We start from the raw sequence: 225,330 nt of genomic DNA, 5'->3' as shown, positions 1-225,330 counted from the left end.
ATGACCTACTCGTTCGGCGGCACCGTCGAGAACGAGGATGGCTCGAAGGCCACCTTCGACGACACCCCGTCGACGGATGCCCTCGACCTGCTGCAGACGATGCGCTGGGATGACGGCACGCTCCCCGAGAACACGCTCTACGACGTGCAGTCGCAGGGACAGGACTTCGCCGCCGGCAAGATCGGCATGATCCTCGGCGCGAGCGACTCGTACTACAACGTGGTCCAGAACCTGAAGCTGCCCGCCGAGCAGTTCGGCATCGGAGGGATGCCGCAGTCCGGCGGCACGCAGGGCACGCTGAGCGGCGGCACGGTGCAGATCGTGAACCCGAACGCGAGCGACGCCGAGAAGACCGCCGCGGTGAAGTGGGTGGAGTTCTTCTACCTCCAGCGCTTCCTCGACGAGGACACCGCCGTCGACGACGCGCGCGCGTCGAACGAGGCCGGCTCCGTCACGGGGCTCCCCGGGCTGCCGGTCGTCAATGCCGACCAGTACTCCGAGTACTTCACCTGGATCGCCGACTACATCAACGTCCCGAGCGAGAACTTCACGCCCTACCTCGAGGCATCGGCCGACATCCCGATCGTGCCCGAGCCCGTGAACAACGCGCAGGAGGTGTACGGCGCACTCGACACCGTCGTCCAGACGGTGCTGACCGACAAGGGCGCCGACATCCCCGCGCTCCTCGCCACCGCACAGAGCGACGTCCAGTCCCGCCTGAGCCGCTGACCCGACGGGGTGGGCCGATCATCTCGGCCCACCCCCGACCGGAGGACCCCATGACCGACGTGAGAACCCGGACCCGGACGACGGCGTCGGCGCCCGCATCCCCCGAGACGGAGCCGCGCCGCCGACGCCGGTGTCGTCCCAGCCTGACGGCACTCGCGATCGCGGCGCCCGCGATCGTCGTCTTCCTCTACTTCTCGTGGGGGCCCATCGTCAGCTCGCTCGCCATGAGCGTGCAGCGCGTCGTCATCGGAGGTGAGAGCAGCTTCGTCGGGTGGGAGAACTTCGCCTACGTCCTGTCGGACCCCGGTCTTCCGCAGGCGACCCTGAACACGATCTACTACACCGCGCTCGCGGTGCTGTTCGGCTTCCCGGTGCCGCTGGCCCTCGCCGTCTTCATCTCCGAGATGCGCTCGCGCAGCTGGTACTTCAGCGCGCTGGCCTACCTGCCGGTCATGGTGCCGCCGGTCGTCGCGATCCTGCTGTGGAAGTTCTTCTACGCCCCCGACGCCGACGGCCTGTTCAACACCGTCCTCGGCTGGGTCGGCATCGGCCCGCTGCCCTGGCTGAACTCGACGGCCACGGCCATGCCCTCCATCGTCCTCGAGACGACGTGGGCCGGCGCGGGCACGGCGATCATCATCTACATCGCAGCCCTCACGAGCATCCCCTCCGAGCTCTACGAGGCGGCGGAGCTCGACGGAGCGGGGATCTGGCGTCGCGTCTGGCACGTGACTCTCCCGCAGATGCGCGGCATCATCGCCACGATGCTGCTGCTGCAGGTCATCGGCACGATGCAGATCTTCACCGAGCCGTTCCTCTTCACCGGCGGCGGACCGCAGGGCGCCACCAAGACGCTGCTCATGACGATCTACGACTACGCCTTCGTGCGCGTCGACTACGGCGCCGCGACCGCGCTGAGCGTGCTGCTCGCCGCATCGCTCGGTCTGCTGTCGCTCCTCTACTTCCGACTGACCCGACGCTGGAGCCGAGCATGAGCGCCCTTCTTCCCTCCCGGCGGCTCACCCGGCGCCGCGACGTCGCCCCCGAACCGCTTTCGCGCACGAACATCTCCGACAGCGACCGTCAGCGCCCATCGGTGCGCGTCTGGCTGGGCATCGGTCAGGTCGTGGTGCTCGCGGGCCTGCTCATCGCCGGACTCGGTCCGCTCATCTGGCTCGCGCTCGCGGCGGTCTCGCCGACGCAGGACCTCATCCGCGGTCCGTTCTCGTTCTTCGCCAGCGGGACGGTGCAGTGGGAGAACCTCGCCATCGCGTGGGAGCGCGGCCGTATCGGCCACTACCTCACCAACACCGCGATCCTCGCGGCGGGATCGGTCGTGGTGACCCTCGTCGTCTCGACGACGGCGGCCTTCGTGATCACCGTGCTCCGGCCGCGGTGGGGCAAGCTCCTGTCCGGAGCCATTCTCGCGACGCTGTTCATCCCCTCCATCGTCTCGCTCGTGCCGCTTTACCTGACGGTGCGCGAGCTGCCGGTGCTGGGGGTCTCGCTGATCAACACCTGGTGGGCCGTGTGGCTGCCCGCCGGCGCCGCAGCGTTCAACGTGCTCATCATCGCCCGGTTCCTCGAGGCGATCCCCGCCGACCTGTACGAGGCGGCACGCATCGACGGCGCGGGCCCGCTCCGCATCCTCTGGAGCATCGTCCTCCCGCTGTCGCGGCCGATCCTCGGAGTCGTGGGCCTGCTGACGGTCGTCGCGTCGTGGAAGGACTACCTCTGGCCCCTGCTCGTGCTGCCCGACCCCGACAAGCAGCCGGTGTCGGTGGCTCTGCCGCGCCTCGCGGATCAGACCGAGCTGAGCGTTCAGATGGCGGCCCTGTTCCTCTCGCTGATCATCCCCGTGGCGCTGTTCCTCATCTTCCAGCGGCAGTTCCTCCGCGGCGCGAGCATGGCGGGCGGGGTCAAGGGATGAGCCGCGTCCTCGTCACCGGCGCCGACGGCGAGATCGGTCGTGCAGTCAGCGACCGCCTCGTCGCGAGCGGACACCAGGTCACGGCGCTGTCGCTCGCATTCGGGGGAGCGCATCCCGCCGATCGGCAGATCACGGGCGACGCGACCTCGCGGTCCGACGTCGAGGAGGCGATGCGCGACGTCGACGCCGTCGCGCACTTCGCCGCCATCCCGCATCCGAGTCTGGGCACCCCCTACGACGTCTTCCGCGTCAACACCTCCGCGACGTTCAACGTGCTCACGCGCGCCGCCGAGGCGGGCGTCCGCCGTGCCGTCATCGCAAGCAGTATCAACGCCATCGGCTACCCGAACAACCCGCACGACACGTTCCCGCCGGCGTTCCCGCTCGACGTCGAGACGCCGCCCGACATCGCCGACGCCTACTCGCTGTCGAAGCTCGCCGACGAGGCGACGGCCCGGTACGCGCACCGGAGGTACGGGATCGACGTCGTCGCGCTGCGGTTCCCGCTCGTGAAATGGCCGCACGTCTTGCGCGAGGTCGCCGACGAGGTCCGGGCCGATCCCGCGCGGATGGCCCGCGAGGGCTGGGCGTACCTGACGATGTCCGACGCCGTGCGCGCGGTCGAGCGGGCGCTGTGGGCGGATGTCGCCGGCGCCGAAGTCGTGCCGCTCAGCGCCCGCGACACCCTGCTCGATGTGCCCACGGCCGACTTGCTGCGCCGCTACGCGCCCGCCGCCGAGCCGCCGGCGCACCTGTCGGGCCATGACGCGCTCGTCGACCTGACCGCCGCGCGGACGGTGCTCGGCTTCGAGCCGCGCGAGTCGATCCACGACGGCACGGCCACCCCCTACCCGGCACTCGTGAGGAGCGACCGATGACGACAGAGCCCACGACCTTCGATCAGCCATGGATGCCTCGCGAGAACGTGCGCATCACGGATGTGCGGGCGATCGTGACGGCGCCCGAGGGCATCCCGCTGGTCGTCGTCCGCATCGACACCGACGAGGACGGCTTGTGGGGCTACGGCTGCGCGACCTTCACGCAGCGCTGGCAGGCTGTCGTGGCGTTCCTCGACCACGTGCGCCCCCTGCTCGTCGGGCGATACCCCGGCGACATCGAAGACCTGCTGCGTCTCGTGCGGTTCACCGGCTACTGGCGCGAGGGTCCGGTCGGCAACAACGCGCTCTCGGGCATCGACATGGCGCTGTGGGACATCGCGGGCAAGCGCGCCGGGATGCCGGTGTACGAGCTGTTCGGCGGCCGCGTGCGCGCCGCGGCCGACACCTACCTGCACGCCGAGGGCGCCGATTTCGACGAGACCACGGATCACGCGCGCGAGCTCATGGCCGCGGGTCAGCGGCATGTGCGCATCCAGACCGGTCAGCAGGGGGTCGGGCACTACGGCGCCCCGCCCGTCGCGGGTTCGTTCGTGTGGGCGAAGAACCCCGCGGGATGGCGTGTCGAGGACTATCTCGTCCGCACGCCGCAGCTGTTCGCCCACGTGCGCGAAGCGCTCGGCGACGGGGTCGAGCTGCTGCACGACGTCCACTCGCGGTTGACGCCGGCGACGGCGATCGCGCTCGCCCGTTCGCTCGAGCCCTACCGTCCCTTCTTCCTCGAAGACGTGCTGGCGCCCGAGCACTGGCACCGCCTCGCCGAGGTGCGTGCCGCCTCCCCGGTGCCGATAGCGGTCGGCGAGCTCGCGACCTCCTTCACCGACGCGGCCCGCTTGATCCGCGAGCATCACGTCGACTACATCCGCAGCCATCTCTCGGATGTCGGGGGAGTCAGCGCCGCACGCCGGCTCGCCGTCCTCGCCGACATCGAGGGAGTGCGCACGGCCTGGCATTCGCCGGGCGACGCCTCGCCGTTCGCCGTCGCCGCCGCCGTCGCGCTCGATGTGACCTCGCCGGCCTTCGGCATCCAGGAAGGGCACGTCTACAACGACGCGACGCACGAGGTCTTCCCCGGGATGATCGACATCGTCGATGGCTGGCTGACCCCGAACGACGCGCCCGGATGGGGCATCGAGATGGACGAGGCCGCCGCCGCCCGCTTCCCCGCCGGTCTTTCCGGGCACGACGCGTGGGCCGCGGGCGTCCGCGCCCCCGACGGCGCCCTGATCGCGCCCTGAGCGTGCGGCGCTCCGCGCCGTCGCGCCGACCCCCCATCCCCGAACCCGAAAGAGATCCATGACCACCTGGTCGATCGCGCCCTCGGGGCGCTGGCTGCTGCACGGCGGCGAACCGACGTTCCTCCTGGCTGACACCGTCTGGGCGGCTTTCGGCGGTCCGACCGAGAACGAGTGGCTCGACCACCTCGAGCTCCGCCGCCGCCAGGGCTTCAACGCGCTGTTGATCAGCGTCCTGCCCATCGAGCACGACCGTTCGACGGGCACGCGCTCGCCGTACGCCCTCCGCGACGGCGCGGTCGACTTCGGCGCCGGTGACCCCGACTACTGGGCCGTCGCCGAGCGCATGCTCGAGCAGGCGCGCGAGCGGGGCTTCACGCCGATGCTCGTGCTGCTGTGGAACAACTTCGTGCCCGGCACGTGGGGCTCGCGCCTCACTCCCGATCACGTGCTGAGCGCGGAGCAGACCGAGACCTACGTCCGAGAGACGGTGGCGAGGTTCCAGCGGTTCGAGCCGGTCTGGATCGTGTCGGGCGACGACGATCTCGACGACGACGTCGCGCTCGAGCGGTACAGCTCGGTGGCGGCGCTGCTGCGCGAGGTCGCACCCGGCCAGCTCGTCACCTGGCACGACACTCCGACAGCACGGATGCCGCAGCCGCTGGCCGACAGCGGACTCGTCGACTTCCACGCGCTCCAGTCGGGGCACAACGAAGCCTGGGAGACGCTGCCGGCCGACCTCACCCGCTACTACCGCGGCCTCGACGTCGCGCGGCCGATCATCAACCTCGAGCCCTGCTACGAAGGGCTCGGCCGCTTCCGCGGCACCGCGCGCCACTCGGCGGCCGACGTCCGTCGCGCCAGCTGGACCGGCGTCGTCTCGGGCGCTGCCGCGGGTCTCGGCTACGGCGCCCACGGCGTCTGGTCGTGGCATCGCCGAGGAGAGGGCTTCTCGGCCGAAGACGTGCACGGGGCTCCGTTCCCGTTCTCCGTCGCCGCGGCCTTCCCTGGCGCCGAGGACGTCGCGTACCTCCGCCGTGTCGTCGACGCGGAGCGGCTATGGGGCCTCGACGCGGCGCCCGATCTGCTCGTGGCCGAACCCTCCGGGGCCGTCGCCGGCCGCACTCCCGATGGAACGATCGCCGTCTACGCCCCCACGCCCTTCTCGCTCACCCTCGGAGGCGTCGAGCCCGACGGCCTCGGGGTGACACTCCATGACCTCGCGGCGCGTCGGCCCGATGCCGCGCGGTGGACCGCGGTCGACGGCGGCATCCGGCTCGAGCAGCCCGAGTTCACCGGCGACGCGCTGTTCGTACTGCGCCCCGTTCACAGCGGGGGCGAACGATGAACGGGCGGATCGTGACGTTCGGCGAGGCGCTCGCCACCGCGACCGTCGATGAGGCGGGCACCCTGACCCGCGCGACCGTCGCGGGCGCGGAGCTCAACACCGCGGTCGGGCTCGCGCGCCTCGGGCATGATGTCGCGTGGGCTTCTCGGCTCGGCGATGACGTCTTCGCGGGACTCGTGCGCGAGACCCTGCGGGCTGAAGGCATCGACGATCGCCTCGTGGTGGCTGCTCCCGGGGAGCAGACGGGCCTGATCGTCAAGCAGCGCCGGGACGACGACGACATCCGTTCGGAGCACTACCGCGCGACGAGCGCCGCGAGCCGACTGCGTTCGGACGACCTCCCGGCCGCGGCACTCGACGGGGCAGGGTGGTTGCACGCCACCTGCATCACGCCCGCGCTCGGAGCAGGCCCGAAGGGGCTGTTCGAGAACGTCCTCCACGAGGCGTCGATGCGCGGCATCCCGATCTCGCTCGACGCCAACCACCGGCCGCAGCTGATGTCGGAGGACGAGCTCCGAGCAGTCGTCGACGATTGGCTCGATGTCGTCGACACGTTCTTCTGCAACGAGGACGAGGCCCGGATCCTCACCGGCACGACATCGACGGATGCCGCCGTCGACGAGCTCGCCCGGCGTGGCCCCCGCGTCGTCGTGGTGAAGCTCGGAGGTCGCGGGGCGATGGCCGGCGACGCGGCGGGTCGACGCTTCACTCCTGCGTCCGCCGTCACCCCGCCGACTCATCCCGTCGGAGCCGGCGACGCCTTCGCCGCGGCATGGATCTCGTGCACGCTGCGCGGCTACACCGTCGACGAGGCGCTGCCCGTCGCGGCGTGGTGCGCGGCACGGGTCGTCGCCGATCCCGGCGATCACGACGGCTTCCCCCGCCGCGTCGAGCTCGACGCCTTCGAGGTTGCACGCCGCGACCTCGCGGAGGCCGGGCGATGACCGCGGACGTGCGAGCAGCGCTCGCCGCCGCGGCCGTCGTCGCCGTGCTTCGGGCGTCGTCGGAAGCCGAGCTGCGTCGGCAGATCGATTTCGCCCTCGACGCCGGACTGCCGGTGCTCGAGATCACGTCCACGACCCCGGGGTGGGACCGCGTGTTGGCGGAGATCGCCGGCGACACTGCCTTCGACCGCACCCTGCTCGGGGCCGGCACCGTTACGACCGTGGCTCAGGCTGAGGCGGCGCGGGATGCTGGGGCACGGTTCCTCGTGTCGCCGACGGTCGTCGACGCCGCCGTGCGCGCGGCAGCCGGCGAGGCGACCTTCATCGCGGGCGGATTCACCCCGACCGAGCTGCGCGCTGCGGCAGGAGCGACCGGCCTGGTGAAGCTCTTCCCCGCCGCGAGCGGCGGTCTCGGGCACCTGCGCGCGGTTCGCGACGTGATGCCCGACGTCGCCGTCATGCCCACCGGCGGCATCGGCATCGACGCCGCCGCCGACTGGATCGCCGCGGGTGCCGTCGCGGTCGGGATCGGCGGCGGGCTGTTTCGTGAACCCGTGGGCCGGGTCCGCGACCTCGTCGCTTCGCTCCGGCGGACCCCGTGAAGCGGATGCGCATCGGCTCGGGCGATCTCGTCGCGGTCGTGGAGGCCGACGGGGCTCGCATCTCGTCATTGCGCCACCTGCCCACCGAGCGTGAACTGCTCGCGTCGACACCGTGGGCCGACGATCCGGATGACGCGTTCGTGATGGCCGACTCGAGTGCGCAGTGGCATCGCGCCTACCGCGGCGGCTGGCACCTGCTGCTGCCGCGGGCCGGCGACGCACCCGCGACGGCGTCTCCGCCGCAGCCGTTCCATGGCGAGGCCGCGTGGCGCACCTGGCGGCTCACGGGCAGCCGTAACGCGTGCCGCGCGTCGGTCGTCCTGCGGACGGTTCCGCTCGCGATCGACCGATGGATGTCGGTGCGCGCGAACCTGCTCGTCATCGAGACCGCGGTACGGAACGTCGGCAGTGATCCGGTCAGCTACGGCTGGGCCGAGCACCCGGCGTTCTCGGGCGACCTCTTCGGTCCGGCCTCCACGGTGCACACGGGTGACCGCGTCATACGGCTGGACGCGGCGCCCGCGGCATCCTTCGCCGATCTCGCCGCACCTGCCGGCGCCGTGACCATCACCGCCCCCGAGGCCGGTGTCGAGGTCTCACTGCACTGGGACGCGGCGCTGCTGCCGCGGCTCTACGTCTGGCAGGAGCAGCGGGGGAGCGCCGGCTTCCCGTGGTGGGGTGCGATGGATGCCGTCGGCCTCGAGCCGGCCGCCGACCCGTACGGCACACCCCTCGACGCTCTCGGCACCCTGACCCTCGCGCCGGGGGAGAGCCGGGAGTCCGTCATCTCGCTGCGTGTCGATCGATCGGGCGATGTCGCGCCGGAGGCGACGTCATAGACTCGAAGCGAGATGGCGAGAAAAGCGATTTCCCTCCGTGACGTTGCGGCTGTCGCCGGCGTCTCGGTGTCGACCGTGTCGAAGGTGCTGCGGGGTCAGGGCAAGGCATCGGATGCCACGCGCGAGCGCATCTTCGAAGCCGCCGAGCGGCTCGACTTCCAGCCCAACGCGCTAGGTCAGTTCCTCGTCCAGGGGCGCAGTGCCACCGTGGGCGTGCTCACCATGAACGCCCCCGGTGCCTTCACGATGCCGGTGCTCACCGGTGCGACCACGACCCTCGGCACGCGCGACCTGTCGGTGCTCGTGACCGACTCGCACCTCGACCGCACCGTACTCGCGGCGACGGTCCGCAAGCTGCGGGCGCGCAGCATCGACGGGCTGCTCGTCGTCGGCGACGGGTCCGGGTCGGAGATCCGCTCGGTCACGGCGGGGTTCCCGGCACCGGTGGTCTACGTCTACGGCATCTCCGACGACGACGCCGACGCCTCGTTCGTGCACGACGGGTACGCCGCCGGGAAGCGTGCCGGAGAGCACCTCCTCGCCTCCGGTCGTCGGCGCATCGCGCACATCACGGCTTCCGCCGACGACCACTCGGCGCGCGAGCGCGCGGACGGCCTCGCCGCAGCCCTCGCGGCCGCCGGTGCCGACCTCGCGCCCGAGCTCGTGCTGCGCGGTGACTGGTCGCGGGGCTGGGGTCGCGAGGCCGCGGAGCGGCTGATCGCGTCGGGCGCGACGTTCGACGCCGTCTGCTGCGGCAACGACACGATCGCCCGCGCGGTGATCGCGGCGCTCGCCGAAGCGGGTGTCCGCGTGCCGGAGGATGTCGCCATCACCGGGATGGACAACCTGTCGGGCCTCACCGGGCAGGACGACGAGAGCCTCACGACGATCGACTTCCGTCTCGCCGACCTGGGTGCCCGGGCCGCGGCTCACCTGGCCGACGTCATCGACGGTCAGCCCTACGAGCCCGGCCTGCACCGGCTGGCGGGCGACCTCGTCGCGGGTGAGTCGACGGCGTCGCCGGCTGGCTGACGGCCTCAGTTCTGGCGCGAGCCGAGCACCTTCACGATGACGGACCGTCGGCGCAGTTCGGCGATCGTCCTGGTCTCCTCGTCGGCGTCGCGGCCGAGCGCGTGCACGTCGGAGACCACGACGACGTCTCCCGCCGTCAGATGACCGAACAGGCGCGACAGGCGTTCCTGCCAGCTCTCGCCGGTCTCGGGAGCGGGGTGGCGGAAGCCCTCGATCGGAACGCCGAACTGTGCCAGCGCGTCGCGCTGAGCCACGATGCTCGGCATGTCGTCGCGCGAGACGACGAGGCCGACAAGGCGGGCACCGGCGGGGCGGGCGGCCCACCATTCCGGGCTCGGCTGCAGGGCGGCGAAGCTGTCGGGCAGTTCGTCGACGGGGGAGTCGGGCAGCGCGATCGTACGCGTCTCGGCGTAGTCCGCCGCGGGGCGCGTGGTCCGGTCGTCGTCGGTCGGGGTGCTCACCCTCTCATTGTCGCCGACGCGAGAACGGTTTTCACCGCGAGTTCGCGTCAGAGATCGTTCTGGCGCATCTCGAGGCTCACCTGCTGCGAATCGAGGCGGCGTTGGGACTCGCGCAGCACCTCCGACGAGAACGCGCCCTCGCGCGACAGCTCGAGCAGGCGCGAGCGCATCGCGCCGATCAGCAGCAGCTGCAGCTCGCGCGCGAGGGCACCGGCATCCTCGTCGGCCGCATGCTCCAGTCGGCGGCGCGCGATCGTCAGGGTGCGGGCATCCCATCGGCCACCTTCCTCGACGGCGAGCGTCGGGTCGGCCAGCCGGTCGATCGCCGCGGTGCGCAGCTCGGCGTCGAGCGCCTGCTCCTCCTCGCGCAGCAGCGAGCTGTCGGCGACGGTGCTCGGGATGCGCAGCGCCCGCACCAGGCCCGGCAGCGTGAGGCCCTGGAGGAGCAGGCTGATGACCGCGACCAGGAACGCGGTGAGGATGAGGAGTTCGCGCTCCGGGGTGTCGCGGGGAAGCGTCTGCGCCGCCGCGAGCGTCACGACGCCGCGCATCCCGGCCCACACGATGATCGTGCCGTGCTTCCAGCCGAGCGGCGAGGCCTCGTAGTAGTCGAGGTCGTTGAACGCTCGGGTCACCCGGCTGCGCATGCTCTCCAAACGCCGACGCGCCGCCCCCGGGTTCCGTCCGCGTCTCGCCACGTCGGGCGACAGGTTGTCGAGGTGCTCCGAGATCTGCTCGAGGCGGTCGCGCTGGCGCAGTCGCGCGCGTCTGCCCTGGACGAAGATGAGCCCGGCGACGTAGACGGCGCGGATGGAAAGAAGGATCGCGAGCGAGCCCAGGGCGAGGAGGATCGCCTTCCCGGGTCCGCTCTGCTGCTGGAAGTTGTCGTCGAGGATGCCGCGCAGTTCGAGCCCCATGACCAGGAAGACGCCGCCCTCGAGCACCAGCTCGACCGTCCGCCAGTTGATCTCGTCCGAGACCCGCTGCTCGGCGGTGAACCGGCGCGCGGCACCCTGGCCCGTCGTGATGCCGGACGCCACGGCGGCGACCAGCCCCGAGCCGCCGAGGTGCTCGGTGGGCAGGTACGCCACGAAGGGCACGATGAACCCGAGGGCGGTGGCGGCGACGGTGTTCATGCGTGCCCGGACGCGCAGATTGACGCCGCCGACGACGACGCCGACGATCACGGCGGCGACGATGCCCCAGACGAACGTGCCGACCGTGTCGGCGAAGGCGAACCCGCCGGCCACCGCGGCGATCGCGCTGCGCAGCAGCACGAGTGCGGTGGCGTCGTTGATGAGGCTCTCGCCCTCGAGGATCGTCACGACGCGCGGCGATATACCGAGTCGTTTGACGATGGAGGTCGCGACGGCATCGCTCGGGCTCAGCACCGCCCCGAGCGCGACGGCCAGCGGGAACCCGAGCTGCGGGAGCACGAGGGTGAGAAATCCTCCGACGGCGAGCGCACTGACGACGACGAGGGCGACGGCGAGCCCCGAGATCGACGGCAGATCGCGTCGGAACTCCACTGCCGGCAGTCGGACGGCTGCCGCGTAGAGCAGGGGCGGGAGCACTCCGACGAGGATCAGCTCGGGGTCGACCTCGAAGTCGTCGAGGATCGGCAGCCAGGACGCGGCCAGGCCCACCGCGACGAGGATCAGCGGGCCGGCGACCCCCAGGCGTTTCGACAGCGAGGTCGAGAGCGCGATCGCGACGACTCCGAGGATGAGTCCGGGCAGCAGTTCCACGCGTCCGGGCGCCCGTCAGAGGATGCCGAGAGCCCGGACGGCGTCGCGTTCGTCGACGAGCTCCGCGACCGACGCGTCGAGCCGCGACCGGCCGCGCTCATCGAGGTCGAGACCCGAGACGACGCGATAGCCCGAGCCGTCGCTCGTCACGGGGAAGGAGCAGACCAGGCCCTCGGGCACGCCGTACTCGCCCCGCGAGACGACCGCGGCGGAGGTACGACGACCGTCGGTGCCGAGCACCTCGTCGCGCACGTGTCGCAGGGCGGCGTTGGCTGCCGACGCCGCCGACGACGCACCGCGCACGGCGATGATCTCGGCGCCGCGCTTCGCCACGCGGGGCACGAACTCGTCGTCGAGCCAGGCGCGGGCGGCATCCGTTCCGCCCAGCCGGTCGGCGAGTGCGTCGATCGCGGGACGCCCGGCGACGGTTGCGGAGGCGATGTCGGGGAACTGCGTCGCGGAGTGGTTGCCCCAGATGGTGACCCCGTCGATGTCGGTGACCGCGACGTCCAGGCGGGCGGCGAGCTGCGCGACCGCGCGCTCGTGATCGAGTCGGGTCATCGCGCTGAAGCGCTCAGCCGGCACGCCCTCGGCCGCCGACGCCGCGATCAGCGCGTTCGTGTTCGCGGGGTTGCCCACGACGAGCACACGGACATCGGATGCCGCGGATGCTGCGATGGCCGCCCCCTGCGGGCCGAAGATGCCCGCGTTGGCGGCGAGAAGGTCTCCGCGCTCCATGCCGGCCGATCGGGGCCGGGCCCCCACGAGCATCGCGATGTTGGCGCCCGCGAATCCGGTGCGCGCGTCATCGGTGACCTCGATCGATCGCAGCAGGGGGAACGCGCAGTCCTGCAGTTCGAGCGCGGTCCCCTCCGCGCCGCGGATGCCGTCGGGGATCTCGAGCAGGCGGAGGTTCACGGGCCGGTCGGGGCCGAGCATCTCGCCGGAGGCGATGCGGAACAGCAGGGCGTATCCGATCTGACCGGCCGCGCCGGTGACGGTGACGGTGGTGGCGTCCATGAGCCGAGCCTATTCCTGCCGCCGCGGCCGCGCCGGGGCAGACGACCGGAAGAGTCTGGCGGCGCTCAGCCCTTGCTGCGTGCTTTGCACGCGCGCGGCGCGTGCGCGGATGCAAGGGATCGGGGCCGACACCCCGTGACGGATGCCGCAGGGCCGGGGTGTCGCGGCCAATCCCTTGCATCGCGGCGCAGGCGACCGGACTCGCGGCGGATCCCGGCTCGTCGCCGTGCGGTGACACGGTGCACGACGCCTCGCAGGTACGGTAAAGCGCATGAACGAACGCGACCGCGGAGCCGCACGGTGAGCGTGTCGGCCGCCCTGGCCGGCATCCTGTATCCCGAGATCGAGCCCTACGAGACGGGCTTCCTGCTCGCCGGCGACGGCCAGCGCGTGTACTGGGAGCAGTCGGGCAACCCCGAGGGCAAGCCGGTCGTGTTCCTGCACGGCGGCCCCGGCGGCGGCACCTCGGCCTGGCACCGTCGGTTCTTCGATCCCGAGGCGTACCGCATCATCCTGTTCGACCAGCGCGGCTGTGGGAAGTCGACGCCCCATGCGAGCGATCCGGCGGCCGATCTCCGCTACAACACCACATGGCACCTCGTCGCCGACATCGAACTGCTGCGACGCAACCTCGGCATCGATCGGTGGCAGGTGTTCGGCGGCTCGTGGGGGTCGACGCTCGCACTCGCCTACGCCCAGTCGCACCCGGATGCCGTCTCGGAGCTGGTGCTGCGCGGAATCTTCACGCTGCGGCGCCACGAGCTCGAGTGGTTCTACGAGGGCGGCGCGGCCGCGCTGTTCCCCGACCTGTGGGAGGACTACCTCGCACCGGTCCCCGCCATCGAGCGGAGCCGGCTGATCGAGGCGTACCACCGGCTGCTCACCGACCCCGATCCGGCGGTGCACGTTCCCGCGGCGCAGGCCTGGACCCGCTGGGAGGCGTCGACTGTGACGTTGCGGCCCGATCCCGAACTGGTGACGGCCATGACCGCGGCCGAGTCGGCGACGGCGTTCGCGCGCATCGAGAACCACTACTTCCTCAACGGCGGATGGCTGCGCGAGGGGCAGCTGATCGAGGACGCCGCGTCGGGCCGGCTCCGCGGCATCCCGGGTGTCATCGTTCAGGGCCGCTACGACGCCTGCACGCCGCCCATGACGGCGTGGGACCTGCACCGGGCCTGGCCCGAGGCCGAGTTCGTCATGGTCGACGACGCCGGCCACTCGGCCGGCGAGCCCGGCATCGCCGCCGCTCTCGTCGCCGCGACCGACCGTTTCGCCCGCTGACCCGCGCCCGCGCCGGCGCGGCGGCGCCGAGAACGCACCGTCGCCGCGATAACGCACCGCGGATGGTGCGTTATCGCGAAGAGGGTGCGTTCTCGGCGGCTTGCGCCGCGGGCCAGTGCACCGACACGTCGAGGCGGCGGCGGGTGGGAGCGGATGGCGGGGCGACGAGCATCGGGAGGAGCGCGGCCATGGCCTCGCGGCCCAGCTCGTCACCGTCGACGTCGATCGCGGGCACGTCGTCGGCCCCGATCGCCTCGGCCACCAGGCGTTCCGCGCTGACGACGATCTCGCCGGGCGAGGCGACGCCGCGAGCGCGGAGGGCGAAGACGAGACCGAGGCCGATGGATGTCGCATAGGGCACGACCGCCGTCGCGCCCGAGTCGATGACCGCGTCGGCGGTCGCGACGCCCGCCGCGAAGGTCGCCGGGAACGGGCCGAGCGCGGTCAGCTCGACGCGCTCGCCGACGGCGGCGTCGATCGCGGCGGAGCGCTGCCGGTCCTGCCATGACCCCTCCGGGCCGCCGAGGTACACGATCCCCCGATGACCGGCCTCGGCCAGGCGCGTCGCGAGCTCCGCGAAGGCGCTCGCGGTGTCGGCCACGATCGAGGTCATGCCCTCGATCTCCCGGTCGACGAGGACCGTGGGCCCGAAGGCGCCGGCGGCGCGGACGATGTCGTCGGGACCGCGCGGGGCGACGAGGATGCAGCCGTCGACCTGCCGGGCGAGGCGCTCGAGCTCGTCGAGGCCGTCGGCGTCGTCGAGCCGGTGCACCGCGACGGTGAGCTGCAGGTCGGACTCGCGGGCGCGCTCCTGGGCGCCCGCGATGATCGGGGTGAAGAACGCGTTGTCGAGGGTGGGCACGACGAGCGCGACGATGCCGCTACGTCCCCGGGCGAGGTGGCTCGCGGCGCGGTTGGGGATGAAGCCGAGCGCCGCGGCAGCGGCGCGCACGCGCACGACCGTCTCGGGGGCGACGAGATCGGGGCGGCTGAGAGCACGGGATGCCGTCGACTTCGATACACCCGCATGCGCGGCGACATCGGCGAGTGTCGTCACCGTGCCCCCTTCATCCCGCCGCCGCATGCCGCGACGGTCCGCTCATCCTACTGAGCCGAAGCAACCGGTTGCGCCGGCGTCTGACGGCAGTTTTACACGGTGTTAACACGAATGGTCGCATCGCCCCTCGCGCGGGCTCTACGGTAGGAGCAACCGGTTGCGCAACCGGTTGCACCCGCATCCTCCCCTCGCACGAACGGAGTTCGCTCGTGGTTTCACGCCGCACCGGACTGCTGGCCCTCCCCGGGCTCGCGCTCCTGCTGGCGGGGTTCCTCATCCCGTCGATCGCGATGCTGTTCGCCCCTCCCGGCGTCAGCCTGGTCGACATCCTCGAGCGTCTCGGTCGGATGCTGACCGACCCGTTCGATCTCGCGATCATCGGGCGCACGGTCGGGCTCGGCCTCATCGTCACCGTGATCTGCATCGTGCTGGGGTTCCCGATCGCCTATCTGCTCGCCCGCTCGACCTCGCGCTGGTCGGGCGTGCTGCTCGCCCTCGCGATCTTCCCGCTTCTGCTGAGCAACGTCGTGCGCACGTTCGGCTGGCTCGTGCTGCTGGGCTCGAACGGCGCGATCGGGCAGCTGCTCACCGGGCTCGGCCTCGTCGACCGGGCTCCGCAGCTGCTCTACACCGAGCTGGCGATCGTGCTGGGCCTGACCCAGCTCTTCCTGCCGCTCGCCATCATCTCGTGCTATTCCGCCGTCGCCCAGGTCGATCCTGGGCTCGACGACGCCGCCCGCGGTCTCGGCGCGAGCCGCACCCGGACGTTCTGGGGCATCGTCGTGCCGCTCTCGGCACCGGGCATGGTCGTCGCCTCGACGCTCGTCTTCGCCGGCAGCGTCACCGCCTACACGACTCCGTACCTGCTGGGCGGATCGAGCCAGCGGATGCTGTCGACCCAGCTCTACTCGTACTCGAGCGTCACGATCGACTGGGCGGCGGCGAGCGCGACGGCCATCATCATGACGGTCCTCGTCTTCGCCGTGTCGGGCCTGTCCGCCGTCGTCGGACGACGGGGGGCCACCGCGTGAAGACCAGTCGTCCCGTCGCGGCATCCCTCGCCGTCGCCGGCTACATCATCATGATCGTGCCGATCCTCTTCGTGGTCGCCACGGCGTTCACGGGCGGACGCACCCTGCGCTTCCCGCCGGAGGGCTTCTCGCTGCAGTGGTTCGAGGCGGCGCTGAACTACGACCCGTTCATCAGCGCCCTGCTGTCGAGCCTCCAGCTCGCCCTCATCGCCACGGTGCTCGCACTTCTGATCGGTGTTCCCGTGACGCTGGCGATCCACCGCGGCAAGCTGCCGGGCAAGGGACTCGTCGAGGGGCTCTTCCTCTCGCCCCTCATCGTCCCCGAGCTCGTCGTCGGCCTCGCGCTCTACCAGCAGCTGATGATCGGCCTGCGCCTCGACAACTTCCCGGTGCTGCTCGTCGGCCACACCGTGCTGATGCTGCCCTACGCGGTGCGGGTCACGGGCGCGTCGCTCGCGCTCGCCGATCCCGGCATCGAAGAGGCCGCCCGCGGGCTCGGCGCGTCGCCGCTACGCGCGTTCTTCTCCGTCACGCTGCCCCTGCTGCGCCCCGGCATCTTCTCGGCGGGGCTGCTGAGCTTCGTCACCTCGTTCAACAACGTGCCGCTGTCGCTGCTGCTGCAGAGCCGCGACTTCCGCACGCTCCCCGTCACCATGCTCGACTACGTCCAGCAGAGCTACGACCCGATGGTCGCGGCCACGAGCACCATCATCCTCGCGGGCACCGTCGTCATCGCCGTCATCGCCGAGCGCACCGTCGGCTTCGCCCGCATCTTCGGAGGGATCAACCGATGACCACCGCAGCAGAGTTCGTCGGGGTGACCCAGCGCTTCGGCGACTTCACCGCCGTCGACGACATCGACCTCGCCATCCCGTCGGGGCAGCTCACGACGTTGCTCGGACCGAGCGGATGCGGCAAGACCACCTCGCTGCGCATGCTCGCGGGCTACACCCAGCCGACGTCGGGCCGCATCATGATCGCGGGCACGGACGCCACCCGCACGCCACCCGAGCGACGTGGACTCGGGATGGTGTTCCAGTCGTACGCCCTGTTCCCGCACATGACCGTGGCCGAGAACGTCGGTTACGGCCTGAAGCTGCGCAAGGTCGCGGCGGCCGAGCGTCGGCGTCGCGTCGAGGAGTCGCTCGACCTCGTCGGCCTCGGACACCTCGCGGCGAGCCGGCCGAAGAAGCTCTCGGGCGGACAGCAGCAGCGCGTGGCCCTCGCCCGCGCCATTGCGATCCGGCCGACGCTGCTCCTCCTCGACGAGCCGCTGTCGAACCTCGACGCGCGCCTGCGCGTGCAGATGCGCGCCGAGATCCGCCGCATCCAGTCCGAGACCGGTCTGACGGTCGTGCTCGTCACGCACGATCAGGACGAGGCGCTGGAGATGTCCGACCGCATGGTGCTCATGCGCGACGGCCGCATCATGCAGGAAGGCGCCCCGTCCGACGTCTTCACCGCTCCGGCCAACCGTTTCGTCGCGGAGTTCCTCGGCTACGAGAACTTCCTCGCCGCGGCGGACGGGACGCTGACGACCGTGCGTCCCGAGCACCTCGCTCTCGGGCGCCCCGCGGACGGGACCGGGCTCGCGCTCGACGGAGTCGTGCTCGACGTCGCCTACCGCGGAGTCGACCGTCTCGTGACCGTCGAGACCGCCGACGCCACGGGCGCGGCCGTGCGCCTCATCGCCGATGTCCGCGACGAGGCCGTCACCGCCCGCCCCGGCGATCGGGTCACCGTCACGGCGCCGACCGCCCGCCTCATCCGCCTCGCCTCCTGAGCGGCCCGACGCCTCCACCCCGCACCAGCACCCGCACCCACCCCAGCACCAGACCCGCACCTCTGCGCCCCGCCCGCAGACCTCCGAGAGGAACCCGCATGATCCGCACCCGCACCAGCCGCGTCCTCGCGGCATCCGCCGCCGTCGCCGCCACGGCTCTCGTCGTCACCGGCTGCTCCGGCGGTTCGGCAGAGTCCGGCGACGGGGGATCGAGCGACTCGATCGTCGTCAGCGCCTTCCCGTTCGGCGTCGAGCAGTTCCAGGAGGCGATCGTCGACCCCTTCACCGAGAAGACCGGCATCACGGTCGAGATCGAGACCGGGTCGAACGCCGACCGGCTCTCGCAGCTCCAGCTCGCCGGTGGCGACGCCGGGATCGACGTGATGCTGATCTCCGACACCTTCGCGGCATCCGGCCAGGAGCAGGGGCTGTTCCAGGACTTCGACGAGTCCGACGTCCCGAACCTGGCGAAGATCGCCGACTTCGCGGTCGAGGACGGTTATGACGGACCCGCCTACAGCTACCAGCTCAACGGCACGCTCTACAACACCGACGAACTGGATGCCGCGCAGGCCGCCGACTGGTCGCTCTACGCCGACTCCGCCTACAGCGGACGCCTCGCCTTCCCCGACATCGCGGTGACGGCCGGGCAGCTCGCCGTCTCGGGGGTCGCGTCGACGTTCGGTGACGGCCCCTACGACATCGACACCGCCTACATGACGATCGGCGGTTGGGCCCCGAACATCCTGCAGTTCTACTCGTCGTCGACCGAGGTCACCAACCTGCTCACGCAGGGCGAGATCGTCGCCGCCGATGCGCTGAGCGGCTTCGCGACCACGCTCATCGCCTCCGGTGAGCCCGTCGCGTGGACCGCGCCCGCCGAGGGTCGCTACATGGCGACCAACCGTGCCATGATCCCCAGCGGAGCGAAGAACCTCGAGGGCGCGTACGCGTTCATCGACTACCTGCTCTCCGTCGAGGCGCAGACGGCATCGGCCGAGATCGTCGGCGACCTCCCCGTCGCCCTCGACGCGACGATCCCCGCCGAGATCACCGCGGTGGTCGGTGACATCGCCGCCGACCCGATCGCCGCGGGCTACGCGACGCTCGACCCCGCCGAGATCGTCCCGAACCGCGCGCAGTGGGTCGAGCGGTTCGCGCGCGAGGTCGCCTCGCGCTGATCCAGACCGCCCGGCCGCCGAGCATCCCCCCATCCTCGGCGGCCGGGCCTCTTCTCGCGGTTTCACGACCGCACCGCTCCACGAGTACGAACGGCACCATGACTTCCGCAGCATCCCTCCCCGTCGACTACCTGCAGCGTCTGCCGAAGGCCGACCTGCACTGCCACCTCATCGGCACGGTCCGCGCGTCGACGTTCGCCGAGCTGGCGCACCGCGAGTCGCTCGAACTGCCCGCCGACCCCGAGCGCATCTTCGCCGACATCAACTCGCTGCCGCCCGACCCTGCCCTCTACCGGAACACGCGCATCCCCGTTCCGCAGCAGCGCGGTGCAGATGAGCCGGAGGTGTCGTACTCGCTCTTCCAGGTGTCGAACTGGGTGGTCGAGGTGCTCCGGGATGCTGACGACCTCACCCGCATCGTCTACGAGGCCTTCGAGGACGCCCACCGCCGCAGCGGTACGCGCCACCTCGAGCTCTTCTTCGATGCGCTGCCGCCGCACCTCGAGTCGCTCGGGTATCTCGGCGCCGTCGAGGCGTACGCCGACGGCATCCGGATGGCTGAGAGGGATTTCGGCATGACGGGGCTGATGATCCAGGGGATCGATCGCAGCCGCAGTGGCGAGGAGGCCCTCGCGGTCGTCCGCCGGGTCGTCGACAACCCCCACCCGTACGTCTCGGGCATCGGTCTCGACAACCTCGAGACCGCCGGTCCGCCCGAGCGCTTCGTCGACGCGTACCGCCTGGCCGGTGAGGCGGGTCTCGGACGCACCGCGCATTCGTCGGAGCACGCCCCGACCGCCGTCAACACGATCACCTGCCTCGATCTGCTCGGCTGCGACCGCATCGACCACGGGTACTACGTGCTCGAGGACGACGCGGTCGTCGAGCGGATGCGCGAGGAGCAGGTCGCGTTCACCGTCGCCTCGACCACGTCACGCCGCTCGTGGCGGCCCTGGCGTCGCGCATCGATCGGCGCGATGCTCGAGGCCGGGCTCAACGTCATCCCGTGCTCCGACGACCCCGGGATGTTCCCCACGACCCTCGCCGCCGAGTACGGCATCGTCACGGAGCAGATCGGTGCGTCGCGCGAGCAGGTCCGCCGGATGGCGATCTCGTCGTTCGAGGCGTCGTGGCTGCCCGCCGAGGATCGGGCCCGTCGCGTCGCCGAGGTCACCCGCGAGATCGACGCTCTCGACGCCGAGTTCGCGCTCTCGGTCTGACGCCCGCTGGGGCGCCGCCCGCGCCGAGCACGCACCCCCGCCGCGAGAACGTACGGTCGAGGGTGCGTCTTCGCGGCGAGCGTGCGCTCTCGGTGGTAGGCCCCAGCGAGCAGTGCGCGTGTGCCGGATGCTGCGGGTCAGCGACCGCTGCGGCGTCCGGCGCTGTTTTGGCGGACGACCGAGCCCACCATGAGCTTGCCGCCTGAGGCAGCACCGTTCGAGGATGCACGGCGGCCGGTGCGGCGCGGGTTGCCCGCGGGGGCGGCATCGCGCGTCTCGCGGGGTGCGCGGTCGGCGCTCTGGCCGCCGCGCGAGGACTGCTGTCCGCCGCGGCTCGGCTGCTGGTCGCGCTGACCGCCCGAGCGTGCAGCCTGCCCGTCGCGGCCACCGGCAGCACCCTGGCCCTGGCCCCGTCCGCCGCGACCGCGTCCGCCGCTGGAGCGGCCGCCACCGTTCGACGCACCGCCGTCGCGAGCGTCACGTGCAGCGCGCTTGCGCTGGGCGTTGGCGCCCTGGCTCGTGCCACGGGGCGCGACCTCGACCGGCGCGGGGGTCACGTAGGGCGCGACCTTGCCGACGAGAGCGGTGACCTCGGGCGACTCTGCGGTGACCGAGGTCGGGGTGACGGCGATGGCGGCCTTGCGGAGCAGATCCTTGACGTCGCGCTCCTGGCCCGGCATCACGAGAGTGACGACGGCGCCCTCGGCGCCCGCGCGCGCGGTGCGGCCCGAGCGGTGCAGGTACGCCTTGTGCTCCATGGGCGGGTCGACGTGCACGACGAGCTCGACGTCGTCGACGTGTACGCCGCGGGCGGCGACATCCGTCGCGACGAGAACCTTCGCGGTGCCCGACGAGAACGCGGCCAGGTTGCGGTCGCGCTGCGGCTGCGAGAGGTTGCCGTGCAGGTCCACCGAGGGGATGCCCTGCGAGGTCAGCTGCTTGGCGAGCTTCTTCGCCGCGTGCTTGGTGCGGGTGAAGAGGATGCGGCGGCCCATGCCCGAGGCGAGCGCCTTGACGACATCCTTCTTCTCCTCGGCGCCGGCGAGGTGGAACACGTGGTGCGTCATCGCCGCGACCGGGGAGTGCGCCTCGTCGACCGAGTGCAGCACCTCGTTCTGCAGGAAGCGCTTGACGAGCTTGTCCACGCCGTTGTCGAGGGTCGCGCTGAACAGCATCCGCTGTCCGTCGCGCGGCGTCTTGTCGAGGATGCGCGTGACAGCGGGGAGGAAGCCGAGGTCGGCCATGTGGTCGGCCTCGTCGATGACGGTGATCTCGACGGAGTCGAGGGTCAGGTGGCGCTGCTGCAGCAGGTCTTCGAGGCGACCGGGGCAGGCGACGACGATGTCGACGCCAGCGTTGAGGGCCTGAACCTGACGGTTCTGGTTGACGCCTCCGAAGATGGTGGTCGTCTTCATGCCGTAGGCAGCCGCGAGGGGCTCGAGGGTCGCGTTGATCTGCGTCGCCAGTTCGCGGGTCGGGGCGAGGACGAGGCCCAGGATGCGGGCGGCGCGGCGGCTGCCGCCGGCCAGCTCGCCGCCGAGGCGCGCGGCCATCGGGATCGAGAAGGCGAGGGTCTTGCCCGAGCCGGTCTTGCCGCGGCCGAGCACGTCGCGCCCGGCGAGGGTGTCGGGCAGGGTGTCGACCTGGATCGGGAAGGCGGTGGTCTTGCCGTCCTTCGCGAGGGCTTCGACGAGGGGAGCGGGCACGCCGAGCGTGCGGAAAGTGGTGTCAGTCATGAGGGAGTGTGTCTCCGGGCGCACGTCGGCGCCCTGATCGGTGGCCCGGATGCGGGTGCGCATGCGGGGTCGCCGTACGAAAGAGTCCGCGGGATGCCGGTCGTGACCCGGTGGGCGGAAGGCGTTCTACGACGCGTGCGGCGCGAGCGCGCCACAAGTTCGACCAGTCTACCAGTGCAGGCCCGGCGGTCGGTTCGGCCCCCTCGCGGCGACCGCGTGCCCGCTGGAGCCGCGATGCAAGGGTTCGGCTGCGACACCCCGCCGGTACGGCATCAGTGACGGGGTGTCGGCCCGGATCCCTTGCATCCGCGCACGGCCCCGAGGCTGCCCGGCGTCGGAGGCTCGGAACCTCCCCGACGTCTCCGAGCCCTCGGATGCCGTTGGCCTGGAGCCGCGATGCAAGGGTTCGGCTGCGAAACGCCGCCGGTGCGGCATCCGTCACGGGGTGTCGGCCCGGATCCCTTGCATCCGCGCACGCAGCACGCGCGCGGCACGCGCCCAGGTCAGATGAGCGAGAGCTCGCGCAGCTTCGTTGCCACGTCGTCGTTGCTCGGCTCGACGTGATGTGTCGCGTCGGGGTAGACCACGACGGGGATCTGGGTGCGACCCGAGATCTCGCGCGCGACGTCGGCTGCAGCCGGCTCCGCCTCGAGGTCGATGTAGGTGTAGTCGACGCCGAGCTCGTCGAGCTGCGCCTTCGTGCGGCGGCAGTCGCGGCACCAGTCGGCGCCGAACATCGTGATCGTGTCGGTGGAAGCGGTCATACCTCCAGCGTACGTCCGCGACGGAGGACCGGGCCCGACCCCGATCCCGCCCAGTGCGTACCGATCACGCGAAAACGCACCGCCTCCCGAGCACTCTCGACGAGGCGGTGCGCTCTCGGCGCGGAAGCCCGCGCCTCAGTACTCGGCGGCTCGGGCGCGCTCGGGAGCCGCGTCGAGCACCGCTGCGACGCGCTGCTTCTTGGGTGCGTAGACGACGAGCGCGTGGAAGACGAAGCGCACCACGAACGCCGCGATGAGCGTCAGGCCGGCAGCGATGACGCTCGGGATGTGTGCGTTCTCGACGAGCATCCAGAGCACCGGGATCCGGATGATGGCCTCGGCGTTGTTGAACGCGAACGATTTCACGAACCGTTGCGTCATGCTTCCGGATTCCGACCGCATGTCGGAGAAGACGAGGTATTCGAGCAACAGGAAGTTGCCGATGATCGTGATCTCGCTCGCGATGATGGATGCCGGCAGGTAGTCCATTCCGAGCCGGATCAGACCCCACATGATCACCAGGTTCGCGATGGCGCCGACGCCGCCGACCAGGGCGAACGCCGACATCCGTCCGAAGCGGAGCATCAGCAGCTGGGTGAGGAACCGGATGCCCTGTGTGAAGGTCGCCTTCGACGAACCGGCGTAACGCGGTGCGAAGGCGAACGGCACCTCGGCGACCCGCATGTGACGGCGCGCCAGGATCTCGAGCAGGATCTTGAAACCGCGCGGCCGCAGAGCGTCGACGTCGATCGTGTCGCGGTTGACCAGGAAGAATCCAGTCATCGGGTCGCTGCATTCGCCGAGCTTGCGGGGGAACATCGCCTTGGTGAGCAGCGTCGACGCGCGTGAGACGGTCGTGCGCGTCGCATCGGCCAGCCCCTTCGAGTCGCCGCCGGCGATGTAGCGCGAGGCGACGACGACATCCACGTCTCCGCGGTCGGCGCGTGCGAGCAGCCGGGGGATGTCCTCGGGTGGATGCTGCAGATCGCCGTCCATCACGAGACACCACGACGAGTTCGCGGCGCGTATGCCTTCGACCACCGCCCCGCCGAGTCCCGCGACCGGCTCGTCGCGGTGGATCAGTCGCACCGGGAAGTCGGCCGCTCTCGCGGCCCGCTCGATGATCGCGGGGGTGTCGTCCGTCGAGTCGTCGACGAAGACGACCTCGATCATCCGGTCGTCGACCGCGTCACCGATCCGTCGGAGCAGCTCCACCACGTTCGGGCCTTCGTTGAAGGTCGGGACGACGATCGTCAGATCCATGGAACGCTCGCAAGTGAAAACGGACGGGGGAATTCACACAGTACTGAGGATTCATATGCGTACAAGTGGTTGACCCTTTGGATATCTCCTGAGATTCACCCGATGGACTTCTTGATGTCATCCACGGTCATGCCGTAGTTGACGCGGACGACGGGCAGGGCCAGCTTGTCGCTTCCGATCGAGACGTAGCCGGGCTCGATCGTGCGTGCCATCTCGAAGCCCGCGTCGGCGACCGCCTGCTTCGCGGCGTCGTTGTAGTGGCCGAACGGGTACGCGATCACCTCTTTCGTGCCGCCGAGCACGCTCGCGGAGGTCTCCAGATCGGTGACGATCTCGTCGTGCGTCCAGTTCACGATGCGTCCGCGCCCGTCCGCGCCTGCGGAGTGCATGTCGTGCGTGTGCGAGCGCTTGAGCACGTACGGCGTGAGTTCGGGTCCGGCGCCGTTGATCGTGATGACGAAGGATGTCGTCATCACGCGGTACTTCTCCACCAGTGGCACGGCGAGCTCGAGCCACGACGGGTCGGCGTCGTCGTCGGTGATGATGACCGAGTGATCGGGGAGGAAGAGCTCGCCGTCGATGAACGCGCTCAGCTCCGGCCAGGTGGGCAGGTAGAACTGCTGCTCGGAGATGTACTTCAGGTGTGATTCCCAGTCGCCGACATAGGCGTAGTTGCCGCGGAGCCAGCCCGACTCGCCCTCCGGCTTCGTCGTGAACTGGTGGTACATCAGGATCGGGATGCGCGTCTTCGCGGCGGCGTTGTCGGCCGCGTTCATCCACGCGGCGTGCACCGTGCGCTGCTGGCCGTCGCAGGTGACGGCATCCGCGCCGTTGAGCCGACCCGGGATCGCCAGCGCCGCGGCATCCTCGGCTGTGTCGTACCAGCCGGCGAACACCATGCCCTCGCGCGCGGGGATCGGCAGCGAGGCGTAGGGCTTCCCTTGCGTCTCGAGCTCCGGGGCGATATCGATCGCGTCGCCGGTGAACGACACGGCGCATGCGTTCGGGTCGTTCGCATCGGCGATGAGCTGTTCCGCCGGCGTCAGCGGTTCGGGCGTCGGGGTGTCGGCTTCGGGGGTGGGGGTGCCCGCGGATACCGCCGGCTCGGGGAGCATGCTCGCGCGCTGCATCGCGTCGACCGCGAACCAGCCGCCGGCCGCGGCGACGAGCAGGACTCCGGTGAGAGCCGCGCTGATACCGATCACCCGGCGTTTGCGCTGTCGCCGCGCGTTCGAACGTCGCGTTGCGGCCATCGTTACTCCCCCTGTGGTGCCCGGTGCGTCCGTCGAATCCTAGGGTGCGCGGCTGTGCGGATACGCGCCGATGTTCCGGATGCCGCGGCGAGGGCAACCCCCTTTCACGCTTGCGTTGACGCGCGGAGACTACCGAACCATGAACGCGTTTGCAGCCCCTGCGGATCCGGGCCGCGTTCGCGTCGGCATCTCCGGGTGGCGGTACGCCGGATGGCGCGGCGACTTCTACCCCACGGGACTCGCCCAGCGGCGCGAGCTCGCATACGTGGGGGAGCGGATGTCGACGGCCGAGCTGAACGGATCCTTCTATTCGCTGCAGCGCCCGTCGAGCTATCACCGGTGGCGGAGCGAGGTGCCCGAATCGTTCGTCTTCGCCGTGAAGGGCTCGCGCTATGTCACGCACATGCTGCGCCTGCGCGGAGTCGAGACGGCGCTGGCGAACTTCTTCGCGTCGGGTGTGCTCGCGCTCGGGCGGCAACTCGGCCCGGTGCTCTGGCAGCTGCCCGAGCGGGAGGAGTTCGACGCCGCCGTGCTCGAGGAGTTCCTCGCCCTTCTGCCGCGGACGACGGGCGAGGCGCTCGCGCTCGCCGAGCGGCACGACGAACGCCTCGACGGGCGGGCGTGGCTCGAGATCGAGGACGACCGGCCGATCCGGCACGCTCTCGAGCCGAGATCGGCAGGGTTCGGATCGGATGCCGCGCTCGTGCTGCTGCGTGCGCACGACACCGCCCTCGTGGTGGCCGACACCGCTGGACGCTTTCCCCGGTTCGAGGAGGTCACGACTGCCGGGCACGTGTACGTCCGGCTGCACGGCGCGACCGACCTCTACGCGAGCGGGTACTCCGACGCGGAGCTCGAGGAGTGGGCGGACCGCATCCGGGGATGGGCCGACGGGTCAGCGGCATCCGATGGCCGTCCGCGCGATGTGTGGGTGTACTTCGACAACGACGCGCGGGGGAGGGCGCCGCACGACGCCGTCGTGCTCGCGCAGCGGCTCGATGCGGCGTTCATGCGTGGCTGACGTACGAGATCACCGCGCTCATTTCGGTGAATTAGAGTGACCGGATGTTCCGCAAGACCCGTGCCGAGCGTGAGCGAGAGCTCGACCAGGTCCTTCGCGGTATTGCCGACCACCCGCTGTCCTCAGAGGAAGTGCGGCAGGCGAATTCCCTGATCGAGCAGCTTGACGGTCAAGATCCGTCGGTCATCGACGACGCCCTCGCAAGCCGCGGCCTCCCGTCGCTGCAAGACCTGGGGAGGATGCAGCTGAAGCATGGGCTCGCCTTCGGTCGGCTTCACCGGCGTAGGCGCAAGCTCGAGAAGACGCTCGGCCGAACCTGACCCTTTCGCCCGCGGGTGCGATGCGGCGTTTAGGCTCGGCGGGTGACCGATCGGGATGCTGCGTGAGCGTGCAGCCGGCTCCGTGGGTCTGCCCGACCTGCGGCGATCCGCTGCGCTTCGAGATCCTCGACGACGAAGCGTTCCTCGTGGCGTGGTCGTGCCTGAACTGCGGACTCGTTCGGGTCACCGAGCCGGCCTGAGCCCGGGCGCCTCAGTGTCCCGGGTGAGGAGGCATCTGCTCGACGCCGGTCACCCCGCGCCGTAGGGTCACTCACATGTGCGGGCGATTCGCGAACGACGCCAAGACGGACGAGCTGATCCGGGAGTACGTCGCCGAGGGCGGCGACCCCGAGGACTGGGTGAAGTCGTGGGCCGGTGCGTACTCGATCGCGCCGACCGAGGATGCTCCAATCGTCCGCGACCGGGGCGAAGGGCGGGTCCTGGAGCTCGTGCGCTGGGACTGGCAGAAGCCGGTGAATCGCCCGCGGGGCGGTCCGATCATCAACGCGCGGATGGAGAAGCTGGCCCAGGGATTCTGGGCGCCGGCATTCAGCGCGGCTCGATGCATCGTTCCGATGCGGGGCTACTTCGAGTGGACCGGTGAGAAGACCCCGAAGACCCCGCACTTCCTCCACGGCGACCGCTTGCTCTCGGCTGCCGGGCTCACCTGGTCGATGGAACTGCCGACCGGCGAGAAGACGCGTTGCTTCGTCGTCATCACCCGCGAGGCGCGGGACGCGAGCGGACAGGTGCACGACCGGATGCCGGCCTTCCTGACGCCGGACACGTGGGATGCCTGGCTGACGCCCGAGAAACTCACCGGCGACCGCAAGGCGGAGACGCTGGCGATGCTCGAGCACACGTCCGGTCAGGTCGCCTCGACGATCCGCGAGCACGTCGTCGACCGCAAGGTCAGCAACTCCCGCACGGTCGATCCCGCCGACCCGACGCTGCTCGATCCGGTGGCGTAGCCGGTCCTTCGTGAGGGCATCGAGCGCTCGTCGTCAGGTTGCGGGTAGCGCATCGAGCTTCGCCGGCCGCTCCGCCATGGGCCGGCTGAGCGCCCAGGTGAGCAGCCCGCAGAGCGCGAAGCTTGCGCCGAGTACCGCACATCCCGCCCACCCCGCCGCCGCATAGACGGCGGTCGTAGCGGTCGCGCCCAGGACGGATCCGAGCGAGTAGAAAACCATGTAGCCACCGATCGCGCTGCTGGTCCGTTCGGGGAAGGCCTCGGTGAGTAGCGACTGGTTGCTGACGTGAACCGCCTGGACGGCGAAGTCCAGAAAGATGACGCCGATGATCACGAGCCAGATCGACCATGTGGCCTGACCGGCCGCGATCCACGACAGTGCCAGGACGACAAGCGCCGCCCCGGTAACGCGGCTCGCTCGGCCGTTGTCCGCCCACCAGCCGGCCCGGGCTGCCCCGAGCGCGCCGGCCAGCCCGGCGATGCCGAACAGCCCGACCTGCGTGGCGTCCAGATGCCAGGGTCCGGCCTCCAGGGGCAGGGCGAGTCCGCTCCAGAGCGTGCCGAACGACGCGAAGAGGAAGAACGCGATCACACCACGTGAGACGAAGAACGGTACAGCGAACATGCGGACGAGCGAGCCGATCACGGCACCGTAGGTTCTGCGACTCATTCGCGCTTCCGCCGGTAACCGGGTGAGGACGGCGACCGCGAGCGCGACGAGCATCGCTGCGAGTGCGAGGTAGACGGCTCGCCAGCCCCAGAGATCGGTCAGAATCCCGGCGACGACGCGGGCACCGAGAATTCCCACCACCACGCCGGAGGTGACGACACCGAGCGAACGGCCGCGTTCGGCGGGAGCGGAGAGATCCGCGGCGAAGGCGACGGCTGTCTGGACGACGACAGCGAAGAGTCCCGTCGCCGCGAGCCCGGCGACCAGGACCGCGGCCCCCGTGGCCGATGCCGTGACCAGGGTGCCGGCGGCGCAGAGAACGAGGTGGAGCGCGATGAGCCGCCGCCGATCGATCACGTCACCGAGGGGCACGAGGCCGATCAGCCCGATGAGGTAGCCGACCTGCCCGGCAGCGATCACCCATCCCCACTCGGATGTCGCGATGCCGACGTCTCGGCCGATGTGCGCGAGCATCGGCTGGGCGGCGTAGATCGTCGACACAGCGACCGCGCACACCGTCGCGAGCAGCATCCTCGCCGTACGAATCCCGCTCACGAGCCCTCTCCAATGGTAGTCGTTTGCAACTCATCGCGGTATGGCAGAATGGTTGCAGTTCGCAACTCAATGGGAGGGGTCGAGCGAATGGTCGGAGATATCGAGGACGTGACCTGGACCGACTCGACGTGCCCGGTCGCTCGGACGATCGACCTCGTCGGCGACCGGTGGAGCCTGCTGATCATCCGCGACGCGATGGACGGCGCCCGGTCGTTCACCGACTTCCAGCAGCGCACCGGCGTTGCGCGCAACATCCTCACGGAGAGGCTGCGGCGCCTCGTCGATCGCGGGCTGTTGAGGCGTGAGGCTGCGGCATCCGGTCGCCGCCAGCACTACGTCCTCACCGACGCGGGGTGCGACTTCTTCACGGTGATCGTCGCGCTCCGGCAGTGGGGCGAGCGTCACATGTTCGAGGATGGCGAGCCGCGCTCAGTCCTCGTCGATGTGGACGGGCATGTGCTCGCAGAAATGAGGCCGGTGGACTCGGATGGGCGTGCCGTCAACGCCGACTCGACGGCTGTCGTTCGCCCCGTTGGGGCGAGTTGAGGGGAGCGGGACCTCGTCGGCGCGGGTCCGGCGGCGTCACTCGTCGGGTGTCGGCTCGTGACTGAAGTCGTACGCGGGGTCCGACCGCTGCCACAGGAGGTATCCGGCGAGTGCGGTCGCGAGCCCGACGAAGTGCAATGCCGGGTAGACCAGTGCCGGGGCATCCGGTAGCAGACCCGCGAAGACGATCGACGCGATGAACGCGGCGGCACTGAATGCCGCCAATGCCACCGCCCACCGGCGCAGCCGCTTCGTGCGGGGGCTCTGCGGTCGCGGAGACGCGTTCATGCCTCGACCATAGGGCCCCGCACGGCCGATCAGCGGAGCGCGTCGGTGTCAGGGCAAAGCAAAACCCCCGCCATGTAGAAGCTAGGCGAGGGTTTCTGGGACCGTTGTAACGACGGTCCGTGTGGCTCCGACGGGCGTCGATCCCGTGACCTCACGATTTTCAGTCGTGCGCTCTACCAACTGAGCTACAGAGCCGCATGGCGTCAGAGATGCCATGTCCTAGACGAAAGGCCCTCTGGAAACCAAAGGGCCCGTCGCTTTAGAGCGACCCTGACGGGACTTGAACCCGCGACCTCCGCCGTGACAGGGCGGCACGCTAACCAACTGCGCTACAGGGCCATGCTTATTAAGTTGTGGGAGTGACCCCAACGGGATTCGAACCCGTGCTACCGCCGTGAAAGGGCGGCGTCCTAGGCCGCTAAACGATGGGGCCGAGCGAACCCAGACCCGGGAGTCAAACGTTCACGCTTACCGAGGGACAAGCATATGCGATCCGCCGCCGATGTGCGAATCGGGGGCGTGGCGTCCGCCGCCCGGGCGTGTCTCCGGGGCACAATGGCGAGGTTCGCACGGTCCGGACGTCGTCGACGACGCTTCCGGTGATGTGACGTGTGTTGCTACTGTGAACGAAGTTGCTCACGCGATATGGAGGTTCACCCGCGTGCGATACGAGAGCCTCGACTCCCCCGAAGACTGCGGCTGCGCCCCGACACCCGCAGAGAGCAAGAAGCTCTCGCAGCTGATCTCGCGCCGCGGCGCCCTCGGCCTCGGCGCCGTCGGCTTCGTCGCAGCGACGGCGTTCCTCGCCCCCGGCATCCCCTCCGCCTTCGGAATCGAGGGCTACCCGTCGTGGGACGACGTGCAGCGCGCGAAGGGCAACGAGGCCGCGAAGGCCGCGGAGATCTCGCGCATCGAGAAGCTGATCGCCGACCTGGCCGCGGATGTCGCGTACAAGCAGGCCGAGGCGGCTCGTCTGGGCGAAGAGTACGCGCAGGCCCAGGCAGCGTTCGAAGACGCTAGCGCCCGCGCCACCTCGCTGCAGGATCAGGCCGACGCGCAGTCCGCCGCGGCTCTCGAGGCCGCACGCCGCGCCGGCAAGCTCGCCGCTCAGCTGTACCGCAACGGCGGCGATGACACGAGCCTGAAGCTCTTCTTCTCCGATTCCGCTGCGAGCGCCGACGACCTGCTGGCTCGTCTCGGCACGATGGACAAGCTGCTGCAGGCTAACCGCGGCGTCTACACGGATGCCGTCACCGCCCGCGAGACCGCCCAGAGCCTGAGCGATCAGGCTGGTGTGGCCCGCGACGAGCGCGACCGTCTGAAGGTCGAAGCCGAGCAGAAGATGATCGCGGCGCAGGAAGCCGCGACGGCCGCTCAGGCGGCCCTCGAAGAGCAGACCGCGAACATGGCGACCCTCGAGGCACAGCTCGCCGCCCTCAAGGACGAGACGGCCACGACTGTCGCGGGTTACCAGGCCGGAGTCGAAGAGCAGCGCCGTCGCGACGAGGAGCGTCGTCGCCGTGAGCGCGAAGAGGCGGCCCGTCGTGCCGCCGAGGAAGAGCGTCGTCGTCAGGAAGCCGCAGCCGCGGCAGCCGCCGCTGGCAACAGTGGCGGTGGCGGCGGTGGCGGCGGTGGGGGCGGCGGCGGCGGTGGGGGCGGCGCCGGGCAGGTTCAGCCCTCCGGCTGGGTACGCCCCGGTCCCGGCTACATCAGCTCCTGGTACGGCAACCGCGGCACCATCTGCTCCGGCGGTGTGTGCACCAGCGGGCACCGCGGCATCGACTTCGCCGGCGGATGCAGCGCCCCGATCTATGCCGCGGCATCCGGAACCGTCGTCTTCGCGGCCTACACGAACAGCTGGGGCAACTACATCAAGGTCGACCACGGCGGCGGCATCATCTCCGGTTACGCGCACATCCAGAACGGCGGCTTCAACGTCGGATACGGACAGCGCGTCTCGGCCGGACAGGTCATCGCCTACGCCGGCAACACCGGCATCTCGCAGGGCTGCCACCTGCACTTCGAGATCTACCGCAACGGTGAGCGCATCGATCCCGCGCCGTTCCTTCGCGATCGCGGCATCTCGGTCTGAGCTTCAGCGCTCACGAGCCCGGAACAACGAAGGAGGGGCGGATGCTGCAGCATCCGCCCCTCCTTCGTTCGTCTGAGACTCAGAGCGAGTTGGGCGCTTCGCCCTCACCCTGCGTCTTGGTCTGGCCCTCGTGCTCCTCGAAGCGCTCGAACGCCTCGGAGACGAGACGCTCGGCCTCGGCGGCGCCGGCCCACTCGTCGACCTTGACCCACTTGTTGGGCTCGAGGTCCTTGTAGTGCTCGAAGAAGTGGCCGATCTCGTTCTTGGTCCAGTCGTCGATGTCGCCGACATCCTGGATGTGGGCCCACCGCGGGTCTTTCGCCAGCACGGCCACGACCTTGTCGTCGCCGCCGGCCTCGTCGCTCATCTTCAGCACGGCGACGGGGCGGACCTTCGCCAGCACGCCGGGGTAGATGTCGCGGTCGAGCAGCACGAGCACGTCGAGCGGGTCGCCGTCTTCGCCGAGGGTGTTCTCGAAGAAGCCGTAGTTGCTGGGGTATCCCATCGGCGTGAACAGCACGCGGTCGAGGAAGACCCGGCCGGTGCCGTGGTCGACTTCGTACTTCACGCGGCTGCCGCGGGGGATTTCGATGACGGCGTCGTACGCGCCCATACGTGTGCTCCTTCGATATGACGGTGGGATGCCGCCGTCCAGCCTACTTCGCGGCGCCCGCCGTGCCGTATACAGGCTCAGCCCGGATTTCGCGCCTGCGGCGGCGTTGCCGCAGGCTCTCAGCCTGTCGACGGCACGAGCCCAGCGGATGACGGTCAGTGTCCGGCCGGTGCCCGCACCCCACGCCGTCCGCAGGCTCAGCGTCGGGTTGAGGCTGCCGGGCGGGCCGCGCAACGTGCTCAGCCTGTTGACGGCACGACCCCGACCCCGGCCTCGCACGACCTCGGCCCTCGCACGAGCCCGCCACCGCCCCGAGGCCGGGCCCGTGCCGCCGGCCGTGCCGTCCGCAGGCTCAGCGTCGGGTTGAGGCTGCCGGGCGGGCCGCGCAACGTGCTCAGCCTGTTGACGGCACGACCCCGACCCCGGCACGACCCCGACCCCGGCACGACCCCGACCCCGGCACGACCCCGGCACGACCCGACCCCCGCCCGAGCCCGCCATCGGCACGAGCCCGGCTACCGTAGGGGCGTGCCGTCGCTGAGCCCCGCCATCGCCGAGGTCCGTCGTGCCGTGCGGGCGTCACTGTCGGCATTGCCTTCCGGGAGCACCGTCATCGTCGCGCTGTCGGGCGGGCCCGACTCGCTGGCCCTCGCCGCAGCAACAGCCTTCGAGGCCCCGAAGCTCAGTTTGCGCGCCGCCTCGCTCACGGTCGACCACGGGTTGCAGCCCGGCTCCGACGAGGTGGCTCTCACGGCCGCGCGCGCCGCCGCGGGCCTCGGACTCGATCCGCTGGTCGTGCGCGTCGAGGTCGGTACCGCGGGAGGCCCGGAGGCTGCGGCCCGCGAGGCGCGCTACGGCGTGCTGCGGGATGCCGCGCGCGACGCGAACGCCGCCGCCGTGCTGCTCGGTCACACCCTCGATGATCAGGCCGAGACGGTGCTGCTCGGGCTGGCGCGCGGCGCCGGGGCGACGAGTCTCGCGGGCATGGCGCCCGACCGCGCCGACGACGATTCCGGCGTGCGCTGGCTTCGGCCGCTGCTGGGGGTGCGCCGCGAGACCACGCTCGCCGCATGCGCGGCGGCCGGGCTCGACCCGTGGCTCGACCCGCACAATCACGACGACCGCTTCCGGCGGGTGCGGGTCCGCGAGCGGGTGCTGCCGCTTCTCGAAGCAGAGCTCGGCCCGGGCGTGGCCGAGGCGCTGGCCCGCACGGCCGAGCAGCTGCGTGAGGACGCGCAGGCGTTCGACGACATGATCGCCGAGACGATCGAAGACATCGTCGAGCCGGCCGAGGCGGGCATCGCGATCTCGGTCGCCGCGCTCGCCGCCAATCCTCCGGCGCTGCGCCACCGCATCATCCGGCTCGTCGTGCAGAGCGAGTTCCACGAGAGCCTCACGCGCAGCCAGACCCTCGAGGTCGCCCGGCTCGTCACCGACTACTCCGGTCAGGGACCGATCGACCTTCCCGGATGCCGCGCCCGCCGCGTCGGCCGGCTCATCGAGTTCTCGGCGGGCGGGAGCGGCGCCTAAACTCGTCGCATGCGTGCTGCCGAGATCGCCGACCAGCTCACCGACGTCCTCGTCACGGAGGAGGAGATCCAGGCCAAGCTCGCCGAGCTCGCCGCCCGGGTCGAGGCCGACTACGAGGGTAAGGAGCTCATCCTCGTCGGGGTCCTCAAGGGCGCCGTGATGGTCATGGCCGACTTCGCCCGCGCGCTCAAGCGCGACATCACGATGGACTGGATGGCGGTGTCGTCGTACGGCGCGAGCACGAAGTCGAGCGGTGTCGTGCAGATCCGCAAGGACCTCGACGCCGACCTGCACGGCAAGCACGTGCTGATCGTCGAGGACATCATCGACTCGGGCCTCACCCTCAGCTGGCTGCTCGAGAACTTCCAGTCGCGCGGCGCCGAGTCGCTCGAGGTGCTGGCGCTCCTGCGCAAGCCCGAAGCCGCGAAGGTCGAGATCGACTGCCGCTATGTCGGCTTCGACATCCCGAACGACTTCGTCGTGGGCTACGGCCTCGACTACGCCGAGAAGTATCGAAACCTGCGGGATGTCGCGGTCCTCGCGCCGCACGTCTACAGCTGAGCGGGCTTCGCGTGGCGGCTCCCGGTACGCCCAAAACGAACGCACAGAGCCCGCATAGTCGGCGCGGGGTAGCCTGATCGCACCATGGACGTCAAGAAAGTCACGCGCAACCCGCTGATGTACGTGTTGCTCATCGGCGCGCTGCTGCTGATCGGCTTCATGCTGATCTCCAGCCTCACCGGCGCGAAGCAGATCACGACCCAGCAGGGCTTCGAGCTGCTCAAGGGCGACACCGTCACGAAGGTGCAGACCACGGACGGCGATCAGCGCGTCGATCTGACGCTCTCCGACGACTTCGAGGGCTCGAAGCAGGTGCAGTTCTACTACACCTCCGCGCGTGCCGACGAGGTCGTCTCGGCCGTCGACGCGGCGAACCCCGCCGACGGGTACAACGACGTCGTGCCGCGGGCCACGTGGTTCGACGGATTCCTCTCGCTCATGCTGCCGCTGGTGCTGCTGGGCCTGCTCTTCTGGTTCCTGATGTCGAGCGCGCAGGGCGGCGGCAGCCGCGTCATGCAGTTCGGCAAGTCGAAGGCGAAGCTCGTCACGAAGGAGACCCCGACGGTCACCTTCGGCGATGTGGCCGGCTCCGACGAGGCCATCGAGGAGATGCAGGAGATCAAGGACTTCCTGAAGGACCCGACGAAGTTCCAGGCCGTCGGCGCCCGCATCCCGAAGGGCGTGCTGCTGTACGGCCCTCCCGGAACCGGTAAGACGCTCCTCGCACGCGCCGTCGCGGGCGAGGCCGGTGTGCCGTTCTACTCGATCTCGGGTTCGGACTTCGTGGAGATGTTCGTCGGTGTCGGCGCGAGCCGCGTTCGCGACCTCTTCAAGGAGGCGAAGGAGAACTCACCCGCCATCATCTTCATCGATGAGATCGACGCCGTCGGTCGCCACCGCGGCGCCGGCATGGGCGGCGGTCACGACGAGCGCGAGCAGACGCTCAACCAGATGCTCGTCGAGATGGACGGCTTCGACCCGAAGGTCTCGGTGCTCGTCATCGCGGCGACCAACCGTCCCGACATCCTCGACCCCGCGCTGCTGCGTCCGGGTCGCTTCGACCGTCAGATCGGCGTCGACGCCCCCGACCTCAAGGGCCGTCAGAAGATCCTCGAGGTGCACGGCCGCGGCAAGCCGCTGTCTCCCTCGGTCGACCTGGCCGTCATCGCTCGCAAGACCCCGGGCTTCACCGGTGCCGACCTCGCGAACGTGCTGAACGAGGCGGCGCTCCTGACCGCGCGCTCGAACGCGCAGCTGATCGACATGCGCGCCCTCGACGAGGCGATCGATCGCGTCATCGCCGGTCCGCAGCGTCGCACGCGCGTCATGAAGGACAAGGAGAAGCTCATCACGGCCTATCACGAGGGCGGTCACGCCCTCGCTGCGGCGGCGATGAACCACTCCGACCCGGTCACGAAGGTCACGATCCTCCCGCGCGGCAAGGCGCTCGGCTACACGATGGTGCTGCCGCTCGAAGACAAGTACTCCGTGACCCGCAATGAGCTCCAGGACCAGCTCACCTACGCGATGGGCGGACGCGTCGCCGAGGAGGTCGTGTTCCACGACCCGACGACCGGTGCCTCCAACGACATCGAGAAGGCGACCGGCATCGCCCGCAAGATGGTGACCGAGTACGGGATGACGACCGAGGTCGGCCCCGTGAAGCTCGGGTCGTCGTCGGGCGAGGTGTTCATGGGTCGCGACATGGGTCACGGCCGTGACTTCTCCGAGCGCATCGCCGAGCGGGTCGACGCCGAGGTGCGGCTGTTGATCGAGCAGGCGCACAACGAGGCGTACGAGGTCATCAACGCCAATCGCGACGTCCTCGACAAGCTCGCTCTCGCCCTCCTCGAAGAGGAGACCCTCGACCACCTGCAGCTCGCCGAGATCTTCAAGGACATCAAGAAGCTCCCGCCGCGCCCGCAGTGGCTCTCGAGCCAGGATCGTCCGGTGTCGACCCTGCCCCCGATCGACGTTCCCAAGCGTCGCGAAGAGGCCGGGCTGGCGGCATCCGCCGTCGCCGAGACGGAGACCGAGACCGCCGCCGAGCGTGCCCCGCACCGTCGCCCCTCGGGGCAGGCGCGACCCGCGACCGCGTAGGCTCGGGGCGTGGCCGTCGATCGCGAACGCGTCGCCGCCCTCGTGCGCGACCTGCTCGAGGCGATCGGGGAGGACCCCGACCGTCCCGGGCTGAAGCAGACCCCGCAGCGGGTCGCCGACGCGTATGCCGAGTTCTTCTCGGGAGTGGGCGCCGACGCTGCCGAACCGCTCGCGCACACGATCTCGGTCGCGCGGGGCCCCGCTCCCGACACGCTGCCGTCGGGCGCTGTCATGGTGCGCGGCATCCGGTTCCGTTCGTTCTGCGAGCACCACCTGCTGCCCTTCGCCGGACACGCCCACATCGCGTACCTGCCGGGTGAGCAGGTGGTCGGGCTCGGCGCGCTGCCGCGGGTGGTCGACACGCTCGCGGCGCGACCGCAGGTTCAGGAGCGCCTGGGCGAGCAGATCGCCGACACGATCGCGGGTGCGCTCGATGCGCGCGGCGTGCTGGTCGTGCTGGATGCCGCCCACGAATGCGTCACGATGCGCGGCGGACGACAGACGGATGCCTCGACCGTGACGGTCGCCGCCCGCGGCGTCTACACCGAGCCGGCCGAGCGGGCCGAGCTGATCGCGCTGATCTCGGGCGGCGCAGCATGACGCTGATCATGGGCATCCTCAACATCACGCCCGACTCGTTCAGCGACGGCGGTCGGTACCTCGACCTCGACGTCGCGATCGGTCACGCCGAGGCTCTGCGACGCGCCGGCGCGCACATCGTCGACGTCGGCGGCGAGTCGACCCGGCCGGGCGCCGAGCGCGTCGAGCCCGACGTCGAGCGCGGGCGCGTCGTCCCGGTGATCGAGGCGCTCGCGGCGCGGGGCATCGTGGTGAGCGTGGACACGATGAACGCCGGCACCGCGTCGGCCGCGGTCGCGGCGGGGGCCCGGATCATCAACGACGTCTCGGGTGGGCTCGCCGACCCCGAGATGTTCGCCGCGGTCGCGGCATCCGACGCGGATGTCGTCATCGGGCACTGGCGCGGACACGCGACCGACATGTACGCCGCCGCCCGGTACGAGGACGTCGTCGGAGAAGTGATCGCCGAGCTCCAGGAGCGCGTGGGCGCTGCGATCGCGGCAGGTATCGCCCCCTCACGCATCGTGCTCGACCCCGGCATCGGTTTCGGAAAGCGGGGCGACCAGAACTGGGCGGTGCTGCACCACCTCGACCGTGTCGTCGGGCTCGGCAAGCGCGTGCTCGTCGGCACGAGCCGCAAGGGATTCCTGCGCGAGGCCATCGGAGACGTCCCGGGCAGCGGGGATGTCGGGGCCGACGCAGCGGACGCGTCCGACATGGCGCGGCGCGATCTCGCGACCGCCGTCACGAGCGTGCTCGCGGCCGACGTGGGAGCGTGGGGTGTGCGCGTGCACGACGTCGAGTCGACACGCGACGCGCTGGCGGTGCGCTCTCGGTGGCGGGGGGCCCCATGAGCGATCGCATCACGCTGCGCGGCATCCGGGCCGTCGGGTATCACGGGGTCTACGAGCACGAACGGCGCGAGGGGCAGGAGTTCGTCGCCGACGTCGAGCTGGAACTGTCGCTGGCCGACGCCGCGGCGAGCGACGACGTGGCCGATACGGTGCACTACGGCGAGCTGGCCGAGAGAGTCGCCGCGATCCTGTCGGGCGAGCCGGCCGACCTCATCGAGACGGTCGCCGACCGCATTGCGCGCGCGGCCTTCGCGTTCGACCGCGTGGATGCCGTCGCCGTGACCGTGCACAAGCCGCAGGCGCCCATCGCGGTGCCTTTCGGTGACGTCAGTGTGACCCTCACCCGCCGACGGGAGAACCGATGAGCCGCCGTCTCGCCCAGGAATCGCCCGAGCCCCGCCCCACCGAGAGCGCGCTGACGCGGCGAGCCGTCGTCGCGATCGGCGCGAACCTCGGCGACCGGGCCGCCACGGTCGAGCACGCGATCGCCGACCTCGACCGGCTGCCCCTGACCCGGGTCGCGCGAGCCGCCGATCCGATCGAGACGGTCGCGCTGACCCTCGACGGTCCGGATGCCGCGGCCCCGGCCTATCTCAACACGGTCGCCCTCATCGACACGAGACTGGCCCCCAGCGTGCTGCTGGGCTATCTGCATGCGATCGAGGAGCGCCATGGTCGCGCTCCGCGGACGGCCGATCAGGCCCGGTGGCAGGATCGCACGCTCGACCTCGACCTCATCGCACACGGCGACGTCGTCTGCGACACCCCGACGCTCGTGCTGCCGCACCCGCGCGCGCACGAGCGCGATTTCGTGCTCCGGCCGTGGCTGGCCGTCGACCCCGAGGCCGTGCTTCCCGGCCGCGGCCGGGTCGACGCGCTGCTGGCGGGTCTGACCGGGAGTGCATCGTGAGACGCACATCTCCCGCGACCCTCGTCGTCGCGGCAGTGCTGGGCATCGCCGCGGGGTTCGTCATCGACCAGCTGCTCACCGGCGCGGGCCGCGCGACGTTCACTCCGTCGGTCATGCTCCCCGTGCTCTTCGTGCTGCTGGGCGTCTCGGTCATCGCCCTCGCCCTCCCGATCCGCCGGGCGACCCGGGGCCAGGCTCCGCGGGTCGACCCGTTCCGGGCGGTTCGCGTCGCGATGTTGGCGAAGGCGTCGAGCATCGTCGGAGCGCTCGTCGGCGGCATCGGCGTCGGTCTCCTGCTCTTCCTTCTCACACGGCCCGTCCCGCCGTCAGTAGGCTCAACGGGAGCGGTCGTCGCCGCGATCGTCGGAGCCGTGGTGCTCGTGGCGGCCGGCGTGATCGCAGAACAGCTCTGCACCATTCGGAAGGACGACGATGACGACCAGCCCGGACCACCCGAGCCCGACGCCACTCCCTCCCACCACTGACGCTGCGGAGTCCGGCACGATCGACGCGACCCTCGATGCCGGCACCTATGACCGCATCCGCGAGCCCCGCGGGGCCGGACGTCTCGCTCTCGAGCAGGGCGTGTGGCACCAGATCTCGCGCAAGTACCTCGCCGTTCAGCTGATCAGCAACGGTTTCGTCCTGGCGATCATCGTCGCCGTGATGCTCGTGCTGCTCCTGGTGGCCGACCAGCGATGGGCGCTCATCCCCGGCATCATCCTGATCGTGCTGACCCTCGCGGGCATGGCGATCCTGCCGCGCCAGGTGCGCTCGATCGGCTATCAGCTGCGCGAGGACGACCTCGTCTTCCGCCGCGGCATCCTGTGGCAGCGCATGGTCGCCGTGCCGTACGGCCGCATGCAGCTCGTCGACATCACGCACGGGCCGCTCGACCGCGGCTTCGGGATCGCGCAGCTGAAGTTCGTGACGGCCGCCGCAGCGACGGGGGTCGTGATCCCGGGCCTCACGCAGCAGGCCGCCGAGGCGCTGCGCGACCACCTGATGTCGGTGGCGGAATCGCGGCGGACCGGGCTGTGACCGACCCCGTCCCGAACCCGCCTACGGCCGACGCCGGGGTATCCGCCCCGCCCGCCGCGCTCGTCCGGTCGCCTCTCAGCGACGGCGAGTGGCACCGGCTGCATCCGCTCACACCGCTGCTGCGCGGCGGCCTCGCGCTGCTCGTCGTGCTCGGCATCGTCGTCGCGAACATGCGCGACCGGCTCATCAGCATCTTCGTGCCGGCCTTCGCCCCCGACGTTCCGATCGACGAGTGGGAGGAGTACGAGGCGGCCGGCGATCCGATCGGGTGGGTGCTGGCCAACAACCTCGTCCTCATCGCCCTGCTCGTCACCGTCGGCGTGCTCGCCGTCATCATCGGGGCGTTCTACCTGTCGTGGCGGTTCCACACGTTCCGCATCACCGAGGACGACGTCGAGGTGCGCAGCGGCATCCTCTCGCGCACCCAGCGCCGCGCGCCGCTCGACCGCGTGCAGGGCGTCAACCTCACCCGGCCCGCGGTCGCGCGACTTCTCGGAGCCGCGAAGCTCGAGATCGTCGGCGCGGGTGCCGACGCGAACGTCAAGCTCGAATACCTCTCGACCGGCAACGCCGAGACGATTCGCGCCGACATCCTGCGGCTGGCCTCGGGGCAGCGCCTCGCCGAACAGCGAGCAGCCGCGGCAGCCGCCGGTGGAGCGCGCATCGCGGTCGCCGACACCGTCGCTCGCGGCCTCACCGGTCTGATCGAGGGTGACGACGCGGATGCCGCCGAGCCCGAGTCCGTCGTGCGCATCCCGGCTGGCCGCCTGATCGGGTCGCAATTCGCCAGCTGGGGCACCGTCGTGATCCTCGCGGGCGCGACCGCGCTCGCGATCGCGCTGTCGCAGGGTGTGTTCTGGGTGCTGTTCGCCTACTTCCCGGCGCTGCTCGGATTCGGCGCCTACTGGGTGCGGACGATCGTGCGGTCGCTGCGGTACTCCATCGCGCCGACGCGCGACGGTGTCCGCGTGACGTTCGGTCTGCTCACGACCGTGTCGGAGATCCTGCCTCCCGGGCGCATCCACGCGGTCGAGATCACGCAGTCCATCCTCTGGCGCGGGTTCGGATGGTGGACGGTGCGGATCAACCGCATGACCGGCCGCAGCGCGTCCGACACGACGACCGATCAGTTCACCACCGTCCTCCCCGTCGGCACGCTCGCCGACGTCGAGCGGGTGCTCGGCCTCATCCTGCCGTCGGTCGCCGAGGAGGAGCGCGCGGCGATCGTCCGCGACGGTGTGCTCGGCGGCTCGTCCGCCGGGGGATACGTGACGACGCCGCGACGAGCACGCATCGTGCGTCCGCTGTCGTGGCGGCGCAACGGCCTCGCGATCACGGGCGACCTGCTGATGCTGCGGCGCGGGCTGATCTGGCGCATGCTCGCGGTGCTGCCGCTCGCGCGGCTGCAGTCGGTCGCGCTGCACCAGGGGCCGGTCTCACGCGCGCTGCGGGTCGCGTCTCTGCGCGCTCACACGGTGTCGGGCCCGGTGCTCACCGCGGTCGCGGGCATCGACCGCGACGACGTGATCGCGGCATTCGAGCGGGTCGCCGAGCTGGCGGTCTCGGCCGCCGCATCGGACCGCTCGCACCGCTGGGCCGAGACGACGGATGCCGCTGAGCCGGTGCTCTCCTCGCCGAGCCCGGAGCAGGCGAGATTCGCCGTGCCCGGAACGTCGGTGCCGTTGCCCCCGCCGGTCGGCGCGACCGAGCTTCCGCCGGGCGCCGTGCCCCCGCCGCCGTACGTGCCGCCGCGCGCGGACGACACCGCGGGGGAGGGCAGATGAGCGCGAGCTCGCGCCTGGGCGTCGGCATCATCGGAGCCGGCCGGGTCGGACCCGTGATCGGTGCCGCGCTCGCGGGCGCCGGCCACGCGCTGACCGGTGTCACCGCGGGATCCGACCGCGAGCGCGTGGACGCGGTGATCCCCGGGGTCCCGGTTCTCGACGCCGACGAGGTCGTGCGCCGCAGCGAGCTCGTCGTCATCGCGGTGCCCCACGACGAGCTGGGCCCGCTCGTGAGCGGTCTCGCCGAGCTCGGAGCCTGGCAGGTGGGGCAGCTCGTGCTGCACACCGACCCCGGGCACGGTCTCGACGTGCTCGCGCCGGCCGCCGCGCGAGGAGCCATCCCACTCGCCGTGCATCCCGCCATCGCCTTCACCGGATCGACCCTCGACCTGCGCCAGCTCACGGGTGCGTACGCCGCGGTGACAGCGCCGGCCGCCGTCCTGCCGATCGGACAGGCTCTCGCCGTCGAGCTGGGCTGCGAGCCCGTCGTCGTCGCCGATGCCGACCGGCCCGCCTACGGCGAGGCGATCGCGACCGCGACCCAGTTCGCCGCCTCGATCGTGCAGCAGTCGGCCTCCCTGCTCGAGGATGCCGGCGTGCCCAACCCGGGCCGCTTCCTCTCGACCCTCGTGCACTCGACCGTCGAACGTGCGCTGACCGCCGCGGGGCGGGGCGCGAGCCCCGACGACGAGCTCCTGTGAGCGACCTCGAGCTCACCCGCATCCCCGCCGGTCAGCTGCCGGTCGCCGGCGCCGGCCGCGCGCCGTGGGTCGAGTCCTTCGAGATCGGCGTGTACCCCGTGACCGAGGAACAGCTCGGCGAGGTGCTCGGGGTGACGGCCGGGTACCCACGGCGTCCGGCGGTGCAGCTGTCGTGGCTGCGCGCGGTGCGGTTCTGCAACGCGCTGTCGGAGTGGGAGGGACTGGATCCCGCCTACGCGGTCGACGGCGACGAGGTGCGCTGGTACGACGACTCCGACGGGTACCGGCTGCCGACCGAGCGCGAATGGGAGTACGCCTGCCGCGCGGGCTCGCGGGCCGCGCAGTACGGACCGCTCGCCGAGATCGCCTGGACCGCTGCCGACAACCTCTCGTCGCCGCAGAACGTGGGCGGGCGGCATCCGAACCTCTTCGGCCTGTTCGACATGCTCGGCAACGTCTCGGAGTGGTGCTGGGACCTTTTCGCCCCCGACACGGGGTCGCGCGACCGCGTGTTCCGCGGGGGCGGGTTCGCCGACGCCGCGACGACCGTCCGGGCCGGCACGCGCCGCGGGGCTCGCCCCGACAGCGCTCACGACGACATCGGACTGCGAGTTGCCCGCGGGGCGATCGCGTAGGGGGCCGGTCCGGCGGGTGTATCGCCAAGCACGCGTGACGCGCTCGGTAGACTGGCACGTCGAATCCCGAGGAGTTTTTCTGCCATGAGCGACGCGCCCGTGCCCCCCGTCGACGACGCCGACGACGTCATCGAGCAGAAGGCCGTGCGCCTCGCCAAGCGCGAGCGGCTGCTGAGCGAGCGAGCGGATGCCGCGGGCGGCGCCTATCCCGTCGCCGTGGCCGTCACCGACACGATCCCCTCGCTGCGCGAGCGCTACGCCGACCTCGAGGCGGGCGCCGAGACCGGCGTGGTCGCATCGGTCGCGGGGCGCGTCGTGTTCAGCCGCAACACCGGCAAGCTGTGCTTCGCGTCGCTGCAGGCCGGCGACGGCAGCCGCATCCAGGCCATGGTCTCGCTCGCCGAGGTCGGCGAGGAGTCGCTGCAGGCGTGGAAGGAGCTCGTCGACCTGGGCGACCACGTCTCGGTCACCGGCCAGGTCATCTCCAGCCGCCGCGGCGAGCTGTCGATCATGGTGAGCAGCTGGCAGATCGCGTCGAAGGCCCTTTTGCCGCTGCCGAACCTCCACTCCGAGCTCAGCGAGGAGAGCCGCGTGCGTTCGCGCTTCCTCGACCTCATCGTGCGCGACACCGCGCGCGAGACCGTCGTGGCCCGGGCGAAGGTCAACGCTTCACTGCGCCGCACCTTCGAGGCGCATGGCTTCCTCGAGGTCGAGACCCCGATGCTGCAGGTGCAGCACGGTGGCGCGGCCGCGCGCCCGTTCATCACCCACTCGAACGCCTTCGACACCGAGCTGTTCCTGCGCATCGCGCCCGAGTTGTTCCTCAAGCGCGCCGTCGTGGGCGGCATCGACCGCGTGTTCGAGATCAACCGTAACTTCCGCAACGAGGGTGCCGACTCGACCCACAGCCCCGAGTTCGCGATGCTCGAGGCCTACCAGGCGTACAGCGACTACAACGGCATCGCCGATCTGACGCAGGAGCTCATCCAGAACGCGGCCGTGGCCGTCGCGGGGTCGACGACCGTCACGTGGGCCGACGGCACCGAGTTCGATCTCGGCGGCGACTGGGACCGCATCTCGATGTACGACTCGCTCTCGGCCGCCGCGGGGCGCGACATCACCCCTGCCACCTCGCTCGACGAGCTGCAGGCGCTCGCGGCGGAGGTGGGCGTCGTCGTGCCCGAGAAGGTGGCGACGCACGGCAAGCTCGTCGAAGAGCTCTGGGAGCACTTCGTCAAGGGCGGGCTCGAGCGGCCCACCTTCGTCATGGACTTCCCCGTCGACACGTCACCGCTCGTCCGCGAGCACCGCACGATCGCGGGAGTCGTGGAGAAGTGGGACCTGTACGTGCGCGGGTTCGAGCTGGCGACCGGGTACTCCGAGCTCGTCGATCCGGTCATCCAGCGCGAGCGTTTCGTGGAGCAGGCCAAGCTCGGCGCCCGCGGCGACGACGAGGCGATGCGCGTCGACGAGGAGTTCCTGCGCGCGCTCGAGCACGGGATGCCGCCCACCGGCGGCATGGGCATGGGCATCGACCGCCTGCTGATGGCGATCACGGGCCTCGGCATCCGCGAGACGATCCTCTTCCCCCTGGTCAAGTAGCCGCGGTTCCTGCGAGGGGAAAGCACCGGGCAGGGTTTCCACATCCTGCCTCGGACGATCTCCGCACCCTCGCGCCCGGCGCCAGCCTGGTCTGCATGACCACGACTGTTCGCGCCGCGGATGCCGCGCACTTCCTCTCCCTCGTTCCTCATCTGCTCGGCTTCGCCCCGAGCCGCAGCCTCGTGGTGGTGCCGTTCGCCGGTTCCCGGAGCCTCGGCGCGATGCGGGTCGACTTGCCGACCGGCGCGCTCGGCGACCTCGACAGCGCCGCCGCGACGATCGTCGGAATGGTGTGCCGCATCCCGGATGCCGATGCCCTGACGGCGATCGCGTACGCTCCCGAGTCCGCGGGTGACGGGCTGCCGGGGGTCCCCGTATTGGCGGCGGTCAGCCGGGCGGCCGACGTCTGCGGCGTGCGGGTCGTCGATCTGCTGACCGTCGCGACGGACGGCTGGGGGTCGCACCTCGACGCGTCGTGCCCGGCGGGTGGGAGGCCGCTGAGCGAGATCGAACGGGCCGCTGCACGCCACGGTGATCCAGGCCCCGGCACGGCGATCGATCGCGACCACGCTGCCGGCGCGGACCTGCCGCGACGCAGCGCCGCGGAACGCCGCGTGGTGGGCGGCGCACTGCGCTCGCTCGAAGCGGCGCTCGCGGTGCTGTGCGGCATACCGCGGGTGGGCGGTGGTCGTCGGCGGCCGCGCGGTGAGACGGACGGCGCGGGCAGCGTCGACCAGGCGGCGCTCGAGGCCGCGTGCGAGCTCGACGATCCGCCGCGACTGTTCGAGCGGGTGCTCGAGGGCGATCCCGCCGACCTCGACCCCCTCGTCGTGGCGCTGCTGGTGTGGTGCCTCTCGCGTCCCTCACTGCGTGACGTGGCCCTCGTGCAGTGGGCGACGGATGCCGGCCGCGGCGACGACGCCCTCGATGCGCAGCGCCGGTGGGAGGAAGGCGAGGAGTATCCCGAGCGGCTCGGCCGGATCATGTGGGGTGACGGCGACCGGCCCGATCCCGACCGGCTGCTGGCCGCGCTCGCGGTGGTGCGCGAGGTCGCCGCGCTGGCTCCGCGCCGATTGCGGCCGGGGCCGCTCGCGCTGTGCGCGTGGCTCGCCTGGGCGCTCGGGCGCTCCACGCACGCCGCGTCGTACGCCGAGCGCGCCCTGGAGATCGACCCCGATCACGGGCTCGCCGAGATCCTGCTGTCGTTCGCGCAGATCGGTCACCTCCCCGACTGGGCCTTTCATCAGCGGGGACACGTACGATAGGGGGCATGGACGAATACGTGAGCGCGGTCATCTGGTCGCTGCTGCCGACCCTGGTGGTCTCGGTGCTCTTCGTCTTCGTCCTCCGCGGCATCCTGCGCATGGATCGCACCGAGCGCCGGGCGTACGCGAAGATCGAGGCGCAGGAGCGTGCGGCCCGCGGGCTCGCCGCGCCGACGCCCGATAGCTCGACCCCCTGACCCCGTGGGATGAGCGGTCGCGCCCGATACGCTGATTCCGAGCAGATCGGAGGGGCGGCGTGACGATCGAGTTCACCGCGTTCGAGTTCCCCGGTTGGTGGCTCGTCCTGGTCTTCATCGCCGACCTGATCATCCGCATCACCGCGATCATCGTCGTCCCGCGAAACCGGCGGCCCACCGCCGCCATGGCGTGGCTTCTGGCGATCTACTTCATTCCGTTCGTCGGCGTCTTCCTCTTCCTGCTGATCGGCAATCCGCGCCTCCCGCGCAAACGGCGCCGGATGCAGCGCGAGATCAACCAGTACATCCGCGAGACCAGCGAGGGGCTCGACTTCGGGACCCTGCGCCCCGATGCTCCGGCCTGGTTCACCTCCGTCGTCACGCTCAACCGCAACCTCGGCGCGATGCCACTCGCGGGCGACAACGGCGCGGAGATCATCTCCGACTACGAGGAGAGCATCCGCCGGATGGCGGAAGAGGTGCGCAAGGCCGAGCGGTACGTGCACGTGGAGTTCTACATCCTCCAGTCCGACAAGACGACCGACGTCTTCTTCGCGGCGCTCGAGGAGGTCGCCGCCCGCGGGGTGACCGTTCGAGTGCTCTTGGACTACTGGGCCAACCGAGGCAAGCCGAACTATCGCGCCACCGTCAAGCGGCTCACGGCCATGGGAGCCGACTGGCATCACATGCTCCCGGTGCAGCCGCTGCGGGGCAAGTATCAGCGACCCGACCTGCGCAACCACCGCAAGCTGATCGTCATCGACGGGCAGGTGGCGTTCACCGGGTCGCAGAACATGACCGACTCGACGTACAACCTGAAGAAGAACATCAAGCGAGGCCTGCACTGGGTCGACCTGATGGTGAGGGTGCAGGGTCCCGTGGTGGCCAGCATCGACGCGGTGTTCCTCTCGGACTGGTACAGCGAGACCGGCTCGGCCCCCTCGGAGGACGTCGGCCTGTTCGAGCTCGAGAGCGGGCCGGGAGACCTGGACTGCCAGATCGTCCCGTCCGGGCCGGGATTCGAGTTCCAGAACAACCTCAAGCTCTTCACCGCGCTCCTGTTCGCCGCGCAGAAGCGCGTGATCATCGTCAGCCCGTACTTCGTGCCCGACGAAGGACTGCTGCTCGCGGTGCAGACGGCGTGCCAGCGCGGCCTGCAGGTCGAGCTGTTCGTCTCGGAAGAGGGCGATCAGGCGATGGTCTACCACGCGCAGCGCAGCTACTACGAGGCGCTGCTGCGAGCGGGCGTGAAGATCTGGATGTACCGCAGGCCGTACATCCTGCACACGAAGAGCCTGACGATCGACGACGACGTCGCCATCATCGGCTCGAGCAACATGGATATGAGGTCGTTCGGTCTGAACCTCGAGATTTCCATGCTCGTGCGCGGCGAGGAGTTCATCGCTCAGCTGCGTCAGGTCGAGGACCAGTACCGATCGCTCTCGCGCGAGCTCACCCTCGAGGAATGGATGAAGCAGCCGCTCCGATCGACGGTGCTCGACAACCTCGCGCGTCTGACCTCCGCCCTGCAGTGATCCGTTCTGAGACGATGCGCGGTGACGCGACACTCTCGGGATGACGGAAGGATGAGATCATGACGACGACACGCACGACCGCGGCATCCGCTCTGCTGCTCCTCGCAGCACTCGCTCTCGCAGGCTGCGCCACGACTCCCGGTGGGGCCGCCCCCGGCGGCGCGCCATCCAGCGGGTCGGATGCCGGCTCGCCCGCGCCCTCGCCGGAGGCCGACGTCGAGGCTGCGTGGCTCGACGGCGGGCGTGCCGTCGGCCTCGTGACCTACGGCAGCTCGTCGTGCCAGCCGGTCGTCGGCGAGGTCTCGGCCTCCGGGCAGACGGTCACGGTCGAGCTGAGCGACCCCGAGGGTGCGGCGTGCACGCGTGACTACGTGCCGCGGGCGTCGTACGTCGGGCTGCCGGCGGGCATCGACCCCGCGCAGGACCTCGAGATTGTCGTGACCGGTGGGTACACCGGCGACGCCGACCTCGACGGGGTCGCGGGCCTCGAAGCACCGACGGGTGACGTGAACGACGAGATGATGCCGAGCGCCGGCTGGTTCGACGACGCGGGTCTCGTGCTACTGACCTGGGGTTCGTCGAGCTGCCCGCCCGTGTTCGAGTCCGTGGCCCTCGACGGCGACGCGGTGCGCGCCACCGAGGCGGCTGCAGCCGCCGACCAGGTGTGCACGATGGACTACGCGCCCCGGCTGAGCGTGCTCACGGTCGAGGGTGTATCAGACGATGCGCGCCCCGGCGAGATCGTGCTCGTCTCGCCCGCGGGCGACGAGCAGCGCGTCGCCGTCATCGGCTGATTCCGGCGCTCCTCGGGCGTTTCCCCAGTAGTCGGCGGACCCGACTACTGAGGGAACGCTGAGCGCGAATCCCCGCATACGGGTTCTGCTCACGAGCCTCTCGCACGCGTGCATCCCGCGGCTACAGTCCTCAGGACCTGAACCGTCCGCGTCGCGCCCGAGGAGCCCCCCATGACATCCGCACCCCCATCAGCAGAACGATCCCGGATGGACGGACCCGCCGAGCCGCACCGCCGTCGGCGGATGGCCCTGGCGCTCGCGGCGGGCGGCCTGGTGCTCGGCGTCGGTGCGATCGTCACCCTCGCCGTCTGGAATGACTCGGAGTTCGCCACGGGCACCTTCGGCGCAGGCTCGTTCGACCTGCAGGGCAGCACCGACGGGACGACGTTCACGAGCGATGCCGCAGCGCCCGGGAAGACCCTGACCTTCACGATCGACGCCGACACTCTCGCCCCCGACGATGTCGTCTACGCGCCGTTCGCCGTGCAGCTCTCAGGCACGTCGACGAACGAGGCGGCCGTCACCGTCGAGAACGTCATCGGCGGAGCAATCGGCGACGACCTCACCTACTCGCTGTTCGTCGAGGACGACTTCGGCGCGACGTGTTCGGCAGCCGCCCCGCCCACCGGTGCGGAGGTCGTCGCCGACCGCGCCGCCGACGCGACCGGAACCGTCGACGTCTTCGACCTCACTGCCGCAGGGACCCCGGTGAACCTCTGCTTCGTCGTGACGGCCGGTGCGATCGGGCAGGGCGAGGCCGGAACGATCACGTGGGAGTTCGCGGGCACGTCGGGCGACCCGCTGCCCTGATTCCGCGGATGCAGACGAGACGCGACGCACGGCGTCGGTGGCGGCGCCGGCGCGTGCTGGCGGTTCTCGCGGCGGGGACCGTGCTCGGGGTCGGCGCGGCCTCGACGATCGCGGCCTGGACCGACAGCGAGGTGGCCACCGGGGCGTTCGTCGCGAGCGTGTTCGACACGCAGTCGCAGACGGCCGGATCGCCGACCTACGCCAGCCACGCGACCACCGCGAACGCGGCGACCCTGACCTTCTCGGGCGGCGCGCTCTCGCCGGGCGCACTGGCGCAGGCCTGGATCAACGTGCGCACGTCTCCCACCTCGACCGTCGGAGGCACGGTCTCGTTGACGGCCGCGACCGCGACTGGCGGGCTGGCGTCGGCGCTCGAGTACCGCGCAGTGCGCCTGAGCGCCGCCGTTCCGACGGCCACGTGCAACGCGGCCGCCTTCACCTCGGGAACGCCGGTCTTCATCGCGGGAGGGGCGTCGACCTACATCCCGGTCACCACCGTTCCGAGCAGCGTCGTCGCGAACCCGATCGACGCAGCGGGAGCTCAGCTCGGCTTCTGCGTCGAGGTGCGCATCCAGCCCGGCGCCGCCAACACCTTCCAGGGCACATCCGGCACGGTGACGTGGACCTTCACGGGGACGTCGGCGAGCTGAGAGCGGGCGTGAGATGAGTTCCTCGACCCTCCCACCGTCCACGCGGGCGGCGACCCGTGCCGAGGCGCGGACGGCACAGGTCGCCGCCCCGCGGCGTGGCCGCCTCTCGCGGGTCGGTGACGTCGCCCTCGTCGTGGCGGCGGCGGCGGGAGCACTCTGCATCGTGCTGGCCATCGCGGCGGCCGTCTTCGACGTGCGTGTGACGCTGTTCAGCACCGGCTCGATGTCGCCGACGATCCCCGCCGGCGCGGCCGCCGTCGCCCGCGGCATCCCGGCTTCGGAGGTTCGCGTAGGTGATGTCGTGACCGTCGAACGCGCGGGCAAGCTGCCGATCACGCACCGCGTCACGAGCGTCGCCGGGGTGCCGGAGGGTGATCCCGAGGCGCGCCGGATCACGATGCGCGGTGATGCGAACGCGGTCGAGGACCCGTTCCCCTACGACGTGGAACGCGTTCGCATCGTGATGTTCTCCCTCCCGGGGGCCGCGCCTCTGATCGCCGCCGGTGCGACGCCGCCCGTCATGGTCGGGGTGACCGTGGCGGCGACGGTGCTCGTCGTGGCGGTCTTCTGGCCCAGGCGGGGCCGCGGAAGACCTCGGCGGCGGCCCGCATCCGCGCGGAGGGGTCGAACGTGAGACCGCGCCGCACCCGTAGCCGTGGCCGGTTCGTCGCCGCCGGACTCATGCTCGCGGGGTGTGCGGCCGCGGGGTTGCTCGCCCCGATCACGACCGATGCGGCTTGGGTCGACGCCGAGGTGGCTTCCTCGGCGACGCTCTCGGCGATCACGGTGACCTCGCCCGGGGCGGTCCGGTGCGTGCAATCCGGGCTGCTCGTGCCCGCGGTCGTCGGGTGGAACGCCGCACCGACGGGAGGGAACATCGCCGGATACCGGTGGACGCTCGTGGGAGCGGCGAACCGCTCGGGAACCCTGCCGGCCACGGCGACCTCGGTGTCGCTCTCGCCCAGCCTCGTCGAGGTCGGTTCCTCGGTGTTCACCCTCTACGCGGTCGGCCCCGGCGGCTGGGAGCGTGCCGCCACGAACACCGCGACGATCGGCTTCCTCTCCGTCGCGGTCGGTCTCACGTCGTCCTGCGCGGCGTGATCAGGCCATCGTGTCGAGGATGCCGGTGAGGTCGTCGTACGTCGTACGCGGGTTGAGGATCGCGAAGCGTGCGTTCGTCCGTCCCGCGTGGCTGCTCGGGGTGACGAAGGCGTGCTGGCGCTCGAGCAGGTCCGACGACCAGCGGGCGTAATCGGACCGCTCCCACCCGACCCGCTCGAAGACGACGACGCCGAGCTGCGGGCGGCGGACGAGCGTCAGTTCGGGGCGGCGTTCGATCTCAGCGGCGATGCGCTCCGCGAGCTCGATCGACCGGGTGATCGCGTCGCGGTACACATCGGTGCCGTAGGTCGCGAGCGAGAACCACAGGGGAAGACCGCGCGGCCGGCGCGTGAGGTGCACGGCGTAGTCGGACGGGCTCCAGTCGGAGGTCTCGGTGAGCGTGTCGAGATACTCGGCGTGCTGCGTGTGGGCGCGCCGCCCGAGTTCGGGGTCGCGATAGATGAGCGCGCACGCGTCGAACGGGGCGAAGAGCCACTTATGGGGGTCGACGATCACGGAGTCGGCGTTCTCGACACCGGCGAATCGATGGCGCGCGACCGGTGAGAGCATCGCCGCGAGACCGTACGCGCCGTCGACGTGCAGCCAGACGCCGTGTTCGCGCGTGACCGTCGAGACCGATGCGATGTCGTCGACGATGCCGAAATTGGTCGACCCGGCGGTCGCGACGACGGCGAAGACGCTCTCGCCGTGCTCCGCGAGCGCGGCGCGCACCGCCTCGCCCCGCAGCACTCCGTCTTCGGCGACGGCGACCGCCACGACCTCGACATCCATGACCCGCGCGGCCGACGCGATCGACGAATGCGCCTCTGCGCTGCACACCACGCGCCAGCGGTCGGGACGGATGCCGCGGGCGCGGGCGGTCTCGCGTGCCGCGACGAGCGCCGAGAGGTTGCCGAGCGTGCCGCCCTGCACGAAGACGCCCCCCGCGCTCGCGGACAGCCCGAATTCGTCGGCGAGCCAGCGCAGCACCTCGTTCTCGGCGTGAACCGCGCCGGCGCCCTCGAGCCAGGATCCGCCGTAGAGTGCGCTCGCCGAGACGACGAGGTCGAACGCGGCGGCGGCCTTCGAGGGCGCGCTGGGGATGAACGAGAGGTAGCGCGGGTCGTCGGTCGAGATGCACGACGGGGCGAGGATGTGCTCGAAGACCCCGATGGCCTTGCGGGCGCCGATGCCCTCGGCGTCGATCGTGCGGCCGGCCAGCCGGCGCAGCTCGGACGGCGGCAGGGGCTTGTCGAGCGGCGTGTCCTCGGCGAGGAGCCGGCCGCGCGAGTACTCCAGCACGAGATCGACGATCGCGCGGGTCTCGTCGGTGACGTCGTGCATACGGGCGGGGAAGCGCTCGGTCATGGGTCCTCCTTGCGTCGAGGGTAGTTCTGTCGGGGCGGTTCGGGACAGGCTGGTGCCCCGACGGGGTCAGCGAAGCGGCGGCGTGCGCGGCGGCGCGACCCGGCGGGGAGCGAGCGCTTCGACGGCCGCGCCGAGGCGGAGCAGCGCGTTGTCGTCGTACGCGCGCCCGGCGATCGTCAGACCGACCGGCATCCCGATGTCGGGGAGGATCCCCATCGGAACCGTCACGGTCGGGATGCCGAGGTGGCGGACGGCGAGGTTGCCGTTGGCGATCCAGGTGCCGTTGCGCCAGCCGAGGTCGGCGGAGGCGGGGTTCACGTCCATGTCCGCGCGAGCGACGTCGGCGACGGCGGGAAAGGCGACGGCGTCGAGGCCGGCGGCATCCATCCATTCCTCGAGGCCGACGCGCCGGGTCTCCTCGAGACCGCGGAGACCGGCCTCGAGCTGCGGGATGTCGGTGAGCGCCGTGTCGGGGTGGGACCGGATCCAGTCGGGGTACTCGGCGATGTCGTCGTCGAACCCGTCGTAGCGGTCGGGCAGCGCGCCGTCGGGCTGCGGGAAGATCCGCGTGCCGCCGACACCCGCGAGCCCCGGGAGAGCGGGGTCGCCATTGGCGCGGAGGAAGTCGTCCCACGCCCACGCCGACAGATCGACGATCTCGCGGCGCAGATACTCGGCACTCACGCGGCCGTTCGTCGCGATGGAGCCCGCGCCCGGCCGGTCGTTCTCGTAGCGCGACACGACGGGGAAGTCGGTCTCGACGACCTCGGCTCCGGCCGCTTCGAGGTCGTCGCGCAGTGCGTGCCACAGTGCGATCACCCCCGGCCGCGTCTCGATGCGCCGCCCCGTGGGCCCGCCGATGCCGGGTTCGGCCGCGGTGCCGGCATCCGGATCGGCGCCGATGTACATCCGCGGGACGCCGATGCGCCGCCCGGCCAGGGTTTCGCGGGCAGCGGCGGGGTTCGCGACGGCGAGGTCGCGGTAGCTGGGCGGGCGGACGGCCGAGGCAGCGGGGATCGCGACCCAGGGCTGCATCCGCCAGAAGTCGCCGCGGCTGTCGGAATCGTCGGCGACGATCACGTCGAGCACGGCGAGCAGATCGGCCATCGTGCGGGTGTGCGGCACGACGACATCCATCGTCGGGACGAGGGGCCAGTTGCCGCGCACCGAGATCACCCCGCGCGAGGGCGTGTAGGCGCACAGGGCGTTGTACGAGGCCGGCCCGCGCCCGCTCGACCACGTCTCCTCGCCGAGTCCGAAGGCGGCGAAGCTCGCGGCGGTGGCCGTGCCCGATCCGTTCGACGACCCCGACGCGAACGGGGCGGTCAGATAGTCGGCGTTGTACGGGCTCTCGGCCCGCCCGTAAAGACCGCGCTGCATGCCGCCGTTGGCCATCGGGGGCATGTTGGTCAGGCCGAGGCAGATGGCCCCGGCATCCCGCAGCCGCTCGATCGTGAACGCGTCGCGCTGCGCGACGAGGTCGGCGAAGGCGGGGCTTCCGGCGGCGGCAGTCAGGCCGCGGACCAGGTAGCTGTCCTTCGCGGTGTAGGGGATGCCGTCGAGCGGGCCGCGGCTCTGACCGCGGGCACGACGGTCATCGGATGCGCGGGCTTCGGTGAGGGCGTCGGGGTTGCTGACGACGACTGCGTTGAGCGCCGTGGCGGTGTCGGGGCCGTCGTAGGCGTCGATGCGGGCGAGGTAGGCCTCGACGAGCTCGACCGCGGTGGTCTCGCCGCTCGCGAGCGCCGCCCCGAGCTCGGCGATCGTGGCCTCGCTGACCTCGATCACCGGTCGGTCCCTGTATGCGAGTCGACGGGGGAGGGTGCGGGGAGAGCGGGCTGCTGCTGCGTGATGCAGTGGATGCCGCCGCCGCGAGCGAAGAGCGGGCGGGCGTCGACCGTCACCACGCGGCGGCCGGGGTAGGCATCGGCGAGGATCCCGCGGGCCCGGTCGTCCGCCGCCGGGTCGCCGAACCCGCACGCGACGACCCCGCCGTTGACGACGAGGTGGTTGACGTAGCTGAAGTCGACGAAGCCCTCGTCGTCGCGCAGCTGGGCGGGCCCGGGTAGGTCGACGATCTCGAGGCCCCGGCCCGCGGCATCCGTCGCGGCCTCGAGGGCGGCGCGGATCTCGGGCATGACGGCGTGGTCGGGGTGCGCAGGGTCTGGCTGCGCGTGCAGCAGCACCCGGCCGGGGGCCGCGAACGTCGCGACGATGTCGACGTGGCCGTTGGTGCCGAACTCGTCGTAGTCGCGCGTCAGCCCACGTGGCAGCCAGATGGCCGTGTCGGCGCCGATCGTGCGGAGCATCTCTGCCTCCACGCGGGCGCGATCGGCGAAGGGGTTGCGGCGCGGGTCGAGCTGGACGGTATCGGTCAGCAGCACCGTGCCGGCGCCGTCGACGTGGATGCCGCCGCCCTCGTTGACGAGCATCGAGCTGACGAGCTCCGCTCCGACGTGAGCCGCGATGATGCGGGCGTGCTCGGCGGAGAGTCGCCAATCCGCCCAGTCGGGGGCGCCCCAGCCGTTGAAGATCCAGTCGACCGCGCCGAGGACGCCCGGCCGCTCGTCATCGAGCACGAAGGTGGGGCCGTGGTCGCGCATCCAGAACTCGTCGACCGGCGTCTCGTGCTGCTCGATCCCGCTGCCGAGCAGATCGCGCGCCCGTGCGGTCTCGGTCGGATCGACGAGCATCGAGACCGGCTCGAACTCGGCGACGGCGCGGGCGACGGCGGTCCAGGCGGCGTACCCCTCCGCGCGGTCGGCGTCAGTCTCTCCCAGGGTGAGCCCGACGCGCGGGAACGCCATCCAGGTGCGCTCGTGCGGCGCGGACTCGGCCGGCATCCTCCAGGGCATCGCGGTCCTCCGAGGTCTAGTTGATCAGTTGATCAATTTCTCGGAAGCGTACAGACTGGCGGGCATGGCGTCAAAGGATTCCGCGGGGCGAGCGCGACTGAGCGGAGAGCAGCGCCGCGCGCAGATCGCCGCCGCCGCCGAGAGCATCGCGCGCGAGCAGGGGCTCAGCGCGGTGACCCTGCGCGCGGTCGCGGCGTCGGTGGGAGTCGGGTCGGCGCTGGTCGCCCACCATGCGCCGAGCATGGACGACGTCGTCGCCGCAGCATTCGAGACGATCGTCGCCGCCGAGTTGCGCGACCTCGAACACCTCCGCGCGGGCAACCCCGATTCCGTGGTGCTGGTACGCGAGCTGCTGCGCACGCTCCTCGACGGCAGCCGCTCCGACGTCACGCTCGTGTGGGTGCAGTCGTGGGCGCTCGGCCGTCGCAACGAAGCGCTCGCCGAGCGGGTGCGCACGCAGATGGACGCCTGGACGGCCTTCCTCGAAGGCATCATCCGCGACGGCGTGCGCACCGGCACGTTCCGGGTCGACGACCCCGCGGCCGTCGCGGCCCAAGTGCTCGGGATGATCGACGGGCTCAACGCCCACGCTCTCGTGTCGTGGCGCGACGCCGACTCGCGCATCCGCCTGATGTCGACGGCGGTCGAGGCGGTGCTCGGGCTGCGCGCGGGAGACCTCGTGGCGCGGTGACCGGGACCGCTTTCACAGGGGGCGGCGATTCTCAACCCGTCGGCGCGGGAAGCGCATGGCCCCTACGGTGGGATCACGCGAGCGAGGGAGCACACCCATGGCACATCGAGCACTCGTCCTGACCGGATCGGGGCGGTACGCCGACCCGTGGCATCCGTTCGCCGAGGTCGGTGCGCAGGTCGCCGACATCCTCCGTCACCGTGATTGGGAAGTCGCCGTGTCGGACGACGTCGATCAGGGCATGGCGAACCTCGACGGCTACGACCTCGTCGCGGTCTGCGCGGGCGATCCGTGGCGCGGCGGAAGCAGCCTGACGCGGGGCGCCCCGCCGTCCTCGGTCGCGGGCTTCGCCGCGGCGCTCGAGCGCGGCATCGGCGTGCTGGCGGTGCATTCGGCGGTCTCGTCGCTGCGCGACTATCCGGAGTGGGCACCCGCGCTGGGCGCCATCTGGCTGCCCGAGCTCTCGTTCCACCCCGAGGCGGGTGAGATGACGGTCCAGGTCGAGCCGGATGCCGTGCCCGTCGAGGTTCCCACCACCTTCCACACCCACGACGAGCGCTACTGCGCGCTGCAGCGGCTCGGGCACCGGACCGTCGTCGCGTGGCACGAGGGCGATGGCGCGAAGGAGGCCGCGGCGTGGGTCCGGGAGTACGGTGGCGGCCGCATCGCGGTCGACGTGCTCGGTCACGATGAGCGCGCCTTCGAGGCCTCGGGACACCGGACTCTCGTCGCCGCTCTGGCGGCCTGGGCGGTCGCGAGCAGCTGATCCGGGAACCCGTGGATCGGACGCGTCAGCGAAGCGCGGCGCGATACCTCTCGACGACGACCGCCGCGACCGCGTCGTCGGGGGCGAGCGGCTCGGTCACGATGTCTGCTCCGGCGTTCGCGATCACGCCCGCGAAGTGTCCGGGGGCGAGGACGTAGCTCGCGGCGAAGACGCGCGTCGCACCTGTCGCGCGCGCGGCCTCGACCGCCACGCCGATGCGGATGCCGGCGCCCGCGGCGAAGCCCACCGACACCGGCATACCCAGATGGGCGGTCAGCAGCTCCGCCATCGCCATGACGTCGACCTCGGCCGCCGGGTCGGACGATCCCGCCGCCGCGAGCACGACTGCTTCGTCGCCGGGGGCGGCGTCGCCCGCGGCCAGGCCGGCGGCGCGCAGCCGCTCGGCGAGCAGACCAGCCAGCAGGTCGTGCGGTCCCAGGGCGGGGGTCGCGACGCACGGGCCGGGGGCCGCCGCGACCGCGCGTGCGATGTCGACCCGCGTGTGGAAGCCGGTGGAGAGCAGCAGTGGCACGACGACGGATGCCGCCCCCGGGGGCACGCCCGCGACGACGGTGTCGATCTCGGGCTCCTGCACGTCGACGAACGCCTCCTCGACCTGCACCCCGGGGAGCATCTCGCGCACCCGCGAGACGACCCCGGCGATCGCGGCCCGGCCCTCGAGGGAGCTCGTGCCGTGGGAGCAGGCGATGAGGACCGGGGTCATGGCGTCGTTCCCGTCGTCGTGAGGTCGAGTCGATACCCGCGTTTGACGACCGTCCGGATGAGGCCGGGGCACCCGAGCGCTTCGCGCGTGCGGGCGATCGCGACGTCGAGGGCGTGGTCGCCGGCGCTCGAACGCGGCAGCGACCGCTGCAGATCGGTGCGGCTCACGACGCCACCCGCCGCGGCGAAGAGTGCTTCGAGGATGAGGGCTGAGGTCGGTGAGAGCGGGATCACGCGCCCGTCGAGGACGGCGGCCGAGCTGCGCAGCTCCAGTCGTCCGGCCGGGGTGAGAAGCGAGGGCGCGTGGCCGCCGCCGAAATGGGTGACGACGGCGCGGACGAGCGAGCCCAACCGCCCGCGTTCGGCGATCAGAGGTTCCGCTCCGGCGCCGCGGAGGGGGGCTGCGGTGATCGGCCCGACGGCCGCGAGAAGCAGCCTCCGGCCGTGCGCCCGCTGGACGATGTCGTCGAGGACGCCTTCCCGGCGGGCCGTCGCGATCCATTCCGCTGCGCCCGGAGCGGACGTGAACAGCACCGCGTCGACCTCACCCTGCGCGGTCGCGACGACCGATCGCGCGACGGCGGCCGGATCCGGCGGCGGCCCCCACCGGTACACGGTGAGGCTGACGACCTCCGCGCCCGCCCCCGTGAACAGTTCGTCGAGGCCATCGGCTCCCGAGCCGTGATGCTGCACCGCGACGCGGCGACCGCGCACGCCTTCGGCGAGCAGGAACTCGCCGAGCTCACCCGAGGTCTCCGACTCGGCGACCCAGTCCGCCAGCAGACCCGCTTGCTGGATCGCGCCGCGCGCCTTGGGCCCGCGGGCGACGATCTGGGCGCCGGCGAAGGCGTCGTGCAGATCGTCGAGGAGCCCTGCTTCGTCGGCGGCCTCCATCCACCCCCGGAATCCCACGCCTGTCGTCACGACGACGACATCCGGCGGATCTGCGATCAGCGAGTGCGTCGCCGAGATGAGCGCCTCGTCGTCGATGTGCGGCACGATGCTCAGCGCCGGCGCGTGTCGCACGCTCGCCCCGTGCCGCTCGAGCGCCGTCGCGAGCTCGTTCGAGCGCCGATCGACGGCGATGACGATCGTGCAGCCGCCGAGGGCGGCGGAGAGCGCGGGACGGACGGACTGGTTCACCGGATGACGCGCTCCCGCTCCTCAGCCGGCGCGAGCAGCAGGTCCGCTCGGGCGACCTCGCCGATCACGATGACGGCGGGATTCGTGACACCGGCGGCTGCGGCATCCGCGAGCACCGTCGCGAGCGTCGATCGGGTCGTGCGCTGCTGCGGCGTGTGCCCCCGCTCGACGATGGCGACCGGACGCTTGAGAGGAGCGCCCGCGGCCCGCGCGGCCTCGACGATGCGCGGCAGCGCGGCGACGCCCATCAGGAAGACGGTCGTGATCGCGTCGTCGCCGAGCGCCGCCCGTGTCGACGGCGTGATCGGCCCCTGGCCGTTGGCGACGTGGAGCCCGCCCGAGACGCCGCGGTGGGTGACCGGGATACCGGCGGCTTGCGGCACCGAGACGATGCTCGTGAGGCCGGGGACGACCTCGACCGGGATGCCGGCCGCGTGGCAGGCCGCGACCTCCTCGCCACCGCGGCCGAAGACGAACGGATCGCCGCCCTTGAGGCGCACGACGCGTTTGCCGGCGCGGGCATGAGCGACCAGCAGGGCGTTGATCTCGTCCTGCGTCACCGGGTGGTGGCCGGGCTGCTTGCCGACGTCGATGACCTCGACACCGGGCTCGAGCTCGTGAAGGACATCGACGGGGCCGAGCCGGTCGGCCACGACGACATCCGCTTCGGCGAGGAGGCGCCGGCCCCGCACGGTCATGAGGTCGGCCGGACCCGGGCCGCCGCCGACGAGATCGACCCGGCCACCGCCGCGGCGGCGTCGGCGCAGCGGCAGCATCCCGGCACGCAGCGCGGCGGCGATCGCGTCGCGCAGGCGCACCGCGCGTCGCGGGTCGACGCCCGCGTCCGAGGCGACCCCCACGATGACGTCGCCGCTGCGGGTCTCGGCCGCCAGCCGCGCCGAGCCGTGCGCCCCGTCGGAGGTGTTCACGCAGAAGACGCGGTCCGATTCGCACCACGCCGCGACCGCGGCATCCACCTGGGGGATGCCGGTAGCCGTGTGCACGAGCCACGCGTCGGCGATATCGTCCCGCCGCACGTCGCGCGGCAGCCAGGTGAGGCCGTGCGCGGTCACGACATCCCGCATGGCGTCGCCGAGGGCGGGGGAGACGACCCGGACGTCCGCTCCTTCGTCGAGGAACCGGCCGATCCGCCGGGCGGCGACAGCCCCGCCGCCGACGAAGACGACGCGACGGCCGGTGAGCGAGAGCCCGAGCATCGTGGTCATGCCGCACCTCCGTCGCGGATGAAGACGGTGCCCTCGCCATTTACGGTCACCGGCCAGACCGGCAGCATCCGCTGCTCCTTGCCCTGGGTGTCGAGGCATGCGCCCGTCCGCAGGTCGAAGACCTGCTTGTACATCGGCGACGCGACCGTGGGCGCGTCGCCGCGGGTGCCGACGATCCCGCGCGACATGACGTTCGCGCCGCTGTACGGGTCGAGGTTGGCCGTCGCGTGAACACGACCGTCGTGCAGGAGGAACAGGGCGATCTGCCGGTCTCCGAGCAGCGCCGCACGGCCACGCTCGACCTCGAGGTCGTCGAGCCGGCACACCGCCGTCCACGCCGAGCTGCGGCTCTGCGCGCGCAGCGCGCTGTCGATCTCGCTCACCGTGTCGTCCACCAGGGTCATCGCCGCACCTCCAGGGTCGTGCCGGCGATGAGCACGCGGTCTTCCGTGCGTTCGTCGGCGGTCGCGGGCCGCGGCTGACCTCGCTCGACGGTGTACGCCAGCGAGGGGTCCGGCGTCGTCGGCGCGTTGACGAACGACGCGAAACGCCGCAGCTTGTCGGGGTCGGCGAGGGTCGCCGCCCACTCGTCCTCGTAGGCGTCGATGTGGCGCGCCATCGCGGCATCCAGATCGGCGCAGATCCCGAGCGCGTCGTCGAAGATGACGGCGCGCAGACCGTCGATCCCGCCCTCGAGGTCTTCGAACCACGGAGCGGTGCGCTGCAGCCGGTCGGCCGTCGAGATGTAGTACATCAGGAAGCGGTCGATCGTCGTCAGGAGGGCGTCGTCGTCGAGGTTCTCGGCCAGCAGCACCGCGTGACGCGGAGTGAACCCGCCGTTTCCGCCGACATAGACGTTCCACCCGGTCTCGGTCGCGATCACCCCCACGTCCTTCCCGCGGGCCTCGGCGCATTCGCGGGCGCATCCCGAGACCCCGAGCTTGAACTTGTGGGGAGCGCGCAGTCCGCGATACCGCAGCTCGAGGCGCACCGCCATGCCGACGGAGTCCTGCACCCCGTACCGGCACCAGGTCGACCCCACGCACGACTTCACGGTGCGCAGCGACTTGCCGTACGCGTGACCCGACTCGAAGCCGGCCTCGACGAGTCGCCCCCAGATCGCCGGCAGCTGTTCCAGCCGGGCCCCGAAGAGGTCGATCCGCTGGCCGCCGGTGATCTTCGTGTACAAGTTGAAGTCCTGGGCGACCTGCGCGATCACGAGCAGCTTCGCCGGGGTGATCTCGCCGCCCGGGATGCGGGGGACGACGGAGTAGCTGCCGTCCTTCTGCATGTTCGCCATGACGTGATCGTTCGTGTCCTGCAGCGTTGCGTTCTCGCCGTCGAGCACGTGACGGCCGGTGAGGGTCGACAGGATGCTGGCGAGCGTGGGCTTGCAGATGTCGCATCCGCGCCCCGCGCCGAAGCGCTCGATCACGGCGCTGAACGTCGTCAGACCCGACACCCGCACTGCGTCGAAGAGCTGCCGGCGCGACAGGTCGAAGTGCTCGCAGAGGGCGTTGCTGACGGTCGCCCCCGACTTCGCGAGCTCGGCGCCGACCAGCTTCTTGATCATCGGGACGCACGAGCCGCACGCGGCTCCCGCCTTCGTGCAGGCCTTGACGGCGGCGACATCCGTGCATCCCTCGTCGTGGACGGCCGAACGGATGCCGCCCGCCGTCACGCTGTTGCACGAGCAGACGAGGGCCGCATCGGGCAGCTCGCCGGTCGGGGCCGCGACGCCGCCGTCCGGCATCAGGTAGGCGACCGGGTCGCCGCCGAGCGCGCCGCCCACGAGCGGGCGCAGCGAACCGTACGCCGAGGCATCGCCGACGAGGATGCCGCCGAGCAGGGTCTTGGCGTCATCCGAGAGCACGAGCTTCTTGTAGACACCCGCCACGGGGTCGGCGTAGACGACGTCGAGGGCGCCGGGCGTCTCGGCGAACGCGTCGCCGAAGCTCGCGACATCCACGCCCGACAGCTTCAGCTTCGTCGACACGTCGAAGCCGCCGAAGATGGCGTCGAGCCCGAGCAGGCGCGTCGCGGCGACCTCGGCCATCGCGTAGCCGGGAGCAACGAGCCCGACGCACTGACCGCCGAAGCTGGCGACCTCGCCGATCGCCAGGATGCGGGCATCCGAGGTGTCGCATCCCTCGTCGATCACGACGCCGCCGCGCGGGTCGACGGCGAGGCCGGTATCGCGCGCGAGCTCGTCGCGGGGGCGGACACCGACGGTGAAGACCACGACGTCGGTGCGCTCCCACGTGCCGTCGCGGAACTCGAGCCCGACCACCTGGCCGGTGCGATCGGCGTCGAGCCGGGTGGTCAGCGCTGAGGTCCGCACCCCGATTCCCCGTGCCGTGATCAGGCGGCGCAGGGCATCTCCGGCCGGAAGGTCGAGCTGAGCCGACATCAGCCTGTCGGAGGACTGCACCACGGTGCAGTCGACGTCGAGCCCCTGCAGCGCGCCCGCCGCTTCGAGGCCGAGCAGGCCGCCGCCGATGACGGTTCCGGTCAGCCGTCGGCCGAGCTCAGCCGAGCGTCGCTGCACGAACGCCTCGAGCGCTTCGACGTCGTCGAGGGTGCGGTAGACGAAGCAGCCCTCGTGGTCGTATCCGTCCACCGCCAGCCGGGCCGCGTACGAGCCGGTCGCGAGCACGAGCCGGTCGTAGCCGATGCGCTCGCCGGTGTCGACGAGCACTTCAGCGGCGTCGCGGTCGATGCGGGTGACGGTGCGCCCGCGGAGGAACCGCACGCGCTCGTCGTCGAACGGCGAGCGGTCGAGCTCGAGGTCTTCGGTGGAGGCGCCGGCGAAGAACGATGTCAGCCCGACCCGGTCGTAGGGGTGTCGCGGCTCGTCGCCGACGACCGTCACGCGCCAGGTGTCGTCGGCGCGGCTCAGCAGGCTCTCGACGAAACGGTGGGCGACCATCCCGGCACCCACCACGACGACGTGTCGGGTGGGGCCGGTGGAGCTCATGCCGCGACCGTACGCGGGCGAGGTTGCCGGGTCGTCAGCGGCGTGTTTCCGGCTGCTTACGGTGCGCGCCATGAGTCAGACCCGGGCGGTCTCGGGCTCGGCGGCTGCGGGCTCGGCGGCGGGCTCGACGGCGGGTTCGACGGTGGCCGGCGCGACGGCCCCGGTCGCACGGGTGCGCTTGGGCGTGCGCGCGCGACGCGGCGAGGTCGGCCGGCCGTAGGTGAAGTAGAGCGGGATCGCGACGAAGACGAGGCCACCGACGAGGTTTCCGAGCACGGTGGGGATCTCGTTCCAGATCAGGTAGTCCATGATCGTGAAGTCACCGCCGAGGAGGAGCCCCGAGGGGAACAGGAACATGTTCACGATCGAGTGCTCGAAGCCCATGAAGAAGAAGAGCATGATCGGCATCCACATCGCGAAGATCTTTCCGATGACATCCTTCGAGATCATCGCCAGCACGACGCCCGTCGCGACCATCCAGTTGCACAGGACGCCGCGGACGAAGAGCGTGAGCATGCCCGCTGCGCCGTGCTCGGCGTAGCCCACCGTGCGGCCCTCGCCGATGTGGCCGATCGCCTGACCCACCTCGTTCGGCGGCGTCGAGAAGCCGTACGTGACGACGATCGCCATCAGCACGGCGACGGTGAAGGCGCCGATGAAGTTGCCGAGGAACACCAGCCCCCAGTTGCGCAGGATGCCGCCGAGCGTCACCCCCGGCCGCCGGTCGAGCCAGGCGAGCGGCGCGAGCACGAAGACGCCGGTCAGCAGGTCGTAGCCGAGCAGGTACAGCATGATGAAGCCGATCGGAAAGAGGACGGCGCCGAGCAGCGGCATCCCCGTCGTCACGGTGATCGTCACGGCGAAGGCGGCGGCGATCGTGAGGACGGCGCCGCCCATGATGGAGCGGATGAGCGTGTCGCGGGTCGAGAGCATGACCTTCGACGCACCCGCGTCGATGACGGTCTGAACGAGCTCGGTGGGCTTGATGTAGGACATCGCGTCCTCCTTCGGTCGAGAGCCGGTGGGTATGGTGCTCGACGCTAGGGGCGGGGTGTTTCCTCGGCGGTCTCTCTGATCGTCCGTTCCGTTACCTCTTTCTCTCTTCGGACCATCGGCGGTTGTGAGATCGCGGGCGCTGGTGGCGATTCGGGCGGGGTGGTGCAGAGTAGCGGTGTGCCCGTCGTCTCTGCCCTGTACCGCTATCCCGTCAAGGGGTTCACTCCCGAAGCGCGCGACGAGCTCGTCGTGCAGCCCGACGGCCGGATCGCCGGTGACCGGGTGCTCGTGTTCCGCTTCGCCGACGCGGTGGAGCCCGAGGATGCCGAGGGCCTGGAGTCGTGGCCGAAGAGCCGCGGCCTCGCGCTCATGGACTTCCCGGCGCTCGCGCGCGTGGCGCTGGACTTCGACGCCGACGCGCGGCGGCTGCGGCTGAGCGTCGATGGCGCGGTGCTCGCGGAGGCGGGGCTCGACGACGCCGGGCGGCGCGAGCTCGAGGAAGCCGTGACCGCGTTCGTGTCGGCGTCACCGGATGCCCGGCGGCTCGACAAGGACGGCGTGCTGCCCCTGCGACTCGTCGGCGACGGCGTCACCGCCCGGTTCCAGGACCGGGCGCGCGGCTACGTCTCGCTGCACGGTGCCGCCTCGGTCGAGGACGTGGATGCCGCGGTGGCCGCGCCCGTCGACAGCCGGCGGTTCCGCTCGAACATCGTCGTTTCGGGTGCCGGGGCGTGGGACGAGCTCGGCTGGAGCGGCCGCATCCGCATCGGCGACGTCGCCTTCGACGTGCAGCGCCCCATCGGCCGCTGCGCCGCGATCATGGCCAACCCCGACACGGGCGAGCGCGACGCGCGGCTGCTGCGCGTGCTGACGACCGAGTTCGATCAGGACGAGCCGACCCTCGGCATCCTTCTCCTGCCCGCCGACGGCGGCGGTGTCGTGCGGGCGGGTGACGAGGTCGTGCTCGAGAGCTGAACCGGGTGGCGGCATCCGGCTGGGCCGGGATGCAAGGGATTCGACACGACACCCCGGGACGGATGCCGCTGAGTCGGGGTGTCGGCCGCGGCACGTTGCAACGCGGTACGGGTAGGCGGCGGCCCTGTGCGCGACGCTACCCGACGTACTCCTCGTCGCGAATCTGATCCGCGTTCCCGGGAACGCATGCCGAGGTGCCCCCGATCCCGTACAGGCCCGGCCCGGTTGAGAAGCTGAGGCCTTGGAGCGGGCCCCCGGTCGCGAAGACCACCGGCGCATGGTCGGTGTTGATTCGCACCGTCATCCCGAGCGATTCCCAGTGCGCGGCGATCTTCTCAGCGTCAGCGAGCGGCTCCACGTCGCCAGGCATCGCGTTGTACCCGTAGTTCCATTTCACGCCGTTGCCGTTGTCGCAGCTCTGGATGCCAGGAGCGCCGTCGTTCTCCCACCCGTCGGTGTCAAGCAGTTCAGCGGATTCGTGGATGATGCTCGTCAGGGTCTCTTTAGCTTCGTCTGGTGTCACGCCGGCCTCCTGGGGTCCGCATCCGACAAGTGTGACCGCGGCGGCGGCCAGGAATGCCACGACGCCAAAGCCAGTGCGGTCAGTAGCCACCTCGGCTCCCTCCTGTCATCGCCTTCTGAAATGGTGTCGGCTCGTGCTCGATAGCTTCCGTAGCCTGAGCGCCATACCCCGTTGTTGCAAGGGCAATGTTGCGGAGTGACTCGGTGTCACGGTCCAAGTATCCCGTTCCGTCGGGAGTGCTTGTTCCGTGGTCAGTGACGCTCGCTCCGCCAGCGCCGGTGTCGACTCCGAACACGTCGGCGCCGAAGTCGTCTCCGGCTGGGTCCACGGGTGGTTGCCGAAGCTGCGCCCGACCCAGGCCCACTGGTCGCCCGGTGCGGGATCGATTGCCCAGACGTCTCGGGCTTGACCGGCGTAGACCTGGTCGGCGGGGAGGCAGATGTGTGGTCGATGTTGGCCGGGTCGCGCAGCACAGTTGCGGATGACGCGAAAAACCTCATCAATCTCGGTTGAGTAGAAAAACCGCATCAGCTACCATTTATGAGAGAAAGGTAATCAATGATGCGTAGCGCCCCGATTCGTGACGCCGCAACGCTCGGCCGCCTGCTGGTCGAGCTGCGCGCTGAAGCCGGACTGACCCAGAGGCAACTCGCCGAGGAACTCGACGTTACCCAGCGGTACATCGTGGAGCTCGAGCGCGGCAAGCCGACGAAGTCCGTCGAACGCCTTCTCCGCTTCATCTCCCATACCGGGGGACGCCTGTACCTGGAGACGCCAGAAAATGTCTGACCTGAGAGTCGATCTCTACGGGGTGCAGGTCGGGACGCTCTCGGGCGAGCGAGACCGGTTCGACTTCCAGGCACACCGCGATGGACTCGACCGCTTCGGCCTCGGCAGCCAGGTCATGTCCATCACCGTTCCACTCATCCGGGTGGCCCGCACCGAGGACCAGGGCAAGCGGCGAGCCTTCTTCGAGGAGGTCCTGTCGGAGGGTGGTGTGCGCCGCACCCTGGCAGCCAACGCCCGTCTAGACAGCGACAACACACTGGGTCTGCTGGCGCGCTACGGCCGAGACACCGCGGGCGCTCTGCAGATCTGGAATGAGCAGGATCCGGCGGAGCCGCGCATCCCCGAAGCACGCCCGGTGACCGCCGCCGAAGTGAAGACCATGTTCCAAGAAGTGAAGTTCTCGCCCCTAGGCAATGCCGGCCGGCGTCGCGTGTCGAGCTTGGCGGGTGTGCAGGACAAAGTCCTCCTCGTGCATACCGCCGACGGGTGGGCTGAACCTCTCGACGGGTACCCGTCGACGCACATCATCAAGCCCATGAACACCAACACCCCCAGCCTCATCTTCGACGAAGAGTACGGGTCGCGATTTGTCCGCGCGCTGGAACTCGCTGCGTTCTCCACAGCCATCGAAGTGTTTGACGGCGCCAGCGCACTCGTCATCGAACGGTTCGACCGCGACGGTCAGGGCGGGCGGATTCACCAGGAGGACTTCAATCAGGCGCTCGGTCACATCGGCGACGCCAAGTACGAAGAACCGAACGAGAGGGATAGGTTGCAGAGGATCGCCGGTGTTCTCCGTAGCCATGCCAGCAGCCACAACCTCCAAAATCTCCTTCGGATGACCGCCCTTTCGGTTGTCCTGCACAACTACGACATGCACGCCAAGAACATTGGGCTTCTCCACTACCCGGACGGGGACGTTGTCCTCGCACCGATGTATGACGTCATCCCCTCCGCGCATCTCGACGTCGACCAGAGCTTCGCGCTGGCGGTCAACGGCAGACGCGAAGCAGGCGAGATCTCTCTCGCCGACGTCGTGGCAGAAGGGCGTTCCTGGGGCATCCGTCGGCCTGAGCGGATCGTGGCCGAGGTGGCGGAAGCGGTCGTCGAGACGGCGAGAGTCGAGCGGCCGCATCCTGCAGCGCACGGCGGCCTGGACCGTGCGGTGGAGAGTGCTGCTCAGCGAATGCTTGATGAGTTCGCCCGCCCGTCGCGGGCGAGTGGTGTGGGTCCGGCTCGCCGGAAGGACCGTGGTCTCGGGGCGACGGTGGGCGGAGGTACCCCGGGCAGTTTTGCGGAGCGGGAGCACAGCACGCCCGAGGTGTGGCTCCCGAAGCAGCCACCCGGCGGGTGGGGCGGCCCGGCGCGCTGAGAGACCCGACGACTACGTCAAGCTGCGCGAGATAGACCGCCGCGCCCGCCGCGAGAGCCGGCAAGACTCTCAGTCCGAAGTAGCTCTGCAATCGACAGGAGACCGCGGATTGGCAGTGGAATATCCGGAGTGGCTTCGGAATCGACAGCTCTCGCGTTGGAGGGGCTGACGGGAATCGAACCCGCGCTATCTGCTTGGGAAGCAGATGTTCTGCCATTGAACTACAGCCCCACGCACCCGAGGTGCTCGGTCAGCTTACCCCACGGGGCCCGGACCGCCCGAAGCCGGACCGCCCGGTGCGCCAGGAGCAGCCGGCCCACCGTGGGTGCCCGGCCCGCCCGGCGCAGCCGGCCCGTGCCCGCCCGGCGCGGGCGGAGCCTGCGGGTACGGCGGCGCCGCCGGACGCGGACCGGCAGCATAACCACCGCCACCAACCGCACCCCCACCGCCCGGGAACTGTCCGCCGCTCTCGCGCATCGCGAGCAGCATCCCGTTCTTCACCGCCGTCCGCATCAGCAGGTAGCTCACCCAGAGGATGAGTGCGATCGTCCCGAGGTAGATCGCGATGCCGAGCACGATGAAGCCGATGCCGAAGGCCGCTGCGGGTCCTGCGTAGTCGTTGTTCATGGCCCGCACACTATCGCTCGAGCCCCTCGTACACGACCCCTGATCAGCGCTCGATCGAGACCTCTACGATGCGCCGGTCGGATGCCGTCACGCGGTGCACGTCGCCGACGATCTCGGTCGCCGCCTCGGTCTCGCGCTCCGCGCACGACGGGCCGACCCACAGTTCGATGTCGCCGGGTTCGACGATGCGCACGCCCTCGCGTCCGGTGAACGCCAGCCGCGCTGTCGGCACATCGAACGAGACGGTCGCCTCGGCGCCGGCACCCAGCTGCACCCGGGCGAAGCCGAGCAGCTGCGCGACGGGGCGGGTGATGCTCCCGTGGAGGTCGCGGGCGTAGAGCTGCACGAGATCGGTGCCGGCGCGCCCACCCGTGTTCCGCACCCGCACGGTCGCCGTGAAGGCGTCGCCCGCGGGCACCGACGCCGTCACCGACAGATCGGTGCGTTCGAACGTCGTGTAGCTCAAGCCGTGCCCGAAGGGGAGCGCGGGGGTGCTGTCGGCGCTCGTGATCTCGTTCGGCCCGCCGAGGATCGGGTGCAGGTAGCTGTAGGGCTGCGAGCCCGACGAGCGGGGGAGCGAGACGGGAAGGTGACCCGACGGCGAGACCTCGCCGCTCAGGACCGCAGCGATCGCGGCACCCCCTTCTTCGCCGGGGAAGAACGTCTGCAGCACGGCTGCCACGGCGTGCTCGCCCGAGAGGGCCCAGTCGATCGCATAGGGACGACCCGACAGGATGACGAGCACGACCGGCGTCCCCGTCGCGACGAGACGCTCGACGAGCTCGCGCTGCACGCCCGGAAGCTCGAGCGAGTCGGCGTCGTTTCCTTCGCCGACGGTGCCGCGCCCGAACAGACCCGCCCGGTCGCCGACGGCGACGATCGCGACATCCGCCGCGCGTGCGGCATCCTCCGCCTCGGCGAAGCCCGACCGGTCGTCGCCCTCGGCCTCGCAGCCGCGCACCACAGTGACCTCAGCGTCGGCGAGAACCTCGGTGATGGATGCCGCAAGGGTGGGGATCTCGAATCCCAGGGGTACGCCCGGGTGGTGCGCGAGCACGTGATTGGCGAACGAGTAGCAGCCCATGAGGGCTTCCGAGCTGTCGCCGTTCGGTCCGATCACGGCGACGCGGCGAGGCGACGCCAGGGGAAGGGTGCCGTCGTTGCTCAGCAGCACGACCGATTCCTCAGCCAGGCGGCGAGCGAGGGCGCGGTGCGCGGGCGAGTCGAGGTCGACGCTGGTCGGCGGCGTCTCGAACGTGTCGTCGAGCAGCCCCAGCTCCTCCTTCTGGATCAGCACGCGGCGGACGGCGCGGTCGATGAGCGCCTCGTCGACCAGTCCCGCGCGCACGCGCTCGGCGAGCGGCCCGACGTAGGCGTCGCCGGTAGGCAGCTCGACATCGATGCCGGCCTCGAGGGCGAGCTGCGCGGCCTCGCCGCGGTCTCGCGCGACGGCGTGCATCGTCTGGAGGAAGGCGACGGAGAAGTAGTCCGACACGACGGTGCCGTCGAAGCCCCATGTGTCGCGCAGGAGGTCGGTGAGGTAGGCGGGGGTCGCGGCGACCGGCACCCCGTCGATCTCGGCGTACGAGTTCATGACCGACCGCACGCCGCCGTCGCGCACGGCCATCTCGAACGGCGGAAGGAAGACGTCGGCGATCTCGCGCGGTCCGGCGTGGACCGGTGCGTGGTTGCGGCCCGCCTGCGAGCCCGAGTAGCCCACGAAGTGCTTCAGCGTCGCGTGCACCCCCGTGCTCTGCAGGCCTCGCACGTACGCGGTGCCGATGACGCCGACGACGTACGGGTCTTCGGCGATGCACTCGTCGACGCGGCCCCAGCGGGGGTCGCGGATGACGTCGAGCACCGGGGCCAGCCCCTGGTGGATGCCGAGCTCGCGCATCGACTCGCCGATGAGCGCCCCCATCTCCTCGACGAGCTCCGGGTCGAACGCCGCTCCCCACGCGAGGGGTGTGGGGAAGGTCGCCGCCTGCCATGCCGCCAGGCCCGTCAGGCATTCCTCGTGAACGAGTGCGGGGATGCCCAGCCGCGTCTCGCGGACGAGCCGGCGCTGCTCGTCCCACAACCACGCCGCCCGCTCGATCGGGTCGACCGGCCGTGTGCCGTAGACGCGGGTGAGCTGGCCGAGGCCGTGGACGGTGGCGTCGGCGTACGCGGTCGACGACGCCATCTCGCCGGCCATCGGGGCGACGACCTCATCGCCCTGGTCCACCCAGAAGCCGACCAGCTGGGCCAGCTTCTCGTCGAGGGTCATGCGCGCGATCAGGTCGGCGACGCGCGTCGAGACGGAGATATCGGTGAGGGTCACAGTTCGTGCTTTCTCTACGGGGGATCAGCCCTTGACGGCGCCGGTCAGACCGCCGACGATGCGGCGCTCGAACAGACTGAAGAACGCCAGGGCGGGAAGCATCGACAGGGAGGTGAAGGCGAGCACCTTCGCCGTGTCGACCGAGTACTGCGACGAGAACGCCTGCACGCCGAGCGGCAGGGTGAAGGTCGCCTCGTTGTTGAGGATGAACAGCGGCAGCAGATAGCTGTTCCAGCTGCCGATGAAGGCGAGGATGCCGACCGTGATGACGCCGGGCACCGACAGGGGCAGCACCATCCGCCAGAAGAACGACAGGCGCCCGCATCCGTCGATGAACGCGGCCTCCTGGATCTCGTCGGGGATCGCCCGCAGGAACGGCACCAGGATGATGATCGTCATCGGCAGTGCGAAGGCGATCTGCGGCAGGATGATGCCCGCGAGCGAGTTCATCAGGCCGAGGTCGCGGATGACGATGTACAGCGGGGTGATCGCGACGGTGATGGGGAACATCAGGCCCGAGGCGAAGACGGCGTACAGCACTCCGCGACCGCGGAACTGGTAGCGGGCGATGATGTAGCTCGCCATGAGTCCCAGCAGCACGGCGCCGATCGTCGTGGCGCCGGCGGCGATCGTGGAGTTGAGCACCTGCTGCCAGAACTGCGACCCGGTGAGCACCGTGAGGTAGTTCTCGATGTTCCAGGGCGACGGCCATCCGGCGGGGTCCACCGTGATCTGGGCGTTGCTGCGGAAGCCGCCGATGATGATGTAGAGCACCGGCGTCAGCATGAGCGCGATCACGACGAGGGCGACGAAATACACCACGGGGCTGCCCCAGGGCAGGCGCTCTCTGCGGCGCCCGCGACGACCGGTGGGGACGGGGGTGACGACCGCGCGAGTGGCGGAAGAGGTGAGGGCGGTCATCGCTCCTGCTTCCCTTCGGTGATGGCCCCGGCGGTGTCGCGTCGCAGCACATAGCGCTGGTACACGATCGCGACGACGAGGGAGATGAGGAAGATCACGACGGCGACGGCGTTTCCGAAGCCGTAGCTGCCCGCGTTGCGGCCGTTGACGACCATGTAGGTGGCCATCGTCGAGGTGCCGGCCGTCGAGGCGACGTACTGACCCCAGATGATGTACACGAGGTCGAACAGCTGCAGCGCGCCGATGATCGAGAGGAACGCCCAGATGCGCAGGGTGGGGGCGAGCAGCGGCAGGGTGATCCGCCAGTGCATCTGCCAGTAGCCGGCGCCGTCGAGGGCGGCGGCTTCGTACAGTTCCTCGGGGATGCCCTGGAGGCCGGCGAGGAAGAGGATGACGGCGAAGCCGACGTACTTCCACGTGAGGATGCCCATGAGTGTCCAGATGGCGATCGAGGGATCGGCGATCCAGTCGCGCGTGAACGCCCCGAGGCCGAGCTGCTCGAGTGCGCCGTTGAGGGCGCCCTGGGTCTGCAGCATGAGCCCGAAGCCGGTGCCGACGACGACCTCGGCGATGACGTACGGAACGAAGATCAGCACGCGGATGAGCGACTGCCCGCGCATGCGGCGGTTGAGCAGCAGGGCGAGGAGGACCGCGACCGGTCCCTGGAGCACGAGGGATGCCACGACGATGATGGCGTTGTGGCTGAGGGCCTCGACGAAGGTCGGGTCGGTGAGGATCGTGATGTAGTTCTGCAGGCCGACGAACTCGGTAGGCGGTCCGTAGCCCTGCCAGCGGAAGAAGCCGTAGTACGCGGCCATCACGACGGGGAAGATGACGAACCCGACGAACATCACCAGGGCGGGTCCGACGAGCACCGCGATCTCGAGGCGACCCGACCAGCCGAGGCCTCGGCGGCGCCGGGAGGGCGAGGGCGTCGTGGTGACGCCCTCGCCCCGGGCCGCGAGATCCACGCCGTCGGCGTTGCCCGCCACGGCTGTCTCGCTGAGCGACATGATGCGGATCAGCCCTTCTTCGCCGCGTCGGAGACCGACTGGATCATCTGCTCGGGCGTGCTCTTGCCCGCCAGCAGGTCGACGACGGCGACGTTCAGCGCGTTGCCGACGTTCTGGCCGAGGACGGTGTCGAGCCACTGCGAGACGAACGGGGCCTTGTTGTAGGCGGCGAGAACCTCCTGGAGGTACTCCTCCTCGACCGCCTCCTGCGCGACCGAGTTCACCGGCGGTGCGTTGAAGGCCTTGTAGTAGGCCTCCTGCTGCTCGGCGCTGGCGAGGAAGTTCAGGAAGTCGGCGCACTCCTTCGGGGCCTTCGCCGAGCAGGAGTATCCGTCGACGCCGCCCATGATCGAGCCGGGCTCACCCTCGCCACCCGACAGCTCGGGGAAGGGGAACCACGCCAGGTCGGGCAGAGGCTGCTCGTCGGGCGTGAGCGAGGCGATGACGCCGGGGTTCCAGGCGCCCATGAGCTCCATGCCCGCCTGGTGGTTCGCGATGAGGCCCGCGCTGCTGCCCGCGCCCTGCTGCGCCGAGGTGGTGAGGTAGCCCTCGTTGAACGGCTGGAGCTCGGCGAAGTCGGCGAGGTCCTCGGCGGACTTGAGCCAGCATTCGTCGCTGAAGTCCTTCGAGTCGCCGGTCTTCTCGATCGTCTCCGGGCTGCACTCGCGCAGCGCGAAGTTGTAGAACCAGTGCGCGGCGGGCCAGGCGTCCTTCGCGCCGAGGGCGATCGGGGCGATACCGGAATCCTTGAGCCGCCCGACGACGGTCTTGAGGTCGTCGACCGTCGTGGGGGTCTCGGTGATTCCGGCGTCGGTGAACAGGTCGGAGCTGTACCAGAAGCCGCTGGGCAGCACGGCGAGCGGCATCGCCCACACCTTGTCCTGGTAGGTCTCGGCCTTGAACGAGCCCTCCGAGATCTCTTCCTTGGCGGTGTCGCCGATGAGGTCGGTGAGGTCCATCAGCTGTCCGGCCTGGACCATGGCGGCCATCTTGCCGCCACCGCGCTGCAGGAAGATGTCGGGCGGGTCGCCCGCGTTGAGTGCGGTCTGGAGCTTGCCGTCCATGTCCTCGTTCTGAACGGACTGCATCGAGATCTTCACGTTCTCGTTCTCCGCCTCGAACGCGGCGATCGCGTCCTTCCAGAACTCCTGTCCGGGGCCGGTCGTCGAGTTCTGCCAGAGCGTCATCTCGACGGTGCCGTCGGCGCTGCCGCCGTCGCCGTTGGCGCTGCAGGAGGTGAGGGCCAGTGCCCCCACCGCCAAGACGGCTGCCGTGACGGCTGCCTTGCGGCGAGCCGTGATGGAGCGTGCCATGTGATTCCTTCTCTCTTCGTTGAGTGGACATCTGCCGGTGAGCGCGCCGCGGCCGGGCCCGGGCTGGGCTGCTCGAACCGCCGAGCGGCGATGCTCGGGTGTCGTCGGACATTCGCTGGTGCTGTCGGACACCGAAAGTTTGCGCGGGCAACAAAGAGGTGTCAAACGTTTTCGAAAACGGTTTCCATTTCGGGCTAGCATGCGTGCATGGACCGTCGCCGCCCCACCATCCACGACGTCGCCGAGCGCGCCGGCGTCTCGGTGTCGACGGTGTCGAAGGCCGTCAATGGGCGCTACGGCGTGGCGACAGCCACCGTGGATGCCGTGATGGCGGCCGTCGCGGAGCTCGGTTACGAGTCGAGCCTCATCGCCAGCAGCATGCGCTCGCGCTCGACGGGTGTGATCGGCGTCCTCGTCGCCGATTTCGAGCCGTTCAGCGCCGAGATCCTCAAGGGCGTGGGCGAGGCGCTTCGTGACACCAGCTACGACCTGCTCGCCTACTCGGGGTCGCGGGGCGACGAGGAGGGGTGGGAGCGGCGGTCGCTGTCTCGCCTGAGCGGAACGCTGATCGACGGCGCGATCATGGTCACACCCACGGTGGTCAAAGCGAGTGCCGACGTCCCGCTCGTCGCGATCGACCCGCACACCGGCCCCGCCGACGTGCCCATCGTCGAGAGCGACAGCTACGGCGGCGCCCGTGAGGCGACGGCCTACCTCATCGGCATGGGGCACACGCGCATCGGCTACATCGCGGGACGCGCCGACCTGCGGTCGTCGATCGCGCGCGACGCCGGATATCGTCGCGCGCTCGCCGACGCCGGCATCCCGTTCGACGCGACGTACGTCGGGGCGGGGCGCTATCGCGAGGCGACGGTGCGCGAGGTCGCGATCGACATGCTCTCGGCGGCCAATCGGCCCACCGCTGTCTTCGCGGCGAACGACGTGTCGGCGATCGCCATCCTGCAGGTGGCCGCCGAGCTCGGGCTCGAGGTTCCCCGCGACCTGTCGATCGTCGGATTCGACGACATCCCCGAGGCGACGAGGCTTCCCGTCCCCCTGACGACGGTGCGACAGCCGATGGGGCGCCTGGGGGCGGCCGCGGTGCAGATGCTGCTGGCCCTCATGCGCGGCGAGACGCTGCCGGCCACGCATCTGCGGCTTCCGACGAAACTGGTGGCCCGGCAGACCACCGCGCCGCCCGCCCGGTATCGGGCCGGATGACGTCCTCGCCCGGCCTCGCGCTCTAGGCTGTGTCCGTGCTGCTGAGTGATCGCGACATCCGTGCCGGAATCGATCAGGGCCGTATCGGTCTCGACCCCTGGGATGCCTCGATGGTGCAGCCCTCGAGCGTCGACGTGCGCCTCGACCGGTACTTCCGCCTGTTCGACAACCACAAGTACCCCTTCATCGACCCGGCGCAGGATCAGCCCGAGCTGACCCGTCTGATCGAGGTCGAGCCGGACCAGCCGTTCATCCTGCATCCGGGCGAGTTCGCGCTCGGATCGACGTACGAGCAGGTGCGCCTCGGCGACGACGTCGCCGCACGTCTGGAGGGCAAGTCGTCTCTCGGGCGGCTGGGCCTGATCACCCACTCGACGGCCGGCTTCATCGACCCCGGGTTCTCGGGTCACGTGACGCTCGAACTCGCCAATGTCGCCACTCTGCCGATCAAGCTCTGGCCGGGGATGAAGATCGGGCAGCTCTGCTTCTTCCAGCTCAGCTCGCCGAGTGAGAACTCCTACGGATCCGGCCCGTACGGCAACCGCTATCAGGGGCAGCGCGGCCCGACCGCGTCGCGCTCGTTCCAGAACTTCCACCGGACCGACGTGGGCACGATCGACGCCGGATCGCGCGGCGCCTGACGCGGTTCCGGGACGGATGAGGGCCCCGAGGCGTCGAACCTCGGGGGCCTCATCCGAGTTGCCGCGGGTCAGGCGGCGTCGCGCCCGGCCGCGAAGCCGGCGGTGAAGCCGCGCTCGAACGCGTGCTCGCCGTGGTGGGGCTGCTCGCCGCAGCGAGGGCCCCGGCCGTGGCCGACGCGGTGGTCGTGGCCGAAGCGGTGACCGAAGCCGCGGTGGCCCCGGGGGCCGAATCGGCGTGGTCCGCTCTCGTCCCAACCCAGCTCGCGAGCGATCGCCTCGAGCGAAGCGACCGTCGTGGCGTAGTCGTCATCCGACACGGCGCCCCGCACGCGATCGCGGACGCCCGTGACGAGCCCATGGATGCGGTCGCGCTCGCGACGGCCCTCCTCGGTGATGGTCCAGGCGCCGTCGCGCTCGGCGGCCCAGCCGCGAGCCGCAAGCGACCGGACGCGCTTCCCGCCGCGCTGAACGCGCTCGGCGAGGCCGGGGATGTCGCGCTCGCCCGCGAGGACATCGAGTACGGCCCAGTCTCGGCGGTCGAGCCCCTCGGCGGCCAGCGTCCGATTCATCTCGGTGGCGAGTGCCGCTCCGGCGGCGCGCATCCAGAAGGCCAGCGACCGCGATCGGGTGTCGCGTGTCTCGGGGGTGTTGTCGTGGTTGTTCATGGTGTTCCCTTCGCGGGCCGGCGCATCCGACCCGTTATGTATGTCATGTGTCATGTATATGCACTATGACATGCAGTCCGGTCCATGTCAAGTCGCATGTATTCTCGAACCATGACGGCTGCCGACGACCCGCAGATCGATGCCATCGCCGACGCGTTGGGGCGTCTGCGCGGGCTGCGGCGTCCCGGGCCCGGTCCGCAGCACGCAGCGCACGCGCAGGGGCCGTTCGGCGGCCACGCCGGGCACGGCCCGCACGGACATCGCGGGGGTCCGTTCGCCGACGGACGCGGGAGGATGGCGGGCCTCGCACGCCTGCGCATGCTCGAGGCGCTCGCCGCGGCATCCCACCCGCTCAGCGTCAGCGAGATCGGTGAGGCGATCGGTGTCGACCAGCCGCGGGCCTCCCGGCTGGTGCAGCAGGCCGTCGAGCTCGACCTGGTGCGTCGGGAGGCCGACCCCGACGACGCCCGCCGCACCCGCATCGCACTGACCGACGAGGGGCGTGGATTCGCGCGCAGCGTGCGGGGTGAACGTCGCGCGGCCCTGGGCAGCGCGCTGGACGGATTCACCGACGACGAGCGCGCCGAACTGGCCCGACTGCTCACCAAACTCGCCGACGCCTGGCCGCGCGGCTGAGCCATACCCGCTGTCGCGGATGCAGGCAACTGGGCTTCTCCACTTTGCGTCGCGCCGGTATCCTGCCACCCTGGTTCGGTGAGCACCGAGAATCAGCCCTCTCCCGCAGAACGCATAGCCGCGGTGTCCACCCCGGGCACGATCGCCCGTTGGGTGTTCTGGCCCGCCGCGGTCGTGATCGTCGGCTTCAGCGCCTTCGCGATCATCTTCCCCACCACGGCCGAGTCGTTCTTCGGCGCCATCCAGACGTCGATCGTCGACTCGTTCAACTGGTACTACGTCCTCATCGCGGCCTTCTTCGTCGGCTTCGCGATCTTCGTCGGCTTCAGTCGTTTCGGTGACATCAAGCTCGGACGCGACGACGACGAGCCCGAGTTCTCGACCGGCTCGTGGTTCTCGCTCCTCTTCGCGGCGGGCATGGGTATCGGACTCGTCTTCTACGGCGTGAGCGAGCCGCTCAGCCACTTCGTCGACCCGCGACCCGGGGTGACCGGCACCGAGCAGCAGCTGGCTCAGGGAGCGCTGACGCAGACGTACCTGCACTGGGGTGTGCACGCCTGGGCGATGTACGTGGTCGTCGGGCTCGCGCTCGCGTACGCGATCCACCGCCGTCGCCGGCCGATCTCGATCCGTTGGGCGCTCGAGCCGCTGCTGGGCAATCGTGTGCGTGGGGCCGCGGGCAACGTGATCGACGCGGTCGCCCTCGTCGGCACCCTGTTCGGTGTCGCAACCTCGCTCGGACTCGGTGTCATGCAGATGGGCTCGGGCCTCGAGTTCATCGGCCTCCCTCCCATGAACGACGCGATGCTCATCGGGCTCATCGCGATCGTCTCCGTCTTCGTCCTGTTCTCGGTGCTGTCGGGAGTGACGAAGGGGATGAAGTGGCTCTCCAACTTCAACCTCATCGTCGCCGGCCTGCTGCTTCTTTTCCTCCTCTTCGCCGGGCCGACGCAGTTCCTCCTGCGAGAGTGGGTGCAGTCGATCGGTGCGTACATCCAGGACTTCATCGGCCTCTCCTTCACCGTCAGCGCTCTCCAGGGGGCGGCGGGCGAGGCCTGGCAGGCGCAGTGGACGTCGTTCTACTGGGGCTGGTGGATCTCGTGGGCGCCCTTCGTCGGCATCTTCATCGCGCGCGTCAGCAAGGGGCGCACGGTTCGCCAGTTCGTCGCGGGCGTGCTGCTGGTGCCGACCCTGATCGGCATCCTGTGGTTCGCCGTCCTCGGCGGCTCGGCGCTGTACCGAGAGCTCGAACAGCCCGGGTCGATGCTCGCCGCCGATGGTTCGGTGAACCTGCAGGGGGCGCTGTTCCAGCTTCTCGAGGGGCTGCCGGCCGGTGGCGTGCTGACGATCGGCGCCATCGTCCTGATCGCCGTGTTCTTCATCACCTCGGCCGACTCGGGCGCCCTCGTCATGGGCATGATCGCCACGGGCGGCAACCCCGAGCCGCCGCGCTGGGTGCGTGTGTTCTTCGTCGTCATCACCGCCGCCCTCGCGAGCGCACTCCTGCTCGCCGGTGGCCTGCAGGCTCTGCAGACCGCGGCGATTCTCATCGCGCTGCCCTTCTCGATCGTCATGCTCCTGATGTGCTGGTCGACGGTGCTGGCCTTCCAACGCGAGCGCCGCGCGTACGCCCGTGCGGAGCGGGCCCAGTTCATCGAACGCATCGGCGACCACTACGGCCTCGAGGTCGAGGAGCCGAACGAGCGGGGAGTGCGCTTCCCGTGGATCGTCGGCAGGCGCGGCTGACGCGGACATCGTCGATCGCCGCGAAGGCGCCGGGCCCGACCGCCCGGCGCCTTCGTCGTACGCTGGGCGGATGCCTCCGGTGTCCTCCGCCCGTCTGACCGATGTTCCCGCCGAGACCCTCTACCGTCTGCTCTGGCTGCGCGTCAGCGTCTTCGTCGTCGAGCAGGCCGCGGCCTACCCCGAGCTCGACGGCCGAGACCTCGAGCCCGACACCGAGCTCTTCTGGATCGAAGACGACGGACGGGTTCTGGCGACGCTCCGGCTGCTGCGCGATGCCTCGGGCAACGCCCGCATCGGACGCGTCGCCACCGCCGCGGAGGCCCGCGGCCGTGGCCTGTCGGCCCAGCTCATGCGCGCGGCGGTCGAGCGCGCCGGCGAGCGGTGGCCCGGCGCGGCGATCGACCTCGACGCGCAGAAGCACCTCGCCGACTGGTACGGGCGGTTCGGATTCGCGATCAGCGGGCCGGAGTTCTCGGAGGACGACATCCCGCACGTCCCCATGCGGCGTTCCGCCTGAAGCCGGTCAGCGGATGCCGGCCTGCTTCGGCAGGCGCACGAAGAGCAGCAGCACGAGCCCGAGAAGCAGCACCACGGCGATGCCCAGCACGCCCCAGATGATGCTGCCGAACCAGGCGATGAACAGCGCCCACATGGCGGGGGAGAGGAAGCTCGCGACGCGCCCCGTCGTGGCGTAGAGGCCGAAGATCTCACCCTGCATGCCCGGAGGCGTGACGCGCGCGAGCAGTGAGCGGCTCGCCGCCTGTGCGGGTCCCACGCATCCCGAGAGGATGAGCCCGGCGATCCAGAACACGATCGATCCGGCGTCCTGCAGCACGAACAGCAGCACGGCGACCGCGATGAGCCCCGAGAGGGTCGCGATGATCACGGCTCGCGCTCCGAAACGGTCGTCGAAGCGTCCCGCGATGATGGTGGACGCGCCGGCGACGAGGTTCGCGGCGATGCCGAAGACCATGACCTCCGTCGGCGAGAATCCGAACGCGCGGGCAGCCAGCACCCCGCCGAAGGCGAAGACGCCCGCGAGGCCGTCGCGATAGACCGCGCTCGCCAGAAGGAACCAGAACGTGGGGCGCTCGGTGCGATACAGGCGAGCGATGTCGGCGACCAGGTGGGCGTACGCCGCGAAGAAGCCGACCTTCTCCGTGCTGTGCGGTGCGGAGCGCTCGGGGACGTTCAGCATCAGCGGGATGGCGAAGACGATCGTCCAGACCCCGCATCCCACGGCGATGAGCCGGTAGGCCAGACCGTTGCTCGTGTCCATCCCGAACCAGTCGGCGAAGGTGAGCACGACCACGAGGGTGAGCGCGACGATGCCGCCGATGTACCCGAGGCCCCAGCCCAGGCCGCTGACCCGGCCGATCGTGCGAGGCGTCGACACCTCGACGAGCATGGCGTTGTAGTTGACGCCCGCGATTTCGGAGACGACGGCGCCGAGCGAGAGGACGATCGCGCCGTACCAGAAGTACGCCGGGTCGGCGAAGGTGAAGAACAGCGCGAACTGCAGCAGCGCGAGGACGACGGTGAACACGCCGAGCCACCGCTTCTTCCGGCCCGATCGGTCGGCGGTCTGCCCCAGCACCGGCGCGAGGAGCAGGATCAGGATGCCGGCAGCCGTCGAGGCGACGCCGTACCCGCTCGCCAGCTCGGCGAGGGCTGCTTCCTTGATCGGGTCGGAGTCGGGCAGCGCGGCGATGTCGGCGGGCAGGAACGAATCGGAGACGAGGAACAGCGACGCGAAGACGAAGGTGAGGATGACGGAGTTGAACGGCTGCGTCGCCCAGTCCCACAGTGCCCACGACACAACGGTCTTCCGGGGGACGGGCTGCTCGTCGACATCGCGGGTCTGCATGGCGGCGATGCGCCCGAGGGCCTGCGTGTCGGCGGCGGTGGGGGGCGTGGGAACCCCCGGCGCGGATGCCTTCGGGCTGCGGCCTCCGCCGGGCGGATCGGTCTCGGGTGACATGCCGGGCACGCTACGACCTCTCCGTGAACACTCGGTGCCGCCCGTCGGCGGCGCGTCGCATCTTCGCGACGGGGTCAGCGTATCCGCAGCCGAACGGGGTGGGGCGCTTTTCAGTCGCGACGCGCGAACCGGTAGCCGATGCCGCGCACCGTCTCGATCCAGCGGCCGGTGCGTCCGTCGTCGCCGAGCTTGCGGCGCAGGTTCATCAGGTGCACCTCGACCGCGTGGAGGTCGTGGGGGCTGACGTGTTCGCCATGGACACCGCTCTGACGGCGCAGCATGAGCGCGATCCACGCCTTCTCGACGACGTCACCGGGGCGCTGCATCAGCGCCTGCAGGACGTCGAACTCGGAACGGGTCAGATCGAGGGCGCGGCCGTCGAGTTCGACGCGGCGCGATCCGGGGCTCAGCCGCAAACCACCTGCTTCGAGCCAGCCACCCGACACGTTCTCGGGTGACTGGAGGGTGCGGGGGCGCCGCATCAGGGCGTCGATGCGGGCGCGCAGCTCGTAGGGGCGCCAGGGCTTGATGACGTAGTCGTCGGCTCCGCTGCGGAAGCCCTCGACCGTCGCGGTCTCGTCGTCGACGGCGCTGATGATGAGCACGTATCCGTCGTGGAAGGCCCGGATGCGGCGAACCGCCTCGAAACCGTCGATGCCGTCGAGCTTGACGTCGACGGTCGTCAGGTCCGGACGCAGGTGGCGGACGGCGTCGACTCCGGCGGGGCCGTCGGGGAAGGCGTGGACGGCGAAGCCGTGCTGCTCGAGGGTCTGGCTGAGCAGGCTGCGGAGGTCGTCGTCATCCTCGATGACGACGGCGCTGCGCGTCACGGGTGCCTCCGGGCACGCGGGAACGCTCGACGACCGCCCATCACGGGCTCGGAGTCGACGAGAGGCGAGTTCGGGTTCACGCTTCTTGTCATGAGTGGACTCAACATATAGCGCGCCGCTGAGAGGATCCGATGATCGTGCCTCAGGGTTGCTCAGAATTGGCTCAGGTGGACGTCATGCACCTCGCCATCCGACAATGAACTTGATACGACCTGACTCAACTTCTCTTGACATGGTTTCGGTGCGCGAGTACAGTTGAGTCATCGCGGCTCAGGTTGGGCCGCCGCAGACTTCAGATCCATCAGAACCGCAAGTAAGGAGACAACTCATGGCACGTGCAGTGGGTATCGACCTGGGCACGACGAACTCCGTCGTGGCCGTCCTCGAGGGCGGCGAGCCCAAGGTCATCGCCAACGCCGAAGGGCTCCGTACGACCCCCTCGGTCGTCGCATTCACCAAGGACGGCGAGGTCCTCGTCGGTGAGACCGCCAAGCGGCAGGCCGTCACCAACGTCGACCGCACCCTGACCTCCGTCAAGCGCCACATGGGTACCGACTGGAAGACCCAGGCGATCGACGGCAAGGCGTACACGCCGCAGGAGATCTCGGCTCGCATCCTCCAGAAGCTCAAGCGCGACGCCGAGCAGTACCTCGGCGACACGGTGACGGATGCCGTCATCACCGTGCCCGCGTACTTCAACGACGCCGAGCGCCAGGCGACCAAGGAGGCCGGCGAGATCGCGGGCCTGAACGTCCTGCGCATCATCAACGAGCCGACCGCCGCCGCGCTGGCCTACGGCCTCGACAAGGGCAAGGAAGACGAGCTCATCCTCGTCTTCGACCTCGGTGGCGGAACCTTCGACGTCTCGCTGCTCGAAGTGGGCAAGGACGACGACTTCTCGACGATCCAGGTGCGCGCCACGGCCGGTGACAACCGCCTCGGTGGCGACGACTGGGACCAGCGCATCGTCGAGTACCTCATCAAGCAGTTCAAGGACACGACCGGTGTCGACGTCTCGGGCGACAAGATCGCCCTGCAGCGCCTCAAGGAGGCCGCCGAGCAGGCGAAGAAGGAGCTCTCCAGCTCGCAGTCGACCTCGATCAACCTGCCGTACCTCTCGCTGACCGACTCGGGCCCCGTGTCGCTCTCCGAGACGCTGTCGCGCGCGAAGTTCGAGGACCTCACGAAGGACCTGCTCGACCGCACGAAGAAGCCCTTCGAAGACGTCATCCGCGAGGCCGGGATCAAGGTCGGCGACATCGACCACGTCGTGCTCGTGGGTGGCTCCACCCGCATGCCCGCCGTGTCGGAGCTCGTGAAGAAGGAAGCCGGCAAGGAGCCCAACAAGGGCGTGAACCCGGACGAGGTCGTCGCCGTCGGCGCCGCCCTGCAGGCCGGTGTCCTCAAGGGCGAGCGCAAGGACGTCCTCCTCATCGACGTGACCCCCCTGAGCCTCGGCATCGAGACCAAGGGCGGCATCATGACGAAGCTCATCGAGCGCAACACCGCCATCCCCACCAAGCGCAGCGAAACCTTCACGACCGCCGACGACAACCAGCCGTCGGTCGCCATCCAGGTCTTCCAGGGCGAGCGCGACTTCACCCGCGACAACAAGCCGCTCGGCACGTTCGAGCTCACGGGCATCGCGCCGGCACCCCGCGGCATCCCGCAGGTCGAGGTCACCTTCGACATCGACGCCAACGGCATCGTGCACGTCTCGGCGAAGGACAAGGGCACCGGCAAGGAGCAGTCGATGACGATCACCGGCGGCTCGTCGCTGCCCAAGGACGACATCGAGCGCATGGTGCGTGAGGCTGAGGAGCACGCGGCAGAGGACAAGAAGCGCCGCGAGGCAGCCGAGGTGCGCAACCAGGCCGAGACCCTGTCGTACTCGATCGAGAAGCTCATCGCCGACAACGCCGACAAGCTGCCTGAGGACGTCAAGTCCGAGGTGCAGGGTGACGTCGACGCGCTGAAGACCGCACTCGCTGGTGATGACGACGAGGCCGTGAAGACCGCGTTCGAGAAGCTCAACGCATCGCAGGGCAAGCTCGGTGAGGCCATCTACGCGCAGGGTCAGGCAGACCAGGCGCAGGGTGCCCCGACCGACGCTCCGACCGGTGACGCCGGTGCGACGGCATCCGATGAGGACGTCGTCGACGCCGAGGTCGTCGAAGACGAGGACGAGAAGAAGTAATCATGACCAACAAGGACTTCGAAGAGCCGCACGGCGAAGACGAGGTCCTCGGCGGGGAGGGGTCGGACGCCCAGGCGTCCGGCCCCGACGCGCACGAGGCCACCGGAGCAACGGATGCCGCGGACGCCGCGGCTGCGGACGACGAACTGACCATCGACGACATCCTCGGCGCGACGCAGTCCGACGAGGCCGCCGTCGCCGAAGCGCCTGCCGAGGAGCACGACCTCGTGCTCGACCTCAAGCGCGTGCAGGCCGAGTACGCCAACTACCGTCGGCGCACCGAGGAGCAGCGCGAGGTCGAGATCGAGCGCGCCAAGGGCTCGGTCGCCAAGGGCCTGCTGCCCGTGCTCGACGACCTCGACCGTGCCGACAAGCACGGCGACCTCGTCGAGGGATCGCCGCTCGCGGTGATCGCGGACAAGCTGCGCGGGGTCGTGGCGCGACTGGGTGTCGAGTCCTACGGCGCCGCGGGCGACGCGTTCGACCCGCAGCAGCACGAGGCGATCTTCCAGGCGCCCACCCCGGGCGCGGCCGAGCCGACGATCCTCGAGGTCGTCGAGGTCGGCTACCGCCTCGGCAGCATCGAGCTGCGTCCGGCGAAGGTCGTCGTCGCCGTGCCGGCCGAATAGGAGGCAACGACATGGCCAGTCAGGACTGGTTCGATAAGGACTTCTACAAGGTGCTGGGCGTCTCCAAGGACGTCTCCGATAGCGACCTGAAGAAGACCTACCGCAAGCTCGCGCGCAAATACCACCCCGACTCGACGCAGGGCGATGCTGCGGCCGAGGCGAAGTTCAAGGAGATCAGCGAGGCGTACTCCGTGCTCTCCGACAAGGAGCAGCGCGCCGAGTACGACCAGATCCGAGCGATGGGGTCGGGCAGCGCCCGCTTCACCGCGGGTGGCCAGGGCGCGGGTGGCTTCGAAGACGTCTTCAGCGCCTTCAACCAGGGTGCTCGAGGCGGCGCCGGAGCGCGCGGCGCGGACTTCGACGACATCTTCGCGATGTTCAACCAGCAGTCCGGCCGATCCAGCCGCTTCGGGACGGGCGGATTCGGCCGCTCGACCGGCGGATTCCAGGGCTTCGGCGGCCCGCAGCGCGGCGCCGACGTCACAGCTCGGACGACGCTCGACTTCGCGACGGCGGTGCGCGGCGACACCGTCACGCTCCAGGGCGAAGACGGCAAGCCGTTCAAGGTGAAGATCCCCGCAGGCGTCAAGGACGGCCAGAAGATCCGGCTGCGCGGCCGCGGGCGGCCCTCGCCCGACGGCGGCGAGCCGGGTGACATCGTCGTGGCCGTCACGGTCCGCCCGCACTCGGTGTTCACGCGCGATGGGCTCAACCTGCGCGTCGTGGTTCCGGTGACCTTCACCGAGGCCGCCCTCGGCGCCACGATCGAGGTTCCGACGCTCGGCGGCGACCCCGTCAAGCTCCGGGTTGCGCCCGGCACGCCGTCGGGTCGCGTCCTGCGGGTCAAGGGTCGCGGTGTGAGCACGTCCAAGGGCACCGGCGATCTGCTGGCCGAGGTCCAGGTCGCCGTTCCTGCGCACCTCGACGAGGAAGCCCGGGCGGCCCTCGAGCGCTTCGCGGAGGTCGAACCCCGCGAGAACCCGCGTGCCGACCTGATGAACAAGGCGCGCGGCTGACACACCCGTCGTCGACCCGCCGCACCCGTTCGCCACGGGACTGGTGCGGCGGGCCGGATGACGACGATCTCGACGCCCAGGAGGTGACCAACCATGGCTGAAGACGACATCGACGAGGACGCCCCGATCTTCGCGATCGCTGCCGCGGCGGAGCTCGCCGCCATGCACGCGCAGACCCTCCGGCAGTACGACCGGCTGGGGCTCGTGGTGCCCGGGCGCACGCAGGGCGGGTCGCGGCGATACTCGCTGCGGCACATCCGTCAGCTGCGTGAGGTGGCTCGGCTGTCGGCGGAGGGCATCAGTCTGCCCGCTATCGCGCGCATCCTCGAGCTCGAGAACGAGGTCGCGGGCCTTCGTCGTGAGGTGCGAGACCTCGAGCAGCGTCTTCGCGACGAGATGCAGCAGCGCCCCGGTGCGCGGGTGTTCGCCGCGGGTGCGACCGGCGCCGTCGTGACCCTGCGCCACGGCGCGCGCGTCCGCCGCGCGACCGAGGTCGTGCTCTACCGCCGCCCCGCCGCCCCGCCCACCGCCCCGCAGTCCTAGCCGCCCCCGCAGCCTCAGCCGGCCCCGCAGCCTCAGCCGGCCCCGTCGACCCGACACAAAGGGTCGTTATCCGGCGTGCGGAGCGGCCATTCGGGTCGGTTCAGGGTGCGGTGAGGGTGGGGCGAGGGTGGGGCGGGGTGGGCGGGGTTCCTGCACAGGCGAGGGTGGGGGAGACCGGATGGTGAACGGGCTGGGGATATCGCGGGGAGAGGGCGAGAGAGCGTCAGCCTGGACGGGTGGCACGCATTCCTGCTGAGCTCCCCGAGGCGCTGCCGGGTGCCTTCACGGTTGGGACCGCGCGCGCGACCGGTGTGACGCGGGGCAGACTTCGTTCCGCCGACCTGGCCGTGCCCTTCCGCGGCATCCGCTCGCGTGCACCCGTGACGGACGTGCGCGCGCTGGTGACCGCCTATCTGCCGAAGTTGCGCGCAGGCGAGCACATCAGCCATGCCACGGCAGTGGCTCTCGTCGGCGGCTGGATTCCAGAGCGGCTGCGCACGCAGGTGGACGTCGCGGCGCCGCGACCGCTCGGGCGCGCCCGGGGTGCAGGGGTGCGCGGGCACGAAGCCGCAGCGGCGAGTCGGTGGCGGTTCGGACCCGTTCCGATCGTGCATCCGGCCGTCGCCTGGTGCCAATCGGCCGAGCTCATGGGCGAACGCGAGCTCGTCATCGCGGCAGACTCCCTCATGCGCAGGCATGATCCCGTCCTGTCCATCGAGCAGCTCGGCGGGGCGGTGGCGGCGTGGTCTGGTCGGCGCGGCGTACGCGCGCTCCGACTCGCGTACGAACGCTGCCGGGAACGCACCGACTCCGTTGCGGAGACGGAGCTGCGTCTCGACGCCGAGGACCTCGGGATGACCACCTTCGAGGTCAACGCGGTCATCCACGATGAGGCCGGGCGCTTCGTGGCCTATGGTGACCTCGTCGACGCCGAGCGGCGCGTGCTCCTGGAGTACGACGGTCAGCAGCATCGGCTCGACGACGCGCAGTACGGCCGCGACGTCGACCGCCTCGACGACCTCGCACGTCTCGGCTGGCGCGTCATCCGCGTGAACAGAACCCACCGCGGCGCGCGGCGTCGCGCCGTCCTCCTCCGTGCGCGCGAAGCGTTGACCAGCTGACCCCCCAACCCCTCGCCGACCCGACACGAATGGTCGCTCCGGCCGGAATTCGGCGACCTTTTGCGTCGGGTCGGCGATCGGGCAGGGGCGGAGGGGGCGGAGGGGGTCAGGCGGGAGGAAGGCGCAGGGTGCCCGCGGACTCGTCGAGGGTCAGATCGTCGACGACGCGCAGCGAGCGGGCGAGATGATCGAGCTCGTCGAGCACCGTTCCCACGCGCTCGCGGTCGCTGCAGACGGCCGACAACGTCACGAGGTGGGTGCCGGTGTCCCACGTGTACGACACGAACGGCGGCGTCCTCGGATCGGGAGGCAGCGTCATCACGAGCTTCTCTCCCACCCCCAGGTAGGGGGAGCGGAAGTCCTCGGTGTCGTCGTACTCCATCGGCATCATCGCCCGCGCCGCCCGCACCTGCGCCGTCGCCTCCTGCATCTGCGCGAGAACGACCAGCAGCTCGGGGTCGGCTTTCCACATCCAGGCCCGCACCCGGCCGTTCGCGCGTCGCATCAGCATCGGCACCGCCTGGCTCGCGGCCCACGCGGCGAACCGCCCGCCCGGGCGCGGCGCGGCGCCGATCGCGGCGTTGGCCTGGCTCAGCAGCATCCCGATCGCGCGCTTGCGGGCGCGGCGTCCGGAGAATCCGAACGATTCGGTGACGGCAACCCAGCGGGCGGGATCGGCATCGGCTTCGAGTCGGGCCATGACCCCAGCCTAGGGATGCCGCCGGGGTTCCCGCGTCCGCCCGCCGTGCAGCCCGTGCGGCCGGTTTGCCTCAACGCCGGGCCGCCTCCCGGAAGCGTCAAGACCGCTCGGGTAAGCTCGGGGCCGCCGCGTCGGCCACAGCCGGCGGCACTCCGCCGTACAGATTGGGCCTGACCCGTGACCGAATCCACGACGAACGAGGGTGTTCCCGCCGCCAGCTCGCGCGCACCTCTGACCATCGTGATGGGCGCCGACACCTTCGCCCCCGACGTCAACGGAGCCGCCCGCTTCGCCGAGCGGCTCTCCGCCGGCCTCGCCGCTCGCGGTCACGATGTCCACGTCGTGACGCCGAGCGTGAAGCACTCGCAGTCGGGCGTCTTCACCGAGAACATCGAGGGCGCGGACCTCACCGTCCATCGCCTCCCCGGATGGCGCTGGTACCCGCACGACTGGCTGCGCTTCGTGCTGCCGTGGCGCTCGAAGCACTACGCGCGGCGCATCCTCGACTCGGTCAAGCCCGACGTCGTCCACAGCCAGTCGCACATCGTCATCGGCCGCGGGCTCACCCGCGAGGCGAGGAAGCGCGGCATTCCGGTGGTCGCGACCAACCACGTCATGGCCGAGAACGTCATCGACTTCACGACGCTCCCGCCGTTCCTCGACAAGATCATCATCAAGCTCTGCTGGGACGACGCCAAGCGCACGTTCCTGATGTCGCGCGCCGTGACGACCCCCACGCGCAAGGCCGCGGAGTTCCTCGAGGACACGATCGACATCTCGGGCGTCATCCCGATCAGCTGCGGCATCGACAAGCGCAACTACACCCCCGACCTCACCCCGCGCGAGCACCGTCGCATCCTGTTCGTCGGTCGCCTCACGACCGAGAAGCATGTCGAGGTCACCCTGAAGGCCGTCGCCAAGCTCGCGCCCGAGCTCGACGTCCACTTCGACATCGTCGGCGGCGGCGACCAGCGTCGGAACCTCGAGCAGACCGCGCAGCAGCTGGGCATCAGCGATCGCGTCACGTTCTTCGGGCGCACCGATGAAGCCGACCTGCGTGCCGCGTACACGCGGGCGGATGTGTTCGCGATCGCGTCGATCGCCGAGCTGCAGTCGATCGCGACGATGGAGGCCATGGCCTCGGGGCTGCCGATCGTGGCGGCGGATGCCGTCGCGCTGCCCCACCTCGTGCAGTCGGGTGTCAACGGTTACCTCTTCGAACCCGGCGACGTCGACGATCTCGCGGACAAGCTGCGTCGGGTGCTCACCGCATCGCCCGAGGAGTACCTGCGGATGCAGCAGGCCTCGCTCGACGGCGTCGAGATCCACGACATCGAGCGCACTCTCGACACCTTCGAGAAGCTCTACCGCGGCGAGCCGCTCGACGCGTGACGATGCGGCTGTTCTTCGACGCGCGTTACATCCGCACCGACTTCCACGACGGCATCAGCCGGTTCTCGCACGAGCTCGCGCACGCGGTGTTCGCGGCGGCGCCCGCCGAGGACGTCGAGGTCACGTTCATCGTGCACGACCCCGCGCAGATCGCGTTCCTGCCCGAGGGAGCCCCCCACGTCGTGCTGCACGCACCGACCTCGATGCTCGAGCCCTTCGCCGCCCTGCGTCTGAACCGTCACCGTCCCGACGTGGTCTACTCGCCGATGCAGACCATCGGTGCCCTCGGTCGCCGATTCGCGCTGATCCTGACGCTCCACGACACGATCTACTACCGGCACCGCACACCTCCGCGCGACCTGCCGTGGTTCGTCCGTCTGGGGTGGCGCCTCTTCCACCTCTCGTACGCGCCGCAGCGGGCGACGCTCAACGCCGCCGACCTCGTCGCGACGGTGAGCGAGACGAGCAAGCGGCAGTTCGCCGACGTGAAGCTGACCAAGCGCGAGGTGGTCGTGCTGCCCAACGCTCCGCAGCGTCTGGCCGACCTCGCGCCGGCGACGGCGATGCCGGGGGCCGCCAAGCCGCGGAACATCGTCTACATGGGCTCGTTCATGCCCTACAAGAACGTCGAGACGCTCGTCCGGGCGATGCAGTGGCTGCCGGGTCGCACACTGCACCTGCTGAGCCGCATCTCGGACGGCCGGCGCGCCGAGCTCGAGAAGCTCGCGCCCGCCGACGCCCGCATCGTCTTCCACGGCGGGGTGACGGATGCCGAGTACGCGGCGCTCCTCGCCGACGCCGGCATGCTCGCGACGTTGAGCCTGGACGAGGGCTACGGGCTGCCCATTGCCGAGGCTCTCGCGCTCGGAGTGCCCGCGGTGGTGAGCGACATGGAGATCTTCCACGAGGTCGGCGGCGACGGGGCGCTCTACGTGCCGCCGCGCGATCCGCGTGCCTTCGCGGCGGCCGTCGTCTCGCTCGACGACGACGCTGCCCGTGCGGGGCTCGTGGCGGCGGGCCGCGCCCACATCGCGCGGTTCACCTGGGTGGAATCGGCGTCGCGACTGCTCGCGGCATCCCGTCGCGCCCGCGCGTTCCGCGCTCGCTGACGTCCGCCGCGATCCTCTTCGCGGGGCGCCCGCCATCGCGAGGCCCCGGGGCCACCTCCGCCGGCCGAGGTAGGCGCGACGCGTCGGTGGGCACACGGCGGTAACCGTCGCGCGCGACGACCGCGAGGGTGGCGATCGACGCAGCGACGACAGCGACGATGACGGCGACGAGAAGCAAGTCGGAATCCATGGCAGAAACGCTACGATTGGCGTCATCCTGCCGACACTGGCGGACGAGACGGTATTCGGAGGAATCCTGCCATGCACACGGTCGCCTGCGTCGTCCAGCCCGGATTCGCGCCATTCGAGTTCGGCCTCGCGTGCGAAGCGTTCGGCCTCGACCGATCCGACGAGGGCATCCCGAACTTCGATTTCCGTGTCGTGACGCCCGATCCCGGCGTGGTTCCGGCCAACCTCGCGTTCTCGCTCAACGTCGACGCGGGCCTCGAGTTCGCCGACGAGGCCGACCTGGTGATCATCACACCCATCCCGCGCGAGAGTTGGGATGCCGTCGACGAGCGGGTGACGGCCGTGGTGCGTCGCGCAGTCGAGCGCGGCGCCTGGGTGCTCACCGTCTGCAGTGGAGCATTCGTGGTGGCGGCATCCGGTGTGCTCGACGGCAAGCGCGCGACGACCCACTGGCGCTACGCCGAGACGATGGCGCGCATGTACCCGCGCATCGAGGTCGATCCCGACGTGCTGTACGTCCAGTCGGACCGGATCATCACCTCGGCGGGCACGGCGGCGGGCCTCGACGCCTGCCTGCACCTGCTGCGCATCGAGCTCGGCGCCGAGGCGGCGAACACCATCGCCCGACGGATGGTGGTTCCGCCCCTCCGCGACGGCGGACAGGCCCAGTTCATCGCCCGTCCCCTTCCCGAGGCGTCGTCGCTGTCGCTCGCGCCGATCACCGACTGGATGATCGCGAATCTCGACCTCGATCTGTCCGTCGATCTGCTCGCCTCGCGCGCGCACATGTCGCCGCGGACGTTCGCCCGACGATTCAAGGCCGACTACGGGACGACCCCGGCGGCGTGGCTCGGGCGGCAGCGGATCCTGCGCGCCCAGCGATTGCTCGAGCAGACCGATCTCGGCCTCGATCAGATCGCGGCCGACAGCGGCTTCGGTTCCGCGTCCGTCCTGCGGCAGAACTTCGCCCGCGCCCTGGGGGTGAGCCCATCGGCATACCGCGCTCGCTTCGCCTGCACGCCCGAGGCCGCTTGGGTGGCCGGTGTCGCGCCGGAGGCCGTAGCGTCCTGAGCAACACGGTGATAAACTTGAGTCACACAGGCTCAAGTTTGAGCCGAGAGATTTCAGGAGAGATATGAACGCCACGCAACAGCCCGGACAGGAGGAGGCGCAGAGCGCCCTCGAGCAGTTCGGGATCAACCTCACCGACCGCGCCCGGCAGGGCAAGCTCGACCCCGTCATCGGACGTGACAGCGAGATCCGCCGCGTCAGCCAGGTGCTCACCCGACGCACGAAGAACAACCCCGTCCTCATCGGCGAACCCGGCGTCGGCAAGACCGCCGTCGTCGAGGGCCTCGCCCAGCGCATCGTCGCCGGTGACGTCGCCGAGAGCCTGAAGAACAAAGAGCTCGTGTCGCTCGACATCTCCGCGCTCGTGGCCGGCGCCATGTACCGCGGCCAGTTCGAGGAGCGCCTGAAGAGCGTGCTCAAGGAGATCACCGAGTCCGACGGCCGGATCATCACCTTCATCGACGAGCTGCACGTCCTCATGGGTGCCGGCGGCGGTGAGGGGTCGGTCGCCGCATCCAACATGCTCAAGCCCATGCTCGCCCGCGGCGAGCTCCGGCTCATCGGTGCGACAACCCTCGACGAGTACCGCGAGTTCATCGAGAAGGACGCCGCCCTCGAGCGCCGTTTCCAGCAGGTCTACGTCGGCGAGCCGAGCGTCGAGGACACCATCGCGATCCTCCGCGGACTCAAGGAGCGCTACGAGGCCCACCACAAGGTGGCGATCTCCGACGGCGCCCTCGTGGCCGCGGCATCCCTGTCCAACCGGTACATCCCGGCCCGCCAGCTGCCCGACAAAGCGATCGACCTGATCGACGAGGCCGCCTCGCGCCTGCGCATGGAGATCGACTCGGCGCCGCTCGAGATCGACGAGCTGCGCCGCCACGTCGACCGGCTCAAGCTCGAGGAGCTCGCGCTGAAGAAGGAGAAGGATGCCGCTTCGCGCGAGCGTCTCGAAGCCCTCCGGGCGACCCTCAAGGACGAGCAGCAGAAGCTCGACGACCTGCAGGTGCGGTGGGAGCGGGAGCGTGCATCCCTGAACCGCGTCGGTGACCTCAAGACGCGCCTCGACGCCGCTCGTGTCGAAGCCGAACGCGCTCAGCGCGAGGGCAACCTCGAGAAGGCCTCGCGCCTGCTCTACGCCGAGATCCCCGCGCTCGAACGCGAGGTCGTCGAGGCGGAGCGCGCCGAGACCGCCGTCGACGGTCCCGAACGCATGGTCAACGAGCAGGTCACCGACGAGGACATCGCCGCCGTGATCGCCGCGTGGACCGGCATCCCCGTCGGACGCCTGCTGCAGGGCGAGACCGAGAAGCTCGTGCGACTCGAGTCCGAGCTCGGCAAGCGCCTCATCGGTCAGAAGGTCGCGGTGAAGGCGGTCGCCGACGCCGTGCGACGCTCGCGTGCGGGCATCAGCGACCCGAACCGTCCGACCGGCTCGTTCCTCTTCCTCGGCCCCACCGGCGTCGGCAAGACCGAGCTCGCGAAGGCCCTCGCAGAATTCCTCTTCGACGACGAGCACGCCATGGTGCGCATCGACATGTCGGAGTACGGCGAGAAGCACTCGGTCTCGCGGCTCGTCGGAGCCCCTCCGGGATACATCGGCTACGAGCAGGGCGGCCAGCTCACCGAGGCCGTGCGGCGGCGCCCGTACTCGGTCGTGCTGCTCGATGAGGTCGAGAAGGCGCACCCCGAGGTGTTCGACGTGCTGCTGCAGGTCATGGACGATGGTCGCCTCACCGATGGCCAGGGCCGCACGGTCGACTTCCGCAACGTCATCCTGATCCTCACGTCGAACCTCGGTTCGCCGATCCTCATCGACCCGACGCTGAGCCTCGAGCAGAAGCGCGAGCAGGTGCAGATCCTGCTGCGCCAGGCGTTCCGCCCGGAGTTCCTCAACCGCCTCGACGACACCGTCATGTTCGAGGCGCTGAGCCAGGACGACCTCGCGCAGATCGTCGAACTGTCCGTCGACGCGCTGCAGCGGCGGCTCAAGGACCGGCGCCTCTCGCTCGCCGTCACGCCCGACGCGCGCGCCTGGCTCGCCGAGCGCGGCTACGACCCCGTGTTCGGGGCCCGGCCGCTGCGCCGCCTCATCCAGTCCGAGATCCAGGACCGCCTCGCGATGGCGATCCTCTCGGGCGGGGTGCACGACGGTGACACCGTGCGAGTCGACGTCGCCGCCGACGGTTCCACGCTCGTGCTCACCAGCGCAGGCCCCGCGGCGGAGCCCGCCGCGCCGGCAGGTGCCGGAGGAGACGACGACGTGATCGAGGCCGAGCTGCTCGACGACTGACCCCCGGCTGGGGCTGCGCGGGCGGCGGCTGTGCCTGGTGCTGGGTGCTGGGTGCTGGGTGTTGGGTGCCGTCGTCAGGCTGAGCCTCGCGTGGGGGTGATTCCCGCGGTGTCGGAGGCCATTCAGCCTGTCGGCGGCACAGCTGGCCGGGCGGTGGCCGGGCCGGAGCGGGGCGCGCGGCGGGTGGCGGGTGGCCGGTGGTCGGCGTGGGTTGCTGTCTCGTCGTCAGGCTGAGCCTCGCGTGGGGGTGTTTCCCGTGGCGGTTGATCTCATCCAGCCTGTTGGCGGCCCCCCGCTCGGCCCGGCTCGGCCCGACACGGCACAGCCCGACACGGCACAGCCCGACACGGCACGGCCCGACCCCGGCACGGCGCGGCGCGGCAGGCCGCGAAGCGGCCGCGCCGGCGCGCGCAAGCCACGCGGGGCGGGGGCGGCGGCGTGAGAGTGTTGAGGCTATGCGCACGGTCCGGGCCCTGTGGGGCGCCTCACACCCGGGTCCATCGGTCGTCGTGACGGCCCTCGCTCTGGCGCTCGGGCTCGCGGCCGGGCTCGAGCCGTGGCGGCTGGCGGTGCTCGTGGCGTCCGTGCTGTTCGGTCAGCTCTCGATCGGCATCTCCAACGACGCGATCGACCGCGAGCGCGACCGCGCTGTCGGCCGGACCGACAAGCCCCTCGTCCGAGGTGAGGTCTCGAACCGTTCGGCGTGGATCGCGGCGTCGGGCTCGGTCGTCATCGCGCTGGCTCTGTCGGCGGTGCTCGGGTGGGGGATGCTGCTCGCGCATGCCGTCACCATCGTGTCGGCCTGGTCGTACAACCTGGGGCTGAAATCCTCACCGTTGTCGGTCGTGCCGTTTCTGGTGAGCTTCGGGCTCTTCCCCTCTCTCGCCACCCTTTCTTCCTCCGCCCCGACGCTCGCGGCACCCTTCGCGGCGGTCGCGGGTGCGGCGCTCGGGGCCGCTGTGCACCTGACGAATGTCCTGCCCGACCTCGACGACGACCGCGACACGGGCGTGCGCGGGCTGCCGCACCGCCTCGGAGCACCCATTTCGGTGGTCGTCGCGGTGGCCGGCATCGTCGTGGCCGCGATCGCGGTGCTCATCGGCGGACGGAGCGACGGCGTCTTGCCGTGGCTGTTCTTCGGGGCGGTGCTGGCGCTCGCGATCGCCGTCGTGGTGCGGATGCGGCTGCGCGGTCCCGATCGCACCGGGTTCCGTCTGGTCATGGCCGCGGCCCTCGTGCTGGCGGCCCAACTGGTGGTGGCCGCAGGGTCGCTGCGCTGATGCGTCACCGGGCGGCGGCGTCGAGGCCCATCGCGTAGGCGTTCGGGACGAGTGACCCGGTCGCGGCCAGCACCCGCCCGAGTACACGCGTGCGTATCGCGTGCGTCACGGGACTCACGGGGCGTCCGAGCCGCATGTTGACGGCCGCCAGCCGTCCGGCGGTGCGGGCCGAGCGCAGGCGGTCGCGTTCCCAGATGGCGAGGGCGGCGGCGGGCTCGGCCCCGCTGCGGATCCAGTCGGCGAGCAGCGGGGCCAGGGTCGCCGCGTCGAGGAGGCCGAGGTTCATCCCCTGTCCGCCGATCGGGCTGATCTCGTGCGCCGCGTCGCCGATGACCACGACCCGGCCGCGACGGAGCTGCGGCGCGAGCACGCGCCGCACGCGGAAGCCCGTCGCGTCGGTGATCGCGTCCGCGGCATCCGTCTCGCCGCGTTCGCGCATCGCCGCGCGCAGCCGGTGCAGTCGGGCTTCCGGCTCGTCGAAACCGCCGTCCTCCCGCGCGGGCGGGGCGTCCCAGGCGACGAACCGGCGACGGTCTCCGGGCAGGGGGAACGACTCGAGCACGCCGGATGCCGCGAGGTGCACGACCGCGACCTCCGCGTCGGTTCTACCGGGCACGTCCGCGTCGCTCATGAGATATCGGTCGGGGTAGCTCGTGCGGCGCAGGGCCTCCGGCCGGAACACCAGCTCACGCGCGCCGACGCCTCCCGCGATCACGACGAGTGGCGCCGAGAGCTCGCCGTGCCCCCGTGGGCCCGCCGTCTCGAGCCGCACCTCGGTGGGTCGCGGTGTCACGCGGGTGACCGAGGTGCCCCGCAGCGGAGGTGGTGCGCCGTGCGCGAGCGCACGCTCGGTGAGCGCCTGGGGGAGGGTCGCGACATACGGATGCCGAGCCGGCAGGCGGTCGAAGCGCACGACGCCGAGCAGCTCGCCGTCGCTGCGCGCCTCGCCCTGCGAGACGCGGACGGCGTCGGCGAGGATGCGGTCGGTCGCGCCGCCCGCCTCGAGCGCTGCGAGCACGGGGGCGTGGAGCCCGATCGCGCGGGATCCGTCGCCGCTGCGCTCACGTCTCTCGAGCACCGTGACGTCGACGCCCCGCCGTGTGAGCTCGGCGGCCAGCAGCATCCCCACCGGGCCGGCGCCGACGACGATGACGTCAGGCATGCCCTGCTCCCACGGCCAGCACGCGGAACGGTGCCGGCCGCACGACGTGCCATTCGCCGCGGTCGGCGAGCGTCATCCGCAGCTCGGGCGCGCGGTAGCTGCGGCGGATCGAGCGCAGTCCGTCGGTGCGCAGGAACGTCCCGCGCTGCAGCGGCGTGATGCCCGCGGCATAGAGCGCGTAGGCGGCCCGCCCGCGTTCGATGTCGGCGTGCAGCACGATGCCGCGCGACAGGGCGAGCGAGTCGCCGACGAAGGCATCGAGCTCGCTCTCGCCGAGGTGATGCAGGACATGGTTCGAGATCACGGCGTCGAAACGTTCGCCGCTCGCGCGCAGAGTGGACGAGTCGGTGCTGCGGAACTCGAGGTCGGGCCGGCCGCGCTCACGGGCGACGGCGAGAGCGCGCGGGTCGGGATCGATCCCGACCCAGCTGACGTCGAGGCCGTCCCGCTCGGCGAGCCGCGCCAGTCGGGCGGTGACGTCGCCGCCGCCCGAACCGATGTCGAGGACCCGCGAGGGACGATCGAGCCGCGCGAGGGCGGGCCGCAGGTGGCGCCGCCACACCGTTCCCCAACCGCTCACGGCGCGATTGACGACGTCGAAGCGGCGGAGCGTCTGCGCGAGGGCGACCGGGTCGCAGCCGGGGTCGTCCATCAGCTCCCGCAGGTCGACGTCGCGGTGCCTCAGGTCCACGATGCGACGGGTTCCGGCCGTGCGGCATCCCTCGCCACGGTCTCACCGGCAGCGGCGTCGGGCGCGGCGGCGACTCCCGCGGTGAGGAGGGCGGCCTCCATCGTGAGGCCCGGCCCGAAGGCGAGCGTCGCGATCGTCTGACCATCGCGCAGAGCATCGCCCGCGAGGAGCGAGCGGAGGATGAAGAGGATCGTCGCGCTCGACATGTTGCCGTAGTCCCGCAGCACCGCGCGCGATTGCGCGAGGGCATCGGGTGCCAGGTCGAGCCCCGACTCCACGCGGTCGAGGACGGCACGACCACCCGGGTGCACAGCCCAGACGTCGACGTGGGCATCGCCGACGACGTCGGCCACCGCGGCGCGGATCTCCCGTCCGATGATCCGCGGCACCTCGGCCGTGAGCACCATCTCGAAACCGGCGTCGCCGATCGTCCAGGTCATGTCGCGTTCGCCGTCGTCGGTCACGGCTGTCGCGAACCGGTCGAGATCGAGCCAGCGGTCAGCGCGTCGCGAGGGGTCGGCGCTGATGACGGCCGCCGCGGCGCCGTCGGCGAACAGCGACGCGGCGAGGATCTGGTCGGGATCGTCCGCGACGCGGAAGTGCAGCGTGCACAGCTCGGCGCACACGACGAGCACGACCGCGTCGGGCTGCGCGGCGCACATGCGGGCCGCCGCGCGCAGCGCCGGAACAGCGGCAGCGCAGCCGATGAACCCCAGGTGGTAGCGCTCGACGGATGTCGGCAGGCCGAGATCTCGGACGAGTCGGTAGTCGGGGCCGGGGGCGTACATCCCGGTGCACGACACGGTCACCACATGCGTGACGTCGGCCGGGTCGACCGATGCCGCCGACAGGGCCTCGCGGGCCGCGCGCGCCGACAGCTCGGGGGCGAGCGCGATGTAGGCGTCGTTGCGCGTTCGGGTCGAGGGTGACAGCAGGGCGCCGTCGCCGGAGATGACGGGGAGGGATGCCGGGTCGGCGGCATCCGCCTCTGCGGCATCCGCTCGCGCAGCATTCCCTCCCGCGGCCCGGGAGGCGAGGGCGTCGGCGAGGTCGGTCAGCACCGTGTGCCGCGTCTCGATCGCCGAGGCGTCGAACGCTGCGCCGACCAGGCGCTGCGACAGCCGCCCGATGCCGGGCTGCGCGGCGAAGAGGTCGCGCACGGAGTTCTGGTGGATCACGGCCGGCGGCACCGCGGTGCCGATCGACAGGATGCGGGCGGTCATGCTTGACGATAACCGGAGGACGCGCCCCGAGGCGCGGGGGTGTCGCACCTCACAGGCCTCGTCTATGGTGCGCGGCCGTCGAGAGGGGGTGTCGTCGCCATCCCGAACGACCGCGCCCCGCCGGCACGGGGCACGGCGGGGCGCTGAGGCGGGGCGGGCTCAGTCGTCGATGACGACGGACTCGGCCACCGGACGGCGCGTGCGGGGCGACAGCTCGCGCTCGCGGACCGCCGCGGAGGCGGCGTCGACGTCTCCGAGGTCTCCGACGGCCATGACGGTGACGGGAACGAAAGGTGACTCGATGCCGAGCTTGTCGGCGAGACTCGCGGCATCGAATCCGGTCATCTGGTGCGTGTAGAGACCATCGGCGTGGGCCTGGACGGTGAAGTGCGCAGCGGCCTGACCGAGGTCGTAGAGCGCGGTGGGTACGGGCTTGCCGTCGTTCTCGGTCTGCGCGATGAAGACGATGAGGGCGCCTGCCGGGCCGGCCCAGGCCTGGTTGAACTCGACGAGGGTCGACACGACCTTCTCGTGGGTCTCGGTGCCGCGGCGGGCCACGACGAAACGCCAGGGCTGCGCGTTGAAGGCAGAGGGTGCCCAGCGCGCCGCTTCGAGGGCGCTGGCGAGGGCGTCCTCATCGACGGGCGAGACATCGTCATACAGACGGGTGCTCCAGCGCGCGGCGAGGATGTCGAGGACGGGGGCGTCGGTCTCGGCGACGCGTTCTTCGATGAGGGACATGGGTTCTCCCGATGATTCAGTGGACTGGCGTCGGACTCCATCGTCCCGTCACGTGCGAACCACGGCGCGCTCGCCGACATTCCCCGTCACGAGAAACCTCTTGCGCGAGCCTCCGGGCGGGGTGAACCTGTCGGCATGAGCGCATTCACCCCGGACGGGGCCTTCAGCGGGTTCAGCGTCGACGACATCGACGCGGCCCGATCGTTCTACGCCGACACTCTCGGTCTCGATGTCGAGACCAATCCCATGGGGTTTCTCGAGATCCGGCTGGCCTCGGGCGGCGGCATCCTGGTCTACGACAAGCCCGGACACACGCCCGCGAGCTTCACGATCCTGAACTTCCCGGTCGACGACATCGACGCCGCCGTCGATGAGCTGCGTGAGCGCGGCGTCGACACGAAGATCTATCCCGACGAGGTGTTCCCCTCCGACGAGCGGGGGATCGTCCGGGGCGGGGGCGGCGGTCCCGACATCGCCTGGTTCCGCGACCCCGCCGGGAACGTCATCGCCGTCCTCCAGGCCTGAGACCGGAGGACGGCGATGCGACGGCGCGGCGGCGCCGCGCCGGTTCAGCGGCGCAGGGCCTCGCCGAGCTTGACGCGGGCACCCATCCGCAGCAGCGAGTTCTCGTAGATCTTCGCGCCGACGAGGATCGCGCCGACGCAGGTCACGAGGAGGATCACCAGTGACAGCAGGGGCTCCCACCACAGCGCGTCGCCCAAGAAGAGACGCATCGGCATGCCGACGGGTGCGGAGAACGGCACGTACGACATGATCCCGAGGATCAGCGGGTTGTTCCAGGCGAAGATCACGAGGAAGTACGGCGCCATGACCAGCAGGATGAGCGGCGTCGTGGTCGCCCCGATGTCCTCCTGACGAGAGACCATCGCGGCGGCGGCGGCGAAGAGAGCGGCGAGCAGGACGAAGCCGAACAGGAAGAACACCGCGAACCACGCGATGGGCGCCCCGATGCCGGTGAGCAACGCGGTCTGATCGGTCACGGTGAGACCGATCACGGCGACCGCGGCGAGGATCAGGATCTGCCCCATCGCCAGCACCGTGTTGCCGATCACCTTCCCCGCGAGCAGCGCTCGGACGGGCACGGCCGAGATCAGCAGCTCGACGACGCGCGTCTGCTTCTCCTCGACGACCGACTGGGCGATCGTCGCACCGAAGGTCTGCGCCGAGATGAAGAAGATCGCGCCGAAGCCGATCGCGACGATGTAGCCGAGGAACCCGGCGTCGCCGGACGGGTCGAGCAGCTCGACCTTCGGCAGCTGCGCGAGCGACAGCAGGATGTTGTTCGACACCGACGTGTCGCCGATGACGACGTAGCCGGTGGGGGCCGACGAGTCAGCGACGATCGCGGCGTCGACGTCGCCGTCGCGCACCGCGCTCTCGGCGGCCGCACGGTCGGCGACATCCTTCACGTCGAGCCCGGGGGCGTTCTGGACGTAGGAGGCGGCGTCGGGGGTCACGGCGACAGGGGAGCCGCTGTCGTTCGCCGCCGAGAAGCCACCCCAGATCACGAGAGCGAGCGCTCCGAGGAAGAGGATGGCGAACGAGATGACGAACGACTTGCTGCGGAGCTTCGAGCCGATCTCGCGCTCGGCGACGAGCCAGGTGCTCTGGGCGAATGAGGGGGATGCGGCGCTCACGGGGCGACCTCCTGGATGACTTCGGTGAAGATCTGGGCGAGGGACGGATGCCGCGGCGTGAAGCTCGCGACGTCGCCGTGCTCGACGGCACGGCGCAGCACGCGCTGCGCGGTCTCGTCGGCATCGACGTCGAACAGGGCGTAGCCGCCGTCGAACTCGACGACCTCGACACCCGGCTCGGTGCGGATCCAGCCGGCGTCTCCGGTCGAGACGAGCTCGTAGCGGTGGCCCTGGTGCTCGCGGCGCAGCCCGTCGCGCGTGCCGGCGGCGCGGATGGTGCCGCGGGCGATGATGACGAGGTCGTCGCAGAGGCGTTCGACCACGTCGAGCTGGTGCGACGAGAACAGCACACCGACGCCCTGCGCGGCGCGGGTCTGCAGGACATCGGCCACGACGTCGACGGCGAGGGGGTCGAGGCCCGAGAACGGCTCGTCGAGGATGAGCACCTCGGGATCGTGCACGAGGGCGGCGGCGATCTGCGCGCGCTGCTGGTTGCCGAGCGACAGCGTCTCGATGTTGTCGTTCAGGCGCTCGCCGAGTCCGAGCTCCTCGAGAAGGGCGCGAGCGCGCGTTGTGGCATCCGCCTTCGAGAAACCGTGCAGTCGTGCCAGGTAGACGATCTGCTCGAGCACCTTCATCTTGGGGTAGAGCCCGCGCTCCTCGGGCATGTACCCGAAGCGGCGGCGGTCGGCGGCGGTCACCGGTGATCCGTCGAGGGTCACCTCGCCGCGATCACGCGAGAGCACGCCGAGCATGATGCGCATCGTCGTGGTCTTGCCGGCTCCGTTGCCGCCGACGAAACCCGTCAGGCGCCCGTCGGGCACCCGGAAACCCACGTCGTCGAGCACGCGGTGCGTGCCGTAGTTCTTGGTGATGCCGCTCAGTTCGAGCATTCCGCCTCCTTAGCCGATGACTCCACGTTAGGGAGCGGCCGGGGGTGCGCGGATCCCCCGTACGGCGGATCGTGGCGGCACGGGCCCCGCCCGGCGGGGGAGCCGCGCGGGGCGACGGGGCGGGCGCCACCCTAGCGTGCTCGGTCAGCGGCGCAGGAAGGTGATGACCGGACGCCCCGTACGGGCGTCCGGGCGCACCTCGGCGGCCACGCCGTAGACGTCGGCGATGAGCTCGGCGGTCAGCACGTCGGCGGGGGTGCCGGCGGCGACGACCCGGCCCGAGTGCAGCACCATGACGGCGTCGCAGTACATCGCGGCGAGATTCAGGTCGTGGATCGCGACGATGCACGTCACCGGCAGGTCGCAGACGAGCTCGAGCAGCTCGAGCTGATGACGGATGTCGAGGTGATTGGTGGGCTCGTCGAGCAACAGCTCCCGCGGCTCCTGCGCCAGCGCGCGGGCGATCTGCGCACGCTGGCGCTCGCCGCCCGAGAGGGTGTGCCACAGTCGGTCGGCCCGATCGGCGAGGCCGACGTGCTCGAGGGCGCGGGCGATCGCGGCGTCATCGGCCGCAGGGTCGCCCCCGAACGCGGTTCGGTGGGGGATGCGGCCGAGGCGGACGACCTCGCGCACGGTGATGTCGACCTCCGTATCGGCGTGCTGCGTCACGGCGGCCACGGCGCGCGCCACGTGACGCCGGCCGAGCGAGGCGAGGTCTTGATCGTCGAGGGTGACGCGACCGGCGTCGGGCCGGACCAGACCGTGCAGCAGCCGCAGGAGCGACGACTTCCCCGAGCCGTTGGGGCCGAGCAGTCCGAGGGTCTTCCCCGGCTCGGGTCGCACGCTGACGCCGTCGACGACGAGGGTGCCCGAGCGCGTCCACGACAGGTCGCGTGCGGCGAGGGTCATGCGCGGTTCCTCCGGCGGGCGAGCAGGGCGATGAAGACGGGTACGCCCACGAGGGCCGTGCCGACGCCGACGGGCAGCGGAGTCGGCGAGAAGGCGACCCGTGAGCCGGCATCCACCCACACCATGAAGACCGCACCCGCGACGATCGTGGTGGGGATGAGGCGCCCGTGGCGCGACCCGACGAGCAGGCGCGCCATGTGCGGCAGGACGAGTCCGACGAAGCCGATCGCTCCGGCGACGCTCACCAGTGTGGCCGTGATCAGCGCCGTCGTGACGAGGAGGATGCCGCGCGTGCGCGCGATGTGGATGCCCAGGGAGGCCGCGACCTCGTCGCCGAAGACGAAGGCGTCGAGCGCCGAGGCGTAGCGCAGGCACAGCACCGAGCCGAGAGCCACGACGACGGCGCACAGCACGACGTCGTCCCAGCGAATGCCCTCGAGCGATCCAAGCAGCCAGAACATGACCCCGCGCGTCTCGTCGGCGTCGGCGAACGCGAAGATCACGAGCGAGGTGAGCGCGGAGAACAGCTGCGTGCTCGCGACACCGGCCAGGACGACACGGTCGTTGCCGCCCCCGGCGAGGCGTGAGAGCAGGAGGACGACCGCGAAGGCGACGAGCGCGCCGATGAACGCGCCCCCGGAGAGGCCGAGGGCAGCACCGCCGAGACCGAGCACGCCGATCGCGACGGCGCCGGTCGAGGCGCCCGAAGAGATGCCGAGGATGAACGGCTCGGCGAGAGGGTTCCGCAGGAGCGACTGCATGATGACGCCGCAGAGCCCGAGACCCGCGCCGCATGTCGCGGCGACGAGCGCGCGCGGCAGCCGCTCCTCCCAGACGATCGCGTCCTTCGCTGCCTTGACGGGGATGTCGGTCAGGCCGAGGTGGTTGGTGACGATGTCGCGGACGTTGACGAGCAGGATGTCGGCCGGGCCGAGGGTGATCGCGACGCCGACGGAGACGACGAGCAGCAGGATGCCGCCGACGAGAAGCGTCGCCGTGGCGAGGGGGCCGCGGGTGCGCGCGCTCAGAGCTCGTCCCGGTGCTCGTCCAGCCAGCGCCTGATCTTCTCGAGGCCGTCGACGAAGCGGATCGAGGGGTTCAGCTCGGCGCCGTGAAGTGCGATGTAGCGCTGACCGCGCACCGCGTCGATCGTCCGGGTCAGGGGATCGGATTCGAGGAACGCGATCTTGTCGTCGAGCCGGTCGCCGGGGAACCGGTCGCGCTGCAGGTCGCCGAGGACGAGCACCTGCGGATCGCGGTCGACGAGGTCCTCCCACGTCGTGGCGGGCCAGTCGTCGTCGAGGTCGTCGTAGACGTTGGTGAACCCGGTCGTCGAGGCGAGCAGCTCCGCCGATCCGAGCCCGCCCGCGACGTACGGGGTCTTCGTGTCGGCGAACCAGAAGGCCACGCTCGCTCCCGAGGCGTCGATGCCCGCGGTCGCCGCCTCCGCCCGCGACCGCAGATCGTCGACGAGCTTCTCGGCCCGATCGGACACATCGAAGATCCGACCCAGCTCGCTGATCTCCTGGTAGAGCGCGTCGACGGTGAGCGCGGTCGTGCGGGTGCCGCCTCCGTTGATGCTGACCCCGTTGTCGCAATCGGTCGGCGAGAGGTAGCTGCCGATCCCGGTCTCGTCGAACCGGTCGCGAGTCGCGACGCCGCCCTGGCTGAAGTGGCGTCCGAACGAGGCGGTGACGAAGTCGGGGTCGGCGCCGAGAACGACCTCGTAGGTCGGAGCGTTGTCGGCCAGGCGCGGCACCGTCTCATCGGCCTCGGCCAGCGACGGCAGGATCGGATCGGTCCACGAGGCTGTGCCCGCGATCCGGTCCTCGAGGCCGAGGGAGAGCAGTATCTCGGTCGAGTTCTGATCCAGAGAGACGACGCGCTGAGGTGCGGCGTCGACGGTGATGGTGCGACCGCAGTTCTCGATGGTCAGGGGGTAGGCCGTCTCACCGTTCCCGTCCGAGGCGGCCGCGCCGGCCGGGACGACCTCCGACGCGCCGCATCCCGCGAGGACGAGAGCGGCCAGCGGAACGGCGGCGAGGCAGGCGAGGAGACGATGACGCACGAGTGACTCTTTCGTTCGGGGGATCCGCCGGTTCGGGACACGGGGGACGGCAGAAGGATAGCCTCGCCTAACCAGCGACCGCCAATCGCCGTGTTGGCGGATCGGCCGCCCGGGCGCGAAGATGCGAGGATGCCCGCACCGATCGAGCGCTACGCCCTCCTCAGCAACTGCCGCAGCGCCGCCCTCGTCTCCGACACGGGCGATCTCGACTGGCTGTGTCTTCCCCGCTACGACTCGGGCTCGATCTTCGGGGCGCTGCTCGGCGACCATTCGCACGGATGCTGGAGCCTGCGGCCGCGTGACCCGGGCGCGACCGCGACGCGGCGATACGACGGCGACACGTTCGTCCTGGTGACCCGGTGGGAGTGCGCCGACGGCGTCGCAGAGGTCCACGAGTTCATGCCGATCCTCGACGGTGTCGATGCGGTCGTCCGCCGCGTCGTCGGCATCACCGGAGAGGTCGCCTTCGTCAGCGAGGTGCGGTTGCGGTTCGACTACGCGCGGGCCGTGCCCTGGGTGCGGCAGATCGGCGCCGCGAACACCTCCGACGCCCTGCCGATGGGCGTTCTGCTCGCCGTGGCCGGCCCCGATGCGGTCACGCTCCGCGGCCCCCGACTCGTCGCCGACGACACCATGCACCGCGGCGATTTCCGGGTCACAGCCGGGCGGACGATCGACTCGGTGCTTCGGTGGGAGCCGTCGTACCGCGACGTCCCCCAGCCGTTCGACGTCGACGACGCTCGGGACCGCACACACGCGTGGTGGACGACCTGGGCGCGGCGCATCCGCGACGGCGGCCGGTGGGGCGACCGCGTGCTGCGCTCCATGCTCGTGCTGCGGGCCCTCACCCACGCCGAGACGGGCGGCATCGTGGCCGCCGCGACGACCTCGCTGCCGGAGGACTTCGGCGGCTCGCGGAACTGGGACTACCGGTACGTGTGGTTGCGTGACGCCGCCCTCACCCTCGAGGCCTACATCTCGCACGGGTACCTCGAGGCAGCCGCGCGCTGGCGCGACTGGCTGCTGCGGGCGGTGGCGGGCGATCCCGCCGACGTGCAGATCATGTACGGCATCGCCGGGGAGCGCGACCTGCCCGAGCGTGAGCTGGAGAGCCTGCCCGGCTACGCGGGATCCGCGCCGGTGCGCGTCGGCAACGGTGCGGTCGACCAGTACCAGGCCGACGTCATCGGCGAGGTGATGGTCGCCCTCGAAGCCGCGCGCCTCGCTGGTGTCACCGAGACCTCGTTCTCGTGGGCGCTGCAACGGGCGCTGCTCGATCAGGTCGTCGCCTGGCTCGATCGCCCCGACCACGGCATCTGGGAGATCCGCGGCGAACCGCAGATGTTCACCCATTCGCGCGCGATGATCTGGGCAGCCCTCGACCGCGGCGTGCGCGCCGTGGAGGAGCACGGGCTCACCGGCGACCCCGCCACGTGGCGCACCCTGCGCGACCGCGTGCGCGCCGAGATCGACGAGCGGGGCGTGGATGCCGCCGGCGGTCACTTCACGCAGCACTTCCGCACCGACGAGGTCGACGCCTCGCTGCTGCTGCTCCCGGCGGTCGGATTCTGCGCTCCCGACGATCCGCGCATGCTCGCGACCGTCGCACGCATCGAGAGCACCCTGCTGCGCGAGGGTCTGGTGATGCGCTACCGCACCGAAGCCGGAGTCGACGGCCTCGCCGGAACCGAGCACCCCTTCCTCGCCTGCTCGTTCTGGCTCGTCGAGCAGTACGCCGCGACCGGCCGCACCGACGACGCGACGCGGCTCATGGACCGGCTGTGCGGGCTCGCGAACGACGTCGGGCTGCTTTCCGAGGAGTACGACGTCACGGTCGGGCGGCAGGCGGGCAACACGCCTCAGGCGCTTTCGCACCTCGCGCTCGTCGGTGCAGCCGATGCGCTGGCGGGCCACGGCGGCCGCGCCGCGCACCGCCGCTGACCCGAACCGGGCCGCCGACGGACGGCGCGAGATCGTTCATCGTGCGGATATGCGCGGGGCCTATGATGCCCGGGTGACGTCTCTCCCGGCATCCCCCCGCCTGACCCGTCGCCAGCGGCTGGCGGCCTTCGGACGGACCCGTCGAGGTCTCGTCACCGGTTTCGTGGCCTTCCATGCGGCTTACATCCTGGCCCTCCTGCCGCTCATCATCGCCGGCGGCACCGAAGGCGATCTGCCGCTGTATCGGCAGTGGGCGCAGGATGCCGTGCAGGGCACGTGGCCCATCATCGATTTCGAATGGGTGTACCCGGCCGGCGCGCTGCTGCCGATCGTCGCCCCCATTGCACTCGGCCCCTACCTGTATCAGCTCCTTTGGCTGCTCATGCTCGCGGGGGCCAACTGGCTTGCGCTCGCCGCGATCGCCGGCGGCCGGCTGCAACGGCGCTCCGCGTACCCGGCTGCGTGGTACTGGCTGCTCAGCATCCTGCTCCTGGCGCCCGTGTCGATGCTGCGCCTGGAGGGGGTCGCCGCGCCCCTCGCGATCGCCGGTCTGGTCTGGGTGGCGCGACGTCCCGTCGTCGCCGGAGCGCTCATCGCGTTGGCGACCTGGATCAAGGTCTGGCCCGCCGCCATCGCCGCGGCCGTCGTCGCGGTGTGCCGAAGCCGCTGGTGGGTCGCACTGGGCGGCATCGCGGCGAGCGCCGTCATCATGATCGCTGTCGTCCTCGCCGGGGGAGCCTCGAACCTCTTCAGCTTCCTGACCATCCAGGGAACCCGCGCGCCGCAGCTCGAAGCGCCCGTCGCGACCCCCTGGGTGTGGGCGACGATCTGGGAGATGCCCGGCGCACGCATCCAGCAGAACTACGAGCTCGCGACCCGTGAGGTGATCGGACACGGGGCGATGGCCGCCGGTGAGGTCGTCGGGTGGCTGATGATCGCGGCGTTCGCCGCCATCGCGCTGCTGCTGGTGCGTGCCCGGATGACGTGGGTGGCCGGCGCGCAGCGCGCCGAGCTCGCGGAGGGGCGCCTCGTGGTGCTGGGGGCTTTCGCCCTCACGGCTGCGTTGATCGTCTTCAACAAGGTCGGCTCACCGCAGTACATGCTGTGGCTCGCTCCGATCGTCGTCGTCGGCCTGCTCGTCGACCCCGATCGGTGGCGGACGCCGGCGAAGTGGATGGCGGTGACGAGCTTCCTGACGACCCTCGTCTTCCCGATCTTCTACATGCCGCTCGTCCACGCAGATCCGTTCGCGGCGAGTCTGCTCCTCGCCCGCAACGTGCTTCTGGTCGCCCTGTTCGTCTGGAGCATCCAGGCGCTCTGGCGTGTCGCGGTGCCACGCGCCGCGCGGAACATCTCGGTGCCGCTGCCGCGCCCCGCGCTCTCGCCCGTGTCCGACCCCGCCTGACGCGGCGGTCAGGCCCAGCCGTTGCGGTGCGCGAGGACCACGGCCGCCACCCGATCGCGTGCGCCGAGTTTGATGAGGATGTTCGACACGTGCGTCTTCACCGTCGCGTCGCCGATGAACAGCTCGCGGGCGATCTCGGCGTTGCTGAGCGCCCGCGCGAGGAGCCGCAGCACCTCGGCCTCGCGCTCGGTCAGGCCGTGGTCGGCGGGAGACGGCGGTGCGGCGGGCGCCTCGCGAACCGTGGACGTCGGGTCGGTCGGGCCGCCTGCGAAGCGCTCGATGACCCGGCGCGTGACTTCCGGAGCGAGGAGGGCATCGCCGGCGGCGGCCACCCGGACGGCTGCGGTGAGCTCTTCGGGCCCGGCGTTCTTCAGCAGGAACCCGCTGGCGCCGGCCTGCAGCGCCTGGAACAGGTAGTCGTCGCGGTCGAAGGTGGTCACGACGACGACCGCGCTGGAGTTGCGGGGGTCGGCGACGATGCGACGGGTCGCCTCGAGCCCGTCGAGGATCGGCATCTGGACGTCCATGAAGACGACGTCGGGCTGCAGGCGGGCGACCGTCTCGACCGCCTCGGCGCCGTCGCCCGCCTCGCCGACGACGGCGATGTCGCCGCTCGCTTCGAGGATCATGCGGAAGCCGGCCCGCATGACGGCATGGTCGTCGACGAGCACCACGGAGGTTGACTTGGCGCTGTCGTTCACGCGAGAACCCCCTCGACGCTCGGCTCCGGCGACCGTGCACCGACGGGAACCCGCGCTCGGACGAGGAACCCGCCGCGCGGCCGCGGCGCCGCCTCGAGCCAGCCGCCGGATGCGGCTGCGCGCTCGCGCATGCCCACGAGTCCGAGCCCCGGAGTCGCTCCGAACCGCACGCGGCCGTCGTTGGCGACCTCGAGCTCGATCTCGTCGCCGTCGAATCGCAGGCGGACATCGGCGCGAGCCTCCGGCCCCCCGTGGCGGCGGGCGTTCGTGAGCGCCTCCTGCGCGATGCGGTACAGGTTCACCTGAGCGACCTCGGATGCCGCGACGGGCTCTCCCACGACGCTGAACGTGGTCGGCATCCCGTTCTCCTCCGAGTACCGCACGAGCTCGGCGATCGCATCGAGGCGCAGCGTGGAGTCGTGCGGGGAAACGGCATCCGGGGTCCGCAGCGTCTCGAGCAGCTGACGCAGCTCGGTCAATGACGCCCGGGCCGACTCCTCGACGACGGTCAGCGCGCGTCGCGCCGCGTCGGGGTCGCGGTCGAGCACGGTGCGGGCGGCCCCGGCCTGGACCCCCATTGCCGAGACATGGTGCGCGACGACATCGTGCAGCTCGCGCGCGATGCGGACGCGGTCGAGCGCGACCGCCTGAGCCGCGGTGATCTCACGCTCCCGCTCGAGTTCGCGCGTGCGCTGTTCGAGCTCCTCGCGGCTGAGCGCCTCGGCGTAGGCCCGCTCGCCGAAGGCGAAGGCGCCCGCGAAGAACACGACGTTGAACAGGAACTGCAGCATCATCATCGCCGCGACGGGGGAGAAGAGCGAGAACTCCGCGGCGCTGTCACTGCCCTGCTCGCTCGCCGCCTGGAACATCGCCGCCAGCAGCCAGAAGAACATGCCGATGATCACCACGACGCGCACGATCATGGCTCGCCGGCGGTCCACGACCCACGCGCCGACCGAGTACATCGCGATGAAGAGCGCGATACTGCCCACGTACATCTCGGGGATGTGCACCGACATGCCGACGAAGTAGACGATCGCGACCACGATCAGTGCGACTTCGGGCAGACGGCGGCGCAGCGCGAGCGGAACCGTGAGTGCGGCGCAGTAGACCAGGCCCCAGCCGAGGTGTGGCGAATCGTCGCCCCATACCCGCGCGACACTGCCGAGCCAGGTGCTGAGGATCGCGCTCACGAGCAGCGCAGCGGCGAGCCAGAGGTCGTTTCGCAGCTGCTCGGGAGTCGGAGCGAGACGCTCGTCGGGAACGGAGGTGGCCACGGACATGCCTTCCACGCTACGGCCCGCCCGGGATCCGTAGCATCCCCCGAGCGGGGGAGCCGGTCAGAAGATCATCGGGCGGTCGTCATCGTCGTCGCCGTCGAGGTCGAGGTCGACCACGACAGGCACGTGATCGCTCGGCGCCTCGCCCTTGCGCTGATCGCGGTGGATCGCCGCACCCGTGACGGCGTCGGCGAAAGCCGGCGAGCCGAGGATGAAGTCGATGCGCAGCCCCTCGTTGCGGGGGAATCGCAGCTGCTTGTAGTCCCAGTAGGTGAATCCGGTGGGAACCAGCGGGCGGACCGTGTCGGCGAGCCCGGCGTCGAGCAGAGCCTGGAACGCTGCGCGCTCGGCCGGAGAAACGTGGGTCGTGACGCCCTCGACGAGGGTCGGGTCGCCGACATCCTCGGGCGTCGGGCAGATGTTGAAGTCGCCGGTGAGGGCGAGGGGCAGACCCGGCGAGGCGGCGAGCGTGTCGCGGGTGTACTGCTCGAGCGCCTGCAGCCAGTGGAGCTTGTAGACGTAGTGCGGGTCGTCGAGCGACCGGCCGTTCGGGACGTACAGGCTCCAGACGCGGACGCCGCCGACCGTCGCGGCGATGGCCCGCGCCTCCAGCGGCGCGTCGGGGCCTTCGTGGCCCTTCAGGAAGCCCGGCATGCCGGGGAACCCGATCTGCACGTCGGTCATCGGCTCACGGCTGGCGATCGCGACACCGTTCCACTGGTTCAGGCCGTGGAGCTCGACGTGGTAGCCGGCCGCCTCGAACTGCTCCATCGGGAACTGCTCGGGCTTGCACTTGATCTCCTGCATCGCCAGGACGTCGATGTCTTCGTTCACGGCGAAGCCGACGATGCGGTCGACGCGAGCGCGGATCGAGTTCACGTTCCAGGTGGCAAGACGCATGCCTCCAGCCTATTCGGCACCCCGGACCTCACCCGCCCGGTGCCCTGTGCCCTGTGCCCTGTGCCGCGATGCAAGGGATCGTGTCCGACACCCCGGCGGGGAGGCTCTCGCTGCGGCGCGTCCCGCACGATCCCTTGCATCCCGGCATCCCGCATCCCGCATCCGGCATCCCGGCATCCGGCATCCGGGGGATACCGTCGGGGCATGGCTACACGACTGCTGCTCATCGCCGACACGCACGTCCCCGGACGGGCGCGGATGCTGCCGGATGCGGTGCTCGCGGCGGCCGACGCAGCCGACCTGATCGTGCACGCGGGCGATTGGGTCGCGGCATCCGTGCTCGACGAGCTCGAACGGCACGGCGAGGTGCTCGGCGTGTGGGGCAACAACGACGGCGCCGACCTGCGTTCCCGGCTGCCCGAGGTGGCTCGGCGCACGATCGAAGGGGTGCGGTTCGCGGTCGTGCACGAGACCGGCGCCGCCACGGGTCGCGAGCGACGGATGGATGCCGCCTACCCCGATGACGACGTGCTCGTCTTCGGTCACAGCCACATCCCGTGGGACACGACGACCCCGCGCGGACTCCGGCTGCTCAACCCGGGCTCACCGACCGACCGGCGCCGCCAGCCGCACAAGACCTTGATCACGCTCACGGTCGACGCGGGCGAGCTGCGCGACGTCGACCTCGTCGTGGTCTGAGCTGCGGGGGTGAGGCCGCTCCGCTCGTAGAATCGGGGGCATGACCGTCGCAGGCACGCCCGAGCTCGAAGCCGACCGCCAGGACCTCATCCGGCTGATCAAGGACGAGGCGGTGTTCCACGGCGACTTCACCCTCTCGAGCGGCAAGAAGGCGACGTACTACGTCGACATGCGCCGGTTGACGCTCGACCACCGCGCTGCGCCTGCGATCGGCCGCATCATGCTCGACCTCATCTCCGACATCGACGGCGTCGTCGCCGTCGGCGGGCTCACGCTCGGCGCTGATCCGATCGCGAACGCCGTGATGCACGAGTCGGTTCGCGCGGGGAATCCCCTCGATGCGTTCGTCGTGCGCAAGGAGCCGAAGGACCACGGTCGCGGCCGCCAGATCGAGGGGGCGGATGTCGCGGGCAAGCGCGTCGTCGTCGTCGAAGACACCTCGACCACCGGACAGTCCGCGCTCAAGGCCGTCGAGGCCCTGCGGCGCGAAGGCGCCGAGCCCGTCGCGGTGGCCGTCATCGTCGACCGCAAGACCGGCGCGCAGGCTGCGGTCGAGGCGGCAGGTCTGCAGTGGCTCGCCGCGATCGACCTCGACGACCTGGGTCTCGCACCGCAGTAGCCGGCTCCGCCGCGCTTCGCGTGACGCTTCGCGTGCTCCGCAGTGCTCGTGTTGGCAGCATCCGCCCCTTCCGACCGGGTGATGGGGCGTGCGCTGCCAAGCGAACCAGCGTGCCGCCCGGGCGACGGGGCGGGAGCTGCCAAGCGAACCGGTGCGCGAACCAGCGCGCTGAGGAATAGCGCGCGGGGTCGGGGCGGTTGCGGTCAGGTATGAGCCTGTACGAGCCCGCCGTCTTTGGTGCCCTGAACCTCTCGAACCGCGTCGTGATGGCGCCGCTGACCCGCACCCGCGCGGGCGAGGACGGCGTCCCCACCGACGTCATGGTCGAGTACTACCGCCAGCGTGCGGGGCAGGGCCTCATCATCACGGAGGGCACCTGGCCCGTCGTCGAAGGCAAGTCGTACCCCGGCCAGCCCGGCATTCAGACCGACGAGCAGATCGCAGGCTGGCGGCGCATCGCCGAGGCCGTGCATGAGGCCGGCGGGGCGATCGTCATGCAGCTGATGCACGGCGGCCGCGTGTCGCACCCCGACATCACCGGCGCCGACCGGGTGGTGGGGCCGAGCGCACTGGCGGCTCCCGGGCAGACCCGCACGCCGAAGGGCAAGGCCGACATGCCGATCGCGCACGCTCTGACCGAGGCGGAGATCCCCGAGGTCGTCGAGCAGTTCGCGCAGGCGGCGCGCAATGCCCGCGCGGCCGGACTCGACGGTGTCGAGGTGCACGGCGCGAACGGATACCTCGTGCACGAGTTCCTCTCGCCCGTCTCGAACGTTCGCGAAGACCGCTACGGCGGGTCGCCCGAGAACCGTGCGCGCTTCGCGATCGAGGTCACGCGGGCCGTGGCCGCGGCTGCGGGAGCGGACCGCACCGGCATCCGGCTGTCGCCGCAGCACAACATCCAGGGCGTGCTCGAGCACGACGACGCCGATGCCCACGCGACCTACGCCGCTGTCGCCGAGGGGCTCGCCCCGCTCGGACTCGCGTTCGTCGATGTGCTGAGCGCCGACCCGACGGGCGAGCTCGTGCAGCACCTCCGCCGTACGGCCGGAGCCCCCTTCATCCTCAACTCCGGCTTCGGGTCGCCGACGACCCGCGAAGAGGCCGAGACGCTCGTGACGGCCGACTGGGCGGATGCCGTCGCCGTCGGCCGCCCCGTCATCGCCAACCCCGACCTCGCGGCACGGTGGGAGCAGCGGGCCGACCTCAACGAGGCGCGTCCCGAGCTGTTCTACGGGTCGACCGCTGAGGGCTACACCGACTACCCGTTCCTCGACGAGGTGCGCGCCGGCGCGGTCTGAGCGCCCGGAGGCCGGTCCGTCCGTCCCGTGCGCAGGCTCAATAGCCCGACGCGCAATCCCGACGAGCCTCTGGTTGCCGCGGAGCCTGTGCGCGGGACGGTCGACCTGAGGTTCTGCTCCGGCGTCGACCTCGCATCGGATCCCGGTCCGGTCGCCGCTCTGCCCGTGGTCTTCGTCCCGTCGACAGGACGACGCGATGCCGGCCAGCCCCCGAACACTGCCCGAAGCTCCTCAGCCTGTCGACGGCACGACCGTCGCGGGATCCGAGGCAGCAATCCTCGGCTGCGACTCAGGCGGCCCGGACATCAGTAGTCGGGCTCAGGCGGTCCGGTGAGAGGTTCGAAGGCGGGCGTCGCGGCACGGTCCCACCGTGCGAGGGGCTCAATGCTCGTGATGATCAGAGCGTGATCAAATCCGACCAACCGCGTCGCGACGCCGGAGCGTGCGTCTATGACGAGCGTCTGCCGGTACGCCGGATCATCGACGTGCTCGAAGGTGAAGAGTATGGAGCGCCGGCCGAGAGGTTGTGCCAGCACGGGATAGAAGCTGCCGTGCGGATTCGCCCAGGTCAGCAGCCGGGTGGGCCACAGCATCTGGAGCGCCTGCGGCATCGGGCGGAAGAACTCGGCCGCCACCTGCTCGTGATTGCGCGAGCTTCGGTACGAGTACGTCCCCTCGCGGTAGTCCTGATGTCGACCGTCCTCGAATGTGAGCTCCCACCAGTCGTCGGTCTGGTCCACGGCGAAGGCGAACTGAACAAGCTCATCCGACGACTGTGCGATCCCACGTCCTGCCAGGCGCCGCGGCTGCTCGAGTTCGCCGACGGCCGCTACGACCTCTGCGGTGTCGGCTCGTCGGAGCACGGAGTCGAATCGGATGGGACTCATCGCCCCGAGTGTACGAGACGGCCCCGCCCGCGCCGGAGGTCAGCCTCGGAAGACGGGAAGCTGCGAGGCGAGGCCCAGCAGCAGGCCGAAGAACGTCAGCAGGATGATGCCGCGCCGGGTCGACCCGCGGTTGGTGCCGTCGGTGCCGATCCGCTGGTTGCGCACGAAGATGACGAGCGCGATGAGCAGCACCGCGAGGCCGGTGAGCGCCAGGACGATCGACATCAGTCGTCGTCCCCGCCGCGTCTCCGCACGAGCTGCACGATGACGACCACGAGGGTGGTCGTCAGCATGAGTGCGACGCTGATCAGCAGCAGGTTCTGCTCGAACTCGTTCACAGGATGCCCGGGTCCTCGGTCTCGTACGGCTCCGCGTCGAGCAGGTCGGCGACGGAGTCGAGGATCTCGTCGGGACGGAACGGGTAGCGCTCGATCTCGGCGTCGTCCGAGATCCCGGTGCGCACGAGCACGGTGTGCAAGCCCGCCTCGATGCCCGCGACGACGTCGGTGTCCATGCGGTCGCCGATCATGCCGGTGTTCTCGGAGTGCGCTCCGATGCGGTTCATCGCCGAGCGGAACATCATCGGATTCGGCTTGCCGACGACGTACGGGCTCTTGCCCGTCGCATGCGAGATGAGGGCCGCGAACGATCCGGTCGCCGGGACGACGCCCTCGGGCGTCGGGCCCGTGGCATCCGGGTTGGTGATGATGAACCGCGCTCCGGCGTTGATGAACCGGATCGCCTTCGTGATGGCGTCGAACGAGTAGTTGCGGGTCTCGCCCACGACGACGTAGTCGGGGTCGGTCTCGGTCATGATGTATCCGGCCTCGTGGAGGGCGGTGGTGAGCCCCGCCTCGCCGATCACGAACGCCGAGCCACCCGGATGCTGCGAGCGCAGGAAGTCGGCCGTCGCGAGCGCCGACGTCCAGATGCGGTCTTCCGGAACCTCGAGCCCCGACCGCGCGAGACGCGCGCTGAGGTCGCGGGGGGTGAAGAAGGGGTTGTTGGTCAGCACGAGGAACGGCGTGCCCGTCTCGCGCCACTGCGCGAGCAGCTCCGCCGCCCCCGGGATGGGGTGGTTCTCGTGGACGAGAACGCCGTCCATGTCCGTGAGCCAGCACTCGATATCGGCGCGTGTCCGCATGGTCCCAGCCTAGCCGTGGCGATCCGGCCGTAGTCTTCACTCGTGGCCCACGACGACTGGAATCCCCGCAAGCTGCCCGACCTGTCGGGCAAGCGGTACCTCGTCACGGGTTCCAACGCGGGACTCGGCTATTTCGCGACGCTTCAGCTCGCCTCCGCCGGGGCCCACGTCATCATGACCGGGCGCAGCCCGCAGCGCCTCGCGACCGCGCGCGCCTCCGTCGGCCGGGCGCTTCCCGAAGGGGTGGGCTCGGTCGAGACGCTGCTGCTCGACACGAGCAACCTGGGTTCGGTCCGGGCGGCGGCGGCGACCGCGCGCGGGCGCAAACCCCTGCACGGCCTGCTCCTGAACGCCGGGGTCGTGCACCCGCCGCGTCAGCGCCGCACGACGCCCGACGGTCATGAGCTGGTCTTCGCCACCAACGTGCTCGGTCACTACGCGCTCGCCGGTGAGCTGCTCATCGCCCTGGCCGCCGGCCGCGGTCGCATGGTCTGGGTGGGGTCGGTGTCGACCTCGATCTGGAAGTACGACCCGACCGACATCGAGCTCGAGAGCGACTACTCGCCCTGGCGCGCATACGTGCAGTCGAAGGTCGCGACGACCTCGCTCGGCCTCGAGGCCGATGAGCGCCTGCGGGCGGCGAGCGTGCCCGTGCAGAGCCTGGTCGCCCACCCCGGCTACTCCACGAGCGGACGCACCCGCGGCATCGTGGGCATCAACGAGCCCACGCGCATGACGCGCTTCACCGACAACCTGCAGGTCGCCGTCACGCAGTCGAAGGAACGGGGTGCCTGGCCGCTCGTGCGGGCTCTGGTCGATCCGGATGCCGCCGGCGGCGAGTTCTACGGCCCGGCGGGCGTGCTGCGCGGCGAGCCGCGTGTCGCGACGCCCGCGGCCATCACGCGCGACCCGGAGATCGCCGCGCGGCTGTGGTCGTACTGCGAGCACACCACCCGGACGCCCTGGCCGTACCTCAAGGCGAGCCGCACCCGCGCGAAGAACTGATCGCGCCGGCCGATCTCAGGCGGTGACCCAGATGGCCGCGGCGGCGCCGGGCGGCAGCATGACGGAGCCGCCGCCGTCGAGCTGCACGCTGTCGCGCCCGCTGACGATCAGGGTGTGGCCGACGTCGATGCCGCGTTCCTCGAGCGCTCGCAGGAGCCCCGGGTCGCGGTCGCTCACGCGGAGGATGCGGCCCTCGTGGCCGATCGTGGCCTCGGCGAGCAGCACGAAGGGTTCGCGATGCACCTCGCCGTCGGCGTCGGGAATCGCGTCGCCGTGGGGGTCGAATCGCGGATCACCCAGCCGTTCGGCGATGCCCGCGAGCAGCCGGTCGCTGATGGTGTGCTCGAGCACCTCGGCCTCGTCATGCACTTCGTCCCAGGCGTACCCGAACTCGCGGACGAGCCACGTCTCGATGAGTCGGTGGCGGCGGATGATGGATGCCGCGCGCCGGCGGCCCGTCTCGGTCAGCGCCACCGGGCCGTACGGGCGATGCGACACGAGGTCCTGCGCGGCGAGCTTGCGCACCATCTCGGTGACGGTCGACGGGGCGAGCCCGAGCATCGCCGCGAGCTGCGACGGGGTGATGGGCGACGGCTGCCATTCGGTGTGGTGGTAGATCGTCTTCAGATAGTCGTCGACGGCGGGGGAGGGCACACTCCAGGTTATCCGCGGCGGCGGGATAGCCTGTCTCGGTGAACCGCCCCGACTCCGACGACGCGGAACCGCAGCTCCCGGTGGGTGTGGGGCCGTGGCCGGGCGGCCCGGAGGCGTGGCCCGACGACCCCCGGTACGACCCGCAGCTGCTCGCCGACGGCGACCGGCGCAACGTCGTCGACCGCTATCGCTACTGGCGGCTCGAGGCGATCGTGGCCGACCTCGACGAGCACCGGCATCCGTTCCACGTTGCGATCGAGAACTGGCAGCACGACATGAACATCGGGTCGATCGTGCGCAGCGCCAACGCCTTCGGGGCAGCAGAGGTGCACATCGTCGGACGTCGGCGGTGGAATCGCCGCGGCGCGATGGTGACCGATCGCTACCAGCACGTCCGCCACCACGAGGATGTCGCGTCCTTCGCGGCGTGGGCTCGCGAGAACGGCCTCCCGATCGTCGCGGTCGATAACGTTCCGGGGTCGGTACCGGTCGACCGGGCGGATCTGCCCGAGCGGGCCGTGCTGATGTTCGGTCAGGAGGGGCCGGGGCTTTCGGCCGAGGCCGTGGCCGCGGCATCCGTCGTCGTCGAGATAACGCAGTACGGCTCGACGCGGTCGATCAACGCGTCGGCCGCGGGCGCCGTCGTCATGTACGAGTGGTGCCGGCGCTGGGCGCGTTGACCGCGCTCCGCCGCCGTCACCTTTCGGGGTGCCGGTCCGGAGTGACGGCGTAGACGAAGAGTCCCGTCGCCGACGCGGTGAGCTCGACCGTCGCGTCGGCGGGAACGTCGCGGATGGGGTGCGCCTCGGCGTTCTCGTCGACCGCGGCGCACGTCACCTCGCCGCTTTCGAGAGTCTCGCCGCCGGCGCTGACCGCGTAGCTCAGCCGGCTGCCGGAACCGGTGACGCAGGCGATCGTCACGACGGCCGGTGCCTCGCCCGCCGATACCGAGATGATCGGCTCGCCGCCGGGCTCGAGAACGCCCGTTTCGCGCTGGGTCCAGGAGGCGCCGCCGAGCGCGTTCTCGGGGATCACGGCATCGGCCCAGCGTTGGGCGTCGTCCGCGGTGGGGCGGGGCAGCGTGCGCGTATCGTCCGATGGAGCCGGGATCTCGACCGGTTGCGTGCGCTGCGCGCAGCCGGAAGCGAGCACCCCGACCGCGAGCACGGCGATGCCGGCTGCGACGGACGTGAGCTTCGGCATGCCGCCACGGTACGGGCCGAGGCTGAGGTTCGCACGTGAGACAGGTTTCAACCCGATCACAGTTCGCCCCCGGCGCCACGGGTTCCGGCGGTGTGGCTTCAGACGGTGCGGATTCAGACGGTGACGTGAAGCCACGCGCCGCGGCGCACGCGCCAGCCGAGCGTGAGCAGGCGGGCGATCATGTAGACGCCGAAGAATGCCGCCGCGAGCCAGGCCAGGCCCGCCGCGCCCTCCGGGTGCAGAGCCCCGATCACGAGCAGCGCGGGCACGAAGGGAACGAGGTTGAGTCCGCCCGCGAGGGCGAGATAGCGGGCATCGCCGGCACCCATCAGCACCCCGTCGAGCACGAAGACGATGCCGCATACGGGCTGGGCGACGGCGAGGACGAGCAGGGCCGGCTGGACCAGCGCGGCGACGTCGGAATCTCCCGTGAACAGAAGCCCGATGACTCCCGACGTGGCAGCGATCAGGCCTCCGACGAGAACCCCGAACCATGCGCCCCACGCGACCGTCCGCCCGAGGACGCGCCGCACGAAGCTCTCGTCTCCGGCTCCGAGTCCGCGCCCGATCAGCGCCTGCGCCGCGATCGCCAGGGCATCGAGCGCGAAGGCCGCGGTCGAGAAGATCGTGAAGGCGACCTGCCAGCCGGCGAGCTCGCTCGTTCCCAGCCCCGTCGCGACCGCGACGGTCGCCAGCAGGGCCGCGCGCAGCGAGACCGTGCGCAGGAACAGCCAGCCGCCCAGACGCGCCGACCCGCGCATGCCGTCGGCTCGCGGTCGAAGCGAGGCCGAGTGCCGGCGGGCGAGGCGCCCGATCACGACCACGTAGGCGCCGACCATGCCCCACTGGGCGATCACGGTGCCCAGGGCCGACCCGGCGATGCCCCAGCCGAAGCCGTAGATGAACACGACGTTCAGCAACGCGTTGGCGCCGAACCCGAGGCCGGCGATCCACAGCGGGGTGACGGTGTCCTGCATCCCGCGCAGCAGTCCCGTCGCGGCGAAGACGATGAGCATCGCGGGAAGGCCCCACATCGACAGGCGCAGGTAGGTCTCGGCATCGGTCGCCACCGCCTCGCCCGCTCCGAACATGCCCACCAGCAACGGGGTCGCGAGAGAACCCACGGCGGCGAGCACCGCGCCGAGGCCGAGCGCGAGCCACAGCCCGTCGATTCCCGCGCTCACGGCGCTCGTCGAGTCACCTGCGCCGAAACGGCGGGCCACCGCGGGTGTCGTCGCGTAGGCGAGGAAGACCATCAGCCCCACGATCGTCTGCAGCACCGCTCCCGCGATTCCCAGCGCCGCGAGCGGCACGACACCGAGGTGGCCGATGAGTGCGGCGTCGACGATGAGGAACATCGGCTCCGCGATGAGGGCGCCGAGGGCGGGAACGGCCAGCCGCAGGATCTCGCGGTTGAGCGTGGGCGCCATGAGACGAGCCTAGAGGCGCGAGGCCGGCGGCTCGGTCTTGCACAGCGGCCCGGTCGCTGTCGAGCGCGCCGAGCGCCACCGCTTCCCCGGTTACCGTTGATCATCGACCGGAGGGGGAGGACGCCGGATGCGGCTGCTCAAACGCCTGGCGATCGCGCGCCTGCACGCGCGTCTGCCGACGTGGGTCCGTGTCGTCGTGGCCGCGGCGGCCGTCGTGCTCGGCGTCGTCATCGTCATCCGTCCCACGACCGCACTCGATGTCCTCGCCTGGCTGATCGGCGGCGGGATGGCGCTGACGGGCCTGCTCGAGCTCACCGGCCGGGAGGGGGAGTCGCACCGGCCACGCTGGCGCACCGCAACCGGTGTCGCTTGGCTGCTCGGCGGCGCGATCGTCCTCCTCGCGCCGGGGTTGACCGTGCGCGTCGTCGCGGTCGTCGTCGGCATCCTGCTTCTCGGCGGCGGCATCCTCGGGGTCATCGCGGCCTTCGGGCGCGGCCGCACGTGGGACGCGCGCATCGCCGACGCGGCCTTCGGGGCATCGGGGGTCATCTTCGGTGCGCTCGCACTGTTCTGGCCCGACATCACCCTGCTCGTGACGGCCGTCGTGTTCGGCGCGCGGCTCATCATGAGCGGCGTCGTCGATCTCTGGACCAGGCTTCGACGCCGCCGCGACGATCGAGCCGCCGAGCGTACGGGCGCCGACGGGCGGCCGCGCCGACGCTGGGGGCGCACGGTCGTCGCGATCGCGTCGGTCGCCCTCGCCGTCACGACGACGATCGTGACGGCGCCGCTGCGCGACGGCTCGACCGTCGTCGACGACTTCTACGCGGCGCCGCGCGACCTGCCCGACGAGCCCGGGCGCCTCGTGCGTGCCGAGCCCTTCGAGGCAGGCATCCCGGCGAGCGCCCAGGGGTGGCGCATCCTGTACACCACGACGGGCGTCGACGGGAACGTCCGCGTCGCGAGCGCCATCGTCGCAGTGCCCCGCGAGGGCGATGGGCAGTGGCCGGTGATCGATTGGAACCACGGCACCACCGGCTTCGCGCAGCACTGTGCGCCGTCGCTGCAGCCCCGCGGACTGTGGGCGGGCGCGTTCTACATGCTGCCGCGAGCGATCAAAGAGGGATGGGCCGTCGTCGGCACCGACTACATCGGGCTCGGCACCGAGGGTCCGCACCCGTACCTCGTCGGTCTGCCGAGCGCCCATGCCTCGCTCGACGCGGTGCGGGCGGCGCGCGAGCTCGAAGAGGCCGACCTCGGTGCGCGCACGGTCGTGTGGGGGCATTCGCAGGGCGGCGCGGCGGCGCTGTGGACGGGTGCCGTGGCCCGGGAGTACGCGCCCGAGGTCTGGGTGCGGGGCGTAGCCGCCCTCGCCCCGGCGAGCGACCCCGCCGCCCTCGTGCAGGGCATCTCGAGCGTGACCGGCGGCAGCATCTTCGCTTCGTACGCGTTCGCCTCGTTCTCGGCGATCTACCCCGAGATCGAGTACCGCGACTACGTGCGGCCCGGCGCTGAGACGGTGCTGCGTCAGATGTCGGAGCGGTGCCTGTCCGACCCGACGATCGTGCTCTCGGTCGCCGCGGCGCTCGGGATGAGCCGCGATCCGGCGCTGTTCTCGCGCTCGCCGGCATCCGGGGTGCTCGGGCGTCATCTGCGCGAGAACACGGCGCCGCTGCACTCCACTGCACCCGTGCTGCTGGCGCACGGCGGAGCCGACAGCGTCATCTCGGTGCAGACCCAGGCCGCCTTCGTCGATCGGATGTGCGCGGCCGGGCAGGACGTCGACTTCCGCACCTACGCGGGGTTCGAGCACGCGGGTGTCGTCGAGCGGCCGTCGCCTCTCATCGACGAGCTGTTCGACTGGACGAGAGACCGTTTCGCCGGTATCCCGGTTGCCGAGGGATGTACCACCACGGAACGCTGAATGCCCTCGGAAGTTCGTGTCGTCCGGTCGGCCTAGCATGGGTGCCATGACCGACCCCGTCCTCCCCTCCGGTATCGACATCGCCGAACTGAGCCCCGAGATCCGACCGCAGGATGACCTGTTCCGGCACGTCAACGGCAGCTGGCTCGAGCGCACCGAGATCCCCGACGACAAAGCGCGCTGGGGATCGTTCCACCTCATCGCCGAGCAGGCCGAGAGCGACGTCCGCGCGATCATCGACGAGGCGACGACCGCTGAGCCGGGAACGGTCCGACGCAAGATCGGCGACCTGTTCACGAGCTTCATGGACACGGCGCGCATCGACGAGCTCGGCGCCGAGCCGCTGCGCCCCCAGCTCGCACGCGTCGACGCGATCGATTCGATTCCGGCGCTGCTGCGCACCGTCGGCGAGCTCGAGCGCGAGGGCATCGGGGGCATGATCGGCACGTTCATCGAGCCCGACCCCGGCAACCCCGAGCGCTATGTCGTGTTCTTCGTGCAGGGCGGCCTCTCGCTTCCCGACGAGAGCTACTACCGCCTCGACGGCTTCGAGGCGACGCGCACCGCTTTCCGCGGCTACGCCGAGCGCATGCTCGAGCTCGCCGGCATCGACGACGCCGCCGGTCAGGCCGAGCGCATCGCGAGGCTCGAGACCGAGCTCGCCGCGCACCACTGGGACAACGTCCGCAACCGCGACGCCGTCGCGACCTACAACCTGCACAGCTGGGACGACGTGCGAGCCCTCGCCGGTGTCGACCTCGACCCGTGGCTCGAGGGCCTCGCGCCCCGTCACCGCGACGGATTCGCCGAGATCAACGTCAACCAGCCGAGCTTCCTCTCGGGGCTCGGCGCACTGCTGACCGACGAGCACCTCGACGACTGGAAGGCCTGGCTGCGGTTGCAGGTCGTCCGGGCGTCGGCACCGTTCCTGCCGGACGCCTTCGTCGCCGAGAACTTCGCCTTCTACGGCACGCAGCTCACGGGCGTGCCCGTCAACCGCGAGCGCTGGAAGCGCGGCGTGAGCATCGTGCAGGCCGCTTTGGGCGAGGCGATCGGTGAGATCTACGTCGAGCGGCACTTCCCGCCGCAGGCCAAGGTCGAGATGGATGCGCTGGTCGCGAACCTCATCGAGGCGTACCGGCAGTCGATCACGGGGCTCGAATGGATGACGCCGGCCACCCGTGAGCGTGCGCTCGAGAAGCTCGCGGCCTTCACGCCGAAGATCGGCTACCCCGATCGGTGGAAGGACTACTCGGCTCTCGAGATCGACCCCACCGACCTCCTGGGCAACGTGCTGCGCTCGACCGAGTGGGAGTACGAGCGTCAGCTGGCGAAGCTCGGCCAGCCGATCGACCGCGACGAGTGGCACATGACTCCGCAGACGGTCAACGCCTACTACAACCCGCTGATGAACGAGATCGTCTTCCCCGCGGCCATCCTGCAGTTGCCGTTCTTCTCGTCCGAGCGCGACGCCGCGGCGAACTACGGCGGCATCGGCGCGGTCATCGGACACGAGATCGGGCACGGGTTCGACGACCAGGGCAGTGCGTACGACGGTACCGGTGCGCTCAACGACTGGTGGACCGACGCCGACCGCGCCGCCTTCGAGGAGCGCACGGGCGCACTGATCGATCAGTACAACGCGCTCGTTCCGCGGGGTCTCGGTGACGAGCACACCGTCAACGGCGCGCTCACGATCGGTGAGAACATCGGCGACCTGGGCGGCCTCGGCATCGCCCTGAAGGCGTACCGGCTGCACCTCGCCGCCACGATGTCGGCGGAGGAGCTCGCCGAGGCCCCCGACGGCCCGGTGATCGATGGTTTCACGGGGGTGCAACGGCTTCTTCTCAGTTGGGGTCAGATCTGGCAGCAGAAGGGTCGTGACGCCGAGACCATCCGGCTGCTGACGATCGACCCGCACGCACCGAACGAGTTCCGCTGCAACCAGATCGTCCGTAACATCGATGCGTTCTACGACGCATTCGGCGTCACCGAGGCAGACGAGCTCTGGCTCGCCCCCGAGCGCCGCGTCACGATCTGGTGATCACCCGAACCGAATCGCTCAGGCTTACTCCGACGGAGACGAGAACATGACGGTGGATGGATCCGAGTCCTCCTCCGGGACCGCCCGCTCGCGCGCGGAGCGGCGCACCGGTCCGCGACCGCGTCGTCGTTCCGGTGCGCCGCGCCGGGGGTTCGCATCGACCGAGAAGGCACTCGATGCCCTCGCCGCATCCGGCGCGCGGGTGTCGGTGCGCGTCAGCGACCTCGATCGCGGCACGCCCGTTCTCGCGGGCGACGACTTCGTCACACTGCCGGTCGCGGGCATGGGCATCGTCCCGCTGCTGATCGAGGTGGCGGCACGATTCGACGCCGGGACCCTCGACCCGCTCGAGATCGTCGAGCGGTCGAGTGTCGACGACGTCTCGGTCGCGGGCATCTGGCGTCACCTCATGGCCCCGGCGCTGCCGCTCGGCGACCTCGCGGTGCTCGCCGCTGCCACAGGAGACGCGCTCGCCGCCAACGCTCTCCTCGGCCGGGTCGGTCTCGACGCCGTGCGGGCACGGCTGGGGAGCCTGGGGATGCCGCGCACGGCGCTGCTCGACCGATTCCGCGACGACCGCGGGCCCGACGATGCCCCGCACTACGCCCTCGGCACGGCTCGCGAGCTGGCCGCGATGTTCGCCGCCCTCGTCAACACCGATGTCGTCTCACCCGGCGTGAGCGCTCAGGTCTCGGAATGGCTGAGCCTGAACCACGATCTCTCGCTCGTCGGGTCGGTGACCGGGCTCGACCCCTTCGCTCACGACGATGACAAGCACGAGCTGCTGTTCGTGAACAAGACCGGCCGGGCCGACGGCATCCGTACCGAGGCGGGCGTGCTCGCCGGCCCCCGTGCCGGGGTGTCGTACGCGCTCCTGGTCGGGTTCGACGACCTGTCGATGAGCGACCGCCTGCGGGCTCACGAGGCGTTCCGGGCGTTCGGCCTCGACCTCATGGAGTACGTCTTCTGATCCGATCCCGGCATGCGCTTGACCCTCACACCGTGTCAGGCTGTCGGCTGGGATCACCATGTTGAGTATCGGAGAGTTCGCCCGCCTGGCCGGCGTATCGGTGCGGATGCTGCGCCATTACGACCAGCTCGGTCTGCTGCGTCCGCATCGCGTCGATCCGGCCTCGGGCTACCGCTCGTACACCGCGTCGCAACTCGATCGGGCCAACCGGCTGATCGCGCTGAAGGACCTCGGCTTCACCCTCGAACAGGTCGGCCGACTGCTCGACGACGGTATGTCGTCGGCATCGGTGGCCGCGCTCCTGCGGGAGCGGAGGGCCGAGCTGAGCGGCCAGATCGCCGCAGACGGTCGGCGGCTGAACGAGGTCGAGGCGAGACTCCGATCGATCGAGAAGGAGATACCCGTGTCCACATTCATCGAGACCGCGCTGCCCGAGCTGACCCTCACTCAGCTCTCGGTCCGCATCGACGAGATGGCGCAGATCGAAGACGAGATCAGCGTCATGTTCCAGCGCGTGAACGACCGCATCGAGGCCGCGGGCGCGCAGCGGGTCGGCCCCGGCGTCGCGGTTTACACGACAACAGGTGACGGCATGATCGCCGCCGCGGCCGAGCAGATCGGTGACGCGCCGGTGCCTGACGGCCTCGAGCGGGCGGTCGTCGCGGCCGAACCGCGGGCGCTCACCCTCCGCTACGAGGCGCCCGATCTGGCCGGCATCCAGAGCGCGTGGCAGGCGCTCGTCGCCGAGGCGGAGCGCCGCGGGCTGCGATTCGACGGCGCGTGCCGCGAGGTGTATCTGCAGACGCCCTACGACGGCGAGCGGTGGGTCGTCGATCTGCAGCAGCCCGTGTCCTGAACCCCGGCGCGGGCCGCGCTAGCCTGGGGGAGTGAGTTTGCTGGACCCCGAGAAGCCGCACGACGTGAACAGGCCAAGTATCGGGGGACCACCTCCGCCCTGGCCGCGACGGTGATCTGGGGCATCCTCTCGGTCGCCGCCGCCGGTGTCGTCGGTTTCGCCATCGGCGGCATCTTCGAGCAGCTCCGGGCCGTGAACATCAACAGCGTGTTCGGCACCTGGGACACCGGCATCCCGGTTGCCGTCCGCGGATGGGGCCTGCCCGTCGGCATCCTCCTGCTTCTCGTCTGCATCGGACAGTACGGCAAGTGGAACCACCGGTTCAGCGCACGCGAGAAGGGCTACGCGGCGATCGGTCCGCTCACGATCATCCTGGCCGGGCTGGCCATCGGCACATGGGTGGCGACGACGATGTGGCTCGCGCCCGACGCGGTCGGCGTCGCCGTCGACCCGACGTTCGGACAGAATGAGCCGTGGGGCGTCGGCGAGTGGATCCTGTACGCGGGTCAGTGGTGGCTTCCCGGTCTTCTCGCGCTTCTCGCGGTGCTCAGCTACATCGCGCGCGTGCGCGCCCTCGCGACGCGCCGCCGCAACAACGCGGTCATCTCGCGCCTTCTGGCCTCCGGCTCGCGCGTCGACGCGGAGATCGTCGAGGCGCCCCTGCCCGCGCACGACGCGTCGCGGATGACCGCATCGCTGGTGGCGAAGTTCACCGACGCCGTCGGCACGGATCGCTGGGTCACGACCATGGTGCTCATCGCGCCGCGCGAGGTGCCGGCGGTCGGCGACACGCGTCCGCTGGTGTTCGACCCCGCCGATCCCGGTGACACGACGCGCATCTTCCTCTCGCCGACGGGTGCGACGGGGCCCGACGACTTCGAGCCGGTGCAGCCCGCGAGCTGAGACCCCGCCCGCGAGCTGAGACCCCGCCCGCGGTCAGAAGACGATCGTGTGGTTGCCGTGTCGGATGACGCGGTCCTGCGCGTGCCACAGCACCGCGCGCGAGAGCACCTGGCGCTCGACGTCGGCACCGCGACGGGCGAGCTCGGCCGCGGTGTCGGCGTGGGTGACCCGGATCGTGTCCTGCTCGATGATCGGCCCCTCGTCCAGGTCGGTCGTGACGTAGTGGCTCGTCGCGCCGATGAGCTTGACGCCGCGTTCCTTGGCCTTCTTGTAGGGCTCAGCGCCGATGAAGGCGGGAAGGAACGAGTGGTGGATGTTGATCACGGGCACGCCGAGCTTCTCGAGGAAGTCCGACGACAGGATCTGCATGTAGCGGGCGAGGACGACGAAGTCGACGTTGCCGACGAGCAGCTTCAGGATCTCGGCCTCGGACGCCGACTTGTCGGGGCCGGGCGTCGAGGGCACGTGGAAGAACGGCACGTTGAACGACCGCACGTCCTCGGCCGAGGTCGTGTGGTTCGACACGACCATCGGCACCGTGACGGGCAGGTCGCCGCGGCGGTGCCGCCAGAGCAGGTCGAGCAGGCAGTGGTCCTGCTTCGACGACAGGATCGCCATGCGCTTGGGAACGGACTGGTCGGTGAGCGACCACTGCAGATCGAACCCTGCGAGGGTCTCGCCGATCTCCGCTTCGATCGACGGCCGGTCGACCGCGAAGTTCGGCCGGTGGAACACCACGCGGCAGAAGTAGGCGCCGCCCGTCGGGTCGTCGGAGTACTGGTCGAACGCGACGATGTTGCCGCCCACGCGGGTGACCATCGCCGACAGGGCGGCGATGATGCCCGGCTGGTCCTGCCCGTGCACGATGAGGCAGGCGTGGGCGGGGTGCAGCGCGGAGTCGGTCATCCTTCGATTCTGCCCTGTCCGACGGGCGCTCCCGGCACGTTCAGGCCGTCGACTCGCCAGATTCCGCGGATGCGGCGGGGCGGCATCCGCGATTCGTGGCGAGTCGACGGAGGGTGGGGGTTGGGGGGAAGTGGAGGCGGGTTCAGTCGACGTCGAGGTAGTCCTCGATGACGAAGGCGGCCTCGCCGGCGTGCGTCGCCGGGAAGAGGTGTCCGCCGCCCTCGAGGGTCACGAGGCTCACCAGGCCGGGAGCGGCCGCTTGCAGGCGTTCGCCGTTCGCGGGCGGCAGCACGTCGTCGTCGGCGCCCTGGATGAGCATGACCGGGACCGTGGGGGCGAGGGCGCGCCATTCCTCCGCCGAGACCGAGGCCGCAGCCGCCGCCTGCAGCGGCTCGAGGTCGGTGCGGGGCTCGTCACCCTCAGCGCCGAGCAGCAGCACGCCGTCGACGCGGTCGGTGTGGTCGATCGACACCGTGCGCGCGACGGCGCCGCCGAAGGCGTGACCGCCGATCCAGGCGTCACCGAGCCCGACGTGGTCCATGACGTCGACGACATCCTGCGCCAGGTCGTGGAGGGTCACGCCCTCGGTCTGCGCCGTGCGGTAGCCGACCCGCAGGATGCGGAAGTCCTCTTCGGCCAGCACGTGGGCGAGCGTCCCGAGCGCGGCGACATTGCTGTACCCCGGGATCAGCACCAGGACGGGCTCGCTGCCGGCATCCTCGACGTAGGGGATGGCGCGGCCCTCGGGCTCGAAGATCTGCGGCTGTGTTTCGGTCATGGCTCCCTCTCGCGGTGTCCTGCGGTCTTTCACGCTAGTCGAATCCGCTGAACGCCCGCGGGCGCGGATGCCAGGGATCGCGGCCGACACCCCGACGGCGGATGCCGCGACCCGGGGTGTCGGCCACGATTGCTTGCATCCCGGACGCGACGCCCGTGCGAAGACGAGTCAGAGGCGCGAGCCGGCGATGCGGGCGCCCTCGCCGAGCGAGGCGAGCTTGGCCCAGGCGATGTCGGGGTGGATGCGGCCGCCGAGGCCGCAGTCGGTCGAGGCGATGACCCGGTCGGCTCCGACGATGCCGGCGAAACGCTCGATGCGCTGCGCGACGAGCTCGGGGTGCTCGACGACGTTCGTGGCGTGGCTGACGACGCCGGGCACGAGCACGAGGTCGTCGGGGACGGCAGCCGAGGCCCAGACTGCCGACTCGTGCTCGTGCCGGACGTTGCCGGCCTCGAACGAGATCGAGCCGACGTTCGCCTCCAGCACGACGGGCAGGATGTCGGCGAGTGCGACATCGGTGGTGTGGGGTCCGTGCCACGAGCCCCAGCACAGGTGCAGGCGCACGAGCTCCTTCGGGAGCCCTGCGATGGCGTGGTTGATCGCCTCGACGCGGATACGCGTGAACGCCTGGTAGTCGGCGACGGCGGGTTCCGGATTGATCTGGTCGAAGTTCTCGGCGAGCGAGGGGTCGTCGAGCTGCACGATGAGCCCGGCGTCGGTGATCGCCTTGTACTCCTCTCGCAGCGCCTCGGCCCACGCGAAGATGTGCTCTTCATCGGTGGCGTAGTACTCGTTGCGAACGCGCGATGCCGATCCGGGTGCGATGGCGGTGAGGAATCCCTGCTCGCCCTCGCGCAGCGTCGCCTTCAGGTTGGCGATGTCGGATGCCACGGCCGCGTGCCCGCGGTAGGCGATCGGTCCGGTCGTGGTGGGGAACGCCGTCGCGGTCGCGCCCGCTTCGACGGCCTCGGCGTACACCGCGGGGAAGAGCTGCCGGTCGCGCCGGTCGAGGAACGAGGTCAGACGGATGCGACCCGGCTCCGACCGCACGGGCGGTTCGTTGAACGCGTTGACCTCGGTCAGCGACAGGCCGCTCGCGCGCTGGAACGAGTACGACCACCATGCGCCGTAGTCCACGGCGTTCGACATCGCCTTTCCGAACTCGCCGTCGCCCACCTGTGTCACTCCGGCTTCGCGCTGACGCGCGACCACGTCGGCGACGGCCTGTGCGGTGAGCTCGTCGAACTCGGGGGTCGAGGTCAGGGTGAAACCGTCGTCGGCGAAGGAGCGCACGCGGTTCGCGTCGATCAGGGCCTGCGTGCGGGGGAGGCTGCCGGCGGTGGTGGTGGTGATCTCGGTCATGAGCGTCGCTTTCTCATCGGGTGCGCCCGCGACTCTAACGCCGGGCCCGCGCCGGCCCGGCATCCGTCCGTCATCGTGTGACGAAGCCGCCCGTCGGACGCGTCACCAGACGATGCCGCCGCCGAGCGAGATGCCGCCCCAGGTGAGCAGCACGAAGATCGCGGCGAAGACGACGGGGGCGATGCCCGTGCCGCTGCGTGCGAGGCCCTTGAGGAGAGCGATGACGACCAGAACGGCCGCGACGAGCGAGAGCCCGCCGCCGAGGATGAGCCCGATGAAGAGAGGGATCGGCATCAGGATGAGCCCGAGCAGGCCGATCCAGAAGGCGGCCCAGGCGGTGGGATTGGAACGGCGCACGGCGGAAGAAGACATGTCCCCATCCTCTCGTGTCAGAGCACGCCGCGCATCAGCGCGAGCACGGGCTTGCGGGCCGCCGCGAGCGCGATGCCCAGGACGATCGCGATGGCGCCGAGGATCGAGAAGTACGGCACCTCGTTCTGAGGGTCGTAGAAGGGCGCGAGCAGTCCCGAGATGGCCGTTCCCAACGAGACCGACAGGAAGAACAGCGCGACCATCTGCGTCTGAAACCGCGCCGGAGCGAGTTTCGTGGCCGCGGACAGCCCGACGGGCGAGATCAGCAGCTCGGCGACGGTGAAGACGAACAGGATGCCGACGATGCCGAGCAACGGTGTCGCGGACGGTCCGTCGGAAGCGAACGGCAGGAAGAGCAGGAAGGCCACACCCATGACGGCGACGCCCGCGGCGAACTTGATCGGTGTCGAGGGCTGCCGTGTGCCGAGCTTCGTCCACAGGGCCGCGAAGACGCCCGAGAGGATGATGATGAACACCGGGTTGATGGACTGCACCCAGTCGGGCGGCATCTGCCAGCCGAAGAGGTTCAGGTCGAGCCGCTTCTCCGCGTAGATCGGGATGACGGTGAACTGCTGCTGGTACAGCGACCAGAAGGCGACACTCACGATGAACAGCGGGATGAAGCCGAACACGCGTGACCGCTCGGTCGCGGTGATCCGGGCACTCGAGATGATCACGCTGAAGTAGGCGATCGTCGCGGCGATGACGACGACGACCACGACGAGCGACAGGTTGTCGGCGCGGATGACGCCCAGGGCGACCAGCAGTGCGATCGCCGCGACGGCCGCGACCGCGACACCGATGACCAGCGGGTAGCGCGACCGCGGCAGCGGGTTGGGAACGCGGCGCGCCGCCTCGGGAAGAGACCGGCGCCCGATCGCGTACTGGACGAGGCCGATGGTCATGCCGACGGCGGCGGCGCCGAAGGCCCAGTGGAACCCGAGGCTCGTGCGCAGGAAGCCGGTGAGCAGCGGGCCCGCGAAGGCTCCGAGGTTGATGCCGAGGTAGAACAGCGAGAAGCCGGCGTCGCGCCGCGGGTCGTGCTCGGAGTAGAGGGTGCCGACGACCGCCGTGGCGTTGGCCTTCAGCCCTCCCGAGCCGAGAGCGACGAGGACGAGTCCGACCGCGACCGACAGCAGCCCCGGAAGCACGGCGAGAGCGACGTGACCGGCGACGATGATCATCGCGCTGAAGAACAGCACGCGCTCGGAGCCCAGCAGGCGGTCGGCGACCCAGGCGCCGAGGATCGTCGAGAGGTACACCGCTCCGCCGTACGCGCCGACGATGCCGACCGCCGTCGCCTGCGGCAGGCCCGCCCCGCCGTCGGAGACCGAGAAGTAGAGGTAGTAGACCAGGACGATCTGCATGCCGTAGAAGCTGAACCGCTCCCACAGCTCGACGCCGAAGATGTGCGTGAGCGCCCACGGCTGCCCGAAGAAGCGGGTGTCGTTCCTGCTGTGGTCGGCGTCGCGATGACGGGATGCGGTGGAGGCTGCGTCCTCGTTGCTCATGGATGCCGACGATACGCCGCTCAGGGCAGCGACGGACGGGTCTCGTGCGGGTCGCGCCGTTGCGGTATGCACAGCGCGACGGCGAGTGCGATGACGGCGGCGCCCAGACCGAGCGCGAACGAGACCTGGAAGGCGGTCGGGGTCGGCACCGTCACCCCGTCGCGTTCGAGCGAGAACGCGGCGAGCACGGCGCCGACGAGGGCGGCCGCCGTGCTCGTCCCGAGCGAGCGGAACAGGGCGTTCAGTCCGTTCGACGCGCCGGTCTCGGTGGGCGGCACCGAGCGCATGATCAGCATCGGCATGCCGGCGTAGCCGAAGCCGATGCCGACGCCGATGAGGAGGTTCGCCACGAGCAGGTGCCAGACCTCGGAGGCCCACAGCAGCGAGAAGCCGTAGGCGAGGATCAGTGCGACCGAGCCGAGGACGAGCAGCAGCCGCGGGCCGACCGTGCGCGCGAGTCGACCCGAGAAGGGGGAGAGGACCATCATCACGAGGCCCGCCGGCATGATGATGAGGCTCGCCTGCAGCAGCGTCAGCCCGAAGCCGCCGACGGCCTCGGGCAGCTCCAGCATCTGCGGGTACGACACATTCGAGGCGAAGAGCGAGAAGCCGATCGCGACCGACGCGAGATTGGTCAGCAGCACCGCCGGGCGGGCCGCGACGCGCAGGTCGAGCAGGGGGTCGGCGATCCGCAGCTCGAACCAGCCCCACACGAGCAGCACGACGACGCCGCCGAGGCCGCAGGCGAGGGTCGCCGCCGAGGTCCAGCCCCACGTGTTGCCACGCGAGACCGCCAGGAGCAGTCCGGTCAGACCGATCGCGAGCCCGATCGCCCCGAGGATGTCGAAGCGACCGGGTGTTCGCAGCACGCTCGGAGGCACCACGAGCACGACGAGGACGAGGACGACCACCCCGAGGCCCGCCGACATCCAGAACAGCACGTGCCAGTCGCTCGTCTCGGTGATGAGGGCGCTGACGGGCATGCCGACGGCGCCGCCGACGCCGAGGGTCGCCGACATCAGCGCGATCGCCGCGTCGACCCGGTTCTCGTGCAGCACGTCGCGCATGATCGAGATGCCCAGCGGCACGACGCCCGTCACCGCGCCCTGCAGGGCGCGCCCGACGATCACGCCGATGATGTCGGTCGACAGGGCCGCGACGATCGACCCGACGATGAGCAGCCCGAGCAGCACGAGCACGATGCGGCGTTTGCCGTACATGTCGCCGAGTCGACCCGCGATAGGGGTGAAGACCGCGGCGGCGAGGAGGGTGGCCGTGACGACCCACGCCGTGTCTTCGCGGCTCGCGTCGAGCAGCTCGGGCAGCTTCGACTGGATGGGCACGACCAGGGTGAACATGAACGACGAGGCCAGCCCCGCGATCGCGAGCACGGCGACGATCGCGCCCTGCCGCGGCATGCGGGTGAGTCTTCGTCGTCCGCCGTCGCCCGATGCCATCCCTTCAGGCTATCCGCGGCGGCGTAGGGTGGGCTCATGAGCGAGAGCGTTCCCCCGATCCCAGCCGACGTGCCCGCGGGGATCGACATCCGCCCCCTCGAAACCGTCGCCGACATCTTCGCCGGCGCCGCGGTGCTGCGCGAGGTGTGGGGCGGCGACCGCGACTCGGTGCCCACGAACCTCATGCGCGCGCTGGCGTACTCCGGCAACTACGTCGTCGGTCTCTTCGACGGCGACCGGGTGGTCGGCGCATCGGTGGCCTTCTTCGCCGAACCCGGTGCGCGGTCGATGCACTCGCACGTGACCGGCGTGCTGCCGGAGTACCAGCAGCAGGGGCTCGGACGCGTGCTCAAGCAGCACCAGCGTGCGTGGGCCTTCGCCCGCGAGGTCGGCACCATCACGTGGACGTTCGACCCGCTGTTCGCGCGCAACGCGCACTTCAACCTGCAGGTGCTCGGAGCCCGCATCAGCGACTACCTCGTCGACCAGTACGGCCTCATGGACGACGGCATCAACCGCGGCGACGTCACCGACCGGCTCATGGTGACCTGGCCCCTGGCCGCGCCGCCGCAGGAGCGTCCGTCCGATGACCGGGTCGTCGCGACGATCGAGGTGCCCGACGACATCCATGCCATCCGGGCGGCCTCACCGGACGAGGCCGACGCCTGGCGCGACCGGGTGCGCACGCAGTTCCTCGAGCACTTCGCCGCCGGGCTCACGGTCGGCGGCTTCGACGACGAGCGCGGATACCTCCTCGTCCGCCCGTAACCCCCTGCCCCCACCCCGGAAAACCCAGCGAGGTCCCACTTGGGCCGGGTATGAGCTCTGCATAACCGGCCCAAGTGGGACCTCGGGGTGTGTGGGCGTGGTTACTCCGCGCCGGCGTCGCGCCAGTCGTCGGACTCCATGTGCGACCCGGCCTGCGGCCCCATCTGCAGCATCCCGCCGTCGACGACCCACGTCGCGCCGGTGACGTACGACGACGCCGGCGATGCCAGGAAAGCGACGACCGCGGCGATCTCCTCGGGCTTGCCCGGGCGGGGGATCGGGATGCCGGGGCGGTGGGTCTTCTCTGCCTCGTCGCCCTCCATGTCGTTGATGGGCGTCGCGATCTCGCCGGGGGCGACGGAGTTGACGGTGATGTCGCGGGGGCCGAGCTCCTGCGCCATCGTCTTCACGAGGCCCTCGAGCCCGTGCTTGGAGGCGACGTAGGCGGCGGAGCCGACGCGCGGCTGCGAGCCGTGGACGCTCGTCACCGCGATGATCCGCCCGCCGTCGCCGGCATCCGCCATGAGCTTCGCGGCCGTCTGCATTCCCAGGAAGGCGCCGTCGAGGTTCAGCGCGACGACCGTCCGCCAGCCGTCGAGGTCGAGATCGAGCACGGGGCCACCGGTGCCGCCGCCGGCGTTGTTGACGAAGACGTCGAGGCCACCGAGCTCCGCGGCGAGGTGCTCGATGACACCGGGGACCTTGTCGAACTCGGTCGCGTCGAACTGCGCGACGACCGCTTTGCGTCCGCGCGCTCGGACGCCCTCGGCGGTCTCGTTCGCTCCCTCCTCGTCGGAGTGCCACGTGACGCCGACATCCAGGCCGGCGTCGGCGAGGGCGAGGGCGGTCGCGCGGCCGATCCCCGAGTCGGAAGCGGTCACGATGGCACGGCGAGGAGTGAACGTCATGCCCCGACGCTACGAACCCGTGACGCCGCGACGCACCCGGTTGACAAGGGCGCGCGGCAACTCCTCGGATCTGCGAGCCCGCGAACGACGACGCCCCGTCATCTCGCGAGAGGTGAGACGGGGCGTCGTCGGATCTGAGGAGTTAGCGCGGGGTCACTCCGCGGAGGTGCCCTCCGGAGCGGTCGCCGGGGCCGGGGCCGGGGCCGGAGCCGCGGCCGCGTCGTCCGCGCGCAGGCCCTGGGCGACGCCGCGGCCGGTGGCCTGACCCTGGATGATCTGACGCAGGTCGATGCCGGTCGTGGCCTGCACGGCGTCGAAGGTGGCGCGCATGCTCGACGCGCTCTCCGAAGCGATGTGGCTCGATGCGCCGTCGCCGCCGAGCACCGTGATGGACCCGACCTTGTCGAAGCCGCGGGCGAACTCGGTCATCAGCGGCACGAGGGCCTCGATCGCGCGCTGCGCGAGCAGCGCCTCCTGGTTCTGCGCGATGGCGGCGGCCTCGGCCTCGATCGCCTCGGCGCGGGCTTCACCGGCCAGGCGCACGGCGTCGGCCTCGGCCTGTGCGCGCAGGCGCGTGGCCTCGGCCTCCTGGGCGGCGATCTGCGCGCGGGCCTCGGCGGCCTTGACCTCGGCGTACGCGTCGGCGTCGGCCTTGCGCTGACGCTCGTAGAGCGAAGCGTCGGCGACCTTCTTGATGTCGGCGTCGAGCTGGGCCTGCCGGTTCTCGGCGGCCTGCAGCAGCACGTCCTGCTCGCGCTGGGCGCGGGCCAGGGCCTCGGCCTGCTCGGCCTCGGCGCGTGCGCGGCCGACCTCGGCGGAGGCGGCGGCGGAGTTCTTGTCGTACGCGGTCTGCTCGATCAGGTTCGCCTCGTCGGTCGCGAGCTGACGGGCACGCACCTCGCGGGCAGCGTTGATTCGGGCGACGTCGGCCTCGCGGCGCACGCGCTCGACCTCGGTCGCGCCGAGGGCGTCGATGTAGCCGTTCTTGTCTGTGATGCCCTGGATCTGGAACGAGTCGAGGATGAGTCCCTGGGCGAGCAGGTCGCTCTTGATTCCCTCGGCGATCTGGTCCGACAGCTTCTGACGGTCCTTCATGAGCTGCTCGACCGTCAGCGTCGCGACGACGCCGCGGAGCGCGCCCTCGAGCTGCTCCGTGGTGAACTGCTCGATCGCGCCGTCCTGCGACAGGAATCGCTCGGCCGCGCGGCGCACGAACTCGGGGTCCGAGCCGATCTTCACGAGGGCGACGCCCGCCACCGAGACGGTGACGCCATTGGATGCCTGCGCCGTCGGCTCCATCTTGATCTGCCGGGCACGCAGCGAGATCATCTCGGCGCGCTGCGTCAGCGGGTTCACGAGGGCGCCGCCGCCGGTGATGATCGAGATGCGCGACGAGTCGCCCGCGGCGTTCTTCTGATTGCGGCCGACGACGACGAGCGCCTGGTCGGCCTTGGCGACCTTGTACCAGGCCCGCACCATGATCAGCAGGAAGATCAGAAGGATGATGACGGCGACTACGGCGATGCCGCCGATCACGAGCGCGCCTCCGGCGAATAGAGCTTCCATGCTGACCTTTCTCGTACGTAACGATGTGTGCTTCGACCGTATCGGGGTCGACGTGCGCGGCGCGACTAGAATCGAGGATGCCGTTGTCTGCGGCATCCGCGCCGCCGGCGCATCCCGAAAACGACCATGAGGAGCCACCTGTGGCCGAGCAGTCCCGCCTCGACAAAGTCATCGCCCTCGCCCGCCATCGCGGGTTCGTCTTCCAGGCGGGGGAGATCTACGGCGGTTCGCGCTCCGCGTGGGACTACGGCCCCCTCGGCACGGAGCTCAAGGAGAACATCCGCCGCCAGTGGTGGCAGACGTTCGTTCGCGGTCGCGGCGACATGGTCGGCCTCGACTCGTCGATCATCCTGCCCAAGCGCGTCTGGGAGGCCTCCGGCCACGTCGCGACGTTCACCGACCCTCTGGTCGAGTGCCTGCAGTGCCACAAGCGCTTCCGCGAAGACACCCTCATCGAGGACTTCGAGGCGCGCAAGGGCCGCAAGGCCGAGAACGGCCTCGGCGACGTCCCGTGCCCGAACTGCGGCACCAAGGGCCAGTACACCGAGCCCAAGTCGTTCTCGGGCCTGGTGAAGACCTACCTCGGCGTCGTCGACGACGAGACCGGGCTGTACTTCCTGCGCCCCGAGACCGCGCAGGGCATCTTCGTGAACTTCTCGAACGTGCTCACCGCGAGCCGTAAGAAGCCGCCGTTCGGCATCGGTCAGGTCGGCAAGGCGTTCCGCAACGAGATCACGCCCGGCAACTTCATCTTCCGCACCCGCGAGTTCGAGCAGATGGAGATCGAGTTCTTCACGCCGCCCGCCGAAGCGCAGGAGTGGTTCGAGCACTGGGTCGAGGCGTGCTGGAACTGGTTCATCGAGCTGGGCATCGACGCCGACAACATGCGGCGATTCGATGTGCCCGAGGACGACCGCGCCCACTACTCCGCCGGCACGATCGACGTCGAGTACCGCTTCGGGTTCCCCGGCAAGGAGTGGGGCGAGCTCATGGGTGTCGCGAACCGCACCGACTACGACCTGGGCAGCCACTCCGAGGCATCCGGTCAGTCGCTGACCTACTTCGATCAGGCGTCCGGCGAGAAGTACACGCCGTACGTCATCGAGCCGTCGTTCGGTCTGACGCGGGCGATGATGGCCTTCCTCGTCGACGCGTACGACGAAGAGGAGGTGCCGAACGCGAAGGGCGGCGTCGACACCCGCACTGTGCTGCGCCTCGACCCGCGCCTGGCGCCCGTGAAGGTGGCCGTGCTGCCGCTCAGCCGCAACGAGCGCCTGTCGCCCTTGGCGCGCGAGGTCGCCGACACGCTCCGCGGCCGCGGCTGGAACATCGACTTCGACGACGCCGGCGCGATCGGGCGCCGTTACCGCCGTCAGGACGAGGTCGGTACGCCGTTCTGCGTCACCGTCGACTTCGACTCGCTCGACGATCGCGCCGTCACCGTCCGCGACCGCGACACGATGGCCCAGGAGCGCATCGCGCTCGACGCGCTCGAGGGCTACCTCGCCGAGCGCCTGCGCGGCGCCTGACGCAGGTCGCCGCATCCCGCCTCCCGCCTCCCACCCCGGTCGTCCGGGCGGAGAATGACGCGAACCTCGGAGCCATCGTGTGATGGGCTCCGAGGTTCGCGCTTTTCTCCGATGTTCGCGCCCGAGGTCGGGCGCGCGCGTCAGGGGGTGCGGCGTCGGCGCAGCGCCATGAACAGGCCGCCCGCGGTCAGGAGCACGGCGGCCGCGAGTGCGGCGCCCCACGGCAGCTCGCCGCCGGTCGCGCTGAGGCTGCCCGCGCCACTGCCCGCCCCGCCGCTCACGACGGTCACGGCCACGCGGATGTCGTCGAACCCGGGCGACGCGACCACGAGGGTGTGCTCTCCGATCTCGAGGTCGCGGGGAATCGCGACGGCGAAGCGCACCTCGCCCGACGCGTCGGCCGCGGGGATGCCGTTGACGACGATCGGATCGCTGTAGAGCGTGGCGCCGATCCGCTGCTGCGGCTCGAGGCCCGAGACCCGTACGGGCAGCGATCCGCCCTGGGCGACGCGACCATCCCCGATGTCGACCGTCGCCCATGCGTCGGGCTCCCCGGGCTCCCCGGGCTCGCCGGGCTCGCCAGGACCGCCGGGCTCGCCGGGCGTGGTCACCGAATCGGAGAGGTGGATCACACCCCACCGCGAGGTGGTCTGGTAGCCGGTGCCGGTCGGCTCGGCCCACGTGTGCACGGCGAAGCGCGAGCCGCCGCGGGCGTCGTTGACCTGCGCGTCGAACCCCTGGAAGGTGCCGGCGCCGCCGAGCGGCACGTCGCTCTGCCCGCCCGACTGACCGACGAGGTCGATCGCCGCCTCGACGATGTAGCCGTCGGCCGTGCGCGCGGTCGCGCTCTCCAGCAGCCGTGAGCGCTGGAGGGCCTCGTTGCCGGTGCCGAAGGTGACGTCGCCGTCGACGGTGATGCGGATCTGCGTGTCGTTGGGTCCGTATGCGCCGCTCTTGGTGTTGCCGAGGTCGAGGAAGATCTCGACGCCGTCGCGGTTCCAGGGATCGCTGTTCGTTGTGTCGATCTCGGGATCGACGACCTCGAACAGCGTGTAGAGGACGTTGTCGCGCCAGAGCGTGCGGACCGTCGCCGTGGCGCCGCTCGCGTCGCCCTCGACGCGCTTGGCGGTCTCGATCCGCGGGGCAGCCGCCCACGCGTCGTCGACGACCGCGTCGACGGTGAGCCCCTCGGCGCGCGGGACCTCGAGGTACGACAGCTCCTCGTAGAACGTCAGCTGACCGGTCGCGCCCGCCGAGTTCCAGGCGCCGGAGAGTCCGTCTGCGCCGAAGACACGGACGTCGAACGCGGCCGTCGCGCCCACGCTCGGGGCCTCGTGCGGCAGCTGGATGACGGAGTAGAACGCGCCGTCGACCTCGACCGTCCGGCCCGTGAGATCACCATCGGTTCCGAAGACGGACTGCTCGTTCCGATACGTGAACTCGATCCGTTCCGGGCGCGTGCTCGAGCGGACGAGCACCGTGAGATGGTCGTCGCTCCAGCGCGTCTGGAAGCCGCCGGCGTCGCCGGTGAGCGGGTGTTCCGGCAGATTGCGCCACTCGGCAGCATCGACGATCGCACCGTCGAGGTCGACGTCGCCGCGGAACACATCGGCGGTCGTCAGGAGCGGCGGCAGGCCGTCGTCCTGGCCGATCGCACCGAAGAACGCCGACTTCGCGCTCAGGTCGGCCGCGAACAGCAGGGGCGCCTGCTCCGAGCGCCACGAGCGGGCGTCGGTCAGCCCCCACACGGTGACCGAGTAGAGACCTTCGGATGCCGGGGCCGCGGCGTGGTACCCGCGGAACACGTCGAACGCGTCGCGGTAGTAGTACCCCTGGCGCGCGAGGTTCGCGGCTGTGGCGGGGTTGACCGTGACGTCGAGCTCGGTGACCGCCTGCATGAGCCCGAGCCCGGCGAAGCGGTCGAGCGTGCTCGCGAGAGCGCTGACGGGCGTGTTGATCGAGACGTGGAACTGGTGGCCCACCCCGTCGAGCGGCGTGCCCGCGTCCAGCATTCGGCCGACGAGGGCCTCGTATTGCGAGCCCTTGGCGTCCTGCTCGGTGTTGTAGTCGTTGATGAACAGCTTCACGGGGCGGTCGGTGCCCGGCGCCGCGTAGTCGCCGTTGAACGCCTGGTCGGCGAGCCGGAAGGCGAGGTGGATGAACTCCTCACCGAGGACGTCGTGCCACCGGCTGGTCCGCAGCCCGTCGGGCGTCGCCTGGTCGGAGATGACCTCGTTGACGACATCCCACGCGACGAGCGGGTTGGTCTCGGACCCGAACAGGCCGTAGTCGTCGGCGATCGACCGTGCGACGTTGTCGATGTGCGACGCGAGCCGGTCGCGCAGCAGCTGCTTGTCGGCCTCGGAGTCGGTGAGCTCACGCCCCGATGCATCCTGGAAGAACCAGTCGGGGGTCTGCGCGTGCCACAGCAGCACGTGCCCGTAGAGTCGCAGGTCGTTCGCCGCCGCATAGTCGAGCAGCGCCGTGGCCTGCGGGTGGCGCTGGAACTGCTGCTGGTCGTCGTACCAGGCCTCGACCTTCATGTGGTTCTCGGGCGTGATCTGGTCGAAGTGGTGCAGCAGCAGGTCGGATGCCGCCCCGCTGGTCTCGCGCTGGTCGACCGCGACGCCGACCGGGAAGTCGGTCGTGTCCCTCAGCGGAGTGAGATCGAGGTCGCCCTCTCCCGCCTCGGGCACCGCGACCGTGACCTGGTCGACGAGGAACGGCGAGGTGTTGCCCGAGTCGTAGCGCGCCTCGATGTAGAGCTCGGCTGCGAGGTCGTACTCGGGGATGGTGATGGCGCCGGTCACGGTCGTCCACCCGGTCGGCGATACGCTCTCGGCCTGCAGGAGGTTGGTGTAGGCGACCGTGCCGCCGTCGTCGGTGCGCATCGAGACGGCCAGGCCCTGGCCCGGGTCTGCTCCGGGAGCGAAGCGCAGTGCCGCGGAGAAGGCGTAGGTCTGTCCCGCGAGCAGGGTGTCGGTGACATCCAGGAGGATGCCGTCGCCCTCGTGCGTCCGGTCCGTGACGAGCGCCGCGTGCGACGACTCGTCGGCTCCGTCCGGCACGACGTCGACGGTCGGGCCGGCGCCGCTCGACCCGGCCCGAGGCTGCCACGCGCCGAGGGCGCCGTCGTCGAACGTGCTCTCGATCAGCACGGTGCCGGGGGTCTGGGGTCCGCTGCCCGGATCTGTGCCCGAATCGCCGTCCGTGGTGATCGTGACATCGTCCACGAGGTAGGTGTAGGGCGCGGCGTCCGCGATGTCGGCGGTGCCGAGGTAGATCCCGACGGCCTCCGCGGTCGCGGGCGACGTCCACGTGCCGGTGACCGTCGTCCAGTCGTCGGCGGAGATGGTCGTGTCGCCGATCCACGTGTACCCCGGGACGCCGACCCAGCGCGCTCGGGTGTCGGGCGTACCGGGCGCGAGCCGTACGCGTGCGCTGACGGTGTACGTCGTCTCGGGTTCGAGGACTCCCGGCGCCGTCTGGATGCCGACGTAGTCGGCGTCGCGGCCCTGCACGACGAGGGCGCCGTCGGCGTAGTCGAGGGTCGAGCCGTCACCCCCGCTCTGCGTCAGCCCGTCGCCGAGCGATGGGGTCGAGAAATCGTTGGCGATGACGGGGGCGGCGGCGGTGGGGGCCGCAGCGGCTCCCGTCGCGGCGAGCAGCGGTGCGGCGAGGGCCGCGGTCGCCGCGACTGCCAGTATTCGGGGTCGACGAATTCGCATGGTTCGAGCGCTCCTTTGCGCAGACCGGGGGAACGGATTGTCGACTACTCAAACATATCCGCCGCGTTCCGCCAGCCTTTTCGAAAACCCCCGGTGATCAGGAGCTCGCAGCCTCTTTCGCAGCGGCTTTCGTCGCACGCTTGTACTCGCGCACCTTCGTGAGCGACTCGGGAGAGACGATGTCGGCCACCGAACGATACGAGCCCTCGTCGCCGTACGATCCGGCGGCCTCACGCCATCCGGCGCCGGTGAAGCCGTACTGCTTGCCCAACAGTGCGAGAAAGATCTTCGCCTTCTGCTCGCCGAACCCGGGCAATGCCTTGAGCCGTTTCAGCACCGTCGCTCCGTCAGGATCACCCGACGTCCAGATCGCCGAGGCATCGCCGCCCCAGTCGTCCACGATCGTCTGACAGAGGGTCTGGACGCGGCCCGCCATCGATCCCGGGAACCGGTGCACGGCCGGCGTCTGCCGGAAGATCTCGACGAACTCCTCGGGGTCGTAGTCCGCGATCGCCGCCGCGTCGACAGAGCCGGCCCGCTCGCGGATCTTCAACGGCCCGGTGAACGCCGTCTCCATGGCGATCTGCTGGTCGAGCAGCATCCCGATCAGCAGGGCGAGCGGATTCTCGGTCAGCAGCTGATCGGCGGCGTCGTCGTCGGTGATGTGCAGGCTCATGCTCCCCATGTTCTCATCGGCCCGCGTTCTCATCCGCGAGCGGCAGGATGGAGGGATGACGGATCTCGTGACGCACGCCCACGACACCCGCGTCGTCGTGGTCGGCGGCGGTATCGCGGGAGCCGTGGCGGCTCTCGAATGCGCGCGACTCGGCCTGCGGGTGACGCTGATCGAGGCCGGCCCGCACCTGGGCGGCTCGCTCGACCGTGCGACGCTGGGCGACCTGACCGTGGATGCCGCGGCCGACGGCGTGCCGGCCTCGGCGCAGACCCTCGCGAAGCTCATCGACGAGGTCGGTTTGACCGACGAGCTCGAGACCGCTCGCGATGACGAGCTGTGGCTCGGTACCGGTCCGCACGGACCCGCCCCCGCGCCCGCCGAGACGGTGCTCGGGATCCCGGCGAACCCCTGGGCGGAGGACGTCCGGCGCCACATCGAGATGCGCGGCGCGTGGCGTGCCTATCTCGACCGCGTGCGGCCGCCGCTGACCGTGGGTCGGCGACGCAGCCTCGGTGAACTGGTGTCGTCGCGGATGGGCGAGCGCGTGCGCGACCGGCTGGTGGCGCCCTACGTGCTGGCCGTCCACGGCGTCGCCCCGGAGTTCATCGATGTCGATGTCGCCGCCCCGTCGCTGAACCCGGCGCTCACGCGAACCGGCTCGCTCAGCGGCGCCGTCGCACAGACCCTGCGTCCCGGCTCGCCGCAGCGGCGGGCTCCGCGCGGCGGGCTGTTCCGGCTGGTCGATGCGCTCGAGGCCCGCTTGCGCGATTTCGACGTCGACATCCGTACGGACGCCGCCGTCAGCCAGATCCGACGCGATGGTGACACGTGGCTCGTGAGCGCGGACGACGCCGACGAGCAGGTGCCGGCCGATCTCCTCGTCGTCGCGGCGGACGAAGACACCGCCCGTCGGCTGCTCGCCCCGCACGTCGAGCTTCCTGCGAGCGCCGAGCCCCGCCCGCGACCGCTCGATGTCGTGCTGGTGCGCCTCGCGGGACTCGACGTGCCCGAGCGCGGGTCGCTCGTGATCGGGCCGGGCCCCGAGCCGGTCACCGTGCGTCACATCTCGCGGACGTGGCCGTGGATCGGCGAGGCGCTGGCCGAGGACGAGCACATCCTGCGGGTGACGCTGCCGCACAGTGAGGCGTCCGACGCGGATGCCGTCGAGACCGCGCGCGTCGCGGCGTCCGATCTGTGCGGCGTGGTCATCCCGCCGGGAGCCGTTCGCGCCTCGGCGCGCATCACGTACTCCCGCGCGGCCCCCGCGTCGCTCCTGGGGCACGCCGAAGCAGTCGAGGGCATCCGCGCGCGGACGCGCACGCTTCCGGGGCTCGCGGTCGTCGGCGGGTGGCTCTCGGGAAACAGTCTCGAGCGAGTCGCCGCCGACGCCGTCGTCGAGGCGGATGCCGCGCGGCACGCGGTGCTGTGGCACGGGGTCGATCCGGCATGATAGTCGGCTCCGCCGCGTTATGGGAGTGGATACCTGAGGCGGCATACGGCGATAGCCTGAGACAACGCAGCAACGTCGAACGTGAGGAGACCCCATGAGGGGCAAGATTGGCATCGCCGTCGGACTCGCCGCGGGCTACGTGCTCGGGGCACGCGCCGGGCGTCAGCGCTACGAGCAGATCAAAGAGAAGGCCCAGCAGATCTGGGAGCTCGACCCCGTGCAGAAGCAGGTGGGAAAGGTCACCGAGCTCGGCAAGTCCGCCGCCCTCGCGGTGCCCAGTGTCGTCTGGGACAGTGCGAAGAAGGTCGTCAAGGCCGCCGGCAAGAGCGGAACCCCCGGCGAGAAGCTCGACGCGGCCGTCGCGGAGGGCGAGAAGGCCGCCGGCGACGTGCGCAAGGCCGCCGAGCGCGATGCGCGCAAGGTCGCCGACGCGAGCGCCGTGGCGGACAGCTGAGATGAGCACGCCCCGCGGATTCCGCGACCGCGCCGACGACAGCCTGTTCACCCTGATTGGTGAGATCCCCGAGCTCGTCCGCAACCTCGTCGTCGCCGAGATCGACTCGGTGAAGGCATGGGCCAAGAAGACGGGCAAGGACGCCGGCATCGGCGGCGTCTGGTTCATCGTCGCCCTGTTCTTCCTGTTCTGGACGATTCCGGCGATCGGCGCCTTCGCGATCATCGGGCTGTCGTCGTGGCTGCCCGCTTGGGCCGCGTCGCTCATCGTGATCGGTATCCTCCTCGTGATCGCCGCCGTGTTCGCGGTGCTGGGCCTCCTTCGCTTCAAGAAGCTGAGCTCGCGCCAGAACCCCGCCCAGGCGATCTCCACCGACGCCAAGATCGTGAAGGAAGTGGCCGATGAGTTCTGAGCTCCCCGACACCGCCGTGCCGCTGGGCATCAACGACCCGGTCGAGAAGGCACGCGCCGAGCTGAAGGCCGCGCTCGCCGCGATCGAGCACAAGGCGAACCTCCCCAAGCGCGCCGTCATCGCGACCGATCGCGCCAGCCGAGAGGCCCGCGCCTATGCCGAGCGCAACCCGGCGGGCGCCGCCGCAGCAGCGGTGGGCGTCGCGGTCGCGGTGGGCGCCGTCGTCTGGGGCATCGCCCGACTCATTGCGCGCTGATCGGGCGGCGTGATCCGTTCTCGGCCAACCGAGTCCGGATCGATACCTCCTGCCGCCGTCCCGCGTCCGTTGCGGAGTATGCTCGGAAACGAGGCAGCGGCGATGGAGCGAATGCTGCCGATGTTGCGCATCCGGGCCTGCACCGCCCGGACAAGGAACGTGCGTCGGCCGCTCTTCCGGGGGTGGTCGCGCCTCACGAGAGCCACCATATGCATGTCGAGCCCGGCCACGCAGAGCCGCAGAAGCCCCTTCGGGGGTGGCGCGTGCTCGTGCCGCGCGGGGGTCCCTGGGGTGACCAGGTAGCCGCTCTCCTCCGCTCGCACGGAGCCACGCCGGTCATCGCCCCGCTCATCAACTTCGCGCCCACGACGGACGTGGCCGACCTCGAAGGGGCACTCGCCGAACTCGCGGCCGGCGCCTTCGACTGGATCACGCTGACGAGCGCGACCACCGTCGACGTCCTGTACGCCTATCGCGCCGAGATCCCGGCGCAGACGCGCGTTGCGGCCGTCGGCGAGACCACGGCCGCTGCGCTGACAGCCGTGGGTTACCGCGTCGACCTGGTCCCCGATGAGGACGACTCGGCCGCGGGCCTGGCCGAGCAGATCCTCGCGATCGAGGCCGAGCCGACGCGTGTCCTCGCGCTGCGCAGTGAAGTCGCCAAGCCCGTGCTGACCCGCATGCTCGTCGAGGCCGGTCACGACGTCCGCAGCGTCGTCGCCTACCGGACGGTGGGTGTGCCGGTGACCGACCGCATCGCCGCCGATGTCGCGAGTGGCCGCATCAACGCGGTGCTCGTGACCAGCGGGTCGGTCGCCGAGCAGGTCAGCGAGCAGTTCCCCGAGCTCCCCGCATCGACTCTGATCGCGGCGATCGGTCCCCGGACGGCGCGCGACGCGCGCAAGCTCGGTCTCAGCGTCGATGTGGTCGCCGCCGAGACGACCATCTCTTCGCTCATCGACGCGATCTCCCGCCAGCCGGCACCGGCATCCGACGCCCCTGCCCCATGACGTGAGCGCGGCCGCGATCGTTGCCGGTCTGTGAGCATTCCCTGAGCGTCCGACTGGCAGACTGGACCCATGGTGACCCTCCTGCTCGACTCCGCGCAGCTCGAGATCGTGCTGTCCGCGACCGAGCGCGCAGCGGCATTCCGCCAGCGGAATGTCCTGGTGTCACGCGAGAACATCGCGCGGGTGCAGCTGACGGATGACGCGTGGTCGTGGCTGCGCGGCGTTCCCCGCCCGGGTCTGTTCGTGCCCGCGGTCATCGCAGCAGGTTCGTTTGAATCGGCGGGTGGCACTGACTTCGTGCTCGTGCGGCGTCGCCGTCCGTCGGTCGTCGTCGATCTCGAGGGCGACGACGAGTTCCAGCGCCTGATCCTGACGACGCGGCACGGGGTCGCGCTCGTGCGGGCGCTGCGCCTCGACGTCGAGGACGAGCCCGCCGATGTCGCCGATCTGGTCGATCAGGCGACGTCGCGCCGCCACGACACCGCGTAGCCGATCACGGCGAACACGACGACGTAGGCCGCGAGCACGAGGCCGCCCGCCCACCAGTCCAGCGACTGGCTCGCACCGCCGCCCATCGCCGCGTAGATGCTGTCGCCCGCGAGCGCATCCGATGCGGCGCCCGGAAGGAAACGCACGACGTCGGCGAGCCCCTCGACCATGCTCGCGCCCACGCGGGCGATCGGCTCGACGAACTGGGTGAACGCGAGGATGCCGACGACGGCGGCGATCTGATTACGGATCAGGGTGCCGAGGGCGATGCCGAGGAGTACCCAGAGGACGAGGGCGAGCAGCATCCGCCCGAGGAAGGCCCACGTCTCGGGACGCGCGAGCTGCGGGTCGACGCCGAACAGCGCCAGCATCCCGCCCCCCGCCGCGACCGTCGAGCCGACGGCTGCGACACCGAAGACGAGACCCATGACGACGCCCGCGAGCATCTTCGCCGACAACGCGATGCCGCGACGGGGTGTTGCGAGGAAGGTCGGCGTCAGCGTCTTGTGGCGGTACTCGCCGGTCACGAGCAGTGACCCCACGACGAGCGGGAACACGTATCCCATGGCGGTCGCGAGCCCGTAGATGAGGCTCGGGAGCCGGTCACCGAGACCCGTCGGCAGCGACGTGGTGCCGGGGAGCGAGCCGTTCTCACCCGCTGCGAAGACGGCGGCCATGCCGCCGGCCGTTCCGCCGATGTACAGGACGAGGACGATGAGGAGCACCCACCAGACCGAGGTGGAGAACTGCTTGCTGAGTTCCGAGCGCGTCGCGTTCACGAGGTTCATCGCTTCTCCTCGCCGTTCTCGGCAGACGGGTGGACGCGGGTGCCGCTGACGAGCTCGAGGAAGACCTCTTCGAAAGCCGGGCCCTTCCGCTGCAGCGCGGTGAGAGCGATGCCGGCGTCGGCGGCGATGCGTCCGACGGTCGGGGCGTCGGCGCCGCGCACGGCGAGGCCGGTGCGACGTTCATCGCTCTCGAAGCCCGCGGCCGCGATGGCACGCCGCAGCGCTTCACGATCGTCGGCGTCGACGACGGTAGCGATCTCGTCCTGCGGCACGACGTTCTCGATCCCGCCCTGGTAGACGAGGTGGCCGCGGGTGATGATCATGAGCGAATCGACCGACTGCTGCACCTCGGCGAGCAGGTGCGACGAGACCAGAACGGTGCGCCCCTCCGCAGCGAGGTCGCGGAGGAACCGGCGGATCCAGCGGATGCCTTCGGGGTCGAGGCCGTTCGTCGGCTCGTCGAGGACCAGGACGCCGGGGTCGCCGAGCAGCGCGTAGGCGAGCCCGAGGCGCTGCCGCATCCCGAGTGAGAACCCGCCGACCTTGCGCCCGGCGACATCGCCGAGCCCGACGATGCCGAGGGCGTCGTCGACACGAGAGGCAGCGATGCCCGCCGCATGGGCGTAGACCCGCAAGTGCGCCGCGGCCGACCTGCCGGGGTGGAAGCTCGATGACTCGAGGACGGCGCCGACCGTCTGAAGCGGATGCTTCAGGTCGCGGTAGCGCCGGCCGCCGATCGTGGCCGACCCCGACGTGGGGGCGATGAGCCCCAGAAGCATCCGCAGCGTCGTGGTCTTGCCCGCGCCGTTGGGGCCGAGGAAGCCGGTGACCGCCCCCGGCTCGACCCGTGCCGTCAGACCGTCGACGGCCGCGACGGGGCCGAAACGTTTGGCCACGTCGGTGAACTCCAGCACCTGTCCGTCCGCCATCGCGCCCCCTCTCGCCGGGTGGTTCGGGTCCCATCCTGCCCGACACGCCGCGTTCACCGCGAACTCCGGGCGGTAGCGTGGCGAGGGTGACCGACGCCGCTGCATCCGATTCGCGTGTCCGGGCCCGTGTCGATCGTGCGCTCGGACACCTCACGCTCGACCGGCCGCGAGCCATCAACGCACTGGACCTCGGCATGATCCGGAGTCTCGCCGCGGCGCTCGACGCATGGGAGCACGACCCCGGTGTCGACGCCGTTCTGCTCGACGGCGCGGGGGAGCGCGGGCTGTGCGCCGGGGGCGACGTCCGGGGCCTGTACGACCAGATCGTCGCCGGTGATGTGGCCGAGACCGCGCACTTCTTCCGGGCCGAGTACGCACTCAACGCACGCATCGCCGCGTACCCGAAGCCTGTCGTCGTGTTCGCCGACGGCGTCACGATGGGCGGCGGCATCGGGCTCGCCGGGCATGCGGCGGTGCGCGTGGTGACCGAACGATCGCGTCTCGCGATGCCCGAGGTCCGCATCGGCTTCACCCCCGACGTCGGGGGCAGCCTGCTGCTCGCGCGAGCGCCGGGGCACGTGGGGGAATACCTCGCGCTGACGGGCGAGTCGATGGATGCCGCCGACGCGATCTACGCCGGCTTCGCCGACCACCTCGTTCCGTCGGAGCGGCTCGACGACCTGCGCGACGCCCTCGTCAGCCGAGCCGATCCGCAGACGGCGACCGAGCTCGTCCTGCTGTTCGACGAGACCGCGGGGCCCGCCCGCCTGGAGGCCGCGCGGCCCTGGATCGACGCCGCCTTCGCCGCGGATTCGGTCGTCGAGATCATCGGGCGGCTGCGCGAGCGCGACGAGTCGGACGCCCGAGCTGCAGCCGATCTGCTCGACACCCTCCCCCCGACTGCGCTCGCCGTCACCCTCGCGGCCGTCCGTCAGGCCCGCGCCCGGAACGAGCTCCGAGCGGTGCTGGCCCAGGAGTACGGCCTGGTGCTGTGGTTCGCCCAGACGCAACCCGACCTCGTCGAGGGCATTCGCGCGCGACTCGTCGATAAGGACGGGTCGCCGTCATGGTCGCCGGCATCCCGCGACGATCTCGATCCCGAGATCGTGACGCAGGCATTCGCCTTCGAGCCCGTGCCCGCCCTATGGACTGACTGAGTTCCCTCGGGCTCCCGGACTGCGCCCGGCCACGAGGTAATAGTCTCGGGATGCTGTGCGTCCGCGCCGTCCCGGGGCCGCGACGCACGAGGGAGGGTTCTTCGTGTTCGACAGTCCGCTGTCCGCCTCGGCGTACGACGTGCTCGGGGTCGCGCCCGACGTCGACGACGAGGAACTGCGCCGCGCTTACCGCCTGCGGCTTCGGCAGACCCATCCCGACACCGGTGGCGACGCCGTCGCGTTCGTGCAGGTGCAGCGCGCCTGGGATCTCGTCGGAACGGCCACCGCCCGCGCCGCCTACGACCGGGGGCACGGTTTCACCGCCGCCCCGGACTTCTCACCCGGGGCCTCGACGTGGCGGCCGCCGCAGCGTCCCGCCGACACGCGCCCGCGGGCTCGTTCCTTCGGCCAACCCGGCGGCTGGCGCCGCGAGCGCTACCTGACCCTCATCCGCGAGTGGGTCGGACGCGGAGCGCCGCTCGACGACCCGTACGACCCTGCCCTCGTGCGCACCGCGCCGCACGAGATCAGACGGCTGCTGGCCGATGCGCTCGCCGAGGAGGCGACCGCCCGCGTCGTCGCCGACCTCGGCATGGGCTACACGGTCTGGCACGACGTCGCCGCCGATCCGCGCGACCCCGAGGTGAAGCTCGACCACGTCGTGCTCGGGCCCTCGGGCCTTTACGCCGTGCTGTCGGAGGACTTCGGCGCGCCCGTGCGCACCCGCCGGGGCGAGTTGATCGGCGAGGGGGTCGACTCCCCGATCGCGACGCTCGTGCACCGGGCGCGTGCGCTCAGCCGCGCTGCCCGGGTGAAGTTCAGCGGCGTCATCGTGGTGCTCCCCGACGACGACGTCGTGCAGGCCATCGAGGAGCTCGGCCGCGTGCGCGGGCTCGCGGTCGCGGTGGTCGGCCGCTCCGCGCTCGCCACGGTGCTGCGCCGGGGGGTCGCCGGTGCGCGTGAGATCGGCGGCAACGAGCTCTTCGACGTGCGCACCCGGCTGCAGCAGACGGTGCGGTTCGTGTGACGTCCCGAGCAGCGGTGCGAGCGGCCTACGACACGGTCGCGGCCGACTACGCGGCTCTGCTGCCCGATGCTTCGTTCGAATCCCCGGAAGACGTCGCCCTGATCGATCGGTTCCTCGACCTGCTCCCGAGCGGCGCCCGTGTGCTCGACGCCGGATGCGGGGCGGGGCGGATGCTGCACCTGATGCGCGAGCGCCGGCCGGACCTGCGCCTCGTCGGCCTCGACCTCTCGCCGCAGATGATCGGGCTGGCGCGCGCGGGCTGTCCGTTCGCCGATCTCGCCGTGGGCGACCTGGCGGACGTGCCGTTGCCCGACGGATCCGTGGCCGGCGTGCTCGCCTGGTACTCCGTGATCCATGCCGGCACGGACGAGCTCGACCTCATCGCCGACGAGTTCGCCCGAGTCTCGACGGCGGGCGGCCTCGTGCTGCTGGGTTTCCAGAGTGGCCGCGGCACGCGTCGGATCGACCGGGCGTACGGTCACGACGTCTCGCTCGATGCGGTTCTGCACGACCCCCGCGAGGTCGCGGCAGCCTTCGCGGCTCGCGGATTCGCCGTGCTCGACCAGCGCGAGCGGCTCGCGCGGGGTGGTGAACCGCACCCACAGGGGTTCGTGCTGGCGCGACGCGAGGTCAGCCTGCTAGGCCCCACAGCTGCAGCGGGTGGCTGAGGCGCCACCAGATGTCGGGATCGGGGATGTCCGAGGTCAGACGCAGGGCCGTCGTCGCTGATCCGAGGGGGCCGGTGAGGGTGAGCTCGCCCGCCTGGTCGTCCGCGTCGCGGGCGTCTCCGAGGTCGACGCTCGCGGCCGCCTGAGCGGACTGCGTGTTCCAGAGCGCGACACGGATGTCGGCTTCGGTGACGATCTCGGCGGTCGCTCCCCACGGAGTCGTCGCGGTGCCGGCGACGGTTCCCGCGGGGAGGACCGGTGACGCCGAGATCTCGGCGATCGTGCGATCGAGCAGCGCGGCCGTCGCCGAGTGGCGGGTTTCGTCGTCGGGCTGGTCGAGGGCGGTCGCGAACACGCGCACGTTGACACCGTCGAGGTCGGTGTCCTTCGCCGCGACGAGGTTGTAGGAGCCGTACAGGCTGCCCGTCTTGACCCCGACGACGGCGGGGTCGGCGAGCAGGGCGTTCGTGTTCTCGACGAACCCGGCACCCGGCAGCTCGACGGAGCGCTGGGCCACGATTCCCGAGATGACGGGGTTCGACATCGCGCTCTCGGCCAGGGCGATGACCGATGCCGGTGCCGCCGTGTTGCCGGGATCGATTCCGCTCGAATCGACGACGGTGACGCCGCCGAGGTCGTGCGCCCGCAACCAGGCGTTCGCCGCCTCGACGTAGGCGTCCTCGTCGGGCCAGAGATCGAACACGAGGCGGTCGGCGTAGTTGTTCGCCGAGCCGATCAGCACGCCCTGCAGCAGCTGGTACTGGGTCAGCACCCCGCCGACGGGAACGTCCAGAGCCGACTGGTCGTCGGCGATGTACGCGCGGTACTCCCGACGGTCGGCGGCGGTGAAAGCGAACTCGGGGCCTTGTTCGCCGTCGGCGAGCGGCATCCGGTCGAGCACGACGAGGGCGGTCACGAGCTTGGTGATGCTCGCGATCGACTCCGGCTCGCCCGACGACGCCGACACGGCGGCGAATCCGCCGACGGCCGTCGCCCCGGCGCCCTCGGCGGGCCACGCGGGCTGGGCGATGGCGGCGGCGGGAGCCGCGACGGCGGCGGGCAGGATCTCGGGCGCGACGGCATCCAACGGCCACGTCAGCGTCGCCCCGGTGTACCCGCCTGCGACGAGCACGGCCACACCGAGCGTCGTGAGCACGGCCGGCGCCGCCGACCGGCGCGGCCGCTCGGTGAGCAGTTCGGCGTGCGCGAGCGTGTACGGACCGGCCGAGGCAGCTGCTTCGCGGTGCCCGTTCGCGCCGGTGACCGCGTCGTCGTCGACCCACGCGAGGGCGACGCGCGAGTCGGGAGATGTCACCCGCCCAACGTACAACGCGCGTGCGCCGATATACTTCATCGACAACCACGGGAGTCCGGTGAGCCGGGCTGAGAGGAAGCGATCCACGCTTCGACCGTCGAACCTGATCCGGATCATGCCGGCGCAGGGAGGAGAGAGAAATGCACGCTGCTGCGTCCACCACCGAGCCCACCGATCGTCGTCCCGGGCACGCGCCCGGCCGCTTCCGCTGGCGCGTCGTCGACATCGTCGTCGCGAGCGTCATCGGTGTCGCCTGCGCCGCGGTGTTCCTCCTGTGGAACGTCGCATATCAGGGGCCGTCGGCCGCATTGACGCCGCTGCTCCCGGGCCTGCAGGGCCTGCTCGCGGGGCCCTGGCTCATCGCCGGCGTGCTCGGCGGCCTCATCATCCGCAAGCCCGGCGCGGCGTTGTACACCGAACTGCTGGCAGCCGTGATCTCGGCGCTCGTCGGCAATCAGTGGGGACCCCTGACGATCGTGTCCGGCCTCGTGCAGGGATTCGGCGCCGAACTGATCTTCCTGGTCTTCCTCTACGCGGCGTGGCGTCTGCCGGTCGCCCTCCTCGCGGGCGCGGGCGCGGGACTTGCCGGTGGCATCAACGACCGCATCCTCTGGTACCCGGGCGCCGACACGCTCTTCACGTCGGTCTACATCGCCTCGACGACGCTGTCGGGCGCGGTGATCGCAGGTCTCGGCGGCTGGCTCATCACACGTGCCCTGGCACGCACCGGGGCGCTCAGCCGGTTCGCGGCCGGGCGCGAAGCCACCGCCCGCGTCTGACGGTGGGTGACGCCGGCGCGGCGCGGCCCGCGACCCTGGAGGCCCGCGGGTGGGGGTGGCGCTACGCCACCCGACGCGCGTGGGCCGCGAGCGAGACCTCCTTCACGATCGAGGCCGGTGAACGGGTGCTCCTGCTCGGGGCGTCGGGGTCGGGCAAGTCGACGCTGCTGCAGGGGCTCGCAGGGGTCCTCGGAGGGGCGGACGAGGGTGAGCAGGAAGGATCGCTCCTCGTCGACGGTCGGTCGGCTGCCGAGGCGCGCGGTCGCGTCGGACTGGTCCTCCAAGACCCCGACAGTCAGACGATCCTCGCGCGGGTGGGCGATGACGCGGCCTTCGGATGCGAGAACCTGGGGGTGGCGCGCGAGGAGATCTGGTCTCGGGTACGGGCTGCCCTGGATGCCGTGGGCCTCGACGTCCCTCTCGATCGCTCGACCGCGGCCCTGTCGGGCGGGCAGAAGCAGCGCCTCGCGCTCGCCGGCGTCGTCGCGATGCGGCCGGGCGCCGTGCTGCTCGACGAGCCCACGGCCAACCTCGATCCGGCCGGCGTGATCGAGGTGCGCGATGCCGTCGCGCGGGTGCTCGATGTCACGGGAGCCACGCTCGTCGTGATCGAGCACCGGATCGATGCCTGGCTCCCGCTCGTCGACCGCGTGATCGTGCTGGCGCCCGGCGGCGGGGTCGTCGCGGACGGCGACCCGCGGACGGTGCTCACCGAACGCGGCGCCGAGCTCGCGTCCGCGGGCGTATGGGTGCCCGGCATCCGGCCGTCCTCGCCGCCGCGCCCGGTGGCCTCGCCGGGTGACGTCCTACTGTCGGCCGAACGTCTCGTCGTCGGGCGTGCACCGGGCTCGCCGGCCGCCGGGCCGCTCGACCTCGACGTGCGTGCCGGCGAAGCGCTCGGCATCGTGGGGCCCAATGGTGTCGGCAAATCGACGCTCGGGCTCACGCTCGCCGGGCTGCTGCCGGCGCAGGGTGGGATCGTCCGTGCTGCCGACGACGTGGCGGCGGGCGCCGCGCTCGTCCGCGGACGGCGACGGGAGCGGGCGGACCCCGCGGCATGGAGCTCGACGGCACTGCTGACGCGGATCGGAACCGTCCTGCAGGAGCCCGAGCACCAGATCCTCCGCTCCACGGTGCGCGACGAGCTCGAGGTCGGGCCGCGGGCCCTGGGCATCGAGGCGGGGGAGGTCGCGGCACGCGTCGACGAGCTGCTCGAGCGGCTGAGGCTCGCCCCGCTCGCGGGGGCCAATCCCTACACGCTCTCCGGCGGCGAGAAGCGCCGTTTGACCGTGGCCGCGATGCTGGCGGCGCGGCCACGCATCGTGGTCCTCGACGAGCCGACCTACGGGCAGGATGCCCGAACCTGGTCGGAGCTGGTCGCGATCATCGCCGCCCTCCGCGACGGTGTCGACGATCGCGGGCCCCTCGGAGTCATCACGATCACGCACGACGACGCCGTGCTCGATGCGCTCGCGGCCCGACGATTCGCGCTCACCGCTCCGACGGGGGTGCCGGCATGACCGCGGCGGCGGTGACCCGAGACGCGCCGCGCGGCGTCGCGGCGCTCAACCCCGTGGCGAAGCTGCTGGCGGCGCTTCTCATCGCGATGCCGCTCGTGATCACGATCGACCCCGTGTCCGCCGGCGTCGCGCTGCTCCTGGAGCTGCCGCTGCTGCTCGCCTCGGGGGTCGGCTGGCGCCGGTTCTGGGTGCGGACGCTTCCGTTGTGGATCGCCGCCCCCGCGGCCGCGGTGACGATTTCGCTCTACGGCGAGCGGAGCGGAGCCGAGGTCTTCGCTTGGGCGTTCGTCCACGTCAGCGAGGGCTCGCTCGCACTCGGCCTGGCGGCAGCTCTGCGTGTCCTCGCGATCGGTCTGCCGGCCGTCGTGCTGTTCATCACCGTGGACCCGACCGACCTCGCCGACGGATTGGCCCAGATCCTGCGGCTTCCGGCGCGGTTCGTCATCGGCGGGCTCGCGGGCATGCGGATGCTCGGGCTGCTCGCCGAGGACTGGCGTGCGCTCGCGCTCGCGCGGCGTGCCCGCGGCGTCGCCGACGACGGCCGTCTGCGTCGGACGCTCGGCATGGCCTTCGCGCTGCTCGTGCTCGCCATCCGTCGCGGCTCGGCCCTCGCGACGGCGATGGAGGCGCGGGCCTTCGGTGCCCCGGGGCGACGCACTTGGGCACGGGAGTCGCGGCTCGCGGCATCCGACGCGGCGATCATCGCGGGCGGACTCGCGATCTCGGTGACGGCGGTCGCGGTGTCGGTCGCGGTCGGCGCCTTCCACCCGATCTTCGGCCCATCCTGACGCCGGACCGCCCTGGAGTCGGGCCTCGGGCCGCGTCTCAGAGGCTGCCGACCGTCGTCTCCGCCAGGCGCCGGGCGAGCGCCTCCTCCACGACGAGCTCCGTGATCAGACCGGCCGCGAGCGCGCCGCGCAGCGCGTCGAGCTTCGTCAGGCTCGACACCGCGCACAGGCGGCGGGGGATGCGGCGGATCGCTTCGAGAGACGGACCACTCGATCGCGCGTTGAGCTCGATGCCGGTCGCCGAGCCGTCGATGCGGTAGAACACGGTCGCGCAGTCGCCGACGACGCCGTCGCGGAGGAGCGAGCGCAGGTCCTCGCCCGTGAGGTATCCGCCGGCGTACACGTGGGAGGGGACATCGGCGTGGGGGGAGCCGAGCCCGAAGACGAACACCTGAACGCGCGACTGCGCGTCGAGCACGCGCCGGATCGACCGCTCACGCCAGAGCAGCTGCTTGGTCAGCGGGTCGTCGAACAGCGCGGGCACGGGGAACTGCTGCACGTCGGTGCCGAACGCCTGCCCGAACCGCTCGAGGATCGCGCCGGAGTACGAGATGCCCGACGTCGTTTCGTTCGCTGCCCCGTTCATCTGCACGATCTGCGAGTCGTGCAGCCGCTTGGTAGGCAGGTGGCGGGCGATCGCCGAGACCGTGGCTCCCCACGCGATGCCGATGTTCGCGTCGGGATCGAGCGTCGATGACAGGACGTGGGCTGCTGTCCGGGCTGTTCTCTCGAGTCGCTCGGCGTCGTTCGTGCGCGGGGGCGTGCTGACGACGTGGACGGAGATGCCGAAGCGCTCGGACAGGCGCCGCGCGACCACCGAGTTCGCCTCGTGGGGCGAGTGCACCGTGATCTCGACGAGTCCGATGTCTCGGGCGTGCGAGAGCAGCCGCGACACGGACGAGCGCGAGAGGGCCATCTCGGCCGCGATCTGGTCCATCGTGCGATCCTGCACGTAGTACAGCTGCGCCGCGCGCAGCGCGTCGCGTGTGCGTGCCTCGGCCTCGGCGTCCGCGCTCATCGTCATCCGTCCTGCACGTTCGTGCATCGCCGCGGCGCCGGTGCACGTTCGTGCATGACCGTTGCGCATTCGTGCGGTGGACCCCAGTGTAGATCGGGACAGCCGTGGAAAAGGATGCATGATGACCGAGTCGACGCCGACCACCCGAGCGAACATCCGAGCCCTGCGCGAGCGCCCCCATGCCGAGGTCCTCGTCATCGGCGGGGGCATCAACGGAATCGCGACGTTCCGCGACCTCGCACTCCAGGGCGTCGACGTGGCCCTCGTCGAGCGCGGAGATTACGTCAGCGGCGCCTCGTCGGCGTCGAGTCACATGATCCACGGTGGCGTCCGCTACCTCGAGAACGGCGAGTTCCGGCTCGTGAAGGAGTCGGTGACCGAACGCAACCGGCTCGTGCGCAACGCGCCCCACTTCGTCAAGCCGCTGCCGACGACGATCCCGATCCACCGCACCTTCTCCGGCATCCTCGCCGCGCCGTTCCGGCTGCTCGTCACGCACGGCCGCGGCAAGCCACGCGAGCGCGGTGCCCTGCTGATCAAGGTCGGCCTGATCATGTACGACACGTTCTCGCGCGACGGCGGCGCGGTGCCGCGCCACCGGTTCCGCGGGCGCCGCAGCTCGCGGGCGCAGTTCCCCGACCTCGACGACCGGTTCCGCTACACCGCGACCTACTACGACGCCTCCATGCACGACCCCGAGCGCCTCGCGCTCGACGTCCTGCGCGACGGCGTGCGCGAGGAGTCGGCGCGGGCGGCGAACTACGCCCCCGTCGTCGGCGCCGACGGGGCGTCGGTCATCATCCGGGATGACGTCACGGGTGAGGAGTTCCCGTTCACGGCCGACGTCGTCGTGAACACGAGCGGACCGTGGACCGACCTGACCAACACCGCGCTCGGCACGCCCACGCGCTTCATGGGCGGCACCAAGGGGTCGCACATCGTCCTCGACAACACCTCGCTGCTCGAGGCGACCGGCGGCAACGAGATCTTCTTCGAGGCCGCCGACGGTCGTATCGTGCTCATCTACCCGCTCAAGGGCCGGGTGATGGTGGGGACGACCGACATCGACGCCGACCCGAGCCGGCCCACGGTCTGCACCGACGACGAGATCGACTACTTCTTCGATCTGATCGGCCAGGTCTTCCCCGACATAGACGTCGACCGCTCGCAGATCGTCTACACGTTCTCCGGCATCCGTCCCCTCCCGCGCCACGACGACCTCGCCCCCGGCTTCGTCTCGCGCGACTACCGCATCGAGAAGGACCGCCTCGGCGACGTCCCCGTCCTCAGTCTCGTCGGCGGCAAGTGGACGACGTTCCGCGCGCTCGCCGAGCACCTCGCCACCGACGTCATGGGCCTGCTGAAGCGACCGCGTCGTGTCGCCACGACCGACCTCGCGATCGGCGGCGGCGCCGGCTACCCGCGCAGCGTCGCTCAGCGTCGCCGCTGGATCGAGGCCCACCGCGGCGCGCACTCGGCGGAGTTCGCCGACCGCATGCTGGAGCGTTACGGCACCTACGCGCAGGAGGTGCTGGCCGCGCTCCCCGTCGCCCAGCAGGAGTTCGAGCACGCCCCCGGCTACTCGGTCGAGGAGATCGCGTTCCTCGCCGAGCGCGAAGAGGTCGTCTCCCTGATGGATCTGCTCCTGCGTCGCACCTCGATCGCCTTCGTCGGCGGCGTCTCGATGGAGACGCTCACGGAGGTCGCCGAGGCGGCCGCGCCCGTGCTCGGCTGGGATGCGGAGACCGTCCGCGCACAGATCGACGAGGCCGCGCAAGCGCTCGAGGAGGCTCACCGCATCGACGTGCGCACGTCGCACCTGGCGCCGCTCGACGCCTGAGCCCGTTTGACCCGGCGAGGCCCGACGCCGGATCACCCTCGGGCCATCCTCTCGCGCGGCGATGTCGCCCGCGGTGATTCTGCAGAAAGGTCGACGCTGACATGCACGACATCAATCTCGGGCTCTACTTCGTGTCAGAGCTCGTCGGGACGGCGATGCTGCTCCTGCTCGGCGGTGGCGTGGTCGCCAACGTCATCCTCGCCAAGTCGAAGGGCCTCGGCGGCGGGACGCTCATGATCAACTGGGGCTGGGGCCTGGCGGTGTTCGCCGGTGTCCTCGTCTCGTCGTACTCCGGCGCTCAGCTGAACCCGGCGGTCTCGATCGGGCTCCTCGTGGGCGGAAAGATCGAGTTCGCCCACTTCCTCGTTGCCGTCGCCGCCCAGTTCGTCGGCGCCTTCCTGGGTGCCGTGCTCTGCTGGCTGGCCTACCACGACCACTTCGACGCCGAGCCCGACCCGGCCAACAAGCTCGGCGTGTTCTCGACCGGCCCCGGCATCCGTGCCTACGGCTGGAACCTCGTCACCGAGATCATCGCGACCTTCGTACTCGTGTTCGTGATCTTCGGATTCGCCGACTACGGCGACATCGAGATCGGCACCCCGGGTTCGCTCGGCCCGCTCACCGCCGTGCCCGTCGCGCTCCTCGTGGTCGGTATCGGCGCCTCGCTCGGCGGCCCCACCGGCTACGCCATCAACCCGGCCCGCGACCTCGGCCCGCGCATCGCCCACGCCGTGCTCCCGATCAAGGGCAAGGGATCGAGCGACTGGTCGTACGCGTGGGTTCCCGTCGTCGGACCCCTCATCGGCGGTACGCTCGCGGCACTCGCCGCCGGCGCCCTGCTCGGCCTCGCCTGACCCTCTTCACGAACCGCCAACGCTGACAGACAAGGACGTCACATCATGACCGACTACATCATCGCCCTCGACCAGGGCACGACCTCGAGCCGCGCGATCATCTTCGACAAGAAGGGCTCGATCATCTCCGTCGGGCAGAAGGAGCATGAGCAGATCATGCCGCGGGCGGGCTGGGTCGAGCACGACCCGATCGAGATCCGCGACAACATGCGCGAGGTCATCGGCATCGCGCTCGGCCGCGCCAACCTGACCCGCCACGACATCGCCGCGATCGGCATCACCAACCAGCGCGAGACCGCTGTCGTGTGGGACAAGAACACCGGCATCCCCGTCTACAACGCGATCGTGTGGCAGGACACCCGCACGCAGTCCATCGTCAACCGCCTGGCCGGCGACGAGGGCGTCGAGCGGTACAAGGACATCGTCGGACTGCCGCTGGCGACCTACTTCTCGGGCACCAAGATCGTCTGGATCCTCGAGAACGTCGAAGGTGCCCGCGAGAAGGCCGAGGCCGGTGACCTCATCTTCGGCACGACGGACACCTGGGTGCTGTGGAACCTCACCGGCGGCCCGTCGGGCGGCATCCACGCGACCGACGTCACGAACGCGTCGCGCACGCTCTTCATGGACCTCGAGACCCTGGAGTGGCGCGACGACATCCTCGCCGACTTCGGTGTGCCGCGCTCGATGATGCCCGAGATCCGCTCCTCCAGCGAGGTCTACGGCGAGGCGCGCGACACGTCGCTGCTGCGCGAGACGCCGGTGGCCGGCATCCTCGGCGACCAGCAGGCGGCGACGTTCGGGCAGGCGGCGTTCGACGCCGGCGAGAGCAAGAACACCTACGGCACCGGAAACTTCCTGATCTTCCAGACGGGCACCGAGATCGTGAAGTCCGAGAACGGCCTCCTCACGACGATCGGGTACAAGCTCGGCGACGGACCGACCCACTATGCGCTCGAGGGATCGATCGCCGTCACCGGCTCGCTCATCCAGTGGCTGCGCGATCAGCTCGGGATCATCTCCACGGCGCCGGAGGTCGAGCAGCTCGCGCTGTCGGTCGAGGACAACGGCGGCGTCTACTTCGTGCCCGCGTTCTCGGGCCTGTACGCGCCGTACTGGCGGCCCGACGCTCGAGGCGCGATCGTCGGCCTCACGCGCTACGCCAACCGCGGCCACCTCTCGCGCGCAGCGCTCGAGGCGACGGCCTTCCAGACGCGTGAAGTCCTGGATGCCGTCAACGCCGACTCGGGTGTCGACCTGGCCGAGCTGAAGGTCGACGGCGGCATGATCGCCAACGACACGCTCATGCAGTTCCAGGCCGACATCCTGGGGGTCCCCGTCGTCCGGCCGGTCGTCGCCGAGACGACCGCGCTGGGTGCCGCTTACGCCGCCGGCCTCGCCGTCGGGTTCTGGAGCGACCTCGACGAGCTCCGGGCCAACTGGCAGGAGGACAAGCGCTGGACCCCGAACGACGACGTCGAGGAGCGCGAGCGTCAGCTGCGGCTGTGGAAGAAGGCCGTGACGAAGTCGATGGACTGGGTCGACGACGACGTCCGCTGACGACGAAGGCCTAGCGCGCGGCCCCCGAGCTTTCCGGCCCGGGGGCCGCGTCGTGTCAGAGCGGTCCCGTCAGAGGGGGAGGGCGAAGCACACCGAGCGCGGCATCGTCTCGGCGTAGGGCTCATAGACCGGGATGCGGCTGAACCCCATCGACGTGTAGAGCGCGATCGACTCGGGCTGCTGGAGTCCGGTCTGGAGGATGACCCGCTCGGCACCATCGTTGCGGGCGGCATCGAGGGCTGCCGACATGAGTCCGCGCGCGATGCCGACGCCGCGAAAGTCCGCGGTCACGATGAGGCGCTTGATCTCCCATTCGTCGCCGAGTCGGCGGAGGATGACGTGCCCCGCGGGGGTGTCTGCGGAGCCGGCCCGGGCGGCGAGGGCGATCAGGGTCGTGACGATCTCATCGGGGTGCGTCGCGAGCGCGCGGGCGCGGGCACGGCGTCGCTCGTCGGGTTCGTCGCCGTGGAATCCGTCGTAGCGCGCGCCGAGATCGTCGTCGAGCTGTCGGCGCAGGTCGCGTGCGCGCGGATCGCTGTAGGCGACGTCGACGATCCGCCAGGTCAGGTCTCGTTCCACAGCGACCGATAGTAGGCCAGACGGTCGGCGTCGGGGGCGATCCCGTAGGCGTCGATGAGCGCGTCCTCCCAGCCGGGGCCGTAGTTCCACTCGGTGCTCATCGAGGCCACCGCGATGTCGGCCCAGCGGTCGGCGACGCCGAGCGCCCCGAGGTCGACGTGGGCGAGCCAGCGTCCGTCGTCACCGACCAGGGTGTTGGGGCAGCAGGCGTCGCCGTGGCAGACCACGAGGAGGTCGGGCTCGGGTGCGTCGCGGAGGGATGCCGGCACGGCGATGCCCCGGGCCTCGGCGTTTCGCAGCCGGTGCGCGACGCTCCAGTCGTAGGGGCAGTCGGCGACCGGCAGGGCGTCGTGGAGGGCGCGGAGTCCCTCGCCGACCGCCCGCACCGCGGTCGCGGGATCGGCGAGCCACCGGGGATCGACGGCCGACCGGCCGGGGAGAGTGCGGGTGACGAGCCACTCGACGTCGCCGTCCTCGCCGGTCTCGATGACCTCGGGAACCGACGTGAACGGCGCAGCCCATCGCAGGCGCTCCGACTCGACTCGCATCGAGGTCTCGGCGTTCCGCGGGCCGACCTTGACGACACGGCCGTCGTCGGTGCCGAGCGTGATACCCCCGATGGCGTTGCGCCAGAGCGGGGTCGCGGCGGTGCCGGCGGTAAGCCGTCGCAGTCGCGCTGCGATGTCGGCGCGGACGGGCGCGTCCGGGGGCAGCAGGGTCACAGCCACATCCTGCCGCCTTCGCTCGCCGTCGAGGCCGACATCCGCCGCGCGCGAGTTGCCGTCCGCAGGTTGGTGGGGTGGTTCCGCTGCCGCGCCGCGGTGGAACGGCAGCTCAGCCTGTTCGCGGCACACGCGGTCGACGGCCTGAGCGGCGCCCGGCCTGAGCGGAGACCGGTCGGCCGGAGGCGATCCGCGGAGGTTCGGCGCCCGGGCTGGGCGTTCCGTCGTCAGGGCCGGAGCGGCTCTCGGGGTGGCTGGGGTGCGTCTGGGGCAGTTCAGCCTGTCGACGGCACCGGCGCGGCGCGCGGAGGGTGCTCGGATCGCCCGGGCGCGGAGGTCGGCCCCGGGCGTTCTAGGGTGGAGGGGCGAGTTCGAAGGAGAACACATGCAGATCGCGGGAGCCTCCGCCCTCATCACGGGCGGCGCCAGCGGGCTGGGCGCGGCCACGGCACGGCGCCTCGCTTCGGGCGGCGCGCACATCACGATCGTCGACCTGCCGGGGTCGCCCGGGCGCGAGGTCGCCGAGGCCCTGGGCGGCCGGTTCGCCCCCGCCGATGTCACCGATCCCGGTGAGGTGGCCGCCGCCGTCGAGACGGCGGGTAGCGCGGCGCCGCTGCGCATCGTCGTCAACTGCGCCGGGATCGCGCCGCCCGCCAAGGTGCTCGACCGTGCGGGTGCCCCGACACCGCTGGCGGACTTCGAGCGCATCGTCCGGATCAACCTCGTCGGCACCTACAACGTCGTGGCGCAGGCGTCGGCCGTGATCGCGCGGACCGAGCCGACGGAGACGGGGTCGCGTGGCGTCATCGTCAACACCGCCTCCGTCGCCGCCTTCGACGGACAGATCGGCCAACCCGCCTACGCCGCCTCGAAGGGCGGGGTGCACGCGATGACGCTGCCGATCGCGCGCGAGCTCGCGCGCTACGGCATCCGCGTCTGCACGATCGCGCCGGGGATCATGCAGACGCCCATGATGGCGGGGCTGCCGGATGCCGCGCAGCGCTCGCTGGGTGAGCAGGTTCCGTTCCCGCCGCGTCTGGGCGCGCCGGAGGAGTTCGCCGCGCTCGCCGCCCATATCGTCGACAACGACTACCTCAACGGCGAGACGATCCGTCTCGACGGCGCGATCAGAATGGCACCCCGATGAGCGACACTGCACCCGCAACCGACACTGCAACCGCAACCGACACTGCACCCGCAACCGACACGGTGTTGCTACGCCGCGAGGGCGCGCTCGCGCGGATCACGCTGAACCGCCCGGCATCGCTCAACGCGGTCGACGCCGACATGGCGGTCCGCTGGCGCGAGGTGGCCGCGGAGGTCGCCGCCGACACCTCGATCGGTGCCGTGATCCTGGATGCGGCGGGCCGCGCCTTCTGCGCCGGCGGCGACGTCGTGTCGATGTCGACGTCGGGCATGGGTGGCGCCGCGGTCACCGAGACGGCCCGCATCATCCACGACGGCATCGCGTCGCTGACGGGCGCGGCGGTGCCGATCGTCGCCGCGGTGCAGGGCGCGGTCGCCGGGGGAGGCCTCGGCATCATGCTGGTCGCCGACTACATCGTCGCGTCGCCGTCGGCGGTCTTCGTCAGCAAGTACGCCAACATCGGCCTCACGCCCGATCTGGGGGTCTCGACGCTGCTGCCCGCCGCGATCGGTCAGCGCCGCGCGCTGCAGCTGCTGCTCCACGACACCGCGCTCGACGCCGCGGCCGCGCTCGACTGGGGCTTGGTGGCCGAGGTGGCCGACGACCCCGCCGCCCGGGCGCAGGCCCTGGCCGACTCGTGGCTGGCGGGCGCGACGCGCGCCTTCGGACAGGCCAAACGTCTCGTCCGCGACGGCGCCGCGCGGTCGTTCGCCGAGAACCTCGACGACGAGGCGCGGACGATCGGCGCGCGCTTCGACACCGACGAGGCGCGAATGCGCATCGACGCGTTCGCCGCCGCATCCGCACGCCGTACCCGAACCGAGGAGACCTCATGACCGACGCGAAGCCCCTCGCGGGCAAGACCCTGCTGATGTCGGGCGGCAGCCGCGGCATCGGCCTGGCCATCGCGCTGCGTGCCGCGCGCGATGGTGCCAACATCGCGCTGCTCGCCAAGACGGACCAGCCGCATCCGAAGCTCGAAGGCACCGTGCACACCGCCGCCGCCGCGATCGTCGAGGCGGGCGGCCGAGCCCTGCCGATCGTCGGCGACGTGCGTGACGAGGACTCGATCACCGAGGCCGTGCTGAAGGCGCAGGGCGAGTTCGGCGGCATCGACATCGTCGTGAACAACGCCTCGGCGATCGACCTGTCGGGCACGCTCGAGCTCGGCACGAAGCGCTTCGACCTCATGCAGGCGGTCAACGTGCGGGGGACATTCCTGCTGTCGCGAGCGGCGATCCCGGCCCTGCGCGACGCCGAGAACCCGCACATCCTCTCGCTGTCTCCGCCACTGAACCTCTCGCCGAAGTGGCTCGGCGCACACACGGGGTACACGCTCGCGAAGTACGGCATGACGATGGCGACCCTGGGGATCGCCGCGGAGTTCGCCGCCGACGGCATCGCGGCCAACACGCTGTGGCCGCGGACGACGATCGCGACGGCGGCGGTGCGCTATTCCCTCGGCGGCGAGCGGATGATGGCGGCGAGCCGCACCCCCGAGATATACGCGGATGCCGCGTACGAGGTGCTCGTGCAGCCCGCCGGCGAATACACGGGGCAGACCCTGATCGTTGAGGACGTCCTCGAGGCCGCCGGTGTGACCGACTTCTCGGGCTACGCCGCGGTCCCCGGAACACCGGACGCGGAGCTGTTCCCCGACGTCTTCCTCGACTGAAGGGATGTGCTGCCCGAGCGCGGTCAGAGGGGCTTGCGGAGGAAGATCTGGAAGGTGCCGTCGTCCTGCGGCACGCGCTCGGACTCGGTGTAGCCCTCGCGCTCGTACAGGCGCAGGTTGGCCTCGCTGAGCGATCCCGTGAACAGCTCGGCCTCGCGCGCACCGGCCGCCCGTCCGCGTTCCTCGACGGCGGCGAGCAGGGCCGTGCCCACGCCCGACCCCTGCTGGTCGGGGGCGATGGCGATGCGGCCGATCAGCAGCAGCTCGCCGTCGAGGCGGGCGCGCGCCGCTCCGACGATGCGACCGTCGTCGACCGCGACGCAGCCGAGGTTCTCCGCCAGCTCGGCACGAAGCTCGTCGAGGGTCTGGGTGAGCGGCGGCATGTCGGCGGCGTCGTAGATGAGGGCCTCGGACACGAACGCGGCGCGCTGCAGGGTCAGCACCTCGCCGGCGTCGGCGGGGTCGATGGGTCGGATGTCGCGGTCGTCCGCGCCCGGCGCCATCAGGCGGCCGTCTCGGGGTCGATGATGCCGTGGCGGACGAAGGCGTTCCAGATGCCGTCGTCGAGGACGCCGGTGGTGACCTCGCCGGCGATCTGCTGCAGCTGCGGGTCGGCTTCGGCCATCGCGATCGCGGTGCCGCAGACCTCGAACATCTCGACGTCGTTCCAGCTGTCGCCGATCCCGACGGCGTCCGCGGCGTCTCGGCCGAGGTGCGTCAGCATCGCCTGGATGCCGGTTCCCTTGTTCGTGCCGCGCATGCCGACCTCGCCGTTCGAGCCGGTGGGCAGGGGCATGCTCCCCGGGATGACGTGGAACTCCTCGCCGAGCGCGGCCTGGGTCTTCTCGACCGCGTCGGGGTCGGAGCTGACGAACACCGCCTTGGCGATGTGGTCGAGATCGGCCTCTTCGACGGGGGCGAAGCGCGGCGCGGCCACGACGTCCTCGGCGAGGGCGACGGTGGAGAGGTCCTCGGCATGACGGCGACGGCGTTCGCTGATGAAGTCCGCGATGAACGACCGGACGCCCTCGCTCGCGTACACGCCGTCGTGCGACTGGATGAAGTACCGCGTGCCCTGCTCGTCGAAGTAGGCCATCACCCGCTCGACGGCCGTGCGGGGCATCAGTTCGGCGAGGACGGTCTCGTCGCCGGAGACCGCGAGGGCGCCGCCGTTGGAGATCGCACCGTCGAAGCCGATGTCGAGCACGCGAGGGTTGATGTCGCCGGCGGCGCGTCCCGTGCAGAGATAGACGAGGTGCCCGCGTTCGCGCGCGGCGCGGACCGCGGCGATCGTCGAGGGGGCGATCGTCTCGCCGTGCGCGAGGATGGTGCCGTCGACGTCGAGGAAGATGATGCGAGTTTCCGACGTCACCCCTCCAGCGTAACGGGGGGCGCTCACAGCAGGCCGTGTCGCGCGAAGGCGTTGTGGATGCCGTCGTCGTCGATCGCGGTCGTGACCTCGTCGGCGAGGGCTTGAACCTCCGGCGCGGCGTTGCCCATCGCGATCGCGGTGCCACAGACCTCGAACATCTCGGCGTCGTTCCAGTTGTCGCCGATGCCGATCGCGTCCGATGGGTCGACGCCGAGGTGGGCGAGCACCTCGAGGATCGCGGCGCCCTTGTTCACGCCGCGCGGCGCCACTTCGCCCGAGCTGCCCTCGGGCAGGGGGATGGTGCCCGAGACGACGGCGAAGTCGGGGGCGAGCTCGGCGAGCATATCGGCGACGGCGTCAGCGTCGTGCGCCAGGATGACGGCCTTGGCGATCTCGGCATCCGAGAAGTGGACCTCGTCGTCGAAGGTCTTCATTCCGACGCTGAAGAACTCGAGCTCGTCGGGGTCGGCCCCGGCGGCCAGCGCGTCCTCGATGTGGCGGGCGCGGTCGCGCTCGAGACGGTCGGCGAGCAGAGCCGGCAGGCCGGGGCTCGCGAACATGCGGTCGAACGACTGGAAGTACCAATGGATGCCGCGGGCCTCGAACGCCGCGCTGAGGCGCGCGACCTCGGCGGCCGTCATGAGTCGCGAGACAACCAGCTCGTCGCCCACCCCGGCGAAGGCGCCTCCGTTGGTGACGGCGCCGTCGAAGCCGATGTCGAGGATGCGGCCGCGCAGCTCGGCCATGCCGCGGCCGGTGCTCAGCAGCACGAGGTGCCCGTTCTCGCGGGCACGGCGGACGGCGGCGACGGCGGACTCGGGCAGATGGGTGCCGTCTTGCAGAAGCGTGCCGTCGACGTCGAGGAACACGGCGCGGCGGCGGAAGTCGGACGAAGTCATTCGATCCCTTTCGGACGCGGAGAAAGGGCGCGGTCGCGGGCCAGAAGGAGGGCCCCGCGACCGCGCCCGGTCGGGTCGGCGTCTCAGCGAGTGAGCGAGGCGCCGTTCGTGCGGATGACCTCGGCGTACCAGCCGAACGACTTCTTCTCGTAGCGCTCGAGCGAACCGGTGCCGTCGTCGTTGCGGTCGACGTAGATGAAGCCGTACCGCTTGCTCAGCTGCGCGGTCGAGGCGCTGACGAGGTCGATGCAGCCCCACGAGGTGTAGCCGAGCACCTCGACGCCGTCGGCGATCGCCTCGCCGACCTGCACGAGGTGGTCGTTGAGGTAGGCGATGCGGTAGTCGTCGACCACCGTCTTGACACCGTCGACCTCGACGAGCTCGTCCTTGGCGCCCAGCCCGTTCTCGACGATGAACAGCGGCTTCTGCCAGCGGTCCCAGAACTGGTTGAGCACGAGGCGCAGGCCCACGGGGTCGATCTGCCAGCCCCACTCGCTCGCCTCGAGCGTGGGGTTCGGGACGCCGCCCATGATGTTGCCCTCGCCGGTGACCTTCTTCGCCGGGTCGGCGGTCGCGGCGACCGACATGTAGTAGCTGAACGAGACGAAGTCGACCGTGTTGGTCAGGTCGTCTCGGTCTTCGTCGGTGATGTCGAGCTCGATGCCCTTCTCGGCGAGCGTACGGAGGAAGTACCCGGGGTATGCGCCGCGCGTGTGCACGTCGCCGTAGACGAGGTTCGAGTGGTCGAACGACATGACCTCGAGGGCGTCGGCGGGCGAGGGCGAGAGGGGGTACACGGGCATCGACAGCACCATGCATCCGATCTGCGCGCTCGGGGCGACCTCGCGCGCGATGCGCGTCGCACGGGCGGATGCCACGAGCTCGTGGTGCATCGCCTGGTAGAGCTGCTGCTCGGTCAGCTCGTCCTTCGGGGTGTTGATGCCGCCCGACATGAAGGGCGCGTGAAGAAGCGAGTTGATCTCGTTGAAGGTGAGCCAGTACTTCACCCGTGCGCCGTACCGCTCGAAGAGCGTGCGCGCGTAGTTCTCGTAGAAGCCGATGAGCCGGCGGTCGGTCCATCCGTCGTAGGTCTCGGCGAGGTGGAGGGGCGTCTCGTAGTGCGAGATGGTGACGAGCGGCTCGATGCCGTGCTTCTCGAGCTCGTCGAGCACGCGGTCGTAGAAGGCGAGGCCCGCTTCGTTCGGCTCGGTCTCGTCGCCCTTCGGGAAGATGCGGCTCCAGGCGATGGAGAAGCGGAACGTCTTGAAGCCCATCTTGGCGAAGAGGGCGATGTCGTCGGCGTAGCGGTGGTAGAAGTCGATGCCCACGAGCTTGAGGTTGTCGGGGGTCGGCTCGTCGGTGCGGGCGCCGACGATGCCGCGGGGCATGACGTCCTGCACCGAGAGTCCCTTGCCGCCTTCGTCGTAGGCGCCCTCGAGCTGGTTCGCGGCAGTCGCGCCGCCCCAGAGGAATCCGTCGGGGAAGGTGGTGGTGCTCATGGCTCTCTCTCGTTTCGTATCGCTTGTCCCGCGGGTGGGCGGGACTGTGTATCGCTTGTCCCGAGGGTGACGGGACGGGGTGGGGGGGGGGGGGGGGGGGGGGGCGCGTTCGGGTCCGCGCCCCCTCCATACGGGGTGCGTCGGTCAGTTCGCGAGCGCGGACTCGACCGAGACCGCCGTGAACAGCGGCTCGCCGTGCGCGATCGGGCCGGACGCCTGGTCGGTCAGGGCGGGGTACAGCTCGCCGTTGGTGACGATGACCGGCGTGGTGAGGTCGTAGCCCGCACGCTCGATCGCATCGCCGTCGAACTCGACGAGCAGGGCGCCGGCCTTGACCTCCTGGCCGGTGGTGACCTTGACGTCGAAGTGCGCACCGGCGAGCTTGACCGTGTCGATGCCGATGTGGATGAGCACCTCGGCGCCGTCGGCGTGACGGAGTCCGATCGCGTGACCGGTCGGGAACGCGGCGGCGACGACCGCGTCGAAGGGGGCGTAGACGGCACCCGAGCGCGGCTTGATCGCGACGCCGTCACCGAGGCTGCCCTCGGCGAAGGCCGCATCGGGGGTCTCGCTGAGCGGCACGACCGTGCCGTCGACGGGGCTCAGCACGACGACGTCGTTGCCGGACGCGGCGGGAGCGGCCGACGGCGCGGCATCCTCTTCGGGCTCCGTGAATCCGACGATGGCGGTGAGCAGGAACGGGATGATGATCGCGGCGGCGAGGCCGATGATGAGCATGACCATGTTGCCGTTGCCGAACAGGGCCGGAAGGGCGAGGCCCGAGGGTACGACGAACGCAGTCGAGAACACGCCGCCCATCGCGATGATCGCGCCACCGATCACACCGCCGACGATGCCGAAGGCGAAGGGGCGCTTGAGGGGCAGGTTGATGCCGTAGATGGCGGGCTCGGTGATTCCGGCCAGGAAGCCCGACAGCGTGGCGGGAGCCGCGAGCGACTTGAGGTTCTTGTTGCGCGCGCGCACCCAGACACCGGCGACCGCGGCGGCCTGCGCGAGGACGGCTGCGAAGACCGGGCCGATGAGCAGGATCTGGCCGGTGGTCTGGTACTCCAGCGTGAACAGCGGCACGAGACCCCAGTGCAGGCCGAAGATGACGAAGACCTGCCAGAAACCGCCCATGATGGCGCCACCGGCCCACGGAGCGTTCTCGAAGACCCAGCCGATGCCGTTGCCGAGTGCGCCACTGAGGATCGCGGAGATCGGGCCGATGACCACGAACACGATCGGCACGGCGATGAGCACGACGATCATCGGGGTGACGAAGCGGCGCACGGCACCGGGGAGCTTCGCGTACAGGAACTTCTCGGCGTGGCTCTGCAGCCACACGATCACGATGATCGGGATGACGCTCGAGACGTAGGTGACCATCGTGAAGGGGATGCCGAAGAACGTCAGGCCCTCGACGCCGACGAGCGGTGTGATCGTCGGGTAGAGCAGCGCCGCCGCGATGGCGAAGGCGGTGAATTCGTTCGCCTTGAAGTACCGCGCGGCCGTGAAGGCGAGCGCCATCGGCAGGAAGTTGATGAGGCCGTCCGACAGGGCGTTGAGCACCGCGTAGGTCGAGTTGTCGGTGGTGATCCAGCCGAAGGTGACCGCTGCGGCGAGGAATGCCTTGAGCAGACCCGTGCCCGCCAGGGCCCACAGCAGCGGCGTGAAGATCGCGGAGATCATCGAGATGAAGCGGTTGAAGAGGTTGCCCTTCGGGCCCTCTGATTCCGCGGCGTCGGAGCCGGAGCCGGAGCCGGCGCCGAGCTTCGAGATCTTGCCGATCTCGGCGAAGACGTCGGGCACGTCGTTGCCGATGACGACCTGGTACTGGCCGCCGGCCTGGGCGACGGTGACGACACCGGGCACGGCCTTGACGGCGGCGGTGTTCGCCTTCGACTCGTCCTTCAGCACGAAACGCAGACGCGTCGCGCAGTGGACGAGGGAGTTCACGTTCGCCTCGCCGCCGACGCCCTCCAGGACGCCGGCCGCGGTCTTCGAGTAATCCATCGGGACTGCTCGCTTTCTGCCGCAGCATCGCGGCACTCGGGTGGAGGAAGCCCCCGCATCCGTGTTTCCGGGCAACAAAAAAACCTGAACTCGTTCACCGCCGATCAAAGCGATGTGAGTTCAGGTTTTGCCCGCTGCCGCGGTAACAATCCGGAGACTTCCGCAGGGCAGCGACGCCCTGCGAGGGTCACGGTAGCACGGGACCGGAGTCTTGGCCAGCGGCGTTCGCGCCGACCTGGGTCGCGAGGCGCTCGACGTGCACGATGACGTACAGCAGCTCCTCGTCGGTCAGCTCCGACTCGGTGGCCGCGCGGACGTACGCCTTGACCTCTTCGGCGATCGCGTACGAGCGCGGATAGCTGTGCTTGGCGAACTCGAAGAACGACGTGTCGGCGCTGCGCAGCATCGTCTTGGACACCAGGCGTTGGAGCAGGAACTGGATGTGCAGGATGAAACGCGCGTAGTCGGGGCTGTCGGTGTCGAGCTTGACGCCGAGACCGTTCTCGACCGTCATGACGACGTGCTGCAGCCGCCGGAAGAGCAGGGCCGCTGTGCCGTTGGGCTCGTCGCGGGTCGCGTTGAGCAGGTGCATCGTCAGGAAGACCGCCTCTTCGGCGGGCAGCTCACGGTCGAGCGACTCGGAGATGGCGGTAGCCATGCGCTGCGCCGCGGAGAACTCGTGCGGGTGCAGCACGCGGAGCTCGGGCATGTTCGTCGCCGGGATGCGGATGCCGTTGTCGAGGCGTTCGAGCACGAACTGGATGTGGTCGATGACGGCCATCGTGAAGAACCGGTCGAGGTGGTGGCCGAGACGGCGCTCGGCCTCGTCGACGGCGCGCGTGACGGCTTCGACGACCGGGTAGGGAACGTCGGTGAGCAGCTGGCGCTCGCGCTCGCCGGCATCCCCGGCGTCGAGGATGAACGTCTTCTCGACCTTGTCGGGGTCGAGGGTGTCGGACGGCTTCAACTGGAATCCGAGCCCGCGCCCCATGAGCACGCGCTCGCGGCCGTGCTCGTCGACGGTGATGACGACGTTGTTGTTCAGCACTTTGTGCACGACGGTGCCGCGCGGGGGCGGGGCGACGTCGTCGAGGTCCATGGCTGAAGTCTAGAGCTGAGGAGATGCGGTCGCCGGGCACGGCGAATGCCGGCGGCCAGCCTTCGCGCAGCCGGCGCCGGTACCCTGGATCATATGACCGACTCAGAGCCCGTGCGCGAGACCGCGTCGTCCGTGCGCGAGACCTCGACGCCCGTGCGCTCCACCAAGCCGCGTCAGGTGCGTCCGGCGACCGAGGGCTGGTCGCAGCAGAAGGATGAGAGGGGTCGTCCGCTGCTGCAGTTCGCGAGCCCGAAGCGTGGCAAGCCGCCGGTCCACCTCGCCGACCTCACGCCCGAGCAGCGCGTCGAGAAGGTGAAGGAGCTCGGCATGCCCGGCTTCCGTGCCAAGCAGATCGAGAAGCACTACTTCCGGCACTTCACCTCCGACGCCGCGGAGATGACCGACCTGCCTGCCGCGGGGCGCGACGAGCTCATCGCGGGTCTGCTGCCGCCGCTGCTGACGGAGGTGCGCCGGCTCGAGACCGACCGCGGCGACACCATCAAGTTCCTGTGGAAGCTCCACGACGGCGCCCTCGTCGAGTCGGTGCTCATGCGCTACACCGGCCGCATCACGCTGTGCGTGTCGAGCCAGGCCGGCTGCGGCATGAACTGCCCGTTCTGCGCGACCGGCCAGGCGGGTCTGACCCGCAACATGTCGGCCGCCGAGATCGTCGAGCAGGTCGTCCGCGCCAACCGCCTCATCGCCGACGGCGGCCTCGGCGACCCCCGCAAGGTGGGTCATGAGGGCGAACGCGTCACGAACATCGTGTTCATGGGCATGGGTGAGCCGCTCGCGAACTACGCGCGCGTCATGCAGGCCGTGCGCACGATGGTCGACAAGGACCACGGCATCGGCATGAGCGCGCGCGGCATCACGGTGTCGACGGTCGGACTCGTGCCGGCGATCCAGAAACTGACGAAGGAGGACATCCCCGTCACCTTCGCCCTCTCGCTGCACGCCCCCGACGACCAGCTGCGCGACGAGCTCATCCCCGTCAACTCGCGGTGGAAGGTCGACGAGGCGCTCGACGCCGCCAAGGCCTACTTCGACCAGACCGGCCGGCGCGTGTCGATCGAGTACGCCCTCATCAAGGACATGAACGACCACGCCTGGCGAGCGGATCTCCTGGCCGAGAAGCTGAACGCCCGGGGCCGCGGCTGGGTCCATGTGAACCCGATCCCGCTGAACCCGACGCCCGGTTCGATCTGGACCTCGTCCGAGCCCGAGGTGCAGGACGAGTTCGTGCGACGGCTCAACGAGGCCGGCATCCCGACGACCCTCCGCGACACCCGCGGCAAGGAGATCGACGGCGCGTGCGGTCAGCTCGTCGCGACCGAGGACGACCAGCGCGCGGCCGACACCGTTCCCGCCGGTTGAGGTCATAAGACGCAACTCCGGCCCGTGCGCGTCCACCGCGAGGTAGCGTTTTCCCATGGTTGAGTATCGCTACCTCGGCAACAGTGGATTCAAGGTCTCGGAGATCACGTACGGCAACTGGGTGACGCACGCGTCGCAGGTGGAGAACGACGCGGCCATCGCGACCGTCCACAAGGCGCTGGACCTCGGCATCACCTCGTTCGACACCGCAGACGCGTACGCCAACACGGCCGCGGAGGTCGTGCTCGGCGAGGCGCTGAAGGGTCAGCCGCGCGAGACGCTCGAGATCTTCACGAAGGTGTACTGGCCGACCGGCCGCAAGGGACCGAACGACCAGGGGCTCTCGCGCAAGCACATCTTCGACAGCATCAACGGGTCGCTCCGCCGCCTCGGCGTCGATTACGTCGACCTCTATCAGGCGCACCGGTACGACTACGAGACGCCGCTCGAAGAGACGATGCAGGCCTTCGCCGACATCGTCCGCCAGGGCAAGGCGCTCTACATCGGCGTCAGCGAGTGGACGGCGGAGCAGCTTCGCGAGGGCCACGCCCTCGCGACGAAGCTCGGGTTCCAGCTCGTCTCGAACCAGCCGCAGTACTCGGCGCTCTGGCGCGTCATCGAGGGCAAGGTCATCCCCGCCTCGCAGGAGCTCGGCATTTCTCAGATCGTCTGGTCGCCGCTCGCGCAGGGCGTGCTGACCGGGAAGTACCAGCCCGGCCAGCCCGTGCCCGAGGGGTCGCGCGCGACCGATGAGAAGAGCGGCGCGAACTTCATCAAGCGCTTCCTGAACGACGAGGTGCTCACGGCCGTCCAGAAGCTGAAGCCGATCGCCGACGAGGCGGGCCTCACTGTCGCGCAGCTCTCGCTCGCGTGGGTGCTGCACAACGAGAACGTCGCGGCGGCGCTTGTCGGCGCCTCGCGCCCCGAGCAGCTGGAGGACACCGTCAAGGCCTCGGGCGTGAAGCTCGAGCAGTCGGCGTACGACGCGATCAACGACGCCCTCGCCGGCGTCGCGGTGACCGACCCGGCCGAGACCGACAAGGTCTCGCCGAAGACGCGCCCGGCCTGATTCCGCCTGATCGTGGTCACGACGAGCGCCGGCATCCTGCCCTACCGCATCGCTGCGGACGGCACGGTGTCGGCGCTCGTCGCGCACATGGGCGGGCCGTTCTGGTCGGCCAAGGATGCCGGGGCCTGGTCGATCGTGAAGGGCGAGTACGACCCCGACGGCGAGGCGGCGCTGGATGCCGCGCGACGCGAGTTCCGCGAGGAGCTCGGGCTCGAGGCGCCCGACGGCGAGTATGCCGAGCTCGGCACCTTCTCGTACTCGTCGGGCAAACGGGTCACGGTCTTCGTCGTCGATGGCGCGGAGTTCGACGTCTCGGGTGCGGTTTTCGGCGAGTTCGAGATGGAGTGGCCGCCGCGGTCGGGCCGTACGGCATCCTTTCCGGAGGTCGACCGCGTCGAGTGGGTCGACCTCGGCCGTGCCCGCGAACTGCTCGTGAAGGGACAGCGGCCGGCGCTCGATCGGCTCGCCGATCTCGTGCATGGGGAGAACTCCCCATCGCCGTGACCACCCGAGTGTTCCTATGCTGTTCCACGACGACCTGGGGAGGATCGTGATGGCCGACGGCGTAGAGATTCCGCTCGACTCGATGCAAGCGCTCAGCGACGCGCTGCACGAGATCATTGCCGAGTTCGAGGAGGCTGGCTCGCGTACCAGTGATCTGGTGGGTGCGATCGGCAACCCGCAGGGTGACAGCCGTCTCGCCCGTGCCGCCGAGGACTTCGAGTCGGAATGGGACGACAAACGCGAGACGCAGCGCCGCAACCTCGAAGAGATGAAGAAGCGGCTCGATGACGCCCGCGAGGGCTGGGAGCAGGCCGATCTGGAACTCGCACAGAGCATGGAGTCCGCCGAATGACCGAGAACTCGTACATCTACTCCCGCGAGGAGATGCCCTCGACGCCGGGCGGACGACGGGTCCGCAAGATCGAGGGGAACCCCGGTGTGATCAGCACGCGGGCGGCCGACATCGAGTCGCTCGGCGACAAGATGGCCCGCGCGGCGGCGACCCTCCAGCGGTTCGCCGACGGCACGGTGGGCCGAGGCGAATCGTTCGAGGCGGTCCGCGAGCAGGCGAAGGAGGTCTACGAAGACCTCCAGACGGCGGCACGCCGGTACCGACCCAGCGGCACCGCGCTGGCGGCGTATGCGACCGCGCTCAGCACCGTCCAGGCCGACAGCGACTGGCGGGTCGATGGCGCGAACCGGACGTGGCCCGAGGTCAACGAGGCATCGCGCGCCCTGAGTGGCGCGGAATCCGACCAGCACGAGTTCGACACCCAGGAACGCCTGCATCCCGACGTCGAGCAGACCGGCACGCGGCCCAGTACCGCCGGTGCGCAGGCCGCGTTCGACGCCGCGGTGTCGTCGTGGGAGGCCTACTGGGGAACCTACGACGCCCCCGTCGAGACGTGGGAGTCGGCCTACGACACCGCCGTCAACAGCCTCGAGCACACCAACGCCAACGGCGTGTCCGACAGCTTCTGGGACAACTCGATGCCGTTCGTCGAGGCGATGCTCGACGTGCTCCTCGTGGTAGGCGTGATTCTGCTGATCGTCGCGTTCGTCTTCACCGGGCCGCTCGCGCTCCTGGCCGGTGTGCTCGCCACCGTCGCAGGTGTGCTCAGCCTTCTCGGCGAGATCGCCAAGCTCAACGCGGGCCGCGGTGACTGGCAGAGCGTCGCCTTCGCCGCCGTCGGCATCATCCCCTTCGGCAAGCTCGCCAAGCTCGGCAACCTCGCCGAGTTCGCGAACGTGAGCGCTCGGTTCCCGCGCCTGAGCGGTGCGTTCCGGTTAGGGGGCAGCGAATTCGTCGATCTCCACAGCTCGCTCAACCGGTTCCTCGTCGGCCGGATCCCCGATCTGTTCACGGTGCACGGCCTCAACTCTCAAAACATGATGCGCGTGCTGCAGTTCCCCGCGTACGTCATGCAGGAGACCCGTCTCGTCGGCGGATGGCGAGCGGGCTGGAACGCGCTCGCCGGCAATCCGACCAACCTGCCCGAGGCGCTCGGTGGCTCCGTCGACGTCATGCTCGACGTCATGGGCATTCTCAAGGACGGCAGCGAACGCCTCGCCTCGCTATCGCGCTAGGCTCGGCAGCTGCCACATCCTCGGATTCCGGGAGGAACCGTCATGCCACTCGTCTCCGACCTCGCGCTCCGGGCGGACCCGTCGATCTGGAGTCGCGTCCCCGACACGATCGCCGACGCCGACGCGTGGATCGCGGCACGGCTGGAGGGAGTTCCTGCCGACTCTGCGCAACGCGTCGAAGATGCGGCACGGCTCGCTCTGTATGCGCGTCTGGGAAGTGAGCTGAGCGTCGCGCTGCTGCTCTCGGTGCCCGCTTCCGGCATCTTCGGGATGCTGGGCGTCCTCGGGCTCGGAGATGCCCCGGCTCCGTCGACGGCAGCCGGAGCGAAAGAGATCGCGGAGGCCCTTGTGCCCTCGCCCTGGGGAGCTGAGCTCGCGACGGTCTCGTGGGGCGTGGTTCGCGGGTGGCGCGCGACGGTCCTCGATCCCGTGGTGGGCGATGACTCGGTCGTTGTGGCGCAGACGATTTCGACGGTGTATGTCCTCGATCTCGAGGGGCGATGCGTCGTGGCGGCGTTGACCCCATTGGTGCCACTTGCCGCGGCGGCTGCTCACGTCCTGGCCGAGCGGGTGCTCTCGACTCTCTCCCTGTCGGGAGCTGCGGCATGATGATCGAAGCGCAATGGTCCGAACAGCTCGCCGCGGTGCACGCTGAGATCGCGCCGGCTCTCCCGCGAAATGTGGAGCCTCGCACTGTCGAGCTCGCGGCGTTCACGGCGGTCGGCGAGCGGGATCTCGCCATGCGCCTGTGGACGGAGGCCCGCGACGCGGCAGACGCTGCCCGGAGATCGGTAAGGGCCGGTCTGCGGGAGCGGCACGGTTCGCGCCGACCAGGCGGCTGGCCGCTCATGGTCCTGCTCGTGGGAGCCCTGTGCGCCGCGGTCGCGGCAGTGCTCTCGAGCGGCCTGCGCTTCGATCCCGCTGACACCGTGGCCACAGTCGTCACCCTGTCGGGGCTCGCCGCCCTCGCCTGCATCGTCGTCATGATCGCTGCGCGAGGACGGGCGCTGAACCGCGCCGTCATCCGGCTTCACGGCGTCGCCACGGTGGGGCTCGTCCTCGCCGCGGTGTTCACTGTCGGACGCGGCTGGGACACGACGGCGATGATCCTGCTGGTGACAGCGGCGATCGGGGTCGCCGGCCTCGTCGGTGTGCTCGTCGCACGTGCTCGGGATTCCGCCGACACCGAGCTCGTCGACACCGCGGAGAACGTCGCCCTCGCCGAGACGAAGCCGGAGGTCGAGGCGGTCGGCCTCCGGCTTCGCGCCGAGACGGAAGCGGCTCTCGATGCCGCGACAGCGGATCGCATCGTGGCACTTCGCGACACGGTGCTGGCGGAGATCGCGGCGCGGGGGATCACGCTCGAACCCGTGCCGCCGCGCACCCCGGCGGGTTCGGTGATCATCGACGCGCTGCTGGCAACGTGGGTGCCCGAGGTCATGAGGGGTGAAGTCTGAGGGCTGGCATGCACGCGGTTTCGGACGACCACATAAAGGCGCTGATCGCGCGTCAGACGCGGTTCGTGACCTCGGGTCCGAGGCCGTGCGTCGGTCCAGGTCCGGAGGCGGCCGGGACGATGACGGTGATGCGCGATGCGGTCTGACACAGCCGGCTCGATAGGCTGGCACCCCCGACGGAAGGAACCCTCATGTCGCTGCGCGCGGAGCTGATCGGTGAGACCGTGAGCGACCCGTCGTTCGCGGTGCTCCTGCCCACCGGCTGGGAGGCCCACGCGCCCGATCTCGCATCGGTGGACGAGCGTGTCGACGCCGCCGTCGCCGCGCTTCCGGTCGCTTCCCGAGGGGCTGCGCTGGCGGCGCTGCGCGAGGCGGTGGCCTCTGCCCGCGCCGAGGCGACGCGCGCCGACGTCATCCGCGTCTTCTCGCCGTCGCAGGTCGGTGAGGACGAGGCGATCCCGGTGTCGCTCGTCGCCTCGTGGCTCGTCGCACCCGCGGGGGCGACGGCCTCCGACCTGGGCGCGACGATGGTGCAGCGCTACCGGGCTCGACCGCTCGACGAGCGCGGGACGATCTTGAAGTGGTCTGCGGCGAAGACCTCCACGATCGAGGGTGCGGAAGTGCGCACGGCGGGTCACGGCTATCTCGTCCGCGTGCCCGACGAGAAGAAGCGCGCGCTCGTCTTCCGGTCGACGATCCTCCACGGTGTCGACGGGACGGAGATCCCCGACGACGGTATCGATGCGATGGAGCTCGTCTGCGACGCGATCGTCGCGAGCGTGCGGTGGCGCCGGCGCGATTGATCCGCGCTGCGCCCGTCAGCGCTTCTTCCTCGGCGCTTCCGAGACGTCGAGCTTCTCGTGCAGCCCGCCGAGCGACGACCAGGCGCTGGCGGTGCCCTTCGCGGCGTGCTCGGCGCCGCGCACGGCTCGCTCGTCGGCCCACTCGTTCAGGACATGACCGCGGTGCCCGCGGACGTGTTCGAGGATGACGTCGGGCAGGCCGCGCGCCCGACGGGCATCGCGGGCGGCGATGAGCTGCTCGAGGATGTCGCGGTTCTTCGTCGGCGCGCCGGTCGAGGTCTTCCAGCCGCGACGACGGTGGCCGTCCATCCACGACGCGTACGTGTCGATGGCGTACTTGGAGTCGGCCTGGACGACGAGCTCGCGGACGTCGGGGTGGTCCTCGATCGCCTTCAGCAGCCCGAGAAGCTCACCGATGTTGTTCGTGCCCTGCGGGATCGCTCCCGCGGCCCAGTGACCGTCCTCGCCGACCCAGGCCCAGCCGGTCGGTCCGGGATTGCCCTTGCAGGCGCCGTCGGTGGCCACGGTGTATCGGTCGGAACTCACTCGGGCAAGGGTACCGGGGGCCGGCCGACTGCGGTTTCTGTATACGCTCACATCGAATCCGATCACTTTCGAGCTGCGAGCGTGCCTCTGTGTATACAATCACTGCATGGTGGCCGAGGGTGGAGCACGAGCGGGAGAGCGCGCGTACGCCACTTTGCTGACCGAGATCCAGAACGGCGACCTCGCTCCCGGTGCCGTGCTCGCCGAGGTGGAGCAGGCGACCCGACTGGGCGTGAGCCGCACCCCGCTGCGCGAGGCCCTGAGACGGCTCGCCGCTGACGGCCTGGTGCGTCAGGCCTCACCGCGCGTGACCGTCGTCGCCGACATCGATCGTGACGACATCCGGTCGCTGTTCGAGGTGCGGCGCGCTCTCGAGGAGACCGCCGCGCGGCTCGCGGCGTCCCGGGGCGACGCTGCACTGTTCGCCGAGCTCGCCGCGGCGTTCGAGCGCACGGCGCAGGCTGAAGCGCCCGGGACGGGTGACCCCGACGCGTACTACGCGCTCATCGCTCGCTTCGACGCGGCGCTCGACGACGCCGCCGGAAACGCCTACCTGACGTCGGCGCTCACGAAGACCCGCGCTCACCTCGTGCGGGTTCGCCGCCTCGCACGCGACAACCCGGCGCGGCTCGCCGCCTCGATCGGCGAGCACCGGCTCATCGCGAGCGCGATCGCCGCCCGCGACGCCGACCTCGCGGCGCACGCCACCCATGTTCACCTGCACAACGCCCTGACCAGCATCCTCGACTCCCTGGAGGCATCCGCATGACCGTCAGCCATCACGTCCGCGTCCACCGCAGCGACGAAGAGCTCGCACGCGAGGAGCAGCTCGCGTGGAAGATCGCGGAGGTCGCGGTCGACCCCGTCGCGGTCGAGCCCGACGTCGTCGGGATGATCATCAACCGCATCATCGACAACGCCGCGGTCGCGGCGGCATCCCTCACCCGGGCGCCCGTCAGCTCGGCCCGCGCGCAGGCCCTCGACCACCCGGTCTCGCGGGGCGGCGCGGGGGCGAGCGTGTTCGGGGTGACCGACCTCACGAGCCCCGAGTGGGCCGCGTGGGCGAACGGCGTCGCGGTGCGCGAGCTCGACTACCACGACACCTTCCTCGCCGCCGACTACTCGCACCCGGGCGACAACATCCCGCCGATCCTCGCGGTCGCGCAGCACGTGGGCGCCGACGGTGCGGCACTCGTGCGGGGCCTCGCGACCGGGTACGAGATCCAGATCGACCTCGTGCGCGCGATCTGCCTGCACAAGCACAAGATCGACCACGTCGCTCACCTCGGGCCCTCCGCCGCCGCAGGAATCGGGACGTTGCTGGGCCTCGACGCCGCGACGATCTACCAGGCGGTCGGTCAGGCGCTTCACACGACGACCGCGACGCGCCAGTCGCGCAAGGGCGAGATCTCCACGTGGAAGGCGCACGCCCCCGCCTTCGCCGGCAAGCTCGCCGTCGAAGCGGTCGACCGCGCCATGCGCGGCGAGACGAGCCCGAACCCGATCTACGAGGGCGAGGACGGTGTCATCGCGTGGCTGCTCGACGGGCCGGATGCCGCCTACGCGGTGCCGCTGCCGGCTCCGGGGGAGCCCAAGCGCGGCATCCTCGACTCGTACACCAAGGAGCACTCGGCGGAGTACCAGGCGCAGGCGTGGATCGACCTGGCGCGCAAGCTCCACGGCGAGCACCCCGAGCTGGTCGACCCCGCGAACGTCGAGAGTGTCGTGCTGCACACGAGCCACCACACGCATTACGTCATCGGCTCGGGCGCGAACGACCCGCAGAAGTACGACCCGACCGCTTCGCGGGAGACGCTCGACCACTCGATCCCGTACATCTTCGCGGTCGCCCTGCAGGACGGCGGCTGGCACCACGTCGATTCGTATACGCCCGAACGGGCGGGCCGCCCCGATACGGTCGAGCTGTGGCGGAAGGTCACGACGGCCGAGGACCCCGAATGGACGCGGCGCTACCACTCGGAGGACCCGGCCGAGAAGGCGTTCGGCGGTCGCGTCGAGATCCGCCTGACCGACGGCTCGACGATCGTGGACGAGATCGCCGTCGCCGACGCGCACCCGCTCGGCGCCCGGCCGTTCGCGCGCGAGGACTACATCCGCAAGTTCCGGATCCTCGCCGAGCCGGTGCTCGAGCCGGCCGAGATCGAGCGCTTCCTCGACCTGGCGCAGCGCCTGCCCGAGCTCACGGCTGACGAGGTGCGCGAGCTGAACATCGTGGCGCGCGACGGTGTCATCGCGTCGGCTCCGAACCCGAGAGGACTGTTCTGATGCTGTACTCGCGTACGACGGCGGCAGACAAGCGCCGCATCCTGCGTGAACGTCTCGCGAGCGGTGAGACCCTGCGTTTTCCGGGAGCGTTCAACCCGCTGTCGGCCCGGCTGATCGAGCAGCGCGGCTTCGACGGCGTGTACGTCTCGGGCGCGGTCATCGCCGCCGACCTCGGTCTGCCCGACGTGGGTCTCACGACCCTCAGCGAGGTCGCCGGACGCGGTCAGCAGATCGCCCGGATGACTGAGCTTCCCGCGATCATCGACGCCGACACGGGGTTCGGCGAGCCGATGAACGTGGCGCGCACGATCCAGACGCTCGAAGACGCGGGCCTAGCCGGCTGCCACATCGAGGATCAGGTCAACCCGAAGCGCTGCGGGCACCTCGACGGCAAGAGCGTCGTCGACGAGAACACCGCGGTGGGCCGCATCCGGGCTGCCGTCGATGCCCGGCGCGACGCGGACTTCCTCATCATGGCGCGCACCGACGTGCGGGCGATCGAGGGGATGGATGCCGCCGTCGACCGCGCCCGCGCGCTCGTCGATGCCGGGGCCGACGCGATCTTCCCCGAGGCGATGCGCGATCTCGCCGAGTTCGAGGCGATGGCGGCCGCCGTCGACGTGCCGATCCTGGCGAACATGACCGAGTTCGGGAAGTCGGAGCTGTTCACCGTCGACCAGCTGCGCGACGCGGGCGTTCGGATCGTGATCTGGCCCGTCTCGCTGCTGCGTATCGCGATGGGCGCGGCTGGCCGCGCGCTCGACGAGCTCACGACAGCCGGGAATCTCACCGCGAAGCTCGACGAGATGCAGCACCGAGCCGACCTGTACGACCTCGTCGACTACGAGGGCTACACGCGTTTCGACTCGTCGGTCTTCGACTTCACCCTGTCGACTCGCCAGAATGAGTCGATCGACCGGGGCTGAGACCCGCAGATTCTGGCTACTCGACGGAGAGGGAACAGGACATGACCGAGCAAGAGATCCGCAAGGGGCTCGTGGGGGTCGTCGCGGACGTGACGGCGATCTCGAGAGTGAACCCCGACACGAACTCGCTCCTCTACCGGGGCTACCCGGTGCAGGAGCTCGCCGCGACGCAGCCGGTCGATGCGGTTGCGCACCTGCTGTGGCACGGCGAGCTGCCGACCGGTGACGAGCTCGCCGAACAGCGACGACAGGCCCGGCCCCAGCGCGCGCTGCCGGCGGAACTGCGCGAGGCGATCGACCGGATGCCGCTGGACGCGCACCCGATGGATGAGGTCCGGACCGCCGTGAGCGTCCTCGGCGCGCTCGACACCGCCGGCGCGGCATCCGTGCTCGATGCGGTCGGAACACCCGAACGCAATCTCGCCCGCAGCCTGCGCCTGTTCGCGGTGCTGCCCGCCATCGTCGCGTACGGGCAGCGTCGCCGCCGGGGGCTCGCGCTCATCGATCCGCGCGACGATCTCGACGACGCGGCCAACTTCCTGTGGATGACCTTCGGAGAGGAGCCCGACCCGGTCGTGGCCGACGCGTTCAACCGGTCGCTGATCCTGTACGCCGAGCACTCGTTCAACGCCTCGACCTTCACGGCCCGGGTCATCGCCTCGACCCTCAGCGACCTGTACTCGGCCGTCGTCGGCGCGATCGGCGCCCTGAAGGGGCCGCTCCACGGCGGGGCGAACGAGGCCGTGATGCATGTGTTCGATGAGATCGGCGACGCCGCCGGCGTCGAGGCCTGGCTCGACCGGGCGCTCGCCGAGAAGCGGAAGATCATGGGGTTCGGTCACCGCGTCTATAAGCGCGGCGACTCGCGGGTGCCGACGATGAAAGCGGCGCTGGATGCGCTGGTCGACCACTACGACCGGCCGGATGTCGCTGAGCTCTACGACACCCTCGAGCGCGAGTTCACCGGCCGCAAGGGCATCTACCCGAACCTCGACTACCCCTCCGGGCCCGCCTACAACCTCATCGGGTTCGACACGGTGACGTTCACGCCGCTGTTCGTGGCGGCGCGGGTCGTGGGGTGGACGGCTCACATCATGGAGCAGTACGCCGCCAACGCGCTCATCCGGCCCCTGTCGGCGTACGACGGGCCGGATGAGCGCCACGTCGACGGCTACGTCGCTGATGAAGCCGAGGTCGAGGCCGCGGAGCGCCCCGAGGAAGCCACGGGCTGACGGCGACGCGCCGCGACCAGCAGGCCGCCGAGCGCGAGGGTGAGGATGCCCGCCACCGCGAACCCGATCGGCGCGGTCCCGCCCGTGACGGCGATCGTGCCCGCAGGCGCCGCCGCCGTCACGGTCACGCCGACCTCGATGGGCGCGAGCGTCCCCGACGTCACGACGAGGCGGTGCGCGCCGACCTCGAAGTCGCGCGGGATCGCGATCGAGAACGCCGTCCGGCCGGCCTCGTCAGCCGCGGGGATCCCCGTGACCGCGACCGGGTCGCTGAACAGCGTCGCCGCGGTCTGCTGGCCCGGCTCGAGGCCGGTCACCGTCACTGCGAGGGTTCCGCCCTGCGCGACCGTGGTGCTGCCAAGCTCGACCGTCGCCCACGGCTGTGCTGGCTCGGCGGGCTCGCCGGGTTCGCCGGGCTCCGTGGGCTCGCCGTCACCGGGGGCGCCTGGCCCGGGGAAGCCGGGCTGCTCGGCGGGCGGCTGCTCTCCGGAGAGATACGCGCGGTTCGCCGGTGCGGGTGAGACCGGGCCGACGGCGGCGAAGAACTCCACCGTCGCCTGCAGGTCGACCTGACCGGAGTCGGTCGCGCTCGAGCCGGTCGCGAAGGTCGCGAAGTTGTCGCCGCCGCCCGCGAGGAACGAGTTGGTGACGACGCGGATCGTCGTGGTGGTGTCGTCGACCGCGAGCTGCTCACCGTTCAGCTGCATCGAGCGGATGCGCGAGCCTGAGGGTGCTGCCGGGTCGTACTCGAAGGAGAAGCCCTTCGACACGCCCATGGCGAGCTTGGGACGTGATGCCCCGGCCGGCTGCCACTGCTCTTCGAGCACCTGCTTGATCTGTGCCGGGGTGAGCTCCAGCGTGACCAGGGTGTTCGCGAACGGCTGGACATTCGCGACCTCGCGGTACGACACGGCTCCGCCGTCGTCGCCGAACAGCAGGTCGGCGCGGAGGCCGCCCGGGTTCATGAACGCCACCTCGGCGTCGCGCCCACCGTAGGCCGGGTTCTGCGATGTGGCCCAGAGGTACACGTCGGCGACGGTGTTGCCGAGCGTCGAATGCACGCCGCGGTCCTCCGATCCCGACGCCGTCTTGCCGCGCATGATGTCGGCGGTGATCGAGCCCACCTGCACCCGGCCCTTCTCGTCCGCGACGCGGACCGCTTCCGCGACGACCGCACGCGTGTCGACGTCGGGGAAGGCGATCGGCTGGCCGAGCGCAGGGTCGATGAGCGGCACGGTGCTGCCCGTGATGGACTCGAGGTCACCGGCATCCGTCAGCTCGATGTCGAGGGAGCCGAGCGTCGTGCCGTACTGGTGCGCCTGGATCACCGGGCGACCACCGATCTCGCACGCGTACTTCTGGTGCGTGTGAGCGGACACGATCGCGTCGATGTCGTCGGACGCGCCGCGGACGAGGTCGCCGAAGTGGCCCGACTCGGTCGCGATCGCCGCGCAGTCCGAGCCGGCCGACCCTTCGTGGGCGAGGAGCACGACGACATCGGCGCCTTCGGCGACCGCATCGGCGGCGGCGTCGTTGGCCGAGGCGACCTGGTCGCGGAACTCGATGTCGGCGATGCCCTGCGGGCTGACCATGCCGGCGGTCTGTTCGGTCACGGTGCCGACGAACGCGATCCGCGTGCCGTCGACCTCCTTGATCGTGTAGGGCTTGAGCGCGTGCTCGTCGGTGCCCTTGCGGAAGACGTTTGCGCCGAGGGCGAAGTCGCTGAAGGCGCCGGCATCCGCGTTCTCCTCGAATCGAGGGATGACGCGACCGGTCAGGTCGTCGAAACCGCGGTCGAACTCGTGGTTGCCGACGGCGCTGACGTCGAGGCCGGCGGTCTTCAGCGCGTCGATCGTGGGAGTGTCCTGATCGATGAACGACTCGAACGCCGAGGCGCCGATGTTGTCACCGGCCGAGACGAGCAGGGTGTTCGGGTTCTGCTGGCGGAACGTGTCCACCGCACCCGCGAGGACCGCGGCACCCGCGACGCCGCCGGACTCCGGCACGAGGCGGCCGTGGAAGTCGTTGATCGTCAGCACGCGGATGTCGGGCTGCGCGACGGGAGCGCCGCCGACGAGCTGCTCGACGCTGTACAGGGTCGTCGTTCCCGACACCTCGTTGCCGACCGCGAGCAGCGGCTGGCCGGTGGGGGAGCGGTGCGCCCCGATGAACTGGATGCCTTCGGGGCCGAGGTCGCCCGCCGCGGGCGAGTCGGCAGCAGCACTGAAGTCGCGGTTGTTGACGTACGTGACGTACGTCGGCGCCTTCGGGTCGGTGATGTCGTAGACGATGACGCCGCCGACGCGCTCGAAGCCGATGAAGGCGTACGTGCGGCCGCCGACGGTGCCGATCGACAGGTTCTCGGGCTCGGGGCCCTTGTCGTCGCTGCGTCCGTCGAGGTTGGCCTCGGTGTGGTTCGAGTTGAAGTAATCGGGTGCGACGCGGGCGAGGATCCGTTCGAACTGGTCGCCCGAGTCGAACACGAGCGTTCCGTCGGTGCCCCAGATCGAGAAGGAGCGGCCGCCGAGGGAGGACAGCTCGTCGTAGCAGCTGCCGTCGCCGCGCAGTCCGTTCTCGACTGAGACGTTGAGGCGTCCGAGTGCTCCGTCGCCGAGCTTCGCCGCGAGCGGCGAGTCCGCGCAGACGGCCGGGAGCCCCTTCTTGCCGAGGTCCTTGACGCGGACTGCCTCGGCGTAGTCGCCCCATTCGCGGGCGTCGCCCTCGTTGGCGGTGACGAGGTAGGTGCTGGTCTTGCCGCCGACGGCGGCCGAGTACGACTGGATGCCGTCGGGCATGTACATGCCCTTCAGCCCGGCGTACGTGGCGATGGTGATCCCGCCGTCCTTATCGCTCGCATCGAGACCGTTTCCGGTCGTGCCGTGATCCTTGAGTCCGAGCGGCAGGATCTTGGTGACCTCGGCCTTCGCGAGGTCGACGACGGCGATCGCGTTGGCCTCTTGGAGTGCGGCGTAGGCCGTCGTGCCGTCGACGGTGATGTACTCCGGCTCGAGGTTGCGGCTCACGCGGTTGGCGGCGAGGGGCTTGTCGCCCTGGTCGGGCGCGGCGACATCGGGTCCGAACACGCGGACGCCCGCGGGGAGCGATTTCGACCCGCCCGTTTCGAACGCGCCGAAGCCCGCGATACGCACGGCCGACTGTGCGGGGGCGGACACGGTCTTGGGCAGCGCGACGACGCCGATCGAGCCTTCCGGGTCGAGCGAGAAGTCGTCGGCGGGTTCGCCCTCGTTGGCGACGACCGCGTACGCGCCGTCCTTGGAGATCGTGACCATGTCGGGCAGCGCGCCGACGGTGACGGCGCCCAGGCGGGTGGATGCCGCGTCATCGGCATTCGCGTCGAAGAACACCAGCGTTCCGTTCGCGGTCTTGTCCTCTGCCTCGAACGCGACGACGCCGAGCCCGTCGTCGCGAATCGCGAGGGAGTTCGCCGTGCCGGCATCCGAGATGGTGAACAGCTCGACCGGAGTGGTCGGGTCGCTGTTGTCGAGCACGGTCACCGAGCCCGCTTGCGCGTTGACGACGTACAGGCGGTCGCGGTACGACTGGACGATCTCGGCGGCCGACGCATCGAACTTGCCGGTCTCGTGCGTGCCGATGGGCGTGAGCGAAAGCGTCGCGCCGGGGGCGGAGTCGGTGATCGGAGCGGTGACGAGCGCGGCGGATGCCGCGGTGAGCGGGGTCAGCGCGAGGGTGCAGGTGAGCGCGGCCGTCGCGACGGCGGCGAGCGTGCGGGGAACCGTGCGGCTCCGGGCAGGCGAAGGCATGGGTGTCCTCTGGTCGGGTGAACGGGTGCAGGTCGTGAGTACTCCGCGCACGTGTCCGGGACGTGAATGCCCGGCAACTGGTCGGAGACGCGCGGTGGGGCGCGTGGCACGATGAGGGGATGAGCGACTACACGACGATCATCAGCGAGACGCGAGGGCGCGTCGGCTGGCTGACCCTGAACCGACCCGAGGCGCTGAACGCCCTGAACTCGACGCTCGTGACCGAGCTCGCGGACGCGGCGACGGCGTTCGATCGCGACGAGTCCATCGGCGCGATCGTCGTGACCGGCTCGGAGCGGGCGTTCGCGGCGGGTGCGGACATCAAGGAGATGGCGGGCAGGAGCGCCCGTGAGATGTCGATGGATAACCCCTTCGCGGCGCTCGAAGAGTTTTCGCGGGTGCGCACTCCTGTCGTCGCCGCGGTCGCCGGGTTCGCGCTCGGGGGCGGGTGCGAGCTCGCGATGATGTGCGACATCGTGCTGGCGGCGGACACCGCGGTCTTCGGGCAGCCCGAGATCGATCTGGGCGTGATCCCCGGCATCGGCGGCACGCAGCGGCTGACGCGTGCGATCGGGTACTACAAGGCGGCCGAGCTGGTGCTGACCGGTCGGCGGATGCCGGCAGAGGAGGCTGAGCGTGCCGGGTTGGTGTCGCGCGTCGTCCCCGCCGCACAGCTGCTCGACGAGGCCGGCGCGGTGGCTGAGCGGATCGCGTCGAGGTCGCTGCCGGTCGCCTACGCCGCCAAGCAAGCGTTGCGTGCCTCGCAGGAGACGACCGCCGCCGAAGGGCTTCGCCTGGAGCGCACGCTTTTCGCATCGCTGTTCGCCCTCGACGACCAGAAGGAAGGCATGGCGGCCTTCGCCGAGAAGCGCAGTCCCGAGTTCCGGCACCGCTGATTCGTCGAGTGCTGGTCGAACGCGGGTCCGCCATCCGCCGTCGGGCGGCGATCGTGCTCGTCGGCGGGGTGATGCTGGTGCTCGTGGCTGCCGGGGCGGTCGCGTGCGCCCGGTGGGCGCTGAGCCTCGATGCGGTGCGCGGGTTTCTCGACCGGTACCCGGGGGCGTACCCGCTGCCCGAGGGTGCGCCCGTCGGATTTCCGGCGTGGCTCGCCTGGCAGCACTTCTTCAACGCGTTCCTGATGGTGCTGATCATCCGCACCGGTCTGCAGGCTCGTAGGGAGAAACGCCCGAAGGTCTTCTGGTCGCCGCGTGGTCGGCCGAAGCGGCGGACGAGCCTGACGATCTGGTTCCATCAGGCGCTCGACGTCTTCTGGGTCGCCAACGGAGTGGTGTTCGTGATCCTGCTGTTCGCGACGGGGCAGTGGATGCGGATCGTGCCGACGAGCTGGGAGGTGCTGCCGAACGCGGCGTCGGCGGCGTTGCAGTACGTGTCGCTCGACTGGCCGACCGAAAACGGCTGGGTCAACTACAACAGTCTGCAGCAGCTCGCTTACGCCACCACGGTCTTCGTCGCCGCTCCGCTCGCGGTGGCGACCGGGCTGCGGCTGAGCACCGTGTGGCCCCGCGGCGACGCGCGGATGAACCGGATCCTGCCGCTGGAGCCGGCGCGCCGCCTTCACGTGCTCGTGATGCTGTTCTTCGCGGTCTTCATCGTGACCCATGTCGCACTCGTTCTCGCCACGGGAGCGCTTCGCAACCTCAATCACATGTATGCCGCACAAGGATCGGTGGACCCGACGGCCTACGCCGACAACTGGACCGGCTTCTGGCTGTTCGTGCTGTCGCTCGGCGTCATCGTCGGAGCGTGCGTCGCTGCCCGTCCCGCCGTGCTCGCACCGATCGCGCGCTTGTTCGGCCCGACCATCACCCGCTGATCGCGGACGTGACCCGGCGTCGCGGCGTCGCGGCGTCGCCGGGCCCGGTGTCGCACGCCCCGGTGTCGCAGGCACGATGTTGCCGCGCTCGGGCGCAGGCGCGCTGTTGCCTCGCTCGGAGCGCGGGGCATCCCGCTGGGGCATCCCGCTGGGGCATCCCGCTCGTCCCCGGCGCGGGACTGCCCGGCCCTCACGATCAAAATGGTGGTGGTTCGGGTGGCGGTGCTCCGCCGGTCCGACCACCCGGTGGCGGGTCCACCGTGCCGGTGGTGAAGCACACAGCCGGTGTCGGTATGTCTTCGCGGTAGACCCGTCCGAGGGGTGAGGTCCATTCCAGGACCCCGCCACCAACCTGCCGCACTTCCCACCGGGTGAATTGCTTCATGGAGTGGTGTCGTTGGCAGAGGTGGGCGAGGTTGTGGAGGTGGGTGTGGCCGCCGAGGGCGTAGTCGATGGTGTGGTCGAGTTCGCACCTGATCGCCGCCCGCCGGCATCCGGGAAACCGGCAGTGCTGATCCCGTGCGGTGAGGAGCTTCTTCATCGCGACGGTGGGCCGGTACGTGTCGATCTCGACCGGGGTGCGGGTGACCGGGTCGATGAAGAGCCGGTCCCACTCGGAGACCTGTCCGGCGAGTTCACGCGCCGTGTCGGCGTCGATCAGTCCGGCCCCGACAGCGTCGGCGGGGTGCTCGTCACGGCCCATCAGGGTCTCCGCCGTGACGGTGACCTGTACGCGTGCGCGGATCGCGCCGAGCCCGCCGGCCCGGTCCGTCCCGTAGGTCGGGTCGACGACGGGCGCGCCGCCGAGGACGAGGTCGCCGAGAATGTCAGCACGCAGTTGATCCATCGTCCGGGCGTCAGGTGCAGCATCTGCCCCCGCGCCCGCAGCACCGGCCGAGGAAGCATCCGCCTCCACCGCATCACCGCAACCACCCGCATCCCGGGCGTCTTTCACGGCTTGTCCCATCTGGGTGAGCCGGTCGAGCATCCCCACAGCGATGACGGTGGGGAGGTTGGCGACGAGGTTCGACATCCCGTCGGCCCCGTGGAACACCCGCACGCACCGCTCCGCCGCCGCAGCACCATGCCGCTCCGTGAACGACTGGGGGTGCACCCGCGCCGCCAAAACCTCGAGCGCACCCCGCACCCGGGACGGCACATCCCGCTCGCACACGCCGATCGCGGCATCCGCGAACGACTCCCGCACCTCGTCCGGCAGCCCCGCCCCGACCCGCACGACCACATCGACGTGTCCGCGTTCGATCCGCCGCTCCACCCACGCCGCGAACACAGCCGGGTAGTCATCGATGACGGTCATCGCGTGGTCGATCTCGCCCTGCAACCGCCGATCCGTCAACCGCGCCATCCCGGCCGCCTCAGCCGCGACCGACCGCAGCTCCATGTCGGACGCCAAGCCCCGCACCCCATCGCGCCGGGCCTCCCGCAACGCCGACCTGCCCAGGTCAGCCAACGCACGCATCCGCGCAACATCCGCGGCATGCGAGAGATCGAGCGCTTCCGCGTACCTCGCGAACGCGAGCACCTGTGGGGGCGCGGAGTCACCGCATCGCACCTCGCCGCTCCTGTAGTTCGCTGCCATGTTCCCATTGTGGCAGCGAGGTACGACATCACTATCGAATATATCTACGAGCGAGGATAACTCGCCGAACCATCCGATGGGGAGGAATGACAACAAACGCCCCCACCGAAGCCGGGCAGGCGCCAGCCGGACCGGACGCCGGCCAGAGCGGACTTCATGTCAGCGAACGAAGCGGACCTCGGTCAGCGTCTCACCGAGGAAGGGCTCGGTGTGGGTCTGTCCGTCGAGCGTGAAGCCGTTGCGCTCGTAGAAACGGTGCGCGCGGGGGTTGTCCTCCGCGACCCACAGGTAGATCCCCTCGTCCTTCTCGACGGCGGCATCGAACAGGCGCTGGCCGATGCCGGTGCCGTGCCACGCGTCGAGCAGGTAGATGAAGTAGAGCTCGCGCATCCGAGGCGCGTCGCGGTCGCGAGCCGGGCCCGAACCCACGAAGCCGACGATCTCGCCGCGGACGAGCGCGGCGTACATCCGGAAGTCCTCGCCCTGCGCGGCCCAGTGCGTCCACAGCTCGGCGAGTCGGCGAGGCGACACGCTCTGGAGCGCGGCCGTGCTGATGAGGTGGTCGTAGGTCTCGTGCCAGCAGGTGGCGTGCACGCGCCCGAGGGCTTCGGCGTCGACATCCCGCACCGGACGGACGACGATGTCGGTCTGCAGTTCGGCTTCCATGGCCAGACTCTACGCGCGGGTGGCGGTGGCGTGAAATCGAGCCGTCGGGGTTGCGCCGCGGGCTCATCAGGCTCCGAGCTCGACTCCTTCTTCGGCATCATGGCCGGCCGCAGCCTCACCCTCGGCCGCTGCCTCGACCGAGAGCAGACCGACCTCGCCCGGGCTCCACCCCGCCGCGACCAGGCGGGCGCGGAGCGCCGTCTCCACCGCCGCCTGTTCGCCGCCAGCGCGCAGGCGCGTTCCCGTTCGCGTCGCGCCGAGCACCGCGTCCGGATCGAGCGCCCGTGCCGCGGCGAGCAGCTCGTCCCTCATCCGATCCGCGCGGGCGGTGCCGAGCGCCGTCCGCACGATGTCGAACGAGCTCAGGGCGACCGACCACATCTGTCCACGGCCGAGCGACGACGCGGCAGGCGGGCGTCGCGCCGCCGCCGTCGCGCTCCGGTCCGACAGGATCATCAGCAGCGCGACACCCGTGAGAAGCACCAGGACGGCCCCGGCGAGGGTCGTCGGCACGACCGACATCCATGAGCGGAAGAACGGCGAATCCCACCCGGCCGTCAGCCCCGCTACGGCGCGGCACGTGGAGAAGGCTGCGTACGCTGCCATCGCCGAAGCGAGGAGCCACGTCCCGCGTCTCGCGGCGATCGCGGGGTGCCTCGCTGCCACGGCGGTCAATCCGCAGGCGACCGCCACGACCAGCACCTTCACCGCGAGTGAGGCGGGGAGACCCACCGCGGCGGAGACGACGCCGACCACCGCGGCGAGCGACGCGGCGATGCCCGCACGCGCCAGGACGTTGCCGCTGAACGAGCCGAGGCCCGCGAAGACCAAGCCCGGCGCCAGCACCATGGCGACGTCGCTGATGACGAGGGACGCGGGGTCTCCGGTCTGGGTGTGCACGAGATGCAGCAGGCTCGCCGCCATCGCGGACAGCGCCCCGACGATCGCGAAACGCAGCACCTCGCCGCGTCGACGCCAGCTCGGGCGTACCGCGAACAGGTAGACCAGCCCGACGATGGTCGCCAGGCACGCGCACACCAACGCCACCCCTGCTGTCAGCACGGCCCTCACCCCCTGGCGCGCCGGCCCGTGAGCGCGCTCACTCGCAACCTACGCGCTGCGGGGGCCAGGAGAAAAGGGAGCCGTCATCTCGGCACCGAAACAGGCCTGCTATGGTCGGGTCCCGACACGGGGTGCCCGCGACCGCGAGCTGAGATCAGACCCGTCGAACCTGCTCCAGTGCAATGCTGGCGAAGGGATGTCGAGATGCGCGATGTCGTGCCCACCGTCCGAGGTCCGGAGGCGGCGCTCCGAGCGCTGCGGGATGCCGCCCCGCTCACGCACTGCGTGACCAACGCCGTCGTCACCGGCTTCACCGCGAATGCGCTGCTCGCGCTCGGTGCGAGTCCCGCCATGGTCGACATCGAGGGTGAGGCCGGGATCTTCGCCGGGGTCGCCGACGGTGTCCTGCTCAACCTCGGAACCCCCACGCCGCAGCAGCAGGCCGGCGCCCGCGAAGTCGTCCAGGTGACGCGACGCTGGGTTCTCGACCCGGTCGCGGTGGGGACGCTGCCGGTCCGGACGGCGCTCGCCGCCGAGCTCGTCTCGGCTCGGCCCGCGATCATCCGCGGTAACGCGTCGGAGATCGCGGCGGTTGCCGGCAGCGGATCGGGCGGTCGCGGAGTCGACAGCGTCGACGATCCGGACACGGTGCGCGACGCAGCGCTGTCGCTCGCGCGTCGCACGGGGGCGGTCGTGGCGGTGTCGGGTCCGGTCGACCTGATCACGGACGGAGACCGGATCGCGCGGGTCCGCGGGGGAGACCCCTTGCTGACGCGCGTCACCGGCGGCGGCTGCTCGCTCGGTGCGACTATGGCCGCCTTCCTCGGGGTGACGGCCCCCCTCTCGGCGGCGGTCGCCGCGTCCGTCGCGCACAAGCGAGCGGCCGAGGCCGCGGCATCCGTCTCTTCGGGGCCGGGTTCGTTCGCCGTGGCCTTCCTCGATGCGCTCGCCGCGCTCGCGCCCGACGAGCTCGACGAGTCGCGGGTGTCGATGGAGGTCTCGACGTCGGGCGTTGCGCAGTGATCCGTCGCGAGTCCCTCGCCCTGCACCTCGTCACCGACGACCGCGTCGGCTTCGAGGCGCTGCCGTCGATCGTCGATGCTGCCGTCGCCGGCGGGGTGACCCTCGTGCAGCTGCGTGACAAGACGTGCGAGGCGGCGGAGCTGGTGCGCCGCGCGCGTGTGCTGTCGGATGCGATCGCGGGGCGGGTGCCGCTCCTCATCGATGACCGGGTCGACGTCGCCCTCGCCGCGCGGGACGCGGGTGCGCAGGTCGACGGCGTGCACCTCGGGCAGAACGACATCCCGCCCATCACCGCGCGCAGACTGCTCGGGCCGACCGCCGTGATCGGTTGGACGGCGAACACCGAAGACCATCTGCGGGCCGCTCACGCGATGCCGGAGGGCACCCTCGACTACCTCGGAGTCGGCGTCATCCGGCCGACGGCGACGAAGGCCGATCACCCGCCGGCACTCGGCATCGCGGGGTTCGCGGCGCGGGCCGCGTCGACCCCGCTCGCGTGCGTCGCGATCGGTGGCGTCGGCGCCGATGACGTCGTCCCGCTCCGCCGGGCGGGCGCGGCCGGGGTCGCCGTGGTGTCGGCGATCTGCGGTGCCGCGGATCCCGCTGCCGCGGCCCGGGCCTTCACCGCTGCGGCGGCCCGTCATTCACGCGGCGCGTCGGACGGAGCGGCGCGGTGAGGGCGCGGGCGGCGGGGATGCCGCGGGCGGTGCGCGTGCCGCGGGTGCTGAGCATCGCGGGCACCGACCCGTCCGGAGGTGCGGGCATCCAGGCCGACCTGAAGTCGATCGCCGCGATGGGCGGCTACGGGATGGCCGTGGTGACCGCTCTGGTGGCGCAGAACACCCGCGGCGTGCGGGCGGTGCACGCGCCGCCCGCCGAGTTCCTGCGCGCGCAGCTCGACGCCGTGGGCGACGACGTCGAGATCGATGCGGTGAAGATCGGGATGCTGCACTCCGAGCCGCTGGTCGCGGTCGTCGACGACTGGCTCGCGCGTCGGGGTGGCGACCTCGTCGTGCTGGACCCCGTCATGGTCGCCACGAGCGGCGACCGCCTGCTCGATCACGCGGCGGAGGCGGCGATCCGTGCCCTCTGCATGCGCGTCGATCTCGTGACACCCAACCTGCCCGAGCTCGCCGTTCTGGCCGACGAGCCGGTCGCGGGCACCTGGCCGGACGCGCTGGCCCAAGCGCTGCGGTTCGCCCGCTCGTCGGGGGCGACGGTACTCGTGAAGGGCGGGCACCTCGGCGGCGACGAATGCCCCGACGCCATCGTGACGCCCGAAGGCGTCGCGGGGGAGGTGTCACGGCCGCGCATCGCCTCGACGAACACCCACGGCACGGGATGCTCGCTGTCCGCGGCCATGGCGACCCTCGGCGCAGCCGGCCGGGGCTGGAGCGATGCGCTCGCACGCGCCACGGACTGGCTCGCCGGCGCGATCGCCGCCGGTGCCGCTCTCGCCGTCGGCGGGGGCAACGGTCCCGTCGACCACCTGCACGAGATCCGCCCGCAGCTTGTGCCGCCGGCGCCGCCCGTGTCGTGGACGACGCAGGCATGGGCGGATGTGGCCCCGCTCCGCGCCGCGGTCGACGCGTGCAGCTTCGTCGACGGGCTGCGCACGGGCGAGCTCGATGAGTCGGTGTTCGCCTGGTATCTCCGGCAGGACGCGCTCTACCTGTCCGAGTACGCCCGCGTGCTCGCCCGGGCCAGCGCTCTGGCGCCGCGGAGCGACGAACAGGTGTTCTGGGCGGAAGCGGCCGCTACGGCGGTCGCGGTCGAGTCCGAACTGCACCGCGCGCGGGTCGGAGCGGATGCCGCAGCCCCCGCTCCCGCGACGCTCGCCTACACCGACCATCTGCACGCCGCGACTGCTCGAGGGTCGTACGGTGAAGTGGTGGCCGCGCTCCTACCGTGCTTCTGGCTCTACGCCGACCTGGGCGAGCGCTTCGTGCTGGCCTCGCATGCCGGGCATCCCTATCGCGACTGGCTCTCGACCTACGCCGATCCGGCCTTCGCGGCCTCGAACCGTTCCGCCGTCGAGATCGCGGAGCGGGCTGCGAGCGAAGCATCGGCCTCGGAACGTGAGCGCATGAGCGTCGCGTTCGCGCGGTCGATGCGTCACGAGCTCGCCTTCTTCGAGGCTCCTGTCGCCGCGGTTTCCGCCGCAACATGGCCGAACGAGGAGATGTGCGGGGCCTAGTCTGTGCTCATGCCGAAGCAGCAGGCCGGCCGAGCCACCATGAAGGATGTGGCGGCGCTCGCCGGAGTCTCGGCGAAGACGGTCTCGAACGTGCTGACAGGCACCGCGGCTGTGCGCCCCGAGACGCAGCAGCGCGTGGAGTCGGCCATGCGCGAGCTCGACTTCGTACCCAACCTCAGCGCCCGGGGCCTGCGCAACGGCCGCTCCGGCGTGATCGCCATCGCGCTGCCCGACCTCGCGACGGCCTTCTCGGCAGAGATGCTGCATCACCTCGTCAACGCTGCCCACCAGCGCGGCTACGCCGTGCAGATCGAAGAGACGGCACTCGAACCCCAACGCGAGCGCGACCTCGTCTCACGGGCGCGTCAGCATCTCGTCGACGGCGTGGTGCTCAACCCGATCCGCATCGAGGACAGCGTCGTGGACCGCGACCACCGGCTGCCGCCCGTGGTTCTGATCGGCGAGGTCGAGCAGCATGTCACCGACCGGGTCCTCGTCGACAGTCGCGCCGGGGCGCGCGACGCGGTCGCGCATCTGGTGGCGCGGGGCGCGCGACGCATCGCCGCGATCGGCGGCGATGAGCAGTCGGCCCTCGCCACGGCGACGAGCCGTCTGCGCCTGGCGGGTATGCGAGACGCGCTCGTCGAGGCGGGCCTCGAGCACGACCGGCACCGCGAGGTCAACGTCCTGCCCTGGAACCTCGAGGCGGGCGCGATCGGTGTCCGGACCCTCCTCGAGCGCCGGGTCGACTTCGATGCCGTGCTGTGCTTCACCGACTCGATAGCAGTGGGCGCGCTGCATGCGCTCGCCGAAGCCGGCATCCGGGTTCCCGACGACGTCCTCGTGTGCGGCTTCGACGACATCGAGCAGTCGCGATACACGACGCCCGAGTTGACGACCGTGTCGTTCGATCGCGATGAGTTCGCGCGCGCGACCGTCGCACTCCTGGAGGAGCGCATCGCGGCTCGCGACATCCCGGTGCGCGCGGTAGCGATCGAGCACCGCGTGATCGCCCGGGCCAGCACGGGCGCGGCGCCCGGGGGCGTTCTCGCGCGTCGCTGACGCCTGCCCGCGGTTGTCAGCGGCCATCGGTGGCGGTATCCGACCTTTTCCTTGCGCATTGATTACATCGATGTAAAAGTGTGAGGGTCCGCGGTTGTCACAATGTCGTGCCGTCACAAAGGAGTGACCGATGACCCCACCCCTCGAACTCAGTCGGCGGCGGTTCCTCACCGGAGCCGCCGCCCTCGCCGGAACCGCTTTCCTCGCGTCGTGCGCGGGGCTCCCCGGCGGCTCCAACGCCCGCACGCTCCAGTTCTGGCACCTGCTCTCGGGTGCCGACGGGGTGACGATGTCGGGGCTCATCGACGGCGTCAACGCCGCGCAGTCCGACTATCGCGTGCGGCCGACGGTGCTCGCCTGGGGCGAGCCGTACTATACGAAGCTCGCGATGGCGGCTGCGGGCGGCCGGGCGCCCGACGTCTCGGTCATGCACGCGTCGCGGGTCGTCGGATACGCGCCGGGCGGTCTCCTCGACACCTGGGACACCGGGCGGCTGGCCGACCTCGGCGTTGACGCGAGCACCTTCACCGACGCGATCTGGCGCAAGGGCTTCATCGGCGATGACCTCTACAGCGTCGCGCTCGACGCCCACCCGTTCATCCTGATGTACAACACCGACATCTGCGCCGAGGCGGGAGTGCTCGACAGTGACGGCAAGCTGCCGCCGATCACCTCGCCCGAGGACTTCCTCGAGCTCGGGCGTGCCGTGGCCGCGGTGTCGGAGTCGCACGGGCTGTCGTTCGGCTATCTGGGCGACGGAGCGCAGATGTGGCGCCTGTTCTACACGCTCTACACGCAGCACGGCCTCGAGATCGAGCTGCCCGAGGGCGGCCAGGCGCAGATCGACGAGGATGCCGCGGTCGCGGCGCTCAGCTTCATGCAGCAGCTGCTCGACGACGAGATCGCCTCGCGGAGCGCCGACTACCAGAGCGCCATCGCCGAGTTCGCGACGGGCCGCAGCGGACTCTTCCTCACCGGCGTGTGGGAGCTGCGGTCGATGCAGCAGCAGAACCTCCCGATCGATGCCGCGATCATCCCGGCGGTGTTCGGCACCCCGTCGGTCTACGCCGACTCGCACTCGTTCACCCTGCCGCACCAGAGCGCACCCGACGAGGAGTCACGCGACCTCGTCTACCGCTTCGTCGCCGACATCCTGAAGGGCTCGTTCGACTGGGCCGGCGCCGGCCACATCCCCGCCTACCTGCCGGTGACGCAGTCCGCCGCGTACGCCGATCTGCTGCCGCAGGCGCACTACGCCGAGGCCGCGGAGCTCGTCAGATACGACCCGCCCGCGTGGTTCACCGGCTCGGGCTCTCGATTCCAGGCCGACTTCGGCGCCGCCGTGCAGAACGTCCTGCTCCAGGGCGCCGACCCCGCCCAGGCGATCGCACGCTTCCGCACGGGCGTCGACCAGCGCCTGAAGACGCCCAACCCGGCCGCGCCGGAAGGAGCCCGCGCATGACCCTCGACACCGGATCCGGGCGCGCCGGACTCGCCGACACCGCCGCGACGCGCACGATCGTCACCGGCGACCGCACGGGGCGGCACCGGCACGTCGGCGACCGCGGCGAGCAGCGCATCGCCTGGACCTTCCTCGCGCCATTCCTCGCCGCCTTCCTCCTCTTCCTCGTGTGGCCGCTGCTGCACGGGCTCTACCTCAGCTTCACCGACCAGTCGCTCACGGGCGCCGGTGGCTCGTTCATCGGCATCGCGAACTACGTCGAGGCCCTCGGCGATCCCGTCATGTGGCAGTCGCTGGGCAACACCGCCTGGTTCACGGTGCTCTCGACCGTGCCGCTGGTCGTGATCGCCCTCGTCATGGCGCTCCTCGTGCAACGCGGCCTGCCCGGGCAGTGGCTCTGGCGACTGTCGTTCTTCATGCCCTACCTGCTGGCCTCGACCGTGATCTCGCAGATCTGGGTCTGGATCTTCAACCCGCAGATCGGCGCGGCCAACGGCATCCTCGAGGCATTCGGGCTCGAGCCGATCGCCTGGCTGCAGAACCCCGACACCAACATGCTCGCCATCGTCGTCGCGACGGTGTGGTGGACGATCGGATTCAACTTCCTGCTCTACCTCGCGGCCCTCCAGAACATCCCCGAGACCCAGTACGAAGCCGCATCGATCGACGGCGCGGGGGAGTGGCGCAAGCTCTTCTCGATCACGATCCCGCAGCTCGGACAGGTCACCGTGCTCATCGTCATCCTGCAGGTGCTGGCGTCGCTGAAGCTGTTCGATCAGGCGTACCAGATGCTCGGAGGCATCGCGAGCGAGACCACTCGCTCGATCGTCCAGTACATCTACGAGTCCGGGTTCGTCGGATATCGCTTCGGCTACTCGGCAGCCATCTCGTACGTCTTCTTCGCCGTGATCGTCCTGATCGGCGTCGTCCAGGCCCTCGCCACCCGTCGCCGGAAGGAGCACTCATGAGCGCCGCCACCGCCAGCTCCACGGCCACGCGCGCCGTCGTCGCACCGGGGGTCGCCCCCGACCCTCGCGGGCGCAAACCCGGTCAGCACCGGTTCAGCGCGATCAACGTCGTCGCCTTCATCGCCCTCGCCCTCATGGCGATCGGCTGGCTGCTGCCGTTCCTGTGGGCCGTCGCCACCGCCTTCAAGACCGAGACCGACGCCGCATCGGGTGCCGGCGGCTGGGTGGGCGAGAGCGGGCCCACGACCGAGGCCTTCACCTCGATCCTCTCGCAGGGCAACGTCTGGATCTGGGCCGGCAACAGCCTCTGGACCTCCGTCGTGATCACCCTCCTCACCGTCGCGATCTCGGCCGTCGCCGCCTACGCGTTCTCGCGGCTGGAGTTCCGCGGCAAGAAGCTGCTCTACGGCGCGGTCATCGCCTCGATCGTCATCCCGCCGCAGGTGCTGATCATCCCGCTCTTCTACGAGATGCTCGCCTTCAACCTCGTCGACACCCCCTGGGGTCTGATCCTGCCGCAGGTCGTCGCGCCGGCGATGGTGTTCATCCTCAAGAAGTTCTTCGACCAGGTGCCGATCGAGCTCGAGGATGCCGCGCGCGTCGACGGCGCGGGACGCTTCCGGGTGTTCTGGTCGATCGTGCTGCCGCTGTCGCGGCCCATCCTCGGCGCCGTCGCGATCTTCGTGTTCATCGGCGCGTGGAACAACTTCCTGTGGCCGTTCCTCATCATCAACGACACGACCCTCATGACCCTGCCGGTGGGGCTCCAGACCGTCATCAGCGCGTACGGCGTGCAATATGCGCAGGTCATGGCCCAGGCCGTGCTCGCCTCCGTTCCGCTGATCATCGTCTTCCTGGTGTTCCAGAAGCAGATCGTCCGCGGCGTCGCCACGACCGGCTTCGGCGGTCAGTGACCGGCGCCGCCCGGCACGCGTCCGCATCCCCTCACCCCCGAAAGAACAGGAGCATCATGCCCCGCGCCCGCATCGTCCTCGATCGCGACTTCACCGTGGCCGACGTGCCGCGCCGTCTCTTCGGCTCGTTCGTCGAGCACATGGGCCGCTGCGTCTACACCGGCATCTACGAGCCCGGCCACCCGCAGGCCGACGATCGCGGCTTCCGTCGCGATGTGCTCTCGCTCGTGAAGGAGCTCGGCGCCACGGTCGTCCGCTATCCCGGAGGCAACTTCGTGTCGGGTTACAACTGGGAGGACGGCGTCGGCCCGGTCGCCGACCGTCCGCACCGGCTCGACGGCGCCTGGCACACGGTCGAGACCAACGCGTTTGGGCTGCACGAGTTCGTCGACTGGGCCCGCGAGGCCGAGGTCGAGGTCATGGAGGCGGTGAACCTCGGCACCCGCGGCGTCGACGAGGCGCGCGCCCTCGTCGAGTACGCCAATCACGCGGGCGGGACGTACTGGTCCGACCTGCGTCGCCGCAACGGCGCCGCAGACCCGTTCGACATCCGGCTGTGGTGCCTCGGCAACGAGCTCGACGGACCGTGGCAGATCGGTCACAAGACCGCCCACGAGTACGGCCGACTCGCGCAGGAGACGGCGAAGGCGATGCGCCTGGTCGACCCCGACATCGAGCTCGTCGCGGTGGGGTCGTCGAATCGGCAGATGCCGACCTTCGGCACGTGGGAGCACACGGTGCTCACCCACGCGTACGACGAGGTCGACTACATCTCGATGCACGCCTACTACCAGGAGGACGGCGGCGACGCGGCATCCTTCCTCGCCGAGGCCGTCGACATGGACGCGTTCATCGACGGCGTCGTCTCGACGATCGACGCGGTCAAGGCCGCCGGCAAGCACCGCAAGCAGGTCGACATCTCGTTCGACGAGTGGAACGTCTGGTACCAGCGCGGTCTCGACACCGAGGACCAGCCGCACATCGTCTCGGCGTCGAAGGAATGGCGTGCCCACCCGCGTCTGATCGAGGACACCTACAACGTCACCGACGCCGTCGTGGTCGGGACGTTCCTGCACAGCCTGCTGCGGCACGGCGACCGCGTGCGCATCGCCAACCAGGCGCAGCTGGTCAACGTGATCGCCCCCATCCGGTCGGAGGAGGGCGGGCCCGCGTGGCGGCAGTCGATCTTCTGGCCCTTCGCGCGCATGTCGCAGCTCGCCCAGGGCCGTGTGCTTCGACTCGCGATCGACTCGGACCAGACCCCGACGGCGAAGTTCGGCGATGTGGATGTCGTCGACGCCGCCGCCACCTGGGACGAGTCGACCGGCCGCGTCGCGCTGTTCGTCGCGAACCGCTCACTCGACGCCGAGACCGAGGTGTCGCTCGAACTGCGCGGGCTCGGGGCGTCGAGCGTCGTCTCGGCCGAGGTGCTGACGGTGCCCGAGGGCGGCGACCGGCGTTCGGCGAACACCGAGGCGGACCAGGATGCCGTCGGCCTCGTGCCCCTGCGCGGCGTCGGTCTCGACGACGGCACGCTGCGGGCGACCCTGCCCGCCCTTTCATGGGCGGTCATCGTGCTCGACACCGCCCGCGCCTGACCCGCGGCGCTCGCGTCGCGGGTCGCGCTTGCGTCGGACAATCGCGCGTACGTCGGACGGATCCCGCGAGATCCTCCGATGTTCGCGCGATTCTCCGTTCTTGTGAGCGGGCGGGGGCGCGGGTTGTGGGAGATGCACAACGGATGCGGGCGGGGGCATAGGGCATCCGATAGCGTCGGCCCTCGTGAACGTGTGGCTCCGGACCCTGCTGACGATCTGGCGAGCGAAGCGACAGCTGCGCAGGAACGGCCCGCGACCGCTCATGGCGGTCGGCCGGGTGGAGCTGCGGACGCTGCCCACCGACATCGACCTGCTCGGGCACATGAACAACGGGCGGTACGCCTCGCTGTTCGACCTCGGCCGGTTCGACCTGCTGGTGCGCAACGGCATCTGGGACACCTTCCAGGAGAAGGGCTGGTACGGCGTCGTCGCCAGCAGCACCATCACCTTCCGCAAGTCGCTCAACCTCTGGCAGCGGTTCACGATCGAGACGCGCCTGCACGGGCACGACGACAAGTCGGTGTACATGGTGCACCGTGCCGTGGTGCGCGGCGAGGTCTACGCCGAGATGCTCGTTCGGTCACGGTTCCTCCGCCGTACGGGCGGTATCGTGCCGCTCGACGAGCTCTTCGCGGTGCTCGGCCGCCGCGATGACCTGCCCGCGCTCGAGCCGTGGATGACCGAGTGGGCCGCCGCCACGGCTCTGCCCTCGACGCGCGCCGAGGCCCCCAGCATCTGGGACTGACCCCGGGCGAGGCGCCGCGCCCGGAGGGCGCCCGAGACATAGGCTGGCGGCATGTCCGACACCGTTTCGTCCGGCACCACCCCGCCGGGCTTCCCCGCCGACGATCCCCTCGCCCAACAGGCGGTGGCTTTGGCCCAGAAATGGGTGCACACGTCGGCCGACTTCCCTGCGGATGCCGCAGCGCAGCGCCTCGCCGGAGTCCTTCGCGACCCGAACGGCCTGCCGTTCACGATCGGCTTCGTCGATGGCGTCATGCGCCCCGAGAGCGTGACCGCCGCCGCGACCCGCCTGCACCACGTCGCCCCCCTCGTCCCGGAGTTCCTGCCGTGGTACCTCCGCGGCGCTGTGCGCATCGGCGGCGCCGTCGCCCCGATGCTGCCGACCCCGGTCGTGCCCATCGCCCGCACGGCGCTGCGCGAGATGGTCGGTCACCTCGTCGTCGACGCGCGACCGCACAAGCTCGGCCCGGCGATCGCCCGGATCCGCGAATCCGGTGCCCGCCTCAACCTCAATCTCCTCGGTGAGGCCGTGCTGGGCGAAGACGAAGCCCGGCGACGCCTCGAGGGCATCCACGAGCTGATCCGCCGGCCCGACGTCGACTACGTCTCGGTCAAGGTCTCCGCGATCGTCAGCCGCATCTCGATGTGGGCGTTCGACGAGGTCGTCGCCGACGTGGTCGAGCGGCTGCTTCCGCTGTACCTGAGCGCGGCCGAAGACGGCACCTTCATCAACCTCGACATGGAGGAGTACCGCGACCTCGATCTCACGATCGCCGTCTTCACCCGCATCCTCGAGGACGAGCGGCTCCGGGGGCTCGAGGCCGGCATCGTGCTGCAGGCCTACCTGCCCGACGCCGCCGACGCGCTCGACGAGCTGACGGCGTGGGCGCAGGCCCGCGTCGCCGCGGGCGGAAGCCGCATCAAGGTGCGACTGGTCAAGGGCGCGAACCTCGCGATGGAGCGCGTCGACGCCACCGTCCACGGCTGGCCGCTGGCGACCCACGCGAGCAAGCTCGACGCCGACGCGATGTACCTCCGCTGCCTCGATCGCGCCCTGCGGCCCGAGCGCAGTGCGGCGGTGCGCCTGGGTGTCGCCGGACACAACCTGTTCGACATCGCCTACGCCTGGCTGCTCGCCGGTGAGCGCGGGGTGCGTGACGACATCGAGATCGAGATGCTGCTCGGTATGGCTCAGGGCCAGGTCGCGGCGGTGACGAACGACGTCGGCCACGTGCTGCTCTATGTGCCGGTCGTGCGGCCCGACGAGTTCGACGTGGCGATCAGCTACCTCGTCCGCCGCCTCGAGGAGAACGCCTCGAGCGAGAACTTCCTGTCGGCCGCGTTCGATCTCGCCACCGACGCGAGCCTGTTCGAGCGCGAACGCGACCGGTTCCTCGCCTCGCTCGAGCGCGCGGTCGACCCGGCTCTGCCGAGCGGACCGAACCGCACGCAGGACCGCACGCTGACCCTGCGCTCTCTCGCGCCGCAGCGCATCACGCGCGACCCTGCCGAGGGCGACGACGGTCTGACGCAGGCCGTGCTCGGCATCGCCGACGCGGCCGGTCGCCCGAACGACACGACGGCCCTCGAGCAGCGCGACGACGTCCTCTTCGGGGGCGAGCATTTCGTCGAGACGGCGGTGTACGCGCCCCGCGAGACGCGGCGCGCGCCGGCGCTCGGAGCTCCCGGCTTCTCGAACACGCCCGACTCCGACCCCGCGCTCGCGGTCAATCGGGAGTGGGCCCGCCGCATCCTCTCGCGCATCGCCGGCAGCACGGCCGGCGACGAGACGATCGCCGCGGCCCGGGTCGACGACGCCGAGACGCTCGATGAGATCGTGGCGCGCGTCGGCGCGGCGGCATCCGCCTGGGGTGCGATGCCCGCGGCCGACCGCAGCGCCGTGCTGCTGGCGGCCTCGCGCGCGCTCGAATCGCGCCGGGCCGAGCTGATCGAGGTCGCCGCGTCGGAGACCGGCAAGGTGCTCGCCGAAGCAGATGTCGAGGTCAGCGAGGCGGTCGACTTCGCCGCCTACTACGCCGCGACGGCCCGCGAGCTCGATCGGGTGAGCGGCGCCGTGTTCCAGCCGGCGTCGGTCACGGTGGTCACCCCGCCGTGGAACTTCCCGCTCGCGATCCCCGCCGGCGGTGTGCTCGCGGCCCTCGCAGCGGGATCGGGCGTCGTCTTCAAGCCCGCCCCGCAGGCCCGTCGCTGCGCGGCGGTCGTCGCCGAGGCGCTGTGGGATGCCGGGGTGCCCCGCGACCTCCTCGCGCTCGTCGACATCGACGAAGGCGATCTCGGTCGCCGCCTGATCACCCATCCGTCGGTCGATCGCGTCATCCTCACCGGCTCGTGGGAGACGGCGGCCCTGTTCCGGTCGTGGCGGCCCGAGCTGCCGCTGCTGGCCGAGACCAGCGGCAAGAACGCCATCATCGTCATGCCCTCGGCCGATCTCGATCTCGCCGCCGCCGACCTGATCAAGAGCGCGTTCGGTCACGCCGGACAGAAGTGCTCCGCGGCGTCGCTGGCGATCCTCGTGGGGCCGGTCGGTCGGTCCAAGCGCTTCGCACGCCAGCTGGTCGACGCGACGCGTTCGCTGCGGGTCGGCCCGCCGACCGACCCGCGCAGCGAGGTCGGGCCGGTCATCGAGCCGCCGCAGGGCAAGCTCGAGTGGGCGCTCACCTCGCTCGAAGACGGCGAGCGGTGGCTCGTCGAGCCGCGCCGTCTCGACCTCGGCGACGACACCGAAGGACGCTTCTGGTCGCCGGGCGTCAAGGTCGGGGTGAGCCCGGGATCGCGCACGCACCTCGAGGAGTTCTTCGGGCCGGTGCTCGGCGTCATGCACGCCCGCACGCTCGAAGACGCGATCGAACTGCAGAACGCAGTCGCCTACGGGCTGACCGCGGGGCTTCACACGCAGGATGCCGCCGACCTCGCGACGTGGCTCGAGCGGGTCGAGGCGGGCAACCTGTACGTCAACCGCGGCATCACCGGCGCCATCGTCCAGCGGCAGCCCTTCGGCGGTTGGAAGCGGTCATCTGTGGGCGCGGGTACGAAGGCCGGCGGACCGAACTACCTCATCGGTCTCGGATCGTGGCGCGCCTCGAGCGGGTCGGCATCCAGCACGCTCCACCTGCGCGGTCTCGACTCGCGGATCACGACCATCATCGAGTCGGCCCAGCCCACGCTCGACTACGAGTCGTTCGAATGGCTGCGGCGGGGCGCGCTCTCGGATGCCGTCGCCTGGGACCGCGAGTTCGGTCAGGTGCGCGACGTGTCGGGTCTCGGCGTCGAGCGGAACCTGTTCCGCTACCGGCCCGTCGACGTCGCGGTCAGGGCGTCGTCCGACGCGACCTGGCAGGCGGTGCTGCGCGTGATCGTCGCGGGCGTGCGGGCCGGATCGGCGGTGACGCTGAGCTCGCCGGTGGGTCTTCCTGCCGACGTGCGGCGCGCGCTCGGCGAGGTCGACATCTCGGTGTCGGTGGAGACGGACGGCGAATGGCTGCAGCGCATCGCCGCGGCGGATCGCCGCCCGGGCCGTATCCGCCTGGTCGGCTCGCGCGACACGGTGGCCGAGCTGCGGACGGCGGTCGCGGGGGCGACCGAGGGTGATCCGGATGTCGCCGTCTACGCCGACGAGGTCACGACGGCGGGTCGCATCGAGCTGCTGCCGTTCGTGCACGAGCAGTCGATCACGATCACGGCGCACCGTTTCGGAAACCCCGACGACTGGTCCGAGGCGGTCATCTGAGTCGACGCGGGCGGCTGCGGGTGGTCGCGACGGTGGCATCTCGGTAGCGTGACGGGATGACCGATGACGTATCCGTCGCGCCCGCGCTGATCCTCGCCCGCCTATCGGCCGAGCGTGAGTCGCTCGTGGGCGCCATGTTCATCGGGCTCGGCGCGGTCGGGCTCGCCATCGTGGTCATCGCGCTGGCCTTCTCGCCCGGCCTCAACATGCCGGTGCTCGTGGGTGTCGGCGTGGGGGCTGTCCTGCTCGTCCATGGCATCCTGCGCCGCGGGGCCGCCGCGCGCGCCATCGTCGCACTCGACCGGCTCGACCCCGCTGCGCCACCCGCGTCCCGCTGACGGCGGCGACGTCCCGCTGACCGCGGCCAGCGGGGTCAGACGAAGCGCTCGAGCACGGCGGTCACGTGGGCGTCCAGCGCCGCGCCCGCCGGCTCGGGGTCGATGCCGAGGAGGCGCCGGCGGTGCGGTTCGCCGAGGAGAGCCGCGAAGAGATGCTCGGCGCGGCGCTCGTCGCCGCCCAGATGCGCGGCCAGGTATCGCTGCGCCGCGACGGGGCCCGCGTCGTAGAACGCGTGTGAGATCGCGGGGTCGTCCAGGGCGACTGCGACGGCCGCGCGGTGCAGCCCGATGGCCCGGTCGGCGAAGAGCGCCGCTGCGACGAGCGTGCAGGCCTGCCGGAGGTCGCGTGCCGCGACGTCGAGGTAGCCGTGGACGTCGGTCACCGCCGCGCGGAGCAGCGCCGACTTATCGCCGATCCGCTCGTAGATGGTGCGCTTGGTCACGCCTGCCTCCTGCGCGATCGCGTCGAGCGAAGCGGCGTGGAAGCCGACGTCGACGAACAGCCGAGCTGCGACGGCGACGATGCGGGCGTCGCGCGCCGCCTGCTCATGGGCGGGTGGCCGGCCGCGACGCCGGTCTGCGGTCGAGGGCATGGCGACAGGCTATCAGAATGATACGGTGGCGTTTCATTAAGGAGGCGTCATGGACGAGATCGTCTGTCACATCGCGATCGCCGACGACTGGGGCATGAGCCGCAAGTTCGGCGAGTACGAGGTCGCGACGCGCGGCGTGCCGTGGGAGCCGGGCGGGTACATCCGAGCCTGCGATCCGGGCGACGTCGCCGCGGTCGTCGCGACCGTCTACGCCGACGTGCGACTGCCGCTGCTGCGGATCGACTGCAGCGTCGAGGGGCTCGCCCGCAACGGCGTCGAGGTCACGAGGGTCGACGGACGGCCCCGCATCCACGGGCCCATCCCGATGAACGCGGATGCCGTCGTCGGCGAGCATCCACTCACGGCCTGAGTGGCAGCAGCGCCGGACGCGCGGCGGCCCGCCCCGGGCGAACCGGAGCGGGCCGTCGTGACGTCCGTGCGCCGGGTCAGGCGTCGATGCCGACCGACCGCGACAGGCGCGCGCGCTCGTCGCCCGAGAGCTCGAGGTGGACGGCCTTCGCGCTGTCGATGATCGACTCCGCCCGACGGGCTCCCGGGATGGGGATGACGGTGTCGCCCAGCCCCAGCTCCCATGCCAGCACGACCTGCTGCGGGCTCACGTCGTGGGCGCGGGCGACCTCGCCGAAGGCGGCGAAGCGCTCGCCGATCGACCGCGCTCCGCCGCCCGTGCCGCCCAGGGGGCTCCAGGGGAGGAAGGCGATCCCGCGGTCGACGCAGTACCGCAGCTCGTCGTAGCTGCCCGGATGCCGCGGCGAGAACTCGTTCTGCACGCTCGTGAGGTTGCCCTCGCCGAGCACCTGCTCGGCGATCTCGATCTCCTCGACGCTCGCGTTCGAGATGCCGACCGCGCGGATCTTGCCCTCCTGCTGCAGGGTCTTGAGGTTCTCCATCACCTCGCCGTAGACCATCCAGCGGTCGGGCCGGTGGTACTGGTAGAGGTCGATCACATCGACGCGGAGAGCGCGGAGCGACGCCTCGACGGCCTTCCGGAGATAGTCGAGCGAGCCGTCCCGACCCCACTTCTCGCCCTCGCTGCGAGTGATCCCGCCCTTGGTCGCTACGACGATCTGAGACCGATCGCCGCTCCACGTGGCCAGGGCCTCGGCCATGATCTCCTCGTTGTGGCCCATCGTGTCCCAGCTCGGGGCGTAGATGTCCGCCGTGTCGAGCAGGGTGACGCCCGCGTCGAGCGCGGCGTGGACCGTCGCGACGGCATCCTCGCGGTCGGGGATCTGCTTGTCATTGTTCATCGAGACGGGCATCCCGCCCAGGCCGATGGCCGAGACGGTGAACGGTCCGAGGGTGCGCTGCTGCATGGGTCTCCTTCGACGTTTCGCGGTGGTGTGATCCCAGCCTGGCAGTCGGGCAAGCGATCCGGCAGCATCTTGCGCAATCGCACAGCGGGCCCCACGGGCGCCCGGGGGAGAATGGGTGCCGGCCGCCCGGCGACCCGCCGCCGCGTGCGCGACCGCCGAAGCCAGGAGCCCGAATGACGTTCGCCGACCACCGCCCGACGCCCGATGCAAGCGAGGCAGGAGCCCCTGTGCATGTCCTCGCGGGAAAGCCGCCCCTGCTGCCGGTCATGGTCGCGACGGGCGACGGGGCGTGGATGACCGACGTCGAGGGGCGTCGCTACCTCGACCTGACCGGCGACCCGGCGCTCACCTTCGGGCATCGGCATCCCGCCCTGCTCGCCGTCGCGACCGAGCAGCTCGGGCGGTTGACGGCGAGGAGCGCGGTCGTCGCCGACGACCGTACGGACGGATTCGCCGACGCGCTCGCTGCCGTGCTCGGCGCTGAGGCGGTGCTTCCGGCTGCCTCCGGGCCCGACGCGCTCCGAGCCGCCGTCGAGATCGCGCTCGGCGCGGGGGAGCGGGGGAACGTCGTCGTCGCGGCCGGCTCGCACCCCGAGTTCGCGGCATCCGGCGCGGCCACGGTGCCCTTCGGTGACATCGACGCTCTCGTCGCGGCGCTGGACGGCACCGTCGGCGCCGTCGTCCTCGAACCCGTCCAGGCCGCAGCAGGAGTCATCGCCGCGCCCGCGGGCTATCTCGCGGCCGCGCGACGGGCGTGCGCCGACCGCGGGGTCATCCTGATCCTCGACGAGACGCGCAGCGGCCTCGGCCGGCTCGGCGACACCGTCGCGCTCGGCGGGGAGGGTGAGGCCCCCGATCTCCGGGTGATCGGGCCGGCGCTCGGCGGAGGCATCATTCCCGTCGCTGCCGTCGTCGGAAGCCGAGCGCTGCTCGGTGAAGCAACGGCACCGGTGCCGGTGTCTCCGCTCGCGAGCGCCATCGCGCACCGCGTGGTCGAGATGCTCGAGGCGGGCGAGCTGCAGAACCGGGCCCGCGCGCTCGCCGAGCACCTGGCCGCGCGGATCGAGGTGCTCGTGGGAGCCGGGGCCGTCGGCGTCCGCACCGCGGGTGTCTGGGCGGGCGTCGACGTCGACCCCGAGGTCGTGACGGCGGCCGAGGTCGCTCGGCGACTCGTCGCGCGCGGCCTGCTGGTCGACGTCGTGGGTGACGCGACGGTCGTGCTGGCTCCGCCGCTGGTCGTCCGGGCGACCGAGCTCGACTGGGCTATCGAGCAGCTGCGGGTCGTGCTCGCGGCCTGACCCTGTCGCATCACGTCGCGATACATCTGCAGGACCGGTGGTGCTGGTGATGCTTCGCATCGAGCGCTGAGCACCACCGGCCCCGCGACTCTGACAGGTGTGTCGCCACCGCCATGGAAATGACCGTTGACACCGTCGCGCCCCGCCCGCTACCGTGCTGGTCATACGTAGAAGCACACCGTTGTTCTTCTACGGATCGGCGCTCATACGTATGACCGCCGAAACCGCACGCCACGTCACAGGAGACCGGAATGCGCACTTCCCGAATCGCCGCCGCTGCCGCCCTCGCGACCGCGGCGCTCGCTCTGGCCGCCTGCACGCCGGGCACCGCTACGAACACCGCCGCCCGAGCCGAGACGCTGATCTACGGCAAGTCCGACGGCGGTACGACCTACGTCCGCAACTACAACGTCCTCGGTCCCGCGACCGAGAAGGCCCCCAACGCCGAGCTGATCTACGAGCCGCTCGCTCGCATCGACTACGCCAACGGCGCCGTCGTCGAGCCGTGGCTCGCCGAATCGCTGCAGTTCGACGAGGCCGGCACGGCTCTCACGATCGAGCTGCGCCCGGACGTCACGTTCTCGGACGGCGAGACGATGGATGCCGACGACGTCGTCTACTCGCTCTCGCTCCCGCTCGAGCGGCCCGAGCTCAACCTCGCGGGCGTGACCTATGAGGCGGTGAGCAAGATCGACGACGACACGGTTCAGGTCGACTTCGCCGAGCCCTCGTTCGCCGCGCTCAACCAGTTCGCCTCGAGCTCGCTGCCGGTCGTTCCCGAGCACATCTGGCGCGACCAGGACCTCATGAGCTGGACGAACCCCGACCCGGTGGGCACGGGCCCCTTCACGGTCGATGCGTTCGCGGCCCAGCAGGTGACGCTCAAGGCGCGCGACGACTACTGGGGCGGGCAGATGCCCATGACCTACCTCAAGGTGCTCGCGACGAACGGCGAGGCGGTCAAGGCGCAGCTGCTCCGCGGCGACGTCGACTGGGCGCCGGCATCGTGGGCGGGTGCGGAGGAGGAGTTCGTCGCGCAGAACCCCGAGACGAACCTGTACCAGCTCTACGCGACGGGCGGGGCCTACTCGATGATGTACAACACCGCGCAGCCGCCCTTCGACAACGCCGACCTGCGGCGGGCACTCGCGCTGTCGATCCCACGCTCGGACATCACCGCGACGCTCAACCGGCCGGGCACCGAGGCCGGCCCGACGGGCCTCGTCGACCAGATCTACGCCGACTGGATCGCTCCGGAGTATCGCGGTGTCGTGCAGGACGTGGATGCCGCCGCCGCGCAGGCCGCGCTCGCGGCATCCGGCTTCACGGTCGTCGACGGCGCTCTGGAGAAGGACGGGCAGCGGTACTCGCCCCGGCTGTCGTTCAACCAGGACTTCGGGTGGAACGCCTACGCCGACATCATGATCAACAGCTGGAAGTCGGTGCTGGGCATCTCGGTGGCCCCGGCCGGGGCTCCGGGGGCGACCCTCTACGACCAGCAGAAGACGGGCGACTTCGACCTGACGATCGCCACGACCGGCGGTGCCGGGGTCTACGGCGTCTACGGCTTCCTCGACAGCCGGTACGTCGAACCGCTCGGTACCGCGGCCGCGACCAACATCGGACGCTGGAACGACCCCGAGACCGACCGCATCCTGTCGGATATGACCCGGGCGGCAGACGAGGAGACGCTCCGCTCGCTCGGACAGGAGATGCAGCGGATCGTCGTCGACGAGGTTCCCTTCAGCCCGCTGTACAACTCGTACTGGTTCGTCGACGTCAACGCGACGCACTGGACCGGCTGGCCGACGCCCGACGACTTCGACGCGGTGCCCTTCCCGAGCCTCGGGCCCGACACCGTCCGCACCCTGCTCTCGCTGAAGCCCGCGTCATGACCGCGCTCGGCGGGGCTGCCACGCCCACGACGACGACGGCTCTGGCCGAGGTCTCGGCGCGCCGGAAGCCTCGTCGGCGCAGCGGCGCCTTCCTCCTCAAGCGCCTCGGGTTCTACCTGGTCGCGGCCTGGTCGGCGATCACGTTGAACTTCGTCATCCCGCGCCTCATGCCCGGTGACCCGTCGGCGGCGATCATCGACCAGCTCGAGCGGGTGAGCGGTCAGGCCCTGGCGCCGGAGGCGCTCGTGTCGATCCGCGGCCTCTTCGGCAATCCCGACCAGAACCTGTTCGAGCAGTACGGGGCCTACATCGGCCAGCTGGCGCGATTCGACCTCGGGGTGTCGATCTCGAACTTCCCGGTGCCGGTCGCCGACCTCGTCGGCGCAGGCCTGCCGTGGACGCTCCTGCTCGTGGGCACGACGACGGTCATCTCGTTCGTGCTCGGCACGATGCTCGGAGTCGCGGTCGGATGGCGGGCCGGGTCGCGGTTCGACTCGATCATGACGCCGCTCATCACCTTCGTCTCGTCGGTGCCCTACTTCTGGATCGCCCTGCTGGCCCTGTGGCTGTTCGGCTTCGTCCTCGGCTGGTTCCCGCTCTCGGGCGGGTACGACCCGAACCTCCCGATCTCGCTCGAGCCCGCGTTCGTGCTGAGCGTCATGCAGTACGGCGCGCTGCCCGCGCTGACGATCATCTTCTCGGCGTTCGGGGGATGGATGCTGGGCATGCGCAACATGACCGTCACGACGGTGCGCGAGGACTACGTGCTCCTCGCTCAGGCCAAGGGCCTCCCGCCCGCGCGCGTGCGCTGGCGGTATGCGGCCCGCAACGCGATGCTGCCGCAGTTCACCGGCTTCGCGATGGCGCTCGGCGGCGTGGTCGGCGGGGCGCTGCTGACCGAGATCGTCTTCAGCTACCCGGGCATCGGGTACCTGCTGTTCTCCGCGCTGCAGAAGCGCGACTACCCGGTCATGCAGGGCGTGTTCCTGCTCGTGACCCTCACCGTCCTGCTGGCGAACCTCATCGCCGACTCGCTCTACGTGTGGCTCGATCCTCGCGTCCGAGAGGAGAGCTGACATGCGCGCCTCCCTGCTCCGCAACGGCAAGGTCCTCTTCGGAGTCGTCGTGCTGGCGTTCTTCGTGCTGCTCGCCCTGCTCGGCCCCGTGCTGCTGTCGGCGCTCGGCCTCGACGCCCGCGCCAACGACATCTCGGCGATCGCCGCGCCCCCGAGCGCCGCGCATCCGCTCGGCACGACCCAGTTCGGGCAGGACGTGCTCGCCCAGGTCATCGAGGGCGCCCGAGGCTCGATGTTCGTGGGGTTCCTCGGTGCCGCCATCGGCACCGCGATCGCGATCGTCGTGGGGGTGCCCGCGGGCTACTTCGGCGGCACGACGGGCAACCTGCTGAACTTCCTCACCAACATCTTCCTCGTCATGCCGGTGCTGCCGTTGATCTTCGTCGTCGCCGGCTACCTGCAGGGAACGGGCCTGGTCATGATCGCCATCATCATCGGGGTGTTCGGTTGGGCGGGAGGCGCGCGCACGCTCCGCGCGCAGGCGATGAGCGTGCGCAACCGTGACTTCGTGCAGGCCATGCGGATGCTGGGCGAGCCGCACCGCCGCCTCATCTTCGTCGAGGTGCTGCCGCACCTCTACGGCTGGATCGCGTCGATGTTCCTCGGCGGCCTCATCGGCGCGGTCATGGCCGAGGCCGGGCTCGCCTTCCTCGGGGTCTCCGATTCGTCGGCGATCAGCTGGGGCACGATGATCCAGGCCGCGCAGCAGCAGAGCGCGGTGCTGCGCGGGCTGTGGTGGTGGTTCGTGCCGCCGGGCCTGTGCATCGCCCTCGTGGGCACGGCGGCCGCGCTCATCAACTTCGGCGTCGACGAGCTCGCCAACCCCAAGCTCCGGGCGGCGAGCCGGCGGGTCGCCAAGCGCACCGCCTCGGTGCGCCGTGAGGCCGCCGTGCTCGAGACGACCGGCGCAGAGAGGGCATGACATGACGATGATCCAGGAGAGACGACCGGATGCGCCCTCGGATGCAGCGGGCTCGGATGTCCTGCTCGAAGTGCGGGGGCTCACGGTCGAGTACGCCGGTGCCACGGGCGCCGTGCGTGCGTGCGCCGACGTCACCTTCGATCTGCACCGGGGCGAGATCCTCGGGGTCGTGGGCGAGTCGGGGTCGGGCAAGTCGACGCTCATCACCGCGCTCACCCGGCTGCAGCGGCCCCCGGCCGTCACGACGGCGGGGAGCGTGGTCTACCACCCCCGCGAGGGCGGGGCCGGGATCGATCTCGTGCAGCTCACCCCGCGGCGGCTGCGGGGACTGCGCTGGACGCGGATGTCCATCGTGCTGCAGAGCGCGATGGATGCCCTCAACCCCGTCACCCGCGTCGGAGAGCAGTTCGTCGACGTGCTGCGCACGCACGACCGCTCGATGAGCCGGGCCGCGGCCTGGGACGAGGCGCGTCGGCTGCTCGGGCTCGTCGGAATCTCGGCCGACCGTGCGCGGAGCTTCCCGCACGAGCTGTCGGGCGGGATGCGGCAGCGCGCGACCATCGCGCTGGCCCTCGCCTGCCGGCCCGAGCTCGTGGTGATGGACGAGCCGACGACGGCGGTCGACGTCGTGATGCAGCGCCAGATTCTCGCCCAGGTTCTGCGGCTGCGCCGCGAGCTCGGATTCGCCGTCGTGTTCGTGACGCACGACCTGTCGCTGCTGCTCGAGCTCGCCGACCGCATCGCCGTCATGTACGCGGGCCGCATCGTCGAGCTCGCCGCGTCGCGCGAGATCTATCGCTCGCCGCTGCATCCGTACACGCAGGGGCTCCGCGACTCCTTCCCGCCGTTGCACGCCCCGATCGAGCGTCTCGAGGGCATTCCGGGAACGCCCCCCGACCTGCGTCTGCTGCCCGCCGGCTGCCCGTTCGCGCCGCGCTGCGCCCACGCGTTCGACCGCTGCCGGTCCGAGTTGCCGCTGCTCACCCCGCACGGCGAGCGATCCGTCGCCTGCCATCTGCGCGAACCCGAGGAGGTCGGGTCATGACCGAATCCACCACGACCGAGCCCACGACTTCACCTGTGCTCGAGGCCGTCGGCGTCACGAAGCACTTCACCGTCACCTCGGGGCTCGGCGCGAAGGCGACCGTGCACGCGGTGGAGGACATCACCCTGCGGCTCGTCCCGGGACGCGTCACAGCCGTGGTCGGCGAGAGCGGCAGCGGCAAGACGACGCTCGCGCGGCTGCTCGCGCGCTTCTACGAGCCCACCTCGGGCACCATCCGTCTCGAGGGCCGCCCCGTCGACCGCCCGACCGGTCAGGCCGAGCTCGCCTACCGCAAGGCCGTCCAGCTGATCTTCCAAGACCCCTTCGGGTCGCTCAACCCGCTGCACCGCGTGCGGCACAACATCGACCGGGCGATCCGGCTGCATCACCGCGGGCTCTCCCGCGCCGAGCGGCTCGGCCGGGCGCGGGAACTGCTGGAACGCGTCGCACTCACGCCCGCCGACGACTACCTCGAGAAGTTCCCGCACGAGCTGTCGGGCGGCCAGCGCCAGCGCGTGGTGATCGCCCGAGCCCTCGCTGTCGAGCCGCGGGTCCTGCTCGGCGACGAGCCGATCTCGATGCTCGACGTCTCGATCCGGCTCGAGATGCTGAACCTGCTCGACCGCCTCCGCCGCGAAGACGGTCTCGCACTGCTCTACATCACCCACGACATCGCGAGCGCGCGTTACCTCTGCGACGACATCGTGGTGATGTACGCGGGACGCATCGTCGAGATGGGCCCGAAAGAGGCGGTGATCGCCGATCCGCAGCATCCGTACACGAAGCTGCTCATCGAGTCGTCGCCCGACCCGCAGGGCGACCCCGACCGCGATCGCGACGCCGTCTTCGGATCGGCCGACGACCTGGGCGAGCCACCGAGCCTCATCGACCCGCCCAGCGGATGCCGCTTCCACCCGCGATGCCCGTTCGCGATGGAGCAGTGCCGCACGACGCGTCCGCCCCGGATCACCGTCGGGCCCGACCATGGCGCAGACTGCTGGCTGCACGACGTCGGTCGCGGGCACGAGCTCGCCGGATCATCGATGACGCAGCTCGTCTCCCGCACCCTGACCGAGGAGGTCCTGTGACCACGCCCAGCACCCGCCCGCGCTCGATCCGCCAGTCCGACGTGGCCCGACTCGCCGGGGTGTCGCAGTCGGCGGTGTCACGCGTGATCAGCGGAGATGCCGCGCGTATCCCCGACGAGACGCGGCAGCGCATCCACGAGGCGATCGCCGAGCTCGGCTACGTCCCCAACCCTGTCGCCCGCAACCTCCGGGGCTCCCGCACGCAGTTGCTGGGGGTCCACACGTTCGAGCCGCTCTTCCCCAACGCCCGCGAGGGCTTCTACGTCGAGTTCCTGCTCGGCATCGAGCAGCGCGCCGAAGAGACGGGGCACGATCTCGTGCTGTTCAGCTCCACCGGTGACGGCGCCGGCGGGCGGCGGATCTACCGCGACGAGACGAACCGGCTGCGCATCGCCGACGGCAGCGTGCTGCTGGGCGTCTCGCCCGACCGCGACGAGCTCGCCAAGCTCTGGCGCGAGGGGTACCCCTTCATCCACATCGGTCGCCGCGACGTCCCCGGCGCCGACATCCCGTGCATCATCCCCGACTACCGTGCGGCGGCCTCCGGGATCGTCGAACGCCTGCACGCCCTCGGCCATCGCACCCTCGCGTACCTGCGCGACTCGATGGACGTCGAACCGTACGAGGACCGCCGCGCCGGCTATGCCGAGGCGGTGACGCGTCTCGGCATCGCGGACCCGTCGCCCGGGTACCGCGAAGGCCGGGCGGGCGTGCCCGACGAAGTCGTCGCCGCGCTCGTGGACGGACGCTGCACCGCCGCCGTCGCCGAGAGCGAGCGGGTGGCGGGCGAGCTGCGCAACCGGCTGATCGAGCGCGGGGTCGACATCCCGGGCGAGGTCTCGGTCGCCGTCCTCGAAGACACGAGCGCCGGGGACGTGCGGTGGGACGACCTCCGCATCCCGCGCCAGGAGATCGGCCGCATCGCCGTCGACCGCCTGATCGAGATGGTGGACGACCCGGATGCCGCCCGCGAGAGCACGTTCGTCGCGTGCGAGGTGGCCGCCGGCGGCACCGTCGCACAGGTCAGAAAGGACCGAGGATGACCGAGCCGATCGACCTGCTGATCATCGGAGGCGGCGTCGGCGGCGTAGCCGCGGCCATCACCGCGACCCGCCTGGGCCTGCGTGTCGTGCTGACAGAGGAGTCGGGCAGGCTCGGCGGGCAGCTGACCTCGCAGGCGGTGCCGCCCGACGAGCACGCCTGGATCGAGCAGCCGACGACATCGCCGAGCTACGCCGAGTTCCGCCGCCGAGTCCGCGACTACTACCGCCGCAACTACCCCGTCACGGCGGAAGCCGCCGCCGAGCCGATCCTCAACCCGGGGCGTGGCATCGTCAGCCGGCTCTGCCACGAGCCGCGCGTCGCCGACGCGGTCATCGACGAGATGCTCGCCCCGTGGCTCGCGACCGGCCGGCTGCGGATCCTCCGCGACCACGAGCCCGTCGCCGTCGACGTCGTGCGCGACCGGGTCGAGGGCGTGGTCGTCCGCAGCCGGACGGGGGAGGAGACGGTGCTCGAGGCGCCGATCGTGGTGGATGCCACGGAACTCGGCGACCTGCTCGAGCTCGCACGCGTCGAGCACGTCATCGGGGCCGAGGGCGTCGACGACACCGGCGAGCTGCACGCTCCGGCCGTCGCCGATCCGATGGACCAGCAGGCGGTCTCATGGTGCTTCGCGCTCGAGCACCGCGAGGGCGAGGATCACGTCGGCGACCGTCCCGCACGCTACGAGCACTGGAGCACGCACGTCGACTCGTTCTGGCCCGGCCCGCAGCTGTCGTGGACCGACATCGAGCCGATCGGGCTGCACGAGCGCACCCGGCCGCTCTTCCAAGAGGTCGACACCCCCGACGTGCCGTTCGACCTGTGGCGGTACCGGCGCGTCCTCGCCGCCGACAACTTCACCGGTGGGATCTCCGACGTGACACTCGTCAACTGGCCGCAGATCGACTACTGGGAGGCACCGCTCCTCGGCGTCGACGCCGCCGCGGCCGACCGGGCACGCGCAGCCAGTCGCGAGCTGTCGGAGTCGTTCCTGTACTGGATGCAGACCGAGGCGCCGCGGCACGACGGCGGCACGGGCTACCCGGGGCTCCGCCTGCGCGGAGACGTCACCGGCACCGCCGACGGGTACGCCGACCGCGTCTACATCCGCGAGGCGCGACGCGCGGTGACCGAGTTCCGCGTGCTCGAGCAGCACGTCGGCGTGCAGGCCCGCGGCGCGGGGGCGGGCAGCGCCGTGTTCGACGACAGCGTCGGGCTCGGGCATTACCGCATCGACCTGCATCCCTCGACGGCCGGGCGCACCTACGTCGACATCGAGTCGTACCCGTTCCAGATCCCGCTGGGGGCACTGCTGCCGGTGCGCGTCGACAACCTGCTGCCGGCCGCGAAGAACATCGGCTCGACCCACATCACCAACGGCTGCTACCGCCTGCATCCGGTCGAATGGAGCATCGGCGAGGCCGTCGCCGCGCTCGCTGCCGTCGCGCTCGCCGAACGGGTTCCCCCGCGCGCGGTCCGGGCCCAGCCGCGGCTGCTCGACGACCTGCGCCGGGTGCTGACGGACCGTCTCGGGATCACGCTGCGCTGGCCGGAAGAGGTGCGCACGCACCACTGGAAGCCGCGGGAACGAGCCCACGAAATCGTCCCGTCGCGCTGACGCGTCGGGACCGTGCGTCGGCGACGAGGCCGGCGCACGTGTCAGGAAGGACGGATCCATGCCCCCTCTCTCCCACCCGCCCCACTCCGCCTCAGGCCGGCGCGGCCGGCTGCGGCGACGCCTCGGCGCCGTCGTCTCGGCGGTCGCCCTCATCGCCGGCCTCGCGTGGGTCGCGCCCACCGCAGCCGTCGCCGACGGCTCTCTCCCCGCCCTGTCGACGCAGGGGAACCGCGTCGTCGACGCCACCGGAGCCGACGTCGCCCTGCGCGGGGTGTCGGTGCTCGCCCCCGAGCAGAACGACCTCTGCGACTACTGCGACTCGCGGCCGACCTCCGAGATGATCGATCTCGCGGCGGCCTGGGGATCGAAGGTCGTGCGCCTGCCCGTCACCGAGGTCTCCGCAACTACCGACCTCGCCGCCTACGACGCCGAGTACATCGCGCCGTACGTCCAGCAGGCCGTCGATCTCGGCATCTACCTCATCATCGACCTGCACCTCGTCCGCGACTACGGCGACGGGGCGGGCGCCGTGCCGCGCTCGACGGTCGAGCGCTTCTGGGACTACATCGCGCCGCAGTACGGCGACGTGACCAACGTCGTGTTCGAGGTCTTCAACGAGCCCATCAACCCCGCGAGCTGGTCGACGTGGAAGGCCTACATCCAGCCGGTCGTCGACGGCATTCGGGAGACCGCGCCCGACACTCTCCTGCTGATGGGCTCGCCGCAGTGGAGCACGTTCGTCAACGGTGCCGTGAGCGACCCCATCGCGGGCGGCAACATCGCGTACGTCTTCCACATCTACCCCAACCAGGGGGCGCCGACGACGGCGCTGCTCGACAGCAAGTTCGGCAACGCCGCGCAGCAGATCCCCGTCGTCGTCACGGAGTTCGGGTGGAACCCGCCGGGGGAGTTCTCCGACAGCATCACCGCGGGCACGACCACCAACTGGGGCGTGCCGTTCCGCACGTACCTCGACGCCCGTCCGTGGATCGGGTGGCAGGCGTGGATCCTCGACAATTTCTGGAAGCCGCAGATGTTCGACTACGACTGGAACATCCTCGGTGGCGAGCACCAGGGGCAGTTCGTGAAGGACTGGCTCGGCGGCCTGCCCAACGTCTCTCCGTGCGCCTCGCACGACGGTCTCGGGGCCACGGTCACGGTGTCGTCGACGTACTCGGCCGCCTACCCGGGCTCGCGCCTCGTCGACGGCGACTGCACCGATGCGGGCCGCTGGCTCTCGGCCGTCGGAGACGCGACGCCGACGGCGACGATCGAGCTGGCCGCGCCGCAGCGGGTCAGTTCGCTCGGGGTCTACAGCGGGTTCGGCGGCGGGACCGGAACCGGCGTCGTGCTCGTCGACTTCACGGTCGAGGTGCGCACCTCGGCGGGATGGCAGCAGGTCGCCGCCGTCACCGGCAACACGCAGGCCGCGCGCGAGGTCGCGATCGGGGTCGACGGGGTCGAGGCGGTGCGCCTCGTGGTCACCAACCCCTCCGCCTCGACCACCGAGGCCAAGATCGCCCGCGTCTACGAGCTCGCCGTGCGCGGCTGACGCCCCACCGCGATACAGCTGCAGGACCGGTGGTGCTGGTGTCTGCTCCCGCCGCAGGCGGGACGACACCGGCACCACCGGTCCGACGGATGTATCGCCGTCGTCGCCGCGCCGGATGTCAACACGGCGGGCGAAACGGGGGCGGAAATACTGACGCAACACGGCCCGGATTAGGCTCGCATCCATGGGTGACCTCTTCGACGGATACGGCTCGACGCTGACGCCGCGCAAGACCGTGTCGGGGGTGCCGCCGTACGACGAGATGTTCGAGGTCTCGGGCACCATGCCGGCTCCCGGAAGCTCGCGCGCCGCGTACCGCGAGCTGTACCAGGCGCTCGCGCAGATGACGCAGGAAGAGCTTCGCGGACGCACCGAGTCGCTCGCGAGCTCGTACCTCGCGCAGGGCGTCACCTTCGACTTCGCGGGCGAGGAGCGCCCGTTCCCGTTGGATGCCGTGCCCCGGGTGATCGACTACGACGAATGGTCGCATGTCGAGTCGGGCGTGAAGCAGCGCGTGCGCGCGCTGGAGGCGTTCCTCGACGACGCGTACGGGCACCAGTTCTGCGTCCGCGACGGCGTGCTGCCCGCGAAGCTCATCGCCTCGTCGCAGTACTACTACCGCCAGGCCGCCGGCATCCGCTCCGCCAACGGCGTGCGCATCCAGGTCTCGGGCATCGACCTCATCCGCGACGAGCACGGCGAGATGCGCGTGCTCGAAGACAACGTGCGTGTGCCCTCGGGTGTCAGCTACGTCATCTCGAACCGCCGGGTGATGGCGCAGACCCTGCCCGAGCTGTTCGTCTCGATGCGCGTGCGGCCCGTGGGCGACTATCCGAACAAGCTCCTGCAGGCGCTGCGCGCCTCGGCCCCGCCCGGAGTCGACGACCCCAACGTCGTCGTGCTGACCCCCGGCGTCTACAACTCCGCGTACTTCGAGCACACGCTGCTCGCGCGCCTCATGGGCGTCGAGCTGGTCGAGGGCCGCGACTTGGTCTGCTCGGGCGGCAAGGTGTTCATGCGCACCACGCGAGGTCCGCAGCGCGTCGACGTGATCTACCGCCGGGTCGACGACGACTTCCTCGATCCGCTGCAGTTCCGCGCCGACTCGATGCTGGGCGCTCCGGGGCTCATGCTCGCGGCGCGCCTGGGCAACGTCACGATCGCGAACGCCGTGGGCAACGGCGTCGCCGACGACAAGCTGCTCTACACCTATGTGCCCGACCTCATCCGCTACTACCTCGCGGAGGAGCCGATCCTCAAGAACGTCGACACGTGGCGGCTCGAAGATCCGGGCGCGCTCGAAGAGGTGCTCGACCGCCTCGACGAGCTCGTCGTGAAACCCGTCGACGGCTCGGGCGGCAAGGGGCTCGTCGTCGGCCCCGACGCCTCTGCGGCCGAGCTCGACAAGCTCCGCAAGAAGCTCCTCGCCGATCCGCGCGGCTGGATCGCCCAGCCGGTCGTCATGCTCTCGACGATCCCCACGCTCGTCGAGGACGGCATGCGCCCCCGTCACGCCGACCTGCGACCCTTCGCCGTCAACAACGGCGAGGAGGTGTGGGTGCTGCCGGGCGGGCTGACCCGCGTCGCGCTGCCGGAGGGCCAGCTCGTCGTCAACTCCAGCCAGGGCGGCGGCTCGAAGGACACGTGGGTCGTCGGTGGCGACGCGCCCCGCACGGCCGAGTACAGCCAGGGGAACCTCGCCGGGCTCGTCGCCGATCAGGCCTCGACCCAGGCGATCCCGATCATCTACGACGAGCAGGACGAGCCCGCCCACTCGCCGCAGGACCACCCCGGCGGCCTGAGCGAGCAGCAGGAACAGCAGCAGCAGACCGGGGGATCGACGTGCTGAGCCGCATCGCCGAGAGCCTGTTCTGGATCGGACGCTACATCGAGCGGAGCGACGGCACCGCCCGCATCCTCGACGTGCACCTGCAGCTGCTGCTGGAAGACCCGTGGATCGACGAGGACACCGCCTGTCGGTCGCTCCTGTCGGTCATGGGCTCGTTCCCGCCCGAGGGGCTCGACACCGTGACCCGCCAGGACGTGCTGACCCGGCTCGCCGTCGACCGCACCAATTCGTCGAGCATCGCGTACTCGCTGCAATCGGCGCGAGAGAACGCCCGCCGCGCGCGCGAGATCGTCTCGACCGAGCTGTGGGAGACCCTCAACACCACCTATTCGCGGATGCCGCGGCGCCTGAACGCCGAGAAGGTGCACGAGTTCTTCCACTGGGTGCGTGAGCGCGCGGCGCTCGCCGTGGGCGTCACCGACTCGTCGACGAGCCGCGACGAGGCCTGGCAGTTCTTCACACTGGGGCGCTCGATCGAGCGCACCGATATGACGGCTCGGCTGCTCGCGACCCGGTCGCTGACCGAGGAGTCCGGGCCGTCGTGGACGACGATCCTCCGCTCCTGCGGCGCGTACGAGGCATACCTGCGCACCTACCGCGGCATGCCGAGCGCGCGCAACGCGGCGGAGTTCCTGCTGCTCGATCGTCTCTTCCCGCGCTCGATCATCCACTCGATCCAGCGGGCGGAGGAGTGCATGAGCGCGATCGACCCCGTCGCCGACCGCGTGGGGCACTCCAACGCCGTGCTGCGCGCGCTCGGCCGCATCCGCAACGATCTCGAGTACCGGCCGTTGGGCGAGATCCTCTCGGAGCTGCCCGAGCACATGGACAACGTGCAGAAGGTGACCCGTGAGGCCTCCGAGGCGATCCGCAGTCGCTTCTTCCCCACCGCCGCGGAGCCGAACTGGATCGGAGAGACCTCGTGAAGCGTCTGCGCATCGAGCACACGACCGGGTTCACCTACCCCGGCGACGTCGCCGCCTCCTACAACGAGGCGCGGATGCTGCCGAGCTCGACCGATAGTCAGTTCGTGCTGAGCTCGCAGCTCGACATCGATCCCACGACCGCCGTCAACCACTACGTCGACTACTTCGGCACCCGCGTCGCCGCGTTCGACGTGCTCGCCGCGCACCGTTCACTCGCGATCACGGCCCGCTCGCTCGTCGAGGTGCGGCCCCGCCCGATCGAGCACCGGCAGATCTCGTGGGAGGACCTCGCCGACGAGACCGCGCGCTCGATCCACACCGTCGAGCAGCTCGGGCAGACGGCCCGCACGGCGCCGCACCCGGAGGTCGTCAAGCTCGCCCGCGAGATCGCGGCGTCGCACGACGAGCCCGGCCCGGCCGCGCACGCCATCGCGATCGCGATCGGGGATGCCGTCGAGTACATGCCCGGCGTCACGGGGGTGCACTCCACCGCCGCGGAGTCGTGGCCCGAGCGCAAGGGCGTCTGCCAGGACATCGCGCACATCACCCTCGGCGCACTGCGCAGCGTCGGCATCCCGGCGCGTTACGTCTCGGGCTACCTGCATCCCGACCCCGACGCCCAGGTCGGCGTCGCGGTGACGGGCGAGTCGCACGCCTGGATCGAGTGGTTCGCGGGCGACTGGCAGGGCTTCGACCCGACCAACAACGTCGAGATCAGCGACCGGCACGTGCTCGTCGGGCGGGGCCGCGACTACAACGACGTCCCGCCGCTGCGCGGGGTGTTCGCGGGCCCGTACAAGAGTGCGCTGCACGTGACGGTGACGATCACCCGCGAGGCTTGACCTCCGCGGCATCCGTTTCGACCTGCTCGCGGCGCGCGCCACGGCCGAGGGAGGTCGTAGCCACGAGGCCCAGCACGAGGAACCCCGCCGCGGCGAAGCTCGCGGCGCGGGTGCCGTCCGAGAGGGCGGCCTTCGCGTCGGTGGCGATGTCGGCGGTCTGCGGCGAGGCCGCCAGGCCCGCGATCGCGCCGCCCGCGCTGTCGACGACGGCGCTGACCACGTGGTCGCGCTGCTCGGCGGGGATGCCGCGGTCGTCGAGCTTCGCGGTGAGGGCGACCGATGTGGTCGAGAACAGGATGGTTCCGAGGATCGCGATGCCGAGCGCGGCGCCGAGCTGGCGAGCGGTCGACTGCGTGCCGGATGCCTGCCCGCCCTCGGCGACGGGGACGTCGGCGAGCACGACGCCGGTCAGCTGCGCGGTGGCGAGGCCGACGCCGATGCCGTAGACGAACAGCGCCGGGATGAGCGGGCCCCAGGTGGCGTCGGGGGCGACGACGAGGGCGACCCCGCCGACGCCGATGATCTCGGCGGCCAGGCCGGCGCGGACGATCCACACGGGTGCGACCTTGCCCGACAGGGCGCCGGCGAGCCCGCTCGCGACGAACGAGCCCGCGGCGAGGGCGAGCAGCACGAGGCCCGTCTGAACGGCTTCGAACCCGAGCGCGAACTGGAGCCACAGGGGGAGGGCCAGGATGATGCCGAACTCGCCGAGCGCGACGACGAGGGCGGCGAGGTTGCCGTTGCGGAACGACGGGATGCCGAAGAGCCCGAACGCGAGCAGCGTGGGCTTCCCGGCGCGGCGGCGCCGCACGCCCCAGACGACGAAGGCGGCGATCGTGACGGCCGAGATGACGAACGCGACCGGCACGGGGGACAGATCCCACGGCCACGACGCGCCGAACAGCTCGGGGCGCTGGTCGACGGTCCACCAGCCGTAGCTTCGTCCCTCGATGAGGCCGAAGACGAGCGTGCCCATCGCGATGACCGACAGGATCGCCCCGACGACGTCGATCCCCGCGGCGCCGCCGCGCGATTCCTCGACCGTCAGCAGGACACCCACGACGATGAGGATGCCGAGGGGGATGTTGATGCCGAAGGCCCAGTGCCACGAGAACGTCGTCGTCAGCCAGCCGCCGAGCAGCGGCCCGACGGCGGCCATGCCGCCGATCGTCGAACCCCAGACGGCGAAGGCGATGCCGCGTTCGCGGCCGCGGAACGTCGCGTTCAGGAGCGACAGGGTGGTCGGAAGGATCATCGCTCCGCCGACGCCTTGCACGAAGCGGGCGAGGATGAGCAGGTCGCCGGTCGAAGCGAGGGCCGCGCCGACCGAGGCCAGCGCGAAGACGACGACGCCTGTCAGCAGCATCCGGCGGCGGCCGACCCGATCGGCGATGCTGCCGAAGACGAGCAGCAGCGAGGCGAAGACGAGGGTGTACGCCTCTTGCACCCACTGCACCTGGGTCGAGGTGATGCCGAGGTCGTCGACGATCGAGGGGACGGCGACGTTCACGATCGTGGAGTCCACGATGATGAGCGCCACCGCGATGCTGATGAAGACGAGACCCGCCCACCGGCGGCGTGCCGAAGCTACCATGATTGCTAGAATAGCTAGCTAAATTGGCGACACAAGAGGGGTGCGCGCGGCGCGAAAGCGGCCGGGCCCCGTCGGGAACCGGCCGCTTCATGGATGCGGATCAGGCGGGCGGGTCACCCGGGTCGAGGGTCTTCAGCATGTCCTCCTCGGCTGCGTTGTCGGCCGTGAGCTCCTGCTCGGTGGTCTCATCGCCGCCGCGGGGTGCATCGTCGGTGATCGACTGCTCGGAGCTGGGGTCGTCGAGGTGACGGTCGCCGGTGGGCTCTTCGGACGGGATCGCGCTGTCGTGGCTGCTCATGGCCGCGACGTTACGCTCGCCGGCTCCGCCCGCGGCACCCCTTGACACCGGATTCGGCCGGGGTGCCGATACAGTCGTCGGACTGCTGTGGCTGGTGTGGTCCCGCCAGCCGTTCGAGGGTGCTCCAGCACCGCAGGCCCGACGAATGTATCGCCAGCCGGCGGTGGGACTGACGTCCTGGGACGGGCTACGCGCGGGGCTCGTAGCGGCGCGGCTCGTGCGTGCGGGCGACGAGATCGCGGAGCGCCTCGAGCGAGCCTGCCACGAAACCGGCGGCCCGGGCCTGCACCAGCACATTGCCGAGCGCCGTCGCCTCGACGGGGCCGGCGAGCACCGGCATGCCGGCGCGGTCAGCCGTGCGCTGGCACAGCAGCTCGTTGAGCGCGCCGCCCCCGACGATGTGGATCGTGCGTACGTCGACGCGGCCGAGGCGCGCGGCATCGGCGACGGCATCGGCGAACGCTTGCGCGAGCGACTCGACGATCGACCGGGTGTACTCCGCGCGGGTCCGCGGCGCCGCGAGATCGTGCTCG

General features: G+C 70.7%; 214 protein-coding genes, 4 tRNA genes and 2 riboswitches (2 of these 220 running past the window's edge). Of the genes, 134 read left to right on the top strand and 84 right to left on the bottom strand.

Annotated features, from left to right (window positions below; genetic code table 11):
* The 10 genes in view from DEU36_RS08255 to DEU36_RS08210 are tightly spaced (at most 58 nt apart) and all read left to right on the top strand, a layout consistent with a single transcriptional unit that may run on beyond the window.
* Nucleotides 1-729: the 3' portion of an extracellular solute-binding protein gene (locus tag DEU36_RS08255; protein WP_120263724.1), read on the top strand. The gene continues 633 nt to the left of window position 1, outside the view; the window shows 729 of its 1,362 coding nt (coding positions 634-1,362); its start codon lies off the left edge, out of view; its stop codon occupies nt 727-729.
* A 50-nt stretch (nt 730-779) separates the two neighbouring features.
* Nucleotides 780-1,724: a carbohydrate ABC transporter permease gene (locus DEU36_RS08250; protein ID WP_120263723.1), complete on the top strand. Its 945-nt coding sequence runs from the start codon at nt 780-782 to the stop codon at nt 1,722-1,724.
* The gene (locus tag DEU36_RS08245; RefSeq protein WP_120263722.1) at nt 1,721-2,659 is read left to right on the top strand and encodes a carbohydrate ABC transporter permease; all 939 of its coding nucleotides are present in this window, start codon (nt 1,721-1,723) and stop codon (nt 2,657-2,659) included. The genes DEU36_RS08250 and DEU36_RS08245 overlap by 4 nt, the downstream gene beginning before the upstream one ends.
* Complete coding sequence (locus tag DEU36_RS08240) at nt 2,656-3,537, top strand: NAD(P)-dependent oxidoreductase (protein ID WP_120263721.1); 882 nt, start codon at nt 2,656-2,658, stop codon at nt 3,535-3,537. Before DEU36_RS08245 ends, DEU36_RS08240 begins: the two co-directional genes overlap by 4 nt.
* Nucleotides 3,534-4,793, top strand: coding sequence for an enolase C-terminal domain-like protein (locus DEU36_RS08235; RefSeq protein WP_120263720.1), 1,260 nt, complete (start codon nt 3,534-3,536; stop codon nt 4,791-4,793). Before DEU36_RS08240 ends, DEU36_RS08235 begins: the two co-directional genes overlap by 4 nt.
* 58 nt (nt 4,794-4,851) lie before the next feature.
* The gene (locus tag DEU36_RS08230; RefSeq protein WP_120263719.1) at nt 4,852-6,138 is read left to right on the top strand and encodes a DUF4038 domain-containing protein; all 1,287 of its coding nucleotides are present in this window, start codon (nt 4,852-4,854) and stop codon (nt 6,136-6,138) included.
* Nucleotides 6,135-7,082, top strand: a complete 948-nt coding sequence (locus DEU36_RS08225) for a sugar kinase (RefSeq protein ID WP_120263718.1) — start codon at nt 6,135-6,137, stop codon at nt 7,080-7,082. Before DEU36_RS08230 ends, DEU36_RS08225 begins: the two co-directional genes overlap by 4 nt.
* Nucleotides 7,079-7,684 (top strand): bifunctional 4-hydroxy-2-oxoglutarate aldolase/2-dehydro-3-deoxy-phosphogluconate aldolase, encoded by a 606-nt coding sequence (locus DEU36_RS08220; protein ID WP_120263717.1) that lies wholly within the window; start codon nt 7,079-7,081, stop codon nt 7,682-7,684. The genes DEU36_RS08225 and DEU36_RS08220 overlap by 4 nt, the downstream gene beginning before the upstream one ends.
* On the top strand, nt 7,681-8,523 hold the full coding sequence (locus DEU36_RS08215) for a hypothetical protein (RefSeq protein WP_147374372.1): 843 nt from the start codon (nt 7,681-7,683) through the stop codon (nt 8,521-8,523). The genes DEU36_RS08220 and DEU36_RS08215 overlap by 4 nt, the downstream gene beginning before the upstream one ends.
* Nucleotides 8,524-8,535: 12 nt before the next feature.
* The gene (locus DEU36_RS08210; RefSeq protein ID WP_120263715.1) at nt 8,536-9,555 is read left to right on the top strand and encodes a LacI family DNA-binding transcriptional regulator; all 1,020 of its coding nucleotides are present in this window, start codon (nt 8,536-8,538) and stop codon (nt 9,553-9,555) included.
* A 5-nt stretch (nt 9,556-9,560) separates the two neighbouring features.
* Here DEU36_RS08210 and DEU36_RS08205 read toward each other — a convergent pair whose 3' ends face one another.
* The 3 genes from DEU36_RS08205 to DEU36_RS08195 are packed head-to-tail and all read right to left on the bottom strand — an operon-like array spanning nt 9,561 to nt 12,784.
* Nucleotides 9,561-10,016 (bottom strand): recombinase family protein, encoded by a 456-nt coding sequence (locus DEU36_RS08205; protein WP_120263714.1) that lies wholly within the window; start codon nt 10,014-10,016, stop codon nt 9,561-9,563.
* Between the two features lie 47 nt (nt 10,017-10,063).
* On the bottom strand, nt 10,064-11,764 hold the full coding sequence (locus tag DEU36_RS08200) for a sodium:proton antiporter (RefSeq protein ID WP_120263713.1): 1,701 nt from the start codon (nt 11,762-11,764) through the stop codon (nt 10,064-10,066).
* Nucleotides 11,765-11,779: 15 nt separating this feature from the next.
* A complete protein-coding gene (locus tag DEU36_RS08195; protein ID WP_120263712.1) occupies nt 11,780-12,784 on the bottom strand; it encodes a malate dehydrogenase in 1,005 nt (334 codons plus the stop codon).
* Nucleotides 12,785-13,090: 306 nt separating this feature from the next.
* Between DEU36_RS08195 and pip the strand changes: the two genes are divergently transcribed.
* Nucleotides 13,091-14,068 (top strand): prolyl aminopeptidase, encoded by a 978-nt coding sequence (gene pip, locus DEU36_RS08190; protein ID WP_183045375.1) that lies wholly within the window; start codon nt 13,091-13,093, stop codon nt 14,066-14,068.
* Nucleotides 14,069-14,138: 70 nt separating this feature from the next.
* Here the strand turns inward: pip and DEU36_RS08185 are convergent, their stop codons facing one another.
* Nucleotides 14,139-15,125: a LacI family DNA-binding transcriptional regulator gene (locus DEU36_RS08185; protein WP_120264446.1), complete on the bottom strand. Its 987-nt coding sequence runs from the start codon at nt 15,123-15,125 to the stop codon at nt 14,139-14,141.
* Nucleotides 15,126-15,334: 209 nt separating this feature from the next.
* Between DEU36_RS08185 and DEU36_RS08180 the strand changes: the two genes are divergently transcribed.
* The 5 genes from DEU36_RS08180 (at nt 15,335) to DEU36_RS08160 (ending at nt 20,340) form a co-directional block, all read left to right on the top strand.
* Nucleotides 15,335-16,156: an ABC transporter permease gene (locus DEU36_RS08180; RefSeq protein WP_112615945.1), complete on the top strand. Its 822-nt coding sequence runs from the start codon at nt 15,335-15,337 to the stop codon at nt 16,154-16,156.
* Nucleotides 16,153-16,950 carry an ABC transporter permease gene (locus DEU36_RS08175; protein WP_120263711.1) on the top strand — a complete coding sequence of 266 codons (798 nt, stop codon included), beginning with the start codon at nt 16,153-16,155 and terminating at the stop codon, nt 16,948-16,950. Before DEU36_RS08180 ends, DEU36_RS08175 begins: the two co-directional genes overlap by 4 nt.
* The gene (locus DEU36_RS08170; RefSeq protein ID WP_120263710.1) at nt 16,947-17,939 is read left to right on the top strand and encodes an ABC transporter ATP-binding protein; all 993 of its coding nucleotides are present in this window, start codon (nt 16,947-16,949) and stop codon (nt 17,937-17,939) included. Before DEU36_RS08175 ends, DEU36_RS08170 begins: the two co-directional genes overlap by 4 nt.
* Before the next feature lie 98 nt (nt 17,940-18,037).
* Nucleotides 18,038-19,120 carry an extracellular solute-binding protein gene (locus tag DEU36_RS08165; RefSeq protein ID WP_120263709.1) on the top strand — a complete coding sequence of 361 codons (1,083 nt, stop codon included), beginning with the start codon at nt 18,038-18,040 and terminating at the stop codon, nt 19,118-19,120.
* A 98-nt stretch (nt 19,121-19,218) separates the two neighbouring features.
* The gene (locus DEU36_RS08160; protein WP_259455278.1) at nt 19,219-20,340 is read left to right on the top strand and encodes a hypothetical protein; all 1,122 of its coding nucleotides are present in this window, start codon (nt 19,219-19,221) and stop codon (nt 20,338-20,340) included.
* A gap of 137 nt (nt 20,341-20,477) precedes the next feature.
* On the opposite strand, the gene DEU36_RS08155 is transcribed toward DEU36_RS08160, so the two are convergent.
* From DEU36_RS08155 to DEU36_RS08140, 4 genes are all read right to left on the bottom strand, one after another.
* Complete coding sequence (locus DEU36_RS08155) at nt 20,478-22,076, bottom strand: DEAD/DEAH box helicase (RefSeq protein ID WP_120264444.1); 1,599 nt, start codon at nt 22,074-22,076, stop codon at nt 20,478-20,480.
* A 503-nt stretch (nt 22,077-22,579) separates the two neighbouring features.
* Nucleotides 22,580-22,840 (bottom strand): glutaredoxin domain-containing protein, encoded by a 261-nt coding sequence (locus DEU36_RS08150; protein ID WP_120263708.1) that lies wholly within the window; start codon nt 22,838-22,840, stop codon nt 22,580-22,582.
* A 135-nt stretch (nt 22,841-22,975) separates the two neighbouring features.
* Nucleotides 22,976-24,103, bottom strand: coding sequence for a glycosyltransferase (locus tag DEU36_RS08145; RefSeq protein WP_120263707.1), 1,128 nt, complete (start codon nt 24,101-24,103; stop codon nt 22,976-22,978).
* Nucleotides 24,104-24,198: 95 nt separating this feature from the next.
* Nucleotides 24,199-25,356, bottom strand: a complete 1,158-nt coding sequence (locus DEU36_RS08140) for a polysaccharide deacetylase family protein (protein ID WP_120263706.1) — start codon at nt 25,354-25,356, stop codon at nt 24,199-24,201.
* A 139-nt stretch (nt 25,357-25,495) separates the two neighbouring features.
* On the opposite strand from DEU36_RS08140, the gene DEU36_RS08135 reads away from it, so the two are divergent.
* The 4 genes from DEU36_RS08135 to DEU36_RS08120 all read left to right on the top strand — a co-directional run bounded on the left by DEU36_RS08135 (nt 25,496) and on the right by DEU36_RS08120 (nt 27,668).
* Nucleotides 25,496-26,377, top strand: coding sequence for a DUF72 domain-containing protein (locus DEU36_RS08135; RefSeq protein WP_120263705.1), 882 nt, complete (start codon nt 25,496-25,498; stop codon nt 26,375-26,377).
* Nucleotides 26,378-26,421: 44 nt separating this feature from the next.
* Nucleotides 26,422-26,697: a hypothetical protein gene (locus DEU36_RS08130; protein ID WP_120263704.1), complete on the top strand. Its 276-nt coding sequence runs from the start codon at nt 26,422-26,424 to the stop codon at nt 26,695-26,697.
* Nucleotides 26,698-26,759: 62 nt separating this feature from the next.
* A complete protein-coding gene (locus tag DEU36_RS08125; RefSeq protein WP_259455277.1) occupies nt 26,760-26,897 on the top strand; it encodes a hypothetical protein in 138 nt (45 codons plus the stop codon).
* A 75-nt stretch (nt 26,898-26,972) separates the two neighbouring features.
* Complete coding sequence (locus DEU36_RS08120) at nt 26,973-27,668, top strand: SOS response-associated peptidase (RefSeq protein WP_120263702.1); 696 nt, start codon at nt 26,973-26,975, stop codon at nt 27,666-27,668.
* Between the two features lie 33 nt (nt 27,669-27,701).
* On the opposite strand, the gene DEU36_RS08115 is transcribed toward DEU36_RS08120, so the two are convergent.
* Nucleotides 27,702-28,892 carry an MFS transporter gene (locus tag DEU36_RS08115; protein ID WP_259455276.1) on the bottom strand — a complete coding sequence of 397 codons (1,191 nt, stop codon included), beginning with the start codon at nt 28,890-28,892 and terminating at the stop codon, nt 27,702-27,704.
* Nucleotides 28,893-28,979: 87 nt separating this feature from the next.
* On the opposite strand from DEU36_RS08115, the gene DEU36_RS08110 reads away from it, so the two are divergent.
* Nucleotides 28,980-29,438, top strand: a complete 459-nt coding sequence (locus tag DEU36_RS08110) for a helix-turn-helix domain-containing protein (protein ID WP_120263700.1) — start codon at nt 28,980-28,982, stop codon at nt 29,436-29,438.
* A 36-nt stretch (nt 29,439-29,474) separates the two neighbouring features.
* Here DEU36_RS08110 and DEU36_RS08105 read toward each other — a convergent pair whose 3' ends face one another.
* The 4 genes from DEU36_RS08105 to DEU36_RS08090 form a co-directional block, all read right to left on the bottom strand.
* The gene (locus tag DEU36_RS08105) at nt 29,475-29,726 is read right to left on the bottom strand and encodes a hypothetical protein (RefSeq protein WP_120263699.1); all 252 of its coding nucleotides are present in this window, start codon (nt 29,724-29,726) and stop codon (nt 29,475-29,477) included.
* 122 nt (nt 29,727-29,848) lie between these two features.
* Nucleotides 29,849-29,921 (bottom strand) — tRNA-Phe (locus tag DEU36_RS08100).
* Nucleotides 29,922-29,991: 70 nt separating this feature from the next.
* A tRNA-Asp gene (locus DEU36_RS08095) sits at nt 29,992-30,065 on the bottom strand.
* A gap of 21 nt (nt 30,066-30,086) precedes the next feature.
* Nucleotides 30,087-30,159, bottom strand: a tRNA-Glu gene (locus tag DEU36_RS08090).
* Nucleotides 30,160-30,387: 228 nt separating this feature from the next.
* Between DEU36_RS08090 and DEU36_RS08085 the strand changes: the two genes are divergently transcribed.
* Nucleotides 30,388-31,818, top strand: a complete 1,431-nt coding sequence (locus tag DEU36_RS08085) for a M23 family metallopeptidase (RefSeq protein ID WP_259455275.1) — start codon at nt 30,388-30,390, stop codon at nt 31,816-31,818.
* Nucleotides 31,819-31,897: 79 nt separating this feature from the next.
* Here DEU36_RS08085 and DEU36_RS08080 read toward each other — a convergent pair whose 3' ends face one another.
* Nucleotides 31,898-32,431 (bottom strand): inorganic diphosphatase, encoded by a 534-nt coding sequence (locus DEU36_RS08080; RefSeq protein WP_120263697.1) that lies wholly within the window; start codon nt 32,429-32,431, stop codon nt 31,898-31,900.
* Between the two features lie 528 nt (nt 32,432-32,959).
* Here DEU36_RS08080 and tilS point away from each other — a divergent pair.
* The 21 genes from tilS (at nt 32,960) to DEU36_RS07975 (ending at nt 51,080) form a co-directional block, all read left to right on the top strand.
* Entirely contained in the window at nt 32,960-33,961 is a 1,002-nt protein-coding gene (gene tilS, locus DEU36_RS08075) for a tRNA lysidine(34) synthetase TilS (RefSeq protein WP_120263696.1), read from the top strand.
* A gap of 9 nt (nt 33,962-33,970) precedes the next feature.
* Entirely contained in the window at nt 33,971-34,522 is a 552-nt protein-coding gene (gene hpt, locus DEU36_RS08070) for a hypoxanthine phosphoribosyltransferase (protein WP_120263695.1), read from the top strand.
* Between the two features lie 84 nt (nt 34,523-34,606).
* Nucleotides 34,607-36,622, top strand: a complete 2,016-nt coding sequence (ftsH, locus tag DEU36_RS08065) for an ATP-dependent zinc metalloprotease FtsH (RefSeq protein ID WP_120263694.1) — start codon at nt 34,607-34,609, stop codon at nt 36,620-36,622.
* A gap of 9 nt (nt 36,623-36,631) precedes the next feature.
* Nucleotides 36,632-37,222, top strand: coding sequence for a GTP cyclohydrolase I (gene folE, locus DEU36_RS08060; RefSeq protein ID WP_023952933.1), 591 nt, complete (start codon nt 36,632-36,634; stop codon nt 37,220-37,222).
* Complete coding sequence (gene folP / locus DEU36_RS08055) at nt 37,219-38,055, top strand: dihydropteroate synthase (protein ID WP_120263693.1); 837 nt, start codon at nt 37,219-37,221, stop codon at nt 38,053-38,055. The genes folE and folP overlap by 4 nt, the downstream gene beginning before the upstream one ends.
* Complete coding sequence (folB, locus tag DEU36_RS08050; RefSeq protein WP_120264443.1) at nt 38,052-38,420, top strand: dihydroneopterin aldolase; 369 nt, start codon at nt 38,052-38,054, stop codon at nt 38,418-38,420. Before folP ends, folB begins: the two co-directional genes overlap by 4 nt.
* Nucleotides 38,417-38,965, top strand: a complete 549-nt coding sequence (gene folK, locus DEU36_RS08045) for a 2-amino-4-hydroxy-6-hydroxymethyldihydropteridine diphosphokinase (RefSeq protein ID WP_120263692.1) — start codon at nt 38,417-38,419, stop codon at nt 38,963-38,965. Before folB ends, folK begins: the two co-directional genes overlap by 4 nt.
* Nucleotides 38,962-39,450: a DUF3180 domain-containing protein gene (locus DEU36_RS08040; protein ID WP_120263691.1), complete on the top strand. Its 489-nt coding sequence runs from the start codon at nt 38,962-38,964 to the stop codon at nt 39,448-39,450. Before folK ends, DEU36_RS08040 begins: the two co-directional genes overlap by 4 nt.
* On the top strand, nt 39,398-40,006 hold the full coding sequence (locus DEU36_RS08035; protein WP_120263690.1) for a PH domain-containing protein: 609 nt from the start codon (nt 39,398-39,400) through the stop codon (nt 40,004-40,006). Before DEU36_RS08040 ends, DEU36_RS08035 begins: the two co-directional genes overlap by 53 nt.
* The gene (locus tag DEU36_RS08030) at nt 40,003-41,790 is read left to right on the top strand and encodes a PH domain-containing protein (protein ID WP_220700905.1); all 1,788 of its coding nucleotides are present in this window, start codon (nt 40,003-40,005) and stop codon (nt 41,788-41,790) included. The genes DEU36_RS08035 and DEU36_RS08030 overlap by 4 nt, the downstream gene beginning before the upstream one ends.
* The gene (locus DEU36_RS08025; RefSeq protein ID WP_120263689.1) at nt 41,787-42,491 is read left to right on the top strand and encodes a DUF2520 domain-containing protein; all 705 of its coding nucleotides are present in this window, start codon (nt 41,787-41,789) and stop codon (nt 42,489-42,491) included. Before DEU36_RS08030 ends, DEU36_RS08025 begins: the two co-directional genes overlap by 4 nt.
* A complete protein-coding gene (locus DEU36_RS08020) occupies nt 42,488-43,126 on the top strand; it encodes an SUMF1/EgtB/PvdO family nonheme iron enzyme (RefSeq protein WP_120263688.1) in 639 nt (212 codons plus the stop codon). The genes DEU36_RS08025 and DEU36_RS08020 overlap by 4 nt, the downstream gene beginning before the upstream one ends.
* Nucleotides 43,127-43,210: 84 nt before the next feature.
* On the top strand, nt 43,211-44,728 hold the full coding sequence (lysS, locus tag DEU36_RS08015; RefSeq protein ID WP_120263687.1) for a lysine--tRNA ligase: 1,518 nt from the start codon (nt 43,211-43,213) through the stop codon (nt 44,726-44,728).
* 95 nt (nt 44,729-44,823) lie between these two features.
* Nucleotides 44,824-45,993, top strand: coding sequence for a DUF4192 family protein (locus DEU36_RS08010; protein ID WP_120263686.1), 1,170 nt, complete (start codon nt 44,824-44,826; stop codon nt 45,991-45,993).
* Nucleotides 45,994-45,998: 5 nt separating this feature from the next.
* Nucleotides 45,999-46,190, top strand: coding sequence for a hypothetical protein (locus tag DEU36_RS08005; RefSeq protein ID WP_120263685.1), 192 nt, complete (start codon nt 45,999-46,001; stop codon nt 46,188-46,190).
* 65 nt (nt 46,191-46,255) lie between these two features.
* Nucleotides 46,256-47,725 carry a cardiolipin synthase gene (gene cls, locus DEU36_RS08000; RefSeq protein WP_259455348.1) on the top strand — a complete coding sequence of 490 codons (1,470 nt, stop codon included), beginning with the start codon at nt 46,256-46,258 and terminating at the stop codon, nt 47,723-47,725.
* Between the two features lie 59 nt (nt 47,726-47,784).
* Nucleotides 47,785-48,519: a hypothetical protein gene (locus tag DEU36_RS07995; protein ID WP_120263683.1), complete on the top strand. Its 735-nt coding sequence runs from the start codon at nt 47,785-47,787 to the stop codon at nt 48,517-48,519.
* Between the two features lie 207 nt (nt 48,520-48,726).
* The gene (locus DEU36_RS07990; RefSeq protein WP_120263682.1) at nt 48,727-49,329 is read left to right on the top strand and encodes a SipW-dependent-type signal peptide-containing protein; all 603 of its coding nucleotides are present in this window, start codon (nt 48,727-48,729) and stop codon (nt 49,327-49,329) included.
* Between the two features lie 8 nt (nt 49,330-49,337).
* A complete protein-coding gene (locus tag DEU36_RS07985; protein WP_120263681.1) occupies nt 49,338-49,979 on the top strand; it encodes a SipW-dependent-type signal peptide-containing protein in 642 nt (213 codons plus the stop codon).
* Between the two features lie 13 nt (nt 49,980-49,992).
* Nucleotides 49,993-50,613 (top strand): S26 family signal peptidase, encoded by a 621-nt coding sequence (locus DEU36_RS07980; RefSeq protein ID WP_259455274.1) that lies wholly within the window; start codon nt 49,993-49,995, stop codon nt 50,611-50,613.
* A complete protein-coding gene (locus tag DEU36_RS07975; protein ID WP_120263680.1) occupies nt 50,610-51,080 on the top strand; it encodes a hypothetical protein in 471 nt (156 codons plus the stop codon). Before DEU36_RS07980 ends, DEU36_RS07975 begins: the two co-directional genes overlap by 4 nt.
* Here DEU36_RS07975 and DEU36_RS07970 read toward each other — a convergent pair whose 3' ends face one another.
* From DEU36_RS07970 to DEU36_RS07960, 3 genes are all read right to left on the bottom strand, one after another.
* On the bottom strand, nt 51,081-52,448 hold the full coding sequence (locus DEU36_RS07970; protein WP_120263679.1) for an aminotransferase class V-fold PLP-dependent enzyme: 1,368 nt from the start codon (nt 52,446-52,448) through the stop codon (nt 51,081-51,083).
* 66 nt (nt 52,449-52,514) lie between these two features.
* A complete protein-coding gene (locus DEU36_RS07965) occupies nt 52,515-54,236 on the bottom strand; it encodes an amidase (RefSeq protein WP_120263678.1) in 1,722 nt (573 codons plus the stop codon).
* Nucleotides 54,233-55,303 carry an agmatine/peptidylarginine deiminase gene (locus tag DEU36_RS07960; protein WP_120263677.1) on the bottom strand — a complete coding sequence of 357 codons (1,071 nt, stop codon included), beginning with the start codon at nt 55,301-55,303 and terminating at the stop codon, nt 54,233-54,235. Before DEU36_RS07960 ends, DEU36_RS07965 begins: the two co-directional genes overlap by 4 nt.
* A 64-nt stretch (nt 55,304-55,367) precedes the next feature.
* On the opposite strand from DEU36_RS07960, the gene DEU36_RS07955 reads away from it, so the two are divergent.
* Both DEU36_RS07955 and DEU36_RS07950 read left to right on the top strand, forming a co-directional pair.
* Nucleotides 55,368-55,994, top strand: a complete 627-nt coding sequence (locus DEU36_RS07955; RefSeq protein ID WP_120264441.1) for a TetR/AcrR family transcriptional regulator — start codon at nt 55,368-55,370, stop codon at nt 55,992-55,994.
* 97 nt (nt 55,995-56,091) lie between these two features.
* Nucleotides 56,092-56,760, top strand: a complete 669-nt coding sequence (locus tag DEU36_RS07950) for a ThuA domain-containing protein (protein WP_183045317.1) — start codon at nt 56,092-56,094, stop codon at nt 56,758-56,760.
* Nucleotides 56,761-56,785: 25 nt separating this feature from the next.
* Here DEU36_RS07950 and DEU36_RS07945 read toward each other — a convergent pair whose 3' ends face one another.
* The 6 genes from DEU36_RS07945 to DEU36_RS07920 all read right to left on the bottom strand — a co-directional run bounded on the left by DEU36_RS07945 (nt 56,786) and on the right by DEU36_RS07920 (nt 63,825).
* A complete protein-coding gene (locus DEU36_RS07945; RefSeq protein ID WP_120263675.1) occupies nt 56,786-57,484 on the bottom strand; it encodes a sirohydrochlorin chelatase in 699 nt (232 codons plus the stop codon).
* Complete coding sequence (locus DEU36_RS07940) at nt 57,481-58,626, bottom strand: uroporphyrinogen-III synthase (RefSeq protein ID WP_120263674.1); 1,146 nt, start codon at nt 58,624-58,626, stop codon at nt 57,481-57,483. Before DEU36_RS07940 ends, DEU36_RS07945 begins: the two co-directional genes overlap by 4 nt.
* Nucleotides 58,623-59,852, bottom strand: a complete 1,230-nt coding sequence (gene cobA, locus DEU36_RS07935; RefSeq protein WP_120263673.1) for a uroporphyrinogen-III C-methyltransferase — start codon at nt 59,850-59,852, stop codon at nt 58,623-58,625. Before cobA ends, DEU36_RS07940 begins: the two co-directional genes overlap by 4 nt.
* The gene (nirD, locus tag DEU36_RS07930) at nt 59,849-60,256 is read right to left on the bottom strand and encodes a nitrite reductase small subunit NirD (RefSeq protein WP_120263672.1); all 408 of its coding nucleotides are present in this window, start codon (nt 60,254-60,256) and stop codon (nt 59,849-59,851) included. Before nirD ends, cobA begins: the two co-directional genes overlap by 4 nt.
* Nucleotides 60,253-62,829 carry a nitrite reductase large subunit NirB gene (gene nirB / locus DEU36_RS07925; protein WP_120263671.1) on the bottom strand — a complete coding sequence of 859 codons (2,577 nt, stop codon included), beginning with the start codon at nt 62,827-62,829 and terminating at the stop codon, nt 60,253-60,255. The genes nirD and nirB overlap by 4 nt, the downstream gene beginning before the upstream one ends.
* A 75-nt stretch (nt 62,830-62,904) precedes the next feature.
* Entirely contained in the window at nt 62,905-63,825 is a 921-nt protein-coding gene (locus DEU36_RS07920; RefSeq protein ID WP_120263670.1) for a formate/nitrite transporter family protein, read from the bottom strand.
* A 177-nt stretch (nt 63,826-64,002) separates the two neighbouring features.
* Here DEU36_RS07920 and DEU36_RS07915 point away from each other — a divergent pair, with 177 nt between their 5' ends.
* Nucleotides 64,003-64,800 carry an MOSC domain-containing protein gene (locus tag DEU36_RS07915; protein ID WP_120263669.1) on the top strand — a complete coding sequence of 266 codons (798 nt, stop codon included), beginning with the start codon at nt 64,003-64,005 and terminating at the stop codon, nt 64,798-64,800.
* A gap of 136 nt (nt 64,801-64,936) precedes the next feature.
* On the opposite strand, the gene DEU36_RS07910 is transcribed toward DEU36_RS07915, so the two are convergent.
* Nucleotides 64,937-65,413, bottom strand: coding sequence for a hypothetical protein (locus DEU36_RS07910; protein ID WP_147374371.1), 477 nt, complete (start codon nt 65,411-65,413; stop codon nt 64,937-64,939).
* A 468-nt stretch (nt 65,414-65,881) separates the two neighbouring features.
* Between DEU36_RS07910 and DEU36_RS07905 the strand changes: the two genes are divergently transcribed.
* Together DEU36_RS07905 and DEU36_RS07900 are read left to right on the top strand one after the other, a co-directional pair.
* Nucleotides 65,882-66,112: a helix-turn-helix transcriptional regulator gene (locus DEU36_RS07905; RefSeq protein WP_120263667.1), complete on the top strand. Its 231-nt coding sequence runs from the start codon at nt 65,882-65,884 to the stop codon at nt 66,110-66,112.
* Nucleotides 66,105-67,484: a type II toxin-antitoxin system HipA family toxin gene (locus DEU36_RS07900; protein ID WP_120263666.1), complete on the top strand. Its 1,380-nt coding sequence runs from the start codon at nt 66,105-66,107 to the stop codon at nt 67,482-67,484. The genes DEU36_RS07905 and DEU36_RS07900 overlap by 8 nt, the downstream gene beginning before the upstream one ends.
* Before the next feature lie 157 nt (nt 67,485-67,641).
* Here the strand turns inward: DEU36_RS07900 and DEU36_RS07895 are convergent.
* The 6 genes from DEU36_RS07895 to DEU36_RS07875 all read right to left on the bottom strand — a co-directional run bounded on the left by DEU36_RS07895 (nt 67,642) and on the right by DEU36_RS07875 (nt 73,681).
* Nucleotides 67,642-67,715: transfer RNA gene (locus DEU36_RS07895), tRNA-Gly, on the bottom strand.
* A 24-nt stretch (nt 67,716-67,739) separates the two neighbouring features.
* Nucleotides 67,740-68,111 (bottom strand): hypothetical protein, encoded by a 372-nt coding sequence (locus DEU36_RS15995; RefSeq protein ID WP_147374370.1) that lies wholly within the window; start codon nt 68,109-68,111, stop codon nt 67,740-67,742.
* Nucleotides 68,112-68,154: 43 nt separating this feature from the next.
* Nucleotides 68,155-70,380: a beta-glucosidase gene (locus tag DEU36_RS07890; RefSeq protein WP_120264440.1), complete on the bottom strand. Its 2,226-nt coding sequence runs from the start codon at nt 70,378-70,380 to the stop codon at nt 68,155-68,157.
* Nucleotides 70,381-70,458: 78 nt separating this feature from the next.
* A complete protein-coding gene (locus DEU36_RS07885) occupies nt 70,459-71,355 on the bottom strand; it encodes a carbohydrate ABC transporter permease (RefSeq protein ID WP_120263665.1) in 897 nt (298 codons plus the stop codon).
* Entirely contained in the window at nt 71,352-72,368 is a 1,017-nt protein-coding gene (locus tag DEU36_RS07880) for a carbohydrate ABC transporter permease (RefSeq protein WP_120263664.1), read from the bottom strand. The genes DEU36_RS07885 and DEU36_RS07880 overlap by 4 nt, the downstream gene beginning before the upstream one ends.
* Nucleotides 72,369-72,376: 8 nt before the next feature.
* Nucleotides 72,377-73,681: an ABC transporter substrate-binding protein gene (locus DEU36_RS07875; RefSeq protein WP_120263663.1), complete on the bottom strand. Its 1,305-nt coding sequence runs from the start codon at nt 73,679-73,681 to the stop codon at nt 72,377-72,379.
* Nucleotides 73,682-73,888: 207 nt separating this feature from the next.
* On the opposite strand from DEU36_RS07875, the gene DEU36_RS07870 reads away from it, so the two are divergent.
* On the top strand, nt 73,889-74,902 hold the full coding sequence (locus tag DEU36_RS07870) for a LacI family DNA-binding transcriptional regulator (protein WP_120263662.1): 1,014 nt from the start codon (nt 73,889-73,891) through the stop codon (nt 74,900-74,902).
* Nucleotides 74,903-74,937: 35 nt separating this feature from the next.
* Nucleotides 74,938-75,543, top strand: coding sequence for a dCTP deaminase (dcd, locus tag DEU36_RS07865; protein WP_120264439.1), 606 nt, complete (start codon nt 74,938-74,940; stop codon nt 75,541-75,543).
* 68 nt (nt 75,544-75,611) lie between these two features.
* Here dcd and DEU36_RS07860 read toward each other — a convergent pair whose 3' ends face one another.
* A complete protein-coding gene (locus DEU36_RS07860) occupies nt 75,612-76,208 on the bottom strand; it encodes a MarR family winged helix-turn-helix transcriptional regulator (RefSeq protein ID WP_120263661.1) in 597 nt (198 codons plus the stop codon).
* A gap of 111 nt (nt 76,209-76,319) precedes the next feature.
* Between DEU36_RS07860 and DEU36_RS16315 the strand changes: the two genes are divergently transcribed.
* The 3 genes from DEU36_RS16315 to DEU36_RS07845 all read left to right on the top strand — a co-directional run bounded on the left by DEU36_RS16315 (nt 76,320) and on the right by DEU36_RS07845 (nt 79,107).
* Complete coding sequence (locus DEU36_RS16315) at nt 76,320-76,844, top strand: MarR family winged helix-turn-helix transcriptional regulator (protein ID WP_259455273.1); 525 nt, start codon at nt 76,320-76,322, stop codon at nt 76,842-76,844.
* Between the two features lie 78 nt (nt 76,845-76,922).
* Nucleotides 76,923-78,590: a BCCT family transporter gene (locus tag DEU36_RS07850; protein ID WP_120263660.1), complete on the top strand. Its 1,668-nt coding sequence runs from the start codon at nt 76,923-76,925 to the stop codon at nt 78,588-78,590.
* A gap of 70 nt (nt 78,591-78,660) precedes the next feature.
* The gene (locus DEU36_RS07845) at nt 78,661-79,107 is read left to right on the top strand and encodes a GNAT family N-acetyltransferase (protein WP_120263659.1); all 447 of its coding nucleotides are present in this window, start codon (nt 78,661-78,663) and stop codon (nt 79,105-79,107) included.
* A gap of 6 nt (nt 79,108-79,113) precedes the next feature.
* Here DEU36_RS07845 and DEU36_RS07840 read toward each other — a convergent pair whose 3' ends face one another.
* Complete coding sequence (locus tag DEU36_RS07840) at nt 79,114-80,571, bottom strand: MFS transporter (protein WP_259455272.1); 1,458 nt, start codon at nt 80,569-80,571, stop codon at nt 79,114-79,116.
* A gap of 110 nt (nt 80,572-80,681) precedes the next feature.
* The gene (locus DEU36_RS07835) at nt 80,682-81,401 is read right to left on the bottom strand and encodes a response regulator transcription factor (RefSeq protein WP_120263658.1); all 720 of its coding nucleotides are present in this window, start codon (nt 81,399-81,401) and stop codon (nt 80,682-80,684) included.
* Between the two features lie 328 nt (nt 81,402-81,729).
* On the opposite strand from DEU36_RS07835, the gene dnaK reads away from it, so the two are divergent.
* From dnaK to DEU36_RS07810, 5 genes are all read left to right on the top strand, one after another.
* Entirely contained in the window at nt 81,730-83,598 is a 1,869-nt protein-coding gene (gene dnaK, locus DEU36_RS07830) for a molecular chaperone DnaK (protein ID WP_120263657.1), read from the top strand.
* 2 nt (nt 83,599-83,600) lie between these two features.
* A complete protein-coding gene (locus DEU36_RS07825; protein ID WP_120263656.1) occupies nt 83,601-84,227 on the top strand; it encodes a nucleotide exchange factor GrpE in 627 nt (208 codons plus the stop codon).
* Between the two features lie 11 nt (nt 84,228-84,238).
* A complete protein-coding gene (locus tag DEU36_RS07820; protein ID WP_120263655.1) occupies nt 84,239-85,243 on the top strand; it encodes a DnaJ C-terminal domain-containing protein in 1,005 nt (334 codons plus the stop codon).
* A gap of 93 nt (nt 85,244-85,336) precedes the next feature.
* The gene (locus tag DEU36_RS07815; RefSeq protein WP_120263654.1) at nt 85,337-85,786 is read left to right on the top strand and encodes a heat shock protein transcriptional repressor HspR; all 450 of its coding nucleotides are present in this window, start codon (nt 85,337-85,339) and stop codon (nt 85,784-85,786) included.
* A 236-nt stretch (nt 85,787-86,022) separates the two neighbouring features.
* Nucleotides 86,023-86,907 (top strand): endonuclease domain-containing protein, encoded by an 885-nt coding sequence (locus DEU36_RS07810; protein WP_259455271.1) that lies wholly within the window; start codon nt 86,023-86,025, stop codon nt 86,905-86,907.
* Nucleotides 86,908-87,013: 106 nt separating this feature from the next.
* Here the strand turns inward: DEU36_RS07810 and DEU36_RS07805 are convergent, their stop codons facing one another.
* Nucleotides 87,014-87,607: a hypothetical protein gene (locus tag DEU36_RS07805; RefSeq protein ID WP_120263653.1), complete on the bottom strand. Its 594-nt coding sequence runs from the start codon at nt 87,605-87,607 to the stop codon at nt 87,014-87,016.
* Nucleotides 87,608-87,850: 243 nt separating this feature from the next.
* On the opposite strand from DEU36_RS07805, the gene DEU36_RS07800 reads away from it, so the two are divergent.
* The 5 genes from DEU36_RS07800 (at nt 87,851) to DEU36_RS07775 (ending at nt 94,941) form a co-directional block, all read left to right on the top strand.
* Nucleotides 87,851-88,999 (top strand): glycosyltransferase, encoded by a 1,149-nt coding sequence (locus DEU36_RS07800; RefSeq protein ID WP_396652162.1) that lies wholly within the window; start codon nt 87,851-87,853, stop codon nt 88,997-88,999.
* 2 nt (nt 89,000-89,001) lie between these two features.
* Nucleotides 89,002-90,108 carry a glycosyltransferase family 1 protein gene (locus tag DEU36_RS07795; protein ID WP_120263651.1) on the top strand — a complete coding sequence of 369 codons (1,107 nt, stop codon included), beginning with the start codon at nt 89,002-89,004 and terminating at the stop codon, nt 90,106-90,108.
* A 261-nt stretch (nt 90,109-90,369) separates the two neighbouring features.
* A complete protein-coding gene (locus DEU36_RS07785; RefSeq protein WP_120263649.1) occupies nt 90,370-91,368 on the top strand; it encodes a helix-turn-helix domain-containing protein in 999 nt (332 codons plus the stop codon).
* Between the two features lie 64 nt (nt 91,369-91,432).
* Nucleotides 91,433-93,661 (top strand): ATP-dependent Clp protease ATP-binding subunit, encoded by a 2,229-nt coding sequence (locus DEU36_RS07780; RefSeq protein ID WP_120263648.1) that lies wholly within the window; start codon nt 91,433-91,435, stop codon nt 93,659-93,661.
* A gap of 455 nt (nt 93,662-94,116) precedes the next feature.
* Entirely contained in the window at nt 94,117-94,941 is an 825-nt protein-coding gene (locus DEU36_RS07775) for a UbiA family prenyltransferase (RefSeq protein WP_120263647.1), read from the top strand.
* A 4-nt stretch (nt 94,942-94,945) separates the two neighbouring features.
* On the opposite strand, the gene DEU36_RS07770 is transcribed toward DEU36_RS07775, so the two are convergent.
* The 4 genes from DEU36_RS07770 to DEU36_RS07755 form a co-directional block, all read right to left on the bottom strand.
* The gene (locus tag DEU36_RS07770; protein ID WP_120263646.1) at nt 94,946-96,103 is read right to left on the bottom strand and encodes an NAD(P)/FAD-dependent oxidoreductase; all 1,158 of its coding nucleotides are present in this window, start codon (nt 96,101-96,103) and stop codon (nt 94,946-94,948) included.
* Nucleotides 96,096-96,794 carry a methyltransferase domain-containing protein gene (locus DEU36_RS07765; RefSeq protein ID WP_120263645.1) on the bottom strand — a complete coding sequence of 233 codons (699 nt, stop codon included), beginning with the start codon at nt 96,792-96,794 and terminating at the stop codon, nt 96,096-96,098. Before DEU36_RS07765 ends, DEU36_RS07770 begins: the two co-directional genes overlap by 8 nt.
* Entirely contained in the window at nt 96,785-98,017 is a 1,233-nt protein-coding gene (locus DEU36_RS07760) for a type III polyketide synthase (protein WP_120263644.1), read from the bottom strand. The genes DEU36_RS07765 and DEU36_RS07760 overlap by 10 nt, the downstream gene beginning before the upstream one ends.
* A 159-nt stretch (nt 98,018-98,176) precedes the next feature.
* Complete coding sequence (locus DEU36_RS07755; protein ID WP_120263643.1) at nt 98,177-98,758, bottom strand: nitroreductase family protein; 582 nt, start codon at nt 98,756-98,758, stop codon at nt 98,177-98,179.
* A 135-nt stretch (nt 98,759-98,893) separates the two neighbouring features.
* On the opposite strand from DEU36_RS07755, the gene DEU36_RS07750 reads away from it, so the two are divergent.
* Nucleotides 98,894-99,283: a VOC family protein gene (locus DEU36_RS07750; protein WP_120263642.1), complete on the top strand. Its 390-nt coding sequence runs from the start codon at nt 98,894-98,896 to the stop codon at nt 99,281-99,283.
* A gap of 44 nt (nt 99,284-99,327) precedes the next feature.
* Here the strand turns inward: DEU36_RS07750 and DEU36_RS07745 are convergent, their stop codons facing one another.
* The 5 genes from DEU36_RS07745 to DEU36_RS07725 form a co-directional block, all read right to left on the bottom strand.
* On the bottom strand, nt 99,328-100,416 hold the full coding sequence (locus DEU36_RS07745) for an ABC transporter permease (RefSeq protein ID WP_120263641.1): 1,089 nt from the start codon (nt 100,414-100,416) through the stop codon (nt 99,328-99,330).
* On the bottom strand, nt 100,413-101,309 hold the full coding sequence (locus tag DEU36_RS07740) for an ABC transporter ATP-binding protein (RefSeq protein ID WP_120263640.1): 897 nt from the start codon (nt 101,307-101,309) through the stop codon (nt 100,413-100,415). Before DEU36_RS07740 ends, DEU36_RS07745 begins: the two co-directional genes overlap by 4 nt.
* A gap of 144 nt (nt 101,310-101,453) precedes the next feature.
* Complete coding sequence (locus tag DEU36_RS07735) at nt 101,454-102,218, bottom strand: ABC transporter ATP-binding protein (RefSeq protein WP_120263639.1); 765 nt, start codon at nt 102,216-102,218, stop codon at nt 101,454-101,456.
* Nucleotides 102,215-103,246 (bottom strand): iron chelate uptake ABC transporter family permease subunit, encoded by a 1,032-nt coding sequence (locus tag DEU36_RS07730; RefSeq protein ID WP_120264434.1) that lies wholly within the window; start codon nt 103,244-103,246, stop codon nt 102,215-102,217. The genes DEU36_RS07735 and DEU36_RS07730 overlap by 4 nt, the downstream gene beginning before the upstream one ends.
* Nucleotides 103,243-104,286 carry an ABC transporter substrate-binding protein gene (locus DEU36_RS07725; RefSeq protein WP_220700904.1) on the bottom strand — a complete coding sequence of 348 codons (1,044 nt, stop codon included), beginning with the start codon at nt 104,284-104,286 and terminating at the stop codon, nt 103,243-103,245. The genes DEU36_RS07730 and DEU36_RS07725 overlap by 4 nt, the downstream gene beginning before the upstream one ends.
* A gap of 129 nt (nt 104,287-104,415) precedes the next feature.
* On the opposite strand from DEU36_RS07725, the gene DEU36_RS07720 reads away from it, so the two are divergent.
* Both DEU36_RS07720 and DEU36_RS07715 read left to right on the top strand, forming a co-directional pair.
* A complete protein-coding gene (locus tag DEU36_RS07720) occupies nt 104,416-106,227 on the top strand; it encodes a glycoside hydrolase family 15 protein (RefSeq protein WP_120263638.1) in 1,812 nt (603 codons plus the stop codon).
* A gap of 73 nt (nt 106,228-106,300) precedes the next feature.
* On the top strand, nt 106,301-107,632 hold the full coding sequence (locus tag DEU36_RS07715) for a DUF2029 domain-containing protein (protein ID WP_220700903.1): 1,332 nt from the start codon (nt 106,301-106,303) through the stop codon (nt 107,630-107,632).
* Nucleotides 107,633-107,640: 8 nt separating this feature from the next.
* Here DEU36_RS07715 and DEU36_RS07710 read toward each other — a convergent pair whose 3' ends face one another.
* From DEU36_RS07710 to DEU36_RS07700, 3 genes are read right to left on the bottom strand one after another with little or no spacing between them, the layout of a single operon-like run.
* Complete coding sequence (locus DEU36_RS07710; protein ID WP_120264432.1) at nt 107,641-108,279, bottom strand: response regulator transcription factor; 639 nt, start codon at nt 108,277-108,279, stop codon at nt 107,641-107,643.
* 50 nt (nt 108,280-108,329) lie between these two features.
* A complete protein-coding gene (locus DEU36_RS07705) occupies nt 108,330-109,616 on the bottom strand; it encodes a sensor histidine kinase (RefSeq protein WP_120263637.1) in 1,287 nt (428 codons plus the stop codon).
* 57 nt (nt 109,617-109,673) lie between these two features.
* Complete coding sequence (locus DEU36_RS07700) at nt 109,674-110,513, bottom strand: exodeoxyribonuclease III (RefSeq protein ID WP_120263636.1); 840 nt, start codon at nt 110,511-110,513, stop codon at nt 109,674-109,676.
* Nucleotides 110,514-110,717: 204 nt separating this feature from the next.
* On the opposite strand from DEU36_RS07700, the gene DEU36_RS07695 reads away from it, so the two are divergent.
* The 3 genes from DEU36_RS07695 (at nt 110,718) to DEU36_RS07685 (ending at nt 113,132) form a co-directional block, all read left to right on the top strand.
* On the top strand, nt 110,718-111,212 hold the full coding sequence (locus DEU36_RS07695) for a metallophosphoesterase family protein (protein WP_120263635.1): 495 nt from the start codon (nt 110,718-110,720) through the stop codon (nt 111,210-111,212).
* 40 nt (nt 111,213-111,252) lie between these two features.
* The gene (pyrE, locus tag DEU36_RS07690; protein ID WP_120263634.1) at nt 111,253-111,831 is read left to right on the top strand and encodes an orotate phosphoribosyltransferase; all 579 of its coding nucleotides are present in this window, start codon (nt 111,253-111,255) and stop codon (nt 111,829-111,831) included.
* A 209-nt stretch (nt 111,832-112,040) separates the two neighbouring features.
* Nucleotides 112,041-113,132, top strand: coding sequence for an alkene reductase (locus DEU36_RS07685; protein WP_120263633.1), 1,092 nt, complete (start codon nt 112,041-112,043; stop codon nt 113,130-113,132).
* Between the two features lie 305 nt (nt 113,133-113,437).
* Here DEU36_RS07685 and DEU36_RS07680 read toward each other — a convergent pair whose 3' ends face one another.
* The 3 genes from DEU36_RS07680 to DEU36_RS07670 form a co-directional block, all read right to left on the bottom strand.
* Nucleotides 113,438-114,019, bottom strand: coding sequence for a hypothetical protein (locus DEU36_RS07680; protein ID WP_120263632.1), 582 nt, complete (start codon nt 114,017-114,019; stop codon nt 113,438-113,440).
* 39 nt (nt 114,020-114,058) lie between these two features.
* Nucleotides 114,059-114,244: a hypothetical protein gene (locus DEU36_RS07675; protein ID WP_259455269.1), complete on the bottom strand. Its 186-nt coding sequence runs from the start codon at nt 114,242-114,244 to the stop codon at nt 114,059-114,061.
* 109 nt (nt 114,245-114,353) lie between these two features.
* A complete protein-coding gene (locus tag DEU36_RS07670; RefSeq protein ID WP_120263630.1) occupies nt 114,354-115,163 on the bottom strand; it encodes an HAD-IIA family hydrolase in 810 nt (269 codons plus the stop codon).
* A 42-nt stretch (nt 115,164-115,205) separates the two neighbouring features.
* Between DEU36_RS07670 and DEU36_RS07665 the strand changes: the two genes are divergently transcribed.
* Nucleotides 115,206-116,168 (top strand): SDR family NAD(P)-dependent oxidoreductase, encoded by a 963-nt coding sequence (locus DEU36_RS07665; RefSeq protein WP_120263629.1) that lies wholly within the window; start codon nt 115,206-115,208, stop codon nt 116,166-116,168.
* Nucleotides 116,169-116,183: 15 nt separating this feature from the next.
* On the opposite strand, the gene DEU36_RS07660 is transcribed toward DEU36_RS07665, so the two are convergent.
* Entirely contained in the window at nt 116,184-116,822 is a 639-nt protein-coding gene (locus DEU36_RS07660) for a metal-dependent transcriptional regulator (protein WP_120263628.1), read from the bottom strand.
* Between the two features lie 38 nt (nt 116,823-116,860).
* Between DEU36_RS07660 and DEU36_RS07655 the strand changes: the two genes are divergently transcribed.
* Nucleotides 116,861-117,502, top strand: coding sequence for a TrmH family RNA methyltransferase (locus DEU36_RS07655; RefSeq protein ID WP_120263627.1), 642 nt, complete (start codon nt 116,861-116,863; stop codon nt 117,500-117,502).
* Between the two features lie 16 nt (nt 117,503-117,518).
* Here the strand turns inward: DEU36_RS07655 and DEU36_RS07650 are convergent, their stop codons facing one another.
* Both DEU36_RS07650 and DEU36_RS07645 read right to left on the bottom strand, forming a co-directional pair.
* Complete coding sequence (locus DEU36_RS07650) at nt 117,519-118,025, bottom strand: hypothetical protein (protein WP_120263626.1); 507 nt, start codon at nt 118,023-118,025, stop codon at nt 117,519-117,521.
* A 113-nt stretch (nt 118,026-118,138) separates the two neighbouring features.
* Nucleotides 118,139-119,455 (bottom strand): MATE family efflux transporter, encoded by a 1,317-nt coding sequence (locus tag DEU36_RS07645; protein ID WP_120263625.1) that lies wholly within the window; start codon nt 119,453-119,455, stop codon nt 118,139-118,141.
* A 127-nt stretch (nt 119,456-119,582) separates the two neighbouring features.
* Between DEU36_RS07645 and DEU36_RS07640 the strand changes: the two genes are divergently transcribed.
* The 5 genes from DEU36_RS07640 to DEU36_RS07620 all read left to right on the top strand — a co-directional run bounded on the left by DEU36_RS07640 (nt 119,583) and on the right by DEU36_RS07620 (nt 126,152).
* The gene (locus tag DEU36_RS07640; protein ID WP_120263624.1) at nt 119,583-121,379 is read left to right on the top strand and encodes a lipase family protein; all 1,797 of its coding nucleotides are present in this window, start codon (nt 119,583-119,585) and stop codon (nt 121,377-121,379) included.
* A gap of 46 nt (nt 121,380-121,425) precedes the next feature.
* Nucleotides 121,426-123,423 (top strand): M13 family metallopeptidase, encoded by a 1,998-nt coding sequence (locus DEU36_RS07635; protein ID WP_183045315.1) that lies wholly within the window; start codon nt 121,426-121,428, stop codon nt 123,421-123,423.
* Nucleotides 123,424-123,469: 46 nt separating this feature from the next.
* Nucleotides 123,470-124,393, top strand: a complete 924-nt coding sequence (locus DEU36_RS07630) for a serine hydrolase (protein ID WP_120263622.1) — start codon at nt 123,470-123,472, stop codon at nt 124,391-124,393.
* A gap of 58 nt (nt 124,394-124,451) precedes the next feature.
* Entirely contained in the window at nt 124,452-125,249 is a 798-nt protein-coding gene (locus DEU36_RS07625) for a MerR family transcriptional regulator (RefSeq protein WP_120263621.1), read from the top strand.
* 111 nt (nt 125,250-125,360) lie between these two features.
* The gene (locus DEU36_RS07620) at nt 125,361-126,152 is read left to right on the top strand and encodes a hypothetical protein (RefSeq protein ID WP_183045314.1); all 792 of its coding nucleotides are present in this window, start codon (nt 125,361-125,363) and stop codon (nt 126,150-126,152) included.
* Between the two features lie 33 nt (nt 126,153-126,185).
* On the opposite strand, the gene purU is transcribed toward DEU36_RS07620, so the two are convergent.
* The 6 genes from purU to DEU36_RS07590 form a co-directional block, all read right to left on the bottom strand.
* Nucleotides 126,186-127,058, bottom strand: a complete 873-nt coding sequence (gene purU, locus DEU36_RS07615; protein ID WP_094261075.1) for a formyltetrahydrofolate deformylase — start codon at nt 127,056-127,058, stop codon at nt 126,186-126,188.
* Between the two features lie 142 nt (nt 127,059-127,200).
* A complete protein-coding gene (locus DEU36_RS07610; protein WP_120263620.1) occupies nt 127,201-127,836 on the bottom strand; it encodes an alpha/beta fold hydrolase in 636 nt (211 codons plus the stop codon).
* Nucleotides 127,837-128,004: 168 nt separating this feature from the next.
* Nucleotides 128,005-129,198, bottom strand: coding sequence for a cobalamin-independent methionine synthase II family protein (locus DEU36_RS07605; protein WP_120263619.1), 1,194 nt, complete (start codon nt 129,196-129,198; stop codon nt 128,005-128,007).
* 102 nt (nt 129,199-129,300) lie between these two features.
* On the bottom strand, nt 129,301-129,570 hold the full coding sequence (locus DEU36_RS07600; RefSeq protein ID WP_120263618.1) for a hypothetical protein: 270 nt from the start codon (nt 129,568-129,570) through the stop codon (nt 129,301-129,303).
* A gap of 17 nt (nt 129,571-129,587) precedes the next feature.
* Nucleotides 129,588-131,081, bottom strand: a complete 1,494-nt coding sequence (locus DEU36_RS07595) for a peptide MFS transporter (protein WP_120263617.1) — start codon at nt 131,079-131,081, stop codon at nt 129,588-129,590.
* A gap of 20 nt (nt 131,082-131,101) precedes the next feature.
* Complete coding sequence (locus DEU36_RS07590; protein ID WP_120263616.1) at nt 131,102-132,499, bottom strand: MFS transporter; 1,398 nt, start codon at nt 132,497-132,499, stop codon at nt 131,102-131,104.
* A 75-nt stretch (nt 132,500-132,574) separates the two neighbouring features.
* Between DEU36_RS07590 and DEU36_RS07585 the strand changes: the two genes are divergently transcribed.
* Nucleotides 132,575-133,306, top strand: coding sequence for a GNAT family N-acetyltransferase (locus DEU36_RS07585; RefSeq protein ID WP_183045313.1), 732 nt, complete (start codon nt 132,575-132,577; stop codon nt 133,304-133,306).
* Between the two features lie 101 nt (nt 133,307-133,407).
* Here the strand turns inward: DEU36_RS07585 and DEU36_RS07580 are convergent, their stop codons facing one another.
* Complete coding sequence (locus tag DEU36_RS07580; protein WP_120263615.1) at nt 133,408-134,214, bottom strand: SDR family oxidoreductase; 807 nt, start codon at nt 134,212-134,214, stop codon at nt 133,408-133,410.
* A 153-nt stretch (nt 134,215-134,367) separates the two neighbouring features.
* The gene (locus tag DEU36_RS07575; RefSeq protein WP_120263614.1) at nt 134,368-135,780 is read right to left on the bottom strand and encodes a flotillin family protein; all 1,413 of its coding nucleotides are present in this window, start codon (nt 135,778-135,780) and stop codon (nt 134,368-134,370) included.
* A gap of 140 nt (nt 135,781-135,920) precedes the next feature.
* Here DEU36_RS07575 and DEU36_RS07570 point away from each other — a divergent pair, with 140 nt between their 5' ends.
* Entirely contained in the window at nt 135,921-137,309 is a 1,389-nt protein-coding gene (locus DEU36_RS07570) for a glycine--tRNA ligase (protein ID WP_120263613.1), read from the top strand.
* 140 nt (nt 137,310-137,449) lie between these two features.
* Here the strand turns inward: DEU36_RS07570 and DEU36_RS07565 are convergent, their stop codons facing one another.
* Both DEU36_RS07565 and DEU36_RS07560 read right to left on the bottom strand, forming a co-directional pair.
* Nucleotides 137,450-141,037 carry an endo-1,4-beta-xylanase gene (locus tag DEU36_RS07565; RefSeq protein ID WP_120263612.1) on the bottom strand — a complete coding sequence of 1,196 codons (3,588 nt, stop codon included), beginning with the start codon at nt 141,035-141,037 and terminating at the stop codon, nt 137,450-137,452.
* A gap of 97 nt (nt 141,038-141,134) precedes the next feature.
* The gene (locus tag DEU36_RS07560; RefSeq protein ID WP_120264430.1) at nt 141,135-141,713 is read right to left on the bottom strand and encodes an HhH-GPD-type base excision DNA repair protein; all 579 of its coding nucleotides are present in this window, start codon (nt 141,711-141,713) and stop codon (nt 141,135-141,137) included.
* 55 nt (nt 141,714-141,768) lie between these two features.
* Here DEU36_RS07560 and DEU36_RS07555 point away from each other — a divergent pair, with 55 nt between their 5' ends.
* The 6 genes from DEU36_RS07555 (at nt 141,769) to DEU36_RS07530 (ending at nt 145,784) form a co-directional block, all read left to right on the top strand.
* A complete protein-coding gene (locus DEU36_RS07555) occupies nt 141,769-143,163 on the top strand; it encodes an NAD(P)/FAD-dependent oxidoreductase (protein WP_183045312.1) in 1,395 nt (464 codons plus the stop codon).
* Between the two features lie 94 nt (nt 143,164-143,257).
* Nucleotides 143,258-143,617: a hypothetical protein gene (locus DEU36_RS07550; RefSeq protein ID WP_120263610.1), complete on the top strand. Its 360-nt coding sequence runs from the start codon at nt 143,258-143,260 to the stop codon at nt 143,615-143,617.
* A 1-nt stretch (nt 143,618) separates the two neighbouring features.
* On the top strand, nt 143,619-144,029 hold the full coding sequence (locus DEU36_RS07545; protein ID WP_120263609.1) for a phage holin family protein: 411 nt from the start codon (nt 143,619-143,621) through the stop codon (nt 144,027-144,029).
* On the top strand, nt 144,019-144,285 hold the full coding sequence (locus DEU36_RS07540; protein ID WP_120263608.1) for a hypothetical protein: 267 nt from the start codon (nt 144,019-144,021) through the stop codon (nt 144,283-144,285). Before DEU36_RS07545 ends, DEU36_RS07540 begins: the two co-directional genes overlap by 11 nt.
* Nucleotides 144,286-144,494: 209 nt before the next feature.
* Nucleotides 144,495-145,295 carry a uroporphyrinogen-III synthase gene (locus DEU36_RS07535; protein WP_120263607.1) on the top strand — a complete coding sequence of 267 codons (801 nt, stop codon included), beginning with the start codon at nt 144,495-144,497 and terminating at the stop codon, nt 145,293-145,295.
* Between the two features lie 69 nt (nt 145,296-145,364).
* Entirely contained in the window at nt 145,365-145,784 is a 420-nt protein-coding gene (locus tag DEU36_RS07530) for a hypothetical protein (RefSeq protein ID WP_120263606.1), read from the top strand.
* Here the strand turns inward: DEU36_RS07530 and DEU36_RS07525 are convergent.
* Both DEU36_RS07525 and DEU36_RS07520 read right to left on the bottom strand, forming a co-directional pair.
* The gene (locus DEU36_RS07525) at nt 145,751-146,572 is read right to left on the bottom strand and encodes an ABC transporter permease subunit (RefSeq protein ID WP_120263605.1); all 822 of its coding nucleotides are present in this window, start codon (nt 146,570-146,572) and stop codon (nt 145,751-145,753) included. The two genes, DEU36_RS07530 and DEU36_RS07525, sit on opposite strands and share 34 nt — an antisense overlap.
* Nucleotides 146,569-147,501, bottom strand: a complete 933-nt coding sequence (locus DEU36_RS07520; protein ID WP_120263604.1) for an ATP-binding cassette domain-containing protein — start codon at nt 147,499-147,501, stop codon at nt 146,569-146,571. The genes DEU36_RS07525 and DEU36_RS07520 overlap by 4 nt, the downstream gene beginning before the upstream one ends.
* Before the next feature lie 86 nt (nt 147,502-147,587).
* Between DEU36_RS07520 and DEU36_RS07515 the strand changes: the two genes are divergently transcribed.
* From DEU36_RS07515 to DEU36_RS07505, 3 genes are all read left to right on the top strand, one after another.
* Entirely contained in the window at nt 147,588-148,658 is a 1,071-nt protein-coding gene (locus DEU36_RS07515) for an enoyl-CoA hydratase/isomerase family protein (protein WP_120263603.1), read from the top strand.
* A 103-nt stretch (nt 148,659-148,761) separates the two neighbouring features.
* The gene (locus DEU36_RS07510) at nt 148,762-149,685 is read left to right on the top strand and encodes a DnaJ domain-containing protein (protein ID WP_120264429.1); all 924 of its coding nucleotides are present in this window, start codon (nt 148,762-148,764) and stop codon (nt 149,683-149,685) included.
* A complete protein-coding gene (locus DEU36_RS07505; RefSeq protein ID WP_120263602.1) occupies nt 149,682-150,353 on the top strand; it encodes a class I SAM-dependent methyltransferase in 672 nt (223 codons plus the stop codon). Before DEU36_RS07510 ends, DEU36_RS07505 begins: the two co-directional genes overlap by 4 nt.
* Here DEU36_RS07505 and DEU36_RS07500 read toward each other — a convergent pair.
* On the bottom strand, nt 150,316-151,668 hold the full coding sequence (locus DEU36_RS07500; protein ID WP_120263601.1) for a D-alanyl-D-alanine carboxypeptidase: 1,353 nt from the start codon (nt 151,666-151,668) through the stop codon (nt 150,316-150,318). The genes DEU36_RS07505 and DEU36_RS07500 overlap by 38 nt on opposite strands.
* Before the next feature lie 37 nt (nt 151,669-151,705).
* Nucleotides 151,706-151,815: riboswitch (TPP riboswitch) on the top strand.
* Here DEU36_RS07500 and DEU36_RS07495 point away from each other — a divergent pair.
* From DEU36_RS07495 to DEU36_RS07485, 3 genes are all read left to right on the top strand, one after another.
* The gene (locus DEU36_RS07495; protein ID WP_120263600.1) at nt 151,809-152,447 is read left to right on the top strand and encodes an ECF transporter S component; all 639 of its coding nucleotides are present in this window, start codon (nt 151,809-151,811) and stop codon (nt 152,445-152,447) included. (Overlaps the previous riboswitch by 7 nt.)
* Nucleotides 152,448-152,449: 2 nt before the next feature.
* Complete coding sequence (locus tag DEU36_RS07490) at nt 152,450-153,967, top strand: ABC transporter ATP-binding protein (protein ID WP_120263599.1); 1,518 nt, start codon at nt 152,450-152,452, stop codon at nt 153,965-153,967.
* The gene (locus DEU36_RS07485) at nt 153,964-154,755 is read left to right on the top strand and encodes an energy-coupling factor transporter transmembrane protein EcfT (RefSeq protein ID WP_120263598.1); all 792 of its coding nucleotides are present in this window, start codon (nt 153,964-153,966) and stop codon (nt 154,753-154,755) included. The genes DEU36_RS07490 and DEU36_RS07485 overlap by 4 nt, the downstream gene beginning before the upstream one ends.
* Before the next feature lie 37 nt (nt 154,756-154,792).
* On the opposite strand, the gene DEU36_RS07480 is transcribed toward DEU36_RS07485, so the two are convergent.
* Nucleotides 154,793-155,773, bottom strand: coding sequence for a sugar-binding transcriptional regulator (locus DEU36_RS07480; RefSeq protein WP_120264428.1), 981 nt, complete (start codon nt 155,771-155,773; stop codon nt 154,793-154,795).
* Between the two features lie 121 nt (nt 155,774-155,894).
* Here DEU36_RS07480 and DEU36_RS07475 point away from each other — a divergent pair, with 121 nt between their 5' ends.
* The 3 genes from DEU36_RS07475 to glpK all read left to right on the top strand — a co-directional run bounded on the left by DEU36_RS07475 (nt 155,895) and on the right by glpK (nt 160,027).
* Nucleotides 155,895-157,613: a glycerol-3-phosphate dehydrogenase/oxidase gene (locus tag DEU36_RS07475; RefSeq protein ID WP_120264427.1), complete on the top strand. Its 1,719-nt coding sequence runs from the start codon at nt 155,895-155,897 to the stop codon at nt 157,611-157,613.
* Nucleotides 157,614-157,714: 101 nt separating this feature from the next.
* Nucleotides 157,715-158,467 carry an MIP/aquaporin family protein gene (locus tag DEU36_RS07470; protein WP_120263597.1) on the top strand — a complete coding sequence of 251 codons (753 nt, stop codon included), beginning with the start codon at nt 157,715-157,717 and terminating at the stop codon, nt 158,465-158,467.
* A gap of 45 nt (nt 158,468-158,512) precedes the next feature.
* On the top strand, nt 158,513-160,027 hold the full coding sequence (glpK, locus tag DEU36_RS07465) for a glycerol kinase GlpK (RefSeq protein WP_120263596.1): 1,515 nt from the start codon (nt 158,513-158,515) through the stop codon (nt 160,025-160,027).
* 69 nt (nt 160,028-160,096) lie between these two features.
* On the opposite strand, the gene DEU36_RS07460 is transcribed toward glpK, so the two are convergent.
* Nucleotides 160,097-160,606 (bottom strand): GNAT family N-acetyltransferase, encoded by a 510-nt coding sequence (locus tag DEU36_RS07460; RefSeq protein WP_120263595.1) that lies wholly within the window; start codon nt 160,604-160,606, stop codon nt 160,097-160,099.
* The gene (locus tag DEU36_RS07455; RefSeq protein ID WP_259455268.1) at nt 160,591-161,328 is read right to left on the bottom strand and encodes an aminoglycoside 3'-phosphotransferase; all 738 of its coding nucleotides are present in this window, start codon (nt 161,326-161,328) and stop codon (nt 160,591-160,593) included. Before DEU36_RS07455 ends, DEU36_RS07460 begins: the two co-directional genes overlap by 16 nt.
* Before the next feature lie 385 nt (nt 161,329-161,713).
* Here DEU36_RS07455 and DEU36_RS07450 point away from each other — a divergent pair, with 385 nt between their 5' ends.
* From DEU36_RS07450 to DEU36_RS07440, 3 genes are read left to right on the top strand one after another with little or no spacing between them, the layout of a single operon-like run.
* On the top strand, nt 161,714-162,475 hold the full coding sequence (locus DEU36_RS07450) for an SDR family NAD(P)-dependent oxidoreductase (protein WP_120263593.1): 762 nt from the start codon (nt 161,714-161,716) through the stop codon (nt 162,473-162,475).
* Nucleotides 162,472-163,311 carry an enoyl-CoA hydratase/isomerase family protein gene (locus DEU36_RS07445; RefSeq protein ID WP_120263592.1) on the top strand — a complete coding sequence of 280 codons (840 nt, stop codon included), beginning with the start codon at nt 162,472-162,474 and terminating at the stop codon, nt 163,309-163,311. The genes DEU36_RS07450 and DEU36_RS07445 overlap by 4 nt, the downstream gene beginning before the upstream one ends.
* On the top strand, nt 163,308-164,150 hold the full coding sequence (locus DEU36_RS07440) for an NAD(P)-dependent oxidoreductase (protein WP_120263591.1): 843 nt from the start codon (nt 163,308-163,310) through the stop codon (nt 164,148-164,150). The genes DEU36_RS07445 and DEU36_RS07440 overlap by 4 nt, the downstream gene beginning before the upstream one ends.
* Nucleotides 164,151-164,173: 23 nt before the next feature.
* Here the strand turns inward: DEU36_RS07440 and DEU36_RS07435 are convergent, their stop codons facing one another.
* From DEU36_RS07435 to DEU36_RS07410, 6 genes are all read right to left on the bottom strand, one after another.
* Nucleotides 164,174-164,653 carry a GNAT family N-acetyltransferase gene (locus tag DEU36_RS07435; RefSeq protein WP_120263590.1) on the bottom strand — a complete coding sequence of 160 codons (480 nt, stop codon included), beginning with the start codon at nt 164,651-164,653 and terminating at the stop codon, nt 164,174-164,176.
* The gene (locus DEU36_RS07430) at nt 164,653-165,522 is read right to left on the bottom strand and encodes a Cof-type HAD-IIB family hydrolase (RefSeq protein ID WP_120263589.1); all 870 of its coding nucleotides are present in this window, start codon (nt 165,520-165,522) and stop codon (nt 164,653-164,655) included. The genes DEU36_RS07435 and DEU36_RS07430 overlap by 1 nt, the downstream gene beginning before the upstream one ends.
* A gap of 23 nt (nt 165,523-165,545) precedes the next feature.
* On the bottom strand, nt 165,546-166,421 hold the full coding sequence (locus DEU36_RS07425; RefSeq protein WP_120263588.1) for a Cof-type HAD-IIB family hydrolase: 876 nt from the start codon (nt 166,419-166,421) through the stop codon (nt 165,546-165,548).
* 83 nt (nt 166,422-166,504) lie between these two features.
* Nucleotides 166,505-167,920: a glycoside hydrolase family 1 protein gene (locus tag DEU36_RS07420; protein ID WP_120263587.1), complete on the bottom strand. Its 1,416-nt coding sequence runs from the start codon at nt 167,918-167,920 to the stop codon at nt 166,505-166,507.
* 144 nt (nt 167,921-168,064) lie between these two features.
* Nucleotides 168,065-169,936 carry a beta-glucoside-specific PTS transporter subunit IIABC gene (locus DEU36_RS07415; RefSeq protein WP_120263586.1) on the bottom strand — a complete coding sequence of 624 codons (1,872 nt, stop codon included), beginning with the start codon at nt 169,934-169,936 and terminating at the stop codon, nt 168,065-168,067.
* A gap of 187 nt (nt 169,937-170,123) precedes the next feature.
* Nucleotides 170,124-171,035 (bottom strand): PRD domain-containing protein, encoded by a 912-nt coding sequence (locus tag DEU36_RS07410; RefSeq protein ID WP_120263585.1) that lies wholly within the window; start codon nt 171,033-171,035, stop codon nt 170,124-170,126.
* Between the two features lie 93 nt (nt 171,036-171,128).
* Between DEU36_RS07410 and rlmN the strand changes: the two genes are divergently transcribed.
* The 8 genes from rlmN to DEU36_RS07370 all read left to right on the top strand — a co-directional run bounded on the left by rlmN (nt 171,129) and on the right by DEU36_RS07370 (nt 177,832).
* A complete protein-coding gene (rlmN, locus tag DEU36_RS07405; RefSeq protein ID WP_120263584.1) occupies nt 171,129-172,412 on the top strand; it encodes a 23S rRNA (adenine(2503)-C(2))-methyltransferase RlmN in 1,284 nt (427 codons plus the stop codon).
* Between the two features lie 55 nt (nt 172,413-172,467).
* Nucleotides 172,468-173,481, top strand: coding sequence for an aldo/keto reductase family protein (locus tag DEU36_RS07400; RefSeq protein ID WP_120263583.1), 1,014 nt, complete (start codon nt 172,468-172,470; stop codon nt 173,479-173,481).
* A 12-nt stretch (nt 173,482-173,493) separates the two neighbouring features.
* Entirely contained in the window at nt 173,494-173,985 is a 492-nt protein-coding gene (locus DEU36_RS07395) for an NUDIX domain-containing protein (RefSeq protein WP_120263582.1), read from the top strand.
* A gap of 16 nt (nt 173,986-174,001) precedes the next feature.
* The gene (locus tag DEU36_RS07390) at nt 174,002-174,337 is read left to right on the top strand and encodes a hypothetical protein (protein WP_120263581.1); all 336 of its coding nucleotides are present in this window, start codon (nt 174,002-174,004) and stop codon (nt 174,335-174,337) included.
* Nucleotides 174,334-175,572, top strand: a complete 1,239-nt coding sequence (locus DEU36_RS07385; protein ID WP_120263580.1) for a hypothetical protein — start codon at nt 174,334-174,336, stop codon at nt 175,570-175,572. Before DEU36_RS07390 ends, DEU36_RS07385 begins: the two co-directional genes overlap by 4 nt.
* 42 nt (nt 175,573-175,614) lie before the next feature.
* Entirely contained in the window at nt 175,615-176,181 is a 567-nt protein-coding gene (locus DEU36_RS07380; RefSeq protein WP_120263579.1) for a hypothetical protein, read from the top strand.
* Nucleotides 176,178-177,029, top strand: a complete 852-nt coding sequence (locus DEU36_RS07375) for a hypothetical protein (protein WP_120263578.1) — start codon at nt 176,178-176,180, stop codon at nt 177,027-177,029. Before DEU36_RS07380 ends, DEU36_RS07375 begins: the two co-directional genes overlap by 4 nt.
* A 191-nt stretch (nt 177,030-177,220) precedes the next feature.
* Entirely contained in the window at nt 177,221-177,832 is a 612-nt protein-coding gene (locus DEU36_RS07370) for a hypothetical protein (RefSeq protein ID WP_120263577.1), read from the top strand.
* Between the two features lie 15 nt (nt 177,833-177,847).
* Here DEU36_RS07370 and DEU36_RS07365 read toward each other — a convergent pair whose 3' ends face one another.
* Nucleotides 177,848-178,378, bottom strand: a complete 531-nt coding sequence (locus DEU36_RS07365; RefSeq protein WP_120263576.1) for a ribonuclease H — start codon at nt 178,376-178,378, stop codon at nt 177,848-177,850.
* Nucleotides 178,379-178,484: 106 nt separating this feature from the next.
* Here DEU36_RS07365 and DEU36_RS07360 point away from each other — a divergent pair, with 106 nt between their 5' ends.
* The 4 genes from DEU36_RS07360 to DEU36_RS07345 are packed head-to-tail and all read left to right on the top strand — an operon-like array spanning nt 178,485 to nt 182,822.
* Nucleotides 178,485-179,147, top strand: a complete 663-nt coding sequence (locus DEU36_RS07360) for a GntR family transcriptional regulator (RefSeq protein ID WP_183045311.1) — start codon at nt 178,485-178,487, stop codon at nt 179,145-179,147.
* Nucleotides 179,144-180,664 (top strand): MmgE/PrpD family protein, encoded by a 1,521-nt coding sequence (locus tag DEU36_RS07355; RefSeq protein WP_120263575.1) that lies wholly within the window; start codon nt 179,144-179,146, stop codon nt 180,662-180,664. The genes DEU36_RS07360 and DEU36_RS07355 overlap by 4 nt, the downstream gene beginning before the upstream one ends.
* Complete coding sequence (gene prpB, locus DEU36_RS07350) at nt 180,664-181,590, top strand: methylisocitrate lyase (RefSeq protein WP_120263574.1); 927 nt, start codon at nt 180,664-180,666, stop codon at nt 181,588-181,590. The genes DEU36_RS07355 and prpB overlap by 1 nt, the downstream gene beginning before the upstream one ends.
* A gap of 41 nt (nt 181,591-181,631) precedes the next feature.
* The gene (locus DEU36_RS07345) at nt 181,632-182,822 is read left to right on the top strand and encodes a bifunctional 2-methylcitrate synthase/citrate synthase (protein ID WP_120263573.1); all 1,191 of its coding nucleotides are present in this window, start codon (nt 181,632-181,634) and stop codon (nt 182,820-182,822) included.
* Here the strand turns inward: DEU36_RS07345 and DEU36_RS07340 are convergent.
* Nucleotides 182,762-186,604 carry a choice-of-anchor I family protein gene (locus DEU36_RS07340; RefSeq protein WP_220700902.1) on the bottom strand — a complete coding sequence of 1,281 codons (3,843 nt, stop codon included), beginning with the start codon at nt 186,602-186,604 and terminating at the stop codon, nt 182,762-182,764. The genes DEU36_RS07345 and DEU36_RS07340 overlap by 61 nt on opposite strands.
* Nucleotides 186,605-186,723: 119 nt before the next feature.
* Between DEU36_RS07340 and DEU36_RS07335 the strand changes: the two genes are divergently transcribed.
* Nucleotides 186,724-187,500, top strand: a complete 777-nt coding sequence (locus DEU36_RS07335; RefSeq protein ID WP_120263572.1) for an enoyl-CoA hydratase-related protein — start codon at nt 186,724-186,726, stop codon at nt 187,498-187,500.
* 8 nt (nt 187,501-187,508) lie between these two features.
* Nucleotides 187,509-188,438, top strand: coding sequence for a cytochrome b/b6 domain-containing protein (locus DEU36_RS07330; protein WP_259455267.1), 930 nt, complete (start codon nt 187,509-187,511; stop codon nt 188,436-188,438).
* A gap of 196 nt (nt 188,439-188,634) precedes the next feature.
* On the opposite strand, the gene DEU36_RS07325 is transcribed toward DEU36_RS07330, so the two are convergent.
* The 3 genes from DEU36_RS07325 to DEU36_RS07315 form a co-directional block, all read right to left on the bottom strand.
* Nucleotides 188,635-190,038 carry an HNH endonuclease signature motif containing protein gene (locus tag DEU36_RS07325; RefSeq protein ID WP_259455266.1) on the bottom strand — a complete coding sequence of 468 codons (1,404 nt, stop codon included), beginning with the start codon at nt 190,036-190,038 and terminating at the stop codon, nt 188,635-188,637.
* A gap of 159 nt (nt 190,039-190,197) precedes the next feature.
* Nucleotides 190,198-190,704, bottom strand: a complete 507-nt coding sequence (locus tag DEU36_RS07320; RefSeq protein ID WP_120263571.1) for a GNAT family N-acetyltransferase — start codon at nt 190,702-190,704, stop codon at nt 190,198-190,200.
* 66 nt (nt 190,705-190,770) lie between these two features.
* Nucleotides 190,771-191,766, bottom strand: coding sequence for a hypothetical protein (locus DEU36_RS07315; RefSeq protein ID WP_147374369.1), 996 nt, complete (start codon nt 191,764-191,766; stop codon nt 190,771-190,773).
* A 117-nt stretch (nt 191,767-191,883) separates the two neighbouring features.
* A riboswitch (TPP riboswitch) is annotated at nt 191,884-191,980 on the top strand.
* On the opposite strand from DEU36_RS07315, the gene thiM reads away from it, so the two are divergent.
* From thiM to DEU36_RS07260, 11 genes are all read left to right on the top strand, one after another.
* Nucleotides 191,971-192,789: a hydroxyethylthiazole kinase gene (gene thiM, locus DEU36_RS07310; protein WP_120264423.1), complete on the top strand. Its 819-nt coding sequence runs from the start codon at nt 191,971-191,973 to the stop codon at nt 192,787-192,789. Its footprint overlaps the riboswitch before it by 10 nt.
* Complete coding sequence (thiE, locus tag DEU36_RS07305) at nt 192,786-193,466, top strand: thiamine phosphate synthase (RefSeq protein ID WP_259455265.1); 681 nt, start codon at nt 192,786-192,788, stop codon at nt 193,464-193,466. Before thiM ends, thiE begins: the two co-directional genes overlap by 4 nt.
* The gene (gene thiD / locus DEU36_RS07300; protein WP_259455264.1) at nt 193,463-194,986 is read left to right on the top strand and encodes a bifunctional hydroxymethylpyrimidine kinase/phosphomethylpyrimidine kinase; all 1,524 of its coding nucleotides are present in this window, start codon (nt 193,463-193,465) and stop codon (nt 194,984-194,986) included. Before thiE ends, thiD begins: the two co-directional genes overlap by 4 nt.
* Before the next feature lie 9 nt (nt 194,987-194,995).
* On the top strand, nt 194,996-196,048 hold the full coding sequence (locus tag DEU36_RS07295; RefSeq protein ID WP_120264421.1) for a LacI family DNA-binding transcriptional regulator: 1,053 nt from the start codon (nt 194,996-194,998) through the stop codon (nt 196,046-196,048).
* Between the two features lie 130 nt (nt 196,049-196,178).
* A complete protein-coding gene (locus DEU36_RS07290) occupies nt 196,179-197,510 on the top strand; it encodes an extracellular solute-binding protein (RefSeq protein ID WP_120263568.1) in 1,332 nt (443 codons plus the stop codon).
* Nucleotides 197,507-198,478, top strand: coding sequence for a carbohydrate ABC transporter permease (locus DEU36_RS07285; protein ID WP_120263567.1), 972 nt, complete (start codon nt 197,507-197,509; stop codon nt 198,476-198,478). The genes DEU36_RS07290 and DEU36_RS07285 overlap by 4 nt, the downstream gene beginning before the upstream one ends.
* Nucleotides 198,475-199,392: a carbohydrate ABC transporter permease gene (locus DEU36_RS07280; RefSeq protein WP_120263566.1), complete on the top strand. Its 918-nt coding sequence runs from the start codon at nt 198,475-198,477 to the stop codon at nt 199,390-199,392. The genes DEU36_RS07285 and DEU36_RS07280 overlap by 4 nt, the downstream gene beginning before the upstream one ends.
* A 56-nt stretch (nt 199,393-199,448) precedes the next feature.
* Nucleotides 199,449-200,990, top strand: coding sequence for an alpha-N-arabinofuranosidase (locus tag DEU36_RS07275; protein ID WP_120263565.1), 1,542 nt, complete (start codon nt 199,449-199,451; stop codon nt 200,988-200,990).
* Nucleotides 200,991-201,174: 184 nt separating this feature from the next.
* Nucleotides 201,175-201,735: a thioesterase family protein gene (locus DEU36_RS07270; RefSeq protein WP_120263564.1), complete on the top strand. Its 561-nt coding sequence runs from the start codon at nt 201,175-201,177 to the stop codon at nt 201,733-201,735.
* A 51-nt stretch (nt 201,736-201,786) separates the two neighbouring features.
* Nucleotides 201,787-205,482 (top strand): proline dehydrogenase family protein, encoded by a 3,696-nt coding sequence (locus DEU36_RS07265; RefSeq protein ID WP_120263563.1) that lies wholly within the window; start codon nt 201,787-201,789, stop codon nt 205,480-205,482.
* 56 nt (nt 205,483-205,538) lie between these two features.
* Nucleotides 205,539-205,820, top strand: a complete 282-nt coding sequence (locus DEU36_RS07260; protein WP_120263562.1) for a hypothetical protein — start codon at nt 205,539-205,541, stop codon at nt 205,818-205,820.
* 35 nt (nt 205,821-205,855) lie between these two features.
* On the opposite strand, the gene DEU36_RS07255 is transcribed toward DEU36_RS07260, so the two are convergent.
* The gene (locus DEU36_RS07255; protein ID WP_120263561.1) at nt 205,856-206,413 is read right to left on the bottom strand and encodes a TetR/AcrR family transcriptional regulator; all 558 of its coding nucleotides are present in this window, start codon (nt 206,411-206,413) and stop codon (nt 205,856-205,858) included.
* A 49-nt stretch (nt 206,414-206,462) separates the two neighbouring features.
* Here DEU36_RS07255 and DEU36_RS07250 point away from each other — a divergent pair, with 49 nt between their 5' ends.
* On the top strand, nt 206,463-206,783 hold the full coding sequence (locus DEU36_RS07250) for a DUF952 domain-containing protein (RefSeq protein WP_120263560.1): 321 nt from the start codon (nt 206,463-206,465) through the stop codon (nt 206,781-206,783).
* Nucleotides 206,784-206,859: 76 nt separating this feature from the next.
* Here the strand turns inward: DEU36_RS07250 and DEU36_RS07245 are convergent, their stop codons facing one another.
* On the bottom strand, nt 206,860-207,750 hold the full coding sequence (locus DEU36_RS07245; RefSeq protein ID WP_120263559.1) for an aldo/keto reductase: 891 nt from the start codon (nt 207,748-207,750) through the stop codon (nt 206,860-206,862).
* A gap of 173 nt (nt 207,751-207,923) precedes the next feature.
* Between DEU36_RS07245 and DEU36_RS07240 the strand changes: the two genes are divergently transcribed.
* From DEU36_RS07240 to DEU36_RS07185, 12 genes are all read left to right on the top strand, one after another.
* Nucleotides 207,924-209,048, top strand: coding sequence for an aminotransferase class III-fold pyridoxal phosphate-dependent enzyme (locus DEU36_RS07240; RefSeq protein WP_120263558.1), 1,125 nt, complete (start codon nt 207,924-207,926; stop codon nt 209,046-209,048).
* 251 nt (nt 209,049-209,299) lie between these two features.
* Nucleotides 209,300-210,943 (top strand): ABC transporter substrate-binding protein, encoded by a 1,644-nt coding sequence (locus DEU36_RS07235; protein ID WP_120263557.1) that lies wholly within the window; start codon nt 209,300-209,302, stop codon nt 210,941-210,943.
* Nucleotides 210,940-212,019, top strand: a complete 1,080-nt coding sequence (locus DEU36_RS07230) for an ABC transporter permease (RefSeq protein WP_120263556.1) — start codon at nt 210,940-210,942, stop codon at nt 212,017-212,019. Before DEU36_RS07235 ends, DEU36_RS07230 begins: the two co-directional genes overlap by 4 nt.
* 1 nt (nt 212,020) lies before the next feature.
* Nucleotides 212,021-212,941: an ABC transporter permease gene (locus DEU36_RS07225; protein WP_023952618.1), complete on the top strand. Its 921-nt coding sequence runs from the start codon at nt 212,021-212,023 to the stop codon at nt 212,939-212,941.
* A 1-nt stretch (nt 212,942) separates the two neighbouring features.
* Nucleotides 212,943-213,986 carry an ABC transporter ATP-binding protein gene (locus DEU36_RS07220; RefSeq protein WP_120263555.1) on the top strand — a complete coding sequence of 348 codons (1,044 nt, stop codon included), beginning with the start codon at nt 212,943-212,945 and terminating at the stop codon, nt 213,984-213,986.
* Entirely contained in the window at nt 213,983-215,074 is a 1,092-nt protein-coding gene (locus tag DEU36_RS07215; protein WP_120263554.1) for an ABC transporter ATP-binding protein, read from the top strand. The genes DEU36_RS07220 and DEU36_RS07215 overlap by 4 nt, the downstream gene beginning before the upstream one ends.
* A complete protein-coding gene (locus DEU36_RS07210) occupies nt 215,071-216,117 on the top strand; it encodes a LacI family DNA-binding transcriptional regulator (protein WP_259455263.1) in 1,047 nt (348 codons plus the stop codon). Before DEU36_RS07215 ends, DEU36_RS07210 begins: the two co-directional genes overlap by 4 nt.
* Nucleotides 216,114-217,736 carry an FAD-dependent oxidoreductase gene (locus tag DEU36_RS07205; RefSeq protein WP_120263553.1) on the top strand — a complete coding sequence of 541 codons (1,623 nt, stop codon included), beginning with the start codon at nt 216,114-216,116 and terminating at the stop codon, nt 217,734-217,736. Before DEU36_RS07210 ends, DEU36_RS07205 begins: the two co-directional genes overlap by 4 nt.
* Nucleotides 217,737-217,794: 58 nt before the next feature.
* Nucleotides 217,795-219,288: a cellulase family glycosylhydrolase gene (locus tag DEU36_RS07200; RefSeq protein ID WP_120263552.1), complete on the top strand. Its 1,494-nt coding sequence runs from the start codon at nt 217,795-217,797 to the stop codon at nt 219,286-219,288.
* A gap of 184 nt (nt 219,289-219,472) precedes the next feature.
* Nucleotides 219,473-221,137 carry a circularly permuted type 2 ATP-grasp protein gene (locus tag DEU36_RS07195; RefSeq protein WP_120263551.1) on the top strand — a complete coding sequence of 555 codons (1,665 nt, stop codon included), beginning with the start codon at nt 219,473-219,475 and terminating at the stop codon, nt 221,135-221,137.
* On the top strand, nt 221,131-222,063 hold the full coding sequence (locus DEU36_RS07190; RefSeq protein ID WP_120263550.1) for an alpha-E domain-containing protein: 933 nt from the start codon (nt 221,131-221,133) through the stop codon (nt 222,061-222,063). Before DEU36_RS07195 ends, DEU36_RS07190 begins: the two co-directional genes overlap by 7 nt.
* Entirely contained in the window at nt 222,060-222,905 is an 846-nt protein-coding gene (locus DEU36_RS07185) for a transglutaminase family protein (RefSeq protein WP_120263549.1), read from the top strand. Before DEU36_RS07190 ends, DEU36_RS07185 begins: the two co-directional genes overlap by 4 nt.
* Here DEU36_RS07185 and DEU36_RS07180 read toward each other — a convergent pair.
* From DEU36_RS07180 to DEU36_RS07170, 3 genes are all read right to left on the bottom strand, one after another.
* A complete protein-coding gene (locus tag DEU36_RS07180) occupies nt 222,889-224,499 on the bottom strand; it encodes a DHA2 family efflux MFS transporter permease subunit (protein WP_120263548.1) in 1,611 nt (536 codons plus the stop codon). The two genes, DEU36_RS07185 and DEU36_RS07180, sit on opposite strands and share 17 nt — an antisense overlap.
* Nucleotides 224,500-224,599: 100 nt before the next feature.
* A complete protein-coding gene (locus tag DEU36_RS07175) occupies nt 224,600-224,797 on the bottom strand; it encodes a hypothetical protein (RefSeq protein ID WP_120263547.1) in 198 nt (65 codons plus the stop codon).
* A 187-nt stretch (nt 224,798-224,984) separates the two neighbouring features.
* Nucleotides 224,985-225,330, bottom strand: the end of a protein-coding gene (locus DEU36_RS07170; protein WP_120264419.1) for a rhamnulokinase family protein. 1,073 nt of this gene lie beyond the right edge of the window; only the last 346 of its 1,419 coding nucleotides appear in the window; its start codon lies off the right edge, out of view — the gene reads right to left on this strand; the stop codon is at nt 224,985-224,987.

The organism is Microbacterium sp. AG238 (genome assembly GCF_003610405.1).
In the GTDB taxonomy this organism is placed as follows: Bacteria; Actinomycetota; Actinomycetes; order Actinomycetales; family Microbacteriaceae; genus Microbacterium.
The sequence above is the reverse complement of the archived record's forward strand: the minus strand, read 5'-3'. Positions and strand labels throughout refer to the sequence as shown.

Excerpts from the sequence above, each read along its gene's own strand:
- DEU36_RS08250 (WP_120263723.1), top strand. The coding sequence starts at position 780 with ATGACCGACGTGAGAACCCGGACCCGGACGACGGCGTCGGCGCCCGCA.
- DEU36_RS08245 (WP_120263722.1), top strand. The coding sequence starts at position 1,721 with ATGAGCGCCCTTCTTCCCTCCCGGCGGCTCACCCGGCGCCGCGACGTC.
- DEU36_RS08240 (WP_120263721.1), top strand. The coding sequence starts at position 2,656 with ATGAGCCGCGTCCTCGTCACCGGCGCCGACGGCGAGATCGGTCGTGCA.
- DEU36_RS08235 (WP_120263720.1), top strand. The coding sequence starts at position 3,534 with ATGACGACAGAGCCCACGACCTTCGATCAGCCATGGATGCCTCGCGAG.
- DEU36_RS08230 (WP_120263719.1), top strand. The coding sequence starts at position 4,852 with ATGACCACCTGGTCGATCGCGCCCTCGGGGCGCTGGCTGCTGCACGGC.
- DEU36_RS08225 (WP_120263718.1), top strand. The coding sequence starts at position 6,135 with ATGAACGGGCGGATCGTGACGTTCGGCGAGGCGCTCGCCACCGCGACC.
- DEU36_RS08220 (WP_120263717.1), top strand. The coding sequence starts at position 7,079 with ATGACCGCGGACGTGCGAGCAGCGCTCGCCGCCGCGGCCGTCGTCGCC.
- DEU36_RS08210 (WP_120263715.1), top strand. The coding sequence starts at position 8,536 with ATGGCGAGAAAAGCGATTTCCCTCCGTGACGTTGCGGCTGTCGCCGGC.
- DEU36_RS08195 (WP_120263712.1), bottom strand. The coding sequence starts at position 12,784 with ATGGACGCCACCACCGTCACCGTCACCGGCGCGGCCGGTCAGATCGGA.
- DEU36_RS08170 (WP_120263710.1), top strand. The coding sequence starts at position 16,947 with ATGACCACCGCAGCAGAGTTCGTCGGGGTGACCCAGCGCTTCGGCGAC.
- DEU36_RS08165 (WP_120263709.1), top strand. The coding sequence starts at position 18,038 with ATGATCCGCACCCGCACCAGCCGCGTCCTCGCGGCATCCGCCGCCGTC.
- DEU36_RS08160 (WP_259455278.1), top strand. The coding sequence starts at position 19,219 with ATGACTTCCGCAGCATCCCTCCCCGTCGACTACCTGCAGCGTCTGCCG.
- DEU36_RS08155 (WP_120264444.1), bottom strand. The coding sequence starts at position 22,076 with ATGACTGACACCACTTTCCGCACGCTCGGCGTGCCCGCTCCCCTCGTC.
- DEU36_RS08150 (WP_120263708.1), bottom strand. The coding sequence starts at position 22,840 with ATGACCGCTTCCACCGACACGATCACGATGTTCGGCGCCGACTGGTGC.
- DEU36_RS08145 (WP_120263707.1), bottom strand. The coding sequence starts at position 24,103 with ATGGATCTGACGATCGTCGTCCCGACCTTCAACGAAGGCCCGAACGTG.
- DEU36_RS08140 (WP_120263706.1), bottom strand. The coding sequence starts at position 25,356 with ATGGCCGCAACGCGACGTTCGAACGCGCGGCGACAGCGCAAACGCCGG.
- DEU36_RS08135 (WP_120263705.1), top strand. The coding sequence starts at position 25,496 with ATGAACGCGTTTGCAGCCCCTGCGGATCCGGGCCGCGTTCGCGTCGGC.
- DEU36_RS08130 (WP_120263704.1), top strand. The coding sequence starts at position 26,422 with ATGTTCCGCAAGACCCGTGCCGAGCGTGAGCGAGAGCTCGACCAGGTC.
- DEU36_RS08120 (WP_120263702.1), top strand. The coding sequence starts at position 26,973 with ATGTGCGGGCGATTCGCGAACGACGCCAAGACGGACGAGCTGATCCGG.
- DEU36_RS08110 (WP_120263700.1), top strand. The coding sequence starts at position 28,980 with ATGGTCGGAGATATCGAGGACGTGACCTGGACCGACTCGACGTGCCCG.
- DEU36_RS08105 (WP_120263699.1), bottom strand. The coding sequence starts at position 29,726 with ATGAACGCGTCTCCGCGACCGCAGAGCCCCCGCACGAAGCGGCTGCGC.
- DEU36_RS08080 (WP_120263697.1), bottom strand. The coding sequence starts at position 32,431 with ATGGGCGCGTACGACGCCGTCATCGAAATCCCCCGCGGCAGCCGCGTG.
- hpt (WP_120263695.1), top strand. The coding sequence starts at position 33,971 with ATGCGTGCTGCCGAGATCGCCGACCAGCTCACCGACGTCCTCGTCACG.
- ftsH (WP_120263694.1), top strand. The coding sequence starts at position 34,607 with ATGGACGTCAAGAAAGTCACGCGCAACCCGCTGATGTACGTGTTGCTC.
- folP (WP_120263693.1), top strand. The coding sequence starts at position 37,219 with ATGACGCTGATCATGGGCATCCTCAACATCACGCCCGACTCGTTCAGC.
- folB (WP_120264443.1), top strand. The coding sequence starts at position 38,052 with ATGAGCGATCGCATCACGCTGCGCGGCATCCGGGCCGTCGGGTATCAC.
- folK (WP_120263692.1), top strand. The coding sequence starts at position 38,417 with ATGAGCCGCCGTCTCGCCCAGGAATCGCCCGAGCCCCGCCCCACCGAG.
- DEU36_RS08035 (WP_120263690.1), top strand. The coding sequence starts at position 39,398 with ATGACGACCAGCCCGGACCACCCGAGCCCGACGCCACTCCCTCCCACC.
- DEU36_RS08025 (WP_120263689.1), top strand. The coding sequence starts at position 41,787 with ATGAGCGCGAGCTCGCGCCTGGGCGTCGGCATCATCGGAGCCGGCCGG.
- lysS (WP_120263687.1), top strand. The coding sequence starts at position 43,211 with ATGAGCGACGCGCCCGTGCCCCCCGTCGACGACGCCGACGACGTCATC.
- DEU36_RS08010 (WP_120263686.1), top strand. The coding sequence starts at position 44,824 with ATGACCACGACTGTTCGCGCCGCGGATGCCGCGCACTTCCTCTCCCTC.
- DEU36_RS08005 (WP_120263685.1), top strand. The coding sequence starts at position 45,999 with ATGGACGAATACGTGAGCGCGGTCATCTGGTCGCTGCTGCCGACCCTG.
- DEU36_RS07995 (WP_120263683.1), top strand. The coding sequence starts at position 47,785 with ATGACGACGACACGCACGACCGCGGCATCCGCTCTGCTGCTCCTCGCA.
- DEU36_RS07990 (WP_120263682.1), top strand. The coding sequence starts at position 48,727 with ATGGACGGACCCGCCGAGCCGCACCGCCGTCGGCGGATGGCCCTGGCG.
- DEU36_RS07985 (WP_120263681.1), top strand. The coding sequence starts at position 49,338 with ATGCAGACGAGACGCGACGCACGGCGTCGGTGGCGGCGCCGGCGCGTG.
- DEU36_RS07980 (WP_259455274.1), top strand. The coding sequence starts at position 49,993 with ATGAGTTCCTCGACCCTCCCACCGTCCACGCGGGCGGCGACCCGTGCC.
- DEU36_RS07970 (WP_120263679.1), bottom strand. The coding sequence starts at position 52,448 with ATGACCGAGCGCTTCCCCGCCCGTATGCACGACGTCACCGACGAGACC.
- DEU36_RS07960 (WP_120263677.1), bottom strand. The coding sequence starts at position 55,303 with ATGCCCTGGAGGATGCCGGCCGAGTCCGCGCCGCACGAGCGCACCTGG.
- DEU36_RS07955 (WP_120264441.1), top strand. The coding sequence starts at position 55,368 with ATGGCGTCAAAGGATTCCGCGGGGCGAGCGCGACTGAGCGGAGAGCAG.
- DEU36_RS07950 (WP_183045317.1), top strand. The coding sequence starts at position 56,092 with ATGGCACATCGAGCACTCGTCCTGACCGGATCGGGGCGGTACGCCGAC.
- DEU36_RS07945 (WP_120263675.1), bottom strand. The coding sequence starts at position 57,484 with ATGACCCCGGTCCTCATCGCCTGCTCCCACGGCACGAGCTCCCTCGAG.
- cobA (WP_120263673.1), bottom strand. The coding sequence starts at position 59,852 with ATGACCACGATGCTCGGGCTCTCGCTCACCGGCCGTCGCGTCGTCTTC.
- nirD (WP_120263672.1), bottom strand. The coding sequence starts at position 60,256 with ATGACCCTGGTGGACGACACGGTGAGCGAGATCGACAGCGCGCTGCGC.
- nirB (WP_120263671.1), bottom strand. The coding sequence starts at position 62,829 with ATGAGCTCCACCGGCCCCACCCGACACGTCGTCGTGGTGGGTGCCGGG.
- DEU36_RS07920 (WP_120263670.1), bottom strand. The coding sequence starts at position 63,825 with ATGTCCTACATCAAGCCCACCGAGCTCGTTCAGACCGTCATCGACGCG.
- DEU36_RS07905 (WP_120263667.1), top strand. The coding sequence starts at position 65,882 with ATGATGCGTAGCGCCCCGATTCGTGACGCCGCAACGCTCGGCCGCCTG.
- DEU36_RS07900 (WP_120263666.1), top strand. The coding sequence starts at position 66,105 with ATGTCTGACCTGAGAGTCGATCTCTACGGGGTGCAGGTCGGGACGCTC.
- DEU36_RS15995 (WP_147374370.1), bottom strand. The coding sequence starts at position 68,111 with ATGAACAACGACTACGCAGGACCCGCAGCGGCCTTCGGCATCGGCTTC.
- DEU36_RS07890 (WP_120264440.1), bottom strand. The coding sequence starts at position 70,380 with ATGACCCTCGACGAGAAGCTGGCCCAGCTGGTCGGCTTCTGGGTGGAC.
- DEU36_RS07885 (WP_120263665.1), bottom strand. The coding sequence starts at position 71,355 with ATGACCGCCCTCACCTCTTCCGCCACTCGCGCGGTCGTCACCCCCGTC.
- DEU36_RS07880 (WP_120263664.1), bottom strand. The coding sequence starts at position 72,368 with ATGTCGCTCAGCGAGACAGCCGTGGCGGGCAACGCCGACGGCGTGGAT.
- DEU36_RS07875 (WP_120263663.1), bottom strand. The coding sequence starts at position 73,681 with ATGGCACGCTCCATCACGGCTCGCCGCAAGGCAGCCGTCACGGCAGCC.
- DEU36_RS07870 (WP_120263662.1), top strand. The coding sequence starts at position 73,889 with ATGGACCGTCGCCGCCCCACCATCCACGACGTCGCCGAGCGCGCCGGC.
- DEU36_RS07860 (WP_120263661.1), bottom strand. The coding sequence starts at position 76,208 with ATGAACAACCACGACAACACCCCCGAGACACGCGACACCCGATCGCGG.
- DEU36_RS16315 (WP_259455273.1), top strand. The coding sequence starts at position 76,320 with ATGACGGCTGCCGACGACCCGCAGATCGATGCCATCGCCGACGCGTTG.
- DEU36_RS07845 (WP_120263659.1), top strand. The coding sequence starts at position 78,661 with ATGCCTCCGGTGTCCTCCGCCCGTCTGACCGATGTTCCCGCCGAGACC.
- DEU36_RS07840 (WP_259455272.1), bottom strand. The coding sequence starts at position 80,571 with ATGTCACCCGAGACCGATCCGCCCGGCGGAGGCCGCAGCCCGAAGGCA.
- dnaK (WP_120263657.1), top strand. The coding sequence starts at position 81,730 with ATGGCACGTGCAGTGGGTATCGACCTGGGCACGACGAACTCCGTCGTG.
- DEU36_RS07825 (WP_120263656.1), top strand. The coding sequence starts at position 83,601 with ATGACCAACAAGGACTTCGAAGAGCCGCACGGCGAAGACGAGGTCCTC.
- DEU36_RS07820 (WP_120263655.1), top strand. The coding sequence starts at position 84,239 with ATGGCCAGTCAGGACTGGTTCGATAAGGACTTCTACAAGGTGCTGGGC.
- DEU36_RS07815 (WP_120263654.1), top strand. The coding sequence starts at position 85,337 with ATGGCTGAAGACGACATCGACGAGGACGCCCCGATCTTCGCGATCGCT.
- DEU36_RS07805 (WP_120263653.1), bottom strand. The coding sequence starts at position 87,607 with ATGGCCCGACTCGAAGCCGATGCCGATCCCGCCCGCTGGGTTGCCGTC.
- DEU36_RS07800 (WP_396652162.1), top strand. The coding sequence starts at position 87,851 with ATGGGCGCCGACACCTTCGCCCCCGACGTCAACGGAGCCGCCCGCTTC.
- DEU36_RS07795 (WP_120263651.1), top strand. The coding sequence starts at position 89,002 with ATGCGGCTGTTCTTCGACGCGCGTTACATCCGCACCGACTTCCACGAC.
- DEU36_RS07785 (WP_120263649.1), top strand. The coding sequence starts at position 90,370 with ATGCACACGGTCGCCTGCGTCGTCCAGCCCGGATTCGCGCCATTCGAG.
- DEU36_RS07780 (WP_120263648.1), top strand. The coding sequence starts at position 91,433 with ATGAACGCCACGCAACAGCCCGGACAGGAGGAGGCGCAGAGCGCCCTC.
- DEU36_RS07775 (WP_120263647.1), top strand. The coding sequence starts at position 94,117 with ATGCGCACGGTCCGGGCCCTGTGGGGCGCCTCACACCCGGGTCCATCG.
- DEU36_RS07770 (WP_120263646.1), bottom strand. The coding sequence starts at position 96,103 with ATGCCTGACGTCATCGTCGTCGGCGCCGGCCCGGTGGGGATGCTGCTG.
- DEU36_RS07760 (WP_120263644.1), bottom strand. The coding sequence starts at position 98,017 with ATGACCGCCCGCATCCTGTCGATCGGCACCGCGGTGCCGCCGGCCGTG.
- DEU36_RS07755 (WP_120263643.1), bottom strand. The coding sequence starts at position 98,758 with ATGTCCCTCATCGAAGAACGCGTCGCCGAGACCGACGCCCCCGTCCTC.
- DEU36_RS07750 (WP_120263642.1), top strand. The coding sequence starts at position 98,894 with ATGAGCGCATTCACCCCGGACGGGGCCTTCAGCGGGTTCAGCGTCGAC.
- DEU36_RS07740 (WP_120263640.1), bottom strand. The coding sequence starts at position 101,309 with ATGCTCGAACTGAGCGGCATCACCAAGAACTACGGCACGCACCGCGTG.
- DEU36_RS07735 (WP_120263639.1), bottom strand. The coding sequence starts at position 102,218 with ATGACCCTCGCCGCACGCGACCTGTCGTGGACGCGCTCGGGCACCCTC.
- DEU36_RS07720 (WP_120263638.1), top strand. The coding sequence starts at position 104,416 with ATGCCCGCACCGATCGAGCGCTACGCCCTCCTCAGCAACTGCCGCAGC.
- DEU36_RS07710 (WP_120264432.1), bottom strand. The coding sequence starts at position 108,279 with ATGCGGGCCGGCTTCCGCATGATCCTCGAAGCGAGCGGCGACATCGCC.
- DEU36_RS07705 (WP_120263637.1), bottom strand. The coding sequence starts at position 109,616 with ATGTCCGTGGCCACCTCCGTTCCCGACGAGCGTCTCGCTCCGACTCCC.
- DEU36_RS07700 (WP_120263636.1), bottom strand. The coding sequence starts at position 110,513 with ATGCGTCTTGCCACCTGGAACGTGAACTCGATCCGCGCTCGCGTCGAC.
- DEU36_RS07695 (WP_120263635.1), top strand. The coding sequence starts at position 110,718 with ATGGCTACACGACTGCTGCTCATCGCCGACACGCACGTCCCCGGACGG.
- pyrE (WP_120263634.1), top strand. The coding sequence starts at position 111,253 with ATGACCGTCGCAGGCACGCCCGAGCTCGAAGCCGACCGCCAGGACCTC.
- DEU36_RS07685 (WP_120263633.1), top strand. The coding sequence starts at position 112,041 with ATGAGCCTGTACGAGCCCGCCGTCTTTGGTGCCCTGAACCTCTCGAAC.
- DEU36_RS07680 (WP_120263632.1), bottom strand. The coding sequence starts at position 114,019 with ATGAGTCCCATCCGATTCGACTCCGTGCTCCGACGAGCCGACACCGCA.
- DEU36_RS07675 (WP_259455269.1), bottom strand. The coding sequence starts at position 114,244 with ATGTCGATCGTCCTGGCGCTCACCGGCCTCGCGGTGCTGCTCATCGCG.
- DEU36_RS07670 (WP_120263630.1), bottom strand. The coding sequence starts at position 115,163 with ATGCGGACACGCGCCGATATCGAGTGCTGGCTCACGGACATGGACGGC.
- DEU36_RS07650 (WP_120263626.1), bottom strand. The coding sequence starts at position 118,025 with ATGCCGAAGCTCACGTCCGTCGCAGCCGGCATCGCCGTGCTCGCGGTC.
- DEU36_RS07645 (WP_120263625.1), bottom strand. The coding sequence starts at position 119,455 with ATGGCGCCCACGCTCAACCGCGAGATCCTGCGGCTGGCCGTTCCCGCC.
- DEU36_RS07640 (WP_120263624.1), top strand. The coding sequence starts at position 119,583 with ATGCGGCTGCTCAAACGCCTGGCGATCGCGCGCCTGCACGCGCGTCTG.
- DEU36_RS07635 (WP_183045315.1), top strand. The coding sequence starts at position 121,426 with ATGACCGACCCCGTCCTCCCCTCCGGTATCGACATCGCCGAACTGAGC.
- DEU36_RS07630 (WP_120263622.1), top strand. The coding sequence starts at position 123,470 with ATGACGGTGGATGGATCCGAGTCCTCCTCCGGGACCGCCCGCTCGCGC.
- DEU36_RS07625 (WP_120263621.1), top strand. The coding sequence starts at position 124,452 with ATGTTGAGTATCGGAGAGTTCGCCCGCCTGGCCGGCGTATCGGTGCGG.
- purU (WP_094261075.1), bottom strand. The coding sequence starts at position 127,058 with ATGACCGACTCCGCGCTGCACCCCGCCCACGCCTGCCTCATCGTGCAC.
- DEU36_RS07610 (WP_120263620.1), bottom strand. The coding sequence starts at position 127,836 with ATGACCGAAACACAGCCGCAGATCTTCGAGCCCGAGGGCCGCGCCATC.
- DEU36_RS07605 (WP_120263619.1), bottom strand. The coding sequence starts at position 129,198 with ATGACCGAGATCACCACCACCACCGCCGGCAGCCTCCCCCGCACGCAG.
- DEU36_RS07600 (WP_120263618.1), bottom strand. The coding sequence starts at position 129,570 with ATGTCTTCTTCCGCCGTGCGCCGTTCCAATCCCACCGCCTGGGCCGCC.
- DEU36_RS07595 (WP_120263617.1), bottom strand. The coding sequence starts at position 131,081 with ATGAGCAACGAGGACGCAGCCTCCACCGCATCCCGTCATCGCGACGCC.
- DEU36_RS07590 (WP_120263616.1), bottom strand. The coding sequence starts at position 132,499 with ATGCCGCGGCAGGGCGCGATCGTCGCCGTGCTCGCGATCGCGGGGCTG.
- DEU36_RS07585 (WP_183045313.1), top strand. The coding sequence starts at position 132,575 with ATGAGCGAGAGCGTTCCCCCGATCCCAGCCGACGTGCCCGCGGGGATC.
- DEU36_RS07580 (WP_120263615.1), bottom strand. The coding sequence starts at position 134,214 with ATGACGTTCACTCCTCGCCGTGCCATCGTGACCGCTTCCGACTCGGGG.
- DEU36_RS07575 (WP_120263614.1), bottom strand. The coding sequence starts at position 135,780 with ATGGAAGCTCTATTCGCCGGAGGCGCGCTCGTGATCGGCGGCATCGCC.
- DEU36_RS07565 (WP_120263612.1), bottom strand. The coding sequence starts at position 141,037 with ATGCGAATTCGTCGACCCCGAATACTGGCAGTCGCGGCGACCGCGGCC.
- DEU36_RS07560 (WP_120264430.1), bottom strand. The coding sequence starts at position 141,713 with ATGAGCCTGCACATCACCGACGACGACGCCGCCGATCAGCTGCTGACC.
- DEU36_RS07555 (WP_183045312.1), top strand. The coding sequence starts at position 141,769 with ATGACGGATCTCGTGACGCACGCCCACGACACCCGCGTCGTCGTGGTC.
- DEU36_RS07550 (WP_120263610.1), top strand. The coding sequence starts at position 143,258 with ATGAGGGGCAAGATTGGCATCGCCGTCGGACTCGCCGCGGGCTACGTG.
- DEU36_RS07545 (WP_120263609.1), top strand. The coding sequence starts at position 143,619 with ATGAGCACGCCCCGCGGATTCCGCGACCGCGCCGACGACAGCCTGTTC.
- DEU36_RS07540 (WP_120263608.1), top strand. The coding sequence starts at position 144,019 with ATGAGTTCTGAGCTCCCCGACACCGCCGTGCCGCTGGGCATCAACGAC.
- DEU36_RS07535 (WP_120263607.1), top strand. The coding sequence starts at position 144,495 with ATGCATGTCGAGCCCGGCCACGCAGAGCCGCAGAAGCCCCTTCGGGGG.
- DEU36_RS07530 (WP_120263606.1), top strand. The coding sequence starts at position 145,365 with ATGGTGACCCTCCTGCTCGACTCCGCGCAGCTCGAGATCGTGCTGTCC.
- DEU36_RS07525 (WP_120263605.1), bottom strand. The coding sequence starts at position 146,572 with ATGAACCTCGTGAACGCGACGCGCTCGGAACTCAGCAAGCAGTTCTCC.
- DEU36_RS07520 (WP_120263604.1), bottom strand. The coding sequence starts at position 147,501 with ATGGCGGACGGACAGGTGCTGGAGTTCACCGACGTGGCCAAACGTTTC.
- DEU36_RS07495 (WP_120263600.1), top strand. The coding sequence starts at position 151,809 with ATGCACGCTGCTGCGTCCACCACCGAGCCCACCGATCGTCGTCCCGGG.
- DEU36_RS07485 (WP_120263598.1), top strand. The coding sequence starts at position 153,964 with ATGACCGCGGCGGCGGTGACCCGAGACGCGCCGCGCGGCGTCGCGGCG.
- DEU36_RS07480 (WP_120264428.1), bottom strand. The coding sequence starts at position 155,773 with ATGAGCGCGGACGCCGAGGCCGAGGCACGCACACGCGACGCGCTGCGC.
- DEU36_RS07475 (WP_120264427.1), top strand. The coding sequence starts at position 155,895 with ATGACCGAGTCGACGCCGACCACCCGAGCGAACATCCGAGCCCTGCGC.
- DEU36_RS07470 (WP_120263597.1), top strand. The coding sequence starts at position 157,715 with ATGCACGACATCAATCTCGGGCTCTACTTCGTGTCAGAGCTCGTCGGG.
- glpK (WP_120263596.1), top strand. The coding sequence starts at position 158,513 with ATGACCGACTACATCATCGCCCTCGACCAGGGCACGACCTCGAGCCGC.
- DEU36_RS07450 (WP_120263593.1), top strand. The coding sequence starts at position 161,714 with ATGCAGATCGCGGGAGCCTCCGCCCTCATCACGGGCGGCGCCAGCGGG.
- DEU36_RS07445 (WP_120263592.1), top strand. The coding sequence starts at position 162,472 with ATGAGCGACACTGCACCCGCAACCGACACTGCAACCGCAACCGACACT.
- DEU36_RS07440 (WP_120263591.1), top strand. The coding sequence starts at position 163,308 with ATGACCGACGCGAAGCCCCTCGCGGGCAAGACCCTGCTGATGTCGGGC.
- DEU36_RS07435 (WP_120263590.1), bottom strand. The coding sequence starts at position 164,653 with ATGGCGCCGGGCGCGGACGACCGCGACATCCGACCCATCGACCCCGCC.
- DEU36_RS07425 (WP_120263588.1), bottom strand. The coding sequence starts at position 166,421 with ATGACTTCGTCCGACTTCCGCCGCCGCGCCGTGTTCCTCGACGTCGAC.
- DEU36_RS07420 (WP_120263587.1), bottom strand. The coding sequence starts at position 167,920 with ATGAGCACCACCACCTTCCCCGACGGATTCCTCTGGGGCGGCGCGACT.
- DEU36_RS07415 (WP_120263586.1), bottom strand. The coding sequence starts at position 169,936 with ATGGATTACTCGAAGACCGCGGCCGGCGTCCTGGAGGGCGTCGGCGGC.
- DEU36_RS07410 (WP_120263585.1), bottom strand. The coding sequence starts at position 171,035 with ATGGACCTCGACGACGTCGCCCCGCCCCCGCGCGGCACCGTCGTGCAC.
- rlmN (WP_120263584.1), top strand. The coding sequence starts at position 171,129 with ATGACCGACTCAGAGCCCGTGCGCGAGACCGCGTCGTCCGTGCGCGAG.
- DEU36_RS07400 (WP_120263583.1), top strand. The coding sequence starts at position 172,468 with ATGGTTGAGTATCGCTACCTCGGCAACAGTGGATTCAAGGTCTCGGAG.
- DEU36_RS07390 (WP_120263581.1), top strand. The coding sequence starts at position 174,002 with ATGCTGTTCCACGACGACCTGGGGAGGATCGTGATGGCCGACGGCGTA.
- DEU36_RS07385 (WP_120263580.1), top strand. The coding sequence starts at position 174,334 with ATGACCGAGAACTCGTACATCTACTCCCGCGAGGAGATGCCCTCGACG.
- DEU36_RS07380 (WP_120263579.1), top strand. The coding sequence starts at position 175,615 with ATGCCACTCGTCTCCGACCTCGCGCTCCGGGCGGACCCGTCGATCTGG.
- DEU36_RS07375 (WP_120263578.1), top strand. The coding sequence starts at position 176,178 with ATGATGATCGAAGCGCAATGGTCCGAACAGCTCGCCGCGGTGCACGCT.
- DEU36_RS07370 (WP_120263577.1), top strand. The coding sequence starts at position 177,221 with ATGTCGCTGCGCGCGGAGCTGATCGGTGAGACCGTGAGCGACCCGTCG.
- DEU36_RS07360 (WP_183045311.1), top strand. The coding sequence starts at position 178,485 with ATGGTGGCCGAGGGTGGAGCACGAGCGGGAGAGCGCGCGTACGCCACT.
- DEU36_RS07355 (WP_120263575.1), top strand. The coding sequence starts at position 179,144 with ATGACCGTCAGCCATCACGTCCGCGTCCACCGCAGCGACGAAGAGCTC.
- prpB (WP_120263574.1), top strand. The coding sequence starts at position 180,664 with ATGCTGTACTCGCGTACGACGGCGGCAGACAAGCGCCGCATCCTGCGT.
- DEU36_RS07345 (WP_120263573.1), top strand. The coding sequence starts at position 181,632 with ATGACCGAGCAAGAGATCCGCAAGGGGCTCGTGGGGGTCGTCGCGGAC.
- DEU36_RS07340 (WP_220700902.1), bottom strand. The coding sequence starts at position 186,604 with ATGCCTTCGCCTGCCCGGAGCCGCACGGTTCCCCGCACGCTCGCCGCC.
- DEU36_RS07335 (WP_120263572.1), top strand. The coding sequence starts at position 186,724 with ATGAGCGACTACACGACGATCATCAGCGAGACGCGAGGGCGCGTCGGC.
- DEU36_RS07325 (WP_259455266.1), bottom strand. The coding sequence starts at position 190,038 with ATGGCAGCGAACTACAGGAGCGGCGAGGTGCGATGCGGTGACTCCGCG.
- DEU36_RS07320 (WP_120263571.1), bottom strand. The coding sequence starts at position 190,704 with ATGGAAGCCGAACTGCAGACCGACATCGTCGTCCGTCCGGTGCGGGAT.
- thiM (WP_120264423.1), top strand. The coding sequence starts at position 191,971 with ATGCGCGATGTCGTGCCCACCGTCCGAGGTCCGGAGGCGGCGCTCCGA.
- DEU36_RS07295 (WP_120264421.1), top strand. The coding sequence starts at position 194,996 with ATGCCGAAGCAGCAGGCCGGCCGAGCCACCATGAAGGATGTGGCGGCG.
- DEU36_RS07290 (WP_120263568.1), top strand. The coding sequence starts at position 196,179 with ATGACCCCACCCCTCGAACTCAGTCGGCGGCGGTTCCTCACCGGAGCC.
- DEU36_RS07285 (WP_120263567.1), top strand. The coding sequence starts at position 197,507 with ATGACCCTCGACACCGGATCCGGGCGCGCCGGACTCGCCGACACCGCC.
- DEU36_RS07280 (WP_120263566.1), top strand. The coding sequence starts at position 198,475 with ATGAGCGCCGCCACCGCCAGCTCCACGGCCACGCGCGCCGTCGTCGCA.
- DEU36_RS07275 (WP_120263565.1), top strand. The coding sequence starts at position 199,449 with ATGCCCCGCGCCCGCATCGTCCTCGATCGCGACTTCACCGTGGCCGAC.
- DEU36_RS07265 (WP_120263563.1), top strand. The coding sequence starts at position 201,787 with ATGTCCGACACCGTTTCGTCCGGCACCACCCCGCCGGGCTTCCCCGCC.
- DEU36_RS07260 (WP_120263562.1), top strand. The coding sequence starts at position 205,539 with ATGACCGATGACGTATCCGTCGCGCCCGCGCTGATCCTCGCCCGCCTA.
- DEU36_RS07255 (WP_120263561.1), bottom strand. The coding sequence starts at position 206,413 with ATGCCCTCGACCGCAGACCGGCGTCGCGGCCGGCCACCCGCCCATGAG.
- DEU36_RS07250 (WP_120263560.1), top strand. The coding sequence starts at position 206,463 with ATGGACGAGATCGTCTGTCACATCGCGATCGCCGACGACTGGGGCATG.
- DEU36_RS07245 (WP_120263559.1), bottom strand. The coding sequence starts at position 207,750 with ATGCAGCAGCGCACCCTCGGACCGTTCACCGTCTCGGCCATCGGCCTG.
- DEU36_RS07240 (WP_120263558.1), top strand. The coding sequence starts at position 207,924 with ATGACGTTCGCCGACCACCGCCCGACGCCCGATGCAAGCGAGGCAGGA.
- DEU36_RS07235 (WP_120263557.1), top strand. The coding sequence starts at position 209,300 with ATGCGCACTTCCCGAATCGCCGCCGCTGCCGCCCTCGCGACCGCGGCG.
- DEU36_RS07230 (WP_120263556.1), top strand. The coding sequence starts at position 210,940 with ATGACCGCGCTCGGCGGGGCTGCCACGCCCACGACGACGACGGCTCTG.
- DEU36_RS07225 (WP_023952618.1), top strand. The coding sequence starts at position 212,021 with ATGCGCGCCTCCCTGCTCCGCAACGGCAAGGTCCTCTTCGGAGTCGTC.
- DEU36_RS07220 (WP_120263555.1), top strand. The coding sequence starts at position 212,943 with ATGACGATGATCCAGGAGAGACGACCGGATGCGCCCTCGGATGCAGCG.
- DEU36_RS07215 (WP_120263554.1), top strand. The coding sequence starts at position 213,983 with ATGACCGAATCCACCACGACCGAGCCCACGACTTCACCTGTGCTCGAG.
- DEU36_RS07205 (WP_120263553.1), top strand. The coding sequence starts at position 216,114 with ATGACCGAGCCGATCGACCTGCTGATCATCGGAGGCGGCGTCGGCGGC.
- DEU36_RS07200 (WP_120263552.1), top strand. The coding sequence starts at position 217,795 with ATGCCCCCTCTCTCCCACCCGCCCCACTCCGCCTCAGGCCGGCGCGGC.
- DEU36_RS07195 (WP_120263551.1), top strand. The coding sequence starts at position 219,473 with ATGGGTGACCTCTTCGACGGATACGGCTCGACGCTGACGCCGCGCAAG.
- DEU36_RS07180 (WP_120263548.1), bottom strand. The coding sequence starts at position 224,499 with ATGGTAGCTTCGGCACGCCGCCGGTGGGCGGGTCTCGTCTTCATCAGC.
- DEU36_RS07175 (WP_120263547.1), bottom strand. The coding sequence starts at position 224,797 with ATGAGCAGCCACGACAGCGCGATCCCGTCCGAAGAGCCCACCGGCGAC.